The organism is Sphingobacterium hotanense, assembly GCF_008274825.1.
GTDB classification, from domain to species: Bacteria; Bacteroidota; Bacteroidia; order Sphingobacteriales; family Sphingobacteriaceae; genus Sphingobacterium; species Sphingobacterium hotanense.
This window is the reverse complement of the sequence record NZ_CP030848.1, coordinates 2,996,849-3,227,534: the sequence shown is the minus strand read 5'-3', so window position 1 is coordinate 3,227,534 and position 230,686 is coordinate 2,996,849. Positions and strand designations below refer to the sequence as shown.

The window sequence follows — 230,686 nt, the reverse complement described above, 5'->3', positions numbered from 1 at the left end:
GCTGGTTGTAATACAGATTCTGTACCGAGAAAGGATCCTGTTTATGCTTGCGCTTCTGTTCCACATGAAAGTAATTGTACTTGACAAAGGCAGTTATGCCCTGTTTTTCCATCAATTCATAGTTCTGCTCGCTACCATAACCCGCGTCTGCTACAAGCTGTTCGCTTTGTTTTCCGTAATGGCACTCAAAGCCTTCCAAATGTTCCGGCAGGGTTGTGGTGTCGGCAGTTGTTTGATGGATGCTGTAATGGGTGATGAACTGATCTTCGGTGCTGATTTGGGCATTATAGGCTGGCTTAAGCTGGCCATTCTTCATGTGGTCCTCTTTCATCCGCATAAACACAGCATCGGTATCGGTCTTGCTATAACTATTGCGATCTCCCAGTACTTCCAGTTGCTCTTCATATTTCTCTAGTCGAGGTAAATAGTCCTCTTCAAGTTTCTTAAGTTGCTTATCAGTAGATTTATTGGCTCCTTTGAACTTGGCATTGATCGCTTCGATCTTTTCCTTCAACTGACTGCTATCGATGGCCTTGCTAACTTCTTGATTACCTAATGAAGATTGGTCTTGGGCGATCTGAGCCTCGATTTCCGAAAGAACCGAAGCAATGTTTGCTTCTAACTTTACCTTATTCTTCTCGACCGATTTCTTCCAAACGAACGTATAACGACCAGCGACAGACTCGATCTTGGTACCATCTACATATTGAACTTTCAAGCTAACATACTCCATATCATGTAGCATACGAACGATACTGGCAAACAGCTCTTGTATCTGTCCTTTAAGACGCTTTCCTCTGAAATAATTGATCGTACGATAATCAGGTGTACTGTTCCCTGAAAGCCACATGAAATGGATGTTCTCGTGAAGGGCCTGCTCGATTTTTCGGCAAGAATAGATATTGCTTAAATAGGCGTAGAACAGCACCTTAATGAGCATTCTAGGGTGAAAACTAGTGGTGCCTCCGCCTTTATACTGACGGATAATAGGTTCAAGATCCAACTGATCAACAACCTGACTCACCAAACGAACCGGATGATTCATTGGAATACGATCTAAAATATTCTCAGGAAATAGACTCGGACTATTGGATGGAAGCGCTTTGAATTGTATGTTTGCCATATTGTTTTTTTGGGTGCACCTTAAGATACAAAATCTTAAGGACAAAAAAACAGAAAAACCCCGCCATTTTTTAATGACGGGGTTCTTTCTTTAAGAGACCTTTTTAGACAGCCTCATTCCTATAAAACTAATACCCGAGCGGGTGAACATTGAAACAAGCCTTACGCTAGGCTGTTCTCCAAATTTAACTATTCGATCTTGCGCGCTTTTGGTTGGAAGGACAAGAATCTATAAACAGTTGATTTGCATCTAAATTACCCACTTTTAAAGCCTGCTGAAATACCTATAATTGGGTATTTTTCGGCAATAAAGGGAATATTTCGCTCGCTGTATGCTGCTCTTCCATCAGTTTCAATATTTTTTGTGCCAATTTGGGATTTTGTAGCGGGCGCTTCTCCTGTGGGTCTTTCTCTAAATCGTATAATTCGTAATAGCTGTTCGCAGGGTCTTTTACTTTAAATCTGATCAATTTATAGTTTTTATAGCGCACAGCCTGACGACCGCCGTCCTCGTGAAATTCCCAATATAATTGTTGATGTTTTTTCTGCTTCCCCTGCTTTAACCAGGTCGGAAGCATAGAGATGCCGTCGGTTCGCTCTACTTCGGTGTGATTGGTTAACTCTTGAATGGTTGGAAAAATATCCCAGAATGCTCCTACGTGTGAGCTCGTTGTCCCCGCAGGGATGCGACCTTTCCAGCTGACCAATAGGGGAGTGCGGATACCGCCCTCATAAAGGTCTCGCTTATAACCTCTGAAACCGGCAGTGCTATTAAAGAAGTCTGGATCTGTGCCACCCTCTCGATGCGCGCCATTGTCGCTGCTGAAAATAATGATGGTATTCTCCAACAGCCCTTGCTGTTCTAATCTGTCGATTATCTCGCCCACATAGTGATCCATCCGGCTGACCATCGCTGCGAATGTCGCTCTAGGCTTCTCTACAGAGGCATAGCCTGCAACGGTTGCTTTAGGACCATAATCATTGCCTTGATGTGCTTTTTCTTCAAAAGCATCTTCATATTTTTTATAAAACTCGTCTTCCGGACCCGCTAATTCTGCATGGGGGAGGACCGTAGGAACGAACAAGAAAAAGGGGCGTTCTTTGTTATGGTCTATAAAGGCTAAGGTTTGTTCTTGAATCAGTGCAGGAGCATAGACAGCTTTTGTAGATAGGTCGTTGCCTTTTAGGTCTACGCGTTGATTATTATGCCATAAATGTGTTGGATAGTAGCGATGAGATTGGCGCTGACAGTTGTAGCCGAAAAATACATCAAAACCCTTGCGGTTCGGGTCGCCACTTGTGCCGACCATTCCCAAGCCCCATTTGCCGAATGCCCCGGTTGTATAACCCTGCTCTTGCAATATCATAGCAAAAGTGCGTATGCTATCCGCTAGCGGCTCTTGACCTTCAGGTTCTATTTCCTTATTCCCTCTAATATGCGTGTGCCCGGTGTGCTGACCGGTCAGTAGGGATGACCTAGATGGTGCGCATACCGATGTGCCGGCATAGAATTTGGTAAAGCGCATGCCCGAAGCGGCTAGTTTATCGAGATTCGGGGTGCTGATCTTTTGTTGGTCATAACTCCCCAAGTCACCAATTCCTAAGTCATCGGCGAGGATGAAAACGATATTGGGCTTCTGAGTTTGCGCATGAAGTTGAAAGGTAACAAGAAAAAGGAGGGTTAGGAGACGTTTCATAAGACCAAGATAGGCAAAAAGGCATAAAAAAATCCCCAATCGGGTGAGATTGGGGATTTCTGTGGTGCCAGCTGGATTCGAACCAGCGACACAAGGATTTTCAGTCCTTTGCTCTACCAACTGAGCTATGGCACCTTTTCAAGTTTTTGTTTGGAATCTGTTACTTGTCAGATTTTGGTGGTGCCAGCTGGATTCGAACCAGCGACACAAGGATTTTCAGTCCTTTGCTCTACCAACTGAGCTATGGCACCTTTTATTGCACTTCCGTTACCGAACTTGCGTTGCAAATGTACCGTCTTTTTTCGAATTCTAAAACTTTTGTTCTAATATTTTTAAACCTTTTTAGCAAATGGTTGATTTTGATTGAGATAAAATTACATCAAATAAACATTGGTATTCCCCATTTTACGGTATCTTTGCACTTCAATAAATTAATATGAGTAAAAAAGGAAGAGTTTTGGTAGCCATGAGTGGCGGGGTGGATAGCTCGGTAGCGGCGGTCATGCTTCATGAACAAGGATATGAGGTCATCGGTATAACGATGAAAACATGGGATTATGCTAGTTCAGGAGGCTCTTCAAAGGAAACTGGTTGCTGTAGCTTAGATAGTATTAACGACGCCAGAACCTTAGCCGTAAACTACGGCTTTCCTCATTATATTCTAGATATCCGCGACGAGTTCGGTGATTATGTTATTGATAACTTCGTGGATGAATATATCGCAGGAAGAACGCCAAATCCTTGTGTGTTATGTAATACCCATATCAAATGGGAAGCATTAATAAAGCGTGCCAATAAGCTGGATTGCGAATTTATAGCAACAGGACATTACGCGAATATCCGTTTGCACGACAATGGTCGTTATGTAATCTCTAAAGGTAGAGACGAAAATAAGGATCAGTCGTATGTATTGTGGGGTGTGTCGCAGGAGAACCTTGCGCGCACGCAATTTCCGTTAGGAAGTTTTACGAAGGCCGAGATTCGTCAGATGGCTTTGGAAATGGGGCAGCATGAGATTGCAAACAAATCTGAAAGCTATGAAATCTGCTTTGTTCCGGACAACGATTACCGTTCGTTCTTAAGACATAAAAAACCAAACTTAGATCAGGAGATTGGTCCTGGAAACTTTATTCTATCGGACGGTACGGTAGTAGGTCAACATATCGGTTATCCATATTTCACGATCGGACAACGCAGAGGTCTAGGTATCGCATTGGGCAAACCAATGTTCGTTATACAGATCTTGCCAGAAAGCAACTCCGTTATGCTGGGCGAAGAACATGAATTAGAGCGTTCGCAAGCGTTTGTACGTGATATCAACCTAGTGAAATATGCCTCAATCGATGAACCGATGGAAGCTGTAACCAAGATCCGTTATAAAGATGCTGGTGCAATTTCTACCTTGACCCAACACGGAAACATTATGCAGGTCGATTTTACGCACAACGTAAAGGGTATCGCGCCGGGCCAATCCGCTGTTTTCTATGAAGGCGATGATTTATTGGGCGGTGGTTTCCTTATGAAAGAGAATTAAGATAATAAATAATAGTAGTAAAGAAAGGCGGTGCTATCCTACAAGGTAGCACCGCTTTTCTTTGGTCTTATCGCTGAGTAGCCTTAGGAATGCAACAGACCTGCTATTGCTCAATATCATTTTAATCCCAAATCTAACCCAAATCTAACCCCAATCACAACCCTTTCGAAGCGGTTATGATTGGGGTTAGATTTGGGTTTACATTGGGTTTGAAAGGGCTTTAAGCAGAAGGAGAGTTGACAAAAAATGGATTCTCCTTAATTGTAGAATCCACATAACAAAGAAAGCTGTCCTTTTGGGACAGCTTCTGTATTTTAATAGCTTTGTATAAAGCTTAGCTTAACTTTGCAACTTCTTGTGCTAAGTCGATGATTTTGTTTGAGTAACCCCATTCGTTGTCATACCAAGATACTACTTTCACGAAGTTGTCATTCAAAGAGATACCAGCTTTTGCGTCGAAGATAGACGTACGCTCATCGCCTAAGAAGTCTGTAGAAACTACATCATCTTCTGTATATCCTAAGATACCTTTTAATTCACCTTCCGAAGCTTCTTTCATCGCTTTCTTGATTTCTTCGTAAGAAGCACCTTTCTCTAAGCGTACTGTTAAGTCAACAACAGATACATCAGCTGTAGGTACGCGTAATGACATACCAGTTAATTTACCTTTTAATTCAGGTAATACTAAACCTACTGCTTTTGCTGCGCCCGTTGATGAAGGGATGATGTTTTGGTAAGCACCGCGTCCACCTCTCCAGTCTTTCGCTGAAGGTCCGTCAACTGTTTTTTGCGTAGCTGTAACAGCATGCACTGTAGTCATTAATCCTTCTACGATACCGAATTTATCATTCAATACTTTTGCTAAAGGCGCAAGACAGTTTGTAGTACAAGAAGCGTTAGAAACGATGTTGTATTCTGCTTTTAAATCTTTATGGTTCACACCCATTACGAATGTAGGAGTATCATCTTTTGCAGGAGCTGACATGATTACTTTCTTAGCACCAGCATCAATATGTTTCTGTGCTAGTTCTTTTGTTAAGAAGAAACCTGTTGATTCGATAACAACTTCAGCACCAACTTCATCCCATTTCAAGTTTGCAGGGTCTTTTTCAGCTGTAACGCGGATAGTTTTTCCGTTCACAACTAAATGACCGTCTTTTACCTCAACTGTACCGTCGAACTTTCCATGAGTAGAATCGTATTTTAACATGTATGCTAAGTAGTCAGGCTCTACTAAATCATTGATGCCCACTACTTCAATATCGCTGCGTTTTACAGCAGCTCTGAAAGCTAAACGACCGATACGGCCAAATCCGTTAATTCCAATTTTCATTTTAACTAATTTTTATTTAAATAATATTTTATTAGGTTCTGTACAGGCTCACGAATGATTGTTCCCACGTTCAGATGATAATCATCTGCGATCTCCCTCAGCCATTCTGAATAATTATTCGCTACTGATCCTGTAAAATTTAAGGTTGCATCTGGATAAGATTCTGATAAAGGAACCAAGTAGGTTTTTACATATATGTCCAATCCTCGCTTGATGATGCCCTCCATGTAAGGGTCCTCCTTGTTGTCTAGGAAGAAGTCCGCCAGGGAGGTCAGGAAGATATTTGGATTGGGCGTGTTGTACACTTTATCTAATATTGTTTTTCTGTCTATATTATGTTTTCTAAGCAATTTTTCTCGGAACCCTTGTGGCATAGCCTCTGTTAGGAAATCTTTCAACACACAGCGTGCCTGCCAATTTGTAGACCCCTCATCTGCTAGAATGTATCCAAGGCCATAATTGTTGTCGATAATTTTTCTTCCACTATAATATGCAGCGTTAGATCCACTACCAATGATACCGATGATGCCTTTTTCGTTCCCGAAAGTTGAAATAGCAGAGGCCAATACGTCATGGCTCGCTTTTACCTTCGCATTCTTGAAGAATTGCATAAATGCCTTTTCGATCTTCAGTTGTCGCTCGCGCGAAGAAGCACCGGCGCCAAAGAAATAGATCTTACGGATTCGCTCGGCATTGTTGATCAGTTGGGTATTTTTATTGAGTAGCTGCTGGATAAAGCGTTCGTCTTGTATATAGGGGTTTATACCGGTTGTTCGGAAACCGTGCAATATTCTTCCTTTTTCTGCTAATCGCCAATCGGCATATCTAGAGCCGCTATATACTACTGCTATCATAGATTAAATGTTCATTACTTCGGAAATAGTTATCAGTTCTTCGTCTAGCTTAAACTCTTTATTTCTAAGCGCTTCTTCTAGACTGGTTGAGGTGATTTTACTGCCTCGGATACCAACAGTCCCGCGCGTATTGCCTCTTAGCAGTTCGTTAACTGCAAAATAGCCCATACGGGTTGCTAATATTCTATCAAAACTACTTGGTGATCCCCCACGTTGCAGATGTCCTAATATACTAACTTTTGTGTCATAAAAATCAAATTTTTCTTTCACACGTTTCGCTACATTATAGGCTCCGCCGTTTTTGTCACCCTCTGCAACAATAACGATCATCGAGGTTTTGTTTCGATCTTTCGCAACTGCAAGCATGTCGATAAGTTCATCGATGGCCGTATCCTTCTCCGGAAGCATAATCGCTTCAGCACCGCCAGCGACACCAGCGTATAAGGCAATACTTCCTGAATCCCTACCCATTACTTCAACGAAAAATAATCGATTATGTGATGCTGCGGTGTCTTTTATTTTATCGATTGATTCGATAACGGTATTGTTAGCTGTATCAAAGCCCAGCGTATAATCGGTACCATAAAGGTCATTGTCGATTGTACCAGGGATACACATTACCGGAATGTTATATTCGTTAGAAAATATCTCGGCACCGGTGAAAGTACCATCGCCACCAATGGCAACTAAAGCGTCGATACCCGCCGCTTTGATATTGTCATAGGCTTTCTTGCGACCTTCTGGTGTTCTGAATTCGGGGCAACGTGCCGATTTCAGCATTGTTCCGCCTTTTTGTAGGATAGAGCTTACCGAACGGCTTACTAAGTTTTTAAAGTCACCTTCTATCATCCCCTCGTATCCTCTGTATATTCCTGTAACTTCTAAATTATGATATAATGCAGTTCTGACGACGGCTCGAATGGCAGCGTTCATACCTGGAGCATCACCTCCAGAAGTATAAACTCCAATTCTTCTGATGTTATTCATTAGGTTCCTCTATTTTTATGATTTACGAATATAATGTGTATTTCTTACACTATTAAATTTTTTTGGTAATTTGTTTGTTGATTTATATAATTGTTAGGATTATCGAATAATCCATATTAATCAAATAAATAAATTTAGATTTTGCAGACGCATTTTACCATTGATTGTGTGATCTTTAGTTTCGATGAAGGTCAATTAAAAATACTTTTAGCAGAGAGAAACGAATATCCGTATAAAGAATGGTGGGCTTTACCCGGCTATTTTGTCAACAAATATGAAGAAATGGAAGACGCTGTTTCTCGTATTTTATTGGAGATGACAGGCCTAAAAGACATCTATATGGATCAATTAGCGGCATTTGCTGGTGTGAAGCGACATCCAGAAGGTAGAATCCTCACAGTTGCTTACATGGCTTTGGTACAAATGGAAGAAGTGAAAAATAAAATTGCGCCTACCTCAGATTATATGCGTCAGTTAAAATGGTTCCCTGTATCCGAACTACCGGAACTGGCTTTTGACCACCGCGATATTATTACGCTAAGTTTAGAAAGATTGAAGAAGTCTGTTACATACTCAACGGCTCCTTACGAATTATTACCTACCAAATTTACCCTCACTCAACTGCAACAAGTCTACGAGTCCATTTTGAATAAAAAGCTCGATAAACGTAACTTCAGGAAAAAGATCAACAACTTAGGTTACCTAAAGGAGTTGAACGAATATCAGAAGGGAGTGTCCTATAGAGCAGCCAAACTGTACTCTTTTGACAAAAGAAAGTTCCACAAACAATTTTCTCAAGACTAATGATTCGTTAGTTTTTCCGCCACAATTTGTCGTTAATTCCAATGCTGGCGTTAAGAAAGTGTTAAGAATCACTTTTTTGACAATGGGATGATATTATTTGCTATCATTTCTTTACTTTTGAACAATTTTTGAAAAAGGTCAAAAGATAAAAAAGGAGAGAAATGGAAAATCGTAAGGATCAGATCATCGAAGCAGCGCTAAAACGCTTCTCGCATTTTGGTTTTCAAAAGACCACAATGAACGAGATTGCTGATGATTTGCGAATTACCAAAGCAAATCTGTATTACTATTATCCGGACAAAACCAGCCTTATTTTAGCGGTCTTGCACCATGTCATCGATGAGATACATGCAGACGAGCTTAAGCTTATCAATAAGTACAAAGGTAATCTAATCGAGACTTTAGTAGGCATACTGGAAATGAGAGCTTCATTTTTAAGAAAGTATTATGTGCTTCATATTGCCGAGAATTTAGATTGGTTGAAAGGCATGGACATTCAGTGTACCATGGAAAGTTTTTACACAAGGGATATTGAATGTATCGCTCATTTGTTTGAAAAAGCAATTGCAGCGGGGGAGGTGGAATTGGCAGACGCGCAGGATGCCGCCGCAGCCTATGTAGAATTGACAAAAGGGGTAAGTATTTTGCATACCGTGTCGGATATTATCACCGGCATCCCTAATGAGCAGAATGTAGATCTGATATTGGCGAGTCAGGTTCGAGCGACGAAGTTGATATTTGCAGGAAAAATTAAATAGAATTACACATAAATGAAAAGGATAAATATAATCACACTGTTATTAGCAGGAATTTTTTCAGGTTCTATGCTACATGCGCAGGAAACCTTGACTCTTCAAGAGGCTGTAAAGTTTGCATTGGAGAACAAGGCGGAGGCAAAGAAATCCAAGCTGGATCTCGCGAATGCGCAATACAAAATCGATGAAGTGCGCGCTGGGGCACTTCCGCAAATCAACGGATCGGGATCATTGACCTACAATCCGATGATTCAAAAGAACGTGATCACGATGACAGATCAGGCTACCGGAACGGTGAATACCATCGTTGCGGAGTTTGGACAGCCATGGAATTCCCAAGCAGTAGTACAGGTGAATCAACAATTATTTAATCAATCACTTTTCACAGGCTTGAAAGCGGCACAGACTACACGTGAGTTTTACCAAATCAACGACCAATTGACAGATGAGCAGTTGATTGAGAAAGTAGCAAATGCTTATTACGAGGTTTTCCAATCGGATCTGCAATTGAATACTTTGGAAACCAACTTAAATAATACGACTAAGACTCGCGACATCCTTAAAGGACTAGTTGACGCTGGTTTGATGAAGAAAATTGACCTTGATCGTACAGAGGTTGCCATCAACAATATGTTAGCACAAAAGCAGCAGTTGATCAATGCGCAACAACTTCGTGAGAACGCGTTGAAATTTGCTATCGGAATGGATATCAGACAAGATATCGAATTGCCAAAGGAAACTTTTGATGTGGATGTGAATGTTGCAGCAGAGCAATACAATGTGGATGCTCGTACTGAGGTCAAAATATTGGAAAAACAGATCGAATTGTTGGAGCTGAACAAGAAAGCTAAGGTTTCTGAGTTCTATCCTTCACTTGCATTTACGGGTAATCTAGGTTATGTAGGTTTCGGTCCTCAGTTTCCAATCTTCAACGACAAGACTAACACGTCGAAGTTCTCTGCTTTAGGATTGAATTTAACTATCCCAATCTTTAATGGTGGAGCTACGCGTGCAAAGGTTAATCAAGCAAACGTTGATATCTTAAAAGCTAAAGTTGATCTAGAGGATACCAAATTAGGTTTGAACCTAGCTAGCGAGAATGCGAAATCACAAATTAGAAATAGCTTGTTGACTGTTGATAACAATCGTCGTAACGTCGATTTAGCAAGACAGGTGTTAGATGATACCAACAATAACTATAGAAACGGCCTAGCCACATTGACGGAATTATTAGACGCAGAGAATGCATTATCCGATGCGCAGAATAACTTGAACACTTCGCTGTTAAACTACAAAGTTGCTGAGATCCAGTTGATCAAAGCGAACGGAAACTTAAAAACATTAGTAAACGAATAATCACAACTCTTAATACTCATTATGAAACGCGCTTTAATAACAATAATAGTCATTGCATTAGCCCTAGCGGGTATATTCTATATTCTAAACAAGAATAAGGCTAAAGTGGAGCAAGAAACTGCTGTCGTAGCACAGAAAAATGCAGCGGTTGCAGTACGTATCGATACAGCTGTTAACCAACAAATGAGCTTAGCTTACCAAGCGAACGGTACTTTTATGCCGAAACAAGAAGTTACCGTTGCTGCCGAAACTGGCGGTCGCGTAGTACGTGTTTTGGTAGATGAAGGTTCTAGTGTATCAGCTGGCCAGACATTAGCAGTAGTCGAAGGTGACAAGCTAAACGTAAATGTCGCTAACGCACAGGCTGCATATGATAACGCGAGAGCAACATTACAACGCTACGAGAGCGCATTATCAACAGGTGGTGTTACGCAACAACAAGTTGATCAAATGCGTTTGCAATTTGAAAATGCAAAGAACAACTTGAAGAGTGCCAAATTAACTGCGGGTGATGTAACAATCAAAACTTCAGTAAGTGGTATTGTAAATTCTCGTAAAATCGAACCAGGCGCTTATGTAAGCCCAGGTACACCAGCATTTGATATCGTTAATGTAAGCACTTTGAAGTTACGTGTGAATGTTGACGAGAAGAACGTTGCTACTCTACGTGTTGGTCAAACTGTTCAAGTATTGGCTAGTGTATATGTAGATAAAACATTCAGCGGTAAGATTACTTTTATTGCTCCTAAATCAGATGGTAGCTTAAACTTCCCAGTTGAAATCGAGATTGCTAACAATCCTAACAACGATCTACGTGCAGGTATGTATGGTACTGCAGTATTTGGTGGCGAAGGTACAGCATCAGCATTAGTAGTTCCAAGAACGGCATTCGTTGGTAGTATCTCTGACAATAAAATCTTCGTATTGAAAAATGGCAAAGCCATTGAGACAAAAGTAACATCAGGAAGAAGCTTTGGTGATCAGATTGAAGTAACTAGCGGATTAGCTGCTGGCGACCAAGTGATCATCTCAGGTCAGATCAACTTGATCGACCAAGCTCCTGTGGAAGTGATTAAATAATTTGTGCTATTACGAAAAATAAGACATGAAGATTACTGAAATATCGATAAAACGTCCCAGTCTGATCATCGTATTATTTATAATACTGACCTTGGGTGGGATATTCTCATATTCCCAATTGGGGTATGAGTTAGTACCAAAATTTGAGGTGAACGTAATTACGATCCAAACGGTATATCCGGGGGCATCGCCTACGGAGGTGGAGAACACGGTTACCAAAAAGATCGAGGATGCCGTTTCCTCCCTAGAGAATATCAAGAAGTTGGAATCCACTTCCATGGAGAACGTTTCTGTCGTGATGATTACCTTGAACGATGGAGCCGACGTCAACTTCCTCTTGACGGATGCACAGCGTAAGATCAATACGATTCTGAAAGACCTTCCAGAAGACGTAGATCCTCCGTCGTTGAACAAATTCTCACTAGATGACGTGGCGATCATGAGTTTGGCCGTAACGTCAAATCTATCTGAGAAACAACTATACGACTTATTAGATAACAAGATTCAGCCTATTTTCGCACGTATCAATGGTGTGGCAAAGGTAGACTTAATCGGTGGTGAGGAACGTGAGATCCAAATCAGTGTGGATGCACAGAAGCTGGAAGGATACGGACTTTCTATTGGTCAGGTTCAGCAAGTTGTTGCCCAATCTAACTTAGACTTCCCTACAGGTAATGTGAGTACACGCGACAGCAGAACGACTATTCGTTTGGCGGGTAAAGTAACGGATGTGGAAGAGTTGAGAAACCTTCCGATCACGACACCTACTGGTGTTACGATTTTCTTACGCGATGTTGCTGACGTACAGGATGGTATCAAAGAGATTGAGAAAATTGCGCGCTTAGATCAACAGAATACGATCTTATTGCAGGTGTTCAAACAATCGGATGCCAACGCGGTAGAAGTATCAAAATTGGTAAAAGAAACTATTGCAACAGTTGAGACAGACTATGCAAAAGATAATATCAAAGTATTAGTAGCGAACGACTCGACAGATTATACCTTAAATGCAGCAAACAACGTAATGCACGATTTGATGATTGCGGTTGCCCTGGTAGGTTTCATCATGTTGTTCTTCTTACATAGCTTGCGTAATGCGGCGATTACCATGGTGGCTATTCCATTATCATTGATCGCAACCTTTATCGGTCTATTATTGATGGGCTATACCTTGAACTTGATGTCCTTACTAGGATTATCCCTTGTGGTAGGTATCCTTGTCGATGACGCGATTGTTGTTATCGAGAATATTCACCGCCACATGGAGATGGGTAAAAATAAAGTGCGCGCGGCTTATGACGGAGCAAAAGAAATCGGATTTACTGTATCTGCGATTACATTGGTAATTGTGGTGGTGTTCTTGCCGATTGCGATGTCAACAGGTCTAGTAGCGAATATCCTTGCACAGTTCTGTGTAACGGTTATTATCTCTACTTTACTATCATTATTGGTTTCTTTCACCGTCGTGCCATGGTTATATTCTCGTTTCGGTAAATTGGAGCATATCAATGCGAAGTCTTTCTTCGGACGCATTATCGTAGGCTTCGAAGCTGGACTTACCAAATTCACGCACTGGATTACAGGTATCCTAGAATGGTGTTTGAAAAGCAGAGCTACCAAATTAGCTACCTTGGGTCTTTCTGTTCTATTGTTCGTAGGCTCATGTAGTTTAGTGGGTATGGGATATATCGGTTCCGATTTCTTCCCAGCATCAGATAAGGGTGAGTACTTGATCCAATTGGAATTAGAGAAAGACGCATCGTTAGAGAAAACGAACTTCTTAACCCAAAAGGCAGAGGCTATTATCTTAGCTAAGCCAGAGGTTGAACGTATCATTACGTCGGTAGGACAGTCATCCGATGGGGTAATGTCGACTGCAGGTTCTCGTTATAAATCAGAGATCCACGTAATCATGAAAGATACCTATACAGAAAACTCTAAGGTTTATGCTGCGGTATTACAGCGTGAATTGGAAAATAAACTGATTGGAGCAAAGGTAAAATCAGTAAACATGGGTTTAATGGGAGCGGAGCAAGCACCATTGAAGCTAACGATTATCGGTTCGGATGTTAAGGACGCTGGTGAGTTTGCTGAAAAAGCTGCTGCATTATTGCGCAATGTTCCTGGTGGAACCAACGTGAAGTTATCTTCTGAAAGTGGTAACCCGGAGATCAATGTAAAAGTAGATCGTGAGAAAATGACTTCTTTAGGTCTTAACGTAGCGACAGTGGGTATGACCATGCAGACTGCATTCTCGGGTAATACAGACAATAAATTCCGTGCTGGCGACAACGAATACGATATCAATATCCGTTTCGATGAAGCAAGCCGTTCGAATATTGCAGACGTAAGAAACTTGAAGTTCATTAATCAGCAAGGAACGCCGATCTCGTTAGAGCAGTTTGCAGAAGTTAGCTACAGTTCAGGTCCAACCTTATTGGAGCGTCGTGATAAATCGCCGGCAGTATCTGTTCAGGCATCTATCGTAGGACGTACATTAGGTGAGGTTGCAGGTGAGTGGCAGGCAGAATTCGAAAAACTAGAGCGCAAACCAGGAGTAGTTTACATCTGGGGTGGTAACATGGAGAGTCAGGAAGAAGGATTCGGTACCTTAGGGGTAGCCTTACTAGCATCTATCTTGTTAGTTTACTTAGTAATGGTTTCTCTATACGACAGTTTCTCTACGCCTTTCGTCGTGATGTTCTCGATTCCATTATCATTCATCGGAGCGTTATTACTATTAGCTTTAACAGGCCAATCGTTGAACATCTTTACCATCTTAGGTATTATCATGTTGATTGGTTTGGTGGCGAAGAATGCGATCTTATTGGTTGACTTCGCAAACCACCGTAAAGAACATGGTGATAGCACACATGACGCCTTAGTTGCAGCCAACCATGCTCGTCTTCGTCCGATCTTAATGACGACTATTGCGATGGTATTCGGTATGATTCCAATTGCGATGGCGACAGGTGACGGTGCGGATATGAACAGAGGTCTTGCCATCGTAATTATCGGGGGTCTATTATCATCCCTTCTTTTAACCTTAGTCGTGGTTCCTGTCGTGTACTCGATATTCGACAGTATCGGAAAACGCTTCGGTAAGAAAGAAAAGACAAATTACGAAGAGTTGATGACTGAAGATTTCGTGATGAACGAAGACTATGTTGACGAAATGGACGTTAAACATACGTAGTAAGAACAATTAAAAATACCATATATGCGAGGGCTGCCTTTTTAGGCAGCCCTTTCTTTTGGTACTCCGAGATACCTCAATATAGTGTAAATAAAATATGATCTAATCTTTATGTTCGAGTAATTTTATTAATATCGTAGTGCTTTAAAAATATAGTCGATGAAAAGTTTCCTATTCGCCCCAATACTGATGTTCATTCTTTTATCCTGCCAGTCGGGCCAAAAGCCACAAGAAATTAAGGATACAGCGCGAACATTGCCAAAGCTAGATACCAATGTTCGGGAAATCCCGCAGGAAGGAGCTGTGGCAATCGATCTAACAGCCATCCCGGAGAAGTCGTTCCCCTATACCGACTCGACCAATTTTGATAATTACAAGGATGACGGAATTTCCGATCCAGCATTGATCAAAGCTTTAAAATTCGAAGGAGAATTTCAAAGCGAGCAGGATGTAAGAATCCGTTATCAGCTAAAGTTTTCTGATGATATCACCGGTTTGGTTGTGACTTATCCAATGGGAGAGCACGAACTGAATACTACACTATTATTATTGGATACAGCGCTTAAAATAGTCGATCAGATGGATATTGCATATGATGAGATTGCCGAGTCAGCAATCCGTGAGATAAGCCTGATTGAAAAGGAGAAGCTAAGCATAGCGCATTGGAATTACTTCCCCGAAGAGCCTACGGTAGAGACGAAAGTTTATCAAATTCGCCAAGACGGAAAGTTGCTACCCCTAAAGAATTAATGATTACGACTAAATAGGGTAGTTCCTATACTCGCCATGACCACGCAGGCGATAGACAGCCATTGCAAGCCCGTCAAGGTCTCCTGTAGAAATAATAAACCTGATAAAGCAGCAAAGGCAGGCTGAAGGCTCGTTAAAATGGAAAAGGTCTTTGCGGGCAATTGTTTTAAAGCGACCATATCCAAGGAGAAGGGCAATGCGCTCGATAAAATAGCAACTCCAAGACCTTGAGCAAACAACATTGGAGTAATCTTAGCCAATTGACCATCCCAAATTGCAAAAGGGATGATAAAGGCCGCTGCAATCAACATTCCAGTGGATACTGCATCTTTGCTGTCCATCACTTTAGAAACTTTACCACCCATGATGATATAAAGTGCCCAAAAGGCTCCCGCTAGAAAAGCGAGAAACAGCCCCAATAGATCAATATCTCCGGTTCCCCATGGAACGATAAGCAATATCCCAGTGCAGGCTAATAATGCCCATACGATATCCAAAAGCTTTCTCGAAAGCGCCAATGCTAAGAACAAGGGTCCGACAAATTCTATCGTCACGCCCAGTCCTAAAGGTATTCGCTGGATAGCCATATAGAAAATAAGGTTCATCGCAGCAATTCCCAATCCATAGATCGCACAATAGAGCCATTGCTTTTTGCTGAAGCTGCTGAACTTCGGCCGATTGATAAAGAACAATATAACCGCCGACAACCCAATTCTTAACGTACTAGTGCCAATGGCACCTAATGCTGGAAATAGTCTTTTCGCAAGAGAAGCACCGCCTTGAACGCATATCATCGATGCTAAGGCTGCAGGAACGGCTAGGTTTTTATTCTTCATAATTTTCAGAGTAAAGGTAAGGTTTAGATATCAGATGTTAGACATTAGATTTAAGACCTGATCCTGCCAATCCTTTCATCCTTCCTTTCCCGGTTCAAAGACAAAACATCCTCCCAATCCTTCCTTTCCTGGTTCAAAGACAAAACATCCTTCCATACTTCTTTTTTTCTAAAAAAATACCGCTAAAAAATAGCGATCAAAACGAACGCCATAGGTCTAAATACTAACTACTAATGCGAATTAAGGGTTGAAAATAGGCTTTATGAAACAGGCTGTTAATTTACCGAACACATGTACTAATAGTCCTTTGGTAGATCTGACCTTACTTGCGTTTTGTATCTGTGTTTTTTCATTTATCCAATTAAAAAAGGATTCGATTGGTTGTCTTACCCTAGATACTGCTCTTGAAAACAGATCATTATAAGCACGATCCCTGTTTTTTAAACAATCCGGCTTTCCTTGGGTTTCCCTTATCGGGGTATACATAATTGATTTCTTTTCTTTATAAAACCACTCGAAGAATGGGGCGTCACGGTATATCTTGTCACCAAAGAACGTCCTACCTGCGATGGATGCCCAATTCTCCTTAAATATGTTCAGGTCACTTTCAGATTCCTTGCTTATTACTATGCTTTCCGGACGAGGCAGCTTGGATTTGTTATAGCTGTTGAGCGCATGAAGTTTTAATCCAAAATACCAAAGCCTCTTCGTTGAGCAGAAGCTTTTATCCGTTATCTCCAGAGCTACCTTTGCTCTTCTAGTCCCACTGCAGGTTATGATGGGCATAGAGTCCAGTAGGGAAAATTCTCTGGAGCACTCTTCTGGAGCAAAGTCCTCTATAACTGACTGACAGAGAGATCTCAAAACATCAAAAAGGCGGTTGATACGGGTGTTGAATGCTACGTACGAAGTTAGCTTGGGAAACCAATCCATCAGATAATCCGAGGCGAATTTATGAATCTGCTTGATCCTTAGCCGCTGTTCCTCGTGCACACTGAATAAATAGATGGTCAAAACCTCCTGATCAGTAAAGTCAGGTTTGTTATTGTTTGAAAATCGCTGACAGTAATATTGCAGTTCACTGTCATATTTATCACACACATACTGGTATAATTTTATTAATTTTAGAGCCTTGGCCTGATTGATCATGTTCTTTTATAATGCGTAAGGAACATTATAAATATACTGATAATCAGGCTTTTATACAAGTTTTCAACCCTCTTTTTAAGAAGATTTTTCCAATATATTTCAACCCTTAATTCGCATTACTAAATACTAACTACTAAAATAAAACCCCTATCAGAACCCTTATAAAAGGGCCGTGATAGAGGTTTGATTAACTTAATAAAGGGTATTGTCTCGAACTAGTCGGTTTCCCGTTGCTTATTCGTGATCATCGACTTTATTCGGATTCGGTGGCAAAGGATTGGTATCCTTTTCCGGACGTTTTCCGGTATCATGTTCGACGTCCGTTTTTGTTTCTTCTTCTTTTGGATATTTTTTTTCTTCTTCTTCCTGTAGGGTTTCTTTCTTGCTCATCTTAATTTATGTTGTTCTGATAGTAAAACAATCCACTCCCGAAAAGGTTTGGTCTGCTTGGTAAAACCTTCTGAAGGATTAAATGTTCCTGATATAGAAAAAACAATATGCTATGATCGATATCCAAAATATCTTTTTGAAGGATGTGGAGTTGTCCTTCATCTTGGAGATTATTAGTCGGACGTTGATGATGTTTCTTATCATCCTGATTGTACTGCGTTTATCGGGCAGGAGAGGTGTCAGGCAACTTACGCTATTTGAGGTGGCTATTATTCTTGCCATGGGTTCTGCTGCCGGAGATCCGATGTTTCAAGAGGATATTCCTATACTCTATGGTTTCATTGTTTTATTCTCGATTATACTTTTCTACAAGTTCATCACTTGGTTGACGCAGAAGAATCGCTTTTTCAACGAGCTGATGGAGGGCAAGCCCATGTGTGTTGTCAAGAACGGGATGTTTGAAGTCAAGAAAGAAAGCGATAGTGACTTTTCGCAGATGGAGTTCTTTGCAGAATTGCGGAATCAGTCTATAGAGCATCTGGGGCAAGTTCGCGTTGCTTTATTGGAGGTAGATGGAACCATGAGCGTGCTATATTATCCCGACGAGGAAGTTAAATACGGGTTGCCTTTATTTCCAGACGACCAATATAAGATTACTTCGTTGGAGGACGGTGGACCCTTTGCTTGTTTGTTCTGTGGAAATGTGAAATCGACTTTAGAAACTTGCGAGGACCGATGCGACCGTTGTGGGAAAAGGGAGTGGGCACATGCAATAAATTCACGTCGGATAGGCTAGAAGGGGATTTTCAAAACAATTTCTATAGCCGCCTGTTAAGTCATAAAGAAAAAAACAATTATTTACATGGAAGAGAAAAAGAAATCCAATTTCTTTAAAGACAGTTTTAGCATATTGAAGAACTCTGTAATGGGGTTTATGAACGAGGATAGTTTGAAATACAGTGCCTCGTTAGCCTATTATACTATATTCTCCCTAGGACCTATCTTGGTCTTGATGATTTCTCTCGCGGGCATATTTTTGGGCGAGGAAGCGATAAAGGGAAAAGTATTTACAGAATTGAACGGTTTGGTAGGTGCGAGTGCTGCACGCCAAATTCAGGAAGTGATCAAGAACTTAGAACTCTCCGGTAAATCTACACTAGCACTCATCATCAGTATCGTTACTTTGATCATCGGTGCAACTACAGTATTCGGGGATATACAAAACTCCATCAACAAAATATGGCATGTTCGCGCAAAACCTAAAAAGGGATGGTTGAAGTTGATTACCGATAGATTATTATCCTCATCTTTAGTTATTGGTTTGGGATTCTTATTGGTTGTTACATTAGTGGTCAACGGCGTAATCTTAACACTGACCGATCGCTTGCTTCGTTACTTTCCAGATATGACAGTGTTCGTTATGGATGCTATTAATTTCTTATTATCCTTCGGTATCACTTTCGTTTTGTTCGCTGTGATCTTTAAGGTCTTACCAGATGTAAATATTAAGTGGAAAACGGTTCGTGCCGGAGCGCTATTTACGGCTATACTTTTTATTTTCGGTCGATTTGGGATCGGCTTATATCTTCAAAATTCAGATACGGAAACCACTTATGGAGCTGCAGGATCTATTGTGTTGATTTTGCTTTGGGTTTACTATACGGCGGCTATATTATATTTTGGAGCTGTATTTACTCGTGAGTATGCCACCTACAAAGGCGTCAGTATCGAGCCTTCGGAGTTTGCTGTGCATGTAGAAACGAAAGAAATAGAAAGGAATGTGGATGAAATCCCCCCCGCGCCATTGACGACGGAGGAGACGGTTACTGAGAAGTAATCTAATCAGCGTCTATTGCTGCATAGAAGTTTTCAACTCTTTTTTCTAGGTCTGCAATGATTGCTCCGGCAAAGTCTTTCTTTCCAAGTTTAATCGCATGGTAGAGCGCACCGGGACTGAATACATTGACTTCCATGATTTTATCGCCTACGATATCTAAGCCTACTAAATACATATTATCGTTCTTTAGGGTCAGCGAAACTTGTTTCGTCAGGTTCAAGATATCCTCGGTTATTTCGGCCACTTGTGCGGTAGCTCCCTGATGGATATTGCTTCTGATTTCATTTTCCGGTTGCACACGTTGTACTGCAGCATAAACGCCATCGACAACCAAGGGTTCGCCGTCCATCAAAAAGAAACGTATATCTCCCTTATGAGCTTCTGGAAGGTACTCCTGTGCAATCACATAACCGTCGCGAGCAATCGCTTCAACAGTCTGCTTTAGATTTTGTCGTTCATCGTATTTAATCATGAATACGTTCTTTCCACCCGAGCCTTTCAATGGTTTGAGGATGATCTTATCGTTCTGCTCCTCTAAAAAACGTAGAATGTCTTCGTGATTTCTAGTAACCATTGTTTTTGGACGAACGGCTTTCGGGAAGTTTTCTAGATATAATTTATTATTTGCCTGCACCAGATTATCGGGGTCATTGATTACAAATCCACCGTTCTTTTTCACTAATTGAGCAAACTGTATTCCGCTTGCGGCAGCCCAAGGTCTGTTGATCATATCTAAGGTCGGGTCGAAGCGCAGCCATAATACCTCTACCGTAGAGAGGTCGACCAAAGTCTTTTTGGCGTCTTTAAGATGTTTCATCAACTTATCGCCGGTATCAATTTGCTGCTCCGGCTCAACGATTCTACAGTGAGCCAGAACGCGCTGCTCGTCTTCATAGACAAAGTCGGCAAGCCCAATATACATTACCGTGTGTCCTCTTTCGAGTGCCTTCAACGCAAGGATAGTGGTGGTGAATTTTTCCTCTTCCTTATGGGTTTGATTTATTAAAAATGCAATTTTCATATATACAATCGGATTAGATTATTCTACTAGTTTAAATATGGATCCTTTTTGAGTTACTTCCTGCCATTTGGGTTTATAATCGACAGACATATAGCGCGGTATTATCGCTGGAGGTATCAAGACACCGCGTTGCAGCAAGTCTTTGATAATGGGCAAGTAGTCTTTTCGAATCTTACCCATCATCAACAGATCGACCTCATTTCCTTCTTTGATGTAGTTTAACAACTCGATGATCCCTTTTAAATAAAGCGCATCCTTCGTTAATCCACCACCACGATATACCCGCATGGTTAAGTTAAAAGCCGTTTCCGGAAGAAAAAGGTATTGATCGACGAGCATGTCGAAGGTATCGGTGAAGGTATTTCCCAATAACATATGGTGAACAGCAATCACGCGGGCGGCAATAATTCTAAGTCTATCGTTGTTCAGCCCATTGACGATGTATTCAGACAGCACTGCTAGACCTTCTTGCAGCTCCTCGTATCCCGGTACACCCAGACTGAACAGATTGAGCGGCTGTTGGCGACCATTGAAATAAGTGACTACATGTGTCCCGATTTCATGTTGAATCAATGCCATTGCCCTTGAGCGGGTAAGTTTATACTCTTGACTGATGTTCAAGGCTCCACGGTTGACCATGACGCCTGAAATATCTTCACGAACGCGAACAGGGCTATTGAATTCGGTATTTTGTTTTTGTAAATATCGTATTTCCTCACGTGCCATTTTCGCGAAATCATTTGCCGAGATAATATCATCCGATCTCTTCGCGACCTCCTCACGCTCTGTCATCATCAATAGCGCCAGCGCAGAGTTGTATAGTTTCTCCGAAACGTTTCCAAATACCTGTAAACTGCCGTGAAGGAAATCTTCTTTTCCACGATCGGCAAGCATGGTGATCATGGAGTCGAGCTCGGCGCGTTTGTCCCGAAAGATGTAGGCCATCGTAGGGTCGTATATATCCTCGATTCGTAGGTTGTAAAGTCTACGTTTAACGAGGTCTGGGTCGACGTGCATAGGTCGATATAGAAACTTCGGGGTCTTCCAGAACTTGTCTTTCTTAAACTGTAGCCAGGCTTCGTGCGCATTGAGCGGAGTGACCATGAGCAGGAAGTCGAACTTCTTTGTTTCTTGAGCCAATGCTTGGTCGATCTCAACCATTAATGGTGTCAATTCCTGATGCACATTGATGCGTTGAGCCGTAGCATTGAGGTGGGTGTAGACCCGTAGAAACTCGAAAAACAATCGGGACAGAGATTTCGCCAAAGACTCTCTATAAATCCGCATCAACAAAGGCAGCACATTGTCGGCTTCGTCAAGATAGTTCTGTTTGATGGAGATACCCATCAGTAAGATCTGCTTGTTCTGCAGTTCCTTTTTGGAAAATAGTTGTTTCGTATCAGGTGGGTGGGGGATATGCTGATCCTTCTCAATGCCTACGCGTATTTCAGGCGCTTCTAAGCGAATGTTTTTTTCAAGGTACTCAGCTAAGGGTAATAGATCCTTTTGTGCTACATGGACTTCTATATCGTCTTTCTGCTTCTCATCTGCAATCCATACTTCAATTAGCAAGCAGGCGCCAAACTCTTCGGCAAGTTTTTGCGCAATAGGGCGAATCCATTCTTCTAATGGAAAACCCGATGACTTGCAGACGATACTTGCATTTTCTGTCTTTGCCAAATCGACAAGCATCTTGTCGCGCTTCTCCATCTCAGGTACCCGATATATGAAAATATAAGGGACAATCTTGTTGAAGATAAACTTTCCAACATTTGGAATTTGGTAATGAATAGCCGATCGCTTGTTAATAGCGTTTAGAATCCTCTGTAGTGGTTTATTCTTTTCGGTCATTTTCGAAATAATGCGTTAGAGTTTTCAACGAGTTCAGTAACAGTTGCTTGCAGGCAGTAATTTTGCTGGGGTCCGGAACGCCTGTCCATTCATCCATAAAGTCTTTTCTAAACTCTATAGAGATTACACAACCCGACTGCCCAAATTGGTTGTTAAGGTGTTGATTGAGATAACCTCCCTTAAATTTAACGTTTTCTCGTATATCAATCGTCTCTCCGTCAAGGGTTTCTTTCTGAAAACTTTCGATGAACAGGTCGATCAGGTGTCGCCACTTCGGTTGTATAAATGCTGTGCCCAGATTTATCTGCGGGTTGGCATCTTTATCGATCTCTTCCGTTGGGCCTTCGCGTTTCGCATTGTAACTATGTATGTCAAAGATGAAAAAGAACCCGAATTGAGCGATGGTCCTTTCGATTAATGCCTCTATTTCCTGATAGATCATGGCATGCTCTTTTTGGAGTCGGTTGACTTCCGCTTCGGGTAACTGATTCCATACATGCAGTCCCCAAGCCTGTTCAGGCGTCAGGTAAATTGCATTTTCCAAATTTCTATTGATGTCTAATTGAAATCTTGAACTTCCACCGATGAATTGGTTGATGGGTAATTCGGCCATTGCTGCGGTAAAGGGATCTTCTTCGCGCAAGCGCTCGGTTTCCGAAAGCCGCATGTACGGCATTAGTTCTTCTTCAATTTGATGCCCATCATGTATGGCGAAAGCCCAAAAAGGACTATCAACCTGGTTGATATGATATTTCGTCATTTGATTCATACGTGTTTTTATAGGAAATGCCCGTAGTGTTTAAACAGCTAAATGGGGGAATGGTTTGTCTATTAGGGAGATTAATAAGAAAATAGAACAATATACTACACGGTCTGTTCATACGTTGAAATGGTATAACCAATTAAAAAGGAGGTTGTTATGAACCTAATCGAACGCATTGAGCACTGGGGCGACGCGCATCACCCTCGTTGGATAGACTTCGTCCGCATTTCCCTAGGGCTGGTCATCTTCGCAAAAGGAGTTAGTTTTATCATGGACAGAGATTCTGTCGCATCGTTGATCGAACAGACGCATTTTCAGTTGTCTATTTGGTCGGCGGTACATTATGTGGTGTTTGCACATATTGTGGGTGGGATTTTTATCATCCTTGGTCTGCGCACGCGACTTGCCGTAGCACTACAGATTCCAATTCTAATTGGGGCGGTTTTCTTTGTGAATATTACAAAGGGATTTAGTTTTCTTAATTCGGAGTTTTGGCTTTCCCTTATCGTTTTGATGCTATTGATCTATTTCTTGATCGTAGGGTCGGGGCCTATGTCTTTAGACAAGGAAATGGATAAGCCGGGCTATAAGCGGAGAATCTAAACCAGATTGCTACAGCTCGTAGGTTGACTTAAATTAAGTCGAATGCAATTGCGAATTTCAGGAATGCTGCAAAAGTTTTGCAGTCTAGCTTCTGTATGATGTTTTTTCTGTGAGTATTTATGGTATGAACGGATACGAATAAGCTATCTGCAATCTCTTTTGATGAGGCACCATTGGCTATAAATCGAATAATTTCTTTTTCGCGTTTAGTCAATGCCGCGTAACGACGATAGTTCTGTTTGACGAAGTCATGGTCGTCAAGGACTTTATTGACTTTGTTGACCATATTTCCGCAACCCTCAATCGGCGTCGCAATGATCATCAGTTGATCGACGAATTTGTCGTTTTCGGGATTTTGGACAAGTTTGCAGATGGTGTAAAACCATTTATACTCCAATTCGTTGTGAAGCTTTACTTGTTGGAAGAAAGAATATTGCTGATGTGGATCCTTTTCGGAAATGTATTGTTGCAATCCTAGAACGCATTGTTCGACTTCTTCTTTCACAAAATACTTCTCGTAATAAGCTAAACCTAGATGATTAATTTCCTCGACAGATGTTCCCAGTAGATTACAGCCGAACTCGCTCATATAGCTTACTCGAACCGGCGTATCATCTATGATATCATGCATCATGATAGCGGCAGGAATCTGTTCTCCAATTTCCTCAATATTGAACTTTGCATTTGACATCCCCTTTCCTAGAGAGGCGAACTGTCCGGCTATTGGGTAGCTGAGCATGGTTTGGATAATAATTTTAATTCGGGTTAATTATCTTGTAAGTGTAAATCTAAGGCGCTTTTTCAGTTATGACAATATTTTTTATCAAAATACCTAAAATGAGGTATATGCTTTTGAAGTAAAAGGAAAGGTCATTAGCTTGATGAGTTTCTAACAATCTCGGGCATTGGATTTAAAACGACAATGGGTTCAATAGTGAGGATAACACTTGTTTGAATGTCAGGGCGCACTTTTCTTGGGAGATATAAACATAAGAAGCTGCCCCAAATAGGGCAGCTTCTTTATGCATATGTGCAAATTAATAGTTTAGGGATAACCCTACGCCGAATCCCATATCGGAGTCGTAATGCGTACGAATTCCCATATGCCTGGTAATGATATATCGCAGATCTGCCATATATTCCTTGTCTGAGTTGACCATAAATCCACCCCGCAATCTTTTGGAAAGTGGGATATCTTCGCGCATAAGCTGTAATCTTACATTCCCGTCGTGGTAGAGCTCTGCTTGGAAACGAATCAACATCGGCAAAGTATATACAAAACCTGCAGAGAATAGCGCCCTTTCGTGTTTACTGTTTGTCTGTCCGAAGATGTTCGTCTCAGGGCCATGATCCTCGAGATTTCTATAGCGCCAGTCGAAACCAATAAATGGCATAAACCATTGCATGCGGTCCACAAAGCGGCCGAGATGTGTTTCTACTTCATAGCCATGCATATCATGGTAGCCTAATCGCCATTCGGAGGTCAATTGCCATCGCGCATTATGGAGCATTAGCTCACCGTCATTGCCATTAGTAGCGAAGTCGTTTTGAATCATAAAATGCGGCATATTGCTCTCGCGCTGAAGCATGCGGTAAGCTTTTTCCTTGTTGGGAAGCTTCGGATTATCCGGCTGTCCTTCCGTGCTGAATACCCTGTTCATCCCTGCCATCATGTGGTATAGAATGTGGCAATGGAAGAACCAGTCGCCATGTACATTCGATTCGAACTCGATGGTGTCTGTCTCCATCGGCATAATATCGAGCACATTTTTTAGCGGAGCATAATCTCCCTGTCCATTTAAGACACGGAAGTCATGCCCATGCAGGTGCATTGGATGCCGCATCATGGAATTATTATACAATATGATACGTAGGGCTTCACCTTTTTTGATGGGGATCTTGTCCACTTCGGAAAGCACTTTATCGTCTAAACTCCAGACATAACGGCTCATGTTTCCCGTCAGTTCAAACTTGAGCTCTCGAACCGGCATTCCCTCAGGGAATTTGGTTGATTTGGGAGAGCGTAGCATTCCGTAGTTTAATGTAATAATATCACTGTTTTGATGTTGAGCATGGGCGGCAGCCGTTGTATCAGGTTGATTGTGCTCCGCCATATTTTGATGGCCGCTATGATCCTGTTTTTGTTCAGCATGATTCATTCCCTGATGTTCCTGGTGAGCTTTGTCATCTTTCTTATTAGTTGCGGAATGATCCATGTTTTGATGATCTCCATGCTGCATACCTTTCCCCTCCATCTCCGGATACATGACAGTGTTCATATCCATGCGTTGCATGGACATCTTCATCCCCATATCGTCCAGATCGCCGTTCATTTTCATCATGTCGTTCATCATTTTCATCCCTTCGAAATACTTCAATTTGGGAAGTGGAGCGACGAGTTGCTTCACGCCCGAGCCGAGGTAGATGGACGCGTTTTTTGTTCTATCCTCTGGTGTCGCCATGAATTCATAAGCGAAACCATCTTCCGGAATCTCAACGACGATATCGTAGGTTTCCGAGACAGCAATCAGCAGCCTATCGACTTTAACGGGTTCTACATCGTTTCCATCGTTGGCAACTACCGTAATCTTCCCGCCTGCGTAGGTTAGCCAAAAGTAGGAGGATGCTCCTGCATTGATGACCCGAAGCCTGACTTTATCGCCGGCTTTGAAATCCGAAAGAGACTGTTCGCTGCTGCCGTTAATCAGAAAGCGATCGTAATAGACATCGCTGACATCCATTGCCAACATGCGCTTCCACTCATTCGTAACTTTTGTCTTGAAGTGGCCCTCTTTGATGGCTTCTGCATAGCTTTGTGTCGCGTTCTTTTTGATGGCAAACCAATCATTTGCGTTGTGCAACATACGGTGAACATTGTCGGGATTGAGGTTGGTCCATTCGCTCAAAATAATGGGAATGGAAGGCAGGTCGTCAATTCCTTTGCGATTGTCCTGATCATCCTCCCGCTTCTTTAGAATCATTGCACCATACATACCGATCTGTTCCTGCATGCCGGTATGGCTATGATACCAATGCGTACCGTTTTGGATAATCGGGAATCGGTAGATGTAAGTGCTCTTTGCTTTTATCGGAATCTGTGTCAGGAAAGGGACGCCATCTTCAGGATTGGGAAGATAGACTCCATGCCAGTGCATGGAAGTGGGCTCATCCATTTCATTATGTACATGGATTTCCGCCGTGTCGCCTTCGGTAAAAGTCAGCGTTGGCATGGGAATCATCCCATTGACGGCAATAGCCCGCTTTTCCTTGCCACTGTAGTTGACCGATGTATCCTTCACATATAGATCGTACCTAACAACCTTTTGCGCCATGGCGGAAAGGCTGAAAAGTAGGAATATGCTAAGGATGCTATATATTCTTAGCTTTTTCATAGATATCCTTAGAAATAAAATAAATTAACCTGTGCTTTAGTTTTAGATTTTTTCTTTTACTTCGCCACAGTTCATCATTTTAGATCCGAAATAAGGATTCTTGATAGCGTCTTCTGCACTGAGCCAATAGGCGCCTTTATTATTGTTTGCCATCGGGCAGAACTGCCAATACAATGCCGTTGAACCTTGCGATGCTTTTGCTAGGGAATATAGATGATTCGATAATGCCATGAAGCTTTGGCGTTGTCTGTTGATATCAGTTGATTTCTCAATTGAAGCAGCTTCCGTCTGAATTCCTTTCATCACTTTCATCCAAACCTCATGCTCTTCATGTGCTAGTTTTCCCATTTCAACTTGGCCGATGGAAGCAGTCAAAGCTTTTGCTGCCGTAGCAGCAGCCTTTGCATCCGTTGCCACTAACGCATTCTTCACCGCAAGATAGTTTTTAAACACCGGCGCTAACTGCGTATTTGCTGTTGCATCGCCGTTGTGCTGACTATGGTCGATATTCGCATGCTCCTTAGCGGAAGGTTTATGCTGGCTGTGATCCATCCCCTGATGTTCGTTATGCTCCGCCTTAGCTACCGTATGATCGCGTTCGTATAAGCAACATTCATGAAGTTTTGCATAGACGTCATCCGGAGCACGAAAAGATTGGTTGTCATATCCTGCCTGAGCAATTTTCTTCAATATGGCTTCCTCGGAAGTTTTATCAGGATTGAAGGTAAGGACAGCTTGCTGGGTATCTTCATCCCATTCAGCTTTGGAGACCTTTGGCTCGTATGCCGCAGCTTCGATAGTTTTCTTGCACATCGCACAGTTTCCTTTTATTTCTACGGTGCTAGTTGTCGCGTTCTTAATCTGTGCATGGACAGTTAAAGAAGATATGATGATAATGGAGGCAATGAATGCCTTAAGATTTTTCATTTTAAGTATTTTTAAATAGACAATTGACAAGCATAATTCATGCTTGCATATTAAATAACCAATAAAACAGGGGGTATTTAGGCTATTTTAGGTGGGATAAAAATACTTGAGAATCCATTAGAAACAACAAACTGTTGTACTTCTGTATTTTGGATATTGACGGTATAAGATGGGATTTCGAATTCGAATAAAAAAATGCCGAGTTGCAAATGTCCAATCATGGGAGTTGCACAACAGCAAATTCCTTTACCTGCGCAACCCATAGGGCGCTCGGTAGAACTACTGTTTTCTTTTGATTGCTCAGCATCTTTGTGACAGCATGCATGTTCCTCCGCATCCTTCTGTTCACTACTTTGATGCTCGCAGTGCTGTGTCTCTTCTTTTTCATGTGGAATCTCACAGGCTTGCCCGAGCGATGGAATAAACATCGCAAAACTTAGTAGGCATATGAGAAACAATGATTTCATGTATACAGTAAACAGTATCGTTACTAAAAAGTTTTCTATTAATGATAGACTTACTTTTTTATCAAATTTATAAATAACTCCGAACCTTGTCTTGGTTGAATACTATTGTAACAAGGTTCCATTTTGTGAATATCAAAATAAGCAGCAAATGCTGGGTGATATTCCGCAATATGACCACCAAATGGAGGTCCATCTTTCTCAAAATCAATATTGAATAGCAACCCCACCAATCGGCCTGCAGGATTTAGCAATGAAGCCATCTTTTGAATGTATTGCGGACGCAAGCTAGGATCTATCGCGCAAAAGAAAGTTTGCTCTAACACTAAATCATACGATTCATCGAGCTCGAAGAAATTCCCCAATATCACCTTCACTTCAGGATTGTCCTTAAATTTTTCTTGCGCATTAGCCACCGCGATAGGAGCTATGTCGATCAAGGTAATGTTCGAAAAGCCCTTTTCTACTAGGTAGGATGCCTCGTAAGCATTTCCACAGCCAGGAATTAAAATAGCGATATCCTTATTGGTCAGCCCATCGACATAATGTGTCAGCGCTGGTGAAGCATAGCCTATATCCCAACCTGTCTGCTTGGTCTCCCAGCGCGTATTCCAAAACGTCTGTGCAGATTGTGGATCTCTTAGTTCGTTGTTCCCTTCCATAGTGACTGATGTTGAAGGCAAATTATCAATATTTTACGAATTGTTGATGAACATACTGTCATTTCTTAAACATAAAGTCTTTGATACTACTACTTTTGGAAAAGCATGACCGTGTGATTATCCTCAGCATCGTAGGGGATAATTGTTGATTTAATAAGCTTGAAGCCTCTAGTTTTTAGTTCTTTCTGCAATTCGCGTTCGCGATGGAAGTAAAACTTTACACTTCCCAAGGGGTTGCTCTTGACTTCTGGTGCTGCCGGATCACCCTCAACAAAAGATAGGTAGAGTAAGCCTTTGTTGTTCAGTTTTTCGGAAGCGTCGTCTAGAAATTGTTCTGTTTCGGATGCATTGAGGTAGGGGATACAGAAGCCGGCTATTACGGCATCGAACTGTCCATTCAAAATGCTGATAGCACGCGCATCCAATAAATAGAACTCGCCTGTTGGGACATGCTTTCGCGCTATCTCCAGCATGTTTTCGGCGATATCAATTCCAACAATCTGCAAGGATGGATAAAACTTCAGTAAGTATCGCGCACTATTACCGGGACCACAGCCTACGTCGAGTATGCGGCCCTGCTTATTTGGAAGATGCTTTAAAAGGGCGTCATAGCTTTCGTTATAGATATCCATGTCCATGAATTTAGTTTCATAGATCTCAGCGATATTGTTCCAAGTGTCGAAGGTTTCAGATTTATCTTCTAATTCCTGTTTCTCCGTTAGAATATAACAACCAGCTTCGCTTGGATGATCCAGTACCAAACTCTCCGGATCCTCTTTTCGGACGAGGTTTATGATCATCGCATCGCCAATAGCAACGAGCGTAAAAATAATGGCAAGCATGAGTAGTGTCGGGCTGCCTATCGCGATAGCGATAATTGCCGGTAAAACGCCCATTAGCAAGCCCGGCATAGCCGCACCAATAATATAATGTTTGAGTTTTAAGGGCTCTCTACAATGACAATAGGGGGTAAGCATCTTTTTCAAAATACCATATTTCATAGCTTTATGGCCGCCCTTTGCATAGATGCTCCAAGTCAAGCCATGTATCGCTTCATGAACGACAATCCCAACGATTAATACCAAGAAAAAGCCTATGCCGTTTAAAAATGCTGTTCCGGCTCCAATGCTATTCAAGGTCTGCTTTATCGATTCCTTAGTAAACTGATCGGACCAAATTAGTATGTAAGGTACGATATAAACAAGGGCGATAGGAAACACCGCCAGACAGCCAAGTGTATTTGCTTTTACTAAGTCTATAATGCGTTTTTTCTGATGATATTTCGATAAATCGATTTCCATAATTAATATTTAGTTTTCCTGATAGACCATAAAGATCATGTCAAATCCTGGAGCCCAGTAGTCTTTATGCTGTTCTTTAATAACGAAGCCATTCTTCTCATAGAAGCCATAAGCAAATTGGGACGTCCGGACAATAATTCTTTTTACTTTACCCTGTGTTTTTATTCTATCCAAACGATATTGTAACAATTGTTTGCCAATCCCGCTGCCATGCATGTGGGCATCTACAAAGTCCCAACTGATATAAGCATCCTGCTCCTTGTAGTTAATTCCGCCGGCAGCAACGATATGATTATCCTGCTCCACTACATAATAATCTTCGATTTCATGGGCTAGGTAGGTTTTCAAATCTTCGTATTCCTCAGGTGCGAAATAGGTAGGAATATTAGAGCTTAGCAGATTTAATACTTCGCTAAGATCATTTGCCTGATAGGGTCTAATTGTCATTTCCAACGAAGGGATTAATTTTCAGCATTAAACTTATCAAAGCTGCGCCAATATTTGTCTTTGTAAATATCAAATTCAACGCGGAAATGTTCCGCATATTTTACTGCTATTTCCTCCATTACGCGCGACGGCTTCCGAAACTCACGACATGCAAAGTTTATTTCGCGCAGGCCGTTTCCAGTTTCCCGAATGACATTGATATATCCATCAACATCTCTTAAACGATCCATCAGCTCGACTTCCAGGTCTTCCATCAGCTTGTAAATCCTTTCGTTAGGTAATCCAGTCTCGGGGTTAGGGTCATAGTGTATCATTACGACGAGAATCCAGGGGTGCGAAGCCTTATGCTCCCAATTAAGGAGCGTATGGTTGACGATCGCAAAGATCGGCATCCCGTTTTCTAATTCTCCCTGATAAGAACCATAGTGATCTTCTTTGGAATAATGGGTAATGTCGGTATATCGCTCCACAAATTCCTTTTCTCGCCAGATTAAGTATGCATCAAGCTTTTCTATCGGAATCAATTCCGGAATATCATCGCCCGGTCCTCTCACACGCATATTGTCGATCATGGTAATCGACTTCAATTCCCCCAGCGAGTTATCTAAATAGATACATACGCCATTGAAGATATCATCATGGTCCTTTTCATCATAGTCGTCATAGACAGCAATAATGTCGATCTCATCCGGAAATTCGGGGTGTTCGACCGGGTAGAATTGTATGTTCTTGCTGCTGAAGTCGCGACCGAACATCTTAACTCCAAAACCTTCAACATCACTGGCCTGTTTTAAAGCAACGAATTGCCACTTATCTATTTGCGGAGCTTCCCTTACGAGATCTTCCACGAAGGCGATGTTCCGTATGATTGCATCTGGCGTAAAAGTAAGTTCAGCAATATTCGTCTCTTTATTGATGCCCACCAAAAAGAAGATGCGTTCATGCAGTTTATAGAGCTGATCAGCAAGAGGACTGAAGAATTTATTCTCGATATCAGCGCCTTCGTCAATAGCGTTGTAGAAGGTATCAGCTTTACGTTCAAACCATTTCCAAAAGTCCGCTATCGTTTCTATGTTATTGTCATCGGCAGAGTTGCTCTTAAAAAGCTTGTTAAATACGCTCATTACTTTTCGTTTAGTGCTAATTGATAACAATTTAATAAGAATAGGTGGATAATTAAACTTTAGAGCATATTTACGCTTAAAACTTTCATCCTTCCATTGTGAGCAATACTGGGGGTGAAAGTTGCTGATTGCCATGGAGAACAGACACTTTCAGAAAAAAAGCACCTCGTTGGAGGTGCTTTCGTATATGCTTTTGCTGCTTATGCTAAAGGAGCAGGTGCTTCTTCTTCAAACAAAGGCAGTTCTTTGATGATATGGTACCAAGTAATTACTTTCTTGATATCCGAAGAGTAAACTCTTTGTTCATCATGACCCGGAGCAACCTCTCTAAAGAAGTTTCTCAACGTATCGCCATCTGCTTTCGCATCTGGAGTATTTCCATCATTCGCTTTGATAGCTTCGAAAACATCGATCAAACGAATCTCATCATCTTCACCATAGATCGTGATGTCTTCCAAGGTTGCCATCTTTGTAGTCGACAAGTTAACAACCGATTTAATCTTTGCTTTATCTAAAGTTTCTAGAATAAAACCACCTTTATTTTGTCCGATTAACTTAAATAATCCTGGTTTTCCAGTTACGGAAACTAATCCTCTTAAATTCATCTTTCTCTTTATTAATCTTCAATAACTTCAATACCTAAGATACGATCGCCTTGGCGGATATCGTCTACCACATCTACGTTCTCGATTACTTTACCAAAACAAGTGTGGTTTCTGTCTAAGTGTGCCGTATTGTTGCGGCTATGGCAAATAAAGAATTGTGATCCGCCAGTATTGCGACCAGCATGTGCCATTGATAACACACCGCGGTCGTGGTATTGGTTATTTCCGTCTAATTCACAGTCAATTTTGTAACCCGGACCACCAGTACCTGGCATTCCTGTTGCGCCTTCGCGCGTATTCGGACAACCACCTTGGATTACGAAATCGTTGATTACGCGGTGAAACGTTAATCCATCGTAATATCCTGATTTAGCCAATTTAATAAAGTTCGCTACTGTATTCGGTGCATCTTCTGTGTAAAATTGCACAGTCATATCACCTTTTTCTGTTTTGATAATTGCTTTACTCATAAGTTCAATTCATTCGAAAAATATTTACAAAGATAAGGTTTTAGGCTAAAATTGGAAGTTATCCGGTTAAGATGTTGATATTGAATGCGTTTAAGTCTGATTGAATTCGTATATTTAGAAGGAATCGATTGTTAATCAAATAGATATCACATGTTTCAAAAAATGGTCATCCGCGAATGGGCAGAAGCCGATAGACCGAGAGAAAAACTACTGGAACGAGGCCGTCGGGCTGTGACCGATGCAGAGTTATTAGCGATAGTTATCGGTTCTGGATCTCGAACAGAAACAGCCGTCGAACTCTGTAAGCGCGTTCTAGCGGGTGTTAATCATAACCTCCTTCAACTCTCCAAACTCGAAGTCCATGACCTCTGCGAATACAAAGGCATAGGCGAGGCGAAAGCAATCAGTATTATTGCTGCGCTCGAGCTCGGAAGGCGGCGGCAGGAAACCAAACAGACCGATATTCCGATCCTTAACTCCAGCAAACTTGTCTACGAGTTCTTCCGGTCGCAATTGCAGGATCTACCGCATGAAGAATTCTGGACTATCTATCTGAATACTGCATGTAAGGTCGTCGATACGCAGTTGATAGGAAGAGGGGGCAATGATTTTACGCCGGTTGACATCCGCACCATCTTTCGATTTGCCTTGCTCAATAAATGCCACTCCATTATTCTAGCACATAATCATCCGTCCGGTACCTTGAAAGCCAGCGATACAGATATAAAGATTACCCAAAAGATTGTTCGAGCCGCTGAATTGATCGATATCCGTGTCCACGACCATCTAATTTTCACCGACTGTGCTTACTTAAGCTTTCGTGATGAAGGATTGCTATAATCCGTAAAATTCTTATCCTACATCAATGCCCGGGCAAACCCTTTTGTTCAAATTTGCGTTATCAAATAAGAAGGATACACATTATGGCAAAGTATATTTATCACGAAGCGGATTCAAGAGGAGATGCAAATCACGGCTGGTTGCACTCTAGACATACATTTAGTTTTGCAGGATATATGGACGCAGAACGCATGAACTTCGGAGTTCTACGCGTCCTGAACGACGACTATGTATCCGGAGGTATGGGATTCGGGAGGCATCCACATAGCAATATGGAAATTATCTCCATTCCATTGGAAGGCGAGCTTGCACATAACGACAGCATGGGCAACGGTTCGGTAATTAAACCGGGCGATATACAGGTGATGAGCGCCGGAACAGGAATTGAGCACAGCGAATACAACCATTCGGAGGTAGACCCTGTGAAATTCCTGCAGATATGGGTAATCCCCAATAAACAGAACGTCGAGCCACGCTATGATCAGCAAGCCATCGACAAAGAAAAAGCACACAACAATTTCTTACAGATCTTATCCCCAAATGCCGACGACGAAGGCGTATGGATCCATCAAAATGCCTGGTTCCATCTCGCAGAATTCGAAGCAGGATACACCCGCGAATACGTACTGAAAGATCCAAGCAACGGTCTGTATGTTTTCGTGTTAAAAGGAGATATCGAAGTCGGAAAACAATTGATGCACACTCGCGATGGCCTAGGAATCATCGGCGAGAAGCATGTGTCTATCAAGGCTAGTACCCCTGCAGAGTTTTTGTTGATGGAAGTGCCGGTGGGGTAGTAGTAGTTAGTATTTAGTAGTTAGTAATTAGACCTAGGGTCGCCATGCTATTGCAAAAAAATAGTTCGAATTTATTATTTAAACCTTCTTTCTAGGTCTTAATAATAAATTCGAACTATTAAATACTAGCCTAACTTAGCGTTAATACCTTCTTTCTAGGTCTTAATACTAAATACTAACTACTAAATACTAACTTAAAATTCCCAACCAGCAACCTTTCCCAATGTTCTTGGGATATCAACATTATCCATCTTATGGCTGAAGTTTTCAGCGCCTACGCCGATTGCATAAACCGGGATATATGCAGCTGAGTGGCTTCCTGATGCCCAACTGATAGACGACACTTTGTTTAAAGCGTTGATTGCTAGGGAAGCAATTTTATCGTTGTTTGCGTATAGGCTTTTTGCCGTTTCATTTTGGTGATTCACGAAGCTCTTTTCGTAGGCTGCGAAGATTTCTTTCTCTTCTTTTTCGCTAACTTTTACGTTGTTCCATAGACCTGTTTGCTCGCTCAACAAGGCTTTCACTTGTTCCCAAGATGCGCTATTGTTTTTCTCGCGGAGCTCGTTGATTTTTGTGGAAAGCGCTTCTTGCGAAATTTTCTGATTCTTGATGTTATTAATGCGAAGGGTAGAACCACCATTGCCAACACCCATGCCACCGGTTTCATGGTCTGCAGTAACGATGATTAATGTTTCCTCCGGATGTTTTTGATAAAAATCATACGCTTTCTGAACCGCTTTGTTGAAATCTAGTACTTCCTGAATTGCTGCTGCACCGTCATTGGCGTGGCATGCCCAGTCGATTTTTCCACCTTCAACCATTAAGAAGAAACCTTGGTTTCCTTGGCTCAATGTTTTAATGGCTGCTTCTGTTATATTCGCAAGGTTCATGTCGTTTGCTTCTTGGTCGATCGCAAATTTCAATGACACAGGTGAAGTACCTTGATTGTTCATCAAGATCAATTTGTTTTTTCCGCTCTTTACTTTGTTGAAATCGTTCATCCCGTACAACATCGTGTAACCCGCCTTTTCTAGTTGCGGAATTAATGGTGCTACTTTTTCACCTTTTGCATTGGTCTCAGGCTTCAAGAATCCAGCACCAGCAAAGAAGTCGAAATTAGATTTGATGATATCTTGACCGATTTCATAGTACATGTCGCGGTCTTTTTGGTTTGCAAAGAAAGAAGCAGGAGTCGCGTGGTCGATACTTACGCTCGTTGTGATACCTACCTTCATGCCCTTTTTCTTCGCTTTGTATGCAATACTTTCATACGCTTTCACACCAGCGCTGTCCATACCGATTACGCCATTCTTTGTTTTATAACCTACCGCTAATGCAGTACCTCCAGCGCCCGAATCTGTTACGCCATGCGATAATGAATGTGATGTTGCGTGCGTTGCATAAGGGAAGGTGCTGAATACCATCGGTACTGTGCTGTTTTTATTTTGCTGGCTCGCTAAAAAAACCTCGGCTGCTTGTACTTGGTTTAAGCCCATTCCGTCGCCAATCAGATAGAAGATGTACTTCGGTTGTTTCTGTCCAAAGCTCAATCCAACGCATAAAACAAACGCAAAGAAAAAGCTTATACTTCTTTTGATCATGTGTAATAATATTTGATTTTTTTCAAAAATACGGTTAGGATGTTAATATAAGGTTAATTTAATAATGTGTCTTCATGCAAACAAAAATATTACACTGCTTGTTAATTCAACATATCAATATATAAACAGTATGGAAAATAGTTTATTAACAACCGCTCGATCATATTTTAATGATCAGGTCTTCGACAACCTAGCCGCTAAGCACGGCGAGTCGTCAGACAACGTTCGCAAAGGTTTAGACGCCGTAATTCCTTCCTTATTCCTCGGATTGCAGAGCAAATCTCCGTCGGAGCAAAGTGGAATTTTCGATGTTTTAAAACAATATTTTTCACAGATAAATTTCTCAGATCTGGGTTCCGTTTGGAACAGAGTGGATAATGATCCCGCAGATGCTGAAAAAGGATCCCACCTGATATCTTCTATTTTCGGTGGAGGGTTAGATCAGGTGATCGCAACGATTTCTGGATTTCTTCACACTAACGGAAGCTCGGTTATGCAGTTATTTAAAACGGCACTACCCGGCGTAATCGGAGCTTTAACAAAGAACGGTACAGATTGGGATACTAGCCGTATTTCAGGGTTATTGGACAATAACAAGTCTGATTTCCTCGCCGCATTGCCTTCAGGATTGAATCTAGGCGTTCTTGGCTCTTCATTGCTTTCGCAACCAGGTGTTGTGGAAGGAAGACCGGTAACACCGCCTTCTGAGCGCGAGCCTATCGTAGACCCTGTTAGAGATGTAGTGGTCGACGATCCAATTGTTCCACCGGTAACACGTATGGAAAACCGCGCCGAAGATCGCCCGGTAGCACATATCCGTGAAGAGGAACGTAAAAAAGGCGGTGGTTTATGGTGGTTATTAATTCCATTATTGCTGCTATTGCTTTGGTTCTTATTTGGAAAGGGATGTAGCCGTGAAAATGAAACAGCTACAACCGACACCATCCCATCGACCGTTGCGCCTGTTGATACCATCGTTGATACGGTGACCACAGCGCCAGTGCGCGAGTCGATCATGGTGACTTTACCAGATAACAGCACATTAAATGCATACAAAGGTGGTATTGAAGATCAATTAGTAGCATTCTTGAATAGCGACTATAAGCAATTTTCAGATGACCAGTTGAAAGATCGTTGGTTCGACTTCGATAACTTAAATTTCGAAACAGGGACTTCAACAATTACTGCGGATAGCCAAACACAATTGCAAAATCTTGCAGCTATCTTAAAAGTTTATCCAGATGTAAAAGTGAAAATCGGTGGATATACAGATAAGACAGGTGATGAAGCATTCAACTTGAAATTATCAGGTGAGCGTGCAGATGCGGTAAAAGCAGAATTAGATAAGATGGGTGTGGGCGATAGAGTAGTGGATACCGAAGGATATGGATCTTCATTAGCAAAATATGAAGCTAATGCACCAGAATCTGATCGTATCAAAGACAGACGTGTATCAATCAGTGTTAGAAAATAAGTTAAGTTTTTTCTAAATTAAATTGTCGGCGCACATATTCTTCATTGAAGAATGGTGCGCCGATTTTTTGATACCATTTTAAAACGTGGTTCTAATCATTATTTTTGTGCTATGTTAACAGCTACCCAAATGAATATGCTGCAAGGGGATTTCGAGAAATTCCTTAGCCATCTCAGATCGCAAAAGAAATCGTTGAGCTTCGAACTCTTTGGCGACTACGCTGGCTCCGTATTAAATTTCTACCTAGGTAGCTCACTCATCAACCCAGCAGAAAAACTCGAAGCCGCACAAGTTCTTACAGGCTTGTTCAACGCCGGCCTCAAAAATATCATCTCCCCACAAGACCTGATGGAAATAGCAGAAAGTATCGCCCAAGATACAACGCTAGAGTATGGGGTAATTCAGGCAATATTTGATTAGACATTAGATTTTAGACATCAGATTTTAGAGTATTGCTGCTATGCTATGGGCATTGGAGGGGATTTTCTTTGAACCTTTAAATGAGGGGAAGATTGTTTGAACCAGGAAAGGAAGGATGCAAGGATTGGCAGGATCGTTTTGAAAGAAAAAATGGGCTGTTTCTGAACCAGGAAAGGAAGGATTTAAGGATAAACAGGATCAGACAATTGGCGAATAAAGGAGGGACGGAATGTGCTACAGGAGACGTTTCACTAAACGTATCCTATGAAAAATACAAGTCTAACCTTTCTACATGATCCTGCCCATCCTTAAATCCTTCCTTTCCTGGTTCAAAACAAAATATCCTAATAATCCTCTTATCCTTTCCTGGGTCAAAGACAATTTCTCTTCTTCTTTAATCTAAAGGTTTAAAGAAAATCCAGTTCAATACCCTTATCATAGACGCTATAGGTCTAAATACTAACTACTAATGCGAATTAAGGGTTGAAATATATTGGAAAAAGTTTCTTAAAAAGAGGGGTGAAAACTTGCATAAAAGCCTGATTATCATTATATTTATAATGTTCCTTACGCATTATTAAACAACATGATCAATCAGGCCAAGGCTCTAAAATTAATAAAATTATACCAGTATGTTTGTGATAAATATGACAGTGAACTGCAATATTACTGTCAGCGATTTTCAAACAATAACAAACCTGACTTTACTGATCAGGAGGTTTTGACCATCTATTTATTCAGTATGCACGAGGAACAGCGGCTAAGGATCAAGCAGATCCATAAATTCGCCTCGGATTATCTGATGGATTGGTTTCCCAAGCTAACTTCATACGTAGCATTCAACACCCGTATCAACCGCCTTTTTGATGTTTTGAGATCTCTTTGTCAGTCAGTTGTAGAGGACTTTGCACCAGAGGAGTGCTCCAGAGAATTTTCCCTACTGGACTCTATGCCCATCATAACCTGCAGTGGGACTAGAAGGGCAAAGGTAGCTCTGGAGATAATGGATAAAAGCTTCTGCTCAACGAAGAGGCTTTGGTATTTTGGATTAAAGCTTCATGCGCTCAACAGCTATAACAAATCCACGCTGCCTCGTCCGGAAAGCATTGTAATAAGCAAGGCATCTGAAAGTGACCTGAACATATTTAAGGAGAATTGGGCATCCATCGCAGGTAGGACGTTCTTTGGTGACAAGATATACCGTGACGCCCCGTTCTTCGAGTGGTTTTATAAAGAAAAAAAATCAATTATGTATACTCCGATAAGGGAAACCCAAGGAAAACCAGATTGTTTAAAAAACAGGGATCGTGCTTATAATGACCTGTTTTCAAGAGCAGTATCTAAGGTAAGACAACCAATCGAATCCTTTTTTAATTGGATAAATGAAAAAACACAGATACAAAACGCAAGTAAGGTCAGATCTACCAAAGGACGATTAGTACATGTGTTCGGTAATCTAACCCCAATCAAACCCAATTGGGAGCGGTTCTGAAAGGGCTATGCATTGGGTTTGAAAGGGTTTTGAAAGGGCTTTAAGTCGAAGCAGTCTTTTACGAAAAAAGCCTGAGTTCTAACCCAGGCTTTATTTATGAAGTTTATTGTTTTATTCTTGTATCGTCCAGACTAATTTGGAGGTATCATAACCATGCGCTTGAGCATAGTTTAAATATGCTTCTTTGCGTTCTTTCGACATGGTTTTGTTGCGTGATAGGAACCAGATGTAATCTAAGTTGTCGCCGAAGATTAAGGCATCCTGATAATTTTCATCGAGTTTGACGATGTTATAGCCGGCATAGAATGGGCCGAAGAAAGATACTTTGAGTGCGCCGCGATTTTCCTCATCAACAAATTTCGCCTTGCCGATGGATTGTTTATGTTTTCCGGTCGTGATATTGATCCCTTGATTGTTGACCAACACGGAGCCGTCTTCATTTAACGAATAATCTGCTGTGACGTTTTTTAGATTCTTCTCCCAGCGGAAATCGAAGCGCGCGATTTCATACCAACGGCCTAAATATTTCTGTAGATCAAAAGGTTCTATAACGTCGACTTTTGACTTTACCGGGCGCAATAGGTTGTACGCAACAGTTCCTAACGCAACCGCCGAAAGTGCTATTAATGATTTCTTTTTGTCCATAGTTAAATTTAAGAAGAAAACAATTAGGAGACACAAAAGTTTAAATAGATTGCTAGTTTTGCAGAAAATTTACGGCATTGTATTCAAGAGAAGAAGCAAAGAGAATTCGGGAGTCCTTCTGGACAAGCTTTGGTCAGTACATGACGCCAATTGCTGGTGCAGACGGTTTAAAGGTCAATTGGATAAACTATAAGACGGGCATAAAGCATCTTTATTTTCGTATGGACGCAGACAATAAGAAGGCGCACATAGCTATTGAAATGGCACATCCGGATGCTGGTATCCGCGCTTTGCTATTTGAGCAGTTTCGTCAATATCAAGCGGTTTTGGAAGCAGAATTTGGTGAGGAATGGATCTGGGATGAGCATAGTTTCGATGATTACGGAAAGGAGACTGCGCGTATTTTTATGGAACTCCCAAAAGTTAGTGTTTTTCAACAAGAGGATTGGCCGGCTTTGATCTCCTTTTTTAAACCACGGATTATTGCATTGGATAGTTTTTGGTCCGATGCGCAGTATGGATTTGAACTTTTTAAATAATTTGATAATGAAAACAGTAGCAAAGATCGTGTTGTTCTTTACCTTGTTGACTTCGAGCCAGCAATTGTTTGCTTGGGGGATGACGGGGCACCGTGTTATTTCTGAGATTGCAGAAAAACACCTTACGCGAAAAGCCAAACGTAATATTGAAGCATTGATCGGAAAGCAGAAGATTGCTTATTGGTCGAATTGGGCCGACTTTATCAAGTCCTCGCCAGATCCGTTATTAAATTCTACGGGCTCATGGCATTTCTTGAATACCGCCGGCAATCTGAGTTTCGAAGAGTTCAATACGGCATTACAAAACTCGCCGGAGCAAAACTTATATAAGGCGTATGCAAAAGTTAGGGCGCAGGTAAACGATAAGAATCTAAGTATTGCGCAAAGACGTGAGGCTCTTTACTATGTGATTCACTTATTGGGCGACGCACATCAACCCATGCACGTGAGTCGCGCGGAGGACTTAGGTGGCAATAAAATCAATGTTACTTTCTTCGGTCGTCAAGGTAATATACATCGCGTGTGGGATAGCGATTTGGTAGACAACGAGAAGTATTCATTTATGGAATATGCTGCGGTGCTGGATTACGATAAATCCTTTTTTAAGAAATATACGAATTCGGGTTTCGAGCAATGGTTATATGAGTCGCATCAGCTTGCGAACGTGATTTACGATGATGTGGCGAAGCAAAACAAATTGTCTTACGATTATATATTCCGTTTCAAATATCCTATGGAAGAATGCTTGTTAAAGGCAGGATTGCGCTTAGCTAAGGAGCTCAATGATATTTTTGGTTAGACGCTAGTTTAACCTTGTTTGGAAGAGGCTATCCTATTAAGGGTAGCCTTTTTTTTGTGCTAGATTTTTCGGAAAAGAGTGGCGTTCAGAGGTCCTTTGAGTATGATTTTCGTTAATAAATTTCTTAATTATAAAAGTAGTGTAAAATATTTTTTAATAATTAATTTATAGTTTTTAAATTTGAGTAACCGATTAAATCAAATATGGTTTTTGTAAACCATATCGAAAGGAAACCAATTAAAACTGAAATATTTATGGATATGACGCTCTGTAAGCCGACGTATGCTCGACGAGAGGTCGGGCGAGCCCACGAACGCTTCTTTCTGAATTTATCAATGATTTTATTTTTGTTTTGTCTATGTAATGTCGATGTCTGGGCACAGGATCGGGTTCAGCTATTCGGGGTTGTCCGAGATGCGGAATCCAAGCAGCCCATTCCTAAAGCTACGGTTACAGTGTTGGATTCGAGGTTTGTGATGGAAACAAACGAATTAGGAGAGTATGCCTTCGAATGCATTAATCAAGATAAAATAGAGATTACATTTTCCTGCGTCGGCTATGCGCCTCTGGTTTATTCACTGCGACAACTTAAGCGCAGAAACGACATACAATTGAAGAAGCAAGTACGAAGAATTGAAGAAGCGATAGTTCGACACCGCAATCCCAAAAACGTTTTGCTGGATATCGAACAGAGGCGGCACCTCAATTTGGGACAGATGCTCGAAGGAACAGTCCCGGGACTGATATTTCGACCTTCGACGACGACAGAACAGGAAGTTATTTTTTCCACGCCAACACTAAATATCAGTGGGAGTATGAATCTGCGCGAAATGTATGATCAGATGAAAAGGACCATGCCGGAAGCTATGGTGCTGTATCCTACATTTCAGGATTTTCAGCGTGATTTTGATCAGAAGCGGAGTACGCTGATGCGAGCCGCAGGATCGAACATCATTAATCAAACGAAACTGTCTTCAATGGGGTTAGTGCCTGAGTTTCGCGGTGGTTCTGCGTTACCTGGCGATACGAAGGGTATGCTTGTACTGGTCGATGGTTTTCCTGAAGCTGAGTTTCCGCTCAACATGCCGATGGCGAACATTGAAAGTGTGGAGGTTATTCGCGATCCCGAAGAAGGCATAAAATATGACCCTGAAGGGGTAAACGGTGTTGTCCTGATTAAGACTATGCGGGGATCTGTTGGCAAGCCTTTGGAAATACATTATACACAGAATTTCTTCATCTCTGATCTGGAAGATATAAGCAATAAGGCGCTGGAGCGGATCTCGTCGAGAGACTTGCTTGACTTATATCGAGACCGCTTCGATTTGGATATTACTCCTATGACGAACCTTCATCTACCGTACATAGGTGTCAATCCTGCTTATCTTTTACTGAATCACCATCGCCACGATAAGATCAGTGCCTCGGAATTCGAGCATCGCTGGGATTCACTTGGTAATCTTGATAATCAGCAACAGATCCGACAAACGCAGCAACGTGTGGGTATGCAGAACTATAACCTTCGCTTGGCAGGGCGTAAGGATGAGGTTCGCTATAATCTGAGTTTAATGTATAGTGATAATAAGAGTTCTTCGCCGGGCGACTACATGCGGAACTTTGATCTAAACTCGAACAACACCTTCTCTTTTTTTAAAAATAAAGTCGAGGGTAATCTCTATGTGCGATATCGTAGAGGGGAGAATAAGACGGTCCCGCGGCTAAGTATGTCGCTGGAGCCCTATCAGATGCTGTTTGATGAGCAAGGAAACTATGTGTATGACTATAACGATACCTATCGTTATGATTTGAATCAGCAATTTATGTCGCTTGGTGCTTTTGACGTTGGCCGGAATCATGTTGAGGATCAGCGTCTGAATTACAGTCTAGGTCGGAACCGTATGCTGTCCGCATCGGGGAAAGTTCAGGTAAATTTTAATCCGTCGCTCAGTTGGATCAATACCATGCTCTATCAACGGACCAATAATCGGACGGAGCAATTTACGCACGAGCACTCTACGGATGCACGGAGACATTTTAACATGTATTCTATCCCGGTCAAAGATAAAGGGATTAATTATTGGGCGCCTGTTGGGAACTACAATCAACGTGGCGGAAGCTTAGAAACGACAATCGACTTCCGCTCAGGTTTTGATTTTAACAAGACCGTTTCGGATATACATCAATTTAAAGCCGGGTTGAGCGGTTGGGTTTCGATGTCGGATGCTAAGATGAACCCTGTGGAGATCTTTTATGGTGTGGATGCACGCGGGCGAGGAGGGGATACGATTTGGATGGAACCCACCGCGGCGAGGAACATTTACGGAGAGCCCGTGGAGACAGGGTCGCTGATTAATATTCCGCAACCGCAAAATCAGCGGAACAGGAATCTGCGCATTGGCGGTAACTTCGGATATTCTTACCGAGAGACTTTTCAAACGAAATTCACGTACAACGGTGTTTATATTCCTAATTATGGCGTAAAGCCTAACTACGCTATGTTCCATGACGCCAGCTTGCTAGTCGATTGGGACTTACACCAGCGATTCATACCGGAAAATCGTATCATCAATGAGCTTCTGAAAGGTACAAAAATCGGAGGGCTGCGCTCGCCAAGGCTACCGGCACAGCATCAAGCCAGTAGAAATCTGGAAACCAATTGGGACTATTATTCCATCTCCTTGACCAATTATTTCGATCCTAACATGAGCAACATCAATTTAAATTATGCAAAGACCTCCTTGTATCTGGGCTTGTTTAATGATTTGATGAAGTTTCAGGCAAGTGCTTACATCAATAATCAGGATAGGACGCTATGGTCCGGTGATTTCAATTACAACTTAAAACAGCATTTGTTGACAAAGTTGGATTTCCTGAGCACTTTGTCGTTAGTGTATAGCCTACAGAATTTTGATCAGTATCAATCGCTATTGATTCAGTTTGAATTGAATCAGCTGAACAGGCATAGTGTTGTCCAGCCTAACTTCCTGGTGATGGAATTTTTACCTCCTGCGATATTAAATCATGAGCCTTCGATACAACTAGGATTTTTAAGCGATCGTTTTTTGGTAGATATCCGCAAATACGATCGATTGACGACGGGGATTATGGTTGATATGTACAATCTGCCGGATTTTGCGACAGGTCTGCAATCACGTTATGTTAAAAATACCATCCGTACGAAAGGTTTAGAATTTGCTTCAACGCTGAAGTTATTTGAGCGGAGCAGATTCCGTTGGAATGTCAATGTGCTGGCATCCTTCAATGATATTGTCAATGTAGAGGTTCCGGAGCAAGAATATATTGCTAACTATGCTTATCTCGTTACGCCTCGGAATAACTATTCGCAGAATGCTCTGTGGAGCTATCGCTGGGGTGGATTGAATGATGAAGGCGAGCCAACGATCCTCAATGATAAAGGAACTCGCTTGGATGCGGCGGAGGAATCAGCATTGGTCTTCAGCGGGGTGACGATTGCGCCAAATACAGGCTCGGTCAATCAATTTATCGATGTAGGAGATTTCTTTTTCCAGACGCGGATCAATTGGCAGTCGGGTGGAGTCATGCGAAAGTATATCCCGGCGCCATCCTCTTCCATCGATCATCATTCGGACTTGGTTTACCGATGGAGAAAACCGGGGGATGAGAACCTCACAGATATACCGAAGCTCGCGAATTATAATGTCGGCCGTGAGCTTATTACACAAAATTCGACGAATTCTATTCTATCATCTGATTTTATTCGGTTGGAAGAAATCCAGGTTGGTTATCATTTTCCAAGGCATATCACGGCGCCGATGCGGATGAGCAGGTTGTCGGTGTCTGTTCAGATGAATAATATCTGGTTTTGGGCAAGAAATCCATATGGCTATGATCCCCGCTCCGTTGCGAACAATGGTATCCTATCACCGCAGATGCCAAGACAATATTCATTTTCAATTAACGCTAGTTTCTGATGAAAACATTACAATATAACATCCTTATATATGCCTTTGTAGGGTGCTTCCTGAGTTCCTGTTCTAAGTTTTTGGATGTAAACCCAAATACCGGCGAACAGATATCAGTTCGGAATTTTGTTGACTTCGAGGAAGTATTGAACAGTCGCGACTTTGCTTCGCACAACATGATCATTGCGGAGTTCCTTACGGATAATATCTATTTCCACCCGGATTCCGTTGCTCGTATGCCATCAGATTATTCCCTTCGGAATGCTTATCTGTGGAATGAGTCTATCTGGAATAATAATGATACGGATGAATTGTATAGGGCCTTATACAAGAATATCGCACAGGCTAATTTGGTTATTAATTATTTAGATTTCGCTTTGGATGGTACCGCGGAAGGGAAGCGCAGGCTGATTGCCAAAGCAAAGATCCACCGCGCATACGCTAATTTTATGTTGGTGAATTTATATGGGCCGCAGTTCAATGCTGCTAGCGCAGAAAGTGATTTGGCGGTGCCATTGATTACGATCTTAGATGCGAATCAATTGCCTCCCCACGCGACCGTAAAACAGCTCTATGACTTGATTGAGCGAGATCTGCAGGATGCGATGGCGACTGCAGAGCTGCCCGACAAAGGAAACGATGTGCTACATCCGGGGAAAGTTTGTGCATATGCACTGTCAGCGAAAGTGCATCTTCAGAAAGGAGAGTATGAGCAAGCTATGGACTATGCCAATAAAGCACTTGCGATCAATTCGTTCTTAATAGATTATAACCCGTTTTTGATGGAATATGAGTCTTATGTGTTCTTGCTGTTCCAGATGGAAGGATATCAGGAAGTTATTTTTGCCAAGGCAGGGCAAGAGCTTAACTTTTTCCAAACAACCGGGTTAAATATTTACATGCCAGAAGATTTACTCTCGATTTATACGGAGAACGATCTACGTCTGTTTGCCCACTATGGACAAAATTACGACACTTGGGAATACATCTATCCGATTGTGGCTGCGCCAGATGGCTCGTCAAGCGCAGTGCGCTTCAATAATGCAATCACTGTTCCTGAAATGATGCTGATTGCTGCCGAATGCAATGCACGAGATGGGAAAGTCGAAGAGGCTATGGCTTTAATCAATAAACTGCGCTTTAAGCGGATGTTAGAGGATACTCATGAGGATTTGGAGGCCGCCAGTCCCGAAGAGGCTTTGAAGCATGTACTGGATGAAAGACGTAGAGAATTGAGTTTTAAAGGGGGGATACGCTTGATGGATATTAAGCGCCTTGCGAATGACGCTGTAAATAGGACTGTCCTGAATCGCTTCGATGGTGAGGGGAATATCATGAAGTCCATAGAACCGAATTCGCGACAATTGATTATCCCGCTGACGCCACGTGCTTTAGTATTTAATCCGAATCTTAGAGACTGAAATATGACGATGTACCATACCTCGAATCGGTAATCAAAAAACCTTAACCTCAAAAGGCTATTTTATCTTAATTGATTTAATAGCCTTTCTGTATCCGGGAAGTATTGATTAATCAATGTCAATTCATCATCCTCATGGAGTAGGGGAAGTATGGCTGAGAATACGAAATAATCAATGGTGCGTAAGGATAGATCTTTTATTTGCTTATTGAAAGTGATATTAGCGGTTTCAGCATTTGTTTTGTAGGGGCTGGCTTTGAGTACTCGAAAGTTGATATCGTTAGAAAGGACATTCAACTGTTCCTCCCAATGGCTTATCCGTTGTAAAACATATTGTTGAAAGAGCTGCTCTCTCAAGTTTTCTGCAAACTTCTCTTGTTGGATGTCCGTATTGGCTTTGGCGCTGCAATAAACTAGGTCCGCTTTGATATAAGGTTGAAACTCCTCATTCCGGATAATCTTAACGGGATATTTTTTGCCAAAGAGGTCGATCCTAAAAAATTCTAGCATAGACTCTGGAGCTACTTGGAAGGCACTGCCTTGCTGAAACTGACGGATGTAGGTGGCGACTTCGTCTAAGCTATTTTGCGCATGTGCATAAACCGTTGGGATATCTTCCTGCAGGTTAGCAATTCGTATTTCTCTCTTTTCAGTGGTCAGTAAATTATAATCCTTTTCGTCGACTTTTATTAGCATAGTCTTGCAAAATAACGTATTTCCTTTCTAAAAAAGAGTGATATACAGAATATAAAGGAATAGTTACTTTAAGATTATTTTAAGAATAAGTATGTTTGCACTTACATTAAACACCTTTTTAGAACAAATGGTTATTATGAAAAAATATGTATTGATTGCTGCATTGATGACTGGATCAGCTTTGGGCTTCGCTCAAGAGAATCATGCCATCAATGTGTCCTACATGGACAAAAACGTACGTCCGCAGGACGACTTCTATAACTACGTTAATGGGAACTGGATGAAAACTGTCGAGATTCCCTCTGATAAAGCACGCTGGGGATCTTTCGATGCCTTAGCGGAGAACACCGACGAGAACAGCTTAAAGCTTTTAAAAGCTTCTTTAGATCAGAAGTTTGATAAAGGTTCTGACGGGCAAAAGATCGCAGATCTTTACCGTTCTTTCGTTGATTTCGATACGCGTAATAAACTTGGATTGAAGCCTATTCAACAACAGTTGAAAGACATCGACGGTATCAAGAACCTTAAAGACTTATACAGCTATTTCCTTAAATATGCGGAAATCGGTGGCAACCCATTCTTTGGTGGCTATGTTTATGCGCATATGAAAAACAGTAATATGAATGCTGTTTATTTAGGCGGCGGAGGATTAGGTCTTGGTCGTAGCTATTACCAAAAAGTGGATGAGAAGAATACAGAGACTTTAGGTAATTACCAAAGCTACATCAACACGCTATATAGCAAAGTTGATCAAAAGACTAGAGATCTTAAAGGTCCTAAGATTGTTGAATTTGAAAAATTGATTGCTTCCAAATTGAAAACTGTGGAAGAGTCAAGAGACGCTCAAAAGCGCTACAACCCTGTTGCTGTAAATGATTTAGGTAAGATGGTGAAGAATATGGATGTTGCGAAATACATTCGTAGCGTTGGATTCACTGCAGATACAGTAATCATTGGCGAGTTGAAATATTATCAAGAGTTAGATCAAATCGTTAATCAAGAAAACCTTCCTGTAATCAAAGAATACTTGAAGTTCCATGTGATGGACGATGCAACAGGTTATTTGACGAAAGAACTTGATGATTTGTCATTTGAGTTCTATGGCAAGAAATTGAGAGGTCAAAAGGAGCAACGCGCATTAGACAAACGTGGTTTAGCATTTGTTAACAGCAATGTAGGTGAACTTTTAGGTAAATTATATGTAAAAGAGCACTTCCCTGCTGAGGCAAAGCAAACATGTGAGGAGATGGTGCAATACCTGATCAAATCTTTCAACCAACACATTAAAGACTTAGCATGGATGTCTCCAGCTACAAAAGAAAAAGCATTAGAAAAACTTTCTAAGTTTAACGTGAAAATCGGTTATCCTGATAAATGGAAAGACTATTCTAATTTAGCAATCGGCACTAGCTTAATCGAGAATGTTCATAACATGAACCGTTGGTCATTCAAAGAGAACTTAGCGAAACAAGGAAAGCCTGTTGATAAATCAGAATGGGGAATGTATCCTCAGATGGTAAATGCATATTACAGTCCGTTATTCAACGAGATTGTATTCCCTGCAGCTATCCTTCAACCTCCTTTCTATGATTATAAAGCAGATCCTGCTGTTAACTTCGGTGGTATTGGTGCAGTAATTGGTCATGAGCTTTCACATGGTTTTGATGATTCAGGTTCTCAATACGACGGAAATGGTAACTTAAATAACTGGTGGACAGACGAAGATCGTGAGAAGTTCGAAAAAGCTGCAGATGCATTAGTTGCGCAATTCGAGTCTTATGAGCCGGTACCTGGAGTATTCGTTAATGGACGTTTCACTTTAGGCGAGAACATTGGTGACTTAGGCGGTTCTTCTGTTGCATTCGATGCATTGCAAATGTACTTGAAAGACAAAGGTAACCCTGGATTAATCGATGGATATACACAAGAGCAACGTTTCTTCTTATCATGGGCGACTATTTGGCGTTCAAAAACAACAGATGAGTACGTTGTTAACCAAGTGAAAACAGATCCACACTCGCCAGCACAATACCGTGCGGTTGGTCCGATCATTAACTTAGATGCTTTCCACGAAGCATTCCAAACAAAAGAAGGTGATAAACTATATGTTCCAAAAGACAAACGAATTGTTATTTGGTAATTGATATAGTGAGTACATAAAGAAAGGGCTGTCATTACCGATAGCCCTTTTTCTATTATTTTCGAGGAGAGGTGAGACTTAAACAGTCGTATCCTCGGTTGCTGCATCAGGAGCATTTTCCTGAACAGACTTAATTCCATTCGCACGGCCAGATTCGCTGGCATACATTTCACTTGATCCGATAATCTGTCCATTACCTGCTTTCAGGTTGAAGTAGAACTTTCCATTCTTTGCAGTTAACTTTTCAAATTTAGCGCTATCAGCAGCATTTTTCTTCACGGATGAGATACCATTTTCGCAAGCTGCTTTGGTGGTATAACCTTCGCTAGTCAAGATAACCTGTCCATTAGATGCTTTTAGGTTAAATTGAAATTCTCCGTTTTTTCGGGTAGACATGACAAACTTTCCCATAGTTTTAATATTTTAAATTGATATACTAATCTAATAAATTTCGATTAGTATATCGTGTTTTAATAAAAACTTATGCTTTCAACTTACCATCGTAATAATACCAAATACCATTGAACTGCTTAAAGTTAGATTTTTCATGATGTACATGAAGTTCCCCATTTAGGTCGATGTAATATGCTTTAAACTCAACTGTAGAAGTTGTGCTCTTAATAATCTCGAGCTCTTGCCAATTGTTTTCCTTTGCCCAGCTTTCAATTTCCGACTTTTTTTGAAACCTTCGCGTTTGTGGATGAAAGCTGTCATAAAGAAAGTCGATCAATCCGAAGGTAAAGGCAGAATATCGTGATCGCATCAACTGCTCTGCAGTTTCTGCGAGTTGCTGATCTTGATGGATTCGATTGCAACAATTTTGATAGGAAAGTGTAGATCCGCAAGGACAAAGTTGTATCATAAGCTTTTTACGAGTAAATTAGGAAGATAACCACTTATAACGATCAATCTCCGTTTGCGAATATAGTTATCATCACTTTGTCAAAGAAGAGATGATATGAAGAATGTTACAAACTATTCCACAAGAAACATCGTTATAGTAGCAAAACAGCAAACCTGAAATGACAACAATCAAAAACGAACTAATTGGGACCTGGACCCTATTATCATATATTGAAATACCAACAAACGGCGCAGATAGTACATTTCCGATGGGTAAATCACCCGTAGGGACCATAATGTATGGTGCTGATGGACATATGTCAGTGCAAATCTCCAATCCTGCACGTTTAAAGTTTAGTTCTAATGATCGCTATGTAGCAAGCGAAGAAGAGGCGGAAGCAAACGTAAAAGGCTTTATAGCCTTCTCGGGCTCTTATCATATTGATAACCGCAATGCTATTCTGAAATATCATATCAGCAATTCTTCGTTCCCTAATTGGGAAGGCGGAATACAAGAGCGGAAGATCGACTTCGAAGGCGATATTTTATATCTCAAATCTGTAGAACCTATCCTTTCCGGCGGATTTTATGTAAACAGTTACATGACATGGCGCAGGATCGAGAAAGAAGAGCTCATCTCAAGACGCGAACGTTTCTTGGAAATCGCTGCTAGCAAGCATAATTCAGCCTCTTTAGAAGACGTAGACTAGTAGTGTCGGGTAGGTGCAATTTTTCTGTAGAAGGCTTCTGACTTTTTTCAAAAAATCGTACCTTTGTGCCATCAATTCAAGCTATGAGTGACGCTATAAAACACGAGTGCGGAATAGCACTTATTCGATTGTTAAAACCCCTGTCTTATTATCAAGAAAAATACGGTACGCCTTACTATGGGATCAACAAGTTGTACCTGCTTATGGAAAAGCAGCACAACCGTGGTCAGGATGGCGCTGGTATTGCGACAATTAAGTTTGACGTAAAGCCAGGCAACCGCTATATATCTCGTTATAGAGCGATGGGTTCATCAGCAGTCGCGGAAATCTTTGAATACGTTCAAAAGAAATTTGCCGCAGTACAGAAAGCATTTCCTGAAGAAGCTAAGGATACCCAATGGCTTAAGGAGAATGTGAGTTTCACCGGAGAGGTGCTCTTAGGACACCTTCGCTATGGAACACATGGTAAAAATAGTATTGAGAGCTGCCACCCTTTCTTGCGCCAGAACAACTGGATGTCGAGAAACCTAGTGGTTGCCGGAAACTTCAATATGACCAACGTAGATGAGCTATTGCAGCAATTATACGACCTTGGTCAGCACCCTAAAGAACAGGCAGATACTGTAACGGTATTAGAAAAGATTGGTCACTTCCTAGACGAAGAGAACCAAAAGCTATTCGATTCTTTCAAGAAAGAAGGCTATTCTAACATCGAAATCTCTGCTCAAATCGCGAAGAATATCGATGTCGCTAAAATCTTAACCCGCTCTGCGAAAACTTGGGATGGTGGTTATACCATCGCAGGTATCTTCGGGCATGGCGATGCTTTCGTCATGCGCGACCCAGCAGGTATTCGTCCGGCATTCTATTATCAGGATGATGAGGTTCTTGTAGTCGCATCAGAACGTCCTGTTATCCAGACCGCATTTAACATTCCATTAGACGCGGTTAAAGAAATTAAGCCTGGACATGCGCTAATTGCGAAAAAAGACGGTACAGTTTCCGAAGAGATGTTTAGAGAGCCGGTAGAGCAGATGTCATGTTCTTTCGAGCGCATCTATTTCTCTCGTGGATCGGATGCCGATATCTATAAAGAACGTAAATCACTTGGTCGCTTATTATGCCCTCAAGTACTAAAGAGCATTGACGGTGATATCAAGAATACAGTATTTTCTTTTATCCCTAATACGGCAGAAGTTTCGTACTACGGTATGATGGAAGGTATCAGTGAGCATGTAAGAAAAGTGCAGAAAGATGCCTTACTGAACCGTGCTGATAAAATTACTGACGAAGAGTTGGAAGAAGTGTTGAGCATGTCTCCACGCTTTGAAAAACTGAACGTTAAAGATGCGAAGCTGCGTACGTTTATCACACAGGATGCTGATCGCCAGGATATGGTTCAGCATGTTTATGATACAACCTATGGTATTGTTCGCGATCATGAGGACACCATCGTTGCTATCGATGACTCCATTGTACGCGGAACGACGCTTAAGCAAAGTATCTTAACCATCTTAGATCGCTTGCATCCGAAAAAGATCGTAATCGTATCATCAGCTCCACAGATTCGCTACCCGGATTGTTACGGTATCGATATGTCAAGAATGGGCGAGTTCGTCGCTTTCGAAGCTGCCATTGCTTTATTACGCAAGAAAGGCCTAGCGCATATTATCGATGAAGTTTATCAGAAATGTGTTGCTTCGGTAACTATGCCAAAGGATCAGGTAGAAAACTATGTAAAGGCAATTTATGACCCGTTTACTGACGAGGAAATATCGCAAGAGATTGCTCGCATCGTAAAACCGCATAGCTTAAAAGCGGAGTTGGAAGTAATCTTCCAAACTTTAGATAACTTACATGTTGCTTGTCCGAACCATAAAGGAGATTGGTACTTCTCTGGAAATTACCCAACACCAGGAGGAAACAAGGTTGTAAACCGTGCTTTCATGAACTGGATGGAAGGAAAGAATGTAAGAGCTTACTTTAGTAGCTAACGAAATATTGTTTACAAAAAAAGAGCTGTACGATTATCGCACAGCTCTTTTTTTATTGCTAGCCTTCTTTTAATTTAAGACTGCTTTGTTGTCTTTTTTGATTTCATCCGTATGCTCCGCAATCATTGTAGGATTTGGGAGAACAGGATTTAACTTTATCAGTTTTGTACTCGCTAGGTAATCCTTATTTCCAGCGTAGATAAACATCAGCGAACCATTTTTAATCGTATTGATGATTGGCTTGTTCAGTTCTCGCGGTAAAGCCGGACATCCGTAGCTTCTTCCAAGTCTTCCTGTGGATCTTATCACATTCTCGCTGCAGTAGTCCGCGCCGTGAATAACAATAGCTCTCGCTAATGCTTGATCGTTGATTCCTTTTTCTAAACCATTCAAACGTAATGAATAGCCATTTCCACCTTGATACGTTCCTGCTGTCGTGTAAAATCCTAAAGAACTCTGGTAAGAACCATGTCTGTTAGAAAATGCTGTCGCAAACTTCTCGCCGCTGTTTCTGCCATGCGATACGATGTTATGGTACAACAATTTCTTGTTCTTTAGATCGATTACATACATACGTTTGTCCGTCGATGGTAATGTAAAATCAATAATCGTGATAATATCCTTATTTTTTGGACTCAACTTTCCGTATCCCTGCATAGCTTGCTCAAAGGCTTCCCATTTCAGGATCTTCGAAAGCTGTAGTTCCTCATAAAGACTTCTTGTCGGATCAATATGTTCTGTTTCGATTGTCTTGCTTTCTTTGTGGCTTATTTTAGCATTGCTGCTGTTTAGGTCTACCGGTAGTAAAGACGTAGCTACTGCCCACAAAGAAAAAAACATTAGTTTATTCATAAGCACTTTTCCCTTGTTTTACATAACAAAGCTAATAAAAAAGTGACAATCAAAGTGTTAAAATGCCTTTTAATCGATTACAACAACCAGTGATTTGAAGGGTTTTGACGTGTCATAAACAAATTTGGCGTGTGATGACGCGTTCCTGACACACATGTGGGAGCGAGGTGTGGTACCTAAAGACCAACTATACTCCACAATTTTACCTTTTGGGTTGTTTACCGGAACCCCGTGAATATAGCCTCCATTGGTGAATCTAGACGCCCAAGGCGCAAATCCTTCAATCGTTGTGGTACCATCGCCATAGTAGAACATCTTTGGTTTTTGCTCTTGCACCATGAAGATTCCAACTGGGGTTTCCATCTGATGAGGCGGCTTATGTAAGCCCGATGTTGCAGGATTCATACTGCGTATTTTCCATTCATCATCGCCAGTACGCTCAACAGTTAAAATATTTTGGTTTGTAACATCTACGAAGTTGACATGCGTTATTTTCAAGGAATCGCCGATAGATTTCACATACCGTTTAGGGACAAACCACGTTCCTTCAAAGGAAATTCCATTCACCTTGACCATCTTTAAGGTGTCGCTACTTTCTAAGCTTACGAGCGACCCATCCCGGCCATAAATGGACGGCTTTCCGCTATCTTCAGCGCGGTATAATGGGGCTGATTGATAACGCTCCGTTCCTAAGGTGTCCGATACGCGTTTATAAGCATTTCTAACGAAGTTCTCTACCACAGGGGATTCTCCATTGCGATTCTTGTAATTCTGCAATACAGCGTAGTTATGCGGTGCTCGTTGGAAGTTTTCTATGTAAGCAAGCTTCTCCTTGATTTTATCAAGTTGAAAATGCCGCGTCGTGTCTTTATACGGATAAGTTTCTTCCAGCGTATGCTCATCATAAGCCAGGTCTTTCTCCAATTTAATATCTGCTGCCGTGCGAGGCCTTACCTTCTCGGCTTCCTCTGCTTTTTTTACTCGCTCTAAAGAGTCTTTTTTTCTTTGGATTGCTGGATCAACGGTTTTTTCTGACGAGTTCTTACATGCTGAAGCTGCAATAATGGCAAGTAGAATAAAAAACAAAGAATATCTTCTCATTCGTGAAATAGGGGTTGAATAATAGTAAGTTAAAAATGCCCAAAGATATAAAATAGTTTATATCCATATGAAGATTACTAAAAATCGTTCCATTATTTATATTATATCGAAAAAGTTAACTTTGACGCCATGAATGAGGCGCAAATACTACAGATTGCTGTGGCAATTATTATCAACTCACAAAATAGACTGTTGATCGTTCAAAAGCAGTCGTCGACCTACTATCAGTTGCCGGGGGGAAAGATCGATGAGGATGAACAACCTGTCGAGGCACTCTGCCGTGAATTGAAGGAGGAACTGAACTTGGCGTTAAGCCAAGAGCAAATAAGTCTTTTGGGTATTCATGAAGCCAAAGCAGTTAATGAGGTAGGGAAGACGGTAAGAGGTTATGTGTTTAGCGTGGATATTCCCGAGTCTGAAGAAAGCTTAAACCCACATGCCGAATTAAAAGAAGTTTACTGGTTATCAGAGAATGAGGTTCCCGATTATAAATTGGCGAATTTATTAAGAGAGTTTGCTCTTCCGGTTTGGCTAGGAAAAAAATAGGCGCTTATTAGCCGAAATAAATATAAAGAAGCTGTCCTCAAAGACAGCTTTTCTCTGTTTATACAAGTTCGTCTATCGTAATAGCAGCTTCTCTCGAACCTTGTTCTACACTGTCCCCTCTCAAAGCCCTTACAAACCCAATATAAACCCCTATCAAAAGCCTTTTGAAAGGGCTATGATAGAGGTTTGATTCGTGTTATGAAAAGGAGAGATCCTTAGCATCTACGCTGGAGATAGATTCCAGTTAACTATAGTGCTGAGCGCAACATCGCTAATACGATAAAAGGTCGCCTCTCGGCGACCCTTTACTATTTATTTAAAATATTATGTGCTGACATCCTATTCAGGACATCGGGATATTAAAAGTGGAATTGTACACCTAAAGTTGGAGCTAATGAATTAGCATCTAAACCGTAGCTGTTCGTAGTTACTTTAGCGTCTGTAGCTTCATTTTTAACAGTTCCGTTGTTGTAGTATAAACCTCTAACTTTCAATTCGATACCGATGTTGCTAGTTGGGAAGTATGCGATACCTGGCGCTAATTCTACACCGTAATCAGCAGTAGTAGCTGTTTTATCACCGTTTACTTTAGCAGTACCCCAGCCCATAGGAACAGTTAACTGTCCGAAGAATTTTACAGGACCATCGTTTTTGCTGTACATTCTACCGTAAGGTGATACTACGAATTTTCCAATAGTTTCGTCGTTATCTTTGCTTTCTTCTTGTTTAGCCCAAGAATAACCCACACCAGTACCGATTGCGATGTTATCCGCTACGAAATAACCAACTTGAGGGATGATGCTAAAACCCGTAGTTTTAACGTCTGTATCTTTGATTGATTCACCAGCGAAACCAACTTGTCCGCCTAAAATGATTTTACCTTTTTCAGTTTGTGCTTGAGATGCAAAAGTAATAGCTGTAACAGCAGTTAATGTAAGTAATAATTTTTTCATGTTTTTGTTATTTTAATTACTGACTTTTATGTCATATGTAGTCAGTTATTCAAACCAAATGCCAAAACAGGTGAGTTTAGGTCATATTCAGGTATGGCTTTCAGGGAAGAAAGGCTAACAGCCTAATTGTTAAGATGTTATTTTAAATTAAAAAAATATAACAGAAACTTTAATGACATTAGTTAAACAAAACTCAAAAGAAAAAGCAACTGCCAAAATTTGAACATTATCCAAAAGAAGTCAGCATGACAGGTGTTGTCAGTAAAAAGGCATGACAGCATTGCTTATCGAGCGACAATCCTCAGCTATTAGATAAATCGAATCTGTAAATTGAATTTGCAAATAAGTTTAATAGATTAGCCGGCGGATTGATAATTTGCACACGCGCTATGAACACAGAATCTCCTAAGCTATCTTCTACAGTCCTTTGGTTGATGACGATATTCTCGGCATTAATCGTCGCCAATATCTATTACAATCAACCATTATTGGGAAAAATCGCTACAGAGTTTGCCGTTTCGGAGGCTGCGGTAAGCAAGATTACGGTAATGACGCAGTTGGGGTATGCGGCGGGTCTATTGCTGATTATTCCACTTGGGGATAAGATCATGCGGAAGCGGCTTATCTTGTTTGATCTCGTTTTGGTATTGGCCGTTTTAGTTTGGATGGCGACAGCGGATAAACTTTGGATGCTGTTTGTTTCCAGCTTTCTGTTGGGGGTGACCTCAGTAGTCCCTCAATTATTTATTCCGATGGCGGCCGATCTGTCCACTCCCGAAAACCGCTCAAAGAATCTGGGATTGATTATGTCGGGCTTGTTGTTAGGTATTTTGTTATCTCGTTTCGTTGGCGGTATTGTCGGCGATTTATTTGGATGGCGCAGTATTTATTGGGCGGCGGCCGGCTTGATGATTATCGCATGGGGTTGTATCTATAGGCTGTTTCCGGAGATTAAGCCTAATTTCACGGGGAACTATCTATCCTTGATGCGCTCGGTCTGGCAATTAGCGAAGACGCAGCCGGTGCTTCGCTTGGCAGCATTTCGAGGGGCTATGGGCTTTGGGTCGCTGTGTGGGATTTTTACGACATTGGCATTTCATTTGGAGCAACCGCCGTTCGAAGCAGGGCCTTCCGTCGCTGGTAGCTTCGGATTGGTCGGTGCAGCGGGTGCCTTGTCAGCAGCTTTTGTAGGGCAACTTACGAGGCGATGGGAGGTCAATAAGATTATTCTTGTATCGCTGTGTATCCTCTTAGGGAGCTGGTTGTTCACTTATTTAGGGGGAAATACCTATATAGGATTGATTATCGGAATTATATTAATCGACTTAGGCTTGCAGTCTACCCATATCATGAACCAATCTGATTTCTTTTCAATCAAAACGACTGCGACGAGTCGGTTGAATACGGTTTATATGGTCAGCTATTTCATCGGGGGCTCTTTAGGTTCCTGGTTCGCGGCCTATGCCTGGGAATTTGCAGGCTGGGGCGGCGTATGTGCTGTTGGGGTTATTTTTGCTTCCTTGGCGCTATTTGCTCATTTACGCTACGCTTATAAGTTAAAGCGCAACTAATTGATTTCAGAAAAAAAAAGCTGTTCAGCAATCTTTATCCAATTGGAAAAAAACCGTGAACAGCTCCATATAAACTGTGGAAAAATTAATCTAGGGTACTATTATTAAGTCGCAGAGAATTCAGAATAACCGATACCGAGCTGAGGCTCATTGCCGCCGCGGCAATCATCGGCGACATCAGAATGCCGAAGCTAGGGTACAGAATTCCAGCAGCAATCGGAATACCGATTACATTATATAGAAAGGCGAATCCTAAGTTTTGTTTGATATTTCTCAGCATCATCTTACTTAGCTTATAGGCTTTATGCACCGCTTTTAGATCGCCTTTTACGAGGGTTATTTCCGCGCTCTGTATCGCAACATCAGTTCCTGTACCCATTGCGATACCAATATCTGCCTGCGTCAATGCCGGGGCATCGTTGATTCCGTCGCCCACCATGATTACTTTCTTGCCCTCCGCCTGTATTTTCTTAATGCCGTTCAATTTATCTTCGGGCAGCAAACTCGCCTGAACATGTTTGATGCCTGCTTGTTTTGCTACAATCTCCGCAGTGTTTTTATTGTCGCCGGTAAACATATGAACTTCAATTCCTTCATCTTGGAATTTTTTGATCGCTTCGATACTGCTATCCTTCAACGCATCGAACGCAGCGACTAAACCTGCAAACTGCCCATCGATCGCCAATACTGATACCGAGTTTCCTTTCTTCTGTAACTCCTCGATCTGTTGCTCATGGTTTTGATTTAGCGCAACCTGCTGTTCCTTCATTAATCGTGGCGTCCCTAATAGAACTTCCATATGATGTATTCTGCCTTTTACACCTTTACCTGCAATGTTTTCAAATTGGATAACATCGAGTAATTGTGCACCGTCTTCTTTTGCTTTGTCTAACATGGCCTGTGCCAAGGGGTGGGTACTATTTTTATTCACCGAAGCTGCAATTTGCAGGATATCCTTCTCCTGAAATTTAGCATTGCCCGATACGACTTCAGAGACGCTAGGTTTTCCGGAGGTAATAGTGCCGGTCTTGTCTACGATGAGTACATCTGCTTTTTCCATTTTTTCCAAAGCCTCGGAGTTCTTGATCAGGATACCGTTCTTAGCACCCTTACCAATTCCGACCATGACAGACATGGGAGTAGCTAATCCTAAGGCACAAGGACAAGCAACAATCAATACAGCTAATAGGTTCGAGAATGCCATCGCAGTACTGTTAGGCACAGCTGATGCTGACCAAGCGATAAAGGTGATAATCGCGATGACGATAACCGTTGGCACGAATATTTTAGAGACCTTATCCGTTAGTTTTTGAATCGGTGGCTGGCTTCTGCTAGCCGTATTCACCAATTGAATGATTTGGGATAATAAAGTCTCGCTGCCTACTTTTTCGGCCTTAATAAGTATTTCATGATTACCGTTGATTGTACCACCAATAACTTTGTCTTCCGGTGCTTTTTCTACCGGAATGGGTTCTCCGGTAATCATAGACTCATCAATGGAGGTATTCCCTTCTTCAACAATCCCATCCACCGGAACTTTATCACCCGCCCTCACGCGTAGGATGTCACCAAGCTTGACATCATGAATCGATACCTTCTTATCCTTGCCATCGACCACGACGATCGCCTCTGCAGGCGATAACTTGATAAGCTCCTTGATCGCACTGTTTGTTTTCGAATGCGCCTTCGCTTCCATGACTTGCCCGAGAAGAACGAGGGTAAGGATTACTGCGGCAGATTCAAAATACAGATGGACTTCACCATGATGCCCTTTAAGTTCCGCTGGGAAAATCTGCGGAAAGAACAACGCCAATAAACTGAAGATAAATGCAGCCGCAGCGCCAAGACCAATTAAGCTGAACATGTTTAAGTTCCAGGTCTTAAAAGAAGTCCAAGCGCGCTCAAAGAACATCCAGCAGGTGTAAAATACTACCGGTATGGTCAGTATCAATTGTATCCAAGCATTAACATGATAGGGGATAATCTTAGATATTGGTTGTCCGGGCAGCATATCGCCCATAGACAGAATAAATATTGGGACGGTACAAGCTACCGATATCCAGAATTTCTTCAACAAGTCTTTATAATGCTGATCCTCCTCTTCAGTCACCTGATTGGGCACCAAATCCATTCCACAGATCGGACAATTTCCGGGATGATCCTGCACAATTTCAGGGTGCATCGGACAGGTATATTCTACCTTAACGGTCATCTCCGGAATCTTTTCAAGATTCATTCCGCAGACAGGGCAGGAACCGAATTTGTCGTAAACCTTGTCGCCTTCGCACATCATTGGGCAGTAGTACTTGCCTGCATTGCTCGCGCTAGCGACGGGTTTCTCATGTGAATGCCCATGACCATGCTGATGCTTAGCATTAGGATCTGGTTTTTGAACCTTTTCAATAGGTCTCAAGAACATACCGCATACCGGACATCTACCTGGCTCGTGATATATTTTGTCCTCACCTTCGCAAAACATCGGACAGATATATTGGCCACTAGGCGATTCTTCCTTTGGATGCTCTGCAGGTGCAGGCGCATGATTTTTATCTTCACTGATTTTATAGGCACCGCCAAGCTCGTCTAGTTTCGCTTGTAATTCTGGCGTGCTGATGTTTTCATCGGCAGTAATTTCTGCTTCGCCAGTTTCTAACTTTACAGCAGCCTTTACGCCCGGAACTTCATTCAGCTTTTTCTCCACATTGGTTCTGCAACCATTGCAGGTCATTCCTGAAATTCCATATGTTTTCGTCGTGCTCATAATTATCCTTTCTTTGATAACAAAGTTCCGGATAATAAGATTGATGAGATTATATAATTTCTAGATAATGTTATATAATTATGGGGTGGGCTGCTTATTTAGATGCTTGGAAATAGGGTAGTTTTGGGTTTTTCCAAACCTTTCATTTTAAGTGCTGCAAAGAAACGATTGTTCAAGGGGCTTTTTTCCATTAGGTAGGGGATGTAAACAGAGCCTTGCGCCAATACCAGCTCATGGTATCCGAAAAGTACACCATTATTCTTTTGAACGGATTGCACAGATTTAATCTGCTGCACATCTCTTTCTAGATTAAATCGTACTTGACTGCCGCTCAACCATTCGACGACCACTTCTTTTGTTTGGGGATGAAACCAAACCTGCTGATCGCGTACATACTTTAAATGGTTGTTCAACAAAAATACCTGGCTAATTAGGTAAAGACTGATGGGTAGAAGAAAGAATAGAATTTTGATCTTGATAGCGAGTACTAGGGTGATAATCAGTAGGACTACACCTATAGCGACACTGTAGGTCGTTGCTTTGATGGCCTTGCTCACAACCTTGCTGCCAGAGTCTAAGATAAAATAACCCTGCTTATTGCTTCGCTGTATATCCGTTGAGGATTTAGTCCGCATCATGATTCTGCGCGAACTATAGTAGAGCAGAACTCCCAATAAAATAACAATAAGCAGGATTTTATACATATTAGTATTGTTCTGTTTCGTTAGGGAATGTTCCGGCTTTTACATCAGCGATATAATTGCTTGCAGCTTTGGTGATCTCACCTTGCAGGTCGGCATATAAGCGAAGGAATTTTGGTTTAAAGTCTTTATTCAATCCTAGCATATCATTAACCACTAAAACTTGTCCGTCACATCCATTGCCAGCTCCGATACCGATTGTTGGGATTTCCAAAGATTCCGAAACTTCTTTAGCTAGTGCTGCAGGGATTTTTTCCAATACAATCATAAAGCATCCCGCTTCTTGTAATGCCAATGCATCAGATTTTAATCTATTGGCTTCCGCTTCTTCTTTCGCGCGGACACCAAAGTCACCAAACTTATAGATCGACTGAGGGGTTAAGCCTAAATGTCCACATACCGGAATGCCCGACTGAACAATCTTCTTGATATTATCGATGATTTCCTCGCCACCTTCTAGCTTCAGAGCATGTGCTCCGGACTCTTTCATCATCCGAACAGCAGCTTTATAGGCATCTTCGATCGAGCCTTGGTATTCGCCGAAAGGTAAATCAGCAAGCACCATCGCGCGCTTTGAAGCCTTGGCAACAGCAGAAGCATGGTAGATCATATGGTCTAAAGTCATGGGAAGGGTGGTTTCATATCCGGCAAAAACATTAGCTGCCGAATCGCCCACAAGAAGAACTTCTACACCCGCCTCATCTAAAATGCGAGCAGTGGAATAGTCATAAGAAGTTAACATCGAGATCTTTTCTCCTCTGGCTTTCATATCACGAAGTGCCGAAGTCGTCACTCTTTTAATTACTTTATGTACTGACATAGCGTTAAGATTGAGTTGCAAACTTAATTATTTTTCGTGGAAAACGCCTCGAATCTTGTTCTTAACGTATAGCAATGCTGCGGAATAGAAAATTACCCTATAATTTCCTACTTTTGCAGGATGGATATAAAAGAGCAGAATCAGTTTAAATTCCCGAAGTTTCAAGAGTTAATTATTCACGAAGACGATAACCTAATTGTGATCAATAAACCGCCGTTTATTGCATCTTTGGATGCACGTGAGGGTGGTGAGGTGAATATCCTTCGCTTGGCGAAGAAATATCACCCCGATGCGCAAGTTTGTCACCGTCTGGATAAGGATACTTCTGGCGTATTGCTGATTGCTAAGAATCCAGAAACATACCGTTCGATGTCGATCGAATTTGAAAAAAGGAGAGTAAACAAGATTTACCATGCAATCATTGGCGGTACGCATGTCTTCGAAGATCTGACCGTCGACCTTCCTATCCTCAATCAGGGAAATAAGAATGTAACGATCGACCGTTATAATGGTAAACCGTCGGAAACCATCTTCAACAGTATCCGTTATTTTAAGCATTTTACCCTCGTTGAATGTAAGCCTATTACAGGCCGCATGCACCAGATCCGTATACACTTAGCAACGCAACATGCTGCTATTGTGGGGGATGCAATGTACAAAGGGAAGCCGGTTTATCTTTCTCAGATCAAAAAACGTGGTTATACCTTATCGAAAGATCAGGAAGAGCAACCAATCATGAAGCGTTTTGCACTGCATTCTAAATCGGTAAGTTTCAAGTTGAACGATAAAGAATATAGTTTCGAGGCCGAATATCCTAAAGACTTTGCGACGCTATTGAAGCAGTTGGAGAAATTTGACGCTTAATACTATCAAACAGATTATCATTATTACATACCCCTTAATTAAGCTATAGAAATGAATAAGCAAGAGCTCATTAATCAGATTAAAAGCAAGAAGAGTTTCCTATGTGTCGGTTTGGATACCGACTTGAACAAGATTCCGGAGCACCTTTTGGAGGAAGAGGATCCTATCTTTGCTTTTAATAAGGCGATTATTGAGGCTACTGCAGATCTATGCGTGGCTTATAAGCCTAATATTGCATTTTATGAAAGCTACGGCGTAAAAGGATGGGAGTCCTTACGTAAGACCAGTGAGATTCTACCGAAAGATTGTTTTTCGATTGCTGATGCAAAACGTGGCGATATCGGCAATACTTCGAAAATGTATGCGCAAGCATTCTTTAATCCGGAGGTATCTGGCTTAAACTTCGATTCAATTACCATTGCACCTTACATGGGGGAGGACTCTGTGACGCCATTTTTGGACTTCGAAGGCAAATGGGCGATCGTTCTTGCATTGACCTCTAATCAAGGAAGTTTAGACTTCCAAAATTTCAGCAATGCTGCGGGCAAGCAATTGTTTGAGGAGGTTATTGATAAGGTTAATACTTGGGGAAGCGATGAGAACTTGATGTATGTGGTTGGTGCGACGAGAGGGGAGGCTTTTGTGAAGATTCGCGAGCATGCGCCTGATCATTTCTTGCTAGTTCCAGGAGTTGGTGCACAAGGCGGTTCCTTAGCTGATGTTTGCCAATATGGGATGAACAAAGACTGTGGACTTCTAGTAAACAGTACCCGTGGTATTATTTATGCATCGAAAGGGAAGGACTTCGCAGAGCGTGCTCGTGAAGAAGCGTTGCTACTTCAAAAAGAAATGGAAGAGCAGTTAGCCATTCACGGGGTGATCTAAAACCTGATATTTCTTACTTTTTGTTAAAACTGCCTTTTTTGGCATAATAATTTAGGTGCTTGCAAGGTTAATGTTATTTATGATACAACGAAGATCGAGCTTGCTCCTGGGAGCAGTTAGTATATTAGGGCTCTTCCTCACAGGATGTAGCTCTGTTTATTTGCCGAATGTGCCGGCAACCCCCATGTTTACCAATGCAGGCGAGGGGTATTTAGGCGCCCATGTGAATGTCAAAGGTAATTTAAGCGGTACAGCAGGTGTCGCTTTCACCGATAATCTGGCTATTATTGCAAACGGTTCCTATGTCGATAATAAAACGACCAATCAAGACTTTAAACAACATCTTATAGAGGGAGGCTTAGGCTACTATACTGTTGTGGGGCATTCCGGCCGTAGCGTGCTGGAGTTCTATGGCGGATATGGTATTGGTTCGACCCGAGATGTCGATAAGCGAGCTTCGATATCCGGTACGGATCCTGTAGAGATTCGGGATCTGGACTTCAACAAGATCTTTGTACAAGCAAACTTCTCATCGACACGTAAGAACAAACTTCGTTTATTTGGAAAGCAGCGTACGCTAAACTATGGTACAGCGATTCGCGTCAGCCGTATCAAAATGGATCGTTTCGACCTGAATAATGCGCCAGCCGAATTGGAAGAGAATCTATATATAGAGCCGGTGTTCTTTACTCGAATGGAGCTGAACAAGGGTTTCCAATTGCAGTATACGAACGGTTGGAATATAGGAATAATGAGCAACGAATACCTCAAAGCAGGGAATGCAGTATTTACGTTGGGGTTGATTTATAATTTTGGAAAAAAGAAATAGCAATATGAAAAAGTTAGTTGGTATTGTAGGAATGATGACGATCTTGTTTTTATCGGGTTGTCAAGTAAATAAGAAGGCACAATTACAAGCCTTAGCGGATTGTGAATATGATGTGGAATCCGTAGAACAAGTAAAATTCAATGGTAAGACATTAGACAAATACAAAGGTTCGGACGGTAATTATAATATCTCCTCTTTAGCGAATATCGCCGTGGCATTATTCAGCAAAGAATTGCCTTTGGAAGGAAAGATTAATCTGAAGATTACGAATCCTGAGGTGAAAAAGGCGGCGGTAAACTCTTTCAAGTACATGATCGAGATCCAAGGGTCGCCATTGTTTGAAGGAACAGTAGATCAAAATGTAAACTTAAACCAAGGGGAAAGCGCCATTGTGCCCTTGACCTTCAAAGCAAATATCTTCAATAAAGCGAAAGAAACCGGTTTTGACCGTTTCTTTGATGAGCTTTTCAATAAAAAATCCGAAGGATTTTTAGTGCTAAAGATTAAGCCTTCATTTAAAATCGCCGGACAAAATATTTATTATCCGTCGTATATTACGGTAGATAAAAACTTCGGCAAAAGGATATTTAGTCTTTTTAAGTAGATGTTAGATTTTAGACCTTAGACATTAGAGTATGTCTGAACGAGGAAAGGAAGGATGCAAGGATGAGCAGGATGGTTACGCCATGGGTCTAACTACTAAATACTTACTACTAAATACTATTTCTGAACCAGGAAAGGAAGGATAAAAAGATGAGCAGGATCCTGTTTATCCTTACATCCTTCCTTTCCTGGTTCAGACAAACGTCTAAAATCTCACTTCTAAAATCTAAAATCTCACATCTAATATCTAACGTCTAAAATCTCACATCTACCTTCTAAACGTATATCCCACGGTCCATTCGATGAAGTCAGCTTTTCCCATGTGCGCTTTTATGGATACGCCGGTGTTGATGTTCTTGTAAACATAGTAACGTGCTCCGGCGCGTAGGAAGAACTTTTTGATTTCTCCATTAAATCGTTGGTTATGTATGTAATATCCAACGTTTCCATTTAAAACGAGGCGTTCGTTTAGGATATGGGCAATATAGAAGGATGGCCCGCCGGATACCTTGGAGGAGAACTTTCCTGTTTTGTCGCCTGCGATTTCTTCATCATTGCCGGAAGATGAGTAGAATAGATCAAAACCACCGCCTAAACGCCATTTGTAGGATACGTGTCGGCTGGCATATACGCTGAAGGTACTTTTTAGGAATCTTTGGTCTAAGTCGTCTCTTAACTGCTTCGAGCCTACGCCGTAATTCACATGGAACATCACTTTTTTGCTGTATGGTTCGAGCACAGAGTCTCTTTTGATTTTGATATCTGGATTGATCTGGTAAGCTGCAGATAGGGTAAGCGGCACTAGGTTCACGCCTTTGTTAGGTAGGGCGAGTGCACCGTTGGAGAAATGATGGAAGGCAAAGCCTGCACCTAGTTTCCAATGTTGTGATAATTTGTATTGAGCCCGGATTCCGAGGTCGATAAATACATTATTCTTTGATCCGATAACTAGGTTCAAAGGATTTTCATGCTCGTTATAGGGTTTAAAATTTCCCGAGAGACCTAGCCCAATTCTATAGTCCCAGCTCCATCGCGAGTTTTCTCGCGGAGCGATGGGGGTTTGTACAAAGCCATATATCGCGTAAGGACTGCCGATAATATCCGAATGAAATGTACTGGAGTAAATCCCGATTCCATATATCGGGTAGTTATAGATTTGGTAATACTGATCTTTCTTTGCGCGTTGCTTGAAGCCTATTTTAAAGTTCAACCCGTTGTAGTAAGCACCGTCGTAGGTTGTTTCCTTGAGTCCGGACTGTTGTAGTATTCCGCCGTTTTCGACTTCCAGCTCTAACACCAGCGGGCTTCTTTTAATCTGATTAGCGATGCTGTCGATTTGAGCCGATGCGAGGAAGGGGATAGTTAGGGTAAGTAAAATAAGTATTGCTTTGTTCACTAGCTGAAAAATTTTGTCCGTTTTTAACGGGCGGAACAAAAATAGTAATAACTTTGTCAGCACAAACGAGCCCATTGTCATTTTTAAGGAATTTGGGCGAAAATCAATACAAGTGTCAAATTTTATCCTCATTGTTTTCTGCTTAGCCGCTGGCGTGCTTAGCCGAAAGATGAATTGGGTTGCAAAAGATGGTTATAAAGCATTAAATGCCTGGGTGTTATACTTTGGTTTGCCCGCCATCTCCTTTCACTACCTTCCTAAACTAACTTGGGACAATAGCTTAATTTTCACGATACTCTGCCCTGTTATTGTATTGGCGGGCGGGGTTTTGTTTTTTTATTGTATCGGGCGAGTGTTGGGACTTTCAAAACGAACATCGCATACCATGATGTTAGTAGCGGGGCTGAGCAATACTTCGTTTGTTGGTTTTCCGCTCATCACCGCATATTTCGGAACACAGGGACTGCCTATCGGTATTGTTGCGGATCAAATGACTTTCTTCCTCCTATCATCGGTCGGTGTTTTGATCGCCACAAAAGGGAGCTTAAATACGAATAAGGAAGTGAGTCTTGCTTTCATCATCAAACGGGTATTTACGTTTCCGCCCTTGATAGGCTGCTTAATGGCATTGCTACTATCGCAGATAGTGGATTTAAGTTCTTTGGATGATTTTTTTCATCTCATCGCTAGTACGGTATCTCCAATAGCGCTTTTCTCTATCGGTCTCCAACTCAATTTTACAATCGTAAAAAGCGAAGTTCCGAATATTACATATGCGATGTTATATAAGCTGATTCTTGCGCCGCTTATCGTATTCCTGTTAGCATACTTTCTGGGCTATCGCGGTGAGATAGTCGAGGTGTCCATTTTTGAGATGGCTATGCCTAGTTTAGTGGCAACCAGCATTGTTATCAATCAATTTAAGCTGAATAGCAAACTAGGAAATAGTGTTATTGGTTTAAGTATTCCGTTAGGTTTATTAACCACTTACGCGTGGTATGAAATTTTGAATTTTTTCAATATGTAACTGAAATGTTATTAATATAGGAAAGCTTTTTTTTATCTTTATCAATTGTGTAGAAGATACACTGATAATAACATAATTTATAAGCTTAGTTTTCAGATTATTATGAAGAAATTAATTTTCTTTGCCCTTTTAGCGAGTACAACCCTTTCCCAAGCTCAAGAAAAACACGAGCGTTACATTCAAAAAATCAACGGTACAAGTTTAGAATTCAGCATGGAAGCTATTCCGGCTGGCGAGTTTACGATGGGGAGTTCAACTGGAGGCAATGAAGATGAGAAGCCTGCTCATAAAGTGAAGCTTGATCCATTCTGGATGGGGACTTACGAAGTGACCTGGAATCTATTTGAACCTTTCCTTTACAAAGATTACGAGGTGACAAAATCTATTGATGGGAAAGTCCCAGCCGAGGTAGATGCTGTTACACGACCAACAAAACCGTATTTAGATATGACTTTTGGTTATGGCAAAGACGGGCAGCCGGCTTTAGCGATGACGCATTACAATGCTATTCAGTTTTGTAAATGGTTATATGTGCGAACGGGAGTATTTTACCGCTTGCCGACAGAGGCTGAGTGGGAGTACGCTTGCCGCGCTGGATCGAATACGGCTTATTTCTTTGGTGATGATGCGGGGCAATTGGCCGAGTATGCCTCATTCAAAGAAAATAGCAATGGACAGACTGCAAAAGTAGGAACTAAAAAGCCGAACGCTTGGGGCCTATATGATATGTTAGGCAATGTTTCGGAGTGGACCTACGACCAATATGATGCTAACTTTTATTCGACTTTCAAAGATAAAGTAGCCGAGAATCCGGTGAATGTACCTACGCAATTGTATCCGCATGTGGTACGTGGCGGCTCGTTCGAGAGCGAAGCAATCGACTTGCGTTCTGCTGCTCGTGGTGCTTCAGATCCGGTTTGGAAGCAGTTGGATCCTCAAATTCCAAAGTCTAACTGGTGGTTTCCGGAAGCTCCATTTGTGGGAATGCGTTTAGTGCGTCCTGTAAAGCAGCCTAGCCATACGGAAATTATGGAATACTATGATAAAGCACCGCTAAAGGACTTTTAAGAAAAGAATCAATTATAAACAATACATTATAAACCATGGAAAATCTAAATCGCCGAGGATTTATTAAATCTTCATCGGGCCTTGTGGGTGCAGCGGCATTGACAAGTGGGGTAGTAGGAAAAGTATTTGCGGGTGGGAGCGATGTGATCAAGATTGCCTTGATCGGTTGCGGTGGCCGCGGGACAGGCGCTACATTTGATGCTTTTGCTTCTGGGCAGAACATTCAGTTGGTAGCAATGGCTGATGCTTTCAAGGACAATTTGGATAAGACATATGCCACGTTGAAAGAGAAATTCGGCGATAAGGTGAATGTTCCTGACAGCCGTAAATATGTAGGATTTGACGGATATAAAGCGGCAATCGCGGATGCGGATGTTGTTTTATTGACGACGCCTCCAGGATTCCGTCCGGTTCATTTTGCTGAAGCGGTACGCGCCGGTAAGCATGTCTTTATGGAAAAATCTGTAGCAACAGATATTCCGGGTGTTCGCAGTGTATTGGAAACTGCAAAAGAAGCAAGACGTAAGAAATTAAATGTCGTTGTTGGATTACAACGTCGTTATCAAAATAACTACCGCGAGGCTATTCAACGTATTCAGGACGGAGCGATCGGTGATGTAGTATCCGGACAAGTGTATTGGAATAGTGGTGGTGTTTGGGTTCGCCCGCGCAAGCCGGGACAAACGGAGATGGAATATCAAATGCGTAACTGGTATTACTTCAACTGGCTATGTGGTGATCATATCGTTGAACAACATGTTCACAACATCGACATCGCGAACTGGGTGAAAGGGAAGTATCCTATTTCTATTCAAGGTACAGGCTCTAGAGCACATAGAACAGGTAAAGAGTACGGAGAGATCTATGATAACTTCGCTTTAGAGATGACTTATGATGATGGTACGGTGGTATATAGCCAGTGTCGCCACTTCGAAGGAATCTCAAACCGTGTGGATGAGACGTTCCAAGCTACAAAAGGTCGTGTTTATCTATCGGCGAGCAACCAAGCTATCCTTTGGGATGCACAGGGAAAAGAGATTTACAGACATAACACCAAAGGAAATCCTAACCCTTACCAACAGGAGCACAAAGAGTTATTTGCAGCGATCGCTAATGGAGAATACAAATTTGATAATGCTGAATATGGCGCTTATAGCAGCTTAGCGGGTATTATTGGTCGTATTGCCGTTTATACAGGTAAAGTTATTAAATGGGATGAGGCAATGAAATCTAACATTGATTTGATGCCTGAGCGTCTTGCATGGGATGCAATGCCAAAGGTGGTTCCGAATGCGGATGGATTCTATCCTGTTGCTGTCCCTGGACATAATGTAGAAAAATATATCTAAAAGCCGTGTTGAACTGGTTCGGTCTGATCGGCATAATGGGAATTGGTTGTTGCGCCTTTGCGCAACAGCCAATTTCTGGTTTACAGCGATTCAACCTGGAAGGTTATGCCCAAGGAACGACATACGCTGTCAGCTATTATGCCAACGACGAGCAAGTTGAGAAAGCGCAACTGGATAGTATATTTCAGGTCATCGACCAGTCTATGTCGCTGTATAAGCCAAGCTCCTTAATCAGCAAGTTTAATTCCGATACGAGCAGCGAGATTGTGATGGATAATCACATGCAAGCGGTGCTGAAGAAATCTTTTCAAATCAATAAGCTATCGAAAGGGATATTTGATATAACCGTGAAGCCCTTAGTTTCAATATGGGGTTTCGGGCCAGAAAAGACAGTCGGCATACCGGATTCTAATGCGGTTAAAGTTGCTTTAACATACGTTGGGATGGATAAGTTGAAAGTCAGAGGTAAGCAGCTTCGGAAGAAGGACAAACGTGTTGAAATTGATTTAAATGGCATTGCACAAGGTTATACCGTAGATGTGCTTTACGATTTCCTTCTGTCTAGAAAAATTAAATCGTTTTTAGTGGAAGTAGGTGGGGAGATTCGCACGTATGGTTACAAGCCTGAAGACGAGCCCTATAAAATCTTGATACAGCGACCGGATGAAGCAAAGGAGCAAAGGAATTACATCATCGCATTGCACAATAAGGCCGTGACTACGTCGGGCAGCTATGAAAAATATCGCACTGTGGATAATTATCGTTTTTCGCATCATATGGATGCAAAAACCGGATATCCATTGAAATCATCCATTATCACTGTTACAGTGATTGCCGAGAATGCAATGGATGCAGATGCGCTCGATAATGTATTTATGGCGATGAAACCTGAGGATGCGGTCGCATTTGCGAATTCAAAAAATAAAATTGATATTTATTTACTGTATTTGGATAATGGCGTCGTGAAAGAAGCGTATTCCAAGGGGTTTTCTAAATACATAATAACCAACTAGCACCCAGGTGCTGAAAACAACTTAAACTTAATCCTACATGAAAAGATCAGAATTCTTAAAGAACAGTTCCATGCTTGTTGGCGGCACTTTATTAGGCGGGACGGCGGTTGCCGGTACTGCTATTAATGAAAAGACTGCACAATCTGCAAACCAACCGTTTAAATTAGACTATGCGCCCCACCAAGGGATGTTTAGCGCTAGTGCCGGAAAGAACTTTCTTGATGAGATAAAATATATGTACGACCTGGGATTCCGCAGTATCGAAGATAATGGAATGCCATCGCGCTCGGTTGATGAACAAAAGAAAATCGGTGATCTATTGGCGAAGTTAGGTATGCGTATGGGGGTATTTGTTGTTCCTAAGGGCGGCAATGGCGCTAATTCGCTAGCTGCGGGTAAGCAGGAGTTTGTTGATATCTTCTTGAAAGGATGCCGTGACTCGGTTGAAATCGCCAAGCGTTGTAACGCAAAATGGGCGACCGTTGTTCCGGGAGATTTTGCTAGAAAGCTGCCTATGGGCGTGCAGACAGCCAATGTGGTTGAAGCTTTGAAACGTGGCGCTGAGATTTTTGAACCACATGGCTTAACGATGGTCTTAGAACCATTAAGCGACACACCCGATCTTTTCTTACGCTTTACGGATCAGACCTACGAGATCTGTAAAGCGGTGGGTAGCCCATCGGTAAAGATTCTTTACGATGCATATCACCAACAAAAGAATGAAGGAAACTTAATCAACCTGATGGATTTATGCTGGAGTGAGATTGCCTATATCCAAGTTGGTGACAACCCTGGACGTAAAGAGCCAACAACCGGTGAAATCAACTATAAGAATGTGTTCAAATGGTTGCACCAAAAGGGCTACAAAGGCGTAGTAGGGATGGAACATGGCATGTCCAAGTCCGGAAAAGAGGGTGAGCAAGCGTTAGTCGCAGCCTATAGAGAAGTGGATTCTTTCTAGTGCTAAAACTATTTAAGTGACTCTAACAAATTTGTTATCCTGTTTTATAAACCGTTTATAATATCTATATTTAATACCATAATTTTAAAATAAGCCTATATTACATGTCATCAACTATTAAATTTAAACTATCCTTCATGATGTTCCTGGAGTTCTTTATTTGGGGCTCTTGGTTCGTGACGTTAGGTACTTTCTTGGGAAATACCTTGAACGCATCGGGACTAGAAATCGCTAATGTATTCTCCACGCAATCATGGGGTGCAATCGTAGCGCCTTTCATTATTGGTATGATCGCGGATCGTTACTTCAATGCAGAACGAATATTGGGGATTCTGCACCTTATCGGCGCTTTCCTGATGTTCCAACTTTACCAAAGCGAATCTATAGGTTCGTTCTTTCCTTACGTGTTAGGATATATGCTATTATACATGCCGACGCTATCCCTAGTCAACTCGGTATCTTTCCGTCAGATGAAAAATCCGGAAAAGGAGTTCTCCAATATTCGTATTTGGGGTACAATCGGATGGATCGTTGCAGGACTTTCGATATCCTATCTTTTCAAATGGGATGCTGATCAGGGAATCAAGGACGGCTTATTGAGAAATACATTCTTAATGGCTTCTATTGGTTCATTAGTATTGGGATTATTCAGTTTTATCCTTCCGAAAACACCTCCTGTTAAGATGGAAGCTGGCCAAAAGCAAAGTGTTGCCAAAGTATTGGGATTAGATGCTATTAAGCTTTTAAAGGATAGAAATTTCTTAGTATTCTTTGTTTGCTCTATATTAATCTGTATTCCGCTAGCGTTCTATTATCAATACGCGAATCCATTCTTATCTGAAATAGGCTTAGCGAATCCAACGGGTAAGATGACGATAGGTCAAATTTCAGAGGCATTATGTCTTTTGTTATTACCTGTTTTCTTTACGCGCTTCGGATTCAAGAACACCATTCTGGTAGGGATGTTAGCATGGGTTATTCGTTATGTGCTGTTTGCCTATGGCGACGCAGGCGAAGCGACCTTTATGCTGTTATTAGGAATTGCACTTCACGGTATCTGTTATGATTTCTTCTTTGTATCCGGGCAAATCTATACCGACTCGAAAGCCGGAAAAGATAATAAGAGTGCTGCGCAAGGATTAATTACGTTAGCTACATACGGTGTAGGGCAATTGATCGGATTCTGGGTAGCAGGATATGTGAGTGACATGTACCAAAACGTGAAATCGGCAGATGTCGCGTTGTTCTGGAATAAGTTATGGGTAGTTCCTGCAGGAATTGCTTTAGTAGTATTTTTTATCTTCCTTGTATTCTTCAAGAAAGAGACCATTGTAAATCAATCTGAAACTAATTAAATAAAAAAGTAATGGTAGAGAATAATGTTTATGATGCCATTGTCATCGGATCCGGTATTAGCGGCGGTTGGGCTGCTAAGGAATTAACCGAAAAGGGTCTGAAAACAATCATGTTAGAACGTGGTCGCAATGTTGAGCACGTGAAAGATTACCATGCAAATAAGGATACTTGGGAATACCCTCATCGTGGTGGTAGGACTAAGCAAATGGAAGCGGATTATCCGGTTCTAAAACGTGATTACCCTTTAAATGAAAAGAACTTAGATTTCTGGGTAAATGAGAAAGAAAGTCCCTATGTGGAGAAGAAGCGTTTTGACTGGTTCAGAGGATATCATGTAGGCGGTCGTTCGTTGATGTGGGGTCGTCAGAGTTACCGTTTAGGTGATTTGGACTTTGAAGCAAATGCGAAAGATGGACATGGCGTCGATTGGCCGATCCGTTATAAAGAGATCGCACCTTGGTATAGCTATGCTGAAAAATGGGCAGGTATATCAGGTAACCGCGACGGACTTGATGTTCTCCCTGATGGCGACTTCTTACCGGCAATGGATTTCAACGTTGTTGAAAAAGATTTAGCAGAACGCATAAAAAAACAATACGGCGGTAGTCGTCACTTCATTATGGGACGTACGGCAAATATTACGAAGCCACATACAGGTCGTATCAACTGTCAGTATCAAAACCAATGTTGGTTAGGCTGTAACTTTGGCGCTTATTTTTCTACACAATCTTCTACATTGCCACCGGCAATGAAAACCGGAAACTTAACGCTTCGTCCATTCTCTATCGTAACGAAGATTATCTACGATAAGGATACGAAGAAAGCAAAAGGGGTAGAGATCATCGACGCAGAAACAAACCAAACGTATGAATTCTTTGCGAAGGTTATCTTCGTATGTGCTTCTGCATTCAATTCTACATGGGTATTGATGAACTCAGCTACCGATGTTTGGGAAGGTGGATTAGGAAGTAGTTCTGGCGAGTTAGGTCATAATGCTATGGACCACCACTTCCGCTTAGGAGCAAGTGGTCGTGTAGAAGGCTTTGATGATAAGTACATGTTCGGACGTCGTCCGACGGGCTTATATGTTCCTCGCTTCGTTAATATCCCATCTGACACCAAAAAACGCGATTACGTTCGTGGCTTCGGCTATCAGGGGTCTGCTGGCCGTGGAAGATGGTCGGGCGAGATTGCGGAGATGGCTGTTGGTGGCGAATGGAAAGACGCGCTATGTGAACCAGGAAACTGGACAGCAGGATTCACCGCATTCGGAGAGATCCTTCCATACCATGAGAACCGTATTTTTCTTGACAAGGACGTAAAGGACAAATGGGGATTACCAGTGCTGGCGATGGATATGGAGCTAAGAGACAACGAGCTTAAGATGCGTAAAGATATGGCCGTAGAAATGAAGGACATGTTGGAAGCTATCGGTCTGAAAGACGTAAATACTTACGATGGAGGATATAACTTTGGTATGGGTATTCACGAGATGGGAACAGCACGTATGGGCTTGGATCCGAAAACTTCCGTATTGAATAAGCACAACCAAGTTTGGGATGCAACGAACGTATATGTGACGGACGGCGCTGCCATGACGTCGGCGGGATGTGTGAATCCATCACTTACTTATATGGCCTTGACAGCGAGAGCGGTTGACCATGCGGTAAGCGAGCTTAAGAAAGGAAATATCTAATTGAACTAAACCGTATATTATGAGTAATAACAATTCAAGAAGGAATTTTCTAAAGAACACAGCCATAGCGGCTGCGGGCTTTAGTATTGTTCCTCGACATGTCTTAGGTGGATCGGGCTTTCTAGCGCCTAGCGACCGTTTGATTGTTGCAGGGATTGGTGTAGGGGGCAAAGGGGAGAGCGACATCAAATCGTTTGCAGACAGCGGAAAGGCGGAGATGGCTTATCTATGTGATGTGGATGAACGTCGCGCAGCCAACTCGGTAAAGCGATTCCCGAAAGCAAAATTCTATAAGGATTTCAGAGAAATGTTGGATAAAGAACATAAGCACATCGATGCTGTTTCTGTATCCACACCCGATCATAACCACGCTATCCAGGCTTTAGCGGCTATGCAGCTAGGCAAGCATGTGTATGTTCAGAAACCTTTGACCCACGATATCTGGGAAGCAAGAGTACTGACTCATGCTGCTAAAAAATATAAAGTCGTAACACAGATGGGTAATCAAGGCGCCTCGAACGATGGCCCTCGTGAAATCCGTGAATGGTATGAAGCAGGCCTTATTGGTGATGTTCATACGGTGTACTGTTGGACCGATCGCCCTGTATGGCCTCAAGGTATTCAGTGGCCTACTCAAACCGCCCCTGTTCCGAAGGAATTAGATTGGGATCTATGGTTAGGAACGGCTCCTCAGAAAGACTATATCGAAAAGTTGGTTCCATTTAACTGGCGAGGCTGGTGGGATTACGGAACTGGCGCATTAGGCGATATGGGCTGCCACTTATTAGAAGTGCCTTTCAGCGTATTAGGCTTATCCTATTTACAGGATGTGCAGGCTTCTGTTGGTTCAGTATACGTGGATGAGTTCAAACGCGGATACTTCCCGGAGAGCTGCCCGCCATCGAGCCATGCGACTATGACTTTCCCGAAAGCAGCTAGAACGCAAGGTCCGGTTACATTGCACTGGATGGACGGTGGAATTCAACCTGCCCGTCCAGAAGAATTGGAACCAAATGAAATCTTTGGTGACGGTGGAAACGGTATCTTGATGGTCGGTACGAAAGGTAAAGTATTAGCAGATACGTATGGTGATAAAGCACGCTTGTTGCCTACTACTCGCAAAGAAAACGTTGCGATGAAGTATGCTCGAGTACCTGGAAAAGCTAGCGGACACTACGCACAGTGGGTTGAAGCATGTATTGCAGGTTATGGTAAGAAAGAGGTGAGTGCACCATTTGAGATTTCAGGACCATTAACCGAGGCATTATTGATGGCGAATTTAGCGATCCGTGGTGCTGATATGCGTATTGATGGTAAATACCCTGGACGTAACTTGAAACTTCTTTGGGATAACGACAATATGAAAGTAACGAACTTTGATATCGTCAACCAATTTGTGAAGCGTCAGTATCGCCCGGGATGGGAAATTAATTATTCATTTTAACAAGGTATAAGAAGATGATGAATAGAAGAGAAGCGTTAAAACGTGTAGCCTTTATCATGGGTGGTACGGTTATCGGTGCAAACCTGTTTTTAGAGGGGTGTACTCGTCCGGCATCTAAAGATGTGGCTACCTTATTTGAGGCTGAAACAACAGATTACTTAGGCGAATTAGCGGAAGCTATTCTTCCTAAAACTTCTACACCAGGCGCGAAAGAAGCCGGTGTAGGTGAATTTATCCCTGTGATGATTCGCGACTGTTATGATGAGAAAGATCAAAAATCTTTCTTAGACGGTCTGAATGGCGTGGAAGCACGTGCGAAGAAAGATTTCAAAAAAGGATTCTTAGAATTGACTCCTGAAGAGAAACTTCAATTCGTGAATACATACGATAAAGAGGCTAACGAATACCAAAAGAACAAGAAGGAAGAAGATGCAAACCACTTCTTCACCATGTTGAAGCAATTAACTTTGACAGGATTCTTCACATCGGAAGTTGGTATGAAGAAAGCATTGCGTTATTTGAAAATCCCTGGAAAATACGATGGAAACTATCCGTATAAGAAGGGCGATAAAGCATGGGCTATCTAGCATAAAAAAAGCCTTCCGATTCTCGAGGGCACTGAAAAAGCTTCAACTTTCTAATGAGACTTAAAGAAATGACTGAGTATAGGTTTTCCCCTACTCGGTCATTTTTGTTCAAAGGGTTTCTGGAAGTTTGTTTTTTATGAGCTTATTGAAGGTGTAAGCGACTAGGACTTGCTATTTGAGTTTTTAGCATCCCATCTAGGCTTTTTTGAGGCAATATCTCACCTTTTTATATCAATTTCAGGATTCTTTTCAGGTTTACGGTGAAGATGGCCATTGCGCCCTGCATTTCCATATTATGGATTCCATAAGCATCAGCTCTGCCATAGCCATGGACATTCTTGAGCTCACTGTTCTTGGCCTCGATCTTATACCTTTGCTTAGACTTGCTTCGATAATAATCGGTTTGCTGGAAAGCCATCTGCTCCCTATGGAGTTCGGATTTTATGGAGACTGAATAGGATTTGGTTCTGGCCCCTTGCTTGTAACATCCTTCCCTAAGAGGACAGACCTTACATTTCTCCACATCAAAGTAATAGGTCTCCGTTTGATTTGTACCTTGTTCCTTCTTTCCCTGACGCGCCTTGCGGATGGCCAAATGTCCTGCGGGACAAACAAACATATCCGCATCTTTATTATAGTCAAACTTGTCTTTATCTTTCCTAAAGCCTTGGGTAATGGATGGATTTAATTTAGCGATGATATCAATGTTTTGTTCTTTTGCCACCTGAAGATTTTCTTTTCCCGAATACGCGGCATCACCTATTATTGTATCCACTTGCATTCCATTCTGCTGGCTGATCTCTAATAACCTAGGTAGTTCAGGGCCATCACCTTTTTCGCCTGTAGTAACGACCGCTGCTGTAATGATGCGTTCCTCAGTCATCGCCAGATGTGTTTTATAGCCAAAGAAACTGCTGTCCACTGACTTGTGTCCAAGTCTGGCCTCATCATCCTTAGAGAGCAGATAGTATTCTTTTGTGTCTTCAATGGTTTCCTTCAACAGATTCAGCTTTTCTTTCACAGCCGGTATTTCACTGATAGATTGATCTTCATCAAGGACCCTCTGTAATTCCCTGCAATAAGCAAGCTCTTGATCCAGGTCGTTGGATTCATTCTTTTGTGGTAGATTCCTCTTGTATTCCCCATCAATCTGATATATCGCTTTTCTTAATAGTTTGGAGCGTTCCCTGAGTACTGCCAATGCTGTGTGCGGATTCGATCTGGAAACGGTATGGGTCGCGTCTACGATAATAGACTTTGATTTTATAATGCCTTTTTCAAGAGCAATCGTTACGGTCCTATTGATCAACAGGTTCAACAGATCCATATCTTTTAATCGTAGTTTGCGGAATTTGGTAAGCGAACTTGAATTGATCACATCCTCCTCTGGTGCCATTTCAAGAAAATATTTGAAGGACATATCATATCTGGAACGTTCAACGACATCTACATCCGAAACGGTGTAGATCGTTTTTAACAGAAGGTATTTGAACATCTTGATAGGGCTCTCCGCTGTACGGCCATTCGTCTGGCAATACTTAGCCAAAAGCTCGTCATAGATAAAACTGAAATCGATAAGATCGTTGATTTTTCGAAGTAGATTATCTTTTGGTACGATAATATCGTACAATCCTGAATAGGAACTGAACTGTATTTTTTGTTGGGTAGAGAGCATCCTGATGTCCGTTAAAGCCTACCTTAAAATACGAAAAAGGGAGCAGAAAACTGTAGTTTTCGACTCCCTTTTTTAACCTTTTTTTCTAAGGGGACTTTTTCAGTGCCCTCCGATTCTCGGAAGGCTTTTTTTTTGGAATGTGTCTGCTTTCAATGGCCATCAAGCACTTTCATCCTTTTTTTTGGCTCAATAGAAAAATGAAAGGTTTTATGCTTTTTTAGTAAGCTGCATTAAGAAATGCGGACGATCCGCTTTGCTAATGCTGTAGATGCTCGTTAGCTCATCAATCTTCGATTCATTAATAGCGACCTGATTTCCATAAGACAGTTCCCTGAGGAAGTTCATCTCCACGGATTTGATTTTTCCGGACAATACTTCCTTCGGATCTAGGGCATCGAAGCACCAATCCATATATTTCACGTTATTTGCGTGGTTGACGATATCCAAATCGGATAGCACTACCTGATAATCTCTAATTTTATTGAACGGCACATTTCCATCAATGCGCTCAGCAGTTCTTGACGTCATAATGCGGTCAGGATGAGGCACCACATGGTCTGTACTGGCAATCAAGGGTTCAGCACGGCGAGCTTCGATGTTGAAAACAGCCCAGGTACTGGATGCTGCCACCAAACGGCGTTCGCCAAATAACACCTCAAAATTACGCGTAGAGCGAGATCCTGTGAAGTCCTGAATCCATGTTCTTACCTTGATAGTCTGTTCGAACATGGGGAGTTTCTCGATTTCGATGAGCATTCTACTGAGTACCCAGGATTGCTTGGTCCGGAGTATGGCTTTCGTGCCAAATCCTAATATATCAGCATGCTCGCTAGCGGTCACTTGTAGTATATTGTCCAGTTCGCTGTATTTCAGTTGTCCGTTTGGATAACATTGGGTAAAGTTGAGTTTCCAGTCCTTTTCGAAGATGCCTTCAGTCATATTATTCTTATTTCATGCGAATGTAACTAATTTAATATTCTAAAATAAAACCCTTGTCAATTTATATATAAATCCCTAATTTAACGTTAACCATATAAATCCCGATAAGTATGAGCATGATTGGAACACTAATAGAAAAAGAACAAGTTGATAAATTCAAGATCATTCCAGCAGAAATAGATAACTCGGAGAAGTTTATGTCGAAATTGCAGAGTGCCCTACGTTTAGGGAATGAATTTAAATCAAAAACAGACATCGTATTCAATACTGAGGAAGGTCCAATGCGTATAGAAACGACCGTATGGTCGCTTACTGATAAGTATATACAGATAAAGCACGGAACTCTCATTCCGCTGCGATCACTCATCGCAGTAGAATACTAACAAAAAAAGCTGTCCTTTTCGGACAGCTTTTTTTGTAGTAGTTAGTATTTAGTAGTTAGTATTTAGACCTAGGGCGGATATAGAAATTAGATATTAGATATTAGATGTAAGATTTTAGAGGTTTTTTGTTAGACGTTAGGTTATTTGTCTTTGAACCAGGAAAGGAAGGATGCAAGGATTGACAGGATCCTGCTTATCCTTAAATCCTTCCTTTTCTGGTTCAGAAATAGTAGTTAGTATAAAGACCTATGGCTGCCAACATTGGCCATATTAGTATGGCGTGCGAAATATCCTTCCCATCCTTAAATCCTTCCTTTCCTGGTTCAAAGACAAAAAAAGTCTAAAATCTTACATCTAATATCTAAAGTCTAATTTATATCCGCCCTAGGTCTAAATACTAACTACTAAATACTAATGCGAATTAAGGGTTGAAAATAGGCTTTATGAAACAGGCTGTTAATTTACCGAACACATGTACTAATAGTCCTTTGGTAGATCTGACCTTACTTGCGTTTTGTATCTGTGTTTTTTCATTTATCCAATTAAAAAAGGATTCGATTGGTTGTCTTACCTTAGATACTGCTCTTGAAAACAGGTCATTATAAGCACGATCCCTGTTTTTTAAACAATCTGGTTTTCCTTGGGTTTCCCTTATCGGAGTATACATAATTGATTTTTTTTCTTTATAAAACCACTCGAAGAACGGGGCGTCACGGTATATCTTGTCACCAAAGAACGTCCTACCTGCGATGGATGCCCAATTCTCCTTAAATATGTTCAGGTCACTTTCAGATGCCTTGCTTATTACAATGCTTTCCGGACGAGGCAGCGTGGATTTGTTATAGCTGTTGAGCGCATGAAGCTTTAATCCAAAATACCAAAGCCTCTTCGTTGAGCAGAAGCTTTTATCCGTTATCTCCAGAGCTACCTTTGCCCTTCTAGTCCCACTGCAGGTTATGATGGGCATAGAGTCCAGTAGGGAAAATTCTCTGGAGCACTCCTCTGGTGTAAAGTCCTCTATAACTGACTGACAAAGAGATCTCAAAACATCAAAAAGGCGGTTGATACGGGTGTTGAATGCTACGTATGAAGTTAGCTTGGGAAACCAATCCATCAGATAATCGGAGGCGAATTTATGGATCTGCTTGATCCTTAGCCGCTGTTCCTCGTGCACACTGAATAAATAGATGGTCAAAACCTCCTGATCAGTAAAGTCAGGTTTGTTATTGTTTGAAAATCGCTGACAGTAATATTGCAGTTCACTGTCATATTTATCACACACATACTGGTATAATTTTATTAATTTTAGAGCCTTGGCCTGATTGATCATGTTGTTTAATAATGCGTAAGGAACATTATAAATATACTGATAATCAGGCTTTTATGCAAGTTTTCACCCCTCTTTTTAAGAAGCTTTTTCCAATATATTTCAACCCTTAATTCGCATTACTATATACTAAATACTATTCAAACCCAATTCAAACCCAATGTATAGCCGCTCCGGAGCGGCTATACATTGGGTTTGAATTGGGTTTGAAATGGTTGATAAAGGGTTATGATATCTTTCATTCCTATACAATTCTTATGTTTTTGGCCATCCCTTTATTTTTCATCAAAAAAAATAAAAGAATGTTGTAACGAAACCCGCTTTATTTCTACTAATAGAGAAATATTGATTGAATTATGAAACAACAGATTTTTACGATGGTATTTGTACTTTTGAGCATGTTAACAGCCAAAGCCCAAATAACCGGCGATTGGAAGGGAACTTTAGATGTCCAAGGAACATCTATGGATTTAATCTTCCACATTAGCCAAGACGGAGAAACATACAAAGCAACATTAGATATCCCAGCTCAAGGTGCCTCCGGCCTTCCGATGAGCGAGACCAAGTTTGAAAACAATAAGCTGACTGTAGCCATGGCGCAGGCGGGCTTTTCTTATGAAGGCGAATTGAAGGGTGAGCAGATCGAGGGGATATTCAAACAGGCAGGAATGGAGTTTCCATTGAAGCTTAGTAAAACCAAAGTTTCCAAACCTGGCGATACGACGCTAGTATCATCAAAAGCAGATTTAGAGAAATTAATTGCATTAGATAAAGGTGATTTCAAATATCGTGTGGAAGATTATTTTGCGAAACCTAATTCTTCGCAGTTCCAATTATCTCCCAATGGTAAGTATATTTCTTATCGCGAGAAGGACGCTAACAACAAGCGTCATGTGATGATAAAAGAAGTGGCTACAGGGAAAGTTGTTCGCGCGATAGAAGAGAAGGACGAGTTGATCCGTGGAATGGGATGGGTGAATGATGAGCGTTTAGTGTATGTGATGGATCAAGGTGGAAACGAGAATTATCACCTTTATGCTGTAAATATCGACGGTAGCAATAATATCGATTTAACACCATTTCCAGATGTTCAGGCCGGCATTTTAAATCTGTTGAAAGAGCAGAAAGATTTCATCATCATCCAGATGAATAAGGACAATAAGCAGGTTTTCGAACCATACAAAGTCAATATTCACACCGGCGAAATGACGAAGTTATTTACGAATACGGATCCGGAGAATGCTATTGTTTCCTATGATTTCGATAAAGAGGGCAATCTGCGCGGATACGCTAAAATGCATAACGGAATCAATACGCAATATTTCTACAAAGCAAAGGGAAAGACGGACTTTGAGCTGTTCGGCACGGGTAAATGGGATGATACCTTCTCAATCTTAGCTTTCAATTATGCGTCGAAAAACCAAGATGAGGCCTATGTATTAACGAATCTGGATTCTGACAAGGCGCGTATTATCCTTTATGATTTCGGAACCAAGAAGATTATAAAAGAAATCTATTCTAACAAGGATTACGATGCAACTATCCTTTCCTTATCGCGCAAGCGCAATTGGGAAATCGACTTTGTTGGTTTTGAAGGCGAGCGTGTTGAAATTGAACCGGTAAGCGCTACATTCAAGAAATTATACGATAAATTCAGTAAGGAGTTCCCGGGATACGAGTATTCTATCGTTGGAAAAACCGATGAAGAAGACCAGTACTTGGTGATGGTGCAGAGCGATAAGCTTTACGGTCGTTACTACCATTTAGATGCGAAGTCGGGCAAAACGACTTTGTTATACGATTTGATGCCACAATTGAAAGAAGCGGATATGGCGGAAATGCGCCCGATTACTTTCAAATCGCGCGATGGATTGACCATTCATGGTTACATCACACTACCGAAGGAAGCATTGGCGGGCAAGCGTGTCCCGTTGATCGTTAACCCACATGGCGGTCCTCAGGGGGTTCGTGATAGCTGGGGTTTCAATCCAGAGACGCAATTATTCGCGAGCCGTGGATACGCGACATTACAGGTTAACTTCCGTATTTCGGGTGGTTATGGTAAGGAGTTTTTACGCGCCGGATTCAACCAAGTTGGCCGTAAGGCAATGGATGATTTAGAGGATGGTATTCAATACGTGATCGAGCAGGGTTGGGCGGATAAGGACAACATCGCGATCTATGGCGGTAGCCACGGTGGTTATGCGGTATTGAGAGGATTAACTAAGACTCCAGACTTGTATAAAGCAGGGGTGGACTATGTAGGGGTATCGAATATCTTTACCTTATTGAACTCTATTCCGGAGTATTGGAAGCCATACAAAGAGATGCTATACCAAATTTGGTACAACCCAGATAAGGAAGATGAGGCAGCGATTGCAAAAGAAGTATCGCCTCTATTCCACGTAGACAAAATTAAAGCGCCTTTATTCGTTGTTCAGGGTGCAAATGACCCTAGGGTAAAGATTGCTGAGGCAGATCAGATTGTGAAAGCGCTTCGTAGCAAAGGAGTAGATGTGCCTTATATGGTGAAATACGATGAAGGACATGGATTCCATAAAGAGGAAAATCAGATTGAATTCTATAAAGCGATGATGGGATTCTTCCGTAAACATTTAAAATAAACTGTTGTTAATTAATGATAAAGCCCCTAATTTTAGGGGCTTTGTCTTTTTAACACCATGCCTATGAAAATTCTAAATCCTTCTCAGTTAAAACATGTTGACGAGCAAACCATAACGAAACAAGCGATAAGTTCTTGGGATCTGATGCAACGGGCTTCGGCTACGGTTGTAGCGGCGCTTTTGGAATATTATCCGGATGTGCTCGAAAAGCAGGTTTATATCCTCTCTGGAAAGAGGAATAATGGCGGTGATGGTTTGGCTATTGCCGGCTTATTAAAAGCGCTAGGGGCGGCCGTTGAGGTTTATTTAATAGATGCAGAACAGTACTCGCCAGATAATTTAAAAAATCAGGAGAAGTTAGGGGACAATAGTATCCGTAAGTTCAGTTTGGAAGACCGTATCCACTTCGAGGGCGATTCTATGATTCTCGATTGCCTGTTTGGTTATGGTCTGAATACTGCTTTAAGTTCTCGTTGGCGTAGTATCATTGATCAGATTAATACAGCAAGCGCAGTTCGGATTTCGGTGGATATGCCGTCTGGTTTGTCTTGCGAAACTCATATTGCCGTGGATAGCCCCATAATAAAGGCTGATAAAGTGTACACCTTTCAGGTTCCGAAGTTAAATCTATTGCTTCCGGAATATGGAGAATTCTCGAAATCTTTCAGCATTCTCGATATAGGTTTGGATGCTGACGCGATGGATGAACAGGAAACGAACATGCATTATTTGACGGCAAATTCTGTCAAATCGCTTGTGCCGGTCCGATTGAAATATTGCCATAAAGGGACTTTCGGTCATGCGCTCGTGATTGGTGGGAGTTATGGGAAGATGGGGGCGGTGCTTTTGGCAGCGAAAGCTGCTTTAAGAATCGGTTGCGGATTAGTGTCGGTGGGCATACCACATTGTGGGACGAACATAATACAAACTGCCTTTCCTGAAGCGATGGTCTTTGCTGATACAGCTGAACTGACTTTGCGAGATTTTAATTTTCCAACAGACCTGACCGCGATCGGTATGGGGGTAGGGATGGGAACAGATGAGCAAACGATTCGAGGTTTTGCGATCTATCTGCAATCATTGTCGGAGGATGCAAGATTGGTTTTAGATGCCGATGCCCTGAATATTCTTGCGCAGCAAGAAAGCCTTTTGCAAGCATTGCCTGCGGAGACTATTTTATCTCCCCATCCGAAGGAATTGAGTCGATTGATTGGGGCATGGGATAATGATTATGAAAAGGTTTCGAAGGCGAAGGTTTTTGCTGCCCAGCATCAGGTTTATCTAATTATTAAAGGTGCGAATTCGGTATTGGTATGTCCGGATGGGAACCTATATTTCAATTCCACGGGGAACCCAGGGATGGCGACCGGCGGGACTGGCGACGTGTTGACAGGGATCTTGACCAGTCTGCGCGCACAGGGACTATCGGCAAGGGCTGCCGCTGTACTAGGGATTTATTTGCATGGTCTTGCTGGAGATTTCGCCGTAAAAGATACAGGGGAAGCGAGTCTTATTGCTTCGGACATCATCGATCATCTAGCAAAGGCTTTCCAGGAGTTGCTGGACAACTAGTTTAGATGTCCATTCCTTTTTGCATCTCGACTTCAAATACCGAGTCTATCTTCCAATTGGCTTTGTCTTTGGATGCTTTTACTGCCAGTTGATCGCATCGCTCATTCAAAGGGTGCCCGGCATGGCCTTTCACCCATACCAACTTCACTTTATGTAGTTTGTATAAGGACATTAATCGCATCCATAGGTCCTTATTCTTTTTGCCTTGAAATCCTTTTTGGATCCAGCCATATACCCATTTCTTGTCAATCGCATCGATGACGTATTTGGAATCAGAAAAAATAGTGACCTGTTGATTGATGCTTTTCAATGCTTCTAAACCGATGATCACAGCGAGTAATTCCATCCGGTTGTTCGTCGTCTTGCGAAAGCCTCCAGAGAATTCTTTTTCTATAAGCTTGCCTTGATATTCAGGATTTGACCCTGTATAGATAGTTCGTAAAATGGTTCCATAGCCACCAGGGCCTGGATTTCCACTTGAAGCACCGTCGGTATAAAGTTCAATCATTACTGCAAAAATACGCTAATTTCCCGAATTAGGAGCAGTTGAATCGTCGAAGTACTTCTCCATGAGGTAATGCTTTATACCTGAGGTGATAATAACGATTGCCAGACCGATGATACATCCGACGCCGGTTGAAACAGCGCGGTAGATAGGGGTGTAGGCGATTTGTGTATGATGCGGTTCGATCATGATGATGAGCAAAGCGACAATTGCAACGCGTGCCATGTTCATGATATTGAAGACACGACAGCAGATAATCGTTAGCACGATTCCCGCGACGATAGAATAAACCGATTCCGGAAGTACCCAAACGCAGATCATCGCTACACTGGAGCCTATGAAGTTGGATTTGAAGCGTTCTATGGAAAGTCTTTTGGAGTCTTTTTCTTCTGGTGAGATCACCAAAATAATCGAGAGCAAAGCCCAAAAGATCTCAAACTCACGATAGCGGTGATACAGTAAATACCCAATGGAGAATCCAAGTAGACACCGGATGACGTAAATTAATAATGGGGATGTAACTATTTTTCGAACTATTTGCTTTGTAACAGTTGCTGCTCTCATCAGTGCAAAAATACACCTTGTTATCCAGTATAAAAAGGAAAAGCCATCCGATTAATCGAATGGCTTTTCCTTTTTATTTTAAGCTGACAAGACTATTTTGCGTCTTCGCGCAATAGCTTCTTCGCGTTTTTAACTTTGCTGTCTAATAAGGCTAGTTTAACGACTTCCTTCATGTCAGTCACATAATGGAATTTCAAGTCCTTTACGTAGTCCTCTTTAATCTCCTGGATGTCCTTCTGATTGCTTTTGCATAGGATGATCTCCTTAATGTTCGCACGTTTCGCTGCCAAGATCTTTTCTTTGATTCCACCTACCGGAAGTACTTTTCCACGTAGAGTAATCTCGCCAGTCATCGCTAGCTTCTCTTTTACCTTACGTTGAGTAAACAGGGATGCTAATGCTGTCAGCATGGTAATACCTGCAGATGGACCATCTTTCGGAGTTGCACCTGCCGGAACGTGGATATTGACATCCCATTGGTCAAATACCGCATAGTCAATTCCGAATTCCTCTGCATGCGAGCGTAAATACGCCATTGCAATCGCTGCAGACTCCTTCATTACATCGCCTAAGTTACCCGTTAGGCTTAGCTTTCCTTTTCCAGGGCTTAAGCTCGACTCGATGAAAAGGATATCCCCACCTACCGAAGTCCATGCTAAACCAGTCACAACACCCGCGATATCGTTGTTCTCGTATAGGTCCTTATCAAAGATAGGAGCGCCTAAGATCTCTTCGAGATCCGAAGCCGTAAGCGCCGGATTGTATTCTTTTTCCATCACAATGCGCGTCGCAACCCCACGAACTACCGACCCAATCTTCTTCTCTAGGCCACGAACGCCGGATTCTCTCGTGTACTCTTCGATGATTTTCTCAATCATCTTTGGCTTTAAACTGATATCTTTAGCTTGTATACCGTGCATTTCGCGTTGCTTCGGCAACAAGTGCTTCTTAGCAATTTCAATCTTTTCCTCAATCGTATAACCATTGACTTCGATAATCTCCATACGATCTAACAATGCCGGCTGTATTCCGTTCAGCGAGTTTGCCGTAGCGATAAACATCACCTTAGATAAGTCGTATTCCATTTCCACATAGTGGTCATAGAAGTTGGTGTTTTGTTCTGGATCTAAAACTTCCAATAAAGCTGAAGAAGGATCACCTTTGAAGTCAGAGCCGATTTTATCAATTTCGTCTAGTACAAATACCGGATTCGATGCGCCAGCTTTTTTCAACGACTGTATAATGCGGCCCGGCATAGCGCCAATATATGTTTTACGGTGACCACGAATCTCTGCTTCATCTCTTACGCCACCTAAGGCCATACGTGTGTATTTTCGTCCTAAGGCTCTTGCGATAGACTTTCCTAGGGATGTTTTACCAACCCCCGGAGGACCCACAAGGCATAGGATAGGTGCCTTCATATCATTCTTTAGCTTAAGAACCGCTAAGTATTCAATGATACGCTGTTTTACCTTCTCTAAACCATAGTGATCTTTGTCCAATATCCTTTCGGCACGTTTTAGGTCAAAGTTATCTTTTGTGTATTCTGCCCATGGAAGATCAAGCAATAATTCCAGATAGTTCAACTGCACCGAATAATCTGCCGCTGCAGGATTAATACGCGCAAGCTTCTCCAGTTCCTTAGCAAAATGCTTTGAAACATCCTCTGGCCACTTCTTGTTTTTTCCTCTTTTCTTCAGTTCTTCCAATTCTAAGTCAGGGGTGCTACCGCCTAATTCTTCTTGAATAGTCTTTAACTGCTGGCTTAAGAAATAATCGCGTTGTTGTTTATCCAGATCTACACGAACCTTGTTCTGGATTTGATTCTTCAATTCCAGCATTTGAATTTCGGTAGTTAGGTGCTCTAAGAGTTGTTTCGCACGTTTGACGAAATCTTTGTTTTCTAGTAAGTCTTGCTTGTCCTCTAACTCTAAAGAAAGATTAGAAGCAATAAAATTCACTAAGAAAGTCGGGCTCTCGATATTTTTGATCGCAATGCCAGCCTCGCTCGGAAGGTTGGGTGATAATTGGATGATCTGTAATGCGAGTTCTTTTACCGAAGCAATAAGCGCTTTAAATTGTTTTGAACTGGTCTTTGGCTTATCCTCAGGAAACTTCTCCACCTTGGCCGTCATATACGGTTCGGTTTGCACCAGTTCCAATAGACGGAAGCGTTGTTTACCTTGTATAATAACCGTGGTATTACCATCAGGCATCTGAAGGATTTTGATGATATGTGCGACAGTTCCGACTTTGTGCAATTGCTCGAAGGTCGGATCTTCAACGATCATATCTTTTTGAGATACCACACCAATGGCGCGATCTCCTTTATAGGCATCTTTGATCAACTTGATGGATTTATCTCTACCCACCGTGATTGGAATCACTACACCAGGAAACAATACGGTATTGCGGAGGGGGAGAATAGGCAGTACCTCTGGTATTTCGGCATTGCGCATTTCTTCCTCATCCTGTTGAGTCAACAGGGGGAAGAATTCCGTTTCCTCGTTAATGATGGGTAATGTTTGGTCAAAGTTGAATGCGTTGAATTTACTCATATTTTCATATATCGTTTTGCCGACATCTTGTCAGACGGTTCGGCGATAAATATCCTATTATAGTTATATCACTATAATGCAACAGCAGTGCCAAGGCTAAATTTTTGGTATTATTTATGCTAATGAAGGGTAATTACTGTTAAATCGTCAGTTATTGCCGTTCATTGACAGCGCGTTATTTAGCGCAAAGGTAAGTCAATTATGGTAAAATGTGGAAATGTTTATAACTATTGATTGTGACCTTAAACTATTTAACAGATTTTTACTCTATGCAGTAGTAGACTGTTCTAACACTCAACGAAAAACAATTAGAAATGAATATTAATAAAATCAATACACAGATGAAGTCTTTAAAAATTGGATTAGCCGCAGTAGCATTAGCACTTAGTACAGTAGCTGTACAAGCACAAGAGAAGCAACATAGTGACCCAAATGTTCGTGCGGGAGAGAAAGCACTATTGGATGGAGATTTTAAAACTGCTGCAGCGCAATTTGAAAAAGCACTTCCAACTTCCGGAACAGATCCAGATGTAGTGTATTTATTGGGCTATTCGCAGTTCCAAAATGGTGATTACAAGAAATCTATCGGTTCTTTCAATAAAGTTATCGGCTTAGATGCTAAAAATGTACATGCTTATTACTACAAAGCAAAAGCAAACAACAATATCGCTGTAAACCGCGAATTGAAATTGAAAGAATCTGAGCGCGAAGCATTATTGAAATCTGCAATTGCAGACTATACAAAAGCAATCGCAATCAATGCGAATGACGCGAAATTATATCAAAACCGTGCAATCGCTTACCGTGACTTAGGAATTTTAACTGGTACTAAATCATCGTCAAACTACAACAAAACAACTGCTACAGAAGCTTACAACAAAGCGGTAACAGATTACGAAAAAGTATTAAGCTATGACGCTTCTCGTAAGGATATCCAAACAGAAGTTAAGAAAGCGAAAGTTTATCGTGATAACTTGAAATAGGTCTGGGATTTAGATATTAGATATCAGACATTAGACATAAGAAAGGCAGAATTGATTTCAATTCTGCCTTTTTCGTTTTAGGATTTTTTTTTCTGAAAATGTCTTTTGTCGAGGCCTTTCAAGAATTATTATCCCTTTTGGTATTTTAATGTAAGTTTGGAAGGATTATATATCATGTCTTGTTTAATTCCTATGCCTTTCCTCCAATAACCTCTTAAATTCTGATGGCGTTCTGCCGGTAATCTTTTTGAATTGCGTGCTTAAATGTGCTACGCTACTGTATTGCAGTTTGAAAGCAATCTCCGATAAGGGCGTGTCGTAATGGAGAAGCTCTTTCACCTTTTCAATTCTAAGATGTATAAGATACTTTTCGATACTCTCACCCTGTATTTCGGAAAACGTATTGCTCAGGTAGGCATAGTCCATATTGAATCGATCCATCAAGAACTGTGAGGTCTTCAGAACATTCGTATCCTCACTGTTTACCAAGCTTAATAGGGCTATTTTTATATCTTCAACCAGCTGTTCTTTTCTGTCTTTCAGGATCTCAAAACCGATAGCTTGTAGTTCACGGTCGAGCTGAACTAGCTCGGCTTCCTGATAGTTGCGAGACGTTTGCACCTCGCCAATACGTACCTTTGAATAGGGCAGGTCTAGCCTTTGCAATATTTGCTCTACCGCCATCTCGCAGCGCGGACAAACCATATTTTTTATTCGAACAATAGCCATCTTAAGCGATCAATCCAGCGCGTTTCAGCAACGGGTCTACCGACGGCTCTTTGCCACGGAATGCTTTATACAATTCCATAGGATGAACAGTTCCGCCTTTAGATAAAATATTATCTTTAAATTTCTTGGCTACTTCCGTGTTGAAGATTCCTTCCTCTTTGAAATACTCAAATGCATCGGCGTCTAGCACTTCCGCCCATTTATAGCTGTAATATCCGGATGAGTATCCACCATTAAATATATGCGAGAAGGACGGGCTCATGGCATTGTCTGCAACATCCGGATAGATTGTTGTATCCGCAAAGGCGGCAAGCTCAAAATCTTTTACCTTCTGTATGCCACTAGGATCCTGTCCATGCCAAGCCATATCCAGTAGTCCGAAGCTCAATTGTCGTACAGTCGCTAAGCCTTCCAAGAATGCTGCGCTTTCTTTAATCTTTTCAACGTATTCCATCGGGAGGGATGCGCCACTCTCATAATGTTTTGCAAAGAGTGCTAATGCTTCCTCTTCGTAGCACCAGTTTTCCATCACTTGGCTTGGTAGCTCTACAAAATCCCAATAAACCGAAGTTCCCGAAAGGGTAGGATAAGTGGTGTTTGCAAGCATGCCGTGCAGGGCGTGTCCAAACTCGTGGAATAGGGTTGTCACCTCGTTGAATGTCAACAACGATGGTTTTGTGGCAGTAGGTTTAGTGAAGTTACATACGATAGAAACATGAGGTCTTTCGTTTTCGCCTTCCTTGATATATTGAGGCTTGAAAGATGTCATCCATGCCCCATTGCGTTTTCCTTTTCTAGGGAAGAAATCTGCATAGAAAATTGCGACTAATCCGCCATGGTTATCTCGGACCTCAAACGTTTGTACATCAGGGTGATACTTGTCTATGGTGCCAACTTCTTTGAAATGAATGCCATAAAGCTTGTTTGCGATATCAAAAGCACCCTGCATTACATTTTCCAACTTGAAGTAAGGTTTCAGTTTTTCATCATCTAAGTTGAACTTCAGCTGTTTTAACTTCTCGCTATAGTAGGCGCCGTCCCATTTCTGCAGTTGTTCCAACCCATCAATTTCCTTGGCGAATGCAGAGAGCTCGGCAAACTCTTTCTCTGCGGCAGGTTTTCCTTTCGCTAGAAGATCATTTAGAAATGCTTTGACCGTTTCAGGATCCTTCGCCATGCGTTCTTCCAATACAAAGTGGGCGTGGCTTGGGTAGCCCAATAGGTTCGCTCGCTGATGTCTTAGGTTAACAATTCTCAAGACAATCGCTTCGTTGTTGTTCTCGTTGTCTTGGAACGCCTTTTTGCCGGCTGCGATAGCCAGTTCTTCGCGTCGTGCTCTATTTTCAGCATAGGTCATAAAGGGGATGTAGCTTGGGTAATCCAAGCTGATGATCCAGCCTTCTTTTCCTTGCTCTTTCGCCAATTCCTGTGCAGCCTCAACTGCACCTTCAGGTAGACCGGCAAGTTCTGCAGGATCCAGCAAATGCATCTGATAGGCATTGGTATCGGCTAATACATGTTCACCGAATTTTAACTTCAATACAGATAACTCGGCATCAATATCACGCAATTGCTGTTTCTTATCTTCCGTTAACAACGCACCATTACGAACAAAATCTTTATAGTTCTTCTCCAGCAACATCAACTGCTCTGTGTTTAAGTCTAAGTTGCCCTTCTGCTCGTAAATAGCCTTAATTCTTTCAAACAGATCAAAGTTTAAGGTTATATCATTGCTGAGCTTAGAAAGCTTCGGAGCTACTTCCTGCGCAATCTTATCAAGCTCCTCGTTTGTTTCTGCGGAGTGTAAGTTGAAAAATATATTGGAAATACGATCCAGACGCATCCCTGAGAATGCTAAGGCGGCGATCGTATTTTCGAAAGTTGCCATGTCAGGATTTGCTACCAGTCGATCGATCTCTTCCCTCGTTTCGGCAATGGCCTCATCGAAAGCAGGTATAAAATCTGCTTGATTAATGGAAGAAAACGGGGCTGTATCGTGGGGGGTATTAAATGGTATTTTTAGCATGTTCATAGCATAAAGTTACAACAAATTAACATAGCTAATGGCTTACAAACATTTTAATTGATTAGTTTTGACGGTAACATTACGTACACTATTACCGTTATTAATATTAAAAGAAATCTTATGAAGAGAAAATTAAAGGCTTGTCTTTCGATGTCTTTGTTGTTGTTAGCCGCACAAGCTTGTAATTCAGGAAATCCGACACAAACTCATAATACAACGACCGTGGAAGAGGTGGATAAAAATTCGCTTCCAGGGACCTATGAATATATCGGTAATGGTGATACAATTCGTTTAGATCTAAATGCAAAGCAGGACTCTGTATTTGGTCAATTGCTTTACGCATTAGGTGAAAAAGATCGTAACGTAGGCGATTTCAAAGGGCATGTGAAGGGTGGTCAATTGATTGGCGAGTACTATTTTATGTCTGAGGGGGTAAACTCCGTACGCGACATGATTTTTAATGTGACTAACGAAGGATTAATTGAAGGATATGGCGAGGTGGAAGAGCGCGAGGGTGGTTTCCGTTTTTTGGATACCAGTAAGCTGAAGTTTGATCACGGAATGTTATTGGAGAAAAAATAAAAGACGAGTTTATCGGTGGCTATCCAAATCTATTTGTGATAAGGAAGAGCACTTGATTAGAATAGCGAATAAACCATAAAGAGCAGCCCTTGCCGGCGGCTCTTTATGGTTTATTCGCTATTTTGCTTCTTCCCACCAAGGATGAGTTTGGTTGGGCTTATCGAGGTAAATAACTTGCCCCATCTGGGGAGTTATCAATTCTTGATTTTGTTTCTTCGCTTCTGCAGATATCCTGATCATGGGTTCATCCCAAGCATGATTAGCCAAAGGGAATTTAGAGTTATGAACGGGAATTAGAGTTTTTGTTTGCAGTTCCTTCGCTGCGGTAACCGCTTCCTCAGGCATGAGGTGGATATAATGCCACATATCATTGTATTGGCCGTTTTCAATGATTGTAAAATCAAAAGGGCCGTAATGTTCGCCTATTTCCTTAAAGTGCTTCCCATAGCCGCTATCTCCACCGATAAAGATATTGTATTTCGAAGTCTTCAACACAAAGGACGACCACAGACTTGTATTGCGCTTGAACCATCTGCCCGAGAAGTGTCTGGCAACATTGGCGGTGAAAGTAAGCGAGTCGATTGTTTCGGATTCGCCCCAGTAAAGCTCGTGTATTTTTTCTGTAGGATAGCCCCATTTTTCGAGGTGCGCTCCAACGCCGATACTCGTAATGATCTGTTTGGCTTTGCCCTGATATTTCTTCAGCGTAGCGTAATCTAAGTGGTCGAAGTGATCATGGGTGATGACCAGCACGTCGACATCCGGCATATGCTCGATCGTATAAGTATAAGTCATGTCAAATGCTTTGACGCCAAATGGCACCGGCGATGCATGCTTACTAAAAACAGGATCGACGAGGATACGCTTCCCGTCAATCTGCAGGAAATAGGAGGAGTGCCCAAACCAGACATAAACGTCTTGATCTAGCGGAATGTTTTTCAGGTCGGTTTGGATAACCGGAAGGGGTGAAGACGGTACATTCCGCTTGTCCTTACCAAAGAAGAATTTGCGCAGCATGGTCACTTGCGATACACCTTCTTTGATTGCCGGTGTAACCTCAATGTTATCAAAAACTCCTTCTTTAAAAGTCTTTAGCGATTCCATGCGATGCAGGCGTTCGCCCGACGCTAATGCGCCGATATTGTCGGATCTACCCAATAGGAAGATCAGGATAACAACCACGATGATAATGGCTAAGAGTATGTAAAGCATGTATTTAAGAATCTTTTTCATATTAGTGCGGCGCAAGATAGAACATTGTAGCCTTTCTTTTTCTGCTTGTTGGAAATAATCATCAATATTTTACTTTCAACTGAAAATATCCGTTAGCAAGTAAAGTCTTTATTTGTAATTATAAAGAAAATAGCTCTTTCCATATTTAATATCCCGTTAATATACACTGTCTATCTTTGCGTAAACAAACAGCAATAAATCTAATGAGTTTAATTAATAATGATGAGTCATCCGTCATCCTGGAATGTTTCAAAAGATTAGATGGGAAGTATCGAACTTATTTGGAACGGGAAGGTCGATGGTTGGGCGGAAGCTTGATAAATATTTTGGTTTTTCCGTCGGTAACGGATAAGGAAGTAAGGGAAGTGCAGGTTAAGATGGAGATATTCAATATGCTCCCTAACGATATAAAATCAGACGTATCCCACATTATTCAAGTATAGTACTATTTACAAGCTTTTATTAATTCAATCAAACCCCAATCATAACCCTTTCGAAAGGGTTATTCTAGGTTTTTGACATATGCAAATTTTCTTTAATATTTTTTCTATCACGCTGCATAATGATAATCTTCCCGATACATCTCCTGTCGTCCGATCAAGGAAAACATGATCAGAATCAGCTTGAATTTCACATTGTTCAAGACCAACGGGTAAGCTTTGGTTGTGAGCTTCCGTTGCGCATATTCTCGGAGCGTCTTGTCATGTGTAATGGCAATCTTTGCCGCTTGGTTCAACTCCTGCTTGATGGCCTTGTTGGCCATATGCGAGACTCGCTTTCGACCGCGAATACTGGTCCCGGAAGTGTGCTCAAATGGTATCACACCGGCATAGACAGCGTATTTTCGGGGATCGGTAAAAGCCTTGAAATTCTCCGTATAAACGATCGTCATCCAGGCATTGACCGGGCCTATCCCTTTGACGCTTTTGAGGATCTGATAGTTCCTGTTGAGCGATTCATCGCTTTCGATGAGCTGTAAGATTTCTCGTTCTACTCTGTAGATCTCTTTCTTATAAACATCTATCATTGTTTTACTGACCTTCAGGATCGCCTTCCCTGCGTCTTTCCCGTACATCGCCTTGCGCTCAGAGCTGCTCGCTTTGTAACCGGCCATCTCTCTCACTAGACGTTTACGAAAGGAGATCAGCTGCTTAAGATCAAATATTGCAGAGTTCAATTTACCGCTTGGGTCGAGCATATAAGCCTTTTCTTCCCCATACTGGGCAATCCTAAAGGAGTCTTGCTTATCGCTCTTGCCACGGACCATGCCCATCGACTTCTTGATCTCTAGACCAGATTTGCGTGTATACGAAAGACCTTTTGACTCGCAATACTGCAGGAATCTGTATTCATATCCACCAGTATATTCCATGATAAAGAAGACTTGGCTTGATACAAAACCTTTCCCTCGCATCCACTTTGCCAATTGCTTAAATCCCGAACTGTTGTTCTCGATCTTAATGAAATCATGTGTGCCCCAATGGCAGATGTCCAATGTTTTCTTAGAAACGTCGACACCTAAGGTAATACGATCTTTTTTCATGATCTAAACTTTTTAATGTAAATGATTGAAAAATTGCCCGTTACCTAGTACCTTTGAAGTACCTTTGATAATAAAACTATTCTAGTTTGGCCTTAGGCAATGAATAAGGTAGGCACAGATACCAGGAAAAGTCCTTAACGACTACTTCAAAATAATGTTCAACCTGCCTTATTCATCCTAACGCTTCCGTTAGGTAATACCTTATATCTTCTATTAAGTATTTATTCATCAATTACTCTCTGTTTAAACCAAAGGTTCAAAACAAAAGACCTGCATCGCTGCAGGTCTTATATCTAAAATCTAATGTCTTATATCTAACTTATTGATATCCCAATAATTTCATTACTTGCTTCGAGTTTTGTTCTTCGCCAAATACCTCGTAGTTGAATGTTTCGTCGCGATTTCTGCGTACTAAAACATGTTTAGGTGAAGGAAGCAGACAGTGGTGAATACCGCCATATCCGCTCAATACTTCTTGGTAAGCTCCGGTATGGAAGAACCCTAAGTATTGCACTTTTCTTGTTTTCGGCATAAATACCGAGTTCATATGAGCCTCTTGGTTATAATAGTCTTGACCATCGCAGGTAATTCCACCAAGGTTCACACGCTCGTATTCCGAATCCCAGTTATTGATTGGCAATAAGATGTATTTTTGATTCAGTGCCCAAACGTCTGGTAAGTTCGTGATGAAAGAACCGTCTAACATTAACCATTTTTCACGGTCATTCTGTTGTTTACGGCCTAACACTTTATACAGAATTCCAGAAGCTTCAGCTACCGTATATTTACCGAATTCGGTAATAATATCTGGTTCTACGACTTCGTGGTGTGCACAGATTTGCTTGATACGGTTCACGATTTCATTCACCATGTACTCATAGTCGAAGTCGTGTACTAGCGAGTCTTTGAACGGCATACCGCCACCAATATCTAGCGTATCTAATTCTGGATTGATTTTTTTGAATTTACAGTACAATGTAACATACTTTTCAAGCTCATTCCAGTAATATGGCGTGTCCGAGATACCTGAATTGATAAAGAAGTGAAGTAATTTCACTCTAAAATTCGGGTTTTCAGAGATCTTGCTGTTGTAGAAATCGATGACGTCTTCCATACGGATTCCCAAACGGGATGTATAGAATTGCGAGTCTGGTTGTTCCTCTGCAGCGATACGAATTCCTAAGTTACAAGGCTCGGATAATTCAATCTCGTCATCATACATATTGAACTCTTCTTTATTATCCAAAACAGGGATAATATTGTGGAATCCATCATGTAACATATCGACGATATATTGCTTGTATTGGAAGGTTTTAAAGCCGTTACAGATTACTGTAATGTCCTTGTTTACTTTACCTTGTCGCTCCAAAGCGTCAATCATAGGCATATCGAAGGCCGACGATGTTTCTAAGTGAATATCGTTTTTTAAGGCTTCTTCAACAATATGTTTGAAGTGGGATGACTTGGTGCAATAACAATACTTATAGGTACCGCGATAGTTGTATTTCAACATCGCTGTTTGAAACAATATCTTGGCCTGCTGTATCTTTTTACTAATAATCGGGAGATAAGTAAAACGTAGCGGCGTACCGTACGTTTCTATCATTTCCATCAAATTCAAATCGTGGAAGTACAATTCGTCATCGATAATATCGAATCCGTCTTGCGGAAAACCAACACTTAAGTCAAGAAATTCCTGATAGCTCTGCATTATTTTCTTATTTTTGGCAAAGATATACTTTCATAATGAATACATAAATATTATTGCAGTTATTTTTTGAATTCATTATCAGAACGTTAAGAATATTACGAAATATTTACATGGCAAATTCAATTCAAGAACTGCTTATTGAGAAGACAGTTGATGCAGTAAGTGCACTTTATGGTTCCGAAATTCCTGCTCAGCAGATTAGCTTGCAAGAGACGAGGAAAGAGTTCGAAGGACAGATTACAATCGTTGTATTCCCGGTTACTCGTTTTTCGAAGAAATCACCTGAGGTAACAGGTACTGAAATTGGTGAGTATTTACAGCGAGAGATCTCGGATATCACGGCTTTCAACGTCATCAAAGGCTTCTTGAATTTAAGTTTTTCCGATGCTTATTGGGTGAACTTGCTGAACGATACGATTTTGTCGGATAGTTTTGCTGTATTGCCGAAAAATGGCAAAAACGTAATGGTCGAATATTCATCGCCAAATACAAATAAGCCACTACACTTAGGACATATCCGCAATAACTTATTAGGATTTTCTGTTGCCGAGATTCTTGGCGCTGCGGGCTATGATGTGATCAAAGCAAATTTGGTAAACGATCGTGGTATACACATCTGTAAATCGATGTTGGCATGGCAAAAGTTTGGCGAAGGACAAACTCCAGAGTCCACAGGGATGAAGGGTGACCACTTGGTTGGTAAATATTATGTGATCTTTGATAAGGAATACAAGAAAGAAATTGATGAGCTGAAGGCTGCAGGTCAATCTGAAGATGACGCGAAGAAAAATGCGCCGTTGATCAAGGAAGCGCAAGCGATGTTGCAGCAGTGGGAAGCGGGAGACGAAGAAGTGATTTCTTTATGGAAGACTATGAATAGCTGGGTTTATGCAGGTTTTGATAAAACCTACAAGCAGCTGGGCGTTGATTTTGATAAATTCTACTACGAATCAGACACCTATTTATTAGGAAAAGATATTATTCAGGAAGGTCTTGATAAGGGTGTTTTCTTTAAGAAGGAAGACAACTCAGTTTGGATCGACTTGACAGATGATGGCTTGGATCAGAAACTCGTGTTGCGCGGAGACGGTACTTCGGTATACATTACGCAAGACTTGGGTACCGCTCAATTAAAATATGATGAGTTCAAGATGGACGAGTCTATTTATGTAGTTGGAAACGAGCAAGACTATCATTTCAAGGTTTTATTTGCGATCTTGAAAAAGGTGGGCAAAGATTGGGCGCAGGGACTATTCCACCTTTCTTATGGTATGGTCGATCTTCCGCACGGAAAGATGAAATCAAGAGAGGGGACCGTAGTTGATGCGGACGATTTGATGCAGGAAATGCTAGACACAGCGCAACAGCGTACGGAGGAGTTAGGCAAGACGGAGGGATTGGAAGAGGATGAGAAGGCTGCACTTTACAACACGCTTGGCATGGGCGCATTGAAATATTTCTTGCTGAAAGTAGACCCTAAAAAGCGTCTACTGTTCAACCCAAATGAGTCTGTAGATTTTCAAGGGCATACTGGTCCTTTTATACAATATACACATGCGCGTATCAAGTCGGTGTTGCGCAAGGCAGCATATCAGGCTGATGCCGCGAAAGTGGTTCCTGCTTCGATATCCGCTTTTGAGCGCGATTTGATACAGGCGATTGCCGGCTATCCGGAGGTAATTGCATTGGCAGCAAAGGAATTCAGTCCTGCGCAGATTGCGAACTACGCATACGAGCTAGCGAAATTATACAACAAATTCTATCACGAAGAGAATATCCTAAAGGCAGAGCAGGAAGATGTGAAGCAATTCCGCTTACATCTATCGGCAGCTGCGGCGAAGGTAATCTCGGGATCTATGAAACTATTAGGAATCCAGGTTCCTGAAAGAATGTAATCATGACTAAACTAAACGTTGGATTAATTGGGTTCTCCATCGGGGGACATGTATTTCATGCGCCTTTTATTGAAGGGAACGCGGATTTGAATTTATATAAGGTGACGGCACGGAAGCCCGAGCAACAGGAAATGCTTGCTGAGCGATATCCTGAGGCACTTGCTGTGCAGTCTGCTGATGATATTATCAATGATCCGGCGGTAGATATCGTCGTGGTTGCAACATCCAATGATGTGCATTTTAGCCTTGCCAAACAGGCTTTGGAGGCTGGAAAGCATGTGGTGGTGGAGAAACCTTTTACAAATTACTCCGTTGAAGCAGATGAGTTGATAGCGCTTGCGAAGAGCAAAGGTCTGCTTTTGTCTGTTCATCATAACGCTCGTTATCATTCGGATTTTAAGACTGTTAAAAAGGTCTTGGCATCGGGAAGACTGGGCCGTGTCGTGAATTATGAAGCACGTTTCGACCGTTTTCGTAATTTCTTACGTCCTGGAGCTTGGCGAGAAGAGAACCTTCCGGGTTCCGGTATACATTATGATTTAGGAGCGCATCTGATTGATCAGGCTCTTCAATTATTTGGCAAACCGTTATCGATCTATGCGGACCTTCGTGTGCAACGCGATGGCGCAAAAGCTATCGATGATTTCGAGTTTATTTTATCTTTTCCCGAAACGAAGGTTTCTTTGAAGGGACAAATGCTGGCTAAACTTCCGACAGCGCGTATTGCGGTTTATGGTACTAACGGTTGTTTCGTGAAGTGGGGGGTCGATCCGCAGGAGGCTTTATTGCGTGAAGGCGTTATGCCACATCAGCATGCGGATTGGGGGAAGGAGCCTGAGGAAATTCAAGGCACACTTGCGATTTTAGAAGATGGCAAGGATGTAAATGAGCGTGTCGTCAGTGAAATAGGATCCGGTGAAGATTTTTATAAAAATATCGTTGCTGCAATCCGTGGGGAGGAAGCTTTGTTCATTACTCCGGAACAAGCAAGAGATGTGATCCGTATTTTAGAACTAGCGGAGCAGTCTTGGAAAGAACAACGTGTCGTTTCCTTAGAAGGCGAATTAATATCCTAATGAATTCTTACGACGCCATCATTATCGGAGCAGGAGCGTGCGGACTTATGTGTGCGGCGCAGGCAGGTCTTTTGGGTAAAAGGACGCTGCTGATCGAGCGCAATGATAAGCCGGGAGCAAAGATTTTGATATCGGGTGGCGGTCGCTGTAATTATACCAATCTCTATACATCCGTAGATAATTTTGTGTCGGAGAACCCCAAGTTCTTGAATGCTGTGTTCTCTCAATGGACCGTTGATGATACGGTTAATTTCTTCGAACAATTTGGTGATATCAAGGGGCAGGAGAAGACCTTGGGTCAGCTTTTTCCAGTGTCGAACAAGGCTAAAGATATTGTAGCTACTTTCACGAAGCTAATGTATGATACGGGGCAGGATATCTGGTTGAACACAGAGGTGAAGCAGGTTGACAAGATCGATACAGGCTTCGAACTGCAGATCGTAAGAGAGGGTAAGAACCAAACTATACGTGCTGAAAAACTAGTTATGGCTTCCGGCGGTCTTCCGGTCGCGAAATTGGGCGCATCAGACTTCGCACTTCGTGTTGCTAAGCAATTTGGAATGCGGGTTGTGGCAACTGCTCCTGCTTTGGTACCTTTGACCATTACAGGAAAAGACGCGGAATGGTATGCTTCTTTGGCTGGTAATTCAGTTTTTGCGAAAGTTTACAACGACTTAATCAGCTTTGAGGAAAATATTCTATTTACTCATTGGGGATTGAGCGGTCCAGCAATACTTCAGATTTCTTCTTACTGGAAGCCTGGCGACCAATTTACTGTAGATCTATTGCCCAAGTTTAGCCTTGATGCATTGATTAAAGAGGAGCGCAACTTTGGTGGAAAACGAACGGTAGGCCAATTGCTTAACGATTATTTTAGCAAGAAAATGGTAGAGGCTTTAGGAAAATACCTGCCAATCGATGTGAAGATAGCTTCCTTAGGGAAATCGGACGCTAAGCTGATCGTGGATACCATCCATAAGTTTAAAGTAAAACCTGCCGGCGACAAGGGCTACGACAAAGCGGAGGTAATGCGCGGTGGTGTTTCTACAGAGGAGCTCCATACGAAGACGCTTGAATCGAAGAAGGTATCTGGCTTATATTTCGGAGGAGAGGCGGTAGACATTACGGGCTGGTTAGGTGGCTATAACTTTCAATGGGCATGGGCGGCAGGCTATGCAATCGCGCAGGACCTGTAATCTCCAATTACAGCATAAAAAAATAGCTGCACAATCGTACAGCTATTCTCAGGGTCAAAAGTTGTTTTAAGGTTTGCTCAAATATCGTTTATTAATTAAATGTATATTCTAGTTTAGCTTCGTCTTTCGTAGCATCCTTGATAACGAAGTCTTTTGTGATGGCAGCATTGCTGTTCACTTTGATTTCCAATTTTACCGTTGCTGGTTTGTCTACTTTCGCACGGATGTGAATTTTCTCTCCTTTTTTAGCAATTTTTCTTTTTGCTTTGATTTCTGTGGCAATTTTATATTCTTTCTGTTCCAGCTCAGCTTTTTCTCCTAAATAATGCACACTAGTCAACTTTGCATCATTGCCAGTAACTGACACAACCCTGTAACTAATGTTAGCCTCCATTGGGTATTTAGGCTGTGGAGTAGAGTTTTTCTTTTTATCGTCCTTGCATGACGACATGAATACCACGGCTGCTAAAGTTGCAATGGTTAATCCGCTTGTGAATGATAATAGTTTTTTCATAAAATGATAACGATAAGTTAAAATACTAATAACTAAATAAAACAATCGTCGACTAATGTTTTGTAGTAATACGATATTGGTAATCCTACCGCTACAGATAATGAAAATATTATTCAACTATTTTTCTTATTGAGCTGTATTGTCTCGAAAATCTAAATAAACCTTTGTATGCATATTTTTCCTACTTTTGCATATTGAAGCAAACTGGTTCTATCGCTGTTCTGTATAAAAGCAGGAAAGAGGAAAGTCCGGGCAACAAAGAGCAACACGCTTCCTAACGGGAAGGCTATTTCACAATAGACAGCAAGTGCCACAGAAAATATACCGCCTCACAAGGGGTAAGGGTGAAAACGTGAGGTAAGAGCTCACGGTATTGTATGGCGACATGCATTACGGTAAACCTCGTGTGTTGAAAGACCAAATAGGTTGCGAGATTAGAAGGCTGCTCGTTTTCTACCTTCGGGTACTCGTAATGGGTAGGTTGATTGAGCTTGTGTGTGAATGCAAGCCTAGATAAATGATAGAAATCCAGCAATGGATACAGAACCCGGCTTATAAAGTTTGCTTCTATTTTAATTAATGTTTAATTTTTACCGATAAACTTGAAAGAGATAATATGACCACAGTTTTAATCATCGATGATGAACGTCCGATACGTAGTTCCTTACGTGATATCTTAGAATACGAAGATTATAAAGTGTTGGATGTCGACAACGGAGAAGATGGACTCAAAATATTAAAAAAGGAAAAAATTGACCTTGTTCTTTGTGATATCAAGATGAACAAGATGGACGGTATGGAGGTGTTGAGCACCGCGAAGGAATTCTCCGACGTTCCGTTTATTATGGTTTCCGGTCATGGTACAATTGAAACTGCTGTTGAGGCAGCTCGTAAAGGTGCCTTTGACTTCCTTGAAAAACCCTTAGACCTTAATCGTCTTCTAATAACTGTTCGAAATGCGCTGGAAAAGGGTTCCTTAGTAAAGGAAACCAAAGTTTTGAAGCGTAAGTTCTCCAAAACAAAAGAAATTCTAGGTAGTTCCTCAGGCATTAGCTTGATTAAAGACACTATTGATAAAGTTGCTCCTACGGAAGCTAGAGTTTTGATTACGGGTGCCAATGGTGCTGGTAAGGAACTTGTTGCTCGTTGGTTGCATGAGAAGTCTATGCGTGCGGCGTCTCCTCTTATCGAGGTTAACTGTGCGGCTATTCCTTCAGAATTGATCGAATCTGAATTGTTTGGACATGAGAAGGGGTCATTTACTTCAGCCGTGAAGCAACGTATCGGTAAGTTCGAACAGGCGAACGGCGGAACGCTCTTTTTAGACGAGATCGGCGATATGAGCCTATCTGCGCAAGCTAAAGTATTGCGCGCATTACAGGAAAATAAGATCACACGCGTCGGTGGAGAGAAGGAGATAGATGTTAATGTGCGTGTCATCGCGGCGACCAATAAGAATCTACTTCAGGAAATTGAAGACGGAAACTTCCGTATGGACTTGTACCACCGCTTGAGCGTGATCCTAATTCATGTACCTTCATTGACAGAGCGTAAAGATGATATCCCAACATTAGCAACAGCATTTTGTGAAGAGATATGTGCTGAATACAGCATGCCGGTGAAGACCATTACTCCAGATGGAATGAAAGCACTGCAAGCTTTGCCATGGACAGGTAACATCCGCGAGCTTCGCAATATGATCGAGCGTCTTATTATTCTATGTGATAAGAAGATTACGGAGAATGACGTTCGTATGTTTGCTAATCCAGAGAGTGTGTCGCAAGCACCAAAGTCTAATGGATCTTCTGATGCAAGCGAAGGGTTTGATTTCGAGCAATTTACTTCTTTCCAAGATTTCAAAGATTTCTCGGAATGCGAGTTCATTAAGTATAAATTGGAGAAGAACAACTGGAATGTCTCTAAGACAGCAGACGATCTTGATATACAGCGTAGTCACTTGTATAGCAAGATTGAAAAGTTTGGTCTAAAAAGAGATTAGAACATAAAACAACAAAGGCCTCGCATTGCGAGGCCTTTGTTGTTAACTTATATTTCTTAGTCGTTGAATTTTCTCTTTTGTTTTCGGTAGAGCATAAAGATCACGACCACTAATAAAACCACACCGATCACGACAAATGTTGAGTTAGACGAAGTTGCCACTTCCGCGGTGCTATCCTGCGCAAAGAGGCTTATAGTCGCCAAGTTCAACAATGCCAACACATTCCATTTTCTCATAACACTCAAGATTTAAAGTTTATTTCTAAATATAGTAAATATATTAAGCAAAAACCATGTCACTTTTCTTGATTTTTAGAAATGTTTCCGCCTTTGCGCGCATAATGCCTTTGTGATGACAAAAAAAAAGCGCAATATTTATTGCGCTTTCTCCTTTTCAATTTTAGATTATTTCGGCTATGAAATTTCCTTGCTGATGAATTACGGCTCTTTTATCAATAATCTCCTGAATATTTATAGTTCCAATCACATATTTGTGATTTTCACTGTAAAAACGTTCAGAAATATTGATAAAATTGATGTTTTCTAATACATCTTCGTCATCATATCTGAAATATACGGTGATTGTATAGTCTTTAGTGTACTCTACCTGCTGTGCGTCCAGATGTTTTTTGTATTCATAACGGTAATCATAGCGCAATGCTGTGATGTCCGATAGTACGGCAGAACCCGTCGGGTGACCGCCAGCGCCTTTTCCTAAAAAGAATTGCTCATCCGCAAACGCTGCTTTCACCAATACACCATTATATTCATTCTCTACATTGTACAGGATATTGCTCTTTTTGATGAACTTCGGCAGAACATATAATACCACCTGATGATTATCAACCTCCTTAGCCAATGGAATCAGCTTGATCTTATAATCTTTCTCGCGCGCATAGCGAATATCCGCATCGCCCAGCGTATCAATACCTAAGTTTAAGATTTCGTCAGGATTGATATAAAGCCCATAAGCATGCGAAGCAACGATTGCCAATTTAAATTTTGGATCAAAACCACCAACATCTAATGTAGGGTCGGTTTCTGCAAAACCCAAATCTTGTGCTTTCTTCAAAGCAACATCATAGCTTTGATCTTCATTGAAAATCTTAGAAAGAATGTAATTCGAGGATCCATTGAAAATTCCGCTCACCGAGTGCAACAACTCGTTATCATAATACTCTTCAAGATTACGGATGATCGGAATACTTCCGCAAACCGCACCTTCATATAATAGCGAAGTGCCATGCTGATGTTGAATTTCAACGAGCTCTTCTAAATGTGTAGCAATCATTTTCTTATTTGCTGACACGACGTTCTTGCCAGATGATAAGGCGCGCTTTGTGATCTCGAATGCAGCATCGGCATCGTCAATTAACTCAACAACGGTATTGATTTCCGGATCTTCTAATATAGCGTTTGCATCGGTAGTGAATAGTTCAGCAGGAAGGCTTCTTTTCTTATCGGGATTTTTGATAACAAATTTCTTAATCTCTAGATTTAAATCCTTCGTCTTGATAATATCGTACAATCCTTGGCCGACAACGCCGAACCCAAACATCCCGATAACAAGTTTTTTACTCATGGTATTCTTTTAGTGTTCTTTTTCGTTTTTGTAATCTTATTTGCAATCAATTGGTGCTTATACCTACTTGATTTTCTCAAAAGCTTGTTCTAGATCTGCTTTGATATCGTCGATATGCTCAATACCTACCGATAATCTTAGTTGTCCTGGAAGTACGCCAGCCTTAGCTTGGTCTTCAGCACTTAATTGCTGATGCGTTGTTGCAGCAGGGTGGATAATTAACGTCTTCGCATCCCCAACATTCGCTAGGTGGCTGATCAATTGCAAAGCATCGATGAAGTCATTTGCTTTCTCAACACCGCCTTTAACAGTGAATGATAAAACAGCACCGTAGCCATTCTTTAAATACTTCTGCGCATTTTGATGATATGGGTGATTTTTCAATCCGGGGTAGCTAACTTTTTCCACTTGTGGATGCGCATCCAACCATTGTGCAATCTCTAAGGTGTTATCAACATGACGCTGAACGCGTAATGACAAGGTTTCTAAGCCTTGTACCAATAAGAAAGAGTTGAATGGAGATAGGGCAGGGCCGAAGTCTCTCAAGCCTTCTACGCGCGCTCTAATTGCAAACTGTATGTTTCCAAAAGGACCATTCTCACCAAATACATCAGCGAAAACTAATCCATGATATCCTTCTGAAGGTTCTGAGAATTGTTTGAATTTGCCATTTCCCCAGTTATAGTTACCACCATCGATGATGACACCACCGATACTAGTACCATGTCCACCAATCCATTTTGTTGCAGATTCAACAACAACGTTCGCTCCATGCTCCAATGGTTTAAACAAATAACCTCCAGCACCGAATGTATTGTCCACGATTAATGGAAGGTCGTACTTCTTCGCAACAGCAGCAATGCGCTCAAAATCCGGGATGTTGTAGCTCGGATTTCCGATAGTCTCTACGTAGATAGCTTTTGTTTTATCATCAATCAAAGCTTCAATTTTATCAGCATCAGTATCTTCTGCAAAGCGGGCTTCGATGCCTAAACGTTTAAATGAAACTTTAAATTGATTGTATGTACCACCGTATAGGTTTGCACCCGATACAAAGTTGTCACCTGCCTCTAAGATATTCGTTAAAGCGATGAATTGTGCGGCTTGTCCCGAAGCAACAGCAACTGCTGCAACACCTCCCTCCAATGCAGCGATGCGCTTTTCAAACACATCCGTTGTCGGGTTCATAATACGGGTATAAATATTTCCGAATTGTTTTAATGCGAATAGATTAGCACCGTGCTCTGCATTTTCAAATACGTAAGACGATGTTTGGTAGATAGGCAATGCTCTAGAACCAGTAGTAGGGTCTACTTCTTGTCCTGCATGTACCTGTAATGTTTCAAATTTTAAGTTCTTAATATCAGCCATTGTTGTAATTTTTTAAAATGATAAATAATGAATTCTGTTCTTTAATCGCTAAGCTTTGGTCGTCATGTAGAGGTATGAGGATTCCTTATCCAAGGAATCTGGGAATACCGACGACTATCGCATTCGTGAACAGGTGTTCACGACGAAAAAGATAGTATAAGAAGAGTTGCTAGCAGGTTTGCCGCTAGAAAATCCAATAAAAGAATTTGTAAATGTTGAAGTCATAGTCTTTTGTCATTTATATGCTCCTCAGCTTAATTGCTTTGGACAGGAATTGGCACCTTTTCAATCGTTATTGAAGGTTGCCAGTGGGTCTTTGAGCCAGTCTCTCGCCACTTCTTTATAAATCAAGACCAATCGTTTTGAAGGGTTTTGATTAGGTGCCAATTGCTCGGCACTGCGCAAATATACATTGCTAAAATCAATTATGCAATGTTTTTTTAATAAACAAGCTTCTGAATTCGATAAGTATTGAAAATATCGAACTCAGAAGCTTGCAAAAATATCAATCTGATAATAGCCTCAGCTTAATAAGAACCAGGTTTTAAATCGCGCATTTGGATAATCTGGTCGACGATGTAGACCGTGTTTCCACGCCATGGCAATACACCACGGTATTCCTTGTAGTGAAGATCGAATACTTTTCCGCTGTTCACTTCCAGAATACGATAGATAGAATCGTTCTCCACAGAAAACTCAAACTGATTGCTCGTTAATCCTGTACCGGTTTTAGTTGCGCCAAAGCCTTCTTGAATCAGTTTTCCTTCATAGGTCTTAAATATATTACCTTTCTTAACAGCATAGTTCAAGACGCCGGATTTTACGCCCTCGCCAAAAACATTGTAATAATTCCAATAGACCCAACCTGCAACGATTAGGACAACAATTAATAGCGTCCAGCTGATAAACTTGCCGATCATTGATCCACCTTTCTTAGGCTGTTGGTTTGTTGTGGTTTCCATGTTCTTATATTTATTTGTCTGCAATCCGCAAAAAAGATACCTAAAATAAAAACTTTACGCGAAAAGAAATCCATTAGTAGCTGTATCTCCGCAAATTATTTAGAAACAAATACTAAGAAAGTTTTTTGATTTCCTGAGCTATGCCTTCCTGCGTCTGCTTACCAACCGGAACGAGTGGCAAACGAACCGTGTCTTCACCAAATCCTTTTTGCTTCAGGATGTATTTAACCCCTGCTGGATTACCTTCGATAAAACATAGGTCGGTAATGCGAAGAAGGTCTGAATGTATAATTCTCGCTTGCTCAAAATTACCTTCTAAACATAGGTGTGCTAACGCTGATACCTTGTTTGGATAAGCATTTCCAACAACTGAAATAATACCTACGGCTCCCAAAGCAATCATTGGCAGGGTAGCAGGATCATCACCTGAAATCAACATAAAATCTGCTGGCTTATCACGTAGAATTTCGCTGAACTGTGCAAAACTGCCTGACGCTTCTTTGATAGCAATAATGTTCTTAAAATCATTTGCTAGTCTAACGGTAGTTGCAGCGGTCATATTGCTGCCCGTTCTTCCCGGTACATTGTACAAGATAATCGGAAGGGGAGAGGCCTCAGCAATCGCTTTATAGTGTTGGTAAATTCCCTCTTGCGTAGGCTTGTTATAGTATGGAGATACCGATAGAATTGCGATATAATCCAATACATCGAAATTCTTAACCTGCTCTACAATTTCCATGGTGTTATTGCCGCCAATGCCCGCAACCAAGGGAATGCGTTTATCTACATGCTTCGAAGTAAATGCCCAAACCTGCTTTCGCTCCTCCTTCGACAATGTGGCTGTTTCGCCAGTTGTTCCCAAAGAAACGATGTAATCAATTCCCCCATGAATTTGGTAGTCAATCAGCCTACCCAGGGTCTCATAATCCACAGATCCGTCTGCATTAAAAGGTGTAACGATGGCTACACCTGCTCCTTGAAGCTCATTCATTCGTATATAATTATTTAATGTATGTATTCTATTTGTTAATCATTGCTAATAGCTCGCCTTCCGAAATAATCGGTACGCCCAGCTTCTCAGCCTTTGCCAATTTCGATGGCCCCATCTTATCCCCGGCAACTAGGTAGTTCAATTTCGCGGATATCCCGCTGAGCATCTTACCACCATGCGATTCAATCAGTGCTGTAAGCTCTTCACGAGAGTAGTCGGCAAAGACGCCTGATATCAAGAACGTCTGACCAGAAAGACCGTCGCCGGCAAGCACAATTTCTTTCTCCTCTATTTCAAATTGTAGACCCGCCGCTTTCAACTTCTCAATCTCTTCCCAATGCTCGGGCTGGTTCAGGTAAAAATGTACACTCTCCGCAATACGGAAACCGATATCCGGAACTGATTCAATCTCTTGAGCAGATGCTGCCGCGATAGCATCGATATTCTTAAAATGCTGTGCTAATTTTTTGGCGACTGTCTCGCCGATATGACGAATCCCTAAGCCAAACAATACTTTTTCAAATGGCTTTTGTTTAGATGCCTCCAGACCGGCTAACATATTGTCGATAGACTTTTGACCAAATCTTTCTAAGCCTACTAGCTTATCCTGATGATCTTTCAATGCATATAGATCTGAAATCTTAGAAACCAAGCCTAAGCGATAGAAAGTTTCTATTGTCTCATCACCAAGACCTTGCACATCCATCATCTTGCGACCGATAAAGTGTTGAAGCTTTCCAACGATTTGCGGTCTGCAACCATCCTCATTCGGACAATAATGAACGGCTTCGCCCTCCTGACGGATAAGCTCGGTTCCACATTCCGGACAGTGCGTAGGGTAGACAATAGCAACAGCGCCCGCAGGACGTTTTTCTACATTTGCAGAGATAATCTTCGGGATAATTTCACCGCCTTTTTCTACAAATACCGTATCGCCTTCATGCAGATCCAAACGTGCAATTTCATTCGCATTATGCAGGGATGCCCTCTTTACGGTTGTTCCTGCCAATAGCACAGGTTGCAAATTAGCAACAGGGGTTACTGCACCCGTTCTCCCAACTTGATAGCTGATGCTCTTCAAGATGGTTTCTACACGCTCTGCTTTAAATTTATAGGAAATTGCCCAGCGCGGAGACTTTGCTGTAAAGCCAAGATCTTCCTGCTGTGCATAATCATTCACTTTAATAACAATCCCATCGATCTCATAGGATAGCTTATGTCTGGCTTCATCCCAATAATGAATGAAATCTAATACCTCGTCGATATTGTTGCAAAGTTTGGTATGCTCGCAAACATGGAAGCCCCATTCTTTTACCGCTTCAATACTCTGCCAGTGATTGTCAAATAGTTTATTTCTATTGTCGGCATACAAAAAGTAGAGGAAGCAGTCTAAAGGACGCTTGGCAACTTCGGCGGAATCTTGTAGCTTGATGGTTCCCGACGCGAAGTTTCTTGGGTTGGCATAAGTCTGATCGCCGTTCTCTTCACGCTCCTTGTTCAAACGAAGAAACGCCGACTTATGCATAAAAATCTCGCCTCTGATTTCAAACGTATCTGGAAAAGTACCTTTTTTTAGCTGATGGGGAATGCTGCGAATCGTACGAACGTTGTTCGTTACTTCATCACCCTGCGTTCCATCACCACGCGTTACAGCTTTCAATAGCTTTCCATTTTCGTAGGTCAACGAAATAGATAAGCCGTCGAATTTAAGCTCGCAAACATATTGAAGCTGATTGCCAATGACCTTCCTTACGCGGTTGTCAAAATCTTTTAACTCTTGCTCGTTATACGTATTGCCCAATGACATCATTGGCCATTTATGCTTTACGGTCTTGAACTTTTGCGTAATATCTCCACCAACCTTTAGAGTAGGAGAGTTGGGATCACGATATTGTGGGTATTGAGCCTCTAAGGATTCTAACTCTTTGAGTTTTTGATCAAAATCATAGTCAGAAATTAACGATTCGGCCAATACATAGTATTGATAATTATACTCGTTTAATTCCTGGGTGAGCTGCTCAATTTTTGACTGGATATCTGCTGACATAGACCACGAAAATACAAAATATTCTAGGCCTAAAACAATTTAAAACAACTATTTAATTAAATACGCAAACTATAGAGCAATAAAAGATAAACCAGTAAAAAACATTCTTCAGCAGAACACCTAATGATGGAAATTATTGTCTTTTAGTTGAGAGAATTTATGGATATTATTCAGATAAAAATCCCATACGATGGAGTTCTTGTATTGACCAACTTTGTTTTCTTTGCTCGAATAGGTCTTTCGTTTTCTTGCGTTTTTGATGAAGTTTTTGACAAAATATTGATGCGCGCGGCTCACGGCCCATGCATCCTTCGGTTTTCGTTCCATCAAGAACTTCAGCAAGGCCGCGAAATCCAACCAAAAGCGAAGGAAAATCTTCCAAATACCTTGACCAACCGGGAGGTTCTTCTGTAGCATTTGGAGATTATTGCGGAAGTTTAAATATGTTTTATGCGGGTTGCTGGTGTTCAATGTGCCGCCACCGACATGATAGACCAGAGAATTAGGACAATATCCAATTTTGTATCCTAGCTTCTTCAATCGCCAGCACAGGTCAATTTCTTCCATGTGGGCGAAGAAATCCGCATCGAAGCCACCGACTTCCTTCCAGGCCGCCGATTTTATGAATAATGCCGCTCCGGTGGCCCAAAATATTTCTTTCTCATCGTCGTATTGCCCCTCATCCTTTTCCACTTGATCGAAAATTCGGCCACGGCAAAACGGAAATCCAAAATAGTCAATATAGCCGCCTGCGGCACCGGCATGCTCAAAATAACCCTTTTGATGATACGATTGTATCTTAGGTTGCACAGCTACCAATAATGGGTCTTTTTCCATCTGCGCAATAACCGGCTCTATCCAATTCTGAGACACTTCAACATCCGAGTTTAGCAGAACATAATAGTCTGCTTGAACACGCTTAAGTATTTCATTATACCCACCCGCGAATCCTAAATTCTCAGAATTCTTTAAAATGGTAAACTTCGGGTAATTCTCTTCAACATATGCAATAGAGTCATCGGACGAACCATTGTCGCCAATAACAAACTCAATATTTTGATAAGTGCTGTTAAACACGGAAGGAAGGAATTTCTCCAAGAAAAATCGACCGTTCCAGTTTAATATGACAACTGCTACTTTTGGATTATTAGTCATTTAACTCCTTCTTTTTCTTTTCCATCGACGATGAGACCATAACCAATAAGCAGGTTCCTCGCGAATAATTTGCTCTGTAAACCGATTATGGATATGGGTAATCTCATGTTCTGGATACTCATCAGGATCTTCTACTAATGTAGTGAACTTACAGTAGTAATATCCTCTTTTTTTCTTTCTTCTGATCTCACAGAATACGACAGGACTCTTTGTCATCCGTGCGATACGCTCAGTACCGGTATAAACTAATGTCTCCTGATTCAGAAACTCCATGAAATAATCAGATTCCTGGTATACAGGCGTCTGATCCGCCACAAACATACTGATATGTGGTACATTTTTCAACTTTATCATGTGCCTCAGAATCTGTTTCATCGGCACCATCGTCGCTCCAAACCTGGTTCTGATGCGGTTATAGACTTCGTTGAATACTTTATTATTTAAAGGTTTGTAGATGATTAGCTCGGGCGTATCCATCATCAACGAGAGACTATGGATACCCATCTCCCAATTGCCATAATGCGCTGTTACACCGATGACCGATTTGCCAGCACGAATATGCCGATACACCTCCTCTGGGTTCAAAAGTTCAATACGTTCGCGAACGGCCTTCTCTGAAATGCTCGCTAGCTTTACAATCTCAACCAAAAGATCAGGGAAATAACGATAAAACTCTAGCGCAATCTGCTTGATATCTGCGTCGGACTTCTCAGGAAAGGCATTTCGTAAGTTCTCAAACACCACCCGTTTCCTATAGCCAATCACATGAAAAATTAGCACAAAAAGTACATCTGAAATCAAATATAACAACCAAAATGGTAATAATGAAATAAGATAAAGTAATCCCGATACTAGTTTTTCTTTCATCACAAGTGATAAGTACTATGCAAATATCCCCAAATAAAGCTATTTTTGCGGACATTTTGTTGTTTATTTACTTATGTCATCAGGACTTTTAATGCCGGCGTGCTATTTGCCGAATGTTTCTTACTTCCATGCGATAAAACAAAACGATCAACCCCTTGTGATTGAGCAATTTGAAAATTATCCAAAACAGACCTTCCGTACCCGAACGCAAATCGGAACAGCTAATGGTATCTTGGATCTGATCGTGCCGATTGTGCACGGCAGAAAAGAACGTGTTAGAATGAAAGATGTCAGGATCAATTATGATCACCCTTGGCAACGCCTGCACTGGCTAAGTATACAAACCGCCTATCGCAGTTCTGCATATTTCGAATTCTATGAAGACGACTTTAGAGAATTTTATGAAAAAGAATATGATCTTCTTTTAGATTATAATACGGAGCAAATTAAGCTGATTCTCAAGTTGTTGAAAATGAATAGAGAAATCAGCTTCTCGGAAAGCTATACCGATGTTGAGGGGGGGATAGACTATCGAAAAGCAATACATCCGCGACAGCCTTCGCCAATGAGCGATCCAAAACCCTATTATCAGTTATTTGAAGAAAAGAACGGATTCATACCGAATCTAAGTATTATCGATCTACTCTTTAGCCAAGGTCCTCAATCAAAAAACTTCTTATAGGAACTAATTTGAATCGCTGGTAAAACAAATTGTAAGGGAATATTGTTAATCAATAAACCAACAATTTTTAATGAGGAAATTAGTTTTACTGGCATTTTTTTGCTGGGTGTCATTTAGCGCGTTCGCGCAAAAAGGTGCAGATACCTTACATTATAACAAAGTTTACTACTTCGGTGGGACTGGTATTGCCCTTCCTTTAGGGAAAACCAAACAAGCCCTTTCTACGAAGCTTTTTACGGGAAGTATGGGGCTTGATATTTCTTTAAAGAACCCCAAATATTATCTACAGCCAACATTGTATTTGATGAATTTCAAATATGATCAGTTATTCCCAGACTCTAAATATAATCGTGTGATTGAAAACGCGCGTGCCTCGATGTATGTACTTTCCTTGGCGGGAGGTATTCGTCGGCAATGGAACCGCTTGAACACGTATGCCTATATTGGACCTGCCGGTGCGCTGAATATCGAGCCTAGAGCACAGGATGCGGGAAATAATGAATTGGTAGAGCTACATTATAAGTATAGTATCTCGCCAGCGGCTAAAATCGGAATAGGGGCGGACTACAAATTCAAAGGCTTTTTCTTAGGAACTGAACTCGGATACATGCATAATTTTAGAGAAATTCAAGGGAACCCAGTCAATGTAATGACCTTGATGGTTGGGTTGAAATCGGATATTACCAGTCTGAAAAACAAGGTGGTAGACGTAATCCAGAATACGACCAACTAGTGTTTTTTGAACGCAAGAAAAAGAAATGTTAAAAATTTTAATAAAGATACAATAATCGAATATTGACTTCGTTATAATAAAGAATAGAAGAAAAAATATTTAGGTTAATAATTGGTTTGGTAAATACCTGAGGTTCCCCGCCTCGGGTATTTTGTTTTTTGGGGCTGTTATTAAAAACATCAAGTATGTTCATCTCCCTTGCTTTTTCAATATAGACCAGAAGGTTTTATACGGGGCATTTTTGCTTGTGAAAATCACCAAGCATACCCTAGAAATAATTTGTAACAAAAAAAAGTGTAAAAGATACACTCTTTATATAATAAACGTCAACAACTACCGTTTAGATAGTAAATTCATAATTTCATAATTTAGGTTAATAATTGGTTTGGTAATACCTGGGGTTCCCCGCCTCAGGTATTTTTTATGTTCTCATCGCTGTTATCAATGTGCCGAATCACTCGACATGGATTGCCTACAGCAACAACATTGGCAGGTATATCTTTTGTTACTACCGACCCGGATCCGATAACGGAATTATCGCCTATACTGACGCCGGGATTAATGACGGTATTGCCACCAATCCATACTTGATTGCCTATCGTAATCGGCTTGGAGAATTCCCAGCCTTCTGTGCGTAGCTTTGCGTCGATAGGATGGGAGGCCGTGAATAGGCTAACATTTGGCGCGATCATCACATTGTCGCCGATGATAACCTTCGCGCCGTCGAGAATAACTAAGTTATAATTCGCATAAAAGTTATCACCTATTTCTATATTATATCCGTAATCGCAGCGGAAGGGCGGTTCAATAAAAAAACGGTTGGAGGTTTTGCCGAAGAGTTTTTTGATAATTTGATTGCGGGCTTTAACCTTCGTGGGATCCATTTGGTTGAACTCATGAAGCATCTTTTTAGCTTGTTGCCGCTCTTGAAAGAGCTCACCGCCCATATCCAAGAAGAGCTCTCCAGCGATCATTTTTTCCTTTGCTGATTTCATTTTAAGATGATTTTACTGAATTGGAAAGATACAAAAATGTACGTTCAGCACTTACATCCCCAAAAAAACTTTCATTTTTCCATTAATATCCATCACAATGAGGAAAGGTCTTGGCGCTCCTTAAAAACACAATAATGAAAAAATTAAGGGAAGTTATTGGAATGTTGATTTATATTTAAAAATCTTGTACATTTAACAAATAAACCAAATTATCTAAGACATTGATTAAAGATCTCATTAACCCTTATTTAAACATATTTGATTACCGCGGTAAATCATCTATCAAGGAATTCTGGACATTCTATATCGCTACTTTTTTGCTTACGATTATTTTGAGCGTAGTTGGGAAAAGAATAGGTATTGAAAATCTCCATTATTATCTAATCGGTCTTAATTTTTTCCCTATGTTGGCTTTGGGATTCCGTCGAATGAATGATGTCGGTATCAACAAATGGCTTTTTCTTTTACCAGTCGCGGGAGTCTATTTGGCAGCACTGCCAGCTAAAGGCGAAGAGTTGAAATAGGATAGGGCTGCGGCCTTGGACCTTGGTTGCTGCTGATTTATTACTTGATGTGCGATTTTATTGCTCGAGATCTCATATCAGCTAGTTAGGTGTTGAATTGCCGATCATATGATTATTATGAGGCTTTGTTATATTTCTCTAATTGGATATTCTTTTTCTCGAACTCTTTTTCTGCATTTATTAAATCATATCGCATTTGTAGCTTCAGCCAAAAATCTGGCGAACCCCCAAATACCTTACTAATTCGAATCGCCATATTTGGAGATATGGCGGACTTCTCATTTATGATTTTTGAGAGGTTTATCCGCGTGATCCCTAACAGTTTTGCTGCGTCTGTCACCGATAAATTGTTGAATTCTAGTATATCCTCTTTTAATAAAAATCCAGGATGTACAATGGGATTTTGTTTCATAGTGCTCCTATTTTATTGTTTTTCAGCGTTTAATGTGTGTCTAAGTAATGAAGATCATACGCATCTCCATTTTCTAATCGAAAGATTATTCTAAAGTTTCCACTTACATCCATCGACCAAAAACCTTGATAAGGTGGCTTTTTCAATGCATGAATCCGGTATTTCTTAATGATTGGTTCTGGCAAATCAGATATGCTATTGATGCTATCGATATAGTTTAAAATCTTGATAATCTTATTGACGCTTTCCGGAGGAAGTCTTTTTGTTTCTCCCGATTGCCATAAAGCTTTTATAGCTTTATTTGTAAATGATTTTATCATTTGCCAGATACATTAATGCATAAAAAAATCTCGGCTATTGTCATGTAAATTGTAAAGTTACAATTTACAATCCTTCAATTCAACTAATATTTCACTACGTCTATTTTGTTGGAAGCAGATATAAAATGACAGAGCAGCAATATAAAATGAAGTCATACCTACTATCTAACACTTACATTTTAAAGCTTATTCAGTCCCATTTCATACCCAATCGGAAAGGGTTATGATAGGGTTGTGTATTGGGTTTGTATTGGGTTTGAAAGGGGTTAATGTCGAACGAGTTTCGACGAGTTGTAGTTCGGTATATGGATCTTTCCTTTAAAACTGTTATGTTTCGAAGGTAATTCCGATAAGGATGAAAGTTCTTAGCGTACTATGAAGACGAAAAATCTTTGAAAAAATAAAAGCAGCTGCCTTTTCAGACAGCTGCTTTGCAATGTGTTTTTGTATTTTAATCTACTAGTTTCCTTTTATGGATTAGTTTAAGTTGATCACAAACTCTTCTTTGTTAACCCTTACTTTTTTAAGATTAACCAACCAGTCGTTCTTTTCGTCACGGTATCCTAATGCTAAAATCGTAACAGATTTCAGTCCTAGTTTATCTAATCCTAAAAGCTCGTCCAATTGTTCGTTGATAAAGCCTTCCATTGGTGTTGCGTCTACACGTAATTCTGCTGCCGCAGCAATCGCGATTCCGAAGCCGATGTAAGCTTGGCGCGCTGCATGATCAAAATGGGCGTCTTTTGTTTGTGTTTGGAAGCGAGCAAATAATCCGTTTTTATAATCGTCCGCAAAGCCTTCAGGTAAACCACGCTCTACTTGTTGTTGTAGGAAAGGTGCATCTACGCGTTCTTTCGTGTATTCATCGTATGCAGCGAAGATCAAAAGATGCGAAGCATCAACGATTTGTGACTGTCCGAATGCGATAGGCTGAATTTTAGCTTTTAATTCTGGGTTACTTACTTCGATGATTTTAAATGGATGTAGACCTGAAGAAGTTGGCGCTAAGCGCGCTGCTTCGATAATCTGATCAACTTTTGCTTGTTCTACTGCCTGACCGTTCATTTTCTTGGTGGCATATCTCCATTGTAAGTCTTGTATTAAACTCATTGGTTTTTAAAATTATAATTATGATAAGCTGTATATTAATTCTTTTGTATGGATTGCGTGAATGCTTGAATACTGTCTGCTAATACTTCGGATGGGCATACGGAGTCCCATCTATTTATTGTCAGTAACTCAATAGCTACCACGCCGTGCAGGATAGACCAGAAGCTGCGATATTTTACACAAGTGTTCAAGTCTTTCTTGCCACTGCTCTCAATAAGCTCGTCGATAAATTGGCGAAGGTAATTCGCTAACTCAGCAATTGCAGGTACTTGCTGATGCATTTCACAAGTAGGTAAACCCACCCCAAACATTAACTCATAATCCTTCGGATTTTTTGAAGCGAAGAGCCAATAGCCTTCGGCTAACTGTTGCACTCTTTTTTCAATAGGATCGGTCGGTACAACACATGCTTCCATTTCTTTTTTCAATGCTGCAAATCCCTCTGCTACGAAAAAGGCAGTAATGGCTTCCTTGCTTTCAAAATGTTTGTAAACAACGGGCACCGAATATTCGATGGCGTCGGCAATCTTGCGGATAGATAGCGCAGCCCAACCTTCCATATTCACAATCTCTCTTGAGGATGCGATGATCTGGTTTTTCACCTCTTGTTGGTGCCTTAGCTTTCTTTCGGATAAGCCCATTTTTCTTTATTTTGTTAACAGTGTTAGCAAAAGTAACAATGCTAATTAAAATGTGAGAATGTATAATTGAAAACGACAAAAAGATGACATTTTACAATCAGGAAAATTAGATTTAACTTTAGCTATGAACATTCTTAAAAGTAAGCGTAAAGTCTCCTTGGTGTTGGGAAGTGGGGGGGCCAGAGGGCTGGTACAGATCGGGGTCATTCGAAGTTTAGAAGAGAAGGGTTACGAAATCGATGAGGTTGTTGGTTGTTCCATTGGTGCCTTAATTGGGGCGGCTTATGTGGAGGGACGGCTGCAACAGTTGGAAGATTGGATGTTGTCTATCAACCGTTCGATGATCTTTAAGTTGTTGGATTTTACAAACCCGAAGTTCGGTCTTTTAAAAGGTGAACGGGTATTCGAATCCTTAAAGGATATCTTTCCGGATAAGAATATTGAGGATATGGATATTCCTTTCCGCGCAATCGCGACGGATATTAAGAATGAGAGGGAGGTGGTGTTTGAGAGAGGGTCAGTCTATAAAGCGATCCGTGCCTCTATCGCCATTCCTGCAGTCTTTACGAGTGTTCTTTCTGATGATATCAGCTTGGTAGATGGGGGAGTGGTGAATCCTTTGCCGATCAACTTTGTGAAGCGTAAGCGCAGAAATATCGTGGTGGCTGTAAACCTAGATGGAAAACCCAACCCGCGCTACGGACCGGTAGCATTTGATAAACCGGTAAACTCAATTGGGATGTTGCAGGAAGCTTATTTTGTGATGAGGCGGAAGCTGGCGGCACTTTCGGTAGAGCTTTACAAACCAGACTATGTGATAAATATTCCTCATAATATTGCGGGTTTATGGGATTACGATAAAGCAACGCAGTTGATAGAGCACGGCAAAATGCTTACAAATAAAGTTGTGCCTGATGCGGCATACAGAAAGAAAGTCGTGATGGAAGAAAAGTAGGCTGTTGCGAGAGAGTGGCTTTTAATTGTAAGCTCGCTTTGATTGGAGTCCTTGTATAAATGGTCATCTGCAGTTCGACTTATTAACCGCCTTTATGTTTTCAAAATATAAATACTGAACTTGATTACCCCATAAAAGTAGAGCCCTTTCGCGAAAGGGTTCCCATCAGTTCTATACATTTAACGACGTACTCGTTAATTATACCTTTTCCTGAATAAAGGTGTTCATGTGCAAGTTGAACTTTTCGGTATCCTCCAGGTTTGGAAGGTGTCCGCAATGTTCAAACTCTATATACGTCGATCCTTTAATTTTTTTATGTAATTCCTCCATTAATTCCGCCGGAGTAATCTTATCTTCTTTCCCCCGGATAATCAGTGTGGGCACTTTTATTTCGCTTAACACATCCGTTGTATCTGTCCTAGCAGCGAGGGCGAGCAAAGTCGCACAGATGGATGAGATACTATTTCTGCGGATGCTGCTTTTGATCAGTTCAACTGCCTCAGGCTTGTCTTCAACCGAGCGCGCTGAAAAGACATTGCCTACAAACCCGATAGCGTAGGGGCGACGTCCATGTTGCAATACCGCCTGTACTGCATCGAAGCGCTTCTGCTTCCCTGCATTGTCATCTGCCTTACTATGGGTATCACAAAGAATCAATCCGGAAATCTTCTCCGGGAATAGCTGATAAGCACGAAGTGCAATGTAGCCGCCCATGGAAATTCCACAAAGGATAGCGTCTTCAATCTCAAGCTTGCGCATTAGGACACCCAAGTCTTTCGCAAAAACATCAATGGAAAAGAAACCATGGCCTTTCGTGCTATTGCCATGACCGCGAATATCTACTGCAATACCCGTGACATTGTCTTCTAAGCTTTCCAGTTGGTCGCGCCACATGTTTTTATTGAATGGAAAACCATGGAGGAAGATGATAGTTTTTTCCGGTGTTTCTGTCGCTTTCTTGATATGATAAGCAATACTAAGATCGCCTATTCTAATTTTATTGCTCTTAATGATACGTTCAGCCATAATTGTAAATATATTAAAATCAACAATATGACGTAAATATAGTTTTGAAATGAATGAAAAAGAAAAAAAGGATTTGGAAAATTTAAAAAAGTACCGATATTTGCCCCACCACAAGGGGATATCCACCCTCAAAAAGCGCTCATAGCTTAATTGGATAGAGCACCTGACTACGGATCAGGAGGTTAGGGGTTCGACTCCCTTTGAGCGCACAATTTCCTTTTTAGTATTTAGTAGTTAGTATTTAGTATTTAGACCTCAAATCGGTAGATTTTAGATATGAGAGTTTAGATCTTAGACCATCATAGCCTCCCATGCATTCTTTCGTCCCTGATTCAAATAATCCTCCTTTCCTTCAATTCGGCCTGCTTTTAATCTGTAAACGGCACTTCAGGGTCTTAATACTTAATACTCACTACTAACTACTATGATTTTATTTTGCTCAATACAACGGAGTTAGCTAGAAATGTTAAAAAAAGTTTTGCTCAGCAGATTATTTCCGTATATTTGCATCACCAAAACAGAAAAGGCAATAAGTCGTGAAGTAATGGTTGCCGCGCTCATAGCTTAATTGGATAGAGCACCTGACTACGGATCAGGAGGTTAGGGGTTCGACTCCCTTTGAGCGCACTGAAAGAAAGCCTAATTCTTAAGAGGAATTAGGCTTTTATTTTTTATCTTGAAAAATAAAAATAACGACAAACTATGCTAAACCTTGTATTATTCGGACCTCCAGGAGCAGGAAAAGGCACTCAATCTGCTAAATTGATCGAAAAATATGGACTACACCATATCTCTACAGGTGATATCTTTCGTGGACATATCAAAAATCAAACAGATTTAGGAAAACAAGTAAGCCAAATCATCGCCGATGGTAATTTGGTTCCAGACTCTATCACCATTGCGATGTTAGAAGAGGAAATCAAGCAAAACCCAGAAGCAAAAGGCTTTATTTTCGATGGTTTCCCACGTACTGTAGCGCAGGCTGAAGCTCTGGATGCTTTCTTAGAGTCTAATAATACTTCAATTTCTGGGGTAGTAGCATTGGATGTTGATGAAACAGAACTTACACAGCGTATTGCTAAGCGTCAAGAAATCTCTGGACGTGCAGATGATGCAGCTGATAAATTGAAAAAGCGTATCGAAGAATATTTCGGAAAGACAATCCATGTATTGCCTTATTACGAGGGTCAAGGAAAATTGACTAAAGTAAATGGCATCGGGGATATTGAAGAAATCTTCAACAACCTAACAACGGTTATCGATCGTTATTAATAGTATTAGGAGGATTAATGGCGCAGGGGTCAAATTTCGTTGATTATGTTAAGGTTTGCTGCCGCTCTGGACATGGAGGTGCAGGATCAGCTCACTTACACCGTGATAAATTTACGGCAAAAGGTGGGCCTGATGGGGGCGACGGTGGCCGTGGTGGTCATATTATTTTAAAAGGGTCCACGCAACACTGGACGCTTTTACATTTAAAATTCCGCAAACATATTATTGCCGAAAGCGGTGAGCCCGGTGGAAGTGCGCTTCGTTCTGGAGCAACTGGTAAGGATGAGATCTTAGAAGTTCCTCTAGGAACTGTCGCTAAAAATGCAGAAACTGGTGAGGTCTTGTTCGAGATTACGGAAGATGGCGAGACGAAGATCTTAACCGCGGGTGGTCGCGGAGGCCTTGGTAACTGGCACTTTAAATCATCAACACAACAAACTCCTCGTTTTGCACAGCCTGGTATGCCGGGTAAAGAAGAATGGGTAATCCTTGAGCTGAAAGTGTTAGCAGATGTAGGTTTAGTAGGATTTCCAAATGCGGGTAAATCTACTTTACTGTCTGTTGTTTCTGCTGCGAAGCCTGAGATTGCCGACTATCCTTTTACTACACTTGTTCCTAACCTAGGCATCGTTAGTTATCGTGATAATAAGTCGTTCGTAATGGCTGATATCCCAGGAATCATTGAGGGAGCATCGGAAGGTAAGGGCTTAGGACATCGTTTCCTACGTCACATCGAACGTAACTCTGTTCTACTGTTCATGGTGCCAGCCGACACAGATAGAACAATAGAGGAAGAATATGACATCCTATTGAACGAACTTACAGCATATAATCCTGAGTTATTAGACAAACCGAAATTGCTAGCTATCACGAAGTCGGATATGCTAGATGAGGAACTGGAGGAGGAAATGGAATTGCAAGTTCCGAAAGGCATTCCGCATGTCTTTATATCTTCAGTAACTGGTAAGAATATTCAACAGTTGAAAGATTTAATCTGGAAAGAGATTAACAAATAATATAAAAAGCAACTTCGGTTGCTTTTTTTGTATTTTGTCATTATGGATTTATCTTTAAAAGAATTCTTGGATAAAAAGGTTGAAGCGTTTAATACGCCTGATTTTATTCCAGCCGACCCAATTAGTATTCCCCATCGCTTTACCTTAAAACAGGATATTGAAATAATGGGATTCTTTGCCAGTATCTTGGCGTGGGGACAACGGAAGACAATTATCAATAAGTGTGTTGAACTCGGTGAACGCATGGATAATGCACCTTTTGATTTTATCATCAATCATCAGGATGAGGATCTAAAGCAGCTGTTGGGCTTTAAGCATCGTACCTTTAATGATACTGATCTACTATATTTTGTTTCCTTTTTTAAACAGCATTATCAGCGGTATTCTTCGCTAGAAGATGCTTTTTTGCAGGAGCCTTTTGTTGCGGGGGTCAACCGCGTGGAACAAGCCCTAAATAGTTTCCGCTCTTATTTCTTTTCCTTACCTGACTATCCTACGCGCACTAGAAAACATATCAGTTCTCCTTTGCAAAAGTCGAGCTGTAAGCGGTTAAATATGTTCTTGCGATGGATGGTACGAAAGGATAATGCAGGGGTAGACTTCGGGATATGGAACAGATTGCGTCCTAGCGATCTGATATGTCCATGTGATGTACATGTGGAGCGTGTGGCTCGCAAGTTTAACTTAATTCAAAGTGACAGGGTCAATTGGAAGACGGCCGTTGAACTTACTGAAAACCTTCGAGAATTAGATCCTTTAGATCCCGTAAAATACGACTTTGCTTTATTCGGCATTGGTGTTGTAGGCGAGATGTAACAGTCGCTTAGAGAAGCTTAAACATCTCTTTATGCGGGCCGATACCCGGTATATCGAACTCATCTGACATGTATTCGAATCCTACACTTTCATAGAATGGATATGCGATCTCACGTGCATTAAACCAAAAGTAGGGGATATGCAGCTGCTCTTTTAGATGATCGATAGCCGCAAGTAGCAATTCTTTTGCGTAGCCTTTGCGACGGGCATCCGGATGTGTTGCCATTCCGCGTAATCGATAAGCTTCATGAGGCAGCTTAGGATGATTTTCTTTCTGACAGGTTAAGACGCAAACTATCTCGTTTTCTTCGTTGAAATATCCCAAATGGAAGGTCTCCGGAAGGAGATCTTGCGGGTTAATACATTCTTGCTCAGGTAAGCCATTGCGCAGTACTAGACTGCGCAAAGCTAATGTATCTTGTAAAGAGATGAACCGTATCATTTCTTAGCTACCATTTCTAATAAATCAACCAATCTGTTGGAGTATCCAAACTCATTGTCATACCAACCGACAACCTTCACCAATCCACCTACAATACTTGTCAATTGCGAATCAAATACACAGGAGTATGGATTGTTTATGATATCTACGGAGACGATAGGATCTTCCGTATAATACAATACATTTTTGAGCCCATTATCCGCTGCTTCTTTAAACTTCTGATTGATCTCTTCAACAGTGGTTTCTTTGGCTAAGGTGCAGGTAAAGTCGGTTAAGGAACCGTTTAATACCGGTACACGGATACCTGCGCCACCTAACTTACCTTCCAAATGCTTAAATACATTGGTGATCGCCTTAGCAGCACCAGTAGTGGTTGGGATAATGGATGCTGAAGCAGCTCTTGAGCGACGAAGGTCACGATGCGGGGCATCATGAAGATTTTGATCGCCGGTCATCGAGTGCACGGTCGTGATGTATCCATCTTGAATCTGCCAGTTATCATCCAGAATCTTAATCAGGGGTGCTACGTTGTTTGTAGTACATGAGGCATTCGAGAATACAGGCGTAGACCAATCGAAATCTTGATCATTGATACCTAATACTACCGTCGGCACTTCTTTATCTGGTGAAGGTGCAGATATAATAACCTGCTTCGCGCCAGCCTGAATATGCTTCTCAGCTAATTCTTTTTTTACGAAATGACCTGTAGATTCTACAACGACGTCTATTCCTAATTCAGCCCATGGTAGGTCTTCCGGTGATTTCGCATTATAAACATGGATAGTCTTTCCATCAACATACAAATGCTGGTCATCGTGTTTAACCTCACGATACAAGGGACCATGAACAGAATCGTATTTAAACAGATGCGCCAATGTCTTCGTATCTGCTAAATCATTAATCGCAACCACTTCGATATCGGAAAGTTTACGATTTAATAAATTCCGTAAAGTATGGCGGCCAATACGGCCAAATCCATTAATGGCAATTTTCATTATTTTGTAAATGCTGCAATAACGTCTTCAATTGACTTTTCGCCTTCCCAGTATGTCTTTAGTGCTCCGTCAGCACCATATACATAATTCGCAGGGAATTTGCTAGGAACATGGAACTTCTGAATGAAATCCTGATTTCTATCGTATAACATCTCCACGTTTGGCTTGCCCTCCAACTCCTTTCCGAAAGACGTGAAGAAGCTAGCCATCAAAGCAGGGTCATTCATCGAAACATAGTATACATTGATATTCTTGATCTTCTCGTAGTTCTTTGCTAAAGCGCTTGTTTCATGTTGACAATGTCCACATGAAGGATCAAATAATACAAACACGGTGTTCTTACCAGCAGGGATATCCGCCTTGCTAAACGCGATGCCCGATTTAACTTTATAGAAGTTGAAATCAGGAATACTAACTACAGGAGCCTTAACAGCAGGAACTTCAATTGGAGGAGCTTGATTAGGCGTAGTTGTTTGCGCATGGTTGTGACCTTCGTGACCCGCAGCGCTATGATCATGTCCGGCATGTTCATCCGTCGTTTGTTCCGCATTCGAGGAAGTATTATTATTACAAGCAACTGTGCTTAGCGAGATCGCAAGGATAGGAATTAAGAACTTTGTTTTCATATCTGATTTTGTAAAGTGTAAAACTAATAAAAAAGTAGGGCTTGTTAGGTATTAGGGAGTATTTAGTATTTAGTAGTTAGTATTTAGACCTTATCCTGACCCATGCGTGACAATCAAGTGGAACGGGAGGAAGGAAGGATAGATAGGAATAGCGTGGGCATTTGTATAGTCTTTGAACCAGAAAAGGAATGCAGAGAATGGGTGTATTGTCTTTGAACCAGGAAAGGAAGGATGCAAGGATTGACAGGATGTGCGTTGTCTTTCAACCAAGAAAGAAAGGAAATTTGTTTTTGAACCAGGAAAGGAAGGATGCAAGGATTGACAGGATGTGCGTTGTCATTCAACCAAGAAAGAAAGGAAACTTTGTCTTTGAACCAGGAAAGGAAGGATGCAAGGATTGACAGGATATTTGGTATGCCATACAAATGGGGAGGAATTTTGGTCGCTAAAGGTCTTTATACTAACGACTAAATACTAAGTACTAAAAAAAACAGCCCCGAAGCGAACGCTTCGGGGCTGTTTTTTTATACCTAAACTAGGTTATGCTATAACCTTTGCTTGTTTCTTTTCTTCTGGTTTTGCTGAATCAGCAAGGTGTTTTCCAGCGCTCAAGTCGTAGATTGCAGGAGCTGCTAAGAAGATTGAAGAGTAAGTTGCTACAACGATACCAATTAAGATAGCGAATGAGAAACCACGGATAACCTCACCACCGAATACGAACAATACCGCTAATACGAAGATTACCGTTAAAGACGTAATCACTGTACGGCTTAATGTAGAGTTGATCGCTTTATTGATTGTTGTATCCATTTTCTCATGGTGTGCATTTGGTTTGCCTAAGTACTCACGTAGACGGTCAAATACAACTACCGTATCGTTCACCGAGTAACCCAATACCGTCAGGATAGCCGCTACGAAGTGCTGGTCGATATCCAATGAGAAAGGCACTAGACCATCAAGGATAGAGAATAAACCTAACAAGATAATCGCATCGTGAATAGTTGCAATTGCCGCACCAGCAGAATATTGCCATCTGCGGAAACGGATCAAAATATAAGCCGCAATTACGATGATTGATAATACCGCTGCATAGATTGCACGATCGCGGATATCAGAAGCGATTGTAGGACCTACTTTTTGTTGAGAAAGAATCTCATATTTTCCTTGAACTTTGCTTAATCCTTCGTTTAGTTTACCTAATACTTCTTGATCAGCCTCGTCACTAGTTTCTTGAATATGGTAAGACGTAGTTACACGTAGTTGGTTCTCACTACCGAAAGTCTTAACCTCAGTCGTTGTTCCGAATACGTTGTCTAAGCTCTCACGAACAGCCTCTGCCGCTACCGGTTGGTCAAATTTAACCGTATACGTACGGCCACCTTGGAAGTCAACTCCGTAAGAGAATCCTTTGGTTAAGATAGCTGCAAAACAAATTACAACAGCAACCAAAGAGATTCCATAGAATAATTTTCTCTTCTCGATGAACTTGTAGTTTGCATTCTTCATTGTATGGTTAGACCATGGGAATGAAACTGTGATTTTCATTTCTTTGCTCAACATGTATTCGAAAATCAAACGAGTGATGAAGATCGCTGTGAACAATGAAGTGATAATACCGATCATTAACGTAGTTGCGAAACCTTGGATAGGTCCTGATCCTGTAAAGAATAAGATCACACCCACTAAGAACGTCGTGATCTGAGAGTCTAAGATCGAAGGTAATGCATGCTTGTAGCCGTCGGATACCACTTGGCGCATTGATTTACCCAAGCTTAATTCCTCACGCATACGTTCATAGATCAGTACGTTGGCATCCACCGCTGTACCCATCGTCAATACGATACCCGCAATACCCGGTAAAGTCAATACCGCATTTAAGGATGCTAAAACACCCATTAAGAAAAATACGTTGAACAATACCGCGATGTTAGCAGCAATACCTGCACGGTTGTAGTAAGCGATCATAAACATCATTACTACGATGATACCGATTACTGAAGAGTTAACACCTGAATCGATAGCAACTTGACCTAATGAAGGACCTACAACTGCCTCTTCTACGATCTTAGCCGTAGTCGGTAGGCGACCTGCTTTCAATACGTTAGATAAGTCTTTTGTATCTTCAAAAGTAAAGTTTCCTGAGATAGTAGAACTACCGCCTGGAATCTCGTCGTTTACTGTCGGTGCAGAATAAACAACGTTATCCAATACAATAGCGATAGCGTCTTTGTTTTGCGCTGCTTGAGCAGTTACACGTCTCCACTGACGTGCACCGTCAGCATTCATATCCATAGATACGATAGGTTTGTTCGTTTGAGGATCAGAACCTGGACGCGCATCAGTAATTACATCACCAGTCATTACCGCTTTGTGATCAGCACCTGTAGTTTTGATCGCGTGCAATGCAAGGATGTTTGGCGTATTCGTTTCTGGCTTAACAGCCCATAATAATTTTAAATCTGCAGGTATGATCGATTTGATCTCCGGACGAGCTAAGTATTGGTTTACTTTCGCTGTATCTTTCAAGTTTGCATAACCCACAGTAGACCCTGGGATCAATTGCGTTTGACCGTTAGGCGCTTGGTAGAAAGATGGAGATAAAATTGCGAACAACGGGTTGTTCGCTAATGCTGTCGCGTTAGCAACTGCATTTGTCGTGTCCTTCGCTGAATCTGCTTTATTAGCGTTTAAGTTTGCTAATAAGTTTTCCTCTTTAGCTGTTGTATCAGCAGCAGCTTTAACCGTAGTATCAGCAGCAGTAGCTGGTTTTTCGCCTTTTAAAGAGGTAGCCAATGTACCATTGATGTTCTCCAATAAAGGATAGATCTGTAGGTTATTGTAAGTTTCGTAGAATTCTAATTTTGCAGAACCTTGTAATAATTTACGAACGCGTTCTTGATCGCTTACACCTGGAAGTTCGATTAAGATACGGTTTGTACCTTGCTGAATTTGGATGTTAGGCGATGCAACACCGAATTTATCGATACGCGTACGAAGTACTTTGTATGAGTTTTGGATCGCATTGTCAGCTTCAGCGTTTAGGAAGCTTTTCAATTCGCCTTCTGAGCTGCTTGCTTTGATAACTGATGAGTTATCTTTTGTTGCGAAGAAGCTAGCGATTGGCGTTCCTGCACCTGTTGCTTTGTACTCGTTGATGAATAAGTCGATCAACGATGTGTTCGTTGTTTTCGCTTTCGTTACGGCAGTTTCTAAAGCCTTGTTGAAGTTAGGATCTTTCGGGTTGTTAGCTAAGTTAGCGATCAGCTCGTTCAATGCGATTTCCATTGTAACGTTCATACCGCCTTTTAAGTCCAAACCAAGAGCGAGTTCATTCGCTTTTGCTTCCCGATAAGTGAATTTTGCAATTCCTAGGTTATACACCTCTTCACCAGCCATGGAATCAAGGTAGGCTTTCTCTTTTGCCATGTCTCCTTGAGCATATGCCGCCGCGTCTTTCTCTACTTTTCGTGTTACAAAAGTAAATGATAAGGAGTAGAGGCACGCCAAGGTAACCACTACCACCAAAAATTGAATCAGCCCTTTACTCTGCATTGTCTATTCGTAATAAGTTATGATTTAGTTCTGTTTTTTAAGCTTAATAATATTTTACCAAGATTCGCAAAGGTATAAAAAAATTAGAGAAACGAAACAAATTAGCAAACTTAATATCGAAAAATTTGTTATGCAAAAGCCTTTGTACGAGGGGGTATTTGGAAGGGTAGAGACAAGCGTCTTTTGGGTCATTGAATTGTTACTTGCGGCACCGCTTGTTTGCTGCTTTTTCGTTGCTTAGAAGCTGCTTTTGATTATTTACTTTTTAGAAGTTTATCACAACCATTTTTTACCCATATCAGAACCCGTTTCGAGCGGTTCTGATTGGGTTATGTATTGGGTTAGTAAGGGTTTTGAATAGTATTTAGTATTTAGTACTTAGTATTTAGACCTATGGCTGTCGATTTGTTCGTCAATTATTTAGCGGTTTGTTTTGAAAGGAAGGATTTGTTTTGAACCAAAGGTTCAGAAACGAACCCCATTTTTCCTTCAACATGATCCTGTTCATCCTTGCATCCTTCCTTTCCTGGTTCAAAGACAAATTTTCCTTCCTTTCTTGGCTCGAAGACAACGCACATTCTGATCATCCTCGCATCCTTCCTTTCCTGGTTCAAAACAATATTTGCAAACAATTAAATGCATTAAACAAAAAAAAGGCGATTTCATCGAAATCGCCTTTTTATTATCTTCTTTACTTCAAAGATTATCTTAAAGTAAATTTAAATCCTAAGCTGAAACGACCAGCTTCGAAGTTTGAGTTGTCAGAAAGGTTCCACCAAGGTTTCCAGTCGAAGTGTAAAGCTAGGGGAGCAGAAGGGATTTTGTACTCTAAACCAGCAGCAGGACGGATAGCGAATGCAGAATCATCGTTCGCGAAAGCGATTTGAGGACCTACACCTACATACCAACCTAAACCGTTAGTACCACCAAATGGTCTGTTGTAAGAATAGTCAACACCAATTACTGTGAAGTGATCTCCGAATAATACTTGTGCTTGACCAGCATTTGCACCACCGAATGAATGTTTAATTTGTGGACCGAATAGAGATGGGCCATCACCTAAGTCAATACCTAAACCGATTGCGGTTTTATAAGGAGTCTGAGCTTGTGCTTCATTTGCACCAAAAGCTAAAGCTGCTGCAGCTGCTAAAGATAGTAAGGTCTTTTTCATAAATTAAATGTTAAATAAACTTTATATTTTCATCATCAATGCAATTAGCTTGCCAAAGTTAAATTATGGTAAAGGTTTTTTTGAGATTTGTTAACGGAAAGCATGAATAAGTCGATTGTCGATTTTATGTAATTAGTGAAACTTTGTTTTAAAATTCAATAACTTTTCGTAATTTTGCCCTGCAAATAGATAACCCCCATAATATTTGCTATGCAATTAGATCCACAAAAATTCGTATCCGAAGGCCTTACTTACGACGACGTGTTATTGATCCCTGCTTACTCAGAGATTCTACCTCGTGACGTTGATACAAGTACCTTCCTGACTAAAAAAATAAAATTAAATATTCCTTTAGTGTCTGCTGCGATGGACACTGTAACTGGTGCCGACCTTGCTATTGCAATCGCGCAAGCAGGAGGAATTGGTATGTTACATAAGAACATGTCGATCGCAGAGCAAGCTGCTGAGGTTCGCAAAGTGAAGCGTTCGGAAAGCGGAATGATTCAGGATCCCGTTACCTTATTAGAGAACGCTACAGTAGGTGATGCTTTCCAAATTATGAGCGAACATAAAATTGGTGGTATCCCAGTAATCAATCAAGAGAATAGATTGGTTGGTATCGTAACGAACAGAGATCTTCGTTTCCAAAAAGATATGGCTAGACCAATCAGCGAACTGATGACTAAAACAAACTTAGTTGTTGCGCCTGAAGGTACAGACTTAATCAAAGCTGAAGAGATTTTACAAAACCATAAAATCGAAAAGCTTCCTGTTGTTGATTCGAACGGTGTATTGAAAGGATTGATCACTTTCAAAGACATTCAGAAATATAAGCATTACCCGAATGCAGCAAAAGATGAGCACGGTCGTTTATTAGTTGGTGCGGCAGTTGGTGTTACGCATGATACAGTTGAGCGTGTTGATGCTTTAGTAAAAGCAGGTGTTGATGTTATCACAATTGATACTGCACACGGACATTCATTAGGCGTAATCAACAAATTAAAAGAAGTAAAAGCGAAATACCCTGAACTGCAGGTTATCGTTGGTAACATTGCGACTGGCGACGCTGCGAAGATGTTGGCAGACGCCGGAGCAGATGCTGTTAAAGTAGGTATCGGTCCGGGTTCTATCTGTACAACTCGTATTATCGCGGGTGTTGGTGTTCCTCAATTATACGCTGTTTATGAAGTTGCCAAAGCATTAAAAGGTACTGGGGTTCCTTTGATTGCTGACGGTGGTATTAAGCAAACAGGCGATATCGCGAAAGCAATCGCAGCGGGTGCTGATACGATCATGGCGGGTTCTTTATTTGCAGGAGTAGAAGAAGCACCAGGTGAGACCATCTTATTAGAAGGAAGAAAATTCAAATCTTACCGCGGAATGGGATCGATCGAAGCGATGGAAAAAGGATCGAAAGACCGTTACTTCCAAGATGTGGAAGACGATATCAAGAAACTAGTTCCAGAAGGAATTGTTGGTCGTGTACCATATAAAGGAACATTAGCTGAAGTAGTTTATCAATACATCGGCGGATTGCGCGCATCTATGGGTTACTGTGGAGCGGCAACAATCGAGCAATTACAAGGTGCAAGATTCGTAAGAATCACCGGAGCAGGACTTCGTGAATCGCACCCACACAATATTCAGATTACTAAAGAAGCACCTAATTATAATAGTAGGGGCTAGATTTAGATATTAGACAATAGACATTAGATGTTAGACAACGTATGGGGTAAAAAAATCCCCTTGTTTGAAAGAACAAGGGGATTTTTTGGTTATTGATATGTGACTATTTAAGAGGGAAAAGTTGTCTTTGAACCAGGAAAGGAAGGATTTTAGGATAATCAGGATCTTAGCAGTGCGCTATTTTTACCCCTATTTTTCTTTCTAATCATAGTCATCCTTTTATCCTTCCTTTCCTGGTTCAAATAAAAATCACGACATCGAGAGGCTGCGATGTCACTACTTCATATCGCAAAATACAATCCGCTAGTATGCCCAATACTCTAATATCTAATGTCTATTGTCTAAAATCTAAACTGATATATGAATTTGTAGAATTATAACTGCGTGGAATAAAAATCAAGAAGACCACAACTTTGTTTCCATTATAGTATTAATTATAGAACATAATTATGGAAAAATTTTGTGGTCTTGATGTACATAAAGATAGTGTTTTTATGTGCATTCTAAGTGAAAACAACGAAAAGTATGAAGAGGTTTTTAAGACTTTAACCCCTGACCTTGAACGGCTTCGTGACACGCTTGTTGATCATGGTGTCGGACTTGTTGCCATGGAGAGCACCAGTATCTATTGGTACCCGTTATGGAATATTCTAGAATCGGATTTTGATGTTAAATTGGTCAATCCACTGTTCATCAAGCAGGTTCCTGGAAGGAAGTCCGATGTCAAGGATGCCGAGTGGATCGCTACGGTATTGATGAAGGATCTGATTAAAGGGAGCTTTGTTCCTCCTAGCATCATCCAACAATTGCGGCTTTACAACCGTAAGATTACCAAGCTCAACAAACAATTGCGTCGCAGTGAACAGGAAATGGATGAGATGCTTCAAAGATGCAACATCCGTTTGAGTAATTACGTCTCTGATATCGGCTGCAAGTCCATGAAGAAAGTTGTTCAGGCTATCGCTAAGAATCATTTGAACCCGGATTATTTATTGAGCTTGGTCCATGCTCGGATTGTTAGGAAAAGCGGCGCGGAAACGATCCGAGCTTCGCTTACAGGAACATTCACTTCAGTAGACATCGAGATATTGAGGATGATCGTGGAGGATATCAATTTCCACCATGATCAGCTCGAATTCTGCAAGAAAGAGTTACTGAAGCTATGCTATCAGCATTTCAATCTTCAAATGGAACTATTGGTGACCATACCTGGAGTGAAAGAGCACGCAGCTGCCTGTATCATTTCTGAAATAGGGACGGACATGAAATTCTTTACATCGGCAACAGCCTTAGTAGGTTGGACCGGTCTTAGACCGCGGAACGACCAAAGTGCGGGTAAGATTAAAGGAAGAAAGACCCTACACGGAAATAAATATCTTCGCTTGATGCTCGTACAATGTGCTTGGGGAGCATCCAGAACAAAGGGAAGCGCTTTTATGGCGCGATATCAACGATTCAGAAAAAGAATGCACCACAACAAAGCGCTTATAGCAAATGCTAGAAAGCTGTTGGTGATAATTTGGAACATATTAGCCAAAAAGGAACCCTATTTTGCCCAAGCAATCTAGCAGGCCTTTTAAAGGAAAGTACCAAGGCCCTAGTATTTATGGTGGACTATACCCCGATTTCTAAACTGGCATAATAAGGAACTTTCTGGCAAGAAATTGCGTGTGAGCTAAAAGCTCGTAGAGGAAATTATTATTATTTAAAAGCGGACTAGGCAAATGCCTGGTAAAGCAAGACTATGCCTAATCAAATAGAAACAAGCCTTTAGATGATCTTTAAAGGCTTGTTCGATTAGTATTTATAGAGGAAATACTAACTACTAGTACGATACTGCGTCGGAGTTACTTTCGTAATGTTTTTAAAATTCTTGTGGAAGCTGACGAAGTTATTGAAGCCGCTATCGTAGCAGATTTCTTTGAGGCTGAGGTTCGAGTTTCGGAGCTGAGTGCAGGCGTGACTGATTCGGAGCTCGGTGATAAATTGTACGGGTGTTTTTCCGGTTTTTTGTTTGAAGTATCGGCAGAATGAATTTTCGGTCAGGCCGGCAATGGAGGCTAGTTCTTCGAGTTTGATGCGCTGTTTGTAATGGTCGCGGATGTGTTCCATGAGGCTGTTCATCCTACCTTGGTCGTCGGAGATGTTGAGGATGGAGTAATTTTCGCTGGTTAAGTTTTCGGTATTCTGCTGAGCGAAATGATCTAATAGCTCAAGCATGGAGGTCAGTTTGCTGAGACCGGAGCTGTTTAATGTTTTCTCGATGAGGAAAGGAATGCGGTTGGGGTTTTTATTGGAAACATATAGACCGCGATTGCTATGATTGATCAATTGCTTTATTCCGCCCAATTCTGGTGCGTGGAGGATGTTGGGGATTCCGATGTCTTTATTGAAATGTAAAACGATGCAATCAATAGCTGCTGTTTGTTCGGTATCGGAAGCGTTATTTTCGAACATCCAATAATGTGGAATCTGCGATCCAATCAGTACAGAATCTCCGGCTTGGAAAGATTTTATACAATCGCCTATAAATAAAGTCCCCACGCCTTTTATGACATGGATAAGCTCTAATTCTTCATGATAGTGCCAAATCAGTTGGTGCTTAGGTGTATAATCGCGTCGAATTTGGAAGCTCTGATTAGGTTCTTTTGGTAAAGCAAAATGTTTAATAATCATAATTAACTAATTTATTCAATGAAAATCATATTTGCAAGTGTATCCGAGATAAAATCGTTTATATATTTGGTAAAATGATTTATCCATTGTTTAGAATAAATACCGTAATTAGGGTTTTCCAATATAAACCGGCATATGAGTAAGACAAATAATACCGTTGCGATCATCCTAATCACCTCTTTATTTTTCTTTTGGGGGTTTATTCATAATCTAGATCCTATTTTGATCGCCCATTTACGGAGTGCTTTTAGCCTTAATCATTTGCAGGCATCCTTAGTCGACTCTGCTGTGTTTATTGCCTATTTGGTGATGGGTATTCCTGCAGGAATCATCATGAAGAAGTACGGATATAAGGTTGGAATCTTGATTGGACTGTTATTATTCGCAATCGGCTGTTTTCTGTTTGTTCCTGCTGCCAATACGATGAGCTATATGTTCTTTCTATCGGCATTGTTCATTGTCGCCTGTGGAATTACCATATTGGAGACGGCAGCAAATCCCTATATGACGGTGTTGGGCGACCCGAATACGGCTACCCAGCGACTCAATTTTGCGCAGTCTTTTAATGGACTCGCTGCTTTTGTAGCGCCCATTGTTGGCGGACAGTTTATACTTGCTGAGGATCCCCTAAGTGCGGAACAAGTGGCAGCATTGAGCGATGCGGAACGGCTGAGCTATATTCAGGCGGAGACGGCAGTCGTGAAAGGGCCTTACGTTATTCTGGGTTGTATAATTTTGGCTGCAGCCATTATTTTTATGCTGATCAAGCTTCCGGAGGCGAAAGAAGCGGACGAGGAGAAGTCCAGTTTTGTAAAAGCTTTTCGCCATAAGAATGTCTCCTGGGCAGTTTTAGCGCAGTTTTTCTATGTGGGAGCTCAAGTTTGTATTTTAAGTTTCTTGATCGTATTTGCGGTCGAAGTATCCGGCATTTCTGCACAGGATGCGAAATATTATGCTGGCGTGGCAGGTTTGGTTTTTATGTTGGGACGATTTATAGGTACCTTCTTAATGCGTTCTATTGCGCCTTCTAAATTATTATTTATCTATGCCATCATTGCGACATTGCTTACTTGTGTAGCGATATTCGCTTCTGGAGTATTGACGCTGTATGCTATGATTGCTATCGCTTTCTTTATGTCGATCATGTTTCCAACCATATTTGCTATTGGAGTAACGGGCATTGGATCGGATACAAAATCGGCTTCCAGTTTGATTATCATGTCTATCGTGGGAGGCGCCTTATTGCCACCGGTGTTAGGCTATGTTTCGGATGCCACCGGAAATATGCAATATGGCTATTTTGTAGTCGTTATATGTTTTTTAGTGGTTGCGCTATTTGCTTATAAAAATAAATCAGCAGCCGTTAGCACCGCTGCTGCACATTAATATTTAATAATATGTTTAAACGATATGCTCTTGCATTGGATCTTGTTGATGATCCGCAGATGATCGCTGAATACGAACAGCATCATAAAACAGTGTCGGATGAGATTAAAAAATCGATTACTGATGCAGGAATTACAGTGATGGACATCTATCGCTTTGGGAACCGCTTGTTTATGATTATGGAGGTTGATGAGACCTTTGATTTTGCACGCAAGGATGCTATGGATGCAGCGAACCCTGCGGTTCAAGTGTGGGAAGGGTTGATGTGGAAATATCAACAAGCTATTCCCGGCGCGAAACCAGGCGAGAAGTGGGTTATTATGGATCAAATATTTGAATTATAAAAGAAATGGAAAAAAAGAAATTGGCGTATTTGCAGATACATCCAAAAGATAATGTGTTGGTGGCATTGCGCGACTTGCCGGCAGGCTATGAGGTTGATTTTGAGGATAAACAATTTCCTCTGATCGAAGCAGTAGCGGCGAAACACAAATTTACCATTTCTGATATGCACAAGGATGATGAAGTGTATATGTACGGTGTCTTGGTGGGCAAGGTGAATTACGATTTAACAAAGGGATCTTTAATCAATGTTAATAATCTGCGTCATGCATCCGACGATTTTAGATTGGGAAAACGCAATCTAGGTTGGTCTAAGCCTGATGTTTCTATGTACAAAGATAAAACCTTTCTAGGTTTTCATCGTAGCAATGGCAAGGTGGGCACAGCAAACCATTGGTTGGTCATTCCTTTGGTATTTTGCGAAAGCCGCAATGTCATGACCCTCAAGAATGCCCTAGAAGAAAAATTGGGCTATCAGGTAGAGTCAAAGGACTATGCTGATGAGGTGGATGTGATGATTGCTAAATTCCAAGCGGGAGCTTCGGTTGATGAATTGCTGGATGTTGATTTAAGTGCAGCGAAAGCCAATAAATCGAAGAGTCGTTTGTTTGAGAATGTGGATGGAATTAAGTTTCTCAACCATGAGATGGGCTGTGGCGGAACGAGATTAGATTCGGATGCACTTTGTGGTCTGTTAGCAGGTTATATCACCCATCCCAATGTAGCTGGTGCGACTGTTTTAAGCTTGGGTTGTCAGCATGCGCAAGCCTCTATTTTGAAGGAGGAGATTCAGAAACGCGACCCTCAGTTTGATAAGCCGCTTTATATTTTCGAGCAGCAGTTTGAAGGGACGGAGCAGGAGTTGATGCAAAAGGCGATCAAAGCGACCTTTGCGGGATTGAGTTTAGCGAATGCACATAGCCGTCAACCGGCGGGATTAGATAAATTATGCATCGGCTTAGAATGTGGTGGATCGGATGGTTTTTCGGGCATTTCGGCGAATCCTGCTTTAGGCTACGTTTCGGATATGTTGGTCAGCTTAGGCGGATCGGTTATATTATCCGAATTTCCGGAGCTATGCGGTGTAGAACAAGAGCTTAGCGACCGTTGTGTTGATGAGGAGACGGCGAGTCGTTTCATGAGCTTGATGAAAACGTATAATGCAAAGGCGGAAGCTGATGGCTCAGGATTTTATATGAACCCTTCGCCAGGGAATATTCGTGATGGCTTAATTACCGATGCGATCAAATCGGCAGGGGCAGCGAAGAAGGGCGGAACTTCACCGGTTGTTGCGGTGCGAGATTACCCAGAGCCGGCTTCACAACCGGGTTTGAATCTGCTTTGTACACCGGGAAATGATGTCGAGAGTACCACTGCTGAAGTGGGTTCGGGCGCTAATGTGGTCTTGTTTACAACGGGATTAGGTACGCCTACAGGTAATCCAATTGCTCCGGTTATTAAAGTTTCGTCGAACACGAAGATCTATGAGAAAATGAATGATATCATCGATATCAATTGCGGAACAATTATCGACGGGGAAGAAACGATCCAAGAAGCGGCTCATCGTATTTTGGATTATGTGATCGATGTGGCGAGCGGCGAAAAAATGGCGAAGGCTGTTGTCCTTGGTCAGGATGATTTTATTCCATGGCGTCGCGGGGTGTCCTTGTAGATATCTTTATGGATAGTTGTACATTAATAGAATTTAAATAATAAAGTAATATCATATGGCTAAGTTAGCTGGTAAAGTCGCGATAATCACAGGAGGTGGGTCTGGCATTGGTCGCGCTATTTCGGAACTTTTTGCTGCTGAAGGGGCGAAGGTTCATATTTTAGATTTGAATCCGGACGGCGCAGCAGAGACGGCTAGCGTTATTAAACAAGCTGGAGGTGCTTGCGAGTTGCATACCGTCAATGTTAGCAATCAACAGGAGGTTCTTGCTGCTGTTGCGCAGATTGGTAAGGTCGATATATTAGTTAATAATGCTGGTATTGCCCATGTAGGCAATGTGGAGCATTGCTCAGAAGCTGATTTTGACCGTATATACCAGGTCAATGTAAAAGGAGCTTATAACGCTTTATACGCTGTTATTCCAGTGATGAAAGCTAACGGAGGAGGCGCAATCTTGAATCTGGCGTCTATTGCTTCGGTGGTTGGAATTGCAGACAGATTCGCATACTCCATGAGTAAAGGCGCAATCTATGCCATGAGCCTATCGGTCGCTAGAGATTATCTTCACGATCATATTCGTTCGAACTCCATCTCACCGGCGCGCGTGCATACGCCATTTGTTGATGGCTTTATCGCTAAAAACTATCCAGGACAGGAAGAAGAGATGTTTGAGAAGCTCTCTAAATCGCAACCTATCGGCAGGATGGCTAAGCCGGCAGAAATTGCTAAATTAGCTTTGTTCCTCTGTTCAGATGATGCCGGCTTTATTACAGGCAACGATTATCCAATCGATGGAGGATTTATTAAATTGAATAACTAGAGTAGATATAAGATGTTAGATATTAGACATGAGAACTGGATGTCGCTAAATATGGGGAAAAGAGAATCTCTCTATATCTTGGTTGAGCTACTTGCTCGAACTAACTCTAACACACCATACTCTAATATCTAATGTCTAAGATCTAACATCTAAAAAAAACAAATAAAATGAAATTAATACGTTACGGAGAATCTGGGAAAGAAAAAATAGGGGTTCAAATCGAGGATAGAAACTATGATGTTTCTGCTTTTGGCGGTGATTATAATGAGGAGTTTTTTGCAGATAATGGGCTTGCTCGTTTAGAGGATTTTGTGAAAGCGAATGAGGGAAATCTGATTGAGATTCCTGCGGATGCTCGATTGGGCGCTCCTTTTGTTCGTCCTTCGAAGATTGTATGTATTGGCTTAAACTATAAAGATCATGCGGAAGAAACAGGAGCAAAGATTCCTGCGGAACCTATTATCTTTATGAAGTCTACTACGGCTTTGGTTGGCCCGAATGATCAGGTGATGATTCCTAAGAATTCCCTGAAGACCGATTGGGAAGTGGAGTTTGGTATTGTCATCGGCAAAAAGGCTTCCTATGTGGATGAAAATGAAGCATTGGATTATGTAGCTGGCTATGTATTGCACAATGATGTTTCCGAACGCGAGTTCCAGCTGGAGCGTGGTGGTACATGGGACAAAGGAAAAGGATGTGATACCTTCGCGCCAATGGGCCCTGTAATGACTACAGCTGATGAAATCCCGGATATCAATTCCGTTCGTCTTTGGTTAAAAGTGAATGGTAAGATGTATCAGGATGGAAATACCAGCAACCTGATTTTCAATGTGCCGTTTGTGGTTTCTTACGTTTCGCAGTTCATGACCTTACTGCCAGGGGATGTGATTTCGACAGGGACGCCTGCGGGTGTCGGCTTAGGATTTAATCCGCCAATTTATTTGCAGCCTGGCGATATTATTGAATTGGGCGCAGACCACCTTGGTGTTCAACGACAAGAGGTCGTTGCTTTTTCTAAATAAAACGAAGAAGATATGCGTATTGATGCTCATCAACATTTTTGGCTTTATGATCCGGTTCGCGATAGCTGGATCACGGAGGAGATGGAAGCGATTCGAAGGAACTTTCTACCGAATGATATTGGGCAGATTTTAAAGGATAATAAGTTTGATGGTGTCGTTGCTGTACAAGCTGATCAATCTGTCAAGGAAACGGAATTTCTAGTGGAGCTTTCGGGTTTTTATAAACTGATTAAAGCCGTTGTCGGGTGGGTCGATTTACGATCGGATACCGTTGAGGAGCAGCTTGAAAGGTTCAAACAGCATACCATAATCAAGGGTTTTCGCCATATTATAGAAGGGGAATCAGATCCTGATTTCTTGCATAGAGATGAATTCTTAAGAGGAATTGCAGCTTTGACAAAGCATCAGTACACTTATGATTTGCTTATTCGCCCAAGGCATTATGCGAGTACACTGAAATGTGTTTCCGCAAATCCTGATCAGGCTTTTATGTTAGATCATATCGCGAAGCCTCCGATCAAGTCGCAAGAGTTTGACGAATGGGCACAGTTCATTGCGGATTTGTCGGGATATAGCAATGTTCATTGTAAGATATCCGGATTGGCGACAGAAGCGGATTGGAAGCACTGGACGCTGGATCATTTCACACAGTATATTGAGCATGTGATTGCTTGTTTTGGAAAGGACAGGGTCATGTTTGGTTCGGACTGGCCGGTTTGCCTGCTAGCAGGAACTTATGAAGATAGTATCAACATCGTAGCGGATAAACTGCAGGATTTCTCGGAAGCGGAATTGAAGGGTTTCTGGGGTGATAATGCAGTGAAGTTCTATTCGATAACATAAAACTATGGATTTACATTTAAAGGATAAGGTCGTTATAGTAACAGGTGGCGCAAAAGGTATTGGTAAGGGTATTGTATCGGCGCTTGCTGCGGAAGGGGCAATCCCGGTTATCGTCGGGAGAAAGCAAAAGGATAATGAAGCTGTCAAACAAGAGGTGGAAGCGAGCGGTGGAAGGGCCTTCGCTGTAGAAGCTGAGTTAGCAAATCCGGAAGCCTGTAAGCAGGCTGTTGAACAAGTTGTTTCGCAGTTTGGCAGAATCGATGGACTAGTGAATAATGCAGGACTGAACGATGGCGTTTCGTTATTGAAGGGTAATTACGATGGTTTTGTACAATCTCTTCATAACAGCTTGATCCATTATTATCTAATGGCTCATCATTGCCTGCCAGAATTGATAAAAAGCAAAGGCAGCATCTTGAATATTTCCTCGAAGACTGCCGAGACAGGGCAGGGTGGAACCTCGGGCTACGCGGCAGCCAACGGTGGCCGTAATGCTTTAACAAGAGAATGGGCGGTGGAACTGTTGCCTTATGGTCTTCGTGTCAATGCAATCATTGTTTCCGAGAGTATGACACCACAATATGAAAGTTGGATTCAGACGCTGGATAATCCAGAAGAAACATTACAAAAGATTACGAGTAAAATTCCGTTGGGAAATAGAATGACTACGGTAGATGAAATCGCTAATACAGCAGTGTTTTTGTTGTCAGATCGCTCTAGTCATACTACCGGCCAATTGATTCATGTCGACGGCGGATATGTGCATTTAGATAGAGCCTTAATAAAGGAATAATAAAAATATTTTTTATAACAAGAAAAAGGCTGCCCCAATTTAAGGGCAGCCTTTTCTTATTGTGGAGGTTGATTACTTAGCAAACCATAGTTTCTTATCAATCTCATCGCCACCTAACTCAGCAGATGCTTTTTTCCAGTTTTCTGGGTTCAAAGTTTGCTGTGTGAAAGGATAGCGCACGCGTGCTGGAAGGTCCTTTGCAATGACGTTTCCAGACTGTAATGGTGTAAATACGTAAGTCGTATTGTTCTGCGGACGAGTCCCAGTTTCTCCAGGCATCAATAAGATCTGTGTATCTGGATATCCTGTTCTACGGTATTCGTTCCATGCTTCATCAGGGTTGAAGAATAACGTAATGTACTTTTGTGTCATTACATTTCTTTCATTAGCTGCCGGAAGCTTCGCAATATAAGCTGCCGCAGCTTCGTCAGATACGCCCAAGCGTTCTAGATTGGCTTTGACACCATTAATGTAGTTCGTTTGCGACCAATTGTTCATCTCACTCAGGATAAACTCTACTTCGGCATATTCCATTAACACTTCACCTCGGGTAGCTTTCAAGATATCTCTTGAGAAGAAATTAACGTTGGCTGGTTGTGTATAGTAGTTTTCTACTTGTGGAAGACCGTTCGGGATACCTGTATAATATTTTAATGTATCGTTATCTGTATATCCCTCTTTGTATTTTGCCCAGGAGATTCCATTTGGCGCGGCGATTTTCACTAATCTTGGATCGACTCCGAAATTACCGACGGTACCCTTGAGAAGATCAATAAATGTTTTGTTCACAAAGAAGTCAGTACGGTTATCTACAAAGAATGTTTTCCAGAGCGGGTTTCCTTCTAAGTTTGTTGAACCGGATTTGTGGATGGCGTTATCCGCATTGGAGGTAAAGACTCCGGAAGCCACTGCGTCGCGCATTTCTGCTACTGCAGCCGGATGCACCTTCTTAATCCGGTTTGCAATTCTTAATCGTAAGGAATTCGCAAATTTCTTCCATGCGGCAGCAGCACCTGGTTCCTTATATATATTATCACCACTCACGAATCCACCAGCGGAAACATCTAACTGATTGGCTGCTTCTTTTAATTCGTTTAAAAGGTCAGCGTAGATTTCGTCTTGTTTTGCGTAGGCAGGCGTAAGATATTTATCAATATTCAGCGCTTGGAAATTGGGGTTGTCCTTTTGTCCGTAAGACCAGTAAGGAACATCGCCAAAGTGTGTTACTAAATTGTCGAAAACATAGGCAAGCATGATTCTGGATATGGCAATTTGATTTTGTAATGGTCCATATTGCGTCATCTGAACCTCTGTTGCGGGATCCTCACATTTTTCGATTAAATCTTTGTAGTTATTTGCAACGCGGTAAAGAAAGATCCAACCGTTGGTGGTTTGATTATCCCTATACGCGTACTTGTCTTCCTCTACATAGTTGCTCTGTGCTGAGTACTGCATCCACGGCATAGACATTCTAGCCATCCACCAACCATCGCGTGTGTTGTCAAATAATACGCGATTTGCGCCGTTGAATATCATATTTGTCGGTGCGATTTCCGGCGAATTGGGGTTCTTGTTTATTTCTCCTAAATCTTTTGTGCAGGAACTAAACGTTAAAGACGCAATTCCAATTACAGAAGTTAATAGTATAGATTTTATATTTTTCATGTTCTCTAATTCAAATGATTAAAACTGTAATTTCAAGTTTAAGCCGAAGTTTCTTGATGCAGGTAAATTACCGCCTTCAAATCCTTGGATATTACCCGATCCTGTTGTTGTCATTTCTGGGTCGAAGTTTTTATTCGCTAAACCCCAGGCAGCAAGGTTTCTCGCGAAGCCAGAGATCGTAGCATTCTTCAAACGCAGTTTGCTAACAAATGAAGATGGTAAGTTGTATCCAAGCGTGATTTCTCTCAATTTAACGTAGTCGGCATCAAAAACGTTTTGTACAGTTGGACCGCCATAGTAATTTCTAAAGTATCTGTATGCGGATACCTCCGTTGTATTCTCTTTTGTATTAGTTACTGTGTAAGAACCGTCTGGAGCTTTATTAACTGTTCCAGTTACGCCAGGGGCAACAAAGTCATTCTCCCGAACACCATTTGCAGCAGTTTCTTCCAATACCCCTGTGTAATGACCAAACATGTTTGATACGGAGAAGTATTTACCACCTTTTTGGATGTCGATCAATGCGCTAAATGTGAAGTCCTTATAACGAATATTGTTTCTCCAACCAGCATTAAAATCAGGAAGGATTGTTCCCAGGTTCTTTGCATCTGAGGATAGATACAAACCATTTGCACCCACTACCTTATTTCCTTGGTCATCGTAAATAAAGTCAGAACCATAGATCTGTCCATACGGTTGGCCCACCATAGCAACCAGAGAAGCTTTAAATGGCGCGTTTGCAAGCGGAAGGGATTTGATACCCTCATATAATTCAACGACTTTGTTTCTGTTTCGAGCAAAGTTTATTGAAGTTGACCACTCGAAATTGTCATTGCGAACTGGTACTAATGTTAACATGGCCTCTATACCTTTGTTAACAGCACGTCCAGCATTAAATATTTTTGACGAATATCCTGTTTCTGGTCCTGTAGTAACAGGCATAATCAGGTCCGTAGTTTCTTCGTTGTAATAGGTGAAATCTAAACTAACTCGGCTGTCAAACATGGATGTTTCAAGACCGAATTCATAAGACTTCTTAGTTTCCGGGCGAAGATTAGGGTTTAGCTTCTGAAGACTTTTTAAGAAATATGGAACTTCAAGATAAGAGGTGTTTCCATATGTGTTATTAAGATACACGTCTAATAAGCGATACGGATCAGTATCATTACCTACTTGAGACCAACCAGCACGTAGTTTACCAAAGCTTAACCACTCTGCATCAACAAATTTTGTGAATACAAAAGATCCTGTTACAGAAGGGTAGAAATATGAATTATCGCCTTCAGGTAGTGTAGAAGACCAGTCATTACGCCATCCAAAGTCAGCATATAAGAAATCTTTGTATCCTAATGAGAAGTTACCAAATACCGAGTTTACGCGTTTTCTAGACAAGGTTGTCTGTAGCGTAACGGCATCCATACTATTATTTGTCGTGTACAGATTCGGAACGATAAGTCCACCGTTTGTGTTGGAGTTTGAAGAGAATCTAGTTGTATTACGACGGTTAGCACCGATAAAGGCGTTGAATGAGAAGTCTTCCCATTTTTTGTCGTAATGTAATCTACCTTCATAGTTCATCTCCGTAAACTCTCTGATTCTTTCTGTGAATCCTGATACCCCTTGTGAACCCACAGCAACACGTTCGCCAATTTTCAAAGTGTAATTATCGCCGTAGACATTTCCTGTCACATATAGCCCAGGCATGAAGTCGTAGCGTACTTCCACATTACCATAGAATCTATCACGTTGATCGTCTGAAGTATTTTCATTGACAATCCAATAATAGTTATCAGAGTATTTTGGTGTTGCATCATCCCAAGACGAGCGGTTCCATGTTTTTTGAGCACCTGCCGATGTTTTGTATTTTTGAAGACGTTTATAGTCTAATTGCATTTGTCCCCATTGGAACATCTTTTGACCGATCGAAGCGTCGCCATATCCTTGTTCAGGACGATTAAATCCATTCGTACGAATGTAATTGATCGTACCTCGTGCGGAGAATTTATCCGAGAATTTATTGTCGATACTTAATGCTGCCGTTGTTCTTTTTAACTCGGTGTTTGGAACAATACCCGATTGTGACACATTCGAAAGAGATAGTCTAGCCGATGTATTTTCATAGGATTTAGCAAGTGAGATCGCATTATTATATGCTACGCCGGTTTCAAAGAAAGTTTTGTAATCGTTCGTAGGGTATTGCCATGCTCTAGTTTTCATGTAGTTTTCCGGGTCTTCAGGATCAAAAGCATCCCAATGCAATACTTGTTGGTTCTCGTATTTCGCTCCCCAAGATTCATCGGCATTATAATCTACCAACAGATAATCTTTCCCGTCAATGGTTTGATTAATGAATTCTGGACCAAGACCACCACCGTATAGTTTTTGAAGCTTTGGTGTAATACCTAAATTTTCGAATGCCACACCTGTATTTACGACAATCTCATCGCGGCCTTTTTGTGCTTTTTTTGTTTTGATCAAAACAACACCATTCGACGCTCTTGCACCGTATAAAGCCGATGCAGGACCACCTTTTAATACGTTTACCGACTCGATATCATCAGGGTTGATGTCAAATCCGGCATCACCATAGTCACGTCCACCCGCACCTCTCTCTGCATTCGCAGTGTTGTAGTTCGAGTTGTCCATTGGGATACCATCTACAACGATTAAAGGTTTGTTTTCACCAGTTAGGGAACCGATACCTCTTAATACGATACGCGTAGAACCGCCTAGGCTGGACGAAGGTGCAGAAACTACTGCTCCGGCCACATTTCCAGATAGTGACTGTAGTGCATTTCCACCACGTGCTGCGGTTAAGACATCGCCTTTAACCTCCTGTGCAGCATATCCCAAAGATCTTTTCTCTCTGGAGATACCTAACGCCGTCACAACGACTTCTTCTAACGTTTCATCTTCTGAAACTAATTGGATGTTGATAACTGATCGGTTTCCTATGGAAACCCTTTGTGAGGTATATCCTATGTAGGATACATTTAATTGAGTTGCAGACGTGGGGACTTCCAAGCTGAAGTTACCTTCATTGTCTGTTTGAGTTCCAGCAGTTCCTCCAACTACTGAAACTGAGGCGCCCGAGATCGGAGATCCATCTGATGACGAGGATACTTTTCCCGTTACTTGGCGATTTTGTGCAAAAGCCGCTCCAACCATAAGCGTACATAGCACTAAAAGACTAAGTAATCTTTGTTTCATTGTTCGTTTTTTAGTTTTATAATTTTTGTGAAGTCTCTAGGGCTAGAGATGGAACACTATGATAAATCTATTGAAATTTTGAGCAATGATTTACACTTTTTAACAATTCTTAATCTAACTCGAGGAAAGTATTGTAAAAAATGAATTGATATTCGGTAGAGGATGCTTATTTAATTAATAAACGTAATGTATTTTTAATCAGATATTTAATGTTTTTGTTTTTCAGAAAAAGTGAGTCCTGTTGAGTCTGATAAAAATCTATGTTAAATTTTAAAAAAAAGTTTCCCTTGTAACCATTTGTCACAAACTGTGAAAATCTAGTATGAGATGTGGAGAGAATTTCAGATTATTTAACTAATAAAATAGAATGTTCACTCAGCGATGAGCTGAATAGCAAAGCGCATACAATAAATGTTTAGGCTATCAGTCTAGAGATCGATAATCCTGCCCATACTGCAAGCAGGCCAAGTATTACGCTTAAACCGATGTATAATAGCGCTTGAGGAATCTGGTTATTGGTTATAAGATTGTAGTTTTCGGCGGCAAAGGTCGAAAAGGTGGTGAAACCTCCGCAGAACCCTGTAATCAGAAGCAATTTCCAGTGGGCATTGATGATTTGCTGTTTATCGAAAAAACCAATTAGGAATCCGATCAGTAGACAGCCAATGATATTCACTAATAAAGTTCCTGTTGGAATGGCATGGGGGAAATGCTTCGCAATATATTGTCCCGTCGTATAACGCAGGATGCTTCCTACCGCACCACCTATTCCAATAATAAAAACTTCTTTAATCATTTTGTCCGTCTAGGGATTTTATTTACATGATAAATATATGGTAAATATGCTTTAAACCGTGGTATTTTACTCTTCTTATTTTAATTTTCTATTAGCCTGTAAAATTTAGGACAATATAGGTTAACAAATTGCCATTTGCGGTTAATATCGGTCTAATAGTACACTGTACCTTTACCGAAGAAATAAGCATTAAAAATACCTATTATGATGCAATATAAAACGAATTCAAATCTGCCGGATTTGAAATATTTGCAGATTGATCTACAGGCTACCTCACATTACCAGCTGCAAGCGGCTGAACTTGTTGAGCAAGCTATCTTAAACAATGAAGGCGTATTAGCAGATAATGGCGCCTTATGCATTGAAACCGGAAAATTTACTGGACGTTCGCCGAAAGACCGTTTCATCGTTTTGGACGAGGAAACTAAGGATAAAGTGAATTGGAATGCCGTAAATCAACCAATCGCGGAAGCACATTTTGAAACGCTTTGGAATCAGGTAACAAATTACCTATCACAGCAAAAACTCTATGTTCTAGATGCAAAAGCATGTGCGGATCCCGCAGAGGAAATTACAATCCGCGTTGTTTCAACGAATGCGTCGCACAATCTCTTCGCTTCAAATCTATTTATTAATGACAATGACGCGAAAGCGGAGAATCAACCTGATTGGTCAATATTAGTTGCTCCGCAATATACTATCGCAGATTACGCGACATTAGGACTAAATAATGAGAACTTCGTAGCGATTAACTTTACGAAGCGAATCGTTCTGATCGCAGGAACAGGATATACTGGCGAGATCAAGAAAAGTATCTTCACCGTGTTAAACTACTTGTTACCTACTTATAAGCAGTATTTAACAATGCACTGTTCGGCTAATCGTGGCGAGAATGGTGAAACGGCCCTTTACTTCGGCTTGTCTGGTACAGGAAAAACAACCTTGTCTTCGGATAAACGCAGACAGCTAATCGGAGATGATGAGCATGTTTGGACGGAAAATAAAGTGTTCAATATCGAAGGCGGATGTTATGCGAAGTGCATCGGCTTAAACGCAGAATCAGAACCCGAGATCTACCAAGCGGTTCGTTTCAATTCCCTTTTAGAGAATGTGAAATTCCACGAAGGAACTCGTCAGCCTGACTACGAGGATAAGAGTATCACAGAGAATATTCGCGTTTCTTACCCCCTAGAATTTATTGAGAACATCGTTCCAAACGGTCAAGGATCAGCGCCTAAGCATATTTTCTTTTTGGCAGCAGATGCATTTGGCGTTTTGCCTCCAATTTCTAAACTGACCGTTGAACAAGCGATGTATTATTTTATCAACGGCTATACATCGAAGATTGCCGGGACGGAAGCTGGTATTACAACACCGCAAGCAACCTTCTCAGCATGTTTCGGACAGGCATTCTTACCATTGCATCCTACGAAGTATGCGGATCTATTGGGTGAGAAATTGGAACAGCATCCGGATATCCAGGTATGGTTAGTGAACACCGGATGGGTTGCCGGCCCTTATGGCGTTGGAAATCGCATTAAATTAGGCTACACCAGAACCTTAATTCGTGAAGCCTTAGCAGGTAAACTATCGGAGCAGGAATATATCACACATCCGATCTTCGGATTGCATATGCCGAAAGCTTGCGATGCAGTGCCTGCAGAAATTCTTAACCCTGTAGCACTCTGGGAAGACGCTGCAGCATATGAGAAACAAGCATTGGAACTTAAAGGATTGTTCGAGAAAAACTACGAACAATTCCGTCAAAAATAATCCGGTAGATGCTGGGAGGTATCCGAGCAAATACCCATGATTTCTTTAACTTTTAACTAATTTTAATGAAGAATGACCTTTCCTCGGAAAGGTTGTTCTTTTTAATCGTAGGAAAGTAGTATCCAAATATTACATTTAACCCATAAAGTATGCTTAGATTTGCACCTGATTATAGGTGCTTTTGAAGGAACTAAATTATGGGATTAATTAATGTTTCAGCTGTTAATATATTCGAACACCTTCAAGATTAAGGATTAAATTATGAGAAACGTCGATTCTAAGAACCCTATTGAGTTCACTGCGCCGGCATCAGGGGTAGGGTCTTTCTATGTGCAAGAGGATCTTCGTAGCAATTTTTATAATCATTATCATCGCCATAAAGAGTTTCAGATCTCCTATATCCTAAAAGGCAGCGGATCCATGCTGATCGGTAACTTGATCCAACCTTTTTCCGATGATGAAATCTACATCATGAAGGCGAACGATCCTCATATCTTTATCAAAGAAGGACCAGATGAAGAGAATATCCATGTGATTCATATTTTCGTTGCATTTGATAAACTGTGGCACTTTTTCGATTTATCGGAATTGCATCCCGCACGCGATTTCTTCAAGAAGCTAGATTCAAGTAAGAAAATCTCTCAAGATGTTAGTTTGGGAATTAAGGATAAGTTTATTGAGTTGGCAAAAGGAGAGGGGATGAAGAAGATCATATCGATCCTCGATATCTTCCAATTCCTGATCCGTCATGAACAGGATATGTATTCCCTGTATTCCGGACTTCCTGAATCTACATTCAACGATAAAGTCGGTATCCGAATCAACGAAGTACTTCGTTTCTCATTAGCGAATTACGATAAGGAAATCAGCATCGAAGAGGTCTCAAAGCTTATCCATATGACGCCTTCGGCTTTTTGTAAGTACTTCAAAAAGCACACGATGAAAACCTATGTTACCTTTTTGAACGAAATAAGAATCGAGAAAGCTTGCCAATTATTGATCAACAAGTCTACAGAGAATATATCAGAAGTAGCATATCAATGTGGATTCAACACGGTTGTGCATTTTAATCGCATATTCAAAAGTATTCTCAATACCTCTCCATCAGAGTTTATCAGTAAACATTCTGCAGAACTACAAATTGCGCACGCCAAAGTAGATCAGGCGGTCTAAGAAAACATCAAAAGCATCTTTCTTCTATACGTTGTTTTTTCCTTATTCCTTATTGTCACTATAACGCAATTTTAGAAATAGATTTGCAAATTGGTTCAAAATTTGTTATATTATGATCAAACAATAAAAAGAAAGGTAAAATATGATTAAAAAGAAAAGTAACAAAAAAGAAAAAATGATGAACAACCCTTACTTATACTACGTAACAAACTGGGGATTCGTCGCAGCCAACCAAACCAAACCCACCAGAGGAGCTAATCCTCAATAGAAAAACCACATTTTTTAGATATTAGACACTAGACATCAGATTTAAGATGTTTGGCGGTCTTTTATTGGTTTAAATATTATTTCTTTTTCCCTATTTTTAACTGCATTGAGACAGTAGCAGACACCATATATAGAATTCTTGGTTCTAAAGTCTAATGTCTATTGTCTAAAATCTATTACAACACTTTTCTTCGGATTATCCATTTTCGTACTTTGACGTTTTCCGTCGACAGTAACATGTAAAATATTGGACTGCGATTTAAAATCTTGATACAGCAACTGATTGGTAATTATTATCGTGCTGACTGGACTAGTCTGCGGCGTTTCGAAATAACACCAGGCAACATCCTCTTCTACTTCGTAACCTACAAACTTCAGCTTTTTAAATTGCCCATTTACCTTCAGGTTAAAATTATCCTGTATATATTTTGATATAGCAGAGTCGGCTACGGTTTTATTTTTAGGATTAATAACGTCGATCTTTTGCTTCAACTGATTTTTTAGCGCTACTTCGAGGTCATCATAGAAGATTCGGCATGAAATTTCAATACGTTTGTTCTTAGAATTGAAGTCAACCGTTGAAATACTGACGTAAAAAGGATGGGCAAATACACTAATCGTAATTAAGCAGAGAATAAGTAGGAGCCAAGGTGTTTTTATCATTGGTTGTGCTTTAAAGTATTGCAACAATTTTATGCTAAATTATCGAAAAACCAGAACAACAGCAGCGATAATTAAAATAATATTAAATTTGTGTTGACGAATTGATAACACCTAATTCATGAGCGACTTTTCTATCTATTTCCAACTTGGTTGGCAACATATTCTTGATTTGAATGGATATGACCACATACTTTTTGTAATGGTACTCTGCTGTAGCTATGTGCTGAAAGATTGGAAGAAGATATTGTGGCTGGTTACAGCCTTTACAGTCGGCCATTCCGTAACCCTAGCGCTTGCAGCCTTCAAGGTATTGAATGTCAATTCAGATTGGATAGAATTCCTAATTCCAGTTACTATATTAATTACAGCATTATACAATCTCCCAAAACGTAGAAAACAACGGAGTCCGGCATTGCTATACAGCATGGCGCTAGCATTTGGATTTATCCATGGATTAGGATTTTCTAATTATTTACAATCCCTTTTAGGAAAAGAGGCAAATATCTTTTGGCCGTTGCTTTCCTTCAACCTCGGTTTAGAATTCGGTCAACTTATCATCGTGTTCTTTGTTATCCTTCTGTCTGAACTGATGTTGAAGATCTTTAGTGTGACGAATAGAGATTGGAGTTTCTTCCTCTCGTCAGCCGTTGTCGGTATTTCATTAATTATGGCTCTAGAACGTATTCCAGTTTAAGTATGAAAAAATCTAAGGTTTTAGCATTTGCAATCGGCTTAAGTGCCTTCTTCACGCAGCAGAGTGTCGCACAGTCGTTGAACAATCCAGGGTCGAACCATGGAAATAAATTCGAACAACTCGGTACGCTGATTTCCGATCCAAATATATTTCGTACCGCCTCCGGTGCGCCGGGCGCCATGTATTGGCAGCAGAAGGCAGATTACGTAATTCATTGTGAAGTCGATGATGTTAATCAGATCTTGAAAGGTTCCGAGTCCATCACCTATACCAACAATTCGCCCGACCCGTTGGATTATCTATGGATTCAATTGGATGAAAACGAGCATGCTGATGATGCAGAAAGCAAAAGCTTCGATCAAAGCAGCCTGAACGAACGCATGTCTTTAGAAAGATTGAAAGGTTTGGTGCCTGAAAAGAAAGGCTTCGGCGTCAATATCCGGAAGGTAGCTGATGGAGGGAACAATCCTTTAAAGTACACAATCAATTACACGATGATGCGTGTAGATCTTCCCACTCCTTTGAAACCAGGAGCCAAGATGGTACTGAATATTGATTGGGACTACAAGATTTCCAATCGTATGGAAGAAGGCGGTCGTGGAGGATACGAGTATTTCGAGCAGGATGGCAATTACTTGTATACCATTGCACAATGGTTTCCGCGCATGGCTGTATATTCAGATTTCCAAGGTTGGCAAAATAAGCAGTTTACCGGAAGAGGGGAGTTTGCCTTAGTATTCGGAGACTATAAGGTGCATATCACAGTTCCTGCAGATCATATCGTAGGTGCCACCGGAGTCTGCCAAAATTATGCACAGATGCTGAACGCTACACAGATGGATCGTTGGAAGAAAGCGCAACAATCGGACGAACCGATAGAAATAGTGACGCTCGAAGATGCTAAAAAAGCAATGGGGCAGAAATCCTCGGCAAAGAAAACCTGGATATACGAAGCAAAAAATGTGAGAGACTTCGCTTTTGTAAGTTCTCGAAGATTAGTTTGGGACGCATTGAAAGTGCAAGATGGTATAGAGGGCAATCAACCAATGGCCATGTCCTATTACGGTCCGGAAGCATATCCTTTATATAGAAAGTACTCGACCAAAGCGGTTGCCCATACGCTACGAACATATTCAAAATATTCGATTCCGTATCCTTACCCTGTGGCTATCTCGGTAGAGGCGGCAAATGGAATGGAATATCCGATGATTTGCTTTAACTACGGTCGTGCAGATGAGGATGGAACGTATTCTGAAGCGGTGAAATATGGCATGATCGGGGTCATCATCCATGAGGTCGGACACAACTTCTTCCCCATGATTGTCAATTCCGACGAGCGGCAGTGGACATGGATGGATGAGGGTTTGAACACTTTTCTACAGTTCCTAACCGAGCAGGAGTGGGACAAAGATTTTCCATCGCGCCGTGGCCCCGCACATAAGATTACCGATTACATGAAGCTCCCTAAAAATCAGCTGGAGCCAATTATGACCAACTCAGAGAATATCATTCAGTTCGGGCCGAACGCTTACGCAAAGCCGGCTACAGCATTGAATATCTTGCGCGAAACCGTGATGGGAAGAGAGCTATTCGACTTCGCATTTAAACAATATTCCCAACGCTGGGCATTTAAGCACCCTACACCTGCAGATTTCTTCCGCACCATGGAAGATGCTTCCGGGGTAGATCTCGACTGGTTCTGGCGAGGTTGGTTCTTCGGGACTGATCCGGTTGAAATTTCCCTAGAAAATGTAACGCAGTATAAAATGACTGGCGGAAATCCAGCGGAAGCTCAAAAAAGCCGAAAAGAAGCTTTTGAGAAGGACTTAAACAGTATCAGCAGGCAACGCAACATGGAAGAAAATATGGCATTCCTCGTAGAAAAGGATACTTCGCTATTAGACTTCTATAACAAATGGGATAGATTTGCGGTACGTCCCGCTGACCAAAACAATTACCAGCAATTTTATAGCGGCCTAAGCCAAAAGGAAAAGGATATATTCGATGGAAAAATCTCTTTCTACGAATTGACCTTTAAAAATAATGGCGGTTTAGTAATGCCCCTGATTATCGAATGGAACTATGCCGACGGCAGCAAAGAAATTGACCGTATCTCTGCTTATATATGGCGCCATAACGAGCAAGAAGCAACAAAAGTCTTCGCCAAGTCAAAGGACGTTGTCAGTATTCGCTTAGATCCCTACCGCGAAACTGCCGACATCGATGAAGCAAACAACGCTTGGCCTCGACAAGCACAGCCCTCGCGCTTCGAAATCTTCAAAGAAAACGGAAGAAGCGCAAGAGGACAGTCTACAGAAAGCAACCCGATGAAGGAAGCGAGGAAATAGTAGTTAGTATTTAGTAGTTAGTATTTAGACCTATTGCTGGAATTAGATTTTAGACTTTAGAAATGAGATATTAGAGTATTGTCTTTGAACCAGGAAAGGAAGAATGCAAGGATGAGCAGGATCATGGTCATCTTTGCATCCTTCCTTTCTTGGTTCAAAACTAGAAACTATAGGTCTAACTACTAACTACTAACTTCTAGCCAAACCCCTTTTAAACCCAATGTAAACCCAATACAAACCCATATCAAAGCCCTTCTGAATGGGGTATGATATGGGTTTGATAAGGGTTATGAAAGTCTGTTATTTAACTGAGGTCAGACGGTACTGGCAATTTCTATAGTTAAGAATTGCTTTCGGATTTGAGCTTACTAAAGACAATCAGATCTCGAAATACTAAATTGCCGGCCCATTCGCCATTACGCTTTATTCCTTCTTGGATAAAGCCTAATCTTTTCGGGATAGCAATACTTTTTTCGTTACCGACAGCGCAGCATATTTGTATCCTTTCAATACCCATCTCGTCGAAGAGGAGAGCGGTCAGTTTTTCAACGACCTTGGTCATGATGCCTTGACCTTGATAGTCCTGCGATAGCCAGTAGCCTAGCTCTGTATTTTTATTCAGATAATCGGTTTCTTTGGTGCCGATGAGACCGATCATGCGGTCGTCATAGCATATTTTATAGACATAGTCCTTCTTGATTTTACGAAGCTCGATCGCCATATCGACGAAACCTTTGCTGTCTTTGACTTCATGGGTAAACTGAACAAAGGGTAACCATTCTCCTAAATAATCTCGTTGTGTGTTGATGTAATTAAAAATCGTTCTTGCGTCGCTTTCTACAAGGAATTTCAATGAGATTTGATCGTCTATGCGAATGGTTCTGTTCATATTATCATATTTTAGTCTCCTTTAGATTGATTGGAGCTATTTATTAAAAGATCTAGCGTGTTCTCCACGGTTCGATTGATTCTTTCTTTCCCTTCGGGCGTTCCGATATCGATACCGCAAAAGGTGCTACCGTTTGAGCTGGCATGGAGCGCTAGATAATATAATCCTGCGGTTTGAATTGCCAACAGCGCACGTAGGTCTATATCCTTATTCGGATAGCTTTCTTCAAATTTGTTCAACAGCAATTCGCCAACTTCTTCGCGGCTGTCTGCCAGTTTACGGAGCGGTTTGCTTTTGACACCAAGCTCCCAATGGATGATCCGCTGTAGTATCTTATCATTGAGGACCTGTTCAAATTGCCCTTGTAATAAGTTTACCATCGCCAGTTTACTCAGATTTTCGGCTTGCAGCAGCGACTCGATTTGTTTGTTCGCTTTGGATTTCCAATAATCTTGTCGTGTAATGTAGACCTCGATTAAGTTGTCTAGGGTGCCAAAATAGGTGTAAACTAGCTTTCTGTCCAAGCCACTTTCACTCGCTATGTTGGCGACCGTAAGCCCTGGATATCCATGTTTCTTAATGACTTTGCCTACTGCCGCAATTAGTTTTTCCATCGTTCTGGCTTTCTCTCGGATCGGTCCGGCCGTAACTTTCCTTGGTTTTTTCTTTGGTTTTTCCTCCATTTTACTTTTTTGCATAGGTATTTGAAATGCTAAAATAATCTGCTTCGAAAATTTTTGAAGCGCTGTGGTTCCCAATCACGATTATTCTAGACTTAATTTACTCATTATTAGTAATACTATTATTTTTCTTCTTTTGTTTTTTGTTGATTGTTTTCAGAATCGCTGTACTGCTTCATACTCTGCGATACTCGTCTTTTTATTCGATTTACTAAGTAACGAGGTGCGAGCACTTTCATACATTCCCCGAAGCCCAATATTTCTCGCTCGAGTTCGAAATTCAATACAACATCGATACGTATGATGATGCTGCCATCGTCGAGGCGGTTCAATATCTGTTGCGAATTATGTAAGGGTTTGGTTTCCACATAAGGCGCATTCTTTGATTCGACATGTAATATCACTTTGTTCCCTCGATCTTTGATTGATTTCGTTACACCAATCGTGTCGGAAAAGTAGCGCTCAAAATCTACGCCATCGTAAGGCACGAACTGTGACTTCGCCATCTCTGCGATTTCATGAATGCGATCTAAAGCCAAAGTTTGAAGACCATTGTTTTTCTTCTGCCGGCAAATTAAGAACCAACGATTTCTATATTCTTTCAATAGGTAAGGGAAATAAACCGTATCAGATGGCGTATCGGTTTTGAAAGATTTGTAGGTGATCAATAAAGGTATTTCTTCTCGAATGGCCTTGTGAAGCGTGTTTATCCAATTTAATCCTTTTAATAAGGTGTTGCTTTCCATTTGTATGGCTTGCTTGTGTTCGCCAGAATTTACAAGCATTTTGTCTTCTAAGCGAGCGATCATATCGCTCATCTCATCAAAATAAGCGAAGCCGTTGAGGTGTTTTAGGACCTCCACTACTTCCTTCATCTTTTCCATGTCGGTAGCAGAAATGGGCGAGTTGCTAATGCTGTAGTTTGGATCCTCGTATGAGTAGTACTTTCTGTCGGTCACAATGATTGGGGCGTTATAACCGAGTTTATTCGATCGCATCAATTGTATGTCGGCTTGAACGGTTCGTTTGCTGACGCCATTATGAATTCCTTCCAACTCATAAAGCTGTTCGGAGACCTTTTCTATGAGTTCATCTAGCGTCCATTTACGATGCTTTTGGCGTAAGCAGTTGTCGATGGTTTTATATCGAATTAGGGCGAGTTTATTTGTTGACATGCTTTTTCGAGTTAAGTACTCCTAGATTAAAGATAGGGGATTTCAATGTTCTACGCAATGGATTTGCGTACTTAAGAGATTGATGAAAGTTTTTTGGCTTAATAGGCAAATTTTTCTATTTGATAATGAGCGTGTTATCATGTTTTGTAGATAAAAATATAATTCTTTTTTCATTGCGCAAAATGGCTGCGTAATGCAGCATGCATCTTTGTAATGTCGGGAGCGACAAATAGTTCATTGAATAATAAAAGCAGAAAGCTTTTCAAGATATATATCCGGTTGGATATATGGCATCTGCGGAGATTTCTTTAATCTGATCTCCTGTTTCTGTATAGCAGGGAAGTGTTGGTTCGGTCGAATGCAATATACTGATTAAGGGTCAAAGCAGTGTCTCCTGTTATGTGTCGCAAGTTCGAATCTTGCCTTCGCTTGTCGAAGTAGCTCAAGTGGTTAGAGCAATAACACCAAATGAGGGTTCGAATCCCTCGCACTTGAAGGAAGTGTCTACGGTAGTGGGGCGAAAGCCCTTAAAAGTTTGAATCTACTTATCAAAAAGATTCTCCTAAAGTTATGATCTTCTTGTAAAAAAAGATCCTTGAAGCTTTCCTTTCTAGTTCCGCAAATTTACTCTCTTCGGAGGGTAAAGGAGCAATTGAGAGGTATCCTGCGAGCAAAGCATCTTTTCGATCGGACTGAAGTGCAGTATTTCGAATTGACCTAATTAGTATAGGCAATATCGGAATTCTTGAGCTACAGCGACATTTAAAAGACCCTTTTCTCCCGATAGTTCGCAATGAACAAGACTGGAGAGCTTTATAAAATGTATGGTATAATATTAAATAATAAAACGATGAAAAGAGTAACAATTAACAAAAATGAAGTAGGATTGGTTGTTAAGAACAACGCAGTAGTACGAGTTTTTAATGAAGGAAAACATTGGGTAGGCTTCGGCGAACGCGCTGAGATCTACAATATGTCAAATCCGTTTCAGGTTGCTCATGATCTAGATGTTTTATTGCAAATACCTTCGTTCACCGAATTAGTCGAAGTCGTGGAGGTCGGAGATAATGAGATCGCTTTACAATATGTGAACAACAACTTTAAAGGAGTCTTGGCCGCTGGTCGTCATGTTTTTTGGAAGGGTTTGAATACGTCGCGATTCGATATCTATGATACGTCAACTTTAGAAATTCCAAAATCTATAAACCGTCAGTTGTATGAACGTGTTCCATTTTCATACTACGTGAGACAATTTAAAGTTGAACCTACGGAAATAGGTTTATTGTTTGTCGACGGTGTGTTTGTCAAGGAGGTTAAAGCAGGGACTTATTTTTTCTGGAAGAATACGACTACGATTCAGTTATCGAAAGTTGATTTACGATTAACGAGCATGGATGTCGTTGGCCAGGAGATCTTAACGAAAGATAAGGCGCAGGTGAGAATCAACTTTGCGATCCAATATAAGGTGACGGATGTGATGAAAGCAATATTGGAGAACAAGAACTTCGATCAGTTATTGTATGCCGAGATGCAATTTGCATTGCGTGAATATATCGGCAACATGACGCTCGACGCCTTGATGGAAAACAAAGGATCGATCAGTGAATATGTGATCGAGGCTACGAAAGCGCAGGTAGCACAATTGGGGGTAACTTTAATGAGCGCCGGTGTGAAGGACATCATCTTACCTGGGGAAATCCGTAAGATCATGAACGAGGTGTTGATGGCGGAGAAAAAAGCACAAGCCAATATCATCACCCGTCGGGAGGAAACTGCATCGACCCGTAGCTTATTGAATACGGCGAAGATGTTAGAGGAGAATGCGATGTTGTATAAATTGAAGGAGATGGAATATGTGGAGAAGATTGCCGAGAAAGTGAATGCAATATCGGTCTCTGGAAATGGGCAGATCGTCGATCAGTTGAAACAGTTGTTCGTAAAATAGAAATTGTATTTTTAAGATGCTGGGTAAAGCAAATTGGCTTTACCCATTAAATTGAGAGAAATGGAAAATAAAAGAATTAATGGCAATGATTTGATTGCCTTAGGATATAAAGAAAACTTCGCTTTAGGGGCGGCTTTGAAGATTAATAGCAAACGCCATGGGCTGAAGAAGGAAGAAATGCTACAGAAGTTTAAAGAGGTCTTAGAAAATCCTGAATCCTTTTTAGAGGACAAGGTATTTAGACCACTAGCTGAATCTTTAATCAACACCGAAAAGATAGAGTCGAGTTTAGTTCGCTTGAAAGAAGGCGTGGATGACTATGCAGTCTACGGCGTTGAAAACATTGAGCTGGGAGCGAAGCAGCAAATGAACACAGCGATGAAGTTGCCAGTTACAGTGGCTGGCGCCCTGATGCCAGACGCGCACCAAGGCTACGGTTTGCCTATCGGTGGGGTTTTAGCGACCAATAATGCGGTAATTCCCTACGGTGTAGGGGTCGATATTGGATGCCGTATGGCTTTATCGATTTTCGATTTACCGGCTAGCTCATTGGAGACTCAGAAGGATTTCTTTCAAGAAGTAATCATGAAGAACTCCCGCTTTGGGGCAGGTAATGGTTTCTTAAAACATGAGCGTCAAGACCATGCAGTCTTAGATAACAAATTGTTCGAAGAGATTCCCTTTATTAAGGATTTGAAAGACAAGGCTTGGACGCAGCTAGGATCGTCGGGTGGTGGTAACCATTTCGTTGAATTTGGGACGCTCGAATTTGCAGAAGATGATAAGGCTTTGGGTATTGCTAAAGGAACCTATGTTGCGCTATTAACGCACTCTGGATCCCGCGGTCTCGGCGCCATGATCGCGAATCATTATACGAAACTGGCAAAGGAAATTTGCAAACTTCCATACCAGGCACAAAACCTTGCGTACTTAGATTTAAATTCTGACGAGGGATTGGAATACTGGTTGGCGATGAATCTTGCCGGTGATTACGCTTCGGCTTGCCATGAGGTGATTCATGAAAAGGTTAAGAACAGCTTGGGAGTTGAGCGATTGGCAAAGGTGGAGAATCATCATAACTTCGCATGGAAAGAAGAGTTGAATGGCGAGGAAGTGATTGTGCATCGTAAAGGTGCAACGCCAGCGGGTAAAGATGTTATGGGTATTATCCCAGGCTCTATGGCAACTCCTGGATTCTTGGTGCGTGGAAAAGGAGAGGAGGCATCGATCAATTCTGCATCGCATGGTGCCGGCCGATTGATGAGCCGTACACAAGCGATCAAAACCTTGGCGCAGTCCGAACTGGATAAGATGTTATCTGATCAAGGGATTACGCTAATCGGAGCATCGATGGACGAAGCGCCTATGGCGTACAAGAATATCCATGAGGTAATGGAAGCGCAGGTGGACTTAGTCGATATCGTGGCAACCTTTTCGCCAAAGATTGTAAGAATGGCAGATGACGGGTCGAGGGAAGACTAGTGAGGTAGATTTTTAGATATTAGATTTTAGACATTAGACACGGCAAGTGGGAGTATTTGTTGATTAATGAATGATTTGCCTGTGGTTTTTACTAGAAACTAATGTTGGTGAATTTCCAGTTCCAGGTGTCGATGATGGTTAATTGGTTTGTTTCGACCGGCAGGTCGCATATTACTTTGAGCGTCAGCATCGCCATCATGCTGCCGATTATGCCGGGGAGCGGACCAAGGACGCCGTTTTTATCGCAGTTGGGGATTTCGTCGGGTGCTGGAGCATTTGGGAAAATAGCTCGCAGGTCTTTCGATCCTTTATAGTTGAAGAGTGCAACCTGCCCTTCAAAGGCAAAGATACTTCCGTAGATCAACGTTTTTTGTTGATCTACGCAGGTATCATTGATTAAATAGCGGGTGGTAAAATTATCTGAACCATCGATAATAATATCGTAAGGTTGTAGTATCTCTACTACGTTTTCCTTTGTAATTTTCTCAGCAATCTTTTCCAATTTGATAGTCGAATTCATGTCCTTCACGAACTGTTCGGCTGAGTTAACTTTTAATTCACCGACACTACTTTCTTTGTGGATTGTTTGTCGGTTTAGGTTGTGCAGTTCGACTTTATCAAAATCAGCAATGGCTAATTGTCCTACGCCTGCAGCAGCTAAATAGCTTATTACGGGAGAACCTAATCCTCCGGCTCCTACGACCAAGACCTTCGCATTCATAATCTTACGCTGTCCTTCGATACCCACCTCTTCAATGAAGATCTGTCGGCTGTATCGAGCGAATATCCTATCCTGTTCCTTCATACGTTACACTCCTGTGTATGCTTGGTCCCAATCTTTCATAACTGGGTCATAACCTGCTTTTTGAATAATGCTTCGGATTTCTTCCATGCTGCGCTCATCCGATATTTCAAACTGCTCCAACGACTGCGGGTCAACAACATATCCACCGGGGTTGGTTTTCGATGCTGCGCTCATCGTAGTTGCCGCAATGGCGATGATATGATTCCGGAAAACCTCACGTTCCCTGGTCGAAACAGAGATTTCTAAATCAGGATTCCAAAGCCGGTAAGCACAAATGAGTTGCAGGAGATCTCGGTCTTCCATAATGAAGTTTGGTTCGATGATCCCTTGCGCCGGGCGAAGGCGAGGAAAGGAAACGGAATACTTCGTTTGCCAATACTTGCGCTGTAGGTAGTCAATATGAAGGGCACTGAAAAAGCTGTCTACTCGCCAGTCTTCCAAACCTAGCAAAACTCCAAGTCCCATTTTATGAATACCGGACTGTCCGATGCGGTCTGGCGTATCTAGGCGATACTTGAAGTTAGATTTCTTTCCTTTTGGATGATATTGCTTATAGACCTCCTGATGATAGGTTTCCTGATAAACTAGCACCGTATGGCAACCAGCAGCTCTTAGTGTGTGATAATCCTCCAAGTCAAGCGGTTGAACCTCTATGGATATTTGTGCAAAATGAGTCTTCAATAGTTTGATCGCATTTTCATAGTATGGCGTGTCGACGATCTTGTTGGCTTCGCCGCTTACTAAAAGCACATGGTCAATGCCCATCGCCTTAAGCGCCATGCCCTCTATCAACAGTTCGGTATTGCTTAAAGTCTTTCTGCGAATTTTATTGTCCATACTGAAGCCGCAATAGGTACAAATGTTTTGGCATTCATTGCTCACATATAATGGCGCGTAGAGTTGTATGGTTTTGCCAAAGCGTTGCTGTGTTAGGCGCTGGGCTTCTTGTGCCATCGTCTCCAGATAGGAGGCCGCGGCCGGAGATAGCATCACTAAGAAGTCGTTGATGTCTTTTTGAGACTTCCGCAAGCTGCGTTCAACATCAATAGTAGTGCTGCTGTAGATGCGGTTTTTCACATCCTCCCAAGAATACTCGTCGAATACGGTTTGAAAATTCCCTGATGCCATCTTTTAATCCTCCATTAAGAATGCAGTGAGCGGACTAGATGCTTCGGCATAACTGCGTTTTGCATCTAATCCGGAAAGATAAGCCTGTCGTCCCGCGAAAACAGCCAATCGAAATGCTTCTGCCATAGCAACAGGATTTTTCGCTGCCGCAATAGCGGTATTCACTAATACGGCATCCGCACCCATCTCCATTGCTTTGGCTGCATCCGAAGGCGCACCGATTCCTGCATCGACTACAACAGGAACATTGCTTTGGTCAATAATAATCTCCAGGAAATCTGAGGTTTTTAAGCCTTTATTGCTGCCAATCGGTGCTCCTAATGGCATCACTGCAGCCGTCCCGGCATCTTCCAAACGCTTGCACAACACCGGATCTGCATGGACGTAGGGCAGAATGATGAAGCCTAGTTTCGCTAGTTCTTCGGTGGCTTTCAGCGTTTCGATGGGGTCGGGTAGAAGATAGCGAGGATCTGGATGTATTTCCAGCTTCAACCAATTTGTCTCCATCGCTTCTCTTGCCAATTGCGCGGCCAATACAGCCTCTTTTGCATTTCGTGCACCCGAAGTATTGGGCAATAGATTGACTCCGGGCAACTGCAATGCCGACCATAAGTTTTCTTCCTTATTATTCGGGTCCAAACGTTTTAAAGCCATGGTAACTAATTCAGATCCTGACGCTTTTATAGATTCTTGCATCAGTGCGTAACTTCCGAATTTACCAGTTCCTAAAAATAGGCGCGAGGTAAATTCTTTATCGGCTATATTCAAATTCTTCATATAGGTATTTGTTAAGTTGTGGCATAGCCTGTGGATTCTTTAGCAAGAAACCTGATAAGGCAATACCGTAAATCCCGATTTTACGTAATTCCTGTACATCGTTAATGGTTATCCCACCGATAGCATAGATGGGCGGGGTTGTATTGATATCAAGATTAGTGAGCAGGTTGCTGTAGCCTTGGAGCCCTAATACAGGGCTCAGTTTTTTCTTTGTCGCTGTAAAGCGGAAAGGGCCGAGGCCAATGTAGTCACAGCCTTCGGCAATTCGTTGCTGCACATCTTTCAGCGTATTCGCTGTCCCGCCTATAATTTTATCAGCACCCAGTTCTTTTCTTGCAGAGATAACAGCATCATCTTCCAAGCCTAAATGTACTCCGTCAATATCATACGATTTCGCCAGCATTGGGAAATCATTGATTATACATAATGCATTGTACTGCTTACAAAGTTGCTTTGCCGCTTTCGCAAGCTCTTCCAATTGAAGCGCGGTGGCATCTTTCCATCGTATCTGTATAAACTCTACTCCAGCATCGAGTACCGATTGGATACCCGCCAATTGCTCATCCAGATCTTTTCCGTCTGAGATAAACATTAATCGAGGTAATCTTCTACTCTTATTCATCTTCATTTATAATTCCACTTTCAACAGGCAAGATTCTAAATAGCTTACCGGATCCTTAGCTTGCCAAATGGAACCCAGCATAGCGACATCATCTGCACCCGCATCTAATGCTTCCTGTATATTGTCTTTATGAATACCTCCCAATGCGATTAGCTTAGAGCTGTGATTCGTTCGTTGAGAAAGTTCTTTCAACACTGCATTTCCTAGTCCATAGTCCTGCTTGGAAATGCTAGGGTAAATAGGACTTAAGAAAGCATAGCTCCAATAGGCTCCTAAGGAGTTGAACTCTGCAATGCTATGTGTAGATGTTGAGCAGGTGAAAGTTTCTTGATACTTTGAATGCAAGACGTTTTTACGATCTGAGCTACTAAAATGCAAGCGTGAAATCCCCATCTTCACAGCCAAAGCATGTTGCTGATGGACGACCAATCTATCAAGGTATTCGGATCCTAACTCTTTGGTGAATGATTCGAATTCCGAGGGACTGATGAAGGGGCGGCGGATATGCAATAAAATATCATGCTGCAACAATTGACGCAACGTTTCTATCTCGTTTTCCACCGCCTGTTCGCTTATTATAACAATCATTATAAGTAAATCTCTTTCCCAGCTTCAATAAATTCCTGTGATTTCTCGAGCATGCCTTGCTCGGTTGTTTCCCTAATTTCTTGCGTAATTTTCATCGAACAGAACTTAGGGCCACACATTGAGCAGAAGTGTGCAATCTTGGCGCCGTCGGCAGGAAGTGTTTCGTCGTGATACTCTCTAGCGGTGTCAGGATCCAAGGATAGGTTGAATTGATCTTTCCATCGGAATTCAAACCGCGCTTTACTTAAAGCATTATCTCTATATTGAGCGCCCGGATGACCTTTGGCTAGATCTGCAGCATGCGCAGCTAGCTTATAGGTAATCACGCCATCTTTGACATCTTTTTTATTCGGTAATCCCAGATGCTCCTTCGGTGTAACATAGCAGAGCATCGCACAGCCATACCATCCGATCATGGCAGCACCTATGGCGGAAGTGATATGATCGTAGCCCGGTGCGATGTCGGTCGTCAATGGTCCTAGGGTGTAGAAAGGTGCTTCGTCGCACTCTTCCAACTGCTTTTCCATATTCTCCTTGATCATGTGCATAGGAACGTGTCCCGGCCCCTCAATCATCACTTGAACATCATGTTTCCAAGCAATCTTCGTTAGTTCACCAAGCGTCTCCAGTTCGGCGAATTGGGCAGCATCATTTGCATCAGCAATAGAGCCAGGACGTAGACCATCACCTAAAGAGAATGCGACATCATATTGCTTCATGATTTGGCAAATCTCTTCGAAATGCGTGTATAGGAAGTTCTCTTTATGATGGAATAAACACCATTTAGCCATGATGGAACCGCCACGGGAAACAATACCTGTCACTCTTTTTGCGGTTAAGTGGATATAGCGAAGCAAAACGCCGGCATGAATCGTAAAATAGGAGACTCCTTGTTCTGCCTGTTCGATCAATGTGTCTCGGAATATCTCCCAAGTCAGATCTTCTGGCACTCCTTTTACTTTTTCTAAGGCCTGATAAATCGGAACAGTACCAATAGGCACTGGCGAGTTGCGGATGATCCACTCTCTGGTTTCATGAATATTCTTTCCGGTTGATAAGTCCATAATGGTATCTGCTCCCCAACGACATGCCCATACCGCTTTTTCAACTTCCTCTTCAATGCTAGAAGTAACGGCGCTATTGCCGATATTCGCATTGATTTTCACGAGGAAGTTACGCCCGATAATCATCGGCTCACTCTCTGGATGGTTAATGTTGTTGGGGATAATTGCTCGACCTGCAGCAATCTCATCACGCACGAACTCCGGCGTAATACGATTCTTTGGTGTATTGGCGCCAAAGCTATTGCCCTCATGCTGTTGCTCCATGCCCGGAGTCGCATGCTCCAATTGTTCTATACGCTGATTCTCACGAATAGCGACATATTCCATTTCCGCAGTGATGATTCCCTGTTTTGCATAATGCAGCTGTGTTACGTTAGCATTTGGTTTAGCTCGCATCGGTTGATGGCTGTAGCTAAAACGTAATTCATCTAGACGCTTGTCGGCTAATCGTGCTTGCCCGTATTCTGAACTGATACCATCCAAGATTTCCACATCTTGGCGATCAAGAATCCATTGTTCGCGAATGCGTGATATTCCCTGACGAACATCTATCGTCAGTTCTTCATCTGTATAGGGCCCTGAGGTATCATATATTGTTATCGGAGGATTCTCCTCCTCACCACCATTGCTGAGCTTTGTATTACTTAAGCTAATTTCCCGCATGGCCACGCGAATGGGATATAAGTGACCCGGCACATAAATCTTCTTTGAGTTAGGGAAAGGTTGCTGTGAAATTCCTTGTTCTTTCATATCGTGTTTTAGATTTGATTTAGTCTCTAGCCGCCTTGGGTTGCGGTGATGATAAGAATATGATCCCTGTCGGATAGGGTAGTCTCTGCCCATTCTACAGCAGGAATGACTTTATTATTGACAGCGACAGCCGTGCCTTTGCGTAACACACCAATCTCTGATGCGAGCAAGGCAGCAAGACTCTCTGGAGCTTTTTCGAAATATCTGGATTGTTGGTTTATTGTTAGTTCCATTCCTATTCTGTTTTTTTATGGGTGAAAAACTTTAGGAATGGCTACATCGATGCGTACGGCACCCATGTTGACATCTTACTTTTCCCTACGCCAGTATGATCTGGATCAGGTTATAAGGGTAAAATCTCAGCCTGCATAAATGCAGACACCCCTAAAGTCAAGGCTAAAGTAAGGCATATTATTTTAATTAACAATTATTTTTGCGAAGAATGAGTTAAGCAGTTGATAAAAAGCAGGACGGCTAAAGCATAAGCGAATCACAATACACCGAATAGTTTATTGCTGATTTTTAAGGAGTTAAAGCTTCTGTTCGATAGGGGGATTTGTTTTGAACCAGGAAAGGAAGAATGAAATGATGTGCAGGATATTTGGTTTGGCATATAGAGGGGGGAGTATGATGGCCGCCACAGATCTTTATACTTAATACTATCTACTAACTACTATTTTCTGTCGCTATTTGCTTTAATTCTTATTATTTTAGGAGAACAGATCAAATAAACAAGAGATCTGTTTCTTCATCCATGACTATTGAACAAGTATTAAACAATTTTTATAAGCTTCCTGCGCCTTCGTTGGAACTCTTAGTAAGCGAGATGCAGGAAGTCCGTTTTTCGAAGGGGCACATCCTTTTGGAGTCCGATCGCTTAGAGCGCAAAGTGTACTTTCTTGCGAAAGGCCTTGTTCGGGCATATTCTCCACAGCCGGAGCAGGACATTACGTTTTGGTTTGGTCTAGAGGGAGATATTGTCTTGTCCATGCGCAGCTATGTCGAGCATGTGAAATCTTATGAAGATGTCGAACTGATGGAGGATAGCGTCTTGTATGGTATCAGTATTGAGAAGTTGAAATCCTTATATCTGCGCGATATTCATATCGCCAATTTGGGTAGAGTAATCGTGGAAGGGGAGTTGTTGAAGATGGAAAAACGATGGATCTCCTCGCAGTTGAAATCAGCTAAAGAACGCTATGACGAGCTAGTCGAAGAATCGCCGGCACTTTTGCAACGAGTGCCACTTAAATACATTGCCTCTTTTCTACGGATGACGCCTGTCAGCTTAAGTAGGATTCGGAAGGAGAAGTAAACTTAACCGTCCTTTTATTATCCCAGGATAATTTTCGAGGGCATCAGAGGTGCTATTTTTGCAAGGTTTTCAAAAATTATTGTAAAGATAGAATCATGAATACGGTAAAAAAAACATCCATTAGCGAGATCATTCCTCTATCGACTTGGATTCGATTAGGACTGGTATGGGTAGTCGTTGTTATTTTCAGCCTTTTTGGGCATGACTTGCTGGGCGCGCAAATGGGCGGATGGACTGCTGTTGCTGTGTTTTTGCTGTTGTTGGCTACGATCGTGGGGGCCGCTTTTGGTGTCGTGCGTGAAGCAGACGAACTGGCACATAAGTTAGGGGAGCCCTACGGCACTTTAATACTTACGTTGTCGATTGTATCTATTGAAGTTATTTTGATTGCGGCCGTTATGTTAGGCCCAACAGAAAACCCTACTATTGGTAAAGACTCCATATTCTCGGTCATGATGATTATTATGAATTTAGTGATGGGATTATGTCTTCTATTAGGGGGGATGAAGTATGGCGAGCAGGAGTACAATGCGCAAGGCGCAATGGCTTACCACAGCATGATTATCATGCTTGGCGGTATTTCCATGATGCTTCCTAACTTTATCAGCGGAGCCGGTGATGGTTCATTTAGCACGACGCAGGCGATTATTCTTTCAGGTCTTGTGGCTTTGTTGTATGCCGCATTCCTGTATTTCCAGATGACGAAATACCGCCATCATTATATACAGCCTCCAGTAGGGCAAATGGAGATTAGGTTCGCCGATACTATCATCAACGCGGAGTTGGAGGCGAGCGAAAGCTCGCAAGCTACTAATTCTACTAAATCCGAAATTCTAATCCGCTCGATAGTACTTTTAGGGATGATCTTGCCGATTGTGCTACTTTCGCATCATATGGCCGTCGTTGTTGACTATGGGATTCAAGCAGCCCAGCTGCCTACTTTGTTAGGAGGCGTGTTGATTGCGATTATCGTATTTACCCCTGAATCGATGACTGCTGTTAAGGCCGCATTGAATAACGAATTCCAACGGGCGATCAATCTTTGTCATGGCGCTTTCGTATCGACAGTTGGGCTGACAGTGCCTGCGGTATTGATCGTTGGATTAATTGCTGGCAAGACAGTACACTTCGGGCTAACAGGGACAGAAACGATCCTTTTTGTCTTAACACTCTTACTTAGCTTGATGAGCTGTATGGGAAGAAGAACTTCGCCCATCATCGGATTGATGCACTTGACCTTATTTATCGTCTTTATCATGCTGATCTTTAACCCTTAGTGGATTTTTCATTAGCCTAATCTCAGGGTTAAAGTATGTTAATCTATATACGGGCAATTTGAGTAATTGTATAATTTAGCGCTATCAAATCCACTAAATATGAGAATTGCCGTATTGCTTTTTATCTTATTGTCTTGCCTAAATACGCTTCAAGCGCAGATTCAAGTAGTCGATAGCCTCAGTAATACACGAATTGCTGGTGCCAATGTTTACACCGATTCCGGACTCTTGATAGGTTCATCTGATTTGAATGGTGAGATACATTTGGATTCCTTGCAAGCAGCTAATGCATCGACCATCACGTTGAATCATATCTCTTACCAAAATTTAGATCTTCCTTATGCTGATTTTCTGAAAGCCAAGGTTATCCGTATGCAAGCTCGAAGTGTCGCTTTGGAAGAGGTGACCGTGATGGATAGCGAGAAATATGATTATGTGGTTTTGAAGGGGTATTTCAGGAATTATGAAACCTTCAACAATCGCTCTCGCTATCTCTATGATGGGATCGTGTCTTATTATATTCCAATCAATAAGAATAAAGGTAAGTCGAAGATGGAACTCCATCAATATCGCCTTTTTAGCAATGCGGAAGCAAATCAAGAACTCAAAGACACGCAGGGCTCGCTGATGTATTTCAAACCGTCAATCAATAATATACAATCCAAAAGCTTATTGGAAGCCATAGAAGGGGTTAAGGGAGCAAAGTTGAAAAATAGCGGAAATCGTACGGTTATCGAAAATGAGGGTTTGGCGATGGGTTATTCGCAAGTCGGAGCTGATGGTAACACCCAGGTCTTTTACAACGTTTTCCCGCCAGGAAAGAAGGTGCATGTCAGTTTTTTCAGGATTAAATTCGAAGTGTACAAAAGTACCCGTTCAGAGTCCTATCAGGGGAATAACTATACGAATCCTTCCATTATGGATTTAATTAGTCGAGTGTCGACGGTTTCTGCTTCTATCAAACGGCAGAAGGAGCATGGCTACATGCCACGAGATTACTCGACTGAGTTTTATGTTATGGAGCGCAGTTTTTTGACAAAGGCGGAATACAAAGCCTTAAAGCCAAATGATAAACGCTGGCAATTTTTGGAGGAAAAAAGTAAGTATACGGAAGAATTCTGGAAGGATTTAGACCGCTTTGGAATCCCACCGGTAATCAAGAGCGTGGCAAATAAAATTGGCAATGAGCTGAAATTAGCTAACTAATTACCTGTTGATGGCTTGCCTTGTTTCGCTTGGCAGCCGCTCATAATGTTGCAGATATACCTGCGAGAAATGATGCGCATATTTGAACCCACTGATAAAGGCAATCTCCTTAATCTCCATATTGCTATGCATCAGTAGGTGGTGTGCATGCTTTACACGTTGTTTTCTTACATAATTGATGACCGTATCTTGAAAAAGATCCTTGAAAGCATTCTTCAATTTGAATTCATTGATACCAAATTGCCGCGCGATAGTTTTCAGGTGTAGTTCTTGTTGGAAATGGCAGTCTAAATAATTTTTTATTTCTAGCAATATCGTTCGATCTTCCGCTCGCCATTTCGTCTCAGAGGCTGTATTAGCATTATCCTTAAATGCCGAATAGATGAGCTCCAATGCTTTTATACGGATGAACTCTTTCGCAAAGCCTTCCTGATATTGATGATTTAACAGTTCTCGGATCAGCGCATGCTGTTGCGGCGTAATTTTCATAGCCGAGCGGAAGAAACTATAATGTTTGATTAAGAGATGCTCGCGAATTTCTTTATCGCTTAATCCCTGCGAGGTCAGGAACTGCAATAAATGTTCAAGCGAGATATGTAAATCCAATACCTTTCTAGATTTTGAATATTCGAGCTTTCCTTTCGCATTGGGAATATAGATGAATTGATAGTGCCCTTCAGGTATATCGATTTTCTTCAAGTCATCACTTCTAAACTTTGAATCACCCTCTATTTCGAACTGCAATTTAATAAGCTGTTCGCGATGGGCAATACTTAGTTGGAAGGGTTGAATGAGCTGCCATTCCTGATAAGAGATGACGACATCCTCTACACAAAGGCATTGAAAGTTTCCTCTTACAAATTCATTAATTAATACACGATGCTGAAAGCCGTCTTTACAACATTCCGCTGGATTGGGTTCAAAAATCTTTGATAATAAGTCTTTTCCGTAAAATTCCTCAATGGAGATTGTTTTCAAAATATCCTTTTTTTGATATTATTAATCCTCTATTTGATATTCCATAGCGGTCAAAACTAATACATTTGCAGCATTATTTATAATTATTCTAAATAAAAATAGTGTATGCAATACAATTCTACTTTAAAACATTCAAGCACAATTACGATGCTTTTCTTCCTGCTCTTGGTTCCGTTTTTTGGGATGTCGCAGCAGAGAGGGCAACTAGCAGGGGAGGTCTTTACGATGGACGGGAAGCCACTTGCTTATGCATCTGTTAAACTTAAGAATACCAGCTACGGCACTTCTGTAACGACGAGCGGTAGCTACACATTATCGGCCCCAGCCGGCAATTACACGCTCGTGATAAGCTATGCGAACTATTCCGTTCGAGAGATTCCGGTACGAGTCATTGCTAACGAGACGACACAGGTAGATAAGATAACCGTACAATCGCAAGCAAACCAATTAAGGGAGGTTATAGTTTCCGATATACAGCGTAATAAGTTTTCGAGGAAAGAGACCTCTGATATTGCGAGAATGCCATTGGCAAACTTGCAGAATGCACAGGCCTATTCAGTTGTGACCAAAGAATTAGTGCAGGAAATGGGCGCTACAGATTTTAATTCAGCCATGTCTCAAGTGGCCGGCGCAGTAGCGAGCAACGGTGTTAATGATAGTGGTAATGAGGTATTCTTACGCGGATTTAATGCGGGAGTTACCATGCGCAATGGTCTTCCAAGTAGCCCAAGAACTGCCAATGAAATCTACAATCTTGAACGCATTGAAGTATTGAAAGGTCCCTCTGCGACCTTATTTGGTGCGCAGGTTACTTCCTATGGAGGGGTGGTTAATTCAGTAACGAAGAAGCCATTCGAATCTTTTCGTGGTGAGGTAGCTTATACCACCGGAAGCTGGGGGATGAATCGAATTACAGCGGATGTCAATACGCCGTTGAATAGCGACCGAACCGCTTTAGCGCGCTTTAATGTTATGGGCATGACGCAGAATGGTTTCCAAGATGCTGGAAAGCAACAGGCATTCGCCTTTGCAACAAGCTTGCTCTTCAAGCCAAACGACAGAACGACCGTCAGCTTTGATGCTGATATCTATGTTCCGGAGAAAACATTGTTAGCTTATATGCGCAACACGCAGAAACTGACCTACGGAACGATGGATAAAGTGCCATTACCCTATGATAGAGCGCTATTAAGCGATGATATCATGACATCTCGGGCGAATATGAACGTGAGTACCGAATTAGCGTATAAAATATCGGATCACTGGACATCGAGAACATCCTATCAATTTAACCAAAGTGGTGATAAGGAGTCTATTTTCTTTGTCCCAACTTATCTAAATGATAACCAAATCGAACGTCGCTATCGTATATTCGACCGTTATAATCTAACTTACAATTCACTTCAGCAGAATTTTGTTGGCGATTTCTTCATATCCAATGTAAAGAATACGTTGGTAGCGGGTGTAGACTATTCGTTCCACAAGAACACCGATCTATCGATGTCACCGGCATTTCTCACCTTCGATACTGTCGGTATTACCGATCAGGCATGGAATCCGATTACTAGAGCCGATATCTTGAAGTCTAGAGATGCTAAAAGCCCGGGAGATTCTTATAATCGTTCCGGCAATAAAATACTAAGCGGTTATTTATCCAATGTGACGAATGTTGCTGATCGCTTGTTTGTCATGCTTAGTTTAAGTGTGAATCATTATATGGCGGATGACTCCTATAGCTTTACACCAAATAAAGATCCTAAGAATAATACAGTGCGAACGTTGGAGGGCTATGAACAGACCTCGCTTTCTCCAAAATTTGGATTAGTTTATCAGCCGATTAAAGGACAGTTATCCCTGTTTGCCAACTATATGAATAGTTTCCGGAACATGGCAGCATCACAAGGTTTACCTAGTGACAAAGACCTCAACTTGGAGCCTGTTATGATGAACTGGAAACCAGAGCAAGCTAATCAATATGAGTTTGGCGCGAAGGGAGAACTCTTAGATGGTCGTATCAATACTACCTTAAGTTATTATAATATCGATGTGACCAACAGCTTACGCGAAGTTTCCCAAGACGTTTATGTGCAGGATGGGAAGTTGAGAAGTCGCGGTATTGAGTTCGATTTCATCGCAAACCCAATCAGCGGATGGAATATTATTGCAGGCTATGGATACAATGACATTAAATATGTGAAAAGTATTGAAGCCAATATGAACAAAAGAAAAAACTGGGCACCGAAACACGTTGCGAATGTATGGACTTCCTATAAGTTTTTACAAGGGAGTCTGACTGGCTTTGGTCTCGGTGCTGGTATCAACTATGTCGATAAGGTTTATTTAGACGTACAAGAAGTATTCGCAGTTCCCGCTTATACAACTGTAAATGCCACTGCATTTTATGATAAACCAAAGTATAGAATTGGTGTGAAATTGAACAATCTAGGCGATATTCAATACTGGGATTTCTACGGAAAACCACAGAAGCCTTTCGAAATATTAGCAAACCTGTCATTTAAGTTCTAAGTACATATATCCATCAATTTGCCGGATGCTGCAAAGCATCCGGCATCCCTAAACTCCTAAGGAAATGACTAACTTCAAATTAAGATCAACAGGAAAGGCAGCGTCAGCGGATGCTCCGGCAAAGAAAAAAGGGAAGACCTGGTTCTCCCGTTTGAATGCCTGGCTTCATTTATGGCCCAGTCTTATTTCGGGCGTCATACTGGTATTTGTTTGTTTAACAGGTACGCTCATTGTCTATTGCGACGAAATCTTAGAATACAGTGCCGGTGATGCACGCTACGTTTCGATAGGCAAGGAAAAGGCGAGCGCCGATGAAATAATCGCAGCGGTGACACAATTCGATCCCAATTATCAGTTGTCGCAAATGGTCTTCTTTCAAGAAGCAGCCCGGAGCATGCGTATCCGCGCATTCCATAAAGACACGAAGAAACTTACTTTTTTATATGTTAACCCCTACACCGCTGAGGTGTTGAAAGCCGATCCGAATGCTCACTTCTTCTATGTAACTGCACATTTGCATTCCGCTTTACTTGCAGGAGAGGTTGGGCATTGGATCGTTACGATTTCTACCATCATTTTCGCGCTGGGATGCATTACCGGCCTGATATTATGGTGGCCGAAGCGATGGACTAAAAAAACAGTCAATGACTCCTTCACCATCAAATGGAAAGCGAAGTTCAAACGCTTGAATTATGACTTGCATAATGTCTACGGTTTCTATTCTCTCTTATTGTGCTTTATTCTGAGCGTGACTGGTATTTTTATCTTTTTTCATTCGCTTGGTGAGGTGCTGAGCAAAGCATTCGGCGGTTCTTCCGAGCATGTGGAAGCGATTTTGCCGGAGGCGGATGGAGAAAGAAAATCACGGGACCTCGCCGAATTTGCTTATCGGGCGCTAAAGGCTCACCCCGAGAAGAAAAACGCAGGTATTTGGGTCTATAACTTAGATAAGGTAGGCGCCTATGTGATCAATCTGGGAGTGGCTGGCCTAAAGAGCACCGAAAATTTAGACCTAGCGATTTACAATCGGTATAGCGGTGAAGAGATTTTTATTGATAGGCCATACATTATTCATGAGAAAGTGGAAAATACCATATGGCAATTGCACATGGGACAATGGTGGGGACAATTTGGTAAATTATCGACCTTCTTAGCCGGAATTATTGCGACTTCCTTACCTATTACAGGATTCTTGATCTGGTGGGGCAGGAGAAAGAAAAAGAAAAAATCAACAGCTGCTCGTTTCCAAAAAAGCGATCGGAGCAGAAAGCAAGTTGAATCAGCCGTATCCTAGCCTAGAACTATTTAAATTTCCGTAACGACACACGATAGATATGCAGTTTCATTTCACATTATTAGCCGTACTATTTTTTATATCGACTCTCTGTTTAGGGCAATCTCTTTCAGGTATCAAGGGGATTGTGCTAAATGAGTTTCATGAAGCGCTGGATCAAGTCAGTATTCGTATTGAGCACGCCGATTCAAATACATTTTCTTTATCGAGTGATGCCAAGGGTCAGTTTTTTCAGAAATTGCCAGCAGGTAGATACCAGATAAAGTTTTCCTATCTAGGCCATGCCGAGGCAACGAACGATAATATCCTCGTTACAGACCGGATAATAGACCTAGGCGAAATTATCTTGAAGGCACAGTCCAACACGATTGATGCGGTAGCCATAACTGGAAGGAAGCGTCTGATTGAACAGAAGTCAGACCGCATGATCATCAACGTAGAGAATAGTCTGCTTTCCGATGGCTTAACCGCGCTAGAAATCTTGCAAAGGGCTCCAGGCGTGAAAGTAGATGATGATGGTAATATCAGTATGCGTGGAAAAGCAGATGTAGGCGTCATGATCAATGGCAAATTGTCTTACCTCTCTCAAAAGGAACTGGCCACCTTGCTGCAAGGAACCTCTTCTTCTTCCTTAAAATCCGTTGAACTGATCAGCAATCCCTCGGCGAAGTATGACGCCGCAGGCATGGGAGGAATGATCAACATCGTATTGAAAGATGGCAGAAAGCCTGGATTCAATCTTGCAGTAAACGGCTTTGGCGGGGGCGGCAGGAAAGAGCGTTATGGAGCAGGCCTAAATTTCAATAAGCAAGAAAAGGCATTTAATATATATGGAAGCTATGACTACACTTACCGGGGCGAAGAAGAATATAGAAACTTTGATCGCTACTATGCCGATTTGGGAATAGCCGGTGGATCGGCGGTTTCCAAACAATACTCGAAGACAAATGAACCACTAAATACGAATAATGCTAAGGTTGGGTTTGATTACCATCCTTTTATAAACACACAGTTAGGCCTGTTATGGTCAGGGAACTTTGGAACATACAAAAATAGGAACGCAGGCTATAAAAACGTCTTCAACACTTCTGCGTCTCCTATTTCCAAAGCCCTGACCTATAACGATAATGTGAGTCGGTGGAATACGAATAATATCAACTTAAGTTTCCAGCAAAAAATAGGAGCCAAGGATCATACTTTGTCTGCAGATTTTGACTATATGTATGCTGATTACGATGCCGATCAAGCATTGAATACCTATTATCAGGAAACGGATTATGAGCAAGCTTTTGTTTCTATGCGTAAAAACGAAACACCTTCGGTGAGTAAACTTAGGGTTGGAAAGGTCGACTACCTGCATCATTTATCAAATAAGCAACGTTTCGAAATCGGATGGAAGAGCAGTTGGATGAATTCGGACAATAATGCAATCAACGATACTTTAAGTGTAGCTGACTGGGTTCGTGACTTAGGTACAAGCAACCATTTTCTTTTTGACGAGCAGATCCATGCGGGATATATGAATTATCATCTGGAGTCGGGTCCTTGGACCTTGATGGCGGGCTTACGTGCTGAGCATACTAACGCCGTTGGCAATCAATTAACAACGAACAGCATCAATAAACGAAAATATACAAATCTATTTCCTAGTGGCTCTTTAGGATACAGATTGAACGATAACCACCAGTTGCAATTTTCCTATAGTCGTCGGATCAATAGACCGGAGTACGAGGACTTGAACCCTTTTCGTTATTTTGTGGATGCTTCCATCTTCTGGGAAGGAAACCCGCTATTGCAACCCGAATTAGCCCATAGCTTCGAACTGAACTATTCGTTGATGAAAGATCTTCATCTTTCGCTGTTCTATACTGACGTTAAAGATGTGATGACTAGCGTCCTCACGCAGTTGCCTGAGCAGCAGGTAACCATTCGAAGTTTGCAAAATATCGAGGGATATCGCAATAAGGGCATCAATGTGAACTACGCATTCTCGCCTGTTAAATCATTCAGCAGCATTAACAATATTACGGCACATGAGAATTACTTCTTCGGATCATTCCGCGAGGAAAAGATTGATAATAGGCAATGGTCGGTAGACTTTTTAACTACAAATACCTTGAACCTGCCTAAGCAGTGGTCGTTTGAATTGATTGCCGCTTATCAGTCGCCACAATCGGATGGTGTTTTCAAACAGAAATCCACCGGACATGTTTCTGCCGGTGTCATGAAGCGATTTTTTGATAATAAGTTGAACCTGAAGTTTGCTGCCAATGATATTTTCAAAACACGCCGATATCAAACGGAATCTTTCTCAGGCAATGTCCGTATGAACCAATATATCAATCTAGATAGCCGGACTTTCCTGCTCTCCCTATCCTATAAAATCGGAACGAATGGGAAAGCTTTCGATCGGCTAAATAAGAAGAACGAAGAGCAGAGCCGCGTTCGCGGCGGAAGCTAAAAGATATAAAAAGACCTTGTAATTATGTTTCATTCATAGGTGTCAGAGGTGGCAGGCTCCATATGCGGAGTCTGCCTCTCAATTTTACGATCTGCCTTTGGTCTGCAATATTCATGACCCGCAATAAAACATTTTTGCCGCTTTTAACGTTTTAATAGGGTTCCACCTATTTTTTATCTGCCATGGAAATCGATAAAGTTGCCCTTATTTATATCAAAGACCGCAAAGTGTTGAGCTCGATCAATAAGAATCGAGAGCTATGGTATTTGCCGGGTGGTAAGCGCGATGGCAACGAAACGGATCAGGAAACGCTGATTAGAGAAGTGAAGGAAGAATTGGATGGGGATATTATTCCTGATAGCATTGCATACTTCGGAACTTTTCGCGCACAAGCCGACCCGTTTAAGTTTCCACAGGGAGTGGAGGTGAAGATGTCTTGTTATACGGCTGAATTCCGCGGAACCCCCGTGGCGTCTAGCGAGATTGAAAAGATTGCATTTTTTGAATATGCAGACCATGTGAAGTCTAGCCCCGTAGACGTATTAATTTTCCAAGATCTATTGGAAAAAGGATTAATTGATTAGCGTATTGTTTTAGTGAGTTTTGGGTAAGGAATGGGATAAGCCTGAGTTGGGCTACTTTCCCTTTTAAAGCCCTTTCAAACTCAATGTATAACCCAATCAGAACCGCAGGGAAAGGGCTGAGATTTGGGAGTGGATAGGGAGAAGGAAAGGAGGGGGTCGAATGAGGGAGGAAGCTTTTCAGGATTCGATTGAAATAATATATTAAATGAAAGTTCTTGATGCCCTTTGAAAATAGATACTTACAAAATAAAAAATCCTGAAGCGGGGAGCTTCAGGATTTTTACCAAACCAATTATTAACCTAAATTATGAAATTTTTACTCTTATTACTTTTGCTTTATATACATAACGCAATTCAAGTGCCTTTCGTTTCATGAACTTCCCTTATTAACAATTTTTAACGATAATCTATCGATTATCAATAAAGGTGATAGGTTTGCGGCTAAGTGGATTGTATATTATCTTCTGTAATGTCGCTTCATCTTCAAAACTGATGTGTGGAGTGACACGTAGTCTGGCTCTAAAATAGTCCTTCAATTTGCCAGCAAATTCTTCGGAGCTATCCGTTGCGAATATGCGAATCAGGATTTCATCTGTGCCGATTTCATTCGATGATATTTCGATGAGGTGCAGTTTCACTTCGCTGAAATGTGCTACAGCATCATGCATAGCAGGCGGATAGAGGGTAGTTCCCTTATATTTTATCATCTGCTGTTTTCTGCCTTCTACGGGACCTAATCTATCCGTTGTTCGCCCGCAGGAGCAGGGTTCGCTATATTTTCTTACAAGATCGCCCGTTTTAAAGCGCAATAGAGGCATGGCTTCTATGCCTAAAGTCGTAACAACAAGCTCGCCTAATTCGCCATTTTTTACAGGCAGGTCTTGATCATCAAGAATTTCAGTAATGATTAGCTCCGGGTGCTGATGTCCTCCCTGAAAAGCTTCACATTCCGTAAATGCGGCACTCATTTCTGTAGAAGCATAGGTCGAATAGAGCTCGATAGGCCATTTTTCCTGTATTTTACTCGCCAAAAGCGTAGGTTGTAGGTCGGCCGTGCGTAGCGACTCGCCAATACAGATTACACCTTTGACGGATGATCCTTTATAATCAATATTATTCTCTTCGGCATATTCTATCATCTTGAGGATGAAAGAAGGGACGGCGATCAGGTATTTGGGTTCGTAGCGCAGGATAGAGTCCCATTGCAGTGGCGGCACGCCTGCCCCAACGCGGATGATGCCAGCCCCGAGTTTTCGTAGACCAAGGAAATAGGCCATACCGGCCATAAAACGACGGTCTATTGTGGTCATTAGCTGTACCAGATCCCCTTCTTTTACGCCAGCACATTCGAAAGAAAGCATCTCGTTGTAGGCAAGGCGGTCCAGATCCTGATCAGTTAGTCCAAAAGTTACGGGGTCACCCAGCGTTCCGGAAGTCGTCGAATAGTCTCTGAGCGCCTTTTTAGGGACACAGAGGAAGTCATCATTAAATAATTGCAAGTCCGTTTTTGTCGTTACGGAAACTTTCGATAGGTCTTCAATTGACTGTATGGTGTCAAGCTGAATATTTTCCGCTTTGAATTTTCGCTGATAGAAAGGCGAATTAGCCATCAAATAAGCGATCTGTTTTCTTAACAGTTCGTTCTGGAAGGCTATTATTTCTAACTTTTCTTGGGTCTCTATTCTTGGAATCATAGTTTCTTTCTTGCTTTTAGAAGTTGTTTCTGCAGCTGCTCTTTCGCTTTTTCAGAACTCACTTCTTTGCTAAGTGCAATTTCGTAATAATGGCTGGCCTTTTCCCAGTTTTGATGTTTAAAATGGTAATCTCCCAGTACTTTATATGTTAACCAAAGGTTTGGATTAGATTTTTCTAATAACTGTAGATCGCTATCTGAAATTTCCTGTTTTGTTTTCGTAGCCCGTTCGATTTTGGGGAGTAAGCCTCTGAATTGCTGAAAATCCGCGAAGGCTTTCGTTTTTAGAAACGGATCTGCCGGTATTTCTAGTTCTTTGATCGCCTGAATTGGCTTTTCGTTGTGGAATGCTTTCCGAAGATCATAGGCTTCAAATGTGCCAAGTTGATAAGGGTTATTCGATACCCACATCAACAGTTCGTCCGGCTTAAAGATTACGGCATGATGGGCTAGCAGTTGGTTCAGTGCTTTTTCATTTCCATACCCTATATCTTCATTATTCAAGCCTGTTTCATCGCGCAATACCTTGGCAATATCTTCAGGCTGATAGGTTCCTTTCTTGCTGAAAGATTGCTCCAGTTTATCGAGGCGATATTGGCTGTGGGAACTGGATATATGTGCTTTGTTTCTTTTATCTTTTGTGTAGACAGACGATTGAAAATGATTGGTACAGAAAAGAATATCATTGTTTACTTCGAACACATCGAATCGCTTGGGGCTCATTTCAATGTTGACCGCTCGATTATCTTGCGCAGAACCAATCAATAAAGATTCAGATATGAAAACTTCAAAACCTTTTGCGATCTGTATTGCTTTTTCGATGTTCTGTGCATGCTGCAAAATATCGCGCGCAACGATTGAGATCGGCGTTTTTCCGCGAAGCGGAATACTCGACTTGCCGGCATTGAGGGTGATAGTCAGTCCCTTTTCATTCATTCCCGATACGACGCCAATCATTCCAGGCCATGAGACGGAAGCATATTTGTAACCCTCGTCGGGGGCAATGAATTCAACAATTTTGTTTACTGCGAATGCGTCGTTGACATAGAAGTCGAAGTTTCGACCGATCAGTAGTTTGCCGTCTTGGGTTTTGCTATCCCATAGCGCCACACTGGAACAGCCAACGAGCATCAGATCTTGCATGGCATGGCCGATATCATGCGCACCGTGTAGGAGTAAGCTCCTTTCGTATTTGTTGCCTACATAATCGTATTTATTTCCAGCGTGTCTGGATAGTCCATATATCTCTTTTCGATAGCTGAGGGGGATATCCTGCAGGATATCAAGATGATACCATTTTAAAAACTTCATCAATAAGCGCTGTCGTCTTGGCTTCGGCACAAATTCTGCAACTTTCTGAAAAAAAACATCCTCCTGATGCTGTAAGAAAGGTTTGGTAATCAAGCCTTTTTTGTAGCCTAGTTCAAAATCATTCCCTTTTAGGCGCAATTGTAGGTTTCCATAAGGAGATTGACTTAATTGGTCTTCGCTTTCTAGCCTAACATTAATACTGTCAAATTCTTGCTGAAATCTTGCGCTTTCTTTTTTAAGATTCTTGATCGACCCGCAAGAAGAGAGGAGAAATAAGATTAGGAAAAGACAGAAGGCTCTACACATTTCGTACAGATTTTAGAAAACGATCGAAGAACTCTTCTCTTCCAAGTATTTCACCTGCAGCCATAAAGCCGCTGATTGTTACTCCGAGGATACCATGCAAACGAACATCCTGTCCGGTTAGATATAGGTTTTTCACCTTGGTTTTTGGAGATATCATGCTCGCCAAAGGGTTCGATGCATGCTTCTCTATTCCATACATTGCACCCCGTCGTGTGCCGATATAGTCGCGGTAGGTGAGTGGAGTAGAAGTATATATGGATTTAATATTTTTCTGAATTTCAAAGAAGTATAACGACAATATGTCGATCATTTCTTTAGAAATTCTATTCTTGAATTCGTCGTAGCTGTTACCACGATGTAAGGGTTCCGCGACCGTGTTGCGCGTATCTTCCCACTGCTCCACCTGTTTGAAATCCATATAGGTCAACACGGAAATACTGCTGGCGTATTTTGGATTCGCATGTTGCGGCGTACAGGATATCATGACGGATTTGGGCCTGTCGCCATTCCAATTGTCTTCATAACTCAAGGCGTCGGCTGGCTCATCGAAATGATAAATATTATGATTAAAATACGGAACCGTATTTTCTTTAAGTACTATATGGGTTGAAAATGCAGATGGGCCTTCTTTTAAGCTTTCTAGGCGCTTAATATAAGGCTTCTGGTAATTGTAGTCATCAAATAGCTTAAAGAGCTTTAAAACGCTTAAATTCGAGACAAAGGTTTCCGCTTCATAAATGAAGTCCTTGGTCTCACAGCTTTTGATCTTATCCCCGTCAAAGTTCAAAGCCTCGACCTCCTGATAGGTATAAAGTTTTGCACCATGCAAGCGCAATTGCTTCGTGAATGCTTTACTGATCTGGCTCCCGCCACGTATGCATCGCCATGCGCTCTGAATGTAGGATTTTACGATTAATGCATGCATGTAAAACGGCGAATCGGCGTGCAGACCATAAAGGAAGCCGTTTCCCAAGAGGACGGCTTGCAGTTTCTCGTTCTGGGTCAGCGATGAAATGATATCGAGACAGCTGTCTCGCATAACATCCTCATCATAACCAAAGCCTTCTTTAAGCTCGTATAAGGGAAATTGCGCGCAGTAGCGCTTGACCGTTTCTATATAATTCCGAATAGCTTTTTCTTCCTCAGGGAAGTGATTGCTAAGTTGTAGGATGAAATTTTCGTAGCCTTGTGCCTGTGGATATGCTGTGGGATCGTCTTTGAAACGGATTACATCAAACTGATTGAGATCCATTCGTTCAAATTGAATCTGATCTAAAACACCTAGGTATTTCCAATACTGGCCTAGATTCTCATCTTCAGCGAGCGATCCAATGTAGTGGACACCGGAGTCGAAGATTTCTCGGTCGCGAACAAAGGTTTGCAGATTGCCGCCGTATTGGTTGTTTTTTTCGAGGATGCAGACCTTCTTTCCTGCTTTCGCAAGCAACAGTCCTGTCACTAGACCGCCAAGTCCACTTCCCATAACAACAACATCAAAACGTCTAGTTTCCTTCATTTCTAAGATATACGCGGTAATTTGCTTCTTGATGACGCAGCGAGAAATTTACAAAATCTTCGCTAATATCAGCGCAAAGAACAATGATCTTCTGTATATGTGTAGGGATTTCTATATCAAATTGGGAAATAGCAGAGAGCAAAAGCACCTCCTGATTGTTCCATAGTGCTTCCAGCTGATCTACATATTGGATGTGGAATTTATTGACGATAAAACCTGCCTTCGCAATATCGCGATGCTCCGGGTTGCTGTTAAAGGTGATAAGCTTTCGTGCGGCAAACTGATGCACAAGCAGGAAGTCTACTTGACCGTAGTCGCTTGTGATATGTGCTATCCTTGCCTTCTCCTCTATTTCTAAAAACAATTTATGGTATAGCTTCTTATGTTTTTTGAAATCAAGTTTTACGTGACTTAGTATATCTCCTTCTTTGTACAGGTAATTTAAGTGTAGTTTAGCTTTGAAATAGTTTTCATCTTCCTGGCGGAGCCTGATCTGTTTATAAGTTTCTTTGAAATAACGAGCAATGTTCTTGGCGCGTTGGGCATAGCCGACACCGAATTGAGGATTATCTGGGTCGATTGGCTCGCCTACGTGTATATCGCCTAGGCCGTCGTATATGATGAAATCGCCTTTGGGTAGCGCTTCAGCATTACCATGAAGGAAAACTGGGGTAATTGGCATCTGTAATTCTTCGGATAGAAAGAATGCGCCTTTATGGAATCGATGGACCTCCGAGGTATTGGATCGTGTGCCTTCCGGAAATACGACAACAGAGAACGTACTTCCTATGCGTTCTTTTAGCATGTCCGTTTGTCCTTCGATGCCTGCTGAGGTAGGTAGAAAACCTAAAAAGCGTACAGCGCGGCCAAATACGGGAGAGTTGTAAACCCAGTCGTTGACTAGATAAACTATATTGGAATGCAGCATACCCATACTCAGGCTATCTAAGAATGAACTATGGTTTGCGATCAATATGCTTGGGCGTCTGTTCTCAATACGGTCGATATGGTACATTCTTTTCTTCACTTGATGTTTTAAGTGAAGTACTGAGGACATGTATAGGGACATCCATTTTGAGAATAGAACTTGCTTTTTCAACTTGGACATCGGTAGTATCCAGAACAAAGATCGGATGAGGACAGAAACGAATACACTTGCAATAGCAAAGTAGGAGAAAAGGAAGATGCTCTGTAACAGCAGCCCCAAGTTAATAGGAGATAGACCTTTCTTGATCCGATTAAAAAACAGGAATTTAAATAATAAAGGGTAAAGGACAAATGTAACTAATACAGCAACGCTGACCCCAATAAGCGCAATGGATGAAATGGATTTCAACGCTGGGTGCTTAGCAAAGATGAGTGCTCCAATGGCCAATATAGTCGTCAACACGGCAAGAATAATGGAGGTTCTATAGATAGGCATTTCATCTTTACCGTTCGTGTATTGTTTCTGCAGCGCACTGGTCATAAATATCGTGAAGTCGATACCATGTCCAAATACAAGCGTGCATACGATCGTGCTGAAGATGTTAAATGGGACGTTCAGAAGTCCCATGATACCCGCTGTAATAAAGCCCGTCAATGCAATTGGAATGGATGCAACGATAACTAGCTCAATTCGCTTATAAAAAAAGAATAGAATGAAGATTACCGCGAGGAAGGAATAGCTCACCAAGCTATTGAAATCGTTGATAAGGTAGCCCAAATATTGCTCATTTAAAGCTTGTCTATCGATTATTATATTGTTTTTTCCTTTATTGCTTTCTTCAAAGGATTTAACAAATTGATCTCGATCTTCGGGCGCTAGGGAAATCAGTGTAGAAATAATGTACTGACTATTATCGCCATGAACGAATTCGCGGTAGAACTGAGGATCAAAATCTTCGATATCCTGTAGGCTGATCGTTGTGTACTCGCGATCTAATGCTTCATAAAAAGGTTGGTGCGTTTGGTCTACGAAGCCTTTAGCAATGCTTGTTTGTTCAATTTCACTAATCGTAGTTTGTTTTCTGCTGCTTGTCCAAAACGCATTCCACCGCGCTATGGCTTCCTGCTGGGCGTCTATGCTGGGCACGAGGCTGTTGATAGATTGGATGCTGCTGATGCTCCTGTTGTCCTGTAGTTGGCTTAACTGCGCTTGACTATTGGCTAATACATCAGCTTCTTGATCTCCATAACTGACAATAAACAGGTTTTTCAAGATTTCCTGCCCCTGATTCAGCGCTTTTTCGGCTTCTTGTTGGTCTTTCGGGATATAGTTTATCTTAGAGAGGTCGCCGTCAAAACTCACTTTGTGATAAGTGAAAAGGCTAAGAACGATGAGCAAGAGCGAAAAACCAGTCAACAGCTTATTCTTTTCAAAAGGATATTGCGCGACCCGGTCAATAAGGTGGGCATGCTTTATTTCCTTTCCCTGATAGACATGAGGTAGGATAATGAGCGTAAATACTGCAGTGGCTACAACAGCAATACTGGCAAATATCCCTAAGTCCATTAATGCTTCCGATCGAACAAACAGCAGGCACAAGAAGGCGATAGCGGTTGTTGAGCTGCTCATTAATAATGGGCGCGAGACGTCACGGAAGAGCTCTTTTTTATTAGCGCTGCTTTTGGAATGCGTAAGGAAATGTAAGGCATAATCAATCGTAATACCGATAAGAATGGCTGAGATGGACAGTGATATCGCAGAGATCTCTGATCGAATAAAGTAGAGGCAGATAATGCCTAATAAACCACCAAACACGGAGGGAATCATTACAATCAAAGGCACAAACCAGTTTCTATAGTAAAAGATCAGCATCAGCATGAGCAGGCTGACTGAGATAGCTACAGTCGTTAGGATATCGTGTTTTATCTGCTTCGCATTGGCAACCGCGATAAAGGCTGAGCCGAAATAAGAGGTCTCTACATTTTTAAATTCTTGATTTAAGGCCTTTTGAATTCCTCTAAGACTGTCTACAAACACTTCATTATTCTTTGTTTCAGCACCTCCAAATTTCGGGTTGATGAACAGAAAGAGTTTGGACCTGTCTTTGGAGAACAGGAAGCCGTCTTCAAAAACATAATCTGTTCCTCCCTGAAATTGCTGTAGTTTTTTTAAGGCGAGAAAAGATATCTGTAGCGGGTCTTTAACGATGATTTCTTTCATAAAAGGTGCCCCACTGCCCATTAGGGTAGCATAGTTTTGATCGACTTGTTTTCTGATACTGTCTTTATGTAGTTTTTGCGCAATAGTAGCATAGTCTTTATCGTCAAGATACACGGGTAAATGCGTGTAAACCAATTCGAAGGAGCGATTGAATAAATCCTCATCTAAGGTGCCTTGAATGTTGTGGTAAAAATGCTCGTATTGGGCTACCGTATCTAGAAAGGCTTGTGCTGCATCCTTTAGGTCATCATCGGTGGCTTCTTCATTTTTACTGAAGATTACGGAGATTTTATCCGTGAAAGACATCTGCTGTATGATGTTGGTTGCAGTCGCCGCTGAATTATCGATAGGAATTACTTTATTGATATCCTCATTGAATCGGATGTTTTTAATGACCATTACGGAAGCAATCAGGAAAAGCATTGCGCTAAGCAATGCGATCTTTGGGTGCTTTTGGATGAGTTTATAAATGGAATAAAAACTATTCGACATGTTTCTTTGCTTTTCGGCTAGCAGATTTAAGGATCAAGTAAAATATCAAACCTATGCTGATGGAAGCAAAAATAGCTAAAAGAAAACTCCCGAGCACATATTGCAACAGATGAATTTTGATAGCCTCCATATTGAGATGGTCGAAATCAAGATGGATAGGTTGGTCTGCTGGAATGATGAAACTGCCAATGTGCAGGGCTAGAAATACGATAATGGGGATAAATGGCGGAATACTAATGTTTGATCCCAGAAATGCTAATGCTTTATTCCAGCGTAATGCTACGGCGATACTGATACATAGGAATGTTTGAAAACCCCAGGCTGGGATTATTCCAATAAACACCCCCATAGCGAGCGACATCGCTTTGACTTCATCGGTATCCTGAGTTTGTAGGATATCCTCTTTTAGGAATTTGCTAAAGCTTTTTTTTTTAGCTTTCGAAAGAAATTACGTGGTTTGATGTAAAGTAGGGTAATCAATACGAGTACCGTATTGAGGATGGATATCCTCGTGAAGTCCTTAAATGGCCTAAAGTGCGATACGCGCTCCGCTGGGTCGTAAAGTACTTTTACCGGAATATTTTTTACCAATACGTCGTTCCATGCTGTTCGAACAATGATTTCTATCTCGAACTCGAATTTATTGGTGTAAAGTTTTTTCGGGAGATGCTTGAGTGGATACATGCGATATCCGGATTGGGTATCTTCCAATCGAATTCCTGTTTCAAACCAAAACCAGAAGTTCGAGAATCTATTGCCGAAACTGCTTTTTCCGGGGATACCGGCCTGTTCCATGTCGCGGTTTCCGATCAATAAGACCGGTTCGCTGTGTTTGGAGAGCTCTTCAAGAAAAACAGGGATATCATCCGGATAATGCTGTCCATCAGAATCTATAGTTATTGCGTAATCAAATCCATCTTCAAGGGCTTGCCTAAAGCCTTCTTGCAGGGCTTTGCCCTTGCCTTGATTCTTCGGCTGATTGATGATTACAATATCATTATATTGAGTAAGGATACTCGACGTAGCATCTGTACTGCCGTCATTAACAACATATACATGGTCTATATGCTGCAATACACCATCAACGACTCTTTTCAACGTTTTAGCGTTGTTGTAGGTCGGAATAATGACACAAACACGATGATTAACTCCCAAGCTTTCCAACATCATTAAGCGGTTAATTGAGCTGATATTTTGATCGCTAGAGTATCGCCGTAATAGGCTGTGCCGCTGATCTTATAAGAGGTCGAGTCAGATTTAATAGCTAAATTAATCTGCAGCTCAGGATCCGTAAAAGGATTGATTAATGCTGTGAACTTTATATTCTTGCAAGAGCTCATCTTTAGCGCTTTATTAGTAGCTGATTCAGTCAGCTCCTTGCATATTTGTAGCATGCAGACCCCTGGTGTAACCGGGTTATTAGGAAAGTGCCCCTGAAATATAGGGTGCTCTGCATTTAGTTTTATGTGAGCATCGACTTGCGTCTCGCTAAGATTACTTTGCAGTACGGTATAAAAATCAGGGATCAGCATAGAGGTCAAACGTTTCTAGTCGGTAAACAAAATTACAATTTAAACTCGCTATCGCTAATACTGCTGTTAAATTTCTTGTTCTTCAACTTGAATAGCGTATAATCATTCGATTTCTCCACAATCTTGATTTCAGATACAGTATGTTCATTATTGCTAAAGGTCAGTTCCACCTGCTTAATAAATCTTGCCATGTCTTTATTCTTTGGTGTTAAGATTGCTAGTTTATCTGATCCATTTTTCAAAAAGCTGATGTTGAAGTTCGTTTCATCGAAGACATTGCCCGTATTGGTCTCCGTCATCAAGCTTTGCAACTGACGAAATCTACGGTTCTTATTTAGATCTATGGTTGATTTCTTGCCCTTTTCGTCTTTCATAAAGAGCTTATCCTGATCAAAAAGCATCGCATTCTGCTGTGGAGCATCATAACGCCAAAGTAGCTTTTTACCCTTCAGTCTGAAAATTCCTGTAAAGTTTACCGGCTTTTTAAGGACAGATACATATTTGCTAGCTTCAAAATTAGCTGTTATACTGCTAATCTTTTGCGCTTGCTTCTCTACATTGCTCTTAAAGGTTGCAGCCTCTGCTGTGCTCATCTTTGTTTGAGCAAAGCTCGTAACTGTAATCAACAAGAATGATATTATAAATAGTCCTTTCAACTTACCCATTTCTTTCTATTTTTAGTAATCTATCCACTGGTATAGATTGTAGATTCATATCCTTCATTTTAATCAACAACTGTTCCAGCACATTGATAGTGCGCTCCGAGGTATCATGGAGTAATACAATATCACCGGGCTTTATTCTCGGTACGATGCGGTTCAATATCCTTTTCTCATCTTTAATCACCGTGTCTAGCGAGCGAATACTCCAGCCTATGATTTCCTTATTGGTGGCCTTGCATGCTTTAATCACATTCGGATTAGTCACTCCAAAAGGAGGGCGATACATGGGCGTAACAGATTTCGTGATCTTCGTAATAGCATCATCGGCAAGCTTTATCTCCGTCGCCATCTCAGCGGCATTAGAAAAAGCAATATCTTTTCGATGTGTGAAGCTATGATTACCTATGCTATGTCCGCTATCTATTATTCTCTTCGCAATCTCAGGATATTTCAACACTTGCTGACCGATACAAAAAAAAGTTGCTTTCATTTCGTATCGATCCAGTAAATTGAGCACTTGTTCGGTGTAGGGGCAGGGGCCATCGTCGAAGGTCAGTGAAACCAAGTTTGTCCTCTGTTCGCTAGCTTTGAAGTGAGTTTTACCAAAATAACCTAAACGGATATCAAAGACTCCCCACACGGTTAAGCCTAACCCGATGAATGCGACTATGACGAAGATGAATATGCTCCAATAATCATACAAGTAGCCGATTGCTGCTACGACGCAAGCAATTACAATGACTATTCGAATGTACTGGTGTTTTAACATGATTGAATAAGCACTAAGCTATTGTCAACTCCTCGCGATTGATTTATTAATAAGATAGTTTTAAGCTGCTTAGGTTTAATATCGTTGTAGATGATGTTTGATGGTAGCTGTTGAAGTTTCAGGACTTCAGCAGCTAGTTTTAAGCCAAAAGCCGATGCCGTAAAGAAAGAACCAGATAAATGCTGATAGTAGGCATGCGAGCTTGCAGGAAATAGCGATGCATATGTTTCAAAGAACCCTTGATCTTGACTGTTTGCATTATAGCCTAAGAAAACAAGATCTATATCCTCAATTTGAAGGCTATTTCTTCCTAGAAAGCCTTCAACTTCAGAAAGAACCGTTTCCTGAGGTAGATTGAAATAATGCACATCAACCAATTGAGCGTATGACTCTTGTTGTCTTTCGTTTGAAAGAACGAAAAAGTTGGCACCTTCCGCTAAACAGGCGCCCGGACTGCTTGGATGTTTGAAATCTATCGATGCTCCTTCTGTTTTATAAAGCCCAGAAAGCTGAAATAAGCGATCAAATTGAGTCGAAGTCTCATCAATGCCACCTACGAGTACTGAATTAGCTCCGAAACTAGTTGTCTGTAGCATTGCATCAAATAAGGCCGCTTCGAAGGAGTTCGCTCCATTTACATAGGTGAAGTTATAGGCTTTGCAGCCTAATTGCAGAGCAATCTGTGCTGCAACGGTATTATGTGTCGATTGTATAAAGGAAGTTGGCGTAAGGTATTCTTCATCATTCTCAATCATGGTGTCTAAGAATTTCTCAGAGTCTTGAAGACAACCTAAGCCAGTCCCCGTGATGATGGCATCGGGATAATTCACATGCGCCTCCTGCATTGCTTGGTGCGCAGCATAAATCCCCATCTTTACAGAGGTCGACATTCGCCTTAATGCTCCGGCAGGAATAAGTTCTCTATAGGAGGGATGCGCCACTTTGTTACTAGTATTAATAATGCAGGGCTCATCAATCCACACATTAAAACCTAATGATTGGATTCCTATCGATCCTAAACCGTTAATATAACATTCCATCCTTAACTCTTTGAGAAAATGAGAGATGAACAATTGCCGCCAAAGCCGAATGAGTTAGAAAGTACATGGTTGATGTTCTTTTCGCGGAGTTCCGTAGTTGGCACAAGCTCAAATTCTTCCATCTTAGTTTTAAAGTACAGCGTAGGGAATACCATTCCTGCTCGTAAAGCTAAGATGCTGTATACTGCTTCGATTGCTGCTGCAGCCGCTAATGTATGGCCAGTAAAAGACTTGGTAGAGCTAAATTCCGGAACTTTATCGAATATTCTAAGCAATGCTCTTCCTTCTGAGAGGTCGTTATTAGCAGTTGCTGTACCATGTACATTGATATAATCAATCTCTTTTGCTAATAAGTTTGCTTTTTTCATCGCTTTCTTGATAGCTAGGTACGCTCCTTCGCCGGTTTCGGAGGAAGCAGTCTGATGGTAAGCATCATTTGCATTGCCATAACCGCTGAGGTAGGATAATACCTGCTTGTTTTCTTTTTGTACCTGCTCTTCAGATTCGAGGACCAAATACGCCGCTGCCTCTCCGAGATTCAAACCTTTGCGGTCTTGGTCGAAGGGTGTGTTATCTGTGTCAGAGAGGATCATTAAGCTATTAAAACCGTTTATAGTAAACTTACTTAGTGCATCCGTTCCGCCGACGATAACTCGGTCTAAACGACCGGTTTCAATGAGTGCAGATCCCAACATGATGGCATTAGCCGCGGATGAACACGCGGTCGATATACCTGTTACCATTCCGCGGATTCCCAAGTAATCCGCAATTTTATTATTACTATCACCAACATTATGGCTATTGATGAATTTCTGCAATGCAGTTTGATCCTGAAAGTCTTTGAAGTGTTTTTCGGTCGTATCCATGCCGCCTACGCTAGTTGCAGATATTAATCCTGTTCTAACCGAATTAATGTCAGAGATTCCTGCATCTAAAATCGCTTGTTTTGCGGCATAGGCGCCTAAAAGGCTCGTTCTGGTAAAGCTATGACCTAAAGGAATTTTTAAGCGATCTTGAAATTCCTCATTACTCACTTTTATTTCGCCTACCTTTATCTGAGCTGCATGTTTAGATTGGAAGTTCTCTAGATAGGAGATGCCGGTTCGTCTGTTTACTAAAGATTGGAAGTTCTCATCGACAGAAAGACCTATCGACGAAACAATACCCATTCCGGTTATAGCGACTCCGATCGGCATTTTTTTACTTCGTACGGTTTTGTTCGACGAAAGCCGCTAACGTATTAATCGAGGCAAAGATCTCCTTGCCTTGCTTAGGGTCGGCAAGTTTGATACCATATTGCTTATCTAACAGTACAATTAGTTCTAATGCATCTATGGAGTCCAATCCAAGTCCATCCCCGAATAAGGCGTCATCGTCTTGAATATCTGCCACACAAATATCTTCCAGATTTAACACCTCAATTATCTGTTGTTTTAACAGATTCTTTAATTCCGCCATCCTTATTATTTATTTATAATCTGATCTATGTTTTCTATGTTATGTTCTAAGATTCCCTCAGGTTCAACCAAGTAAAAGTTGGCCTGATAGTCTCCGTTTATCATTTTTAGCCATCCGCAGAGTACTTTATTAGCCTTGCTGCTATTTATCAGAAGCTCGCAGTACGGTGCGATGTATTCCGATTGGTATCTGTCGGCGAGTAAAAACATGCTTTCCGATTTCAATTGATGTCGAATACTCACTTCGCCAATACTGATATTGGGAAGTGTATAAACGAACAACGCCGGGCTAGGGTAGAAGTTATCTATATTGCTTATGAGCTTCTGATGCTGTAGATCGGAGTCCAAGCTACCTTCCTTATTGCAGAATAACAATGCAATATCCTCTTCCTCATTGTTTGTTAATGCTATTTCTGACGCTAAAAAGGCTAATTTACATAAATTATCCATCTTGTAAAACTTCGGATAATTAATCTCTAGATGCTGATATAGTTCTTTAGCGAAGTCCTTAAAATCTGAACTCTGTCCTTCGAAAACTACGTTGTCATTCCAAAGGACCCTATTATCACGGATAGCTATATATTGGCTGATCTTCTGCATCCCTAATCCTTTGAGAGTATTATTGCGGTATTTGTTCCACCGAATCCTGACGCTGTTTTTAAGGCCACTCGAATATCGCACTTCCGTTCCGCTGTCAAAACCTCAATTGGCTGTGAGGTTCCTAGCACTTGGAATCCTTTGCTGGGTAACAACAGGTTTCTTCGCATGCATTCTACTAAAAGTACACACTCCAAAAGACCTGAAGCGCCCAATGTATGTCCGTAGTTCCCTTTATAGCTGGCAAGTGGTACTGTCGACAGATCCGCACGATTGAAAGCTATTGCTTCCATTTCATCGTTATAGATTGTAGCGGTTCCATGTCCAACAATATAATCAATGTTTTCAGCGCGTAACTGAGCTTCATCTAATGCTTTTTGGATGCTTAGAAACAAACCTTCGCCTGTTCTGGAAGGCCCAGAAATATGGTTGGCATCGTTTATATTCGCATCTCCTGCAACTCTTACGCTATCCGATTGCCTCTCCGTTGAGACGTGACAGGCAACAGCAGCTTCGCCTAAGCTAACACCGGATCTATCCTGATCATAGGGGCGACAGGCCTCTGAACTAACCGCCTGAAAAGAATTAAACCCTGATTGTACAAATGTTGAAACCTCATCAAAAGCAACGATATAGGCATCTTCAAATAATCCCAATTGTAAATAGCGTTTCGCTATGGAAAGAGCCATTAGGCCCGAAACACAGGCATTGCTGACAATTAAAGGCTCTTTTTGGAAACCAAAATAGGTTGCGATATTTTTTGCTAAAGTTGGGATGTCGCTGGCCTCAGTATCATTTTCCGCGAGGGCTTTGACATTTCCCTTCGTAGCCGAAACGATTAGTAAACTATTTTCTAAAGATTTTCTGTCTTGAATCAAAGGAAAGAGAGCAGCAATAGCCAATTTCTCTATTCTCGACGACGCGCTTGTTAGGCTGAGACGAGCAAATAAAGCCTCCACTTGATCCTCATTTATCGATGAAATAAAAACTTCATCGAGGATGCCGTTCAGCTTAAGCTTTTGAATACCGGTCTTTCCGGCGCGTACAGCTTCGAAGTTTTCGTCCGTAGTAAAGCCCAGCGGACTGATTATATTGGACTCGTGAATGTAGGCTTGTTTCATAACATCCCCACTTTCTTTTTCCATTCCTCTAAAAAAGGAGGGATCGACAAAATGAGGTTGTTATCAAAGTCTGTAAAAACCTGAACAGTCTCTCCCGTACATACCAATTCATCTTGGCTGTTATAGATTTCAAAGTTGAAGATCATCTTTGCCGCAGCACAATCGACATAGGTCGTCACGATATAGGCATCGTCTGCATATCTAAGGGGCTTTTTATGTTCGCTAAGAACTTTAACAATAGGTGTGGCATATCCGTTTTGTTGAATATCCTTATAAGATATTCCGTAATGCCGGCCGAAGGCCTCTCTACCGTCTTCGAAGTAGCCGATATAATTGCCATGCCATACAATACCCAAAGCATCAGTTTCGTTAAACTTAACTTTAAAGTGTTCCGTATGCTGTAAAATCTTATCGGTTTTAAATCGTTCTTTTCGTCTATTCATAGCTTGATATTGGCTTTCGCCAGTATGCTTACAAAAGTAGGCAATCCAATTAGCTTTTTCTGTGAAGAAAATTATTTTGCTACTACCGTCTTCATTTGTCCTGTAGCAATAATTGTCTGCTCTACTTTACTTGTTATCTCTACCAGGGTGACACCGGAAAATTCTTGCAATATGTTTACTTCTGATTTGATTTGCTGATGTACTTTCGGACATTGATAAATCTCTAAGTTACTGATGCTCCCAATATAGCCGATCGGCGCCTGTTCGCGACGAAGGTAATAGCCAAATCCAGTATGCAAGGCAACAGACTGGGCCATATGCTCTATAATTCCGGTTTCTTGAAGGTATTCGTTTTTCAGAAAAATGTTATCAGGGTTCACCGTGAAAGTTGCTACGATGCCCTCAACATGGTATTCTAACAAGCCATCGACCATTACCATCGGAGGACGCTGCGGTATACATTGGTAAATGATACGTTGGTCATTAATGGGAAATTCGAGCTGCTGATCCATTATTCTACGTTTGATTGGCCCGCTAAAATAGTAAAATCTAAGTTAATCGAGCAGTTTTGTCAGTGTTGCGGACATCGCATGCGAAAAATCTGGTTCTACTTACTTTGACTGTTCGAGTAAAAAGGTTTGAATATTAAGGAAATAAAGCTGGGATTATTCCTTGTTTTCTGCTTTCCAAAAATCGAAAAAATTAAACCACTGATACGGATATTTCTTGAGCATTTGCTCCATACTTTGCGTGTAAGCATTTAAAACCGCTTGCGCGTCCCGGTGTTTTACAGCAGGGGCCCTACGCGTATATAAATGGTAATGTAGATTGGGTTCTTTCATTACATACACAAAAGCAATCGGCGCATTCAGGCGCGAGGCAATCATGAAAGTGCCTGCAGGGAAATGTGTATCTTCCCCCAATAGTTCCGAAGACATTGTTTTAGAGTTATCAAAATAGCGATCTCCCGTTAAACAAATGAGATCATTATTCGCCAATGCTGCTGAAATTTCGAATATATGCGACATATCTTCTTTGATATGTATGAAGTTGATTTGCGAATTTTCTTTAGAAATACTGGATAAGTAGTCTTTAATCACTGTCCGTTCTTGATCGGCTGCAACAATGTGAATTTGCTGGTTGAGATCTATATCTGCGAAGAACTTCTCTGCAATCTCGAAATTCCCGATATGACCGCTAATTAAAATTCCGCCTTTTTTCTCGTCGAGGAGTTGTTTTAGTATATCTATACCATCGAAATCAAAGGTAAATCGATTACGGAGTCCGGCAAATAGTGCGAATTTATCGATCAAAACCTGACCGAATACGAAATATCCCTTGTAAAGTGCGAGTATTGATTTAATAAATGGAAAGCCTTGACGTTTTCTATAGTAGTAAAACATAGCCTTGGCAGTCATGGGATAGGCTAAAACATAATACAGTGCTACCGGAATCAACAATCCATATGCAGCTCTGACACCAAGTTTCTTAATAATGTTGACGAAAATTTGGTAACCCAATAAGGTACCCTTGGATTTACCGTCCCATTGGCTCATCTTTAATCTTGTTTAGCCAAGATTTTCTTTTCAATTAGGTTGTAAAAATCTTGAAAGGAAACGACATCTGCAAAATCAGACTCAACCAATTTAACGCCGAAATTAGATTCAATAATCACTACCAAATCCACATAGTCCAAACTATCTAAGTCTAGCGTTTCTTTTAAATTTTTGTCGGCAGCAATTACATCTCCATCAACCTCGAACTCTTCCACTAAGATTTCGTTTATTTTGTTGACGATGTCTTCAATTTCAATATTCATTTCCACTATAATTTGAACTTCTTCACGATCATAGCAGAATTGGTTCCGCCAAATCCAAAAGAATTGGACAAATATACACCAAAATCTTGATTTTTCGTTTCAGTCACGATATTCAATTTTGAGGAATACTCGTCCGGTGTATCGAAATTGATGTTCGGCGCTATAAAACCGTGATTCATCATCAAAGTAGAGTAGATAATTTCGCTGGCGCCAGCCATCCAACATTCATGTCCTGTCATCGATTTTGTTGAACTGACAAATGGGCGAGTGGCACCAAAGACTTCATCAATGGCCTGCGCTTCGTTGGCATCGCCTACAGGCGTCGACGTTGCATGGGCATTGATATATTCAACCTCCGAAGCATCCATATTGGCCTGTTCCAAAGCTTTTCGCATGGCTGATGCCGGACCTTCAACGTTTGGAGTTGAGATATGACCTCCATTGGAAGAGAAGCCATAGCCCACAACTTCTGCAAAAATAGGAGCGCCGCGTTTTAATGCGCTTTCCAAACTTTCGAGAATAACCGTTGCTGCGCCACCACTTGGAACCAGTCCGTCGCGGTTAGCATCAAAGGGGCGGCAGGCTTTCGTTGGGTCTTCGTCTTTTGCAGAAAAGACACCTAAGCCGTCAAAGCTTGCCATTGCATATTTATTGATTTCTTGTGCTCCTCCACAGATTACCAAATCTTGCAGTCCATTTTTGATCATCATATGCCCCAAGCCTATAGCATGAGAGCCAGAGGCACAGGCCGCAGAAATCGTCATATTGACTCCGCGGATATTAAAGATTGTGGAAAGGTTCATGGTCACCGTGGAGTTCATGGATTTGAAGATAGCACCGGAACCAATTAAGGCGGTATCTTTTTTCTCCCTCACAATGTCGGTCGCATCAATGATAGCTTTAGAAACACTATCGTTTCCATAGATCAAGCCAATTTCACGCTCGTTGAAAGCCTCAATAGGAATGTCCGCTTCGCGCAATGCCTCCAAAGTAGCGAGGTAGGCATATTCGGTTTCTTCGCCCATCGTGACGCGCTGCCGTCTATGTAGAAGCGCTTTAAGCTCCGGGCTAGGGACGCTGCCCGTTAAAGCCGAGCGAAATCCATATTCCTTACGTTCCTGATCGAAGATAATCCCCGATTTGCCTTCGTATAGCGATGTCTTAACTTCATCGAGACTAGTTCCGATGCAGCTATAGATTCCCATCCCTGTAATCACCACTCTGTTATTCATCCTTTATGAATAAATCCCTCCATTGATATTGATAACTTCTCCTGTAATATAGCTAGATTTTTTTGATGCTAAAAATGACACTAAATCCGCAACTTCCTCAGCTTCCCCGAAACGGTTAACCGGAATCATCTTCTTCAGTTCTTTCTGGTCCATTTCTGCAGTCATATCGGTATTGATAAAGCCCGGTGCAACAGCATTTACGGTAATGTTGCGCTTTCCAATTTCCTGAGCTAGGGCTTTGGTGGCCCCGATAACTGCGGCTTTCGCTGCTGAATAATTTGTCTGACCGGGAGTTCCTTTGACTCCAGAAACTGAAACCATATTGATAATCCGGCCATAGCGATTATGCAGTAATTTCTGGATAAAGAAGTTCGTTACGTTATAAAACCCGCCTAAACTAGTCTGGATCACATCGTTCCAATCTTGTAGGGGCATCCACATAAAAAGGCCATCTCTAGTAAGTCCGGCATTATTAACGATTACTTCAACCAAAGCGTCCGGGTTCTTTTCTTCCCATGCCGCCAATGCCGACTTCACTTCTTCCGCATTGCCGACATCGAATTTAATGATTTCACCATCCGAACCAGCGGCTCTAACCTCTGCTAGGGTTTCCAATGCTGCAGACTCGTTTGAATGATAATTTATTAAGATATGGTAGTCTGTATCCTCGGCAATTTTTTTACAAATTGCTCGCCCGATTCCACGAGACCCACCAGTCACTATTGCATACTTTTTTGTTTCTGCCATTATTTGCTAAATAGTTCGGCATTATCATACCACTTTCCAACTACATTACCCTCTGTATCGATAAAGCCCCAAGTTTTGTTGAACTTAACTCGAGCCACACCATTGATGAAGCCTTTGCTGTCCGCATCAAACATATCCAAACCGAATGCGGTGATACTATATTGCGCGGGTATAACTAATTTACCGGATTTATCGATAAATCCCCAGTTTTTTCCAACTTTTACCGGAGCTAGTCCGTCGTTGCTGAATACCTCAGCATCTTCAAACTGATATTCAACAACTAGATTGCCCTTCGTGTCGATATATCCCCATTTAGAGCCGTTGTAAACCGGTGCTAGGCCGTTTACAAAAGAACGAGCCTTATCGTATTGAGGTTCTACGACCCAATTACCTTTTGTATCAATAAAACCTATTTTCTTGTTCTTGCGTGCGTAGGCTAGACCATCTGTTGAAAAATCCCAGATTTTGTCTACAGCTTCCAAGCCTTTAAACTCGCCTTGAACGACTACGCCAAACTGTGTTCCTTTTTTAGCATAAGCCGATCCATTCATGTAATTTCCAATTTCATTATAGTCGGCTGGTATAACCTCTTTTCCCGATTTATCGATAATACCCCAGCGCTCAAAATTCTTTACGCGGGCATAATCGCCGTCAAATTTGCGAATCAAGTCGTATTTTGGGGCTAAAACTTCCTTGCCATCAGGAGAAATGATGCCTATCTTGTTATTCTGTTTAAAGAAAGCAAGGCCATCTTCAAAATCATAGATTTTATCGGTTGATACCAGGTTTAATCGTTCACCTTTTTTGTTGATATAGAACCAAGTGCTCCCTTGCGCAACTACAGCAACTCCATGGTCAAATGCTTTTACGCGATCGAATGTAGGTTCAATGACCCAGTTGCCTTGCTCATCGATGAATCCCCATTTTTTGTTCTGTAAAACCGGCGCTACAGCATCATTAAAATCACCAACCTTTTCAAATTGCAAAGCAATAACTTCATCTCCGGATTTGTTGATAAAACCAGCTTTTTTATTGGAAGTAACTTGAGCGAGCTCTTGAGCAAACCCGAATTGGGAGGCGAATAGTGCAGCAATAGCAAGTACGTGTTTTAGATTCATAATTATTTAATTAGATATTCTTTTACATTATTAACAATAGGGTACATCACGATATCCTCCTTGAAGACCGGCACTAGCTCTCTCAATTCGCGATAGACGGACCTCGATGCTGAGCTTAATCGATCCTCAATGTCAAGAGCTTCTACCGCCTGTGCAATCGTAATCCATTCAATTGCAAGTACCTCAAAAGCATTTTCGATTACCTTACTGCAGATAACTGCGGCATTTGTTCCCATGCTGACGATATCTTGGTTGTCATTATTGTTCGGGATGCTATGTACGTACATGGAAGTCGACAAAGCTTGGTTTTCCGCAGTTGTTGATGTTGCGGTAAACTGGACGCCCTGCATACCGAAATTAAATCCAAGTTTCCCCAAATTTACGAAAGGAGGCAGCAACTCGTTGATCTTCGAGTTTAACAAATAGTTAAGTTGTCGTTCCGCTAGCATGGATAGCTTAGTCACGACAAGCTTTAAGCGGTCCATTTCTAGGGAAATATAATCGCCGTGGAAATTTCCACCATGGTAAACATGCTGTGTTGCGACATCGACAATAGGATTATCATTCGCCGAATTGATCTCCTTTTCTAAGATTGCTTCCACACTGCGGACAGTATCGAATATTGGTCCTAGAATTTGAGGAACGCATCGTAGAGAATAGTATTCCTGTACCTTTTCTTTGAAAATATCTTCGCTATTATTTCCGTTGTAAAGGTGCTCATGCCTGCGTCTGATCAGTTGGCTATCTGCCAAATGATTTCTCATCGCTTGAGCCACATCCCGTTGCCCTTCGTGGAGTTTGGCTTGATTTAATTCTACCGAGAAGTGGTCGTCATATGCCTGAACCAACTCATTGATAAAGCAGGAAGCCTTGATCGACCAGTCGATCAATTTCTGTGCTTTGTACGTATTTACAATGCCTATTCCCGTCATTACCGAAGTGCCGTTGATCAAAGCAAGGCCTTCGCGCAATTTAATCTCAATAGGGGTTAAGCCCAGTTCTTGGAAGACAGCTTTAGTTTCTCGGCGCTCGCCTCTATAAAACACTTCACCTTCTCCAATCAGCACTAAGGCCAAATGCGCTAATTGCACTAAATCACCACTTGCGCCAACACCTCCATGTGCAAACATCAATGGAGTAATATCTCGGTTGATCAGCTCGCGCATCAGTTCGATAACGGAGATGTGAATTCCTGATTTTCCTAACGAAAGGCTGTTCAAGCGCGCTAAAATGCTGGCTTTTACATGTTCTGCCGAAAGCGGTTGCCCGGTTCCGGAGGAGTGGCTTCGAATCAGGTTATATTGAAGCTGTAATTGATCTTGTTCTTGGATTCGATATTGTGCCATCGGGCCGAAGCCGGTATTGACACCATAAATGACTTTGTTTTTCGAGAAGCTTTGTAAAAAATCATAACAATTGTTTACTCTGTCGATTAGCTCTTTGCTTATCTCTATTTTTTTGTTTTCAAATAGAACTTCGTTAAACTCTTTAATCGTTAAATAATCGTTTATGGTTTTCATTTAAAATAATTAGTTTCTTCTCTTTTAATTGTTCTAAATGTATGTAATTTTGGAACAAATTTTTGTACCGCAAAAATAGAATTTAAATATTATTTACAGCTATGGAAAACGAAATTGTTGACGTCCTGATCATTGGTGCGGGACCTAGTGGTGCAGTAGCCGCAGGGTATTTGCAGCAACACGGCGTGAACATCAAAGTTGTTGAAAAGCAAAAGTTTCCGCGCGTTGTCGTAGGCGAAAGCTTGATTCCCAGAGTTATGGATCATTTTGAAGAGGCGGGACTTCTAGAAGCATTGAATTCCTATGGATTCGAGAAGAAGCCAGGTGCTCGCTTTATTCGCGGGGAAGAACACTGCGTATTTGACTTTAGTGATAAGTTTGGTGAAGGTTGGGACTGGACCTGGCAAATTCCTAGAGCGGATTTTGATAAGGCAATGACGGATGAATTACAACGAAAGGGGGTGGACATTGCCTTTGAAACGGAGGTTTTGGATGTATCATTCGATGGCACTGATTCGTTAACGACCGTTCGCGATAAGGCCGGTAAACTATCAACTATCTCTGCAAAATTCGTGATCGACTGTAGTGGATACGGACGAGTGTTGCCACGTCTACTGAAGCTCGAAATGCCATCGAAATTAGATTATCACTCTGCTATCTTTACGCATATCGATGATGTTCGTCGTCCAGATGGCGTAGAAGGGACACAGATTTCCTTCGATATTATAGAAACTGAAGTGTGGCTGTGGGTGATCCCTTTCTCTAATGGTAAAACAAGCGTAGGCATTGTGGGGCCAACAGAGTATATCAATAAGCTCTCTGCCAGCATGGATAACCATGAGGCAATACAGGAAGCAATTAAGTTATCGGATTACTATGTGGCTCGCTTCAGCGGCTTACCCTATGAATTTGACCCGATTCGCCTAACGAATTATTCTGTGGCAGTATCGCAATTCCATGGTGCTGGTTATGCATTGACAGGCAACAGCACGGAGTTTTTAGACCCTGTATTCTCTTCGGGTGTCTGCTTCGCGACGGAGTCGGGAATTTTGGCTGCAAAATTGGCGAAGCGCCAATTGGAAGGTGAGGTTATTGATTGGGATCAGGAATATTCTGCATATATGAAATTCGGTATCGATGTGTTTACGACCTATGTGAAGGAATGGTATACCGGAAACCTGCAAGAGCTGTTTTACCATCGTCCGGAAAATCCAGATGTAAAGCAAAAGATATGTGCGGTGTTGGCTGGCTATGTTTGGAATAAGGAGAATCCATTTGTTGCAAAACATCGTAATATTGTGAAGAATATGGCTTATTTGATTAAGCAGTAGGGTGTTGGTTTATTTCAACGATTCTGCTCGTTGAGTGTTCTACATACAGAATCAACACTTTAATTGCTATGCCAGACAAGAAAAATCCGCGTATTAAGAAAGAAGATACTTATAAAGCTTTGAAAAAAGAGGGAATGAGTACAGAGAAAGCAGCAAGGATTGCTAATGCGCAAAAGGCAGGAACGCTAGATCATAAATCTGAGAAATTGGAAGATCGTTCGAAAACAGAACTTATGAGCCAGGCAAAAGAAATTGGGATAACTGGAAGGTCCAAAATGTCTAAGTCTGAGTTAATCAGTGCTATTCGTAATCATTAGTGATTCCGAATAGTTTGAAAGTATTAAAGAATAATTAAAAAAAGGCAAGTCTTCTCTTGCCTTTTTTCATTTCCAATCCAAACCATCAATCATCACCCCATTCCCACACTAATCCACCTAAAAAACATCAACATTAAATTTTCGTTAAGCTTTAAACTTTTTTCTTATTACCAATTCAAACTGTTAAATTGTTCGTTATGAAAAAGCTACTCTTTATCCTAACTTTTGTCTTTGCCGTAAGTTTATCCTTTGCTCAACATGGGCGTTATGAAACCGATATTTTTGGGACTCTACTTTTTAAATCCAACAAAGATTCCTACAGCGCAAGCCTGGAGAAAAACGTATTTGGCGATTTAGTTTTTTCCGATTCTAGAAAAAATCATGAGAAATTTGAGAACAAATATCTCGGTAGATTTATGCCTGGTATTCTGAATAGTAAAGATGCGCAGCAAAAGTTTTTTCAAGAGTTGATCTGGCAGAATAGGAATAGCGAGGGATATGAGTCTTTCTATTCCATCGATATTTTCGGAACGATCATCACGAAAGATAACCGTGGTAATGAGCGGGAGAGCGGAACTGATATCTTCGGACATGAATTTGTGAGGGACAAAAGCAAGGGCAGTACATCCAGCATCAAACGAAATATACACGGTGATTTAGAATACACAGAAGACGGCAATCAAGCCACTTTGAGGAAGGATATTTTCGACAAATGGTCTTATTCCGACAGCTTTGGTAATCGTGTCGAGTTTTCTTCTAGAACCTGGAATCGCATCCTAAATCGCTTAGGTTCAGAGAAGGAAATACTATGGTATTTTGTCGATCAGTTTTTCTATGACTAGCTACAAGACGAAAAAATAATTTGCATAAACTAAAAGGATATTTTACTTTTGGCCCCGATAAATATTTTTAACCCTTTAAAAAAGACGAAGATATGTTTGTAAGTACCCCAACTTCTCGAGCGTTTGCAGCAAATGGATTTGCTGTGGCTTGCTTCGTGCTTTTTTCTTAAAAAGATCTTATTAATCTTATTCTGCCTAGCACTTGGTTGTTCCTTAATGAAAGTTGAGATTTAATTAGGTATTGAGCGACGTAACGGAACTAAGAAAGTTTTATTTAAAAAGCCCGTCATTTTAAATCGGATGGTCTTTGTTTGATCTTTCAATCTACAGGATCAACCGGAATATTCAATTCAATTTTTATTACAATGGGAAATAAACTTTCTGGGAAAGACCTAATTAAATTGGGTTTTCCGCAGAATAACGCGATAAATATTGCGCTAGGGCAGATATCGCGATATCGCAAGCGCGATAAAAAAGAAACAATATTACAGGAAGCCAAACAAGTATTGTTGTTTCCTGAAAAATACATGGGACATGGAACTTGGGGAAAGGTTGCTGAAGGCTTGATCAAACCGGTAGAAGTCAGAATGCATCAATTGCGAACACATCGTGTTCCCTTTGAGATTTTCGGAGAGAATGAGATTGACGAATTGGCAAAGCGTCAACTCTATGACTCTTTAAAACTTCCTATCGCGGTGCAGGGGGCGCTGATGCCGGATGCGCATGCAGGTTATGGTCTGCCGATCGGCGGAGTCTTAGCGACGGATAACGCGGTTATACCTTATGGGGTAGGCGTTGATATTGGCTGCAGAATGAGTCTATCCATCTTCGATTTTCCCGCCACTTATTTGAAAGGCAGGGGATTCCAATTGCGTAATATCCTGAAAGAGAATACAGCTTTTGGACTCTATGAAACGCATAAGTCGCGAGCAGATCACGAGATCTTTTCGCATGCAGCATTTCAGGAAATACCACTGTTGAAATCTCTAAAGGACAAAGCTTATAAACAGCTGGGATCTTCTGGCGGAGGAAACCATTTTGTGGAATTCGGAATAGTCGATTTGTATGAAGATCGATCAGATTGGAAGCTCAGCAAAGGATCATATTTGGCGGTTCTTTCGCATTCAGGTTCTCGTGGCTTGGGCGCTAACATTGCGAAGCATTATACCTATCTGGCGCAAAAGCAGTGTCCACTTCCTAAGCAAGTACAACACTTAGCCTGGTTAGATCTGGATACCCACGACGGACAAGAGTATTGGACTGCAATGAACCTAGCGGGCGACTACGCTAAGGCCTGTCATGATGATATTCATCGTAGATTGGCAAAGGCATTGGGAAAACGAGCGGTGCTGACAATCGAAAATCATCACAATTTTGCTTGGAAGGAGTTTGTGGATGGAAAGGAATGTATCGTGCATCGCAAGGGTGCAACGCCGGCGTCCGAAGGTGTTCTAGGAATTATCCCAGGGTCGATGACGGCTCAGGGTTATATTGTAGAAGGGAAGGGAAATCCGTTGAGCTTAAATTCTGCCTCCCACGGGGCCGGACGTGTCAAATCGCGTGGCGAATGCAAGGATACGATCAGCCGCAGTGAGATGTTTGCAGATTTGGAGAATAAGGGTGTGGAGTTATTAGGAGGGTCGGTTGATGAAGCTCCTATGGCTTATAAGGACATTCAGAAAGTGATGCGTCTTCAGGAGGAGTTGGTGTCGGTTTTGGGGAGTTTTACTCCCAAGATTGTACGAATGGCTAAGTAGGGAGGAAGGATGAAGATACAATTACAGATAAGCTCGGGGCGAGGCCCTAAAGAATGCTGCATGGCAGTAGCGAATGTTTTTGCACTGATGCTGCTTGAAGCAAATGCCTTAGAAATAGAACTCAAAGTCCTACAAGAAGAACGTTCGGAAGGTTTAGCTTCCTCTATTTTACTGGAAGTGAAGGGGAAGCAATGCGTTCGTTTTGCATCGCAATGGATTGGTACGATACAGTGGAAATGTGAAAGTCCCTTTCGTCCGAAGCATCCACGTAAAAATTGGTTTATTGCAGTACAGCAAGTTGATGATTTGGAGCGTTTGGATGGAATTTCGGAAAGCGATATCGTCTTTCAGACGATGCGGAGCAGCGGAGCAGGAGGGCAGCACGTCAATAAAGTGAGCTCTGCTGTGCGGGCAATGCATAAGCCAACAGGAATTTCTGTACAGGTCATGGATACGCGTTCACAACTGCAGAATAAGCAATTAGCGGTAAAAAGAATACAAGAAAAAGTAGATGCGCTAAATTCATCGGCTCAGGCAAGTGCCAAGCGATCGAATTGGGAACAACAGATACAAGTCGATCGCGGAAACCCATCTCGAATATTTGAGGGAAAAGGTTTTAAAGAGCGGAGTAAATAAAGCTAGTCAGACCTAGAAGCAATATCAGCCCTATATAACCCATTTTAAACCCCTATCATTCCCCTTTCGAAAGGGTTCTGAATTAAGTTTATATTGGGTTTGAAAGGGCTTTGAAAGGGTTCTGTGTCAAAGCAGTTTCGAATACCTTTCATTCCTGAGGGTAATTGAATACAGATACGCTTGGCAAGAAACAGGCTGTTAACGTATTTCCTGAAACGCAAACAAAATAGAGAAGGCTGTCCGAATGGGCAGCCTTCTCTTATTGATAAATCTATTTGTTGTTACTAAAAACGTTGAGCCCTATTTTGGCATCGGTGGTAGGGAGAATCCGTTTTTGTAAGGCTTATTGATCCATTCCTGAGCAGCTTGTGCGGCATTAAGCGTTATAGATTGACGGTTAAATCTTGGGTGGCCATCAATCACGTTGAACTCATCAACCGAAACTACTTTAATTTCATCATTAGGGTTTATATTGGTAAACCTCATGTTTTCACCATCCCAAAGCAACTCCCTGTGGAGCGCTTGTAGTCGTACTGCTAGCACGCCCATTACCACCATTTCATTGAACGGACCAGAGAATTGGAAATTGGAACTGGTTTCCGTGCGGTTTTCTTTTGATTCTTTTGCAGCTCTGATCCAGTCTTGCTCATGTGCATCCGTTTTCCAGATATCTCCATTTCCGCCTTTCACGCGAGGAATCCATGGCGTCGGTTTTTTAAAATCCTTCATGTTTTCCACAGGAAGGAGCGTAGCATTCATTCCGTAACAACCAGTCATGATTTTTCCTTTTTTACCAACGAAGATGATACCGCCATCAGGATCGCCCATCATCATACCTGGCGCAAGCTCTTTTGGTCTGTCTGGCAGCAATCCACCATCATACCAATAGACGTCGACTTCCGGCATTTTCACTTTGCCTGCTTTTGGACGTGCCGGGAATGTATATTTCACGATCTCTGCATGAGGCGGAGAATAAAGATTACTTAGGGTAGAGCTTCCGTTTACCTTGGTAGGGTACTTCAAGTTCAATGCCCAGTAAATTGGGTCCATGATGTGGCAGGCCATATCTCCAAGAGCACCTGTTCCGAAGTCGTACCAACCTCTCCAGTTCCAAGGTGTGTACACCGAATTATATTCCCTATGCTCGGCAGGACCTAAGAATAGATTCCAATCTAAATCTTTAGGAATCGGCATGCCCTCTTTTGGTTTCATCAACCCTTGAGGCCATATCGGACGGTTGGTCCAACAGTGCACTTCATATACCTCGCCAATAGCATCCGATTGTATCCATTCTGCAATTTCACGGCACCAATCGAACGAGTTACCTTGATTTCCCATCTGTGTGGCTACGCCGTATTGTTTTGCCAATTTGGTCAACAATCTGGATTCATACACATTATGAGTTAATGGTTTTTGTGTATAAGTATGCTTACCGAGGGTAATCGCATGGGCCGTTACACCGGCGTGCGTATGATCCGGCGTCGCTACGCATACCGCATCAATGCTGTTTCCGATTTCATCAAACATCTTGCGCCAATCTTTAAAACGCTGCGCTTTAGGATAGTCGTTGAAGGTTTTTGATGCATATTTCCAATCTACGTCACATAGTGCAACGATGTTTTCTGTTTTCATATTGTTGAGGTTTCTTCTCCCGATACCGCCGACGCCAATCCCTGCAATATTCAGTTTATCGCTGGGCGCAATATGTCCAAATTTCTTGCCGAGGACCGTATTTGAAACAATAGTAAATCCAGTTAACAGACTGGCATTCTTGATAAAGTCTCTTCTTGAGTTGTTTTCCATGTTATTCTAGGTTTAGTTTATTTCGCGTATTTTGATGTTCTTAAAATATACAGGATCGCCGTGATCTTGAATCCCTATCTTACCTTTTGCTACCTTGGCATAAGGCAGTGCGGCGAACTTGCTCTTGGCAATCTGTTCTTTCAGCGCTGGAGATCCAATCTGGTAGGTAAGGATCAGTTTCTTATTTAGCCAATGCTGAACATTTCCGTTTTTCGATACGATACGTGTTTTGTTCCACTGTCCTGCGGGTTTTAAAGGCGAAAGATTCGGGGCGATGACATCCGACATCGAACCTGTCTTCTGTTGCTCGGTCAGTTTTTGCGGATAGTTTTCGTTATCGATGATTTGAAACTCGGGACCGGTCTGGTACATATATTTATTATCCGGGTGCTCAACCACATAGATGAATATGCCGCTATTGCCAGATTTTTCAATTTTCCACTCCATTTCTAATTCGAAGTTTTCAAATTCTTGGTTTGTTACGATATCGCCGTTTTTTCCGGTTGTAGAAAGCATGCCGCTCTCCACTTTCCAACCTTTGATGGTTGATCCGTTGTATTGGTGCCAGGCGTCTAGCGAGTTATTAGCCAAAAGATCAATCCAAGGCCCTTTTTTCTCCGATCGGTAATGTTCGGTGGTTGGGGATGCTTGTTCAATCTGAGGAGGCTTTTGTAGTCCTACGAAGAGCAATGCGAAGATGCTGCTACTGATAAGGATGGAGTTTGTCATGTTTTTTATGTTAGGTTTATGATTTACACAATAGGATATTATTTCTTGGAACCGATTATTATTTTGTTCCCTATAATCGAGGCCTGCAGATCGCCCGTCATCTCGATTATCTCTAATACTTCTTTAATACTTTTGTTTCGGTCGATCTTGAGTGTGAAGTGAAAGGCCTCTGGATTGATGTTCTTTAAGCTATATTCCATGTTGTACCAATCAGAAAGAACGCTCATGATCTCGTTGATGGGTTGATCATTAAAGATAAATTCGTTTCGTGTGAAGGCCAATGTTTCGTATTCATCAAACGATAATATTTGGATTCCATCTTGGCTGAAATGTCCCTTTTGTCCTGGTTTAAGCTTCTTGGAGTTGTTATTGCCTTTGATTTCTAAGCTCCCTTCCACAAGAGATATAGACGCTGTCTTTTCATCCCTTTTGCTGCAGAAAACGAACGAAGTGCCTGTTACAATGGCTTCTATTTTGCTCGATTTTACAATGAAAGGTTTTGACGGATTTGTCTGAACTTCAAAGTATGCTCGTCCTTCTGCCGCAACAATTCGACTGTTTTCTATGAATCGGCTCGGAAAGGATAGTTCACTATTTACATCAAGTATTACTCTGCTTTTATCGTCTAGTTCGATAATGTAATTTTCGTTCGCCGCTGTTTTAATGTTAATCTGAATGATTTCATTCGAGTTGTCGTTAGATTCTATGCGGAGCACGCCAGCTTTAGATTTTACGAGGGTAAATTTATTGTTGGAGAAAGACTCTCCAATCTTCATCGTCTGGAGATCTTTGTATGTGCCATCAGAAGTTGTTAAACCGGGAGTTTCAACTGTGGAAGGGTGGTTTTCGCTTAAGATGAACGCTTTTTCATTATCCTGTTTCATTAAGAGGTAGCCGACAAAAAAGGTTGCGATTATGACCGCTGCAATCTTCAATAGGGTAGTTTTAAGACTCGGACGGCTGATCTTTTCTATTGTTTTGGCATGGACGGCTTGCTGAATTCTGTTTTTGACATCCTCTTGAGCACCGTATTTTAATTGCCATTCATCTTTCTGAAAAGTCTCGAGGAGTTCGCTATCAATATCTGATAAATCCTCTTTTTTGGCTTTTCGTGAAAGAATATTAATAATGGATTTTAAAATTGAATGCTCCATAATATTAGGTTTACATATATAGAGCGCTTTTTTAGATCAATCCCCCAACAGTTGACAATAAAAAGGTTGATAACCATATATACCTACTCAATCCGGCTCGCAATTTCTTCAGGGCGATAGTCAATTGGTTTTCTACCGACTTTCTAGAAATCTGAAGCGCTTCGGCGATCTCTTTTTGGGAAAGGTTGTCTTCGCGCTTTAGCTTATAAACTTCTCTACAGCGGGGAGGCAGTTCGTTAATCAGTGTTTCTAGCCGATCTAGTAAATCTCGATATTCCAGCGCTTGTTGAGGGTCGTAGGGGTCTGGAACGAGTTGACTAAATTGATCGATATCCACATGAGGTGCTCTTTTTTGTTGGATTTGCCTATAGATCTGGTAGCGTGTGCAGGCGAAAAGATAAACTTTAATGGAATGGGTAATATGTATCGATGTTCGTTTATTCCAAATATTGATAAACACTTCCTGCACAATCTCCTCGGAAGTAGCACTATCGTTCAGTACAGATTCTGCCATTAAGAACATAGGACGCCAATACCGATCCATGAGCTCCTTTAGTGCTCGTTGATTATCAGTCTGTATTAAATGGAATAAATCTCGATCTGAGACTGTCATTTAAGTTTAGATTTCGGTTATATCGTTTTTGTAGCGCCTGATGCGCGACAAACATAAATATACAGAATAATAATTTTAAAATTTAAAAGAAATATAGAATGTGAAGGCGTCGTTGCCCTTAATGAGTTATTGATTTAATATTTGTACAACCTATTCGTTTGTTTCAAGTCTGTCGTTTCTGTATCTTAAACCCTAGAAAAATTATTATTAATGAGCGTGTTTTCCGCCAATATAAAATTCAGATATCCATGGCGTAGCTATCAACAACGCGTGCTCGATGAGTTGTCATCTCATATGGACGATTCCCATTTGCACGTAATCGCTCCTCCAGGTTCCGGCAAGACCGTTCTTGGGTTGGAGGTAATTCTTCGATTAGGCCAACCAACGTTAATATTAGCACCCACGCTCGCCATCCGAAACCAATGGATACAGCGCTTTACGGAATTATTCGTGCAACAGCAAGAGCTGCCTGACTACATATCTAAAGATATCCGCCATCCGAAACGTATTACTGTCGTGACCTATCAGGGCCTGCATGCTGCCTGCAACGATCGCAAAGAAGGAAACTTCACATTGGATTATGTCGATGAAACGGATATAGTTGAAAAGACACGCTCTAACTTTCTGAACCTACCCAAGATTATATCAGGTCTACAAGGGCAGGGTGTACAGACCTTTATTCTGGATGAAACCCACCATCTAAAAAATGAATGGTGGCAAACGCTAGATCGGTTAAAGAAAGCTATAAATCCTAAAATGGTAGGATTAACTGCAACCCCACCATATGATGTATCCGGTACGGAGTGGAGCAGATATTTGGATCTAAACGGTCCTATAGACGCCGAGATTACTGTACCTGAACTTATTCAACAGGGGGACTTATGTCCGCACCAAGATTACGTGTATTGTTGCCAACCGTCGGCCGAGGAACTTCAGCTTATTCGCAGCTACAGAACTAAAGCTGTTGAGATTTTTGAGGAAATTAAGAATGATGAAAGTCTTATCCGAGCAATTTCTACGCATCCATCTATCGTCGATCCGCTAGGAAATGAGTTTAAAATACATGAGAACTTAGCATTTTACTCGGCCTGTTTAATTTTTCTGAGATCAAGATCGATTGAAATCAGCCCATTGCATTTTGAATTATTAGGGATCCCTCATCGCGATGACAGCCTACAACTTCCTGATTTGGACTTTTCCTGGATGGAGGAATTGCTTCGCAACTATCTTTTCGAGGATAAAGGTCATTTTAAAGACGAGTTTGAAGAAGAACGAACGTTAATGTTGAATCGCTTGAGACGCTTAGGGATAGTTGAGCGGCGAAGTATTAAGTTTGAACAAGGCGCTAAGATACTCCAGCATCTACATGCGAGTGTCAGTAAATTAACAGCGATTGAACAGATTAGTAATTTCGAATTCGGAATTATGGGAGGAAGCCTGCGACAGGTCATCCTCACAGATTTCGTGCGAAAGGAATATTTAGCCAATACGCCTGAAAATACGATTCCATTGCGTAAGATTGGTGTACTGCCAATCTTTGAACAATTAAGAAGGAATAATGGAAACCAAAAGAAAATCGGCGTCTTGTCCGGAACTATTGTTATTGTTCCGCAAACAGCGGTTGATTCCTTAGAGAAGGCATACAGCCCGTTTGGACATAGCGAAGCGTTAAACATAAAGCCGCTAGTCTTCGATACATCTTACTACATTATACAGGTTACCGATCAAAGTCGTGATTGGATGGTCGCCATCGTTACGCGTCTTTTTGAGGCTGGTGAGATTGAGATTTTGATAGGTACGAAGGCATTGCTCGGGGAGGGATGGGATGCGCCAGCAATCAATAGCCTTATTTTGGCTTCTGTTGTGGGATCATTTGTCTCATCCAATCAAATGCGCGGCAGGGCTATCCGCACGAACCTAAATGTTCCGGATAAGACGAGTAACATATGGCATATCGCCTGTGTCGATTCGACTGTTGTTGATGGCGGGCAAGAGATTGCCTTATTGCGACGTCGCTTCCGCAACTTCGTCGGGTTGGTTGAAGATGAGCGTGGTGGCATCGAGAATGGTCTTTCCCGTATCAGTTTTCCGACCGAGGTAAACGAGGAGAACATTACGCAGTTTAATGGGCGCAGTTTTGTATTAGCTGGGCAACGTAGCAGACTTCCAAATAAATGGCAGGCCGCTATAGCCGAAGGAACTCAGTTGCTGGAGGAAATAAAACTGCCGTTTGTTGAGCCTGACGCTTACCAAGGAATGAAGGCTGCAGAAATGAAAAGGACGATCGGAAATATGACTGCTTCACTTGGCTCCGCCGTCGTGTTCTATTTGGAATGGAGCACGCAGATCTCGATGAAACTGATGAAATGGCTAGGGGCACCGGGAGGAACGCTGATGTTGGGTATGTTTGGTGTAGGAACGGTATTTTTTTCTGCGAGGGCTATTAAAACTTTCCGATACTATGCCAAATACAGAGATGTAACCAAGGATATTTACGAGATCGGTAATGCACTGATCAAAACCTTATGCAAAAGCAGAATCTTCACAACGAGTTTGAAGGATCTCCGTGTGTTAACTTATGCAGATCGTCAAGGTGCTGTCTTCTGTCATTTGGATGGAGGAACGACTTACGAAAAGTCCTTGTTTGTTCAGATGATTCAAGAGGTCGTTGAATCTATTAATTCGCCACGCTATATTATCGTCCGGAAGAGTCTTGCCCTCAAGGTGCTGAGGCAATATGACTACCATGCCGTTCCAGAAATGCTGGGTAAGCGCTCAGCATTGGCCAATGACTTTGCCAACTTTTGGAGAGAAGAGGTCGGTTCCTGTCAATTAATCTTCACAAAGAATATGGAAGGTAGAAAGCTGCTGATCCGGTCTAAGGTAGCTGCATTAGCAAATCATTTCAGTGAGGATACGACCGTGCAGCACGTCAATATTTGGCGTTAATTTTTAATCCATTTGTAATAGTCATAGCATGGCAGAAAATATGAATTATTATCACCTAGGTGATACCGCGCTGGTCGTTGATTTCGGGGGAACCATTACTCTGGAAATCAATTCGCGAATTAGACAACTGACAGCAGGACTGGCAGAGCGCAAGATCCCCGGCATGTTAGAGGCGGTGCCTGGGTATACAACATTGACATTGCATTATAATCCGCTTACTATTTCTTATGATCGATTGGTTGACTTAACAAATGAGATTTTAAAAGAAAACTTTACTTTAGAAATAGAATACTTGGAGCCGAAGGTTATTCCGGTTTGGTATAATGGTCCTGACCTAGCTGTTGTTAGCAAGCATACGGGCCTTAGAATTGAAGAAATCATTGAGCGTCATACCGATGTCGAATATTTGGTTTATATGATTGGCTTCGCTCCAGGCTTTCCTTACTTGGGAGGGATGGATAAGATATTATCTACACCGCGTCGGGAGACACCACGAATAAAAATTCCGGCAGGTTCTGTGGGTATTGCTGGGGAGCAGACGGGCGTTTATCCGATGGAAACACCGGGAGGCTGGCAACTTATCGGGCAAACCCCAATCGTTTTATTTGATATAGAACGAGAGCAGCCATCCTTCTTGAGTGCTGGCGATCGCGTGAAGTTTCATGCGATTACGCAAGAGAAGTTTGAGAATTATAACATGGAAAAAGATGGGAATTAGCGTCATAAAGCCTGGCTTATTGAGCACGGTTCAGGATTTGGGTCGTTGGGGTTTCCAACGCTATGGCGTTCCGGTGAGCGGTGCGATGGATCGATTGGCATTGCGATTGGGAAATATAATTTTAGGGAATGATGAAGCGGACGCGGCAATTGAATGCACTTGGACGGGGCCTAGCCTGCGATTTGATCGGGAACAGCTCATCGCCATTACAGGCACTAATCTTTTTCCTAAGCTGAATGGTGAGGAAATAGCTATGTGGAAACCGATTTATGTTCCTAAAGATGGGGTTCTTTCATTTGGCAAAGCGGAAGACAATGGTTGTAGAGCTTATATTTGTTTCTATGGCGGGTTGGATGTTCCGCTTGTTTTAGGAAGTCGTGCGACTTACATGAATGGGAAGATGGGGGGGGTAAATGGACAGGCACTCGTCAAAGGAAATCAGATTTCCTTTTTGAAATCATTGCAATCGGGTCAGTCTGTTTTCAACTGGTCGATGGATTGTTCGTTGTATCCGAATCTCGCAAGCCGCAGGATCCGAATAATGGCAGGTCCTCATACAGATCGTTTGGAAGGGGAGAGTTTATCGGATCTGTTTAGTCAGACCTTTGAGATAAGCAACGCATCTGATAGAATGGGCTATCGATTAAAATCTAAAGCGCTAGCCTTAAGAGATAAGGAAGAGCTTTTGTCTTCCGGAGTTGCTTATGGAACAATTCAACTTCCTGCCGACGGGCAGCCGATTATCTTAATGGCCGATCATGGGACGACAGGGGGATATCCGATCATTGGACACGTCGCTAGTGTCGATTTACCCTTGCTGGCTCAACTGAAGCCGGGCGAGCAAATTCGATTTGAAGAAATTAGCATGCAACAGGCTCAGCACCTTTTGTTGGAGCAAGAGCAGGAAATAAATAAACTAAGACAAGGCGTAAAACTAAAATATGAAAGCTAAGAAATTGATAGACTTGAATTGTGATATGGGCGAGAGCTTCGGCTCTTGGACTATGGGAAACGACGCGGCAATTATGCCATATGTTTCTTCTGTGAATATTGCCTGTGGATTTCATGCAGGAGATCCAATCATTATGATGAACACGATAGATTTAGCTATTCCGCATGGCGTAAATATCGGTGCACATCCTGGATATCCAGATCTAGCGGGTTTCGGACGTCGGCATCTATTTATGAGTCCGAAAGAAGTCTATGCTGCGGTTTTGTATCAGATCGGCGCGCTATCGGCAATAGCTCGGGCGAGAGGTGCTGAACTACACCATGTAAAGCCGCATGGAGCGCTTTATAATCTCGCCGCTAAAGATAGGGTATATGCAGAAGCTATAGCAGATGCTATTTATGCGTTTGACTCTTCCCTTATCTTATACGGGCTCTCCGGTAGTGAATTGACGCGGGCAGGAAAGGAAAAGGGTTTATCGGTATTCCATGAGGTTTTCGCCGATCGAACTTACCAAGCTGACGCTAGCTTAACTCCACGTACGGAACCTAACGCGATTTTAAAAACCCCAGAAGAGGCTGTCGATCAGATAATTCGCATCTTGCAGACGGGAGAAGTAATAACACGCAGTGGCGATGCTATTCCCATCGAGGCCGACAGCATTTGTATCCACGGAGATCATGAAGGTGCTGCTGAATTTGCAAAGCAAATTTATCAACAATTAACGGATTTTGACATCAGCATTCGATGAAAAATATAAATAAATCAGCCTTACTCGGTGCAGCATTATTGATGGCTACATCTGCCGTTGGACCAGGATTCCTGACGCAAACGACCGTCTTCACACAATCATTAGGTGCAAGCTTTGGCTTTGTCATTCTGATTTCTATCCTGATTGACATCGGAGTGCAAATGAATATTTGGCGGGTTATCAGCATGTCGGAGATGAGGGCACAGGATATTGCCAACAAACTCCTTCCGGGGCTTGGGGCATTCCTGGCTCTGCTCATTGTGTTAGGAGGCCTTGCATTTAATATCGGCAATGTTGCGGGTGCAGGTTTAGGACTGGAGGCCTTAGTAGGGCTGGATGTTACGACCGGAGCTATTATTTCTGCAGTTTTAGCAATCGGGGTTTTTGCTAACCGGCAGGCGGGCAAAGCGATGGATCTATTTGCGCAGATCATGGGCTTTATCATGATAATTGTCATCATTGGTATTGCTGTTATATCCGCTCCTCCAGTAAAAGAGGCAGCACTAAGAACTGTGGTTCCAACGACAATAGATTTCATGGCAATCATTACCCTTGTTGGCGGAACGGTTGGCGGATATATTACCTTCGCTGGAGGGCATCGTTTGATTGATGCCGGCATCAAGGGGAAAGAAAACCTTCGCAGTGTGAATAGGAGTGCGGTGATGGGAATTTCTGTAGCTTCCCTTATCCGTATATTTCTGTTTTTAGCCTCATTAGGTGTCATTAGTCAGGGTTTGGTAATTGACCAGAGCAATCCTACGGCTTCGGTATTTCAGCTGGCGGCTGGCAATTTCGGTTATAAGCTTTTTGGACTTGTTATGTTTGCTGCGGCAGTCACCTCCATAATTGGCTCAGCATATACTTCAGTCTCTTTCCTAAAGTCTTTCCATACAAAGATTGCACAATACGAAAACTGGATAATCATTGCTTTCATTCTGTTTTCGACCTTGGTATTTATGCTGGTTGGGAAGCCTGTTGATCTTTTAATTATCGCGGGCGCCGTAAATGGAATTATCCTGCCATTATCTCTAGCGGTTATGCTGATTGCTGCCTACAGGCCGGATATCGTTGGTGACTATAAACAGCCAACCGTATTGACTATTATCGGCGTATTGATTATTGCGATATTAACCTATATGAGTTCAAAGGTTATTATTGGTCTTTTCGTGAGTTAAGGATTTTTAGAGACTAGTAATAGTCGTCCATTTGAAAGTTGCATAAAATAAAGCCCTACCTCAAGATATCAAGATTAACCTTGAACACATAAGGTAGGGAGTGGTATTCTTAAGCTGCTATCAATCCATTACTGAAATAAAAGTTTCCACTTCCGCTTGGTCGCCATCATAATATTTCTTTCCATGAACAGTGAAGTCGGCCTTGTATGCGCGGTTTAAATCTGTGTTTGCCCATATTTCAAACCATGTTTTACCGACTGCCTCTGGCATTTTTCCTTTGGATACAAACTTTTCATATTTTGCCTCTTCGATGGTAACTCCTACAAAACCATCTGGGATTTGCTCTAAAGAGGTTACAGGTCGGCCGATAATTGTCGTATAGGCATGGTTGAAATCAGATTCATAATCGTTGTAGACTACATAGATGTCTTCACTGCTTTTGTTAGGGATCCGTTCCTGAATGTTTTCATTCCAAAACTTCACCCATAGTGCTTCGATATCTTCTGCTGCTTGTCGGTTTTTATTGCAAGTTCTCGTGCTGATACCAATAACATAGAATTGTTCGATTGTTTCTGTACTCATTCTGATAATTTTTTTGATGGAAGCAAATTTATGCCCGCTATTGACAACCCTGTGGCAGCAGAGAAACTATATCAACCTATTCTTTAAAAAATAATTTTTACTAATAGGAATTTCCTAAATTTGAATAGAAACTAAAGTTCTGGATTCTAGCGATTTTGCTATGAAAGAGTAACTTCAATTAAACAAAGAAATATGAAAACGACTATTGTTATTGTACTGCTGTTGTCATTCGTGGGCGGATTTCTGTTGATGTCTAATAAGCAAACACCCGGATATGCGGACGCGCAGAATACAGATAAATTAGAACCTATAAGTAAAGATTTGAAAGAAATCTACTTTGCGGGTGGATGTTTTTGGGGAACCGAGCATTTCTTTCAGCAGGTTCGCGGAGTTACTAAAACGGAAGTTGGCTATGCGAACGGCAATATTGATAAACCTTCTTATAAACAAGTAACGACTGGAAAGACCGGTTTTGCGGAGACTGTTAGAGTTATTTATGATCCGAGAGTTATTGAACTAGATTTATTGATTGATCTTTTCTTAAAAACAATTGACCCTACAACTTTGAATAAACAGGGGAATGATATTGGGACGCAATATCGTTCAGGGATATATTTTGTTGATGAGAGCGAGAAGCAGCTAATCCTTTCGAAGCTAGAAACGCTTGCCCAAGGATTTAACGCACCGGTTGTTGTCGAGGCAGAACCCTTAAAGAATTTCTATACCGCCGAGAAATATCATCAGAAATACTTGGATAAGAACCCCGGCGGATATTGCCATATTGGTCCTGAGCTATTTGAAATGGCGCGGAAAGCAAATCCAAGATAGATAGCAGATTTTCCCATTTAGATAGCAATCAATACATTTTTCCTAAAAATATCGATTAACTTGCTCCTGCTTTGTTGTAAGGCAAATTATTAGATATGGAAACACAGGAAGGAAAACAATCTCTATTTATTGATCGAGACATAAGTTGGTTATACTTTAATGAGCGTGTACTCGAAGAAGCAGCTAAGGAGAGCACGCCTTTATTAGAGCGATTGAAGTTCTTGGCAATCTATTCTTCTAATCTAGATGAGTTTTATCGGGTTCGGATGCCGCTTTTGCTTGGGCAGCGAAAGCTGGATAAAAAAAATAGGCAGCTAGTCGATAACCCTAATACTTCCAATCATTTTAAGAGCGTGAAACGCATTATCCGTAAGCAACAAAAGCGCTTCGGAAGTATTTTAGTGCAGAACATTATCCCTTCGCTAGGCGAGGAGGGCATCATCTTAAATTACGGAAAAGAGCTTCCTGATTTTGCAATCCAAGAGCTTAGAACCTATTTCTATGTAGAGATTGCGTCCTATCTGCATATTATGGATTTGAAGGGGTCTATCTCATTCTTTCCGGAGAACAACCATATTTACTTTTTTATCCTGTCCTCCGACGATCGTCGTTTTATCATCAATATTCCAAGCAATCACATTTCTCGGTTCAAGGTGATAACGCATGATGGTCGGCGGTACGTATTTTTTATCGACGATATTATTAAGCACTTTATCGGTGGGCTTGGTGACTTCAATGCCATCAAGTATATATCAAGTTTTAAGGTGACGCGAAATGCGGAACTTAATATTAAAGAGGAGGCGGGGACCGATTTAAGTGAGGAGCTAATGAAAGAATTGCAGAAGCGTGACTTCGGATTAGCAACAAGGCTTCTCTACACCGCTGATCTACCCAAGGAAGAATTAAACAATGCATTGGACTTTCTGCAACTAAAGAAGTCGAATGCAATGGCAGGGGGGCAGTATCATAATCTGAAGGATTTCTTTGCTTTTCCGATTACTGAAGAGAAGTTGAGATATTCTCCGCATGCTCAAATTCTCATAAAAGATTTAAATGAGGCTAGTGTTTTTGAGCTAATGGAAAAGAAAGATATCCTGCTTCATACACCTTATCATTCCTACGACACCGTTGTCCGCTTTTTTAATGAAGCTGCTTTAGATTCTGATGTAACACATATCTATACAACAGTTTATCGCTTGGCGAAGGATTCTAAAATTGGCCACGCTTTGCTGAACGCAGCGAGAAATGGGAAAAAGGTATTTGTTTTTGTTGAGTTGAAAGCAAGGTTTGACGAGGATAATAATATCCAATGGGCAAAGCGCTTGGCGAAAGAAGGCGTGCAGATTTCCTACGGCATTCCGAAGATTAAAGTGCATGCTAAAATAGCGTTGGTTATTCGAAGTAATCGGTATTATGGATTACTGTCAACAGGTAATTTAAACGAGAATACCGCCAAACAATACACTGACCATTCCTTACTAACTGTCGATCAAGAGATATTGCAGGAGCTACATAGTCTGTTCTCTTTTCTATCTCTGAATAGAAGGAAAAACGCGGAAGACAAAATTGATTTTAAGCAACTGTTGGTTGCTCATTTTAATTTATATGACTATTTCATAAAGCTTATAGATTTCGAAATCAGCGAAGCCCAACATGGCAGAAAGGCATTGATCCGAATCAAGCTCAATAATTTGGAAGAAGAATCCCTAATAAATAAGCTCTATGAGGCATCGCAAAGCGGAGTGAAAGTTGAGTTGATCGTTCTCGGAATCTGCCGATTAGTAGCTGGAAAGGAAGGTTTGAGCGAAAATATACGTGTCAAGAGAATCGTTGGACGCTATCTAGAACATTCTCGAATCTTCAACTTCTTTCATTCAGGAGACAATCTCCTTTATCTCGGGTCTTCCGATTGGATGCATCGCAATATTTTTCATCGCGTGGAAGTTTGTTTCCCTATCTCCAATAAGGATCATAAGGAGGAAATATTGCACTATTTAGAAATTCAGAACAATGATGATCTTAGTGCGACCTGGATTTTATCTGATGGACAGAACGGTAAAATCGAATCCGGCGCAGGCATTTCATCACAAGAAGCCATTCTCCATTACTTACAGAATAAGCAAGTGGGATAATCTACTGGACGAGGTTTTTCATTGATTTTAAACACTTTCTCTAGCAGCCTGTTTTATAAGAAAGAGTTTTATATGAAGGTACTCGTCATCTTGGGACATCCACGATCGGACAGCTATTGTTCGGCCTTGGCCGATGCTTACACTCGCGGGGCGCAGGCGGCAGGCGCCGAAGTTCAGTTTCTGAGATTATCAGATCTAGATTTTGAGTTGAATGTATTAGTTCCATCGCCTCAACATCAATTTACGGAGCCTGATATAGTGAAGGCGAAGGAATTGATCAAGTGGGCCGACCATCTTGTTTTCGTCTATCCGACTTGGTGGGGCAATATGCCTGCACTGATGAAAGGTTTTGTTGATCGGGTATTTGTGCCAGGCTTCGCATTTTATGAAATCCAACCGGACGCTTTCGAGAAACTGTTAAAGCCCAGAACGGCACAATTGATCATTACGATGGATACGCCGGTGCTAATTGATCGAATTATTAATGGAGCACCCTCGCGCCGTTCGATGGAAAATGCTACGCTTAAGTTCTGCGGCGTTAGCCCTGTTCGCAAGATGCTTCTGAGCCCCATAAAGCACTCTACTCAACAACAGAAGGACCTTTGGTTGGAAAAGGTATATCAACAAGGCTATGCGCTCCGTAATGGCGTACTGACTGCCAGAGAACGCTTTCTACAAAAGCTGATGCCATGGATACAGGCCATCCGTTTGCAATTTTATCCAATGACCTTTTTTGCTTACGGCATCGGTGCGTTTGCCTATGCAAAGTTATATGATTCCTTCAACTGGACTGTTTTTTTATTGGGCTATCTCGTCTTGTTTTTGATTGAAGTGATCACCGTCTTTAGTAACGATTATTACGACAAGGAGACCGACAAACTAAATCGATCTTTCGGTCCTTTTTCGGGCGGTTCTAGAGTTTTGGTCAACGGCGTGATATCGGATAACGAATTGATCGGAGCGATGAAAGGACTTTTTGTTGCGCTCTGTTTATCCACTATACTTTTAGGGTTTATCTCCGTTAGCAGCTTTCCAACGATACTGTTAAGCATTGTTTTATTGTTTGGGATCGCCATTTCGTACACCGCTCCACCGTTGAAGTTTTCTTATCATGGATTAGGAGAAATAATCGTGGGATTTACCCACAGCTTCGCTGTCATTCTTTGTGGTTTTATCTTTCAGGGTGGGGATTTCAATCATTCTTATCCATGGCTATTAGGGATTCCTTTATTTTTCTCCATTATCCCTGCGATAATTATGGCGGGAGTTCCGGATTACGAGGCTGATAAGGCAGCGAACAAAGGCACATTGGTCGTGCGCTTAGGTAAAACAGGAGGGACTTATCTGGCAGGGCTATTTGTTTTGATGTCGTTGATTTCAGTCGCTCTGTTGAACCAAATCGACCTCATTAAAGACGCGTATGGTAATATCATCTATCTAGCGGCTGTTCATGGAGGATTCCTCCTACTGATGTTCCTTAACTTTATTCGAAAGAGAAACAAGCCTGATCGTATCGATGGGATGATGGCTATTGCCTTGATGTATATTTTATGGTTTGCTTTAGTGCCTTTTTTTCGCTTGATTTGAGACTAGATTCACGAATAACTCTTCGAGATTCGTTTATGAATAATTCACTTTAACTATTTAATAGCTATGGGAATTATTGGCGATGGCTTGGATCTAATCCAAGATTTAAGTGGACAGAAAGTTCTGATTTTTGGCGGAACAGGGTCTGTTGGTGAAGGCATTCTCCGCTCTTACCTGAAAACAAATGCTGAAATTATTATTCCTTCTCGTTCGGAGAAAAGCCGCGACAACTTATTGTCCATTTTAGGAGCAGTAGGGGATACCGATAGATTATCTTTTGTTATTGGTGATTATACGAGTTTTGATTCTGCGGAAACTATTGCGAAGGAAATTACTGAGCAGTATGGGGCAATAGATCACGTAATAGCCTGTATAGGTGGTTGGTGGACGGGTGGCCCGCTTTGGACGGTTTCAGAAAAAGATTGGAACGATCAATTTGTTGGTCTCGCTACAGGTCATGCTGCCTTAGCAAAAGCATTGATTCCTCGATTGGAACGAACGGGTTCTTATCAGATCATATCGGGAGGTTCCGGCACGCATGCGGTGGCTGGTTCGAGTATTGTATCCATGCAGCATGCTTCATTGATTATGATGGCTGAAGTATTGGGATTAGAGGCGGGAGATAAAAAGCGAGTTTTTGCATTTGTATTGGGCGTGGTGGATAGCAGAAACCGGCCTGCGCATCGCCCATATTGGATATCGGCAGAACAGGTAGGTATGGTATCTTCTATTCTAGCCAAGCAAGAGCGAATTGCTTCCCGGATTATTGAATTGAAGGATAAGGCTGCCTTGCCTGGCGTATTGGAAAGTCTAGGATGGTTTGCAGTATTTACAATCCTTTAGCCTTAAACAATAACTTTCGTATTTTTCAACGCATCTACAAGGATACGTTTTTCATTAAAAGATCGATTTTCGAAGTTAATCGCCTTTCGAATAGTTTCTTGAATGTCTTCAACATTTATAACCTTTAAATCGTTTAAATATTCAGTCCATATAAAATTCCAATATCCGAAATTCAGCATTAAACGTTGGGCATTTTCTACTGTCAAATTGATAGTTGTTAACCTCAAGTTGTTATATGAAATCTCTCGTTTTTACATTCCTACTCTTCATTTTATCGAGCTGCTTACATGCGCAAAATATCTCCTTAGAACTTATCGATGTTATCAATAATAATGTCATCGCTGTTCAGCAAGGGAATATCAAAATTCTGCTAGACGAGAGAGGAAACCTAAAAAATACAGTTCCATCATATTGGGGTGAAGCCAGCAAAGATGGGAATAGGCATGTAGAATATGATCTATCTGGACGTATTAGTCGAATTGGGAATAACCACTTAGACTACGATTTGCGCGGGCGCTTATCGCAGATTGGAGATCATAGGATCATGTACGATTTAAGCGATAGGGTGAGCATGATTGGAAATTATAGGCTAGACTACGATCTTCACGGAAGACTTACTCAACTAGGCGATAAAAGAATCGAATACGACCTTAAAAATAGGATCGTAAAGCTTGGAGATCAGAATATAGATTATGACATTCGCGGACGTGTGGAGAGAATAGGTAATCAGGATATTGATTATGATCTTCGTGGCCGCGTAGATAGAATAGGTAATCAAGATGTTGATTATGATCTCCGCGGACGTGTGGAAAGGATTGGTGATCAGCGTATCGATTACGACCTTCGTGGAAGAGTAGCAAGTATTGGTGACCAGCGTGTCGATTATGATCTTAGGGGGAGGGTTGTCCAAATCGGCAATACTCGTATAGATTATGATATGCGAGGACGAATTGCGCGTATCGAAAATAGCGAGGAAAGAGGAGTTATCGAATTATATAGGATGATAGAAACACTGAATAAGCGCTAATCGAATTTGCTTTTCTGCATGTTAATCTAATTTACAGTTATTGAGGCTGATTTCCATTGTAATATTGCTCTGATACCTCCAATTTTCAGGGCTTTTCTTTCTAAAATAACTAGAACTAGCTATTTCTCAGCTCTTTCATTCATGGTAATTTTGTAGTACTGAACAATTAGAACTCAAAACTATGAATGCAAAAACAAATATTAACTATCTTTTTAGTCCGCTTCTTATCCTAATTTTTACTTCATGGGCTTCAGTAGCTAATGCCCAACAGGAACTGATGGAGCAGATCAATGCATTGTCGAAATATTACTTGACTAGTGGTATGTCATTCGAGATAAAAAATACAAATGGCGACGCTATTTTGTCGGTTTATGACGAGGATACCGATGAGGAACACACCGTGTACTTGAATTTGAAAAACGACTTTTGGATTGAAGACATTCAGTTAGACGAAGACGAAGAAGGCCATATTATCCGGCTGACACCAAAGAAAAAATTGAAACTGGAAACTAACGATGGCGTTTCCTCGATAGACGTTGGTCAATATTTTCAGATTTTCAGCAAGGTTAATGGTGCAAGGACGTCTTATCTGCACGATCGAATTATTGCGTTTGCCAAAGCAATAGGAACAAAATCGAAATAAAGTTTTTAAAAATTGAGGGTGAAAGACAGGAAGAATTAATAAGACTTATCTAGAAATTATACTGTCCTTAAAAAGGGAATCTAAGGGAGCTGTCGTAACTAGACAGCTCCTCTTGTTTTAGGTGATTTGGGTTTATAGAATCATCTTTTTTTCTGCGAGCCTTCGATTACTTAAACCCCTTTCAAACCCATTACATACCCCATACAAACCCCAATCAAAACCCTTCGGGAAGGGTTTGCCTTTTTCAAGAGCAATCGTTACGGTCCTATTGATCAACAGGTTCAACAGATCCATATCTTTTAATCGTAGTTTGCGGAATTTGGTAAGCGAACTTGAATTGATCACATCCTCCTCTGGTGCCATTTCAAGAAAATATTTGAAGGACATATCATATCTGGAACGTTCAACGACATCTACATCCGAAACGGTGTAGATCGTTTTTAACAGAAGGTATTTGAACATCTTGATAGGGCTCTCCGCTGTACGGCCATTCGTCTGGCAATACTTAGCCAAAAGCTCGTCATAGATAAAACTGAAATCGATAAGATCGTTGATTTTTCGAAGTAGATTATCTTTTGGTACGATAATATCGTACAATCCTGAATAGGAACTGAACTGTATTTTTTGTTGGGTAGAGAGCATCCTAATGTCCATTAAAGCCTACCTTAAAATACGAAAAAGGGAGCAGAAAACTGTAGTTTTCGACTCCCTTTTTTAACCTTTTTTTCTAAGGGGACTTTTTCAGTGCCCTCGTCTGAGATTGAAGCTTTTTTTTGTGATCCCGCTGGTACAAAACTCGAACTCTTTTTTGGAAGATTTAAGAAGATTAAGCCATCTTAAAGACACTCCGTACCAATCTGATTTATTCGTGGAAAAGGTTAATCAACCTAAACAGTCCAAGGTTCCTATAAAAGAAAGAAAACTAAAAATATGAATACATCGCCGTCATTTTATATATGCGAAGAGAACCTGTTGTATCAATTTGGTTCACAGTTTTTTATTGACATAAAAAAAGGAGGTAACTATGGTGTAGTGTTTCCTTAAGTGGCTCTATGGTAAGAAGTTCGAATCAATTTTTGGAAGATTAATAGATGATGAGTCATCTTCTGGATACTTAGTATCTTTAATATTTAAGCTTAATATAATTATCGAAGTTATATTTTGAACGTCCAAACAGCTTTTAAAATAGTGCATTGACTCTCGTTACTTCAAACTCAAAAACAGCTATGATTTAATAATGTTCCTGCTATAAAAAATGCCCAGTTTACTATTAAAAAACTGGATGTTTTTCTGGGATTGTTTGGATACACTGTCCTAACAAACACTAGTGTTTAGTAGTTTTCTGCTATTATAATTCTTTGAGTAAGTTTTTCGGATCAAAGCACCGAATTGTTATATCTGTCCTAGGGAAAAGTAGTGCTTTAACTCTTTTTCGAACTTTTTGATAATCAGGATTGATAATTATAATTTCCCTAGTCATTTTACTTTGTGTAAATGTCCCATTTAGTAAAAGGCATAGTTCTGCATCCAATGGATCAAGGGAAAGACCGTATAGAAGAATAGTATTTGCCTCGGACAAGAACTGATATGTTGCGAAGTGATTATAACCTAAGGCATCATTTTCGGCATCGCTTCGGTAGTTTTCCATGGAGGTTTCCGAAGGGAGGTAGATTTGTTCGTACTGCTCGATGCTACCGTGAAGATGAAACACTTTACTACTGTCAATATCGTAATATTTATCTTTAACCCAGTGGTCTGCTGCATCATCAATTACCGTGTCCCAATTTGTAGATACAAAGCCAAATAAACTATTGGGATTTGCAAGGACGAAATTATTTAAAATAGACTCAAATTCCTCTCTTGGCTTAAGCAAACCAGTTTCTTGAGCATTTCTTAACGAAAGGCATACAATTTCCTTCATAGCGTTAACCATATCTCTTTCTTCATTCAATTGAGCAATGCCTTTAGGCGATTTGGAGTACAGTCTCAACGCGCAGATTAATTTGGAGAATAGGAAGTTGGCAGTATCCGAATCCGTGTCCTCATTATTTATTCGCCTAAAACAATTAAGAATAGGTTCCCAGGCATTTTGAACTGCTCCGGCTCCAATAAGTATAGCTATTTTATTTTGTTGAATTGACATAGTGATGAAAGTGATTAGTTATTGATAACTTTAACGGTTTCAAAAAGTCTCCGTCTCTTGTTATTTTCTCACTTTCTAAGGCATAATTAATAGATTCTAATATTGATGCTCGCATATCCTCCGTTACTCTCGAATAACCGAAGATTTTAGCGATTAAAGGAACAGCACTTTCGGGTTGTATTGCAATTGAATTCTCTACCACTTTAGCAATGGCAAGATTCATTTCTTCGGGGGCAATGTAAATTAGTTTTCGTGAATTAGCGTTCAAAAAGCTTCTATCGCGAATCTTGGCAGTATCATTTTCGGGATACCATAAGAAGTCATCTTTTCTAATGACTAATCCATTATCGACTGCATATGCCGTTGCATTCGTGATTGTCGCACGAATACGGCTACCAATTTTTGAAACACCGTTTGCATCGGTTATTCTCCTTGCCATTTCTTCAAAATGTACGGGGCTTTCGATTTTTACTACATCAGCTATCCAATTTCCAAGTCTTCCAGAAGAGTATTTGTGGAGTTCCTGAAAGGAAACTTCCGAAGGAAGGGTAGCTACTACATATTTTTCGTAAGACTCACTTTGCTCGACTTTATCCTCGCGAATCAAACTTTTTAGATCTTCCATTAATTCTTCTTCAACAGCATCATTATGTTCGGTCTGTATCCTTGCCTTTTCAATTGCATCTACAAGCAATCGTAATTCTCCTTTTGGATTTCTAAACCAATCTGTGCTCCAAACATGGAATAGATTCCAACCCATGCTTTCAAGAACGGTGCTGCGCAACCTGTCACGATCTCTGGCAGACTTAGCATTATGATATGACCTACCATCACAATTTATTCCGAGCAAATACCTTCCGGGATGGTCAGTGTCTACAACAGCTAAGTCTATGTAGAATCCCGCCGAACCTACTTTTTCCCGTACAGTGTAACCTTGTTCCCGAAGTCCTTCAGCAACGATTTCTTCAAATGGTTGCGGTTTGTATTCCATTTCTTCTTTGTCGCTTTCAAATTTTCCATGTTGTGCATAATATAAAAAGCTTTTTAACGCCCGTATCCCAAATTTTGCGTTTGGTCCGGGATTCATATCCGCAGCAGTTATATTCGTAAATACTTCACAACGGCTTTTTGCTCTCGTAATCAAAACATTCAATCTTCGCTCGCCGCCTTCATTATTTAACGGTCCGAAACTCATCGGTACTTTTCCGTCTTCAGTCCTGCCATAACCAATACTGATAAAAATGACATCTCTCTCATCTCCCTGGACATTTTCGAGATTTTTGACGAAAAACGGTTCGTTAGGATGACTTCTAAAGAAACTTTCTACATCCGGGTTTTTCCTACGGCGTAATTCAATTGCATTTTGTATTGCCTGCATTTGCGCGGTACTGAAAGCGACAACGCCAAGACTTAATTTTGGGGTGTGTATTGCATGATGCATAACCGCATCTGCAACTTTATCAGCTTCCTTAGCATTAGTACGGGTTTTGCCCTTATCATAAAAAGTATCAGGTAAATGATTGAAGGCCAATCCCATTCTATTTTTTGATCCTGGGCTTGGGAAAATGATCAGCTTGTTCTCGTAAAACTCCAGATTTGACAAACTTATCAGCGATTCATGCCTGCTACGATAATGCCAACGGAGCATGCGCTGCGGCGCACTTTGGGCGTCGCACATACCGAGAATGCTTTGCATATCTGCCGTTACGTTTTCTTCATCTTCTGTTTCGGTGTTCAACCTATCGAAGAAACTTGTAGGGGGCATCTGTTTCGTGTCCCCTACAACGACTAATTGTTTCCCACGCAGTATTGCACCAAGAGCATCTACCGGACGAACCTGGCTGGCCTCGTCGAAGATTACCAAGTCAAAATCGATACTATCTGGAGGTAGAAAATTTGCAATGGACATTGGACTCATCATGATCACCGGTTTGATTGCCTGAATGGCAAGGCCGGCTTCCTGCATTAGCTTTCTTATAGGCATATGTCTTGCCCTACGATTAAATTCACTTTTAAGTACATTTATCTGGCCACCGCCGTCTTGTCTAGGCACAGCTTCCCAATGTTTGAGCGCTACCTTAGTGATGTTGTAATATTGATTTAGGATATCGAGTCTTTTGAACTTTTCGATGATGTCTTCGTGATTAGAACGTTCAAATTTTCGTAGAACTGGACTATTTAGCATGGCCTGCTCAATTAGTGACTCGTACCATGATTTTTGTATAGCTGTCTTTAAGTGTGTTGATGCGTCCGGCCAGTTTTCCACAACGGTAATCAAATAACCTGCTCCTTCCTTTTCTATATTTTCCTTAAGGACGTTCCATGATACTGCTTTGTGAATGTCAGGTAAATCGGCCGTCCAACTGTCTAAAATATCTTGCTGTTTCTGAAAACTACTTTCTTGAATTTCGTTATCATTTAAGTCAAGGTGTAACAGTAAGTTTTTAATAGCCTCGCCTTGTGCGTGCAGCACAGATTTTAAATTATTTGCGTATTGAGCTGCCAGTGCTGGTTTCTCATTTTTTTCTAAATATGTAAGAATCGACGCAAGGATTTCCCCTTTTTGAATGGCGGCATGTAGAGACTGTAAGTATTCGAATGCGTTTTGAACTGCATTCCAATCGGTACGTTTTTTTTGCCAATAGTTCCCAAACAATCTTGTCGCTAACGGTTCGAACGAAGATAAGGTAGCACTAAGACGCTTTCCTTCCATCATGGCATTTAAATACTCTATCTTCGTTTCAAGTTCGGCAGGCGCAGTTGTGTTTAACAAACCTGTTAATTGTTTTACCGCTTTTCTATAATCCCCGATAAGGAATTTATACCACTTTTTACCATGTGCGATAAGATTTTGGCGTATTTCCAGTACGTTATGTTCCCATGCTTCAGGAATAAACACCGAATCAAACTTCAGATGTAAATCCCTGAGACGGATTCCGGTGTCAATAACTTCGGCAATATCCGCCTTGTTATCTAACCATGCCGTATCTGTAATTGCCATCGACTGTACGCCCGGATTATATGCAGCCGTTGCTACGGTTGCTATCAGTTCAGCTACTGTTTGTTTATCGTTAGGGGTATTTACATTAAGCGATTCCGCAACGGTAGCAATAATATTGATAAGTTCCTTGGTGTATTTACTTGCTCCGGTAAGTAATTCTTTTGCGGCTTCTTCATCTTTTGGTAAAAACACAGTCAGCCCGGTACCATAAAACAGAAGCTTTTCTGGTTGTCCAATTTTTGACAACCGTGCCTGAATCTGCTCAGCAAGAATTTCTATACCTTTCAAGTATGGAAAATCCCATGATCCGATGTCATCAACAGCAATCCTTG

200 protein-coding genes, 4 tRNA genes, 1 other RNA gene, 2 pseudogenes and 2 riboswitches (2 of these 209 cut by a window edge) are annotated in these 230,686 nt (G+C 41.4%); of the genes and pseudogenes, 95 read left to right on the top strand and 112 right to left on the bottom strand.

Features of this window, described 5'->3' with window-relative positions; translation table 11 throughout:
* From DSM08_RS13660 to DSM08_RS13645, 4 genes and pseudogenes are all read right to left on the bottom strand, one after another.
* A pseudogene (locus DSM08_RS13660) lies at window positions 1-1,123 on the bottom strand (IS1182 family transposase); its annotated part reaches 419 nt to the left of the window's first position; the annotation flags it as partial.
* A gap of 283 nt (window positions 1,124-1,406) precedes the next feature.
* Entirely contained in the window at window positions 1,407-2,819 is a 1,413-nt protein-coding gene (locus tag DSM08_RS13655; RefSeq protein WP_149526686.1) for an arylsulfatase, read from the bottom strand.
* A 62-nt stretch (window positions 2,820-2,881) separates the two neighbouring features.
* A tRNA-Phe gene (locus DSM08_RS13650) sits at window positions 2,882-2,954 on the bottom strand.
* 40 nt (window positions 2,955-2,994) lie between these two features.
* Window positions 2,995-3,070, bottom strand: a tRNA-Phe gene (locus tag DSM08_RS13645).
* A gap of 185 nt (window positions 3,071-3,255) precedes the next feature.
* On the opposite strand from DSM08_RS13645, the gene mnmA reads away from it, so the two are divergent.
* Window positions 3,256-4,353 (top strand): tRNA 2-thiouridine(34) synthase MnmA, encoded by a 1,098-nt coding sequence (mnmA, locus tag DSM08_RS13640; RefSeq protein WP_149526685.1) that lies wholly within the window; start codon window positions 3,256-3,258, stop codon window positions 4,351-4,353.
* A gap of 334 nt (window positions 4,354-4,687) precedes the next feature.
* Here the strand turns inward: mnmA and gap (DSM08_RS13635) are convergent, their stop codons facing one another.
* The 3 genes from gap (DSM08_RS13635) to pfkA are packed head-to-tail and all read right to left on the bottom strand — an operon-like array spanning window position 4,688 to window position 7,527.
* Window positions 4,688-5,686 (bottom strand): type I glyceraldehyde-3-phosphate dehydrogenase, encoded by a 999-nt coding sequence (gap, locus tag DSM08_RS13635; RefSeq protein ID WP_149526684.1) that lies wholly within the window; start codon window positions 5,684-5,686, stop codon window positions 4,688-4,690.
* A gap of 5 nt (window positions 5,687-5,691) precedes the next feature.
* Window positions 5,692-6,540: a hypothetical protein gene (locus tag DSM08_RS13630; RefSeq protein WP_149526683.1), complete on the bottom strand. Its 849-nt coding sequence runs from the start codon at window positions 6,538-6,540 to the stop codon at window positions 5,692-5,694.
* Between the two features lie 3 nt (window positions 6,541-6,543).
* Window positions 6,544-7,527 carry a 6-phosphofructokinase gene (pfkA, locus tag DSM08_RS13625; protein ID WP_149526682.1) on the bottom strand — a complete coding sequence of 328 codons (984 nt, stop codon included), beginning with the start codon at window positions 7,525-7,527 and terminating at the stop codon, window positions 6,544-6,546.
* A 141-nt stretch (window positions 7,528-7,668) separates the two neighbouring features.
* Here pfkA and DSM08_RS13620 point away from each other — a divergent pair, with 141 nt between their 5' ends.
* The 6 genes from DSM08_RS13620 (at window position 7,669) to DSM08_RS13595 (ending at window position 15,468) form a co-directional block, all read left to right on the top strand.
* Window positions 7,669-8,331, top strand: a complete 663-nt coding sequence (locus DSM08_RS13620; protein ID WP_149526681.1) for an NUDIX hydrolase — start codon at window positions 7,669-7,671, stop codon at window positions 8,329-8,331.
* Window positions 8,332-8,492: 161 nt separating this feature from the next.
* A complete protein-coding gene (locus DSM08_RS13615; RefSeq protein ID WP_149526680.1) occupies window positions 8,493-9,089 on the top strand; it encodes a TetR/AcrR family transcriptional regulator in 597 nt (198 codons plus the stop codon).
* Between the two features lie 12 nt (window positions 9,090-9,101).
* Window positions 9,102-10,442: a TolC family protein gene (locus tag DSM08_RS13610; protein WP_149526679.1), complete on the top strand. Its 1,341-nt coding sequence runs from the start codon at window positions 9,102-9,104 to the stop codon at window positions 10,440-10,442.
* A gap of 21 nt (window positions 10,443-10,463) precedes the next feature.
* Window positions 10,464-11,522 (top strand): efflux RND transporter periplasmic adaptor subunit, encoded by a 1,059-nt coding sequence (locus DSM08_RS13605; RefSeq protein ID WP_149526678.1) that lies wholly within the window; start codon window positions 10,464-10,466, stop codon window positions 11,520-11,522.
* A 25-nt stretch (window positions 11,523-11,547) separates the two neighbouring features.
* The gene (locus tag DSM08_RS13600; RefSeq protein ID WP_149526677.1) at window positions 11,548-14,718 is read left to right on the top strand and encodes an efflux RND transporter permease subunit; all 3,171 of its coding nucleotides are present in this window, start codon (window positions 11,548-11,550) and stop codon (window positions 14,716-14,718) included.
* Window positions 14,719-14,877: 159 nt separating this feature from the next.
* Complete coding sequence (locus tag DSM08_RS13595) at window positions 14,878-15,468, top strand: hypothetical protein (RefSeq protein ID WP_149526676.1); 591 nt, start codon at window positions 14,878-14,880, stop codon at window positions 15,466-15,468.
* On the opposite strand, the gene DSM08_RS13590 is transcribed toward DSM08_RS13595, so the two are convergent.
* From DSM08_RS13590 to DSM08_RS19070, 3 genes are all read right to left on the bottom strand, one after another.
* The gene (locus DSM08_RS13590) at window positions 15,465-16,304 is read right to left on the bottom strand and encodes an EamA family transporter (RefSeq protein WP_149526675.1); all 840 of its coding nucleotides are present in this window, start codon (window positions 16,302-16,304) and stop codon (window positions 15,465-15,467) included. The genes DSM08_RS13595 and DSM08_RS13590 overlap by 4 nt on opposite strands.
* A gap of 240 nt (window positions 16,305-16,544) precedes the next feature.
* Window positions 16,545-17,453, bottom strand: coding sequence for a transposase (locus tag DSM08_RS13585; protein ID WP_149526674.1), 909 nt, complete (start codon window positions 17,451-17,453; stop codon window positions 16,545-16,547).
* Window positions 17,454-17,687: 234 nt separating this feature from the next.
* A complete protein-coding gene (locus DSM08_RS19070; RefSeq protein ID WP_187773869.1) occupies window positions 17,688-17,843 on the bottom strand; it encodes a hypothetical protein in 156 nt (51 codons plus the stop codon).
* A 112-nt stretch (window positions 17,844-17,955) separates the two neighbouring features.
* Between DSM08_RS19070 and DSM08_RS13580 the strand changes: the two genes are divergently transcribed.
* Together DSM08_RS13580 and DSM08_RS13575 are read left to right on the top strand one after the other, a co-directional pair.
* Window positions 17,956-18,639 (top strand): DUF421 domain-containing protein, encoded by a 684-nt coding sequence (locus tag DSM08_RS13580; protein ID WP_149526673.1) that lies wholly within the window; start codon window positions 17,956-17,958, stop codon window positions 18,637-18,639.
* A 66-nt stretch (window positions 18,640-18,705) separates the two neighbouring features.
* Window positions 18,706-19,680 carry a YihY/virulence factor BrkB family protein gene (locus DSM08_RS13575; RefSeq protein WP_149526672.1) on the top strand — a complete coding sequence of 325 codons (975 nt, stop codon included), beginning with the start codon at window positions 18,706-18,708 and terminating at the stop codon, window positions 19,678-19,680.
* Window position 19,681: 1 nt separating this feature from the next.
* Here DSM08_RS13575 and DSM08_RS13570 read toward each other — a convergent pair whose 3' ends face one another.
* The 3 genes from DSM08_RS13570 to DSM08_RS13560 are packed head-to-tail and all read right to left on the bottom strand — an operon-like array spanning window position 19,682 to window position 23,312.
* Window positions 19,682-20,701: an ATP-grasp domain-containing protein gene (locus DSM08_RS13570; protein WP_149526671.1), complete on the bottom strand. Its 1,020-nt coding sequence runs from the start codon at window positions 20,699-20,701 to the stop codon at window positions 19,682-19,684.
* 18 nt (window positions 20,702-20,719) lie between these two features.
* On the bottom strand, window positions 20,720-22,552 hold the full coding sequence (locus DSM08_RS13565) for a flavohemoglobin expression-modulating QEGLA motif protein (protein ID WP_149526670.1): 1,833 nt from the start codon (window positions 22,550-22,552) through the stop codon (window positions 20,720-20,722).
* On the bottom strand, window positions 22,536-23,312 hold the full coding sequence (locus DSM08_RS13560; RefSeq protein ID WP_149526669.1) for an N-formylglutamate amidohydrolase: 777 nt from the start codon (window positions 23,310-23,312) through the stop codon (window positions 22,536-22,538). Before DSM08_RS13560 ends, DSM08_RS13565 begins: the two co-directional genes overlap by 17 nt.
* Window positions 23,313-23,471: 159 nt before the next feature.
* Between DSM08_RS13560 and DSM08_RS13555 the strand changes: the two genes are divergently transcribed.
* Entirely contained in the window at window positions 23,472-23,918 is a 447-nt protein-coding gene (locus DSM08_RS13555) for a DoxX family protein (RefSeq protein WP_149526668.1), read from the top strand.
* A 28-nt stretch (window positions 23,919-23,946) separates the two neighbouring features.
* On the opposite strand, the gene DSM08_RS13550 is transcribed toward DSM08_RS13555, so the two are convergent.
* The 10 genes from DSM08_RS13550 to DSM08_RS13505 form a co-directional block, all read right to left on the bottom strand.
* Window positions 23,947-24,657: a helix-turn-helix transcriptional regulator gene (locus DSM08_RS13550; RefSeq protein WP_149526667.1), complete on the bottom strand. Its 711-nt coding sequence runs from the start codon at window positions 24,655-24,657 to the stop codon at window positions 23,947-23,949.
* A gap of 298 nt (window positions 24,658-24,955) precedes the next feature.
* Window positions 24,956-27,310, bottom strand: a complete 2,355-nt coding sequence (locus DSM08_RS13545) for a multicopper oxidase domain-containing protein (RefSeq protein WP_149526666.1) — start codon at window positions 27,308-27,310, stop codon at window positions 24,956-24,958.
* 42 nt (window positions 27,311-27,352) lie between these two features.
* The gene (locus DSM08_RS13540; protein WP_149526665.1) at window positions 27,353-28,237 is read right to left on the bottom strand and encodes a DUF3347 domain-containing protein; all 885 of its coding nucleotides are present in this window, start codon (window positions 28,235-28,237) and stop codon (window positions 27,353-27,355) included.
* 77 nt (window positions 28,238-28,314) lie between these two features.
* Entirely contained in the window at window positions 28,315-28,665 is a 351-nt protein-coding gene (locus tag DSM08_RS13535) for a hypothetical protein (protein ID WP_187773868.1), read from the bottom strand.
* Window positions 28,666-28,754: 89 nt separating this feature from the next.
* Window positions 28,755-29,363 (bottom strand): methyltransferase domain-containing protein, encoded by a 609-nt coding sequence (locus DSM08_RS13530; RefSeq protein WP_149526663.1) that lies wholly within the window; start codon window positions 29,361-29,363, stop codon window positions 28,755-28,757.
* A gap of 89 nt (window positions 29,364-29,452) precedes the next feature.
* Window positions 29,453-30,664, bottom strand: a complete 1,212-nt coding sequence (locus DSM08_RS13525) for a metalloprotease family protein (RefSeq protein WP_149526662.1) — start codon at window positions 30,662-30,664, stop codon at window positions 29,453-29,455.
* 9 nt (window positions 30,665-30,673) lie between these two features.
* Window positions 30,674-31,111, bottom strand: coding sequence for a GNAT family N-acetyltransferase (locus DSM08_RS13520; RefSeq protein ID WP_149526661.1), 438 nt, complete (start codon window positions 31,109-31,111; stop codon window positions 30,674-30,676).
* Between the two features lie 14 nt (window positions 31,112-31,125).
* A complete protein-coding gene (locus DSM08_RS13515; RefSeq protein WP_187773867.1) occupies window positions 31,126-32,235 on the bottom strand; it encodes a DUF695 domain-containing protein in 1,110 nt (369 codons plus the stop codon).
* A 200-nt stretch (window positions 32,236-32,435) separates the two neighbouring features.
* Complete coding sequence (locus DSM08_RS13510) at window positions 32,436-32,840, bottom strand: DUF5606 family protein (protein WP_149526659.1); 405 nt, start codon at window positions 32,838-32,840, stop codon at window positions 32,436-32,438.
* 11 nt (window positions 32,841-32,851) lie between these two features.
* Window positions 32,852-33,310 (bottom strand): peptidylprolyl isomerase, encoded by a 459-nt coding sequence (locus tag DSM08_RS13505; protein WP_149526658.1) that lies wholly within the window; start codon window positions 33,308-33,310, stop codon window positions 32,852-32,854.
* Between the two features lie 150 nt (window positions 33,311-33,460).
* Here DSM08_RS13505 and radC point away from each other — a divergent pair, with 150 nt between their 5' ends.
* Window positions 33,461-34,150: a RadC family protein gene (gene radC / locus DSM08_RS13500; protein ID WP_149526657.1), complete on the top strand. Its 690-nt coding sequence runs from the start codon at window positions 33,461-33,463 to the stop codon at window positions 34,148-34,150.
* An 83-nt stretch (window positions 34,151-34,233) separates the two neighbouring features.
* Window positions 34,234-34,947 (top strand): pirin family protein, encoded by a 714-nt coding sequence (locus tag DSM08_RS13495; RefSeq protein ID WP_149526656.1) that lies wholly within the window; start codon window positions 34,234-34,236, stop codon window positions 34,945-34,947.
* A 194-nt stretch (window positions 34,948-35,141) separates the two neighbouring features.
* On the opposite strand, the gene DSM08_RS13490 is transcribed toward DSM08_RS13495, so the two are convergent.
* On the bottom strand, window positions 35,142-36,551 hold the full coding sequence (locus tag DSM08_RS13490) for an alkaline phosphatase (protein WP_149526655.1): 1,410 nt from the start codon (window positions 36,549-36,551) through the stop codon (window positions 35,142-35,144).
* A 130-nt stretch (window positions 36,552-36,681) separates the two neighbouring features.
* Between DSM08_RS13490 and DSM08_RS13485 the strand changes: the two genes are divergently transcribed.
* From DSM08_RS13485 to DSM08_RS13475, 3 genes are all read left to right on the top strand, one after another.
* A complete protein-coding gene (locus DSM08_RS13485) occupies window positions 36,682-38,025 on the top strand; it encodes an OmpA family protein (protein WP_149526654.1) in 1,344 nt (447 codons plus the stop codon).
* Window positions 38,026-38,136: 111 nt separating this feature from the next.
* The gene (locus tag DSM08_RS13480; RefSeq protein WP_149526653.1) at window positions 38,137-38,445 is read left to right on the top strand and encodes a hypothetical protein; all 309 of its coding nucleotides are present in this window, start codon (window positions 38,137-38,139) and stop codon (window positions 38,443-38,445) included.
* A gap of 586 nt (window positions 38,446-39,031) precedes the next feature.
* Window positions 39,032-39,937, top strand: coding sequence for a transposase (locus DSM08_RS13475; RefSeq protein ID WP_149526652.1), 906 nt, complete (start codon window positions 39,032-39,034; stop codon window positions 39,935-39,937).
* 111 nt (window positions 39,938-40,048) lie between these two features.
* On the opposite strand, the gene DSM08_RS13470 is transcribed toward DSM08_RS13475, so the two are convergent.
* Complete coding sequence (locus tag DSM08_RS13470) at window positions 40,049-40,582, bottom strand: lipocalin family protein (RefSeq protein ID WP_149526651.1); 534 nt, start codon at window positions 40,580-40,582, stop codon at window positions 40,049-40,051.
* A gap of 77 nt (window positions 40,583-40,659) precedes the next feature.
* Here DSM08_RS13470 and DSM08_RS13465 point away from each other — a divergent pair, with 77 nt between their 5' ends.
* From DSM08_RS13465 to DSM08_RS13450, 4 genes are all read left to right on the top strand, one after another.
* Window positions 40,660-41,121: a DUF4268 domain-containing protein gene (locus DSM08_RS13465; protein ID WP_149526650.1), complete on the top strand. Its 462-nt coding sequence runs from the start codon at window positions 40,660-40,662 to the stop codon at window positions 41,119-41,121.
* A gap of 7 nt (window positions 41,122-41,128) precedes the next feature.
* Entirely contained in the window at window positions 41,129-41,920 is a 792-nt protein-coding gene (locus DSM08_RS13460; RefSeq protein ID WP_149526649.1) for a S1/P1 nuclease, read from the top strand.
* 335 nt (window positions 41,921-42,255) lie between these two features.
* Window positions 42,256-45,873, top strand: a complete 3,618-nt coding sequence (locus tag DSM08_RS13455; protein ID WP_223110813.1) for a carboxypeptidase-like regulatory domain-containing protein — start codon at window positions 42,256-42,258, stop codon at window positions 45,871-45,873.
* Entirely contained in the window at window positions 45,873-47,285 is a 1,413-nt protein-coding gene (locus tag DSM08_RS13450; protein WP_149526647.1) for a RagB/SusD family nutrient uptake outer membrane protein, read from the top strand. The genes DSM08_RS13455 and DSM08_RS13450 overlap by 1 nt, the downstream gene beginning before the upstream one ends.
* Before the next feature lie 62 nt (window positions 47,286-47,347).
* Here DSM08_RS13450 and DSM08_RS13445 read toward each other — a convergent pair whose 3' ends face one another.
* The gene (locus DSM08_RS13445; RefSeq protein ID WP_149526646.1) at window positions 47,348-47,980 is read right to left on the bottom strand and encodes a YgjP-like metallopeptidase domain-containing protein; all 633 of its coding nucleotides are present in this window, start codon (window positions 47,978-47,980) and stop codon (window positions 47,348-47,350) included.
* Window positions 47,981-48,116: 136 nt separating this feature from the next.
* On the opposite strand from DSM08_RS13445, the gene DSM08_RS13440 reads away from it, so the two are divergent.
* Window positions 48,117-50,120, top strand: a complete 2,004-nt coding sequence (locus tag DSM08_RS13440; protein WP_187773864.1) for a M13 family metallopeptidase — start codon at window positions 48,117-48,119, stop codon at window positions 50,118-50,120.
* A gap of 78 nt (window positions 50,121-50,198) precedes the next feature.
* Here DSM08_RS13440 and DSM08_RS13435 read toward each other — a convergent pair whose 3' ends face one another.
* Together DSM08_RS13435 and DSM08_RS13430 are read right to left on the bottom strand one after the other, a co-directional pair.
* A complete protein-coding gene (locus DSM08_RS13435) occupies window positions 50,199-50,531 on the bottom strand; it encodes a YegP family protein (RefSeq protein ID WP_149526645.1) in 333 nt (110 codons plus the stop codon).
* A 70-nt stretch (window positions 50,532-50,601) separates the two neighbouring features.
* Entirely contained in the window at window positions 50,602-50,982 is a 381-nt protein-coding gene (locus tag DSM08_RS13430; protein WP_149526644.1) for a YchJ family protein, read from the bottom strand.
* Between the two features lie 160 nt (window positions 50,983-51,142).
* Here DSM08_RS13430 and DSM08_RS13425 point away from each other — a divergent pair, with 160 nt between their 5' ends.
* Both DSM08_RS13425 and DSM08_RS13420 read left to right on the top strand, forming a co-directional pair.
* Window positions 51,143-51,673 (top strand): lipocalin-like domain-containing protein, encoded by a 531-nt coding sequence (locus DSM08_RS13425; protein WP_149526643.1) that lies wholly within the window; start codon window positions 51,143-51,145, stop codon window positions 51,671-51,673.
* Window positions 51,674-51,756: 83 nt separating this feature from the next.
* A complete protein-coding gene (locus tag DSM08_RS13420; RefSeq protein WP_149526642.1) occupies window positions 51,757-53,667 on the top strand; it encodes an amidophosphoribosyltransferase in 1,911 nt (636 codons plus the stop codon).
* A gap of 69 nt (window positions 53,668-53,736) precedes the next feature.
* Here DSM08_RS13420 and DSM08_RS13415 read toward each other — a convergent pair whose 3' ends face one another.
* Window positions 53,737-54,519 (bottom strand): murein L,D-transpeptidase catalytic domain family protein, encoded by a 783-nt coding sequence (locus DSM08_RS13415; protein ID WP_246172261.1) that lies wholly within the window; start codon window positions 54,517-54,519, stop codon window positions 53,737-53,739.
* A 69-nt stretch (window positions 54,520-54,588) separates the two neighbouring features.
* The gene (locus tag DSM08_RS13410) at window positions 54,589-55,620 is read right to left on the bottom strand and encodes a L,D-transpeptidase (protein ID WP_246172259.1); all 1,032 of its coding nucleotides are present in this window, start codon (window positions 55,618-55,620) and stop codon (window positions 54,589-54,591) included.
* A gap of 129 nt (window positions 55,621-55,749) precedes the next feature.
* Here DSM08_RS13410 and DSM08_RS13405 point away from each other — a divergent pair, with 129 nt between their 5' ends.
* Window positions 55,750-56,166, top strand: coding sequence for an NUDIX hydrolase (locus tag DSM08_RS13405; RefSeq protein WP_149526640.1), 417 nt, complete (start codon window positions 55,750-55,752; stop codon window positions 56,164-56,166).
* A 359-nt stretch (window positions 56,167-56,525) separates the two neighbouring features.
* Here the strand turns inward: DSM08_RS13405 and DSM08_RS13400 are convergent, their stop codons facing one another.
* Complete coding sequence (locus DSM08_RS13400; RefSeq protein WP_149526639.1) at window positions 56,526-57,119, bottom strand: outer membrane beta-barrel protein; 594 nt, start codon at window positions 57,117-57,119, stop codon at window positions 56,526-56,528.
* Between the two features lie 389 nt (window positions 57,120-57,508).
* Here DSM08_RS13400 and DSM08_RS13395 point away from each other — a divergent pair, with 389 nt between their 5' ends.
* Window positions 57,509-58,690 (top strand): MFS transporter, encoded by a 1,182-nt coding sequence (locus tag DSM08_RS13395; protein ID WP_149526638.1) that lies wholly within the window; start codon window positions 57,509-57,511, stop codon window positions 58,688-58,690.
* Window positions 58,691-58,775: 85 nt separating this feature from the next.
* Here the strand turns inward: DSM08_RS13395 and DSM08_RS13390 are convergent, their stop codons facing one another.
* The 3 genes from DSM08_RS13390 to panB all read right to left on the bottom strand — a co-directional run bounded on the left by DSM08_RS13390 (window position 58,776) and on the right by panB (window position 62,972).
* Window positions 58,776-61,451: a heavy metal translocating P-type ATPase gene (locus tag DSM08_RS13390; protein WP_149526637.1), complete on the bottom strand. Its 2,676-nt coding sequence runs from the start codon at window positions 61,449-61,451 to the stop codon at window positions 58,776-58,778.
* A gap of 98 nt (window positions 61,452-61,549) precedes the next feature.
* A complete protein-coding gene (locus tag DSM08_RS13385; RefSeq protein ID WP_149526636.1) occupies window positions 61,550-62,155 on the bottom strand; it encodes a hypothetical protein in 606 nt (201 codons plus the stop codon).
* 1 nt (window position 62,156) lies between these two features.
* Complete coding sequence (gene panB / locus DSM08_RS13380) at window positions 62,157-62,972, bottom strand: 3-methyl-2-oxobutanoate hydroxymethyltransferase (RefSeq protein ID WP_149526635.1); 816 nt, start codon at window positions 62,970-62,972, stop codon at window positions 62,157-62,159.
* 120 nt (window positions 62,973-63,092) lie between these two features.
* On the opposite strand from panB, the gene DSM08_RS13375 reads away from it, so the two are divergent.
* The 4 genes from DSM08_RS13375 to DSM08_RS13360 all read left to right on the top strand — a co-directional run bounded on the left by DSM08_RS13375 (window position 63,093) and on the right by DSM08_RS13360 (window position 66,154).
* Entirely contained in the window at window positions 63,093-63,836 is a 744-nt protein-coding gene (locus DSM08_RS13375; protein WP_149526634.1) for an RluA family pseudouridine synthase, read from the top strand.
* A 51-nt stretch (window positions 63,837-63,887) separates the two neighbouring features.
* Window positions 63,888-64,721, top strand: coding sequence for an orotidine-5'-phosphate decarboxylase (gene pyrF, locus DSM08_RS13370; RefSeq protein WP_149526633.1), 834 nt, complete (start codon window positions 63,888-63,890; stop codon window positions 64,719-64,721).
* 79 nt (window positions 64,722-64,800) lie between these two features.
* Window positions 64,801-65,550 (top strand): hypothetical protein, encoded by a 750-nt coding sequence (locus tag DSM08_RS13365; protein ID WP_149526632.1) that lies wholly within the window; start codon window positions 64,801-64,803, stop codon window positions 65,548-65,550.
* A gap of 4 nt (window positions 65,551-65,554) precedes the next feature.
* Window positions 65,555-66,154, top strand: a complete 600-nt coding sequence (locus tag DSM08_RS13360) for a hypothetical protein (protein ID WP_149526631.1) — start codon at window positions 65,555-65,557, stop codon at window positions 66,152-66,154.
* Between the two features lie 267 nt (window positions 66,155-66,421).
* Here DSM08_RS13360 and DSM08_RS13355 read toward each other — a convergent pair whose 3' ends face one another.
* Window positions 66,422-67,549 (bottom strand): acyloxyacyl hydrolase, encoded by a 1,128-nt coding sequence (locus DSM08_RS13355; protein WP_246172257.1) that lies wholly within the window; start codon window positions 67,547-67,549, stop codon window positions 66,422-66,424.
* Between the two features lie 112 nt (window positions 67,550-67,661).
* On the opposite strand from DSM08_RS13355, the gene DSM08_RS13350 reads away from it, so the two are divergent.
* The 9 genes from DSM08_RS13350 (at window position 67,662) to DSM08_RS13310 (ending at window position 78,050) form a co-directional block, all read left to right on the top strand.
* Window positions 67,662-68,576 (top strand): AEC family transporter, encoded by a 915-nt coding sequence (locus DSM08_RS13350; protein WP_149526630.1) that lies wholly within the window; start codon window positions 67,662-67,664, stop codon window positions 68,574-68,576.
* A gap of 102 nt (window positions 68,577-68,678) precedes the next feature.
* Window positions 68,679-69,644, top strand: coding sequence for a formylglycine-generating enzyme family protein (locus DSM08_RS13345; protein WP_149526629.1), 966 nt, complete (start codon window positions 68,679-68,681; stop codon window positions 69,642-69,644).
* A 35-nt stretch (window positions 69,645-69,679) separates the two neighbouring features.
* Complete coding sequence (locus DSM08_RS13340; RefSeq protein WP_149526628.1) at window positions 69,680-70,993, top strand: Gfo/Idh/MocA family protein; 1,314 nt, start codon at window positions 69,680-69,682, stop codon at window positions 70,991-70,993.
* A gap of 5 nt (window positions 70,994-70,998) precedes the next feature.
* Window positions 70,999-72,006, top strand: a complete 1,008-nt coding sequence (locus DSM08_RS13335; RefSeq protein ID WP_149526627.1) for an FAD:protein FMN transferase — start codon at window positions 70,999-71,001, stop codon at window positions 72,004-72,006.
* Between the two features lie 37 nt (window positions 72,007-72,043).
* Window positions 72,044-72,967: a hydroxypyruvate isomerase family protein gene (locus DSM08_RS13330; RefSeq protein WP_149526626.1), complete on the top strand. Its 924-nt coding sequence runs from the start codon at window positions 72,044-72,046 to the stop codon at window positions 72,965-72,967.
* Window positions 72,968-73,071: 104 nt separating this feature from the next.
* Complete coding sequence (locus tag DSM08_RS13325; RefSeq protein ID WP_149526625.1) at window positions 73,072-74,322, top strand: nucleoside permease; 1,251 nt, start codon at window positions 73,072-73,074, stop codon at window positions 74,320-74,322.
* Between the two features lie 11 nt (window positions 74,323-74,333).
* The gene (locus tag DSM08_RS13320) at window positions 74,334-76,019 is read left to right on the top strand and encodes a GMC oxidoreductase (RefSeq protein WP_149526624.1); all 1,686 of its coding nucleotides are present in this window, start codon (window positions 74,334-74,336) and stop codon (window positions 76,017-76,019) included.
* A gap of 19 nt (window positions 76,020-76,038) precedes the next feature.
* Window positions 76,039-77,463, top strand: a complete 1,425-nt coding sequence (locus DSM08_RS13315; RefSeq protein ID WP_149526623.1) for a Gfo/Idh/MocA family protein — start codon at window positions 76,039-76,041, stop codon at window positions 77,461-77,463.
* A gap of 14 nt (window positions 77,464-77,477) precedes the next feature.
* Window positions 77,478-78,050 (top strand): gluconate 2-dehydrogenase subunit 3 family protein, encoded by a 573-nt coding sequence (locus DSM08_RS13310; RefSeq protein WP_246172253.1) that lies wholly within the window; start codon window positions 77,478-77,480, stop codon window positions 78,048-78,050.
* 226 nt (window positions 78,051-78,276) lie between these two features.
* Here the strand turns inward: DSM08_RS13310 and DSM08_RS13305 are convergent, their stop codons facing one another.
* Both DSM08_RS13305 and DSM08_RS13300 read right to left on the bottom strand, forming a co-directional pair.
* Complete coding sequence (locus tag DSM08_RS13305; protein ID WP_149526622.1) at window positions 78,277-79,725, bottom strand: IS1182 family transposase; 1,449 nt, start codon at window positions 79,723-79,725, stop codon at window positions 78,277-78,279.
* A gap of 207 nt (window positions 79,726-79,932) precedes the next feature.
* Entirely contained in the window at window positions 79,933-80,664 is a 732-nt protein-coding gene (locus DSM08_RS13300) for an acyl-[acyl-carrier-protein] thioesterase (protein ID WP_149526621.1), read from the bottom strand.
* A gap of 116 nt (window positions 80,665-80,780) precedes the next feature.
* Here DSM08_RS13300 and DSM08_RS13295 point away from each other — a divergent pair, with 116 nt between their 5' ends.
* Window positions 80,781-81,047, top strand: coding sequence for a hypothetical protein (locus tag DSM08_RS13295; RefSeq protein WP_149527725.1), 267 nt, complete (start codon window positions 80,781-80,783; stop codon window positions 81,045-81,047).
* Between the two features lie 421 nt (window positions 81,048-81,468).
* Here DSM08_RS13295 and DSM08_RS13290 read toward each other — a convergent pair whose 3' ends face one another.
* Window positions 81,469-82,377 (bottom strand): transposase, encoded by a 909-nt coding sequence (locus DSM08_RS13290; RefSeq protein WP_149526620.1) that lies wholly within the window; start codon window positions 82,375-82,377, stop codon window positions 81,469-81,471.
* Between the two features lie 353 nt (window positions 82,378-82,730).
* Here DSM08_RS13290 and DSM08_RS13285 point away from each other — a divergent pair, with 353 nt between their 5' ends.
* Window positions 82,731-84,998, top strand: a complete 2,268-nt coding sequence (locus tag DSM08_RS13285; RefSeq protein ID WP_149526619.1) for an alpha/beta hydrolase family protein — start codon at window positions 82,731-82,733, stop codon at window positions 84,996-84,998.
* Between the two features lie 63 nt (window positions 84,999-85,061).
* The gene (locus DSM08_RS13280) at window positions 85,062-86,570 is read left to right on the top strand and encodes an NAD(P)H-hydrate dehydratase (RefSeq protein WP_187773863.1); all 1,509 of its coding nucleotides are present in this window, start codon (window positions 85,062-85,064) and stop codon (window positions 86,568-86,570) included.
* A gap of 1 nt (window position 86,571) precedes the next feature.
* On the opposite strand, the gene rnhA is transcribed toward DSM08_RS13280, so the two are convergent.
* The 3 genes from rnhA to lon all read right to left on the bottom strand — a co-directional run bounded on the left by rnhA (window position 86,572) and on the right by lon (window position 90,197).
* The gene (gene rnhA / locus DSM08_RS13275) at window positions 86,572-87,078 is read right to left on the bottom strand and encodes a ribonuclease HI (RefSeq protein WP_149526617.1); all 507 of its coding nucleotides are present in this window, start codon (window positions 87,076-87,078) and stop codon (window positions 86,572-86,574) included.
* A gap of 15 nt (window positions 87,079-87,093) precedes the next feature.
* Window positions 87,094-87,639 (bottom strand): FUSC family protein, encoded by a 546-nt coding sequence (locus DSM08_RS13270; RefSeq protein ID WP_149526616.1) that lies wholly within the window; start codon window positions 87,637-87,639, stop codon window positions 87,094-87,096.
* Between the two features lie 92 nt (window positions 87,640-87,731).
* Complete coding sequence (gene lon, locus DSM08_RS13265; RefSeq protein WP_149526615.1) at window positions 87,732-90,197, bottom strand: endopeptidase La; 2,466 nt, start codon at window positions 90,195-90,197, stop codon at window positions 87,732-87,734.
* A gap of 314 nt (window positions 90,198-90,511) precedes the next feature.
* Between lon and DSM08_RS13260 the strand changes: the two genes are divergently transcribed.
* Window positions 90,512-91,180 (top strand): tetratricopeptide repeat protein, encoded by a 669-nt coding sequence (locus DSM08_RS13260; RefSeq protein ID WP_149526614.1) that lies wholly within the window; start codon window positions 90,512-90,514, stop codon window positions 91,178-91,180.
* Window positions 91,181-91,363: 183 nt separating this feature from the next.
* Here DSM08_RS13260 and DSM08_RS13255 read toward each other — a convergent pair whose 3' ends face one another.
* Window positions 91,364-91,885, bottom strand: a complete 522-nt coding sequence (locus DSM08_RS13255; protein WP_149526613.1) for a helix-turn-helix domain-containing protein — start codon at window positions 91,883-91,885, stop codon at window positions 91,364-91,366.
* A gap of 25 nt (window positions 91,886-91,910) precedes the next feature.
* Entirely contained in the window at window positions 91,911-93,935 is a 2,025-nt protein-coding gene (locus DSM08_RS13250; RefSeq protein WP_246172250.1) for a M3 family metallopeptidase, read from the bottom strand.
* Window positions 93,936-94,055: 120 nt separating this feature from the next.
* Between DSM08_RS13250 and DSM08_RS13245 the strand changes: the two genes are divergently transcribed.
* Window positions 94,056-94,517 carry a hypothetical protein gene (locus DSM08_RS13245; protein ID WP_149526611.1) on the top strand — a complete coding sequence of 154 codons (462 nt, stop codon included), beginning with the start codon at window positions 94,056-94,058 and terminating at the stop codon, window positions 94,515-94,517.
* Between the two features lie 117 nt (window positions 94,518-94,634).
* Here DSM08_RS13245 and DSM08_RS13240 read toward each other — a convergent pair whose 3' ends face one another.
* Window positions 94,635-95,750, bottom strand: coding sequence for an MBL fold metallo-hydrolase (locus DSM08_RS13240; RefSeq protein ID WP_223110812.1), 1,116 nt, complete (start codon window positions 95,748-95,750; stop codon window positions 94,635-94,637).
* 203 nt (window positions 95,751-95,953) lie between these two features.
* On the opposite strand from DSM08_RS13240, the gene DSM08_RS13235 reads away from it, so the two are divergent.
* Entirely contained in the window at window positions 95,954-96,193 is a 240-nt protein-coding gene (locus DSM08_RS13235; protein ID WP_149526610.1) for a hypothetical protein, read from the top strand.
* A gap of 107 nt (window positions 96,194-96,300) precedes the next feature.
* On the opposite strand, the gene DSM08_RS13230 is transcribed toward DSM08_RS13235, so the two are convergent.
* Window positions 96,301-97,293 carry a transposase gene (locus DSM08_RS13230; protein WP_149526246.1) on the bottom strand — a complete coding sequence of 331 codons (993 nt, stop codon included), beginning with the start codon at window positions 97,291-97,293 and terminating at the stop codon, window positions 96,301-96,303.
* Window positions 97,294-97,612: 319 nt separating this feature from the next.
* A complete protein-coding gene (locus tag DSM08_RS13225; RefSeq protein WP_149526609.1) occupies window positions 97,613-99,004 on the bottom strand; it encodes an arginine decarboxylase in 1,392 nt (463 codons plus the stop codon).
* A gap of 110 nt (window positions 99,005-99,114) precedes the next feature.
* On the opposite strand from DSM08_RS13225, the gene argS reads away from it, so the two are divergent.
* Genes argS through DSM08_RS13210 form a run of 3 tightly spaced genes read left to right on the top strand, consistent with a single transcriptional unit; the run spans window position 99,115 to window position 103,171 of the window.
* On the top strand, window positions 99,115-100,899 hold the full coding sequence (argS, locus tag DSM08_RS13220) for an arginine--tRNA ligase (RefSeq protein ID WP_149526608.1): 1,785 nt from the start codon (window positions 99,115-99,117) through the stop codon (window positions 100,897-100,899).
* A gap of 2 nt (window positions 100,900-100,901) precedes the next feature.
* Window positions 100,902-101,975: a Gfo/Idh/MocA family oxidoreductase gene (locus tag DSM08_RS13215; protein ID WP_149526607.1), complete on the top strand. Its 1,074-nt coding sequence runs from the start codon at window positions 100,902-100,904 to the stop codon at window positions 101,973-101,975.
* The gene (locus DSM08_RS13210) at window positions 101,975-103,171 is read left to right on the top strand and encodes a BaiN/RdsA family NAD(P)/FAD-dependent oxidoreductase (RefSeq protein WP_149526606.1); all 1,197 of its coding nucleotides are present in this window, start codon (window positions 101,975-101,977) and stop codon (window positions 103,169-103,171) included. Before DSM08_RS13215 ends, DSM08_RS13210 begins: the two co-directional genes overlap by 1 nt.
* Before the next feature lie 91 nt (window positions 103,172-103,262).
* Here the strand turns inward: DSM08_RS13210 and DSM08_RS13205 are convergent, their stop codons facing one another.
* A complete protein-coding gene (locus DSM08_RS13205; RefSeq protein WP_149526605.1) occupies window positions 103,263-103,685 on the bottom strand; it encodes a hypothetical protein in 423 nt (140 codons plus the stop codon).
* 197 nt (window positions 103,686-103,882) lie between these two features.
* On the opposite strand from DSM08_RS13205, the gene rnpB reads away from it, so the two are divergent.
* An RNA gene (gene rnpB / locus DSM08_RS13200) (RNase P RNA component class A) lies at window positions 103,883-104,256 on the top strand.
* A 45-nt stretch (window positions 104,257-104,301) separates the two neighbouring features.
* Window positions 104,302-105,684, top strand: coding sequence for a sigma-54-dependent transcriptional regulator (locus DSM08_RS13195; RefSeq protein ID WP_149526604.1), 1,383 nt, complete (start codon window positions 104,302-104,304; stop codon window positions 105,682-105,684).
* A 56-nt stretch (window positions 105,685-105,740) separates the two neighbouring features.
* Here the strand turns inward: DSM08_RS13195 and DSM08_RS13190 are convergent, their stop codons facing one another.
* The 8 genes from DSM08_RS13190 to DSM08_RS13155 all read right to left on the bottom strand — a co-directional run bounded on the left by DSM08_RS13190 (window position 105,741) and on the right by DSM08_RS13155 (window position 114,658).
* Entirely contained in the window at window positions 105,741-105,920 is a 180-nt protein-coding gene (locus tag DSM08_RS13190; protein WP_149526603.1) for an LPXTG cell wall anchor domain-containing protein, read from the bottom strand.
* Between the two features lie 163 nt (window positions 105,921-106,083).
* Window positions 106,084-107,265, bottom strand: a complete 1,182-nt coding sequence (locus DSM08_RS13185; protein WP_149526602.1) for a homoserine dehydrogenase — start codon at window positions 107,263-107,265, stop codon at window positions 106,084-106,086.
* Window positions 107,266-107,328: 63 nt separating this feature from the next.
* Window positions 107,329-108,636, bottom strand: coding sequence for an O-acetylhomoserine aminocarboxypropyltransferase/cysteine synthase family protein (locus tag DSM08_RS13180; protein ID WP_149526601.1), 1,308 nt, complete (start codon window positions 108,634-108,636; stop codon window positions 107,329-107,331).
* A 235-nt stretch (window positions 108,637-108,871) separates the two neighbouring features.
* Window positions 108,872-108,985: riboswitch (SAM riboswitch) on the bottom strand.
* Between the two features lie 178 nt (window positions 108,986-109,163).
* Entirely contained in the window at window positions 109,164-109,598 is a 435-nt protein-coding gene (locus DSM08_RS13175; RefSeq protein WP_246172248.1) for a hypothetical protein, read from the bottom strand.
* 112 nt (window positions 109,599-109,710) lie between these two features.
* The gene (gene dapA / locus DSM08_RS13170; RefSeq protein WP_149526600.1) at window positions 109,711-110,589 is read right to left on the bottom strand and encodes a 4-hydroxy-tetrahydrodipicolinate synthase; all 879 of its coding nucleotides are present in this window, start codon (window positions 110,587-110,589) and stop codon (window positions 109,711-109,713) included.
* A 28-nt stretch (window positions 110,590-110,617) separates the two neighbouring features.
* Window positions 110,618-112,636, bottom strand: a complete 2,019-nt coding sequence (ligA, locus tag DSM08_RS13165; RefSeq protein WP_149526599.1) for an NAD-dependent DNA ligase LigA — start codon at window positions 112,634-112,636, stop codon at window positions 110,618-110,620.
* A 120-nt stretch (window positions 112,637-112,756) separates the two neighbouring features.
* Window positions 112,757-113,791 (bottom strand): glycosyltransferase family 2 protein, encoded by a 1,035-nt coding sequence (locus tag DSM08_RS13160; protein ID WP_149526598.1) that lies wholly within the window; start codon window positions 113,789-113,791, stop codon window positions 112,757-112,759.
* Window positions 113,792-114,658, bottom strand: coding sequence for a lysophospholipid acyltransferase family protein (locus DSM08_RS13155; RefSeq protein WP_149526597.1), 867 nt, complete (start codon window positions 114,656-114,658; stop codon window positions 113,792-113,794).
* Window positions 114,659-114,731: 73 nt separating this feature from the next.
* Here DSM08_RS13155 and DSM08_RS13150 point away from each other — a divergent pair, with 73 nt between their 5' ends.
* Both DSM08_RS13150 and DSM08_RS13145 read left to right on the top strand, forming a co-directional pair.
* Window positions 114,732-115,340 (top strand): WbqC family protein, encoded by a 609-nt coding sequence (locus DSM08_RS13150; RefSeq protein WP_149526596.1) that lies wholly within the window; start codon window positions 114,732-114,734, stop codon window positions 115,338-115,340.
* Window positions 115,341-115,410: 70 nt separating this feature from the next.
* Entirely contained in the window at window positions 115,411-116,073 is a 663-nt protein-coding gene (locus DSM08_RS13145) for a hypothetical protein (RefSeq protein WP_187773862.1), read from the top strand.
* A gap of 410 nt (window positions 116,074-116,483) precedes the next feature.
* On the opposite strand, the gene DSM08_RS13140 is transcribed toward DSM08_RS13145, so the two are convergent.
* On the bottom strand, window positions 116,484-117,068 hold the full coding sequence (locus DSM08_RS13140; RefSeq protein WP_149526594.1) for a sugar O-acetyltransferase: 585 nt from the start codon (window positions 117,066-117,068) through the stop codon (window positions 116,484-116,486).
* A gap of 221 nt (window positions 117,069-117,289) precedes the next feature.
* Between DSM08_RS13140 and DSM08_RS13135 the strand changes: the two genes are divergently transcribed.
* Window positions 117,290-117,592 carry a DUF805 domain-containing protein gene (locus tag DSM08_RS13135; RefSeq protein WP_149526593.1) on the top strand — a complete coding sequence of 101 codons (303 nt, stop codon included), beginning with the start codon at window positions 117,290-117,292 and terminating at the stop codon, window positions 117,590-117,592.
* Between the two features lie 115 nt (window positions 117,593-117,707).
* Here the strand turns inward: DSM08_RS13135 and DSM08_RS13130 are convergent, their stop codons facing one another.
* The 4 genes from DSM08_RS13130 to DSM08_RS13115 all read right to left on the bottom strand — a co-directional run bounded on the left by DSM08_RS13130 (window position 117,708) and on the right by DSM08_RS13115 (window position 120,075).
* Window positions 117,708-118,004, bottom strand: coding sequence for a HigA family addiction module antitoxin (locus tag DSM08_RS13130; RefSeq protein WP_149526592.1), 297 nt, complete (start codon window positions 118,002-118,004; stop codon window positions 117,708-117,710).
* A gap of 29 nt (window positions 118,005-118,033) precedes the next feature.
* The gene (locus DSM08_RS13125; RefSeq protein ID WP_149526591.1) at window positions 118,034-118,324 is read right to left on the bottom strand and encodes a type II toxin-antitoxin system RelE/ParE family toxin; all 291 of its coding nucleotides are present in this window, start codon (window positions 118,322-118,324) and stop codon (window positions 118,034-118,036) included.
* Window positions 118,325-118,801: 477 nt separating this feature from the next.
* A complete protein-coding gene (locus DSM08_RS13120; RefSeq protein WP_149526590.1) occupies window positions 118,802-119,434 on the bottom strand; it encodes a nitroreductase family protein in 633 nt (210 codons plus the stop codon).
* 35 nt (window positions 119,435-119,469) lie between these two features.
* Window positions 119,470-120,075 (bottom strand): TetR/AcrR family transcriptional regulator, encoded by a 606-nt coding sequence (locus DSM08_RS13115; RefSeq protein ID WP_149526589.1) that lies wholly within the window; start codon window positions 120,073-120,075, stop codon window positions 119,470-119,472.
* Window positions 120,076-120,199: 124 nt separating this feature from the next.
* Here DSM08_RS13115 and DSM08_RS13110 point away from each other — a divergent pair, with 124 nt between their 5' ends.
* Entirely contained in the window at window positions 120,200-121,030 is an 831-nt protein-coding gene (locus DSM08_RS13110) for a patatin-like phospholipase family protein (protein WP_149526588.1), read from the top strand.
* A 198-nt stretch (window positions 121,031-121,228) separates the two neighbouring features.
* Here DSM08_RS13110 and DSM08_RS13105 read toward each other — a convergent pair whose 3' ends face one another.
* Entirely contained in the window at window positions 121,229-122,056 is an 828-nt protein-coding gene (locus tag DSM08_RS13105; protein WP_149526587.1) for an alpha/beta fold hydrolase, read from the bottom strand.
* A 135-nt stretch (window positions 122,057-122,191) separates the two neighbouring features.
* Between DSM08_RS13105 and DSM08_RS13100 the strand changes: the two genes are divergently transcribed.
* From DSM08_RS13100 to DSM08_RS13080, 5 genes are all read left to right on the top strand, one after another.
* A tRNA-Arg gene (locus DSM08_RS13100) sits at window positions 122,192-122,265 on the top strand.
* A 344-nt stretch (window positions 122,266-122,609) separates the two neighbouring features.
* A tRNA-Arg gene (locus DSM08_RS13095) sits at window positions 122,610-122,683 on the top strand.
* A 75-nt stretch (window positions 122,684-122,758) separates the two neighbouring features.
* Window positions 122,759-123,328, top strand: a complete 570-nt coding sequence (locus tag DSM08_RS13090) for an adenylate kinase (RefSeq protein ID WP_149526586.1) — start codon at window positions 122,759-122,761, stop codon at window positions 123,326-123,328.
* 17 nt (window positions 123,329-123,345) lie between these two features.
* Window positions 123,346-124,344: a GTPase ObgE gene (obgE, locus tag DSM08_RS13085; RefSeq protein ID WP_149526585.1), complete on the top strand. Its 999-nt coding sequence runs from the start codon at window positions 123,346-123,348 to the stop codon at window positions 124,342-124,344.
* A 42-nt stretch (window positions 124,345-124,386) separates the two neighbouring features.
* The gene (locus DSM08_RS13080) at window positions 124,387-125,160 is read left to right on the top strand and encodes a TIGR02757 family protein (protein ID WP_149526584.1); all 774 of its coding nucleotides are present in this window, start codon (window positions 124,387-124,389) and stop codon (window positions 125,158-125,160) included.
* A gap of 7 nt (window positions 125,161-125,167) precedes the next feature.
* Here the strand turns inward: DSM08_RS13080 and DSM08_RS13075 are convergent, their stop codons facing one another.
* The 5 genes from DSM08_RS13075 to DSM08_RS13055 form a co-directional block, all read right to left on the bottom strand.
* A complete protein-coding gene (locus DSM08_RS13075) occupies window positions 125,168-125,602 on the bottom strand; it encodes a GNAT family N-acetyltransferase (RefSeq protein ID WP_149526583.1) in 435 nt (144 codons plus the stop codon).
* Window positions 125,599-126,597, bottom strand: coding sequence for a type I glyceraldehyde-3-phosphate dehydrogenase (gap, locus tag DSM08_RS13070; RefSeq protein WP_187773861.1), 999 nt, complete (start codon window positions 126,595-126,597; stop codon window positions 125,599-125,601). Before gap (DSM08_RS13070) ends, DSM08_RS13075 begins: the two co-directional genes overlap by 4 nt.
* Window positions 126,597-127,223 carry a peroxiredoxin family protein gene (locus tag DSM08_RS13065; protein WP_149526581.1) on the bottom strand — a complete coding sequence of 209 codons (627 nt, stop codon included), beginning with the start codon at window positions 127,221-127,223 and terminating at the stop codon, window positions 126,597-126,599. Before DSM08_RS13065 ends, gap (DSM08_RS13070) begins: the two co-directional genes overlap by 1 nt.
* Before the next feature lie 540 nt (window positions 127,224-127,763).
* The gene (gene secDF, locus DSM08_RS13060) at window positions 127,764-130,775 is read right to left on the bottom strand and encodes a protein translocase subunit SecDF (protein WP_149526580.1); all 3,012 of its coding nucleotides are present in this window, start codon (window positions 130,773-130,775) and stop codon (window positions 127,764-127,766) included.
* Between the two features lie 703 nt (window positions 130,776-131,478).
* Window positions 131,479-131,946, bottom strand: a complete 468-nt coding sequence (locus DSM08_RS13055; protein ID WP_149526579.1) for a hypothetical protein — start codon at window positions 131,944-131,946, stop codon at window positions 131,479-131,481.
* Between the two features lie 210 nt (window positions 131,947-132,156).
* Here DSM08_RS13055 and guaB point away from each other — a divergent pair, with 210 nt between their 5' ends.
* Window positions 132,157-133,632, top strand: coding sequence for an IMP dehydrogenase (gene guaB, locus DSM08_RS13050; protein ID WP_149526578.1), 1,476 nt, complete (start codon window positions 132,157-132,159; stop codon window positions 133,630-133,632).
* A gap of 449 nt (window positions 133,633-134,081) precedes the next feature.
* Entirely contained in the window at window positions 134,082-135,200 is a 1,119-nt protein-coding gene (locus tag DSM08_RS13045) for an IS110 family RNA-guided transposase (RefSeq protein ID WP_149526577.1), read from the top strand.
* Between the two features lie 250 nt (window positions 135,201-135,450).
* Here the strand turns inward: DSM08_RS13045 and DSM08_RS13040 are convergent, their stop codons facing one another.
* Complete coding sequence (locus DSM08_RS13040) at window positions 135,451-136,308, bottom strand: AraC family transcriptional regulator (protein ID WP_149526576.1); 858 nt, start codon at window positions 136,306-136,308, stop codon at window positions 135,451-135,453.
* Window positions 136,309-136,443: 135 nt separating this feature from the next.
* Between DSM08_RS13040 and fucP the strand changes: the two genes are divergently transcribed.
* From fucP to DSM08_RS13005, 7 genes are all read left to right on the top strand, one after another.
* A complete protein-coding gene (fucP, locus tag DSM08_RS13035) occupies window positions 136,444-137,694 on the top strand; it encodes an L-fucose:H+ symporter permease (RefSeq protein WP_149526575.1) in 1,251 nt (416 codons plus the stop codon).
* Window positions 137,695-137,705: 11 nt separating this feature from the next.
* Window positions 137,706-138,038 (top strand): L-rhamnose mutarotase, encoded by a 333-nt coding sequence (locus DSM08_RS13030; protein ID WP_149526574.1) that lies wholly within the window; start codon window positions 137,706-137,708, stop codon window positions 138,036-138,038.
* A gap of 5 nt (window positions 138,039-138,043) precedes the next feature.
* Window positions 138,044-139,708, top strand: a complete 1,665-nt coding sequence (locus tag DSM08_RS13025; protein ID WP_149526573.1) for a UxaA family hydrolase — start codon at window positions 138,044-138,046, stop codon at window positions 139,706-139,708.
* A 55-nt stretch (window positions 139,709-139,763) separates the two neighbouring features.
* Window positions 139,764-140,528, top strand: a complete 765-nt coding sequence (locus DSM08_RS13020) for an SDR family NAD(P)-dependent oxidoreductase (protein WP_149526572.1) — start codon at window positions 139,764-139,766, stop codon at window positions 140,526-140,528.
* Between the two features lie 167 nt (window positions 140,529-140,695).
* Window positions 140,696-141,550, top strand: a complete 855-nt coding sequence (locus DSM08_RS13015) for a fumarylacetoacetate hydrolase family protein (protein WP_149526571.1) — start codon at window positions 140,696-140,698, stop codon at window positions 141,548-141,550.
* Window positions 141,551-141,562: 12 nt separating this feature from the next.
* Window positions 141,563-142,393 carry an amidohydrolase family protein gene (locus tag DSM08_RS13010; protein WP_149526570.1) on the top strand — a complete coding sequence of 277 codons (831 nt, stop codon included), beginning with the start codon at window positions 141,563-141,565 and terminating at the stop codon, window positions 142,391-142,393.
* Between the two features lie 4 nt (window positions 142,394-142,397).
* A complete protein-coding gene (locus DSM08_RS13005) occupies window positions 142,398-143,186 on the top strand; it encodes an L-fucose dehydrogenase (RefSeq protein ID WP_149526569.1) in 789 nt (262 codons plus the stop codon).
* A 72-nt stretch (window positions 143,187-143,258) separates the two neighbouring features.
* On the opposite strand, the gene DSM08_RS13000 is transcribed toward DSM08_RS13005, so the two are convergent.
* The 3 genes from DSM08_RS13000 to crcB all read right to left on the bottom strand — a co-directional run bounded on the left by DSM08_RS13000 (window position 143,259) and on the right by crcB (window position 148,857).
* Window positions 143,259-144,851: a SusD/RagB family nutrient-binding outer membrane lipoprotein gene (locus DSM08_RS13000; protein ID WP_149526568.1), complete on the bottom strand. Its 1,593-nt coding sequence runs from the start codon at window positions 144,849-144,851 to the stop codon at window positions 143,259-143,261.
* A gap of 18 nt (window positions 144,852-144,869) precedes the next feature.
* A complete protein-coding gene (locus DSM08_RS12995) occupies window positions 144,870-148,061 on the bottom strand; it encodes a SusC/RagA family TonB-linked outer membrane protein (RefSeq protein WP_149526567.1) in 3,192 nt (1,063 codons plus the stop codon).
* 415 nt (window positions 148,062-148,476) lie between these two features.
* A complete protein-coding gene (gene crcB, locus DSM08_RS12990) occupies window positions 148,477-148,857 on the bottom strand; it encodes a fluoride efflux transporter CrcB (protein WP_149526566.1) in 381 nt (126 codons plus the stop codon).
* A 204-nt stretch (window positions 148,858-149,061) separates the two neighbouring features.
* Between crcB and pckA the strand changes: the two genes are divergently transcribed.
* On the top strand, window positions 149,062-150,630 hold the full coding sequence (gene pckA / locus DSM08_RS12985) for a phosphoenolpyruvate carboxykinase (ATP) (protein WP_149526565.1): 1,569 nt from the start codon (window positions 149,062-149,064) through the stop codon (window positions 150,628-150,630).
* Between the two features lie 261 nt (window positions 150,631-150,891).
* Window positions 150,892-151,803, top strand: coding sequence for an AraC family transcriptional regulator (locus DSM08_RS12980; RefSeq protein ID WP_149526564.1), 912 nt, complete (start codon window positions 150,892-150,894; stop codon window positions 151,801-151,803).
* A 426-nt stretch (window positions 151,804-152,229) separates the two neighbouring features.
* Here the strand turns inward: DSM08_RS12980 and DSM08_RS12975 are convergent, their stop codons facing one another.
* The gene (locus DSM08_RS12975; RefSeq protein ID WP_149526563.1) at window positions 152,230-152,733 is read right to left on the bottom strand and encodes a DUF6702 family protein; all 504 of its coding nucleotides are present in this window, start codon (window positions 152,731-152,733) and stop codon (window positions 152,230-152,232) included.
* A gap of 118 nt (window positions 152,734-152,851) precedes the next feature.
* On the opposite strand from DSM08_RS12975, the gene DSM08_RS12970 reads away from it, so the two are divergent.
* Together DSM08_RS12970 and DSM08_RS12965 are read left to right on the top strand one after the other, a co-directional pair.
* Window positions 152,852-153,427, top strand: coding sequence for a HupE/UreJ family protein (locus DSM08_RS12970; protein WP_149526562.1), 576 nt, complete (start codon window positions 152,852-152,854; stop codon window positions 153,425-153,427).
* A gap of 2 nt (window positions 153,428-153,429) precedes the next feature.
* Window positions 153,430-155,775 carry a M1 family metallopeptidase gene (locus DSM08_RS12965; protein WP_187773860.1) on the top strand — a complete coding sequence of 782 codons (2,346 nt, stop codon included), beginning with the start codon at window positions 153,430-153,432 and terminating at the stop codon, window positions 155,773-155,775.
* A gap of 340 nt (window positions 155,776-156,115) precedes the next feature.
* On the opposite strand, the gene DSM08_RS12960 is transcribed toward DSM08_RS12965, so the two are convergent.
* The 3 genes from DSM08_RS12960 to DSM08_RS12950 form a co-directional block, all read right to left on the bottom strand.
* The gene (locus DSM08_RS12960) at window positions 156,116-156,664 is read right to left on the bottom strand and encodes a GNAT family N-acetyltransferase (RefSeq protein WP_149526561.1); all 549 of its coding nucleotides are present in this window, start codon (window positions 156,662-156,664) and stop codon (window positions 156,116-156,118) included.
* 11 nt (window positions 156,665-156,675) lie between these two features.
* Complete coding sequence (locus DSM08_RS12955) at window positions 156,676-157,362, bottom strand: TetR/AcrR family transcriptional regulator (RefSeq protein WP_149526560.1); 687 nt, start codon at window positions 157,360-157,362, stop codon at window positions 156,676-156,678.
* Between the two features lie 104 nt (window positions 157,363-157,466).
* Window positions 157,467-158,519 (bottom strand): helix-turn-helix transcriptional regulator, encoded by a 1,053-nt coding sequence (locus tag DSM08_RS12950; RefSeq protein WP_149526559.1) that lies wholly within the window; start codon window positions 158,517-158,519, stop codon window positions 157,467-157,469.
* Between the two features lie 850 nt (window positions 158,520-159,369).
* Here DSM08_RS12950 and DSM08_RS12945 point away from each other — a divergent pair.
* Both DSM08_RS12945 and DSM08_RS12940 read left to right on the top strand, forming a co-directional pair.
* On the top strand, window positions 159,370-160,464 hold the full coding sequence (locus tag DSM08_RS12945) for a slipin family protein (RefSeq protein ID WP_149526558.1): 1,095 nt from the start codon (window positions 159,370-159,372) through the stop codon (window positions 160,462-160,464).
* 60 nt (window positions 160,465-160,524) lie between these two features.
* Window positions 160,525-161,946, top strand: a complete 1,422-nt coding sequence (locus tag DSM08_RS12940; RefSeq protein ID WP_149526557.1) for an RtcB family protein — start codon at window positions 160,525-160,527, stop codon at window positions 161,944-161,946.
* A 91-nt stretch (window positions 161,947-162,037) separates the two neighbouring features.
* Here the strand turns inward: DSM08_RS12940 and DSM08_RS12935 are convergent, their stop codons facing one another.
* The 7 genes from DSM08_RS12935 to thiS are packed head-to-tail and all read right to left on the bottom strand — an operon-like array spanning window position 162,038 to window position 167,913.
* Window positions 162,038-162,751 carry a HesA/MoeB/ThiF family protein gene (locus DSM08_RS12935; RefSeq protein WP_149526556.1) on the bottom strand — a complete coding sequence of 238 codons (714 nt, stop codon included), beginning with the start codon at window positions 162,749-162,751 and terminating at the stop codon, window positions 162,038-162,040.
* Between the two features lie 3 nt (window positions 162,752-162,754).
* Complete coding sequence (gene thiH / locus DSM08_RS12930; RefSeq protein WP_149526555.1) at window positions 162,755-163,879, bottom strand: 2-iminoacetate synthase ThiH; 1,125 nt, start codon at window positions 163,877-163,879, stop codon at window positions 162,755-162,757.
* Between the two features lie 3 nt (window positions 163,880-163,882).
* Entirely contained in the window at window positions 163,883-164,656 is a 774-nt protein-coding gene (locus DSM08_RS12925; RefSeq protein WP_149526554.1) for a thiazole synthase, read from the bottom strand.
* Window positions 164,631-165,278 carry a thiamine phosphate synthase gene (locus tag DSM08_RS12920; RefSeq protein WP_149526553.1) on the bottom strand — a complete coding sequence of 216 codons (648 nt, stop codon included), beginning with the start codon at window positions 165,276-165,278 and terminating at the stop codon, window positions 164,631-164,633. Before DSM08_RS12920 ends, DSM08_RS12925 begins: the two co-directional genes overlap by 26 nt.
* Window positions 165,279-165,284: 6 nt before the next feature.
* The gene (locus DSM08_RS12915) at window positions 165,285-165,866 is read right to left on the bottom strand and encodes a thiamine phosphate synthase (protein WP_149526552.1); all 582 of its coding nucleotides are present in this window, start codon (window positions 165,864-165,866) and stop codon (window positions 165,285-165,287) included.
* Window positions 165,866-167,680, bottom strand: coding sequence for a phosphomethylpyrimidine synthase ThiC (gene thiC / locus DSM08_RS12910; protein ID WP_149526551.1), 1,815 nt, complete (start codon window positions 167,678-167,680; stop codon window positions 165,866-165,868). The genes DSM08_RS12915 and thiC overlap by 1 nt, the downstream gene beginning before the upstream one ends.
* Window positions 167,681-167,706: 26 nt before the next feature.
* The gene (gene thiS / locus DSM08_RS12905) at window positions 167,707-167,913 is read right to left on the bottom strand and encodes a sulfur carrier protein ThiS (protein ID WP_149526550.1); all 207 of its coding nucleotides are present in this window, start codon (window positions 167,911-167,913) and stop codon (window positions 167,707-167,709) included.
* 65 nt (window positions 167,914-167,978) lie between these two features.
* Window positions 167,979-168,076: riboswitch (TPP riboswitch) on the bottom strand.
* 358 nt (window positions 168,077-168,434) lie between these two features.
* On the opposite strand from thiS, the gene DSM08_RS12900 reads away from it, so the two are divergent.
* The 3 genes from DSM08_RS12900 (at window position 168,435) to DSM08_RS12890 (ending at window position 171,478) form a co-directional block, all read left to right on the top strand.
* On the top strand, window positions 168,435-168,995 hold the full coding sequence (locus DSM08_RS12900) for a Crp/Fnr family transcriptional regulator (protein WP_149526549.1): 561 nt from the start codon (window positions 168,435-168,437) through the stop codon (window positions 168,993-168,995).
* Window positions 168,996-169,090: 95 nt separating this feature from the next.
* Entirely contained in the window at window positions 169,091-170,272 is a 1,182-nt protein-coding gene (locus DSM08_RS12895; RefSeq protein ID WP_149526548.1) for a calcium:proton antiporter, read from the top strand.
* Between the two features lie 99 nt (window positions 170,273-170,371).
* Window positions 170,372-171,478: a carboxypeptidase-like regulatory domain-containing protein gene (locus DSM08_RS12890; RefSeq protein ID WP_149526547.1), complete on the top strand. Its 1,107-nt coding sequence runs from the start codon at window positions 170,372-170,374 to the stop codon at window positions 171,476-171,478.
* On the opposite strand, the gene DSM08_RS12885 is transcribed toward DSM08_RS12890, so the two are convergent.
* Complete coding sequence (locus DSM08_RS12885; RefSeq protein WP_149526546.1) at window positions 171,479-172,456, bottom strand: AraC family transcriptional regulator; 978 nt, start codon at window positions 172,454-172,456, stop codon at window positions 171,479-171,481.
* A gap of 105 nt (window positions 172,457-172,561) precedes the next feature.
* On the opposite strand from DSM08_RS12885, the gene DSM08_RS12880 reads away from it, so the two are divergent.
* From DSM08_RS12880 to DSM08_RS12865, 4 genes are all read left to right on the top strand, one after another.
* On the top strand, window positions 172,562-174,982 hold the full coding sequence (locus DSM08_RS12880) for a TonB-dependent siderophore receptor (protein ID WP_149526545.1): 2,421 nt from the start codon (window positions 172,562-172,564) through the stop codon (window positions 174,980-174,982).
* A 64-nt stretch (window positions 174,983-175,046) separates the two neighbouring features.
* A complete protein-coding gene (locus tag DSM08_RS12875; protein ID WP_149526544.1) occupies window positions 175,047-176,276 on the top strand; it encodes a PepSY-associated TM helix domain-containing protein in 1,230 nt (409 codons plus the stop codon).
* Between the two features lie 40 nt (window positions 176,277-176,316).
* Window positions 176,317-178,737, top strand: coding sequence for a TonB-dependent receptor domain-containing protein (locus DSM08_RS12870; protein ID WP_149526543.1), 2,421 nt, complete (start codon window positions 176,317-176,319; stop codon window positions 178,735-178,737).
* A 182-nt stretch (window positions 178,738-178,919) separates the two neighbouring features.
* Window positions 178,920-179,321 (top strand): NUDIX hydrolase, encoded by a 402-nt coding sequence (locus DSM08_RS12865; protein ID WP_149526542.1) that lies wholly within the window; start codon window positions 178,920-178,922, stop codon window positions 179,319-179,321.
* A gap of 407 nt (window positions 179,322-179,728) precedes the next feature.
* Here the strand turns inward: DSM08_RS12865 and DSM08_RS12860 are convergent, their stop codons facing one another.
* From DSM08_RS12860 to DSM08_RS12760, 22 genes are all read right to left on the bottom strand, one after another.
* Window positions 179,729-181,015 (bottom strand): phenylacetate--CoA ligase family protein, encoded by a 1,287-nt coding sequence (locus DSM08_RS12860; protein ID WP_149526541.1) that lies wholly within the window; start codon window positions 181,013-181,015, stop codon window positions 179,729-179,731.
* Window positions 181,012-182,631, bottom strand: coding sequence for a C45 family autoproteolytic acyltransferase/hydolase (locus DSM08_RS12855; RefSeq protein WP_149526540.1), 1,620 nt, complete (start codon window positions 182,629-182,631; stop codon window positions 181,012-181,014). Before DSM08_RS12855 ends, DSM08_RS12860 begins: the two co-directional genes overlap by 4 nt.
* A complete protein-coding gene (locus DSM08_RS12850; RefSeq protein WP_149526539.1) occupies window positions 182,624-184,147 on the bottom strand; it encodes a phytoene desaturase family protein in 1,524 nt (507 codons plus the stop codon). The genes DSM08_RS12855 and DSM08_RS12850 overlap by 8 nt, the downstream gene beginning before the upstream one ends.
* Window positions 184,134-187,787: a 1-acyl-sn-glycerol-3-phosphate acyltransferase gene (locus DSM08_RS12845; RefSeq protein ID WP_149526538.1), complete on the bottom strand. Its 3,654-nt coding sequence runs from the start codon at window positions 187,785-187,787 to the stop codon at window positions 184,134-184,136. Before DSM08_RS12845 ends, DSM08_RS12850 begins: the two co-directional genes overlap by 14 nt.
* On the bottom strand, window positions 187,777-188,148 hold the full coding sequence (locus DSM08_RS19175) for a DUF2062 domain-containing protein (RefSeq protein ID WP_246172245.1): 372 nt from the start codon (window positions 188,146-188,148) through the stop codon (window positions 187,777-187,779). Before DSM08_RS19175 ends, DSM08_RS12845 begins: the two co-directional genes overlap by 11 nt.
* Before the next feature lie 44 nt (window positions 188,149-188,192).
* A complete protein-coding gene (locus tag DSM08_RS19170) occupies window positions 188,193-188,942 on the bottom strand; it encodes a glycosyltransferase family 2 protein (RefSeq protein ID WP_223110811.1) in 750 nt (249 codons plus the stop codon).
* A gap of 14 nt (window positions 188,943-188,956) precedes the next feature.
* Window positions 188,957-189,319 (bottom strand): hotdog family protein, encoded by a 363-nt coding sequence (locus tag DSM08_RS12835; protein ID WP_149526537.1) that lies wholly within the window; start codon window positions 189,317-189,319, stop codon window positions 188,957-188,959.
* Window positions 189,320-189,351: 32 nt separating this feature from the next.
* Window positions 189,352-189,984 (bottom strand): LolA family protein, encoded by a 633-nt coding sequence (locus DSM08_RS12830; RefSeq protein ID WP_149526536.1) that lies wholly within the window; start codon window positions 189,982-189,984, stop codon window positions 189,352-189,354.
* Window positions 189,977-190,750 (bottom strand): polysaccharide deacetylase family protein, encoded by a 774-nt coding sequence (locus DSM08_RS12825; RefSeq protein WP_149526535.1) that lies wholly within the window; start codon window positions 190,748-190,750, stop codon window positions 189,977-189,979. Before DSM08_RS12825 ends, DSM08_RS12830 begins: the two co-directional genes overlap by 8 nt.
* Complete coding sequence (locus DSM08_RS12820; RefSeq protein WP_149526534.1) at window positions 190,744-191,790, bottom strand: beta-ketoacyl synthase chain length factor; 1,047 nt, start codon at window positions 191,788-191,790, stop codon at window positions 190,744-190,746. The genes DSM08_RS12825 and DSM08_RS12820 overlap by 7 nt, the downstream gene beginning before the upstream one ends.
* Window positions 191,791-191,792: 2 nt before the next feature.
* A complete protein-coding gene (locus DSM08_RS12815) occupies window positions 191,793-192,986 on the bottom strand; it encodes a beta-ketoacyl-[acyl-carrier-protein] synthase family protein (RefSeq protein ID WP_149526533.1) in 1,194 nt (397 codons plus the stop codon).
* A gap of 4 nt (window positions 192,987-192,990) precedes the next feature.
* Window positions 192,991-193,248: a phosphopantetheine-binding protein gene (locus DSM08_RS12810; RefSeq protein ID WP_149526532.1), complete on the bottom strand. Its 258-nt coding sequence runs from the start codon at window positions 193,246-193,248 to the stop codon at window positions 192,991-192,993.
* A 5-nt stretch (window positions 193,249-193,253) separates the two neighbouring features.
* A complete protein-coding gene (locus DSM08_RS12805) occupies window positions 193,254-193,847 on the bottom strand; it encodes a 3-oxoacyl-ACP synthase (protein ID WP_149526531.1) in 594 nt (197 codons plus the stop codon).
* A 2-nt stretch (window positions 193,848-193,849) separates the two neighbouring features.
* The gene (locus DSM08_RS12800; protein ID WP_149526530.1) at window positions 193,850-194,965 is read right to left on the bottom strand and encodes a beta-ketoacyl synthase N-terminal-like domain-containing protein; all 1,116 of its coding nucleotides are present in this window, start codon (window positions 194,963-194,965) and stop codon (window positions 193,850-193,852) included.
* A complete protein-coding gene (locus DSM08_RS12795; protein ID WP_149526529.1) occupies window positions 194,962-195,408 on the bottom strand; it encodes an acyl-CoA thioesterase in 447 nt (148 codons plus the stop codon). The genes DSM08_RS12800 and DSM08_RS12795 overlap by 4 nt, the downstream gene beginning before the upstream one ends.
* 71 nt (window positions 195,409-195,479) lie before the next feature.
* The gene (locus DSM08_RS12790) at window positions 195,480-195,920 is read right to left on the bottom strand and encodes a hypothetical protein (RefSeq protein WP_149526528.1); all 441 of its coding nucleotides are present in this window, start codon (window positions 195,918-195,920) and stop codon (window positions 195,480-195,482) included.
* A gap of 153 nt (window positions 195,921-196,073) precedes the next feature.
* Window positions 196,074-196,964 carry an LpxL/LpxP family acyltransferase gene (locus DSM08_RS12785; RefSeq protein WP_149526527.1) on the bottom strand — a complete coding sequence of 297 codons (891 nt, stop codon included), beginning with the start codon at window positions 196,962-196,964 and terminating at the stop codon, window positions 196,074-196,076.
* A gap of 2 nt (window positions 196,965-196,966) precedes the next feature.
* On the bottom strand, window positions 196,967-197,227 hold the full coding sequence (locus DSM08_RS12780) for an acyl carrier protein (protein WP_223110810.1): 261 nt from the start codon (window positions 197,225-197,227) through the stop codon (window positions 196,967-196,969).
* A 5-nt stretch (window positions 197,228-197,232) separates the two neighbouring features.
* Window positions 197,233-198,459 (bottom strand): beta-ketoacyl-[acyl-carrier-protein] synthase family protein, encoded by a 1,227-nt coding sequence (locus DSM08_RS12775; RefSeq protein WP_149526526.1) that lies wholly within the window; start codon window positions 198,457-198,459, stop codon window positions 197,233-197,235.
* Between the two features lie 3 nt (window positions 198,460-198,462).
* Window positions 198,463-199,206 carry a 3-oxoacyl-ACP reductase FabG gene (gene fabG / locus DSM08_RS12770; RefSeq protein WP_149526525.1) on the bottom strand — a complete coding sequence of 248 codons (744 nt, stop codon included), beginning with the start codon at window positions 199,204-199,206 and terminating at the stop codon, window positions 198,463-198,465.
* On the bottom strand, window positions 199,206-200,324 hold the full coding sequence (locus DSM08_RS12765) for a WG repeat-containing protein (RefSeq protein ID WP_149526524.1): 1,119 nt from the start codon (window positions 200,322-200,324) through the stop codon (window positions 199,206-199,208). Before DSM08_RS12765 ends, fabG begins: the two co-directional genes overlap by 1 nt.
* A 2-nt stretch (window positions 200,325-200,326) precedes the next feature.
* Window positions 200,327-201,844 (bottom strand): HAL/PAL/TAL family ammonia-lyase, encoded by a 1,518-nt coding sequence (locus DSM08_RS12760; RefSeq protein ID WP_149526523.1) that lies wholly within the window; start codon window positions 201,842-201,844, stop codon window positions 200,327-200,329.
* Between the two features lie 101 nt (window positions 201,845-201,945).
* Between DSM08_RS12760 and DSM08_RS12755 the strand changes: the two genes are divergently transcribed.
* The 5 genes from DSM08_RS12755 (at window position 201,946) to prfH (ending at window position 206,727) form a co-directional block, all read left to right on the top strand.
* On the top strand, window positions 201,946-203,175 hold the full coding sequence (locus DSM08_RS12755; RefSeq protein ID WP_149526522.1) for an NAD(P)/FAD-dependent oxidoreductase: 1,230 nt from the start codon (window positions 201,946-201,948) through the stop codon (window positions 203,173-203,175).
* Between the two features lie 68 nt (window positions 203,176-203,243).
* A complete protein-coding gene (locus DSM08_RS12750) occupies window positions 203,244-203,492 on the top strand; it encodes a DUF7218 family protein (protein ID WP_149526521.1) in 249 nt (82 codons plus the stop codon).
* Between the two features lie 197 nt (window positions 203,493-203,689).
* Window positions 203,690-204,334, top strand: coding sequence for a hypothetical protein (locus DSM08_RS12745; RefSeq protein ID WP_149526520.1), 645 nt, complete (start codon window positions 203,690-203,692; stop codon window positions 204,332-204,334).
* Between the two features lie 365 nt (window positions 204,335-204,699).
* Window positions 204,700-206,091, top strand: a complete 1,392-nt coding sequence (locus DSM08_RS12740) for an RtcB family protein (protein ID WP_149526519.1) — start codon at window positions 204,700-204,702, stop codon at window positions 206,089-206,091.
* 9 nt (window positions 206,092-206,100) lie between these two features.
* Window positions 206,101-206,727, top strand: a complete 627-nt coding sequence (gene prfH / locus DSM08_RS12735) for a peptide chain release factor H (RefSeq protein ID WP_149526518.1) — start codon at window positions 206,101-206,103, stop codon at window positions 206,725-206,727.
* 300 nt (window positions 206,728-207,027) lie between these two features.
* Here prfH and DSM08_RS12730 read toward each other — a convergent pair whose 3' ends face one another.
* From DSM08_RS12730 to DSM08_RS12715, 4 genes are read right to left on the bottom strand one after another with little or no spacing between them, the layout of a single operon-like run.
* Window positions 207,028-208,530 carry a Gfo/Idh/MocA family protein gene (locus DSM08_RS12730; protein ID WP_149526517.1) on the bottom strand — a complete coding sequence of 501 codons (1,503 nt, stop codon included), beginning with the start codon at window positions 208,528-208,530 and terminating at the stop codon, window positions 207,028-207,030.
* 12 nt (window positions 208,531-208,542) lie between these two features.
* Window positions 208,543-209,259: a 3-keto-disaccharide hydrolase gene (locus tag DSM08_RS12725; RefSeq protein WP_149526516.1), complete on the bottom strand. Its 717-nt coding sequence runs from the start codon at window positions 209,257-209,259 to the stop codon at window positions 208,543-208,545.
* Window positions 209,260-209,297: 38 nt separating this feature from the next.
* Window positions 209,298-210,413 (bottom strand): FecR family protein, encoded by a 1,116-nt coding sequence (locus DSM08_RS12720; RefSeq protein ID WP_149526515.1) that lies wholly within the window; start codon window positions 210,411-210,413, stop codon window positions 209,298-209,300.
* A 31-nt stretch (window positions 210,414-210,444) separates the two neighbouring features.
* Window positions 210,445-211,026 carry an RNA polymerase sigma factor gene (locus DSM08_RS12715; protein WP_149526514.1) on the bottom strand — a complete coding sequence of 194 codons (582 nt, stop codon included), beginning with the start codon at window positions 211,024-211,026 and terminating at the stop codon, window positions 210,445-210,447.
* A gap of 210 nt (window positions 211,027-211,236) precedes the next feature.
* Here DSM08_RS12715 and DSM08_RS12710 point away from each other — a divergent pair, with 210 nt between their 5' ends.
* From DSM08_RS12710 to DSM08_RS12690, 5 genes are read left to right on the top strand one after another with little or no spacing between them, the layout of a single operon-like run.
* Window positions 211,237-213,975 (top strand): DEAD/DEAH box helicase family protein, encoded by a 2,739-nt coding sequence (locus tag DSM08_RS12710; RefSeq protein WP_149526513.1) that lies wholly within the window; start codon window positions 211,237-211,239, stop codon window positions 213,973-213,975.
* Window positions 213,976-214,015: 40 nt separating this feature from the next.
* Window positions 214,016-214,693 carry a 5-oxoprolinase subunit PxpB gene (pxpB, locus tag DSM08_RS12705; protein WP_149527720.1) on the top strand — a complete coding sequence of 226 codons (678 nt, stop codon included), beginning with the start codon at window positions 214,016-214,018 and terminating at the stop codon, window positions 214,691-214,693.
* Complete coding sequence (locus tag DSM08_RS12700) at window positions 214,683-215,645, top strand: 5-oxoprolinase subunit C family protein (RefSeq protein WP_187773859.1); 963 nt, start codon at window positions 214,683-214,685, stop codon at window positions 215,643-215,645. The genes pxpB and DSM08_RS12700 overlap by 11 nt, the downstream gene beginning before the upstream one ends.
* Window positions 215,635-216,393, top strand: coding sequence for a LamB/YcsF family protein (locus DSM08_RS12695; RefSeq protein WP_149526511.1), 759 nt, complete (start codon window positions 215,635-215,637; stop codon window positions 216,391-216,393). The genes DSM08_RS12700 and DSM08_RS12695 overlap by 11 nt, the downstream gene beginning before the upstream one ends.
* Entirely contained in the window at window positions 216,390-217,568 is a 1,179-nt protein-coding gene (locus DSM08_RS12690; RefSeq protein ID WP_149526510.1) for an NRAMP family divalent metal transporter, read from the top strand. Before DSM08_RS12695 ends, DSM08_RS12690 begins: the two co-directional genes overlap by 4 nt.
* Window positions 217,569-217,688: 120 nt before the next feature.
* Here the strand turns inward: DSM08_RS12690 and DSM08_RS12685 are convergent, their stop codons facing one another.
* On the bottom strand, window positions 217,689-218,150 hold the full coding sequence (locus tag DSM08_RS12685; RefSeq protein ID WP_149526509.1) for a GyrI-like domain-containing protein: 462 nt from the start codon (window positions 218,148-218,150) through the stop codon (window positions 217,689-217,691).
* 192 nt (window positions 218,151-218,342) lie between these two features.
* Between DSM08_RS12685 and msrA the strand changes: the two genes are divergently transcribed.
* The 6 genes from msrA (at window position 218,343) to DSM08_RS12655 (ending at window position 225,210) form a co-directional block, all read left to right on the top strand.
* Window positions 218,343-218,978 (top strand): peptide-methionine (S)-S-oxide reductase MsrA, encoded by a 636-nt coding sequence (gene msrA, locus DSM08_RS12680; RefSeq protein WP_149526508.1) that lies wholly within the window; start codon window positions 218,343-218,345, stop codon window positions 218,976-218,978.
* Window positions 218,979-219,073: 95 nt separating this feature from the next.
* On the top strand, window positions 219,074-221,110 hold the full coding sequence (gene ppk1 / locus DSM08_RS12675; protein WP_149526507.1) for a polyphosphate kinase 1: 2,037 nt from the start codon (window positions 219,074-219,076) through the stop codon (window positions 221,108-221,110).
* A gap of 72 nt (window positions 221,111-221,182) precedes the next feature.
* Window positions 221,183-222,697 (top strand): NAD(P)H-dependent oxidoreductase, encoded by a 1,515-nt coding sequence (locus DSM08_RS12670; protein ID WP_149526506.1) that lies wholly within the window; start codon window positions 221,183-221,185, stop codon window positions 222,695-222,697.
* Window positions 222,698-222,763: 66 nt separating this feature from the next.
* Window positions 222,764-223,540 carry an SDR family NAD(P)-dependent oxidoreductase gene (locus DSM08_RS12665; protein ID WP_149526505.1) on the top strand — a complete coding sequence of 259 codons (777 nt, stop codon included), beginning with the start codon at window positions 222,764-222,766 and terminating at the stop codon, window positions 223,538-223,540.
* Window positions 223,541-223,775: 235 nt separating this feature from the next.
* The gene (locus tag DSM08_RS12660) at window positions 223,776-224,567 is read left to right on the top strand and encodes a hypothetical protein (protein WP_149526504.1); all 792 of its coding nucleotides are present in this window, start codon (window positions 223,776-223,778) and stop codon (window positions 224,565-224,567) included.
* Window positions 224,568-224,748: 181 nt separating this feature from the next.
* Complete coding sequence (locus DSM08_RS12655; protein WP_149526503.1) at window positions 224,749-225,210, top strand: hypothetical protein; 462 nt, start codon at window positions 224,749-224,751, stop codon at window positions 225,208-225,210.
* 237 nt (window positions 225,211-225,447) lie between these two features.
* Here DSM08_RS12655 and DSM08_RS12650 read toward each other — a convergent pair.
* From DSM08_RS12650 to DSM08_RS12640, 3 genes and pseudogenes are all read right to left on the bottom strand, one after another.
* A pseudogene (locus DSM08_RS12650) lies at window positions 225,448-225,852 on the bottom strand (transposase); the annotation flags it as partial.
* 706 nt (window positions 225,853-226,558) lie between these two features.
* On the bottom strand, window positions 226,559-227,353 hold the full coding sequence (locus DSM08_RS12645) for an SIR2 family protein (RefSeq protein WP_149526502.1): 795 nt from the start codon (window positions 227,351-227,353) through the stop codon (window positions 226,559-226,561).
* Window positions 227,334-230,686, bottom strand: the 3' portion of a protein-coding gene (locus DSM08_RS12640; protein ID WP_149526501.1) for a DUF3320 domain-containing protein. The gene runs 1,339 nt beyond the window's last position; only the last 3,353 of its 4,692 coding nucleotides appear in the window; its start codon lies beyond the right edge, outside the window; it ends in the stop codon at window positions 227,334-227,336. Before DSM08_RS12640 ends, DSM08_RS12645 begins: the two co-directional genes overlap by 20 nt.

What these genes read in the sequence shown, in the direction of transcription:
- DSM08_RS13655 (WP_149526686.1), bottom strand. Translation starts at nt 2,819, where the DNA reads ATGAAACGTCTCCTAACCCTCCTTTTTCTTGTTACCTTTCAACTTCAT.
- mnmA (WP_149526685.1), top strand. Translation starts at nt 3,256, where the DNA reads ATGAGTAAAAAAGGAAGAGTTTTGGTAGCCATGAGTGGCGGGGTGGAT.
- gap (WP_149526684.1), bottom strand. Translation starts at nt 5,686, where the DNA reads ATGAAAATTGGAATTAACGGATTTGGCCGTATCGGTCGTTTAGCTTTC.
- DSM08_RS13630 (WP_149526683.1), bottom strand. Translation starts at nt 6,540, where the DNA reads ATGATAGCAGTAGTATATAGCGGCTCTAGATATGCCGATTGGCGATTA.
- pfkA (WP_149526682.1), bottom strand. Translation starts at nt 7,527, where the DNA reads ATGAATAACATCAGAAGAATTGGAGTTTATACTTCTGGAGGTGATGCT.
- DSM08_RS13615 (WP_149526680.1), top strand. Translation starts at nt 8,493, where the DNA reads ATGGAAAATCGTAAGGATCAGATCATCGAAGCAGCGCTAAAACGCTTC.
- DSM08_RS13610 (WP_149526679.1), top strand. Translation starts at nt 9,102, where the DNA reads ATGAAAAGGATAAATATAATCACACTGTTATTAGCAGGAATTTTTTCA.
- DSM08_RS13605 (WP_149526678.1), top strand. Translation starts at nt 10,464, where the DNA reads ATGAAACGCGCTTTAATAACAATAATAGTCATTGCATTAGCCCTAGCG.
- DSM08_RS13600 (WP_149526677.1), top strand. Translation starts at nt 11,548, where the DNA reads ATGAAGATTACTGAAATATCGATAAAACGTCCCAGTCTGATCATCGTA.
- DSM08_RS13595 (WP_149526676.1), top strand. Translation starts at nt 14,878, where the DNA reads ATGAAAAGTTTCCTATTCGCCCCAATACTGATGTTCATTCTTTTATCC.
- DSM08_RS13590 (WP_149526675.1), bottom strand. Translation starts at nt 16,304, where the DNA reads ATGAAGAATAAAAACCTAGCCGTTCCTGCAGCCTTAGCATCGATGATA.
- DSM08_RS13585 (WP_149526674.1), bottom strand. Translation starts at nt 17,453, where the DNA reads ATGATCAATCAGGCCAAGGCTCTAAAATTAATAAAATTATACCAGTAT.
- DSM08_RS19070 (WP_187773869.1), bottom strand. Translation starts at nt 17,843, where the DNA reads ATGAGCAAGAAAGAAACCCTACAGGAAGAAGAAGAAAAAAAATATCCA.
- DSM08_RS13580 (WP_149526673.1), top strand. Translation starts at nt 17,956, where the DNA reads ATGATCGATATCCAAAATATCTTTTTGAAGGATGTGGAGTTGTCCTTC.
- DSM08_RS13575 (WP_149526672.1), top strand. Translation starts at nt 18,706, where the DNA reads ATGGAAGAGAAAAAGAAATCCAATTTCTTTAAAGACAGTTTTAGCATA.
- DSM08_RS13570 (WP_149526671.1), bottom strand. Translation starts at nt 20,701, where the DNA reads ATGAAAATTGCATTTTTAATAAATCAAACCCATAAGGAAGAGGAAAAA.
- DSM08_RS13565 (WP_149526670.1), bottom strand. Translation starts at nt 22,552, where the DNA reads ATGACCGAAAAGAATAAACCACTACAGAGGATTCTAAACGCTATTAAC.
- DSM08_RS13560 (WP_149526669.1), bottom strand. Translation starts at nt 23,312, where the DNA reads ATGACGAAATATCATATCAACCAGGTTGATAGTCCTTTTTGGGCTTTC.
- DSM08_RS13555 (WP_149526668.1), top strand. Translation starts at nt 23,472, where the DNA reads ATGAACCTAATCGAACGCATTGAGCACTGGGGCGACGCGCATCACCCT.
- DSM08_RS13550 (WP_149526667.1), bottom strand. Translation starts at nt 24,657, where the DNA reads ATGCTCAGCTACCCAATAGCCGGACAGTTCGCCTCTCTAGGAAAGGGG.
- DSM08_RS13545 (WP_149526666.1), bottom strand. Translation starts at nt 27,310, where the DNA reads ATGAAAAAGCTAAGAATATATAGCATCCTTAGCATATTCCTACTTTTC.
- DSM08_RS13540 (WP_149526665.1), bottom strand. Translation starts at nt 28,237, where the DNA reads ATGAAAAATCTTAAGGCATTCATTGCCTCCATTATCATCATATCTTCT.
- DSM08_RS13535 (WP_187773868.1), bottom strand. Translation starts at nt 28,665, where the DNA reads ATGTTTATTCCATCGCTCGGGCAAGCCTGTGAGATTCCACATGAAAAA.
- DSM08_RS13530 (WP_149526663.1), bottom strand. Translation starts at nt 29,363, where the DNA reads ATGGAAGGGAACAACGAACTAAGAGATCCACAATCTGCACAGACGTTT.
- DSM08_RS13525 (WP_149526662.1), bottom strand. Translation starts at nt 30,664, where the DNA reads ATGGAAATCGATTTATCGAAATATCATCAGAAAAAACGCATTATAGAC.
- DSM08_RS13520 (WP_149526661.1), bottom strand. Translation starts at nt 31,111, where the DNA reads ATGACAATTAGACCCTATCAGGCAAATGATCTTAGCGAAGTATTAAAT.
- DSM08_RS13515 (WP_187773867.1), bottom strand. Translation starts at nt 32,235, where the DNA reads ATGAGCGTATTTAACAAGCTTTTTAAGAGCAACTCTGCCGATGACAAT.
- DSM08_RS13510 (WP_149526659.1), bottom strand. Translation starts at nt 32,840, where the DNA reads ATGAATTTAAGAGGATTAGTTTCCGTAACTGGAAAACCAGGATTATTT.
- DSM08_RS13505 (WP_149526658.1), bottom strand. Translation starts at nt 33,310, where the DNA reads ATGAGTAAAGCAATTATCAAAACAGAAAAAGGTGATATGACTGTGCAA.
- radC (WP_149526657.1), top strand. Translation starts at nt 33,461, where the DNA reads ATGTTTCAAAAAATGGTCATCCGCGAATGGGCAGAAGCCGATAGACCG.
- DSM08_RS13495 (WP_149526656.1), top strand. Translation starts at nt 34,234, where the DNA reads ATGGCAAAGTATATTTATCACGAAGCGGATTCAAGAGGAGATGCAAAT.
- DSM08_RS13490 (WP_149526655.1), bottom strand. Translation starts at nt 36,551, where the DNA reads ATGATCAAAAGAAGTATAAGCTTTTTCTTTGCGTTTGTTTTATGCGTT.
- DSM08_RS13485 (WP_149526654.1), top strand. Translation starts at nt 36,682, where the DNA reads ATGGAAAATAGTTTATTAACAACCGCTCGATCATATTTTAATGATCAG.
- DSM08_RS13480 (WP_149526653.1), top strand. Translation starts at nt 38,137, where the DNA reads ATGTTAACAGCTACCCAAATGAATATGCTGCAAGGGGATTTCGAGAAA.
- DSM08_RS13475 (WP_149526652.1), top strand. Translation starts at nt 39,032, where the DNA reads ATGATCAATCAGGCCAAGGCTCTAAAATTAATAAAATTATACCAGTAT.
- DSM08_RS13470 (WP_149526651.1), bottom strand. Translation starts at nt 40,582, where the DNA reads ATGGACAAAAAGAAATCATTAATAGCACTTTCGGCGGTTGCGTTAGGA.
- DSM08_RS13460 (WP_149526649.1), top strand. Translation starts at nt 41,129, where the DNA reads ATGAAAACAGTAGCAAAGATCGTGTTGTTCTTTACCTTGTTGACTTCG.
- DSM08_RS13455 (WP_223110813.1), top strand. Translation starts at nt 42,256, where the DNA reads ATGATTTTATTTTTGTTTTGTCTATGTAATGTCGATGTCTGGGCACAG.
- DSM08_RS13450 (WP_149526647.1), top strand. Translation starts at nt 45,873, where the DNA reads ATGAAAACATTACAATATAACATCCTTATATATGCCTTTGTAGGGTGC.
- DSM08_RS13445 (WP_149526646.1), bottom strand. Translation starts at nt 47,980, where the DNA reads ATGCTAATAAAAGTCGACGAAAAGGATTATAATTTACTGACCACTGAA.
- DSM08_RS13440 (WP_187773864.1), top strand. Translation starts at nt 48,117, where the DNA reads ATGAAAAAATATGTATTGATTGCTGCATTGATGACTGGATCAGCTTTG.
- DSM08_RS13435 (WP_149526645.1), bottom strand. Translation starts at nt 50,531, where the DNA reads ATGGGAAAGTTTGTCATGTCTACCCGAAAAAACGGAGAATTTCAATTT.
- DSM08_RS13430 (WP_149526644.1), bottom strand. Translation starts at nt 50,982, where the DNA reads ATGATACAACTTTGTCCTTGCGGATCTACACTTTCCTATCAAAATTGT.
- DSM08_RS13425 (WP_149526643.1), top strand. Translation starts at nt 51,143, where the DNA reads ATGACAACAATCAAAAACGAACTAATTGGGACCTGGACCCTATTATCA.
- DSM08_RS13420 (WP_149526642.1), top strand. Translation starts at nt 51,757, where the DNA reads ATGAGTGACGCTATAAAACACGAGTGCGGAATAGCACTTATTCGATTG.
- DSM08_RS13415 (WP_246172261.1), bottom strand. Translation starts at nt 54,519, where the DNA reads ATGAATAAACTAATGTTTTTTTCTTTGTGGGCAGTAGCTACGTCTTTA.
- DSM08_RS13410 (WP_246172259.1), bottom strand. Translation starts at nt 55,620, where the DNA reads ATGAGAAGATATTCTTTGTTTTTTATTCTACTTGCCATTATTGCAGCT.
- DSM08_RS13405 (WP_149526640.1), top strand. Translation starts at nt 55,750, where the DNA reads ATGAATGAGGCGCAAATACTACAGATTGCTGTGGCAATTATTATCAAC.
- DSM08_RS13400 (WP_149526639.1), bottom strand. Translation starts at nt 57,119, where the DNA reads ATGAAAAAATTATTACTTACATTAACTGCTGTTACAGCTATTACTTTT.
- DSM08_RS13395 (WP_149526638.1), top strand. Translation starts at nt 57,509, where the DNA reads ATGAACACAGAATCTCCTAAGCTATCTTCTACAGTCCTTTGGTTGATG.
- DSM08_RS13390 (WP_149526637.1), bottom strand. Translation starts at nt 61,451, where the DNA reads ATGAGCACGACGAAAACATATGGAATTTCAGGAATGACCTGCAATGGT.
- DSM08_RS13385 (WP_149526636.1), bottom strand. Translation starts at nt 62,155, where the DNA reads ATGTATAAAATCCTGCTTATTGTTATTTTATTGGGAGTTCTGCTCTAC.
- panB (WP_149526635.1), bottom strand. Translation starts at nt 62,972, where the DNA reads ATGTCAGTACATAAAGTAATTAAAAGAGTGACGACTTCGGCACTTCGT.
- DSM08_RS13375 (WP_149526634.1), top strand. Translation starts at nt 63,093, where the DNA reads ATGGATATAAAAGAGCAGAATCAGTTTAAATTCCCGAAGTTTCAAGAG.
- pyrF (WP_149526633.1), top strand. Translation starts at nt 63,888, where the DNA reads ATGAATAAGCAAGAGCTCATTAATCAGATTAAAAGCAAGAAGAGTTTC.
- DSM08_RS13365 (WP_149526632.1), top strand. Translation starts at nt 64,801, where the DNA reads ATGATACAACGAAGATCGAGCTTGCTCCTGGGAGCAGTTAGTATATTA.
- DSM08_RS13360 (WP_149526631.1), top strand. Translation starts at nt 65,555, where the DNA reads ATGAAAAAGTTAGTTGGTATTGTAGGAATGATGACGATCTTGTTTTTA.
- DSM08_RS13345 (WP_149526629.1), top strand. Translation starts at nt 68,679, where the DNA reads ATGAAGAAATTAATTTTCTTTGCCCTTTTAGCGAGTACAACCCTTTCC.
- DSM08_RS13340 (WP_149526628.1), top strand. Translation starts at nt 69,680, where the DNA reads ATGGAAAATCTAAATCGCCGAGGATTTATTAAATCTTCATCGGGCCTT.
- DSM08_RS13330 (WP_149526626.1), top strand. Translation starts at nt 72,044, where the DNA reads ATGAAAAGATCAGAATTCTTAAAGAACAGTTCCATGCTTGTTGGCGGC.
- DSM08_RS13325 (WP_149526625.1), top strand. Translation starts at nt 73,072, where the DNA reads ATGTCATCAACTATTAAATTTAAACTATCCTTCATGATGTTCCTGGAG.
- DSM08_RS13320 (WP_149526624.1), top strand. Translation starts at nt 74,334, where the DNA reads ATGGTAGAGAATAATGTTTATGATGCCATTGTCATCGGATCCGGTATT.
- DSM08_RS13315 (WP_149526623.1), top strand. Translation starts at nt 76,039, where the DNA reads ATGAGTAATAACAATTCAAGAAGGAATTTTCTAAAGAACACAGCCATA.
- DSM08_RS13310 (WP_246172253.1), top strand. Translation starts at nt 77,478, where the DNA reads ATGATGAATAGAAGAGAAGCGTTAAAACGTGTAGCCTTTATCATGGGT.
- DSM08_RS13305 (WP_149526622.1), bottom strand. Translation starts at nt 79,725, where the DNA reads ATGCTCTCTACCCAACAAAAAATACAGTTCAGTTCCTATTCAGGATTG.
- DSM08_RS13300 (WP_149526621.1), bottom strand. Translation starts at nt 80,664, where the DNA reads ATGACTGAAGGCATCTTCGAAAAGGACTGGAAACTCAACTTTACCCAA.
- DSM08_RS13295 (WP_149527725.1), top strand. Translation starts at nt 80,781, where the DNA reads ATGATTGGAACACTAATAGAAAAAGAACAAGTTGATAAATTCAAGATC.
- DSM08_RS13290 (WP_149526620.1), bottom strand. Translation starts at nt 82,377, where the DNA reads ATGATCAATCAGGCCAAGGCTCTAAAATTAATAAAATTATACCAGTAT.
- DSM08_RS13285 (WP_149526619.1), top strand. Translation starts at nt 82,731, where the DNA reads ATGAAACAACAGATTTTTACGATGGTATTTGTACTTTTGAGCATGTTA.
- DSM08_RS13280 (WP_187773863.1), top strand. Translation starts at nt 85,062, where the DNA reads ATGAAAATTCTAAATCCTTCTCAGTTAAAACATGTTGACGAGCAAACC.
- rnhA (WP_149526617.1), bottom strand. Translation starts at nt 87,078, where the DNA reads ATGATTGAACTTTATACCGACGGTGCTTCAAGTGGAAATCCAGGCCCT.
- DSM08_RS13270 (WP_149526616.1), bottom strand. Translation starts at nt 87,639, where the DNA reads ATGAGAGCAGCAACTGTTACAAAGCAAATAGTTCGAAAAATAGTTACA.
- lon (WP_149526615.1), bottom strand. Translation starts at nt 90,197, where the DNA reads ATGAGTAAATTCAACGCATTCAACTTTGACCAAACATTACCCATCATT.
- DSM08_RS13260 (WP_149526614.1), top strand. Translation starts at nt 90,512, where the DNA reads ATGAATATTAATAAAATCAATACACAGATGAAGTCTTTAAAAATTGGA.
- DSM08_RS13255 (WP_149526613.1), bottom strand. Translation starts at nt 91,885, where the DNA reads ATGGTTTGTCCGCGCTGCGAGATGGCGGTAGAGCAAATATTGCAAAGG.
- DSM08_RS13250 (WP_246172250.1), bottom strand. Translation starts at nt 93,935, where the DNA reads ATGCTAAAAATACCATTTAATACCCCCCACGATACAGCCCCGTTTTCT.
- DSM08_RS13245 (WP_149526611.1), top strand. Translation starts at nt 94,056, where the DNA reads ATGAAGAGAAAATTAAAGGCTTGTCTTTCGATGTCTTTGTTGTTGTTA.
- DSM08_RS13240 (WP_223110812.1), bottom strand. Translation starts at nt 95,750, where the DNA reads ATGAAAAAGATTCTTAAATACATGCTTTACATACTCTTAGCCATTATC.
- DSM08_RS13235 (WP_149526610.1), top strand. Translation starts at nt 95,954, where the DNA reads ATGAGTTTAATTAATAATGATGAGTCATCCGTCATCCTGGAATGTTTC.
- DSM08_RS13230 (WP_149526246.1), bottom strand. Translation starts at nt 97,293, where the DNA reads ATGAAAAAAGATCGTATTACCTTAGGTGTCGACGTTTCTAAGAAAACA.
- DSM08_RS13225 (WP_149526609.1), bottom strand. Translation starts at nt 99,004, where the DNA reads ATGCAGAGCTATCAGGAATTTCTTGACTTAAGTGTTGGTTTTCCGCAA.
- argS (WP_149526608.1), top strand. Translation starts at nt 99,115, where the DNA reads ATGGCAAATTCAATTCAAGAACTGCTTATTGAGAAGACAGTTGATGCA.
- DSM08_RS13215 (WP_149526607.1), top strand. Translation starts at nt 100,902, where the DNA reads ATGACTAAACTAAACGTTGGATTAATTGGGTTCTCCATCGGGGGACAT.
- DSM08_RS13210 (WP_149526606.1), top strand. Translation starts at nt 101,975, where the DNA reads ATGAATTCTTACGACGCCATCATTATCGGAGCAGGAGCGTGCGGACTT.
- DSM08_RS13205 (WP_149526605.1), bottom strand. Translation starts at nt 103,685, where the DNA reads ATGAAAAAACTATTATCATTCACAAGCGGATTAACCATTGCAACTTTA.
- DSM08_RS13195 (WP_149526604.1), top strand. Translation starts at nt 104,302, where the DNA reads ATGACCACAGTTTTAATCATCGATGATGAACGTCCGATACGTAGTTCC.
- DSM08_RS13190 (WP_149526603.1), bottom strand. Translation starts at nt 105,920, where the DNA reads ATGAGAAAATGGAATGTGTTGGCATTGTTGAACTTGGCGACTATAAGC.
- DSM08_RS13185 (WP_149526602.1), bottom strand. Translation starts at nt 107,265, where the DNA reads ATGAGTAAAAAACTTGTTATCGGGATGTTTGGGTTCGGCGTTGTCGGC.
- DSM08_RS13180 (WP_149526601.1), bottom strand. Translation starts at nt 108,636, where the DNA reads ATGGCTGATATTAAGAACTTAAAATTTGAAACATTACAGGTACATGCA.
- DSM08_RS13175 (WP_246172248.1), bottom strand. Translation starts at nt 109,598, where the DNA reads ATGGAAACCACAACAAACCAACAGCCTAAGAAAGGTGGATCAATGATC.
- dapA (WP_149526600.1), bottom strand. Translation starts at nt 110,589, where the DNA reads ATGAATGAGCTTCAAGGAGCAGGTGTAGCCATCGTTACACCTTTTAAT.
- ligA (WP_149526599.1), bottom strand. Translation starts at nt 112,636, where the DNA reads ATGTCAGCAGATATCCAGTCAAAAATTGAGCAGCTCACCCAGGAATTA.
- DSM08_RS13160 (WP_149526598.1), bottom strand. Translation starts at nt 113,791, where the DNA reads ATGACTAATAATCCAAAAGTAGCAGTTGTCATATTAAACTGGAACGGT.
- DSM08_RS13155 (WP_149526597.1), bottom strand. Translation starts at nt 114,658, where the DNA reads ATGAAAGAAAAACTAGTATCGGGATTACTTTATCTTATTTCATTATTA.
- DSM08_RS13150 (WP_149526596.1), top strand. Translation starts at nt 114,732, where the DNA reads ATGTCATCAGGACTTTTAATGCCGGCGTGCTATTTGCCGAATGTTTCT.
- DSM08_RS13145 (WP_187773862.1), top strand. Translation starts at nt 115,411, where the DNA reads ATGAGGAAATTAGTTTTACTGGCATTTTTTTGCTGGGTGTCATTTAGC.
- DSM08_RS13140 (WP_149526594.1), bottom strand. Translation starts at nt 117,068, where the DNA reads ATGAAATCAGCAAAGGAAAAAATGATCGCTGGAGAGCTCTTCTTGGAT.
- DSM08_RS13130 (WP_149526592.1), bottom strand. Translation starts at nt 118,004, where the DNA reads ATGAAACAAAATCCCATTGTACATCCTGGATTTTTATTAAAAGAGGAT.
- DSM08_RS13125 (WP_149526591.1), bottom strand. Translation starts at nt 118,324, where the DNA reads ATGATAAAATCATTTACAAATAAAGCTATAAAAGCTTTATGGCAATCG.
- DSM08_RS13120 (WP_149526590.1), bottom strand. Translation starts at nt 119,434, where the DNA reads ATGAGTTTAATACAAGACTTACAATGGAGATATGCCACCAAGAAAATG.
- DSM08_RS13115 (WP_149526589.1), bottom strand. Translation starts at nt 120,075, where the DNA reads ATGGGCTTATCCGAAAGAAAGCTAAGGCACCAACAAGAGGTGAAAAAC.
- DSM08_RS13110 (WP_149526588.1), top strand. Translation starts at nt 120,200, where the DNA reads ATGAACATTCTTAAAAGTAAGCGTAAAGTCTCCTTGGTGTTGGGAAGT.
- DSM08_RS13105 (WP_149526587.1), bottom strand. Translation starts at nt 122,056, where the DNA reads ATGGCTGAACGTATCATTAAGAGCAATAAAATTAGAATAGGCGATCTT.
- DSM08_RS13090 (WP_149526586.1), top strand. Translation starts at nt 122,759, where the DNA reads ATGCTAAACCTTGTATTATTCGGACCTCCAGGAGCAGGAAAAGGCACT.
- obgE (WP_149526585.1), top strand. Translation starts at nt 123,346, where the DNA reads ATGGCGCAGGGGTCAAATTTCGTTGATTATGTTAAGGTTTGCTGCCGC.
- DSM08_RS13080 (WP_149526584.1), top strand. Translation starts at nt 124,387, where the DNA reads ATGGATTTATCTTTAAAAGAATTCTTGGATAAAAAGGTTGAAGCGTTT.
- DSM08_RS13075 (WP_149526583.1), bottom strand. Translation starts at nt 125,602, where the DNA reads ATGATACGGTTCATCTCTTTACAAGATACATTAGCTTTGCGCAGTCTA.
- gap (WP_187773861.1), bottom strand. Translation starts at nt 126,597, where the DNA reads ATGAAAATTGCCATTAATGGATTTGGCCGTATTGGCCGCCATACTTTA.
- DSM08_RS13065 (WP_149526581.1), bottom strand. Translation starts at nt 127,223, where the DNA reads ATGAAAACAAAGTTCTTAATTCCTATCCTTGCGATCTCGCTAAGCACA.
- secDF (WP_149526580.1), bottom strand. Translation starts at nt 130,775, where the DNA reads ATGCAGAGTAAAGGGCTGATTCAATTTTTGGTGGTAGTGGTTACCTTG.
- DSM08_RS13055 (WP_149526579.1), bottom strand. Translation starts at nt 131,946, where the DNA reads ATGAAAAAGACCTTACTATCTTTAGCAGCTGCAGCAGCTTTAGCTTTT.
- guaB (WP_149526578.1), top strand. Translation starts at nt 132,157, where the DNA reads ATGCAATTAGATCCACAAAAATTCGTATCCGAAGGCCTTACTTACGAC.
- DSM08_RS13045 (WP_149526577.1), top strand. Translation starts at nt 134,082, where the DNA reads ATGGAAAAATTTTGTGGTCTTGATGTACATAAAGATAGTGTTTTTATG.
- DSM08_RS13040 (WP_149526576.1), bottom strand. Translation starts at nt 136,308, where the DNA reads ATGATTATTAAACATTTTGCTTTACCAAAAGAACCTAATCAGAGCTTC.
- fucP (WP_149526575.1), top strand. Translation starts at nt 136,444, where the DNA reads ATGAGTAAGACAAATAATACCGTTGCGATCATCCTAATCACCTCTTTA.
- DSM08_RS13030 (WP_149526574.1), top strand. Translation starts at nt 137,706, where the DNA reads ATGTTTAAACGATATGCTCTTGCATTGGATCTTGTTGATGATCCGCAG.
- DSM08_RS13025 (WP_149526573.1), top strand. Translation starts at nt 138,044, where the DNA reads ATGGAAAAAAAGAAATTGGCGTATTTGCAGATACATCCAAAAGATAAT.
- DSM08_RS13020 (WP_149526572.1), top strand. Translation starts at nt 139,764, where the DNA reads ATGGCTAAGTTAGCTGGTAAAGTCGCGATAATCACAGGAGGTGGGTCT.
- DSM08_RS13015 (WP_149526571.1), top strand. Translation starts at nt 140,696, where the DNA reads ATGAAATTAATACGTTACGGAGAATCTGGGAAAGAAAAAATAGGGGTT.
- DSM08_RS13010 (WP_149526570.1), top strand. Translation starts at nt 141,563, where the DNA reads ATGCGTATTGATGCTCATCAACATTTTTGGCTTTATGATCCGGTTCGC.
- DSM08_RS13005 (WP_149526569.1), top strand. Translation starts at nt 142,398, where the DNA reads ATGGATTTACATTTAAAGGATAAGGTCGTTATAGTAACAGGTGGCGCA.
- DSM08_RS13000 (WP_149526568.1), bottom strand. Translation starts at nt 144,851, where the DNA reads ATGAAAAATATAAAATCTATACTATTAACTTCTGTAATTGGAATTGCG.
- DSM08_RS12995 (WP_149526567.1), bottom strand. Translation starts at nt 148,061, where the DNA reads ATGAAACAAAGATTACTTAGTCTTTTAGTGCTATGTACGCTTATGGTT.
- crcB (WP_149526566.1), bottom strand. Translation starts at nt 148,857, where the DNA reads ATGATTAAAGAAGTTTTTATTATTGGAATAGGTGGTGCGGTAGGAAGC.
- pckA (WP_149526565.1), top strand. Translation starts at nt 149,062, where the DNA reads ATGATGCAATATAAAACGAATTCAAATCTGCCGGATTTGAAATATTTG.
- DSM08_RS12980 (WP_149526564.1), top strand. Translation starts at nt 150,892, where the DNA reads ATGAGAAACGTCGATTCTAAGAACCCTATTGAGTTCACTGCGCCGGCA.
- DSM08_RS12975 (WP_149526563.1), bottom strand. Translation starts at nt 152,733, where the DNA reads ATGATAAAAACACCTTGGCTCCTACTTATTCTCTGCTTAATTACGATT.
- DSM08_RS12970 (WP_149526562.1), top strand. Translation starts at nt 152,852, where the DNA reads ATGAGCGACTTTTCTATCTATTTCCAACTTGGTTGGCAACATATTCTT.
- DSM08_RS12965 (WP_187773860.1), top strand. Translation starts at nt 153,430, where the DNA reads ATGAAAAAATCTAAGGTTTTAGCATTTGCAATCGGCTTAAGTGCCTTC.
- DSM08_RS12960 (WP_149526561.1), bottom strand. Translation starts at nt 156,664, where the DNA reads ATGAACAGAACCATTCGCATAGACGATCAAATCTCATTGAAATTCCTT.
- DSM08_RS12955 (WP_149526560.1), bottom strand. Translation starts at nt 157,362, where the DNA reads ATGCAAAAAAGTAAAATGGAGGAAAAACCAAAGAAAAAACCAAGGAAA.
- DSM08_RS12950 (WP_149526559.1), bottom strand. Translation starts at nt 158,519, where the DNA reads ATGTCAACAAATAAACTCGCCCTAATTCGATATAAAACCATCGACAAC.
- DSM08_RS12945 (WP_149526558.1), top strand. Translation starts at nt 159,370, where the DNA reads ATGAAAAGAGTAACAATTAACAAAAATGAAGTAGGATTGGTTGTTAAG.
- DSM08_RS12940 (WP_149526557.1), top strand. Translation starts at nt 160,525, where the DNA reads ATGGAAAATAAAAGAATTAATGGCAATGATTTGATTGCCTTAGGATAT.
- DSM08_RS12935 (WP_149526556.1), bottom strand. Translation starts at nt 162,751, where the DNA reads ATGAAGGAACAGGATAGGATATTCGCTCGATACAGCCGACAGATCTTC.
- thiH (WP_149526555.1), bottom strand. Translation starts at nt 163,879, where the DNA reads ATGGCATCAGGGAATTTTCAAACCGTATTCGACGAGTATTCTTGGGAG.
- DSM08_RS12925 (WP_149526554.1), bottom strand. Translation starts at nt 164,656, where the DNA reads ATGAAGAATTTGAATATAGCCGATAAAGAATTTACCTCGCGCCTATTT.
- DSM08_RS12920 (WP_149526553.1), bottom strand. Translation starts at nt 165,278, where the DNA reads ATGAATAAGAGTAGAAGATTACCTCGATTAATGTTTATCTCAGACGGA.
- DSM08_RS12915 (WP_149526552.1), bottom strand. Translation starts at nt 165,866, where the DNA reads ATGATTGTTATAATAAGCGAACAGGCGGTGGAAAACGAGATAGAAACG.
- thiC (WP_149526551.1), bottom strand. Translation starts at nt 167,680, where the DNA reads ATGAAAGAACAAGGAATTTCACAGCAACCTTTCCCTAACTCAAAGAAG.
- thiS (WP_149526550.1), bottom strand. Translation starts at nt 167,913, where the DNA reads ATGGAACTAACAATAAACCAACAATCCAGATATTTCGAAAAAGCTCCA.
- DSM08_RS12900 (WP_149526549.1), top strand. Translation starts at nt 168,435, where the DNA reads ATGACTATTGAACAAGTATTAAACAATTTTTATAAGCTTCCTGCGCCT.
- DSM08_RS12895 (WP_149526548.1), top strand. Translation starts at nt 169,091, where the DNA reads ATGAATACGGTAAAAAAAACATCCATTAGCGAGATCATTCCTCTATCG.
- DSM08_RS12890 (WP_149526547.1), top strand. Translation starts at nt 170,372, where the DNA reads ATGAGAATTGCCGTATTGCTTTTTATCTTATTGTCTTGCCTAAATACG.
- DSM08_RS12880 (WP_149526545.1), top strand. Translation starts at nt 172,562, where the DNA reads ATGCAATACAATTCTACTTTAAAACATTCAAGCACAATTACGATGCTT.
- DSM08_RS12875 (WP_149526544.1), top strand. Translation starts at nt 175,047, where the DNA reads ATGACTAACTTCAAATTAAGATCAACAGGAAAGGCAGCGTCAGCGGAT.
- DSM08_RS12870 (WP_149526543.1), top strand. Translation starts at nt 176,317, where the DNA reads ATGCAGTTTCATTTCACATTATTAGCCGTACTATTTTTTATATCGACT.
- DSM08_RS12865 (WP_149526542.1), top strand. Translation starts at nt 178,920, where the DNA reads ATGGAAATCGATAAAGTTGCCCTTATTTATATCAAAGACCGCAAAGTG.
- DSM08_RS12860 (WP_149526541.1), bottom strand. Translation starts at nt 181,015, where the DNA reads ATGATTCCAAGAATAGAGACCCAAGAAAAGTTAGAAATAATAGCCTTC.
- DSM08_RS12855 (WP_149526540.1), bottom strand. Translation starts at nt 182,631, where the DNA reads ATGTGTAGAGCCTTCTGTCTTTTCCTAATCTTATTTCTCCTCTCTTCT.
- DSM08_RS12850 (WP_149526539.1), bottom strand. Translation starts at nt 184,147, where the DNA reads ATGAAGGAAACTAGACGTTTTGATGTTGTTGTTATGGGAAGTGGACTT.
- DSM08_RS12845 (WP_149526538.1), bottom strand. Translation starts at nt 187,787, where the DNA reads ATGTCGAATAGTTTTTATTCCATTTATAAACTCATCCAAAAGCACCCA.
- DSM08_RS19175 (WP_246172245.1), bottom strand. Translation starts at nt 188,148, where the DNA reads ATGTCGCTCGCTATGGGGGTGTTTATTGGAATAATCCCAGCCTGGGGT.
- DSM08_RS12835 (WP_149526537.1), bottom strand. Translation starts at nt 189,319, where the DNA reads ATGCTGATCCCTGATTTTTATACCGTACTGCAAAGTAATCTTAGCGAG.
- DSM08_RS12830 (WP_149526536.1), bottom strand. Translation starts at nt 189,984, where the DNA reads ATGGGTAAGTTGAAAGGACTATTTATAATATCATTCTTGTTGATTACA.
- DSM08_RS12825 (WP_149526535.1), bottom strand. Translation starts at nt 190,750, where the DNA reads ATGTTAAAACACCAGTACATTCGAATAGTCATTGTAATTGCTTGCGTC.
- DSM08_RS12820 (WP_149526534.1), bottom strand. Translation starts at nt 191,790, where the DNA reads ATGGAATGTTATATTAACGGTTTAGGATCGATAGGAATCCAATCATTA.
- DSM08_RS12815 (WP_149526533.1), bottom strand. Translation starts at nt 192,986, where the DNA reads ATGCCGATCGGAGTCGCTATAACCGGAATGGGTATTGTTTCGTCGATA.
- DSM08_RS12810 (WP_149526532.1), bottom strand. Translation starts at nt 193,248, where the DNA reads ATGGCGGAATTAAAGAATCTGTTAAAACAACAGATAATTGAGGTGTTA.
- DSM08_RS12805 (WP_149526531.1), bottom strand. Translation starts at nt 193,847, where the DNA reads ATGCAGAAGATCAGCCAATATATAGCTATCCGTGATAATAGGGTCCTT.
- DSM08_RS12800 (WP_149526530.1), bottom strand. Translation starts at nt 194,965, where the DNA reads ATGAAACAAGCCTACATTCACGAGTCCAATATAATCAGTCCGCTGGGC.
- DSM08_RS12795 (WP_149526529.1), bottom strand. Translation starts at nt 195,408, where the DNA reads ATGAATAGACGAAAAGAACGATTTAAAACCGATAAGATTTTACAGCAT.
- DSM08_RS12790 (WP_149526528.1), bottom strand. Translation starts at nt 195,920, where the DNA reads ATGGATCAGCAGCTCGAATTTCCCATTAATGACCAACGTATCATTTAC.
- DSM08_RS12785 (WP_149526527.1), bottom strand. Translation starts at nt 196,964, where the DNA reads ATGAGCCAATGGGACGGTAAATCCAAGGGTACCTTATTGGGTTACCAA.
- DSM08_RS12780 (WP_223110810.1), bottom strand. Translation starts at nt 197,227, where the DNA reads ATGAATATTGAAATTGAAGACATCGTCAACAAAATAAACGAAATCTTA.
- DSM08_RS12775 (WP_149526526.1), bottom strand. Translation starts at nt 198,459, where the DNA reads ATGAATAACAGAGTGGTGATTACAGGGATGGGAATCTATAGCTGCATC.
- fabG (WP_149526525.1), bottom strand. Translation starts at nt 199,206, where the DNA reads ATGGCAGAAACAAAAAAGTATGCAATAGTGACTGGTGGGTCTCGTGGA.
- DSM08_RS12765 (WP_149526524.1), bottom strand. Translation starts at nt 200,324, where the DNA reads ATGAATCTAAAACACGTACTTGCTATTGCTGCACTATTCGCCTCCCAA.
- DSM08_RS12760 (WP_149526523.1), bottom strand. Translation starts at nt 201,844, where the DNA reads ATGAAAACCATAAACGATTATTTAACGATTAAAGAGTTTAACGAAGTT.
- DSM08_RS12755 (WP_149526522.1), top strand. Translation starts at nt 201,946, where the DNA reads ATGGAAAACGAAATTGTTGACGTCCTGATCATTGGTGCGGGACCTAGT.
- DSM08_RS12750 (WP_149526521.1), top strand. Translation starts at nt 203,244, where the DNA reads ATGCCAGACAAGAAAAATCCGCGTATTAAGAAAGAAGATACTTATAAA.
- DSM08_RS12745 (WP_149526520.1), top strand. Translation starts at nt 203,690, where the DNA reads ATGAAAAAGCTACTCTTTATCCTAACTTTTGTCTTTGCCGTAAGTTTA.
- DSM08_RS12740 (WP_149526519.1), top strand. Translation starts at nt 204,700, where the DNA reads ATGGGAAATAAACTTTCTGGGAAAGACCTAATTAAATTGGGTTTTCCG.
- prfH (WP_149526518.1), top strand. Translation starts at nt 206,101, where the DNA reads ATGAAGATACAATTACAGATAAGCTCGGGGCGAGGCCCTAAAGAATGC.
- DSM08_RS12730 (WP_149526517.1), bottom strand. Translation starts at nt 208,530, where the DNA reads ATGGAAAACAACTCAAGAAGAGACTTTATCAAGAATGCCAGTCTGTTA.
- DSM08_RS12725 (WP_149526516.1), bottom strand. Translation starts at nt 209,259, where the DNA reads ATGACAAACTCCATCCTTATCAGTAGCAGCATCTTCGCATTGCTCTTC.
- DSM08_RS12720 (WP_149526515.1), bottom strand. Translation starts at nt 210,413, where the DNA reads ATGGAGCATTCAATTTTAAAATCCATTATTAATATTCTTTCACGAAAA.
- DSM08_RS12715 (WP_149526514.1), bottom strand. Translation starts at nt 211,026, where the DNA reads ATGACAGTCTCAGATCGAGATTTATTCCATTTAATACAGACTGATAAT.
- DSM08_RS12710 (WP_149526513.1), top strand. Translation starts at nt 211,237, where the DNA reads ATGAGCGTGTTTTCCGCCAATATAAAATTCAGATATCCATGGCGTAGC.
- pxpB (WP_149527720.1), top strand. Translation starts at nt 214,016, where the DNA reads ATGAATTATTATCACCTAGGTGATACCGCGCTGGTCGTTGATTTCGGG.
- DSM08_RS12700 (WP_187773859.1), top strand. Translation starts at nt 214,683, where the DNA reads ATGGGAATTAGCGTCATAAAGCCTGGCTTATTGAGCACGGTTCAGGAT.
- DSM08_RS12695 (WP_149526511.1), top strand. Translation starts at nt 215,635, where the DNA reads ATGAAAGCTAAGAAATTGATAGACTTGAATTGTGATATGGGCGAGAGC.
- DSM08_RS12690 (WP_149526510.1), top strand. Translation starts at nt 216,390, where the DNA reads ATGAAAAATATAAATAAATCAGCCTTACTCGGTGCAGCATTATTGATG.
- DSM08_RS12685 (WP_149526509.1), bottom strand. Translation starts at nt 218,150, where the DNA reads ATGAGTACAGAAACAATCGAACAATTCTATGTTATTGGTATCAGCACG.
- msrA (WP_149526508.1), top strand. Translation starts at nt 218,343, where the DNA reads ATGAAAACGACTATTGTTATTGTACTGCTGTTGTCATTCGTGGGCGGA.
- ppk1 (WP_149526507.1), top strand. Translation starts at nt 219,074, where the DNA reads ATGGAAACACAGGAAGGAAAACAATCTCTATTTATTGATCGAGACATA.
- DSM08_RS12670 (WP_149526506.1), top strand. Translation starts at nt 221,183, where the DNA reads ATGAAGGTACTCGTCATCTTGGGACATCCACGATCGGACAGCTATTGT.
- DSM08_RS12665 (WP_149526505.1), top strand. Translation starts at nt 222,764, where the DNA reads ATGGGAATTATTGGCGATGGCTTGGATCTAATCCAAGATTTAAGTGGA.
- DSM08_RS12660 (WP_149526504.1), top strand. Translation starts at nt 223,776, where the DNA reads ATGAAATCTCTCGTTTTTACATTCCTACTCTTCATTTTATCGAGCTGC.
- DSM08_RS12655 (WP_149526503.1), top strand. Translation starts at nt 224,749, where the DNA reads ATGAATGCAAAAACAAATATTAACTATCTTTTTAGTCCGCTTCTTATC.
- DSM08_RS12645 (WP_149526502.1), bottom strand. Translation starts at nt 227,353, where the DNA reads ATGTCAATTCAACAAAATAAAATAGCTATACTTATTGGAGCCGGAGCA.